Genomic DNA, 230,686 nt, shown 5'->3' with positions numbered 1-230,686 from the left:
GTGGTGGGCGTGCCCGATGAGAAGCTCGGACAACGCATCAAGGCGTATGTCCTGCTCGCGCCCGGACACGTGGGCTCCCCGCAGCTGGTGCAGGCGCTCCAGGAGCACGTGAAGAAGACGACGGCGCCCTACAAGTATCCGCGCGACATCGAGTTCGTCACCGAGCTGCCCAAGACGGTGAGCGGGAAGATTCGCCGCGCGGAGCTGCGCTCACCGTCGCGCAAGTAGGGCCTGTGTCGCTCACGCCTCGAAGAGGACGGGGAAGCCGAGGAGCGCGGCGCCCATCTGGGTGAACCAGCCCTCGGCCACCGAGGCGTGTTGCATCAGCGTGTGGATGTCTCGGAAGCGGCGCTGCAGCGTGGCGCCGTCGCGGATGGAGGACGCGCCGCCCGCGTGGTAGCAGCTCGTCACCACCTGCGCGGCCGTCTCCGTCACCCACGTCAGCGTGGCGGATACCTGTGGCGCCAGGCCGAAGGCGATGGCCGGGGACGTGTTGCACGCCTCCCAGTATTGGCGGCCCAGGTCGCGCAGCGCGGAGCGCGCACCTCGCACGGCCGTGTCCGCGCGGCCCAGGCGGTTGCGGAACACGGGCGAGTCCACCAGCGCGTGGCGCGCGTACAGCCGCTTCTTGCCCGTGAGCGCCAGCGCCATCAGGTCATCCACCGCGCCCTGCGCGATGCCCAGCGCCACCGCGCCCATGTGCAGCGCGCAGTGCAGCACCGGCACCACGTACGTGGGGCCCTCCACGTTGGGCGTCCCCATGAAGATGTCGAAGCTGCGCGCGTGCGGGACGAACGCCTCGATGACCACGTCGTGGCTGCCCGTGCCGCGCAGGCCGAGCACGGACCAGTTGTCCACGATGCGCCCCTCGGCCGCGGGTACCAGCATGCCGCGCGTGCGCACCGTCCCGGGGGCGGGGCCGGGCAGCGGCTTGCCGTCATCGCCCAGCAACACGCAGTTGCCGAACAGCCAGTCCGAGTGCTTGCAGCCCGTGGCGAAGTTCCACCGGCCCGTCACCTGGTAGCCGCCGTCCACCTCGCGCGCCGTGCCCTGGGCGTTGAAGGCTCCGCCCATGGTGACGTCGGGGCTGGGCGCGTAGATGGCGTCCAACTGCTCGCGCGGAAGCAGCACGAACATGTGCGCGCTCTCCGAGGCAATCATCGTCGCCCAGCCCGTGGCGCCGTCCGCGCGCGACAGCTCCTCCAGCGCCTCCAGTCCCGAGACGAGATCCAACTCGGTGCCGCCCAGGTTCCGAGGCGCGAACATCCGGAAGAGGCCCGCGTCCTTGAGCCGTGTGACGATTTCCGGCGGAAGGGTACGCGCCTCTTCGATGGCCGCGCTCTGGGCGGCGATCTCCGGCGCCAGAGCCCTCACTGCTTGAAGGACCTTCGCTCCCGGCTCAGTCGACATGGATGACCCCTGGTGTGGTGGTTCCCGAACGGTGACCTCCAGCTAACCAGAGAGAGCTGACTTTCGGGGAGGGACCCCCGACGTTGTTTCACTGCGTCACGGCGGAGGACTTCCGTTGCGACACGGCGCGCAGGGGTGACACGCACCCAGGTGTGATACCTGGGCGCGGGTCTCAACCTGCTGCGTCACGTGTTCCAATCGCTGTGCACGAAGCCCGCGTCGGGGGTGTCTCGGCGCTGGTAGGTGTGGGCGCCGAAGGCGTCGCGCTGGGCCTGGGTGAGATTCTGGGGCAGCTCCGGGCTTCGGTAGCTGTCCATGTAGGCCAGGCTGGAGCTGAACACCGGCACAGGGATGCCCAGCCGCGTCGCCGAGCCGATGAGCTTGCGCCACGCGGGCGCGAGCCCCTCCAGCACCGGGGCGAAGGCATCCGAGACCATCAGGTTGGGCAGCTCCGGCTGCTGGCTGAACGCCTCGCGCAGCGGGGTGAGGAGCCTGGCGCGGATGATACAGCCCCCGCGCCAGATGCGCGCCATCTCCGCCAGCGACACATTCCAGCCATACTCGCGGGACGCCACCTGGATGAGTCGCATGCCCTGCGCATACGTCACCACGCGTGCGGCATAGAGCGCGTCATGCGCCCATTGCGCCAGGTTCTGGCGCTCCTCGTTGGACAGCGACTCGTGCGGCCCCTTGAGCACGCGCGAGGCCGCCACGCGCTCGTCCTTGAGCGAGGACAGGTTGCGCGCATCCAACGCGGAGGCGATGGACGGCACGGGCACGCCCTTGTCGAGCGCCACCTGCACCGTCCACTTGCCGGTGCCCTTCTGGCCGGCCTTGTCCAACACCATGTCCACCAGTGGACGTCCGGTCTTCTCGTCCTTCTTCCGGAGCACCTTGATGGTGGTCTCCAGCAGGAAGGACTCGGCGATGCCCTCGTTCCAGCGCGAGAACAGGTCCGCCAGGGACGTGGCGTCCATGCCCAGGCCGCGGCGCAGCACGTCGTACGTCTCCGCGAGCAGCTGCATGTCCGCGTACTCGATGCCGTTGTGCACCATCTTCACGAAGTGGCCCGCGCCATCCGGGCCCACGTGGGTGACGCACAGGCCTGCCTCGGTGCGCGCGGCGATGGCCTCCAGCACGGGCCGCACCAGCGCGTACGCGTCCGCCGGGCCGCCGGGCATGATGGACGGGCCGTGGCGCGCGCCCTCCTCGCCTCCGGACACGCCCACGCCCAGGAAGTGGAAGCCCTTGTCGTGGCAGAGGCGCTCGCGCCGGCGCGTGTCCTCGTACCAGGAGTTGCCCGCGTCCATCACCACGTCGCCGGGGGACAGCAGCGGGAACAGGCGCTCCAGCATGGAGTCCACCGCCTCGCCCGCGGTCACCATCAGCAGGATGCGGCGCGGGCGCTCCAGTCGCTTCACGAACTCCTCGAGCGACGGCGTGCCGCGCACCTCCGGGTGTCCGTACTTCTGATGCATCTCCTCGATGCGCTCCGCGTGCCGGTCCCACACCGCCACGCGGAAGCCGTGGTCCGCGATGTTGAGGGCCAGGCTCGCGCCCATCACGCCCATGCCCGCCACGCCGAACTGCGCCGGCTTTGGAGGGCTGCTTGCCGCAGTCATGCTGCCTCCTCGGAAATCTCTCGCGGGGAATGCTCCGCGCCGTCCCACTCACCGCCCCGCGGCGGCGGGGTCCATCATCCACTGCGCCTGACTCACGTGGGCCGCGGGCAGGGCGCTATCGCCCGCCAGCACCCGGCGCACCGCGTCCTGCTTGCCCGCGCCCGCCACCAACCCCAGCACCGCCCGCGCGCTGTGCAGCACCGGGAGCGTCAACGTCATGCGCCACGGCGGCGGCTTGGGGCCCACCACCGCGAGCACCCGCCGCTCGCGCTCCTCCAGCGCGGGGCTGCCGGGGAACAGGCTGGCCGTGTGGCCATCTTCGCCCATGCCCAGGAGCACCACGTCCAGCGCGGCGGGGAGCCGGGCCTCGTAGTCGCGCGCGGCCTGCTCGCGGTCCTCGCGCTCCCCTTCCATGCGGAACACCTGCGAGGGCGGCAGCCGCAGCGGGCGCAGGAGGGTGTCCTCCACCAGCCGGTAGTTGCTCTGCGCGTGGTCCGGCGGAACGAAGCGCTCGTCCACGAAGTACACGTCCACGCGGGCCCAGGGCAGCGTCATCCCCGCCAGCGCGCGGTACGTGGGCGCGGGCGTGGAGCCTCCCGACAGCGCGAGGCTGACGCGGGGCTGGTGGCTCAGCGCGTCCTGGAGCGCGCGCGCCAGCCACTCGGCGGCCTGACGCGCGAGGTGCTCGGGGGCGATGACGAGCGCCTCGCTCATAGCGGCGTCCACCGGCGCCCGCTGCGGGCCATCAGCGAGGCGGCGGCCTCCGGGCCCGCCGACCCTGGCGCATAGGTGTGCACGCTGCCGCCCTCGCCGGACTCGATGGCGCGCAGGATGGGCGTCACGTAGGCCCAGGCCTGCTCCACGCTGTCCTGCCGCGCGAAGAGCGTGGCGTTGCCGCGCATGCAGTCCAGCAGCAGCCGCTCGTAGGCCTCCGGCACGGGCTTGGCGAAGCTCTCCGCGTAGTTGAAGTCCATGGTGACGCCCGCGATGTTGACGTCCTCGCCGGGGACCTTGGACTCGAAGGAGAGGGCGATCCCCTCGCGCGGCTGGATGCGCAGCGTGAGCACGTTCGGTTGGAGCCGCTGACACGTGGCGCCCTCGCCGCTGAAGAGGCCCACGGGCACGGACTTGAAGTGGATGGACACCTCCGTCATGCGCCGCTTCAGGTTCTTGCCCGCGCGCACGTAGAAGGGCACGCCCTGCCAGCGCCACGAGTCCACGTGCATGCGCAGCGCGACGTACGTGGGCGTGCGCGAGCCCGGCTTGACGCCCTTCTCCTGCGCGTAGCCCTGGTACTGGCCCACCACGACGTGGTCCGCCACGTCGGTGCCCTCCACGGGGCGCAGCGCGCGGAACACCTTGTTCTTCTCGTCGCGGATGTCCTCCGCGCCAAAGGACACCGGAGGCTCCATGGCGCACAGCGCGAGCACCTGGAGCAGGTGGTTCTGCACCATGTCCCGGATGACGCCCGTCTCGTCGTAGAAGCCGCCGCGCCCCTCCACGCCAATCGTCTCCGCCGCGGTGATCTCCACGTGGTCGATGTGCTGGCGGTTCCACAGCGGTTCGAAGATGGCGTTGGCGAAGCGGAACACGAGGATGTTCTGCACCGTCTCCTTGCCCAGGTAGTGGTCGATGCGGAAGATCTGCCGCTCGTCCAGCACCGAGAACAGCTCGCGGTTGAGGGCCTTGGCGCTCTCCAGGTCGTGACCGAAGGGCTTCTCGATGACGAGCCGGCGCCACGGGTGGTGGCCTGGATCCGTCTGGCGCGTCAAGAGCCCCGAGTCCGCGAGCCCCTTGAGAATCTGGGGGAAGGTGGAGGCGGGCGTGGCCAGGTAATAGAGCTGGTTGTCGCCAGTCTTCTGCTTCTGGGAGACCTGGGTGAGCCGCTCGCGCAAGCGGACGAAGGACTGCGGATCATCGTAGGCGCCGGAGACGCCTTCGAGTCGCGGGGCGAAGCGCTGCCAGGTGGCCTCGTCCAGGGGCTGCGTGCGGGCGAACTTCTCCAGGCCCGCCTTCACGTGCGCGCGGAACGCGGTGTCGTCCAGCGCGGAGCGGCTGAAGGCGACGACGGCGAAGTGCTCGGGGAGCAGGCCCGCGCGGTCCAGCTCGAAGAGGGCGGGGAACAGCTTGCGTTGCGCGAGGTCTCCCGTGGCGCCGAAGAGCACCACGGTGCAGGGGTCCGGACGTCCGGCGCGGACGAGCGGCTCTCCCTCTCGGGGATGGGTCTCGATGTGCACACCCTTCACATCCATTCGGCGGTCTCCTCGCGTTCGACCGGGCACCTAAGTTCCTAACGCGCCGAGGCCGCAAGTGCATAAGAACCCGAGTGACGCCGGGGCGACGTCCCGAGTGTCCTCGCCTGGGACGCGGGACCCATGCCCGGGGGGGCGGCCCGGCTCGGGGCGGGGGCCGTCCGGGAGGGGCGGGAAGGTGCTATGCCCTGGTGGACCATGACGACTTCTCCCGTGGCGCTCATCACCGGTGGTTCGCGCGGCGTGGGCCGCGCTGTGTCCCTGCGGCTGGCCAAGGCCGGCTATGACATCGTCTCCACGTATCGCCGTGACGCCGAGCAGGCCCAGGCGCTGTGCCAGGAAGTGGAGGCGCTGGGGCGCCGCTGCCGCGTGCTGGTGGCGGATCAGCTGGAGCCCGCCAGCCTCCACAACGTCTTCGACACCATCCAGGAGGAGTTCCACGGCTTGGATGTCTTCGTGGCCAACGCGGCCTCCACCGTCTTCACGCCGCTCATGCAGACCAAGCTCCACCAGATGGACAAGACGTTCAACGTCACGGTGAAGAGCTTCCTGCTGGGCGCGCAGCGCGCGGTGCCGCTGATGGAGGGCCGCAAGGGGCGCATCGTCGCGGTGTCCGGCATGGACTCGCGCATGCCCCTGCCGTTCCACGGGCTCCTGGGCGCCATGAAGGGCGCCATGGAAATCATGGTGAAGTACCTGGCCGCGGAGCTGTCCGGCACGGGCATCCGCGTCAACGCGGTCAACCCGGGCTACATCGACACGGACTCCAGCCGCTTCTACATGGGCGATGCGTGGGCGGGCCTGGAGGCCACCGTGCGCGAGCAGGTGCCCTCGGGCCACGTGGCCAGCCCGGATGAGATTGCCCGGCCCATCGAGTGGCTGTGCTCGGAGGGCTCCGAGTATGTGAATGGCCAGACGCTCGTCGTCGACGGCGGCCTGGAGGTCAACTACGCGATGAACTTCGCGGCGCGGATGACGCCGCCCGCGCAGCGCTGACGGCCCTGCGCATGCGGTTCGTCGTCTCGCTGTGGTTCTGGTTCTTGTTCCTCGTCACCGCGCCGGTGGTGTTCGCGCTCGGCGCGGTGCTGTTCCTCCTCACGTACCCCGTGGACCGCGACCGCAATGCGTTGCATTCGCTGGTGTGCAACATCTGTTTCTGGGTCTGGCTGCACGCCTCGCCTGGCTGGCGCACGCGCATCGAAGGGCGTGAGGTCCTGCCCCGTGGCCCCTGTGTTTTGGTGGCCAATCACCAGTCCGCCATGGACATCCTCGCGGTGATGGGGCTGTTCACCCCGTTCAAGTTCGTGGCCAAGGCGTCGCTGTTCCGGCTGCCGCTGGTGGGCTGGATGATGACGCTGCTGGGGCACGTGCCCGTCGTGCGCGGCACCTCCACGTCCCTGCACCAGTTGTTGGACCCGTGCCGCGTCTGGCTGCGCCGGGGCATGCCCGTGTTCATCTTCCCCGAGGGCACCTACTCCACGAACGGCCAGCTGCTCCCGTTCAAGCGCGGCGCGTTCCAGCTCGCGTTGGAGGAGCACGTGCCCGTGGTGCCCATCGTGGTGGAGGGCACCACGAGCCTGGTGGAGGGAGACGGCCCCTGGTTGAGCCCCCGCGCGTCCCTGCGCGTGCGCGTGCTGCCCCCCGTGCCACCGGAGGCCTTTGGCCCCGACCCCGTCGCCCTCGCCTCGGGGGTGCGCGAGCAGTATCTGCGGGCCCTCGGATCTTCCCGGTAGCCCCCGCGCTCGGGCCCGATGGTTGCGGATTGACGGGCATTTCTCGGTGAGTCGTGCGACTCGGGAAATGACCGGTAGCTTGTGTTACCCCGTTGCATCATGACCTTCGCGCGCTGGGTTCTCGGACTCTGTCTGGTGTTGGGGCTCACGGGCTGCCTGCATGGCATGGGGCACCCGGAGTATCCGCAGTACGAGCATGTCTTCGCGAAGCCCGTGGAAGTGGCGCTGGACGAGACGCGTCGGTTGCTGGTGGAGCGGGGCTTCGACATCGACGACGAGCGGGGCGCGGTGGACCCCCGGCAGTTCTTCACCGGCTGGCGCGGCCCGATGACCTGGAACTCGGGGGACGGCACGTTCACCCGCTACCTGGTGACGGGGCTGGCGGTGTCCTCGCGCGAGTCGGTCATTCGCATCTTCCGCATCCAGGTCAATGGCGTGGGCAATGACGCGGAGGTTCGCAGCCAGGTGTCCAAGGACGCGCTGCGCGACGAGGCGGAGGACGGGACGTCGCTGCGGCCGGCGCCGAACACGCTCAACATCGCCAGGAAGGACCTCTTCCGGCAGCGCAACCGCGATGGCAGCTACGACATGACCGAGCACTTCACCGGGCTGGATGGCGCCCAGTACGGGCTGCGCGACATGGAGCTGGAGCGCGCGCTCGCGCTGCGATTGGAGTCCACGCCCTCGATTGAGACGCTCAGCGGCAACGTGAACGAGCAGGTGCCCGTGCCGGTGCGGACGCCGGAGTTCTATCTGACGCGCTGGCAGGACCAGGTGCCGGACGCGCCCTCGGGGTTCTCGCCCAAGGAGGAGTCGCGCGTGTTCGGCCTGGAGGCGGTCATTCACGCGGGGCGGATGCTGCTCATTGGCGAGCAGCTCGGCTCGGCGCAGGTGCCCGCGGCGGTGGGCGTCCTGGTGCGGCAGGCCGCGGAGCGGGGGATTCCGGTGGCGCTGGGCCTGTCGATTCCTTCTCCGGAGCAACCGCGCATCGACCATTACCTGGGCAGCCCGGGGGCGCCGATGGACCAGGACGCGCTGCTGGATGGGCGCTTCTGGCGGCGGCCGTATCAGGATGGTCGCAGCAGCCGGGCCATCTTCGACCTCATCGACCAGGTGCGGGCCATGCGCGCGCAGGGGCTGAAGGTCTCGGTGGTGGCCTACGACACGGACCTGCTGAACGGGGGCGAGCGCGACGCGGCGCTGGCGGATGTCTGGTTGAAGCGCCACGCGGCGCGGCCGGACGAGATGCAGGTGGTGCTCGCCGGCAACACGCACGTGCGCATGGTGACGGGCGTGCCCTGGGACCGGGACTTCACGCCCATGGCGCAGTACCTCCGGCAGGTGAAGTCGCTGCTCGTCTTGGAGGTGGGCTTCGCGGCGGGACGGCGCTGGGGCTGCGACCTGGACAAGAGCAGCAAGCTGCAGTGCGGTGTCGTGGGCGCCACGCCCACGCCGCGCACCCAGGTGCCGCCGCTGTCTCAGCCCTACCTGAAGCTGTATGAGAAGCCGACGTCGGAGGGCTATCAGGGCCAGCTCACCGTGGGCCGGCTCACGGCCTCGCAGCCCGCGATTGATCCGGTGCCGCGCGTCCACAAGCGCGAGGTCCCCACCGGCCCCATCGGGCCCACGCGCCCGCCGCCGTACCCGCCTGGGTATTAGCGGCCGCGAGCCCAAGCCCGCCTCCCTCGGCGTCCGCGAGGGGGCGGGCGGGCTGCCGCGCGCTTGCCCGAGGCAGGGGGGCTTCTCTCCGAGCGGAGCGCGGCGCGGCGCGGGCGTCCAGCGGGGCAGGCCACTGTTGGCCGAGTATTGCCGCGCTCCTCGCCGCGACCAGATTGAGGGACAGCCGCTCGGAGGACGCCGCATCCAGGCCAGGCGGGCGGCGGAGGCAGCGATGGTCGGGCTCCGGCAGGGATGGATTCGTCACGCGAAGGTGCTGGCGGTGATGCTGATGGCAGGGGGGCCTCTCGCGGTGCTCGCGCGGACGGACCCATTGCCCTCGTGGAACGAGGGGCCCGCGAAGCAATCCATCCTCGACTTCGTGGCCCGCGTGACGAAGGAGGGCGGCCCGGACTTCGTGCCGGTGGCGGACCGCATCGCCGTCTTCGACAACGACGGCACGCTCTGGCAGGAGAAGCCCCTCGTGCAGGGCGCCTTCCTCGTGGCGCGGGTGCGGGAGTTGGTGGCGAAGGACCCGTCCCTGCGCCACCAGCAGCCCTACAAAGCGGTGCTCGAAGGCGACGCCGCCACGCTCATGGAGGCGAGCGAGGCGGAGCTGATGGAGCTGCTCGCGGCCACGCACTCGAACCTGACGCAGGCGCAGTTCGTGGACGAGGTGCGGGACTTCCTGCGCACCGCGCGCCACCCCAAGCTGGGCGTGCCGTACACGCAGCTCGGCTATCAGCCCATGCGGGAGCTGCTGACGTTCTTGCGCGCCCATGGGTTCCAGACGTGGATCAGCACGGGGGGCGGCATCGACTTCGTGCGCGTGTTCGCCGAGCAGTTGTATGGGATTCCACCGCAGCAGGTCATTGGCAGCAGCGTGGTGGAGAAGTTCGAGCGGCGCGATGGCCAGGAGGTGCTGTGGCGCGAGCCGCGCGTGGACCACGTGAACGACAAGGAAGGCAAGCCGGTGGGCAACGACCTGCACATCGGCAAGCGGCCCATCTTCGTGGCGGGCAACGTCCGCAATGGGGGGGACATCGCGATGCTGCGCTCGACGCAGCAGGGCCCGGGGCCCGCGTTCCAACTCCTCATCAACCACGACGATGCCGCGCGCGAGTTCGCCTACGCGGAGAAGGACGGGGCCTCGCTGCGCGCCGCGCGCGAGGGTGGGTGGACGGTGGTGAGCATGCGCTCGGATTGGAAGACCGTCTTCGGGGGGATGCCGTGAAGGAGCTCGCGCACTGGGTGGGGTTGCTCCTGATGCCCGGTTTCATCGTGGCCATGGGCCTGGAGCAGGGGCTGGCGTGGCGCCTGAATGACCTGGGAAAGGGCATCCAGCAGCCGGTCTATGTACGAGGCATGTTCGTCTGTCTGGTGTGGGTGCCGGTGTGGGCCCTGCTCGTCACGCGGGTGTTTCCCCTGCATCCGATGGCTGGGGGCGTCATCGCGCTGATGGCGTTCTGTCCGGGCCTGCCCATGGCGTTGCCCACCATCGCGCGGCAGAAGGGCAACATGCCGCTGGGGCTGGCGCTCTCCATCACGCTGACGCTGGCGGCCATCGTGTTGCTGCCGCTGTCGCTGGCGTTGCTCGGGCGGCTGTTTCCGGGGGCCATCGAGTCGCCGCCGTTCCGCGTGCTCATTGGCAAGGCGCTGCTGCCCTTCTTGGTGTCGTTCATCGTGGGACTGGCGCTCCAGCGCTGGGACCCTCCGTTCGCGCAGCGGCTACAGAAGCCCGTGGCGGTGTTCTTCAAGGTCACCCTCTCTTGCGCCGCCGTGTTGCTCATCATTGCCGGCATCCCGATGCTCAAGCACCTCCAGGTCTGGGGGGTGGTCGCCATGCTGTTCGTGACGCTGGGCTCGGCGTTCATGGGGCACTTCTTCGGGGGGCCTCGCGACCCGGACCGGGTGACGCTGGGCATCTCGGCGGTGTACGGGAACCCGGCGCTCGCGATGTGCGCGGCGGGGACCACGTACCCCATGCAGCGGATGCTGGGCGTCATCGGCATCTACCTCATCATCCGGACGCTCGCGCTCGTGCCGTATCAAGTCTGGAACAAGCGGCGCCGCGAGGCGGGCTCGAATGGCCAGGAGCGCACACCGTCGGATCCGCACGGTCCTCGGCCCGTGGGCATCTGAGCCCGAGGACGCCCGCGCGCGGACGTCGCACCGCACCGGAGGGCGACTGTCTCCGGCCCATGTCCATCGCCAAGGTCTTGCTCCTGACCGCTCGACGTCGCGGTCCACCGCGCGACCCCGCGCGGCCATGCGCGAGAGAGACGACGATGGCGGACACTCGGGAGTCGCAGGGCTCGTCCGATGACGAGGCGACCGTCTCCTTCCTGTGCGACCTGGTCCGGGCCCTCCACGTGTCCTATCAAGCGGCGTCCTTGGTGGAGGCGCGGGTCAAGCAGGTCGCGCGCGCGTGGGGTCTCCAAGTCGAATTGTTCACGCTCCAGAGCGTCGCGATTCTGGAGGTGGTGTCTGGGTTGGAGCGTCGCGCGGTGGAGTTGGATCGCCTGCCCTTCAATCCGCACTGGAACCTGACGCGCGCCTCGGCGGTGCTCGGGCTGTGCGACGACATCGCCGCGGGGCGCAAGCGCGTCCCCGAGGCGCACGCGGACTTGAAGCGCATCATGGCCTCTCCGCCCGTCCATCCCGGGTGGCTCGTCTACCTGGCCTATGGCGTCTATGGGGCGGCCGTCGCCGTGCGCGTGGGCGGGGCCTGGCTGGAGCTGGCCGCGGCCTTCGTGGTGGGCGTGCTCGCGGGCGCCATCCACTTCGGCACGCTGCGCTCGCAGCAGCTGGACCTCCAGAAGAGCTTCCTCGGCGCGTTCCTGGGCACGCTGGTGGCGTTCCTCCTGACGTGGGTGCTGCCACCCTTCGACGCGGCCCGCGCCTTGTTCGGCGGCATCACGCTGTTGGTGCCCGCCATGGTGGTGACGCTCGGCTCACTGGAGTTGGTGACGGAGTCGGTCGAGGCCGGCACGCCGCGCCTGCTGTATGGCTTGCTGCGCTTCGTGATGATGGGCGTGGGAATCGCGGCGGCGGGCACGGCGTGGGGGCTGGTCGCGCCCCTGCCGCTGTACTCCTCCGCGCATGCCCTGCCGCACCCGCTCGCGCTCGCCATCGTGGCGGTGGGCGGGCTGGCGCTGGCGGTGTGCATGTCCGCGCGCGCTCGGGACGTGGTGCCCATTGTCGCGGCCGTGCTGCTCGCCTACGGGACGCAGGAGCTGACCAAGGCCGTGCTGGGGGACCGAGGCAGCCCGCTCGTGTCCTCGTTCGTGCTCGGCGTGGCGGGCCTCTGGTATGGGCGCCGCCCCGGCTGCATGCCCAACACCGTCATCATGCCGGGGCTGTTGCAGCTCGCCCCTGGCTTCATGGGGACCCAGGCCATCCTGGCGTTGCTGGGCGTGGGCGCCAACACGGACGCACGCCTCTTCAACGTGCTGCTGGTGGCGCTGCAAATCGTGATGGGGCTCATCTTCGCGGCGCTGCTCGCGCGGCCCCCGGTTCCCGTCGTGGAGCCGGATCCGTAGGGAGGGTTCAGGCGCGAGTCGGGCGCACGATGCAGCGAAACCCGATGTGGCTGGCGCCGCTGTCCACGGGCTGCGGCGAGCGCGCGGCTGGGCGGTAGCGTCGGCAGTAGTTGGGCGCGCACAGGAAGCTGCCGCCCTTGAGCACGCGGCGCGGGATGCGCACGGCGGGCAGATGCGCATCGAAGCTGTCATCCGGCGTGGACGGGCCGCGCGGATTGACGGGGATGCAGCAGGCCTTGCCTCGGTGGCCTTCGGCGTGGCGCGCGCGGTACCAGTCCGAGGTCCATTCCCAGACGTTGCCGGCCATCTCGTGAAGGCCGTGGCCGTTGGAAGGAAAGCTGCCCACGGGACAGGTGCCCTCGTGGCCGTCCTGGGCGAGGTTCTGCCAGGGGAACTCCCCTTGCCAGGTGTTGGCCAGGTGGTGACCTCCTGGCGTGAACTCGTTGCCCCAGCAGAACTCCTGGCGGTCCAGGCCCCCGCGCGCGGCCAGCTCCCACTCGGCCTCGGTGGGCAGGACCTTGCCGGCCCACTGGGCATAGGCCGCCACGTCTTCGTAGGCCACGTGCACCACGGGATGTCGCGCGCGCGTGCTCACCGAGGAGCCCTGCCCCTCCGGTTGCTTCCAGCTCGCGCCGGGCACGTAGGCCCACCAGCGCGACAAGTCCCGCAGGTCCACCCGGCCGCTCGTCTTGCGGAACACGAGCGAGCCCGGCACGAGCAGCTCGGCCACCGCGCCGGGATAGTCCGCGGGGTTGAGCGGGCGCTCAGCCACGGTGACGTAGCCGGTGGCCTCCACGAAGCGCGCGAAGTCCGCGTTGGTCACCGTGAAGCGGTCCATCCAGAAGCCCGAGGTCGTCACGCGGTGCGCGGGCGCCTCCTCGGGATAGTGCTGGTCCGAGCCCATCCAGAACGTCCGTCCGGGAATCCACACCATGTCCGCGAAGGGGGCCTCGCCAGGGGCAGACTCCTCTTCCGTGGGGGATGCGCGGGGCTCATGGGCAAGCTGGCTCATCGGTCCTCACTCGTGGTGGTCGAGTCGCGACGCAGGGCCGCCGCGCAAGGAATCTGGTGGACCGGCGGACCAAGGACACCCGCCCTCGCGTCGGGGTGTCCGGAGCGCAGTGGATGCGAGGCTCCGTCCCGAGGGCGAGCCGCGAGTCTCATGGCGGAGCATCGAGCGGCTCGCAGTGGCGACGGGCATCGCCCAGGTGAAGGTGCGTTCCCTCGGGCGTCACCTCCACGCAACCGGTGATGCCCTTCACGGTGGCGAGCACCCGGGCTCGGAGGTCATCTCGGCGCACGTCCAGGCTCGCCTCCAACTTCAGCCCCGAGCCCGTGGCGTGGAGCTCGCGCACCCGCATGCCCGCGTCTCCCATCCACACGCGCCCCGACACGCGCAGGTCGCGCGCGTCCAGCAACGGCGCCAGGAAGCGCGGCAGGCCCAGCTTGCGCGTCAGCAGCGCGACGAAGGGGTCGGCGTTGGCGAACTGGCCACTGAAGCGCGCGTCCAGAGAGGGAGGGGACAGCGCCAGCAGGGCATGCGGAAACGAGAACGTGCCCTCCCAGCCGCGCACCTGCTTGTGGGGAAAGTCGGCGGAGACTTGCGTGAGCTCGAGCGTGGTGCCGTCCAAGCCGACCTCATGCTCGCGCAGCGCCAGCCGATGCGAGGCGATGCTCGCGCGCGCGCGTCCCAACATGCGCACGCTGCCTGACTGGGCGTTGATCAAATCCGAGCCCAGCGACAGGTGCAGGTCCCCGGTGTCCTGCGCGGACTCGAACTGCGCGCGGGCCTTCAGGACGGCCGTCCCCGAGTCCACCCGGAACGTGTGGCCCGTCCAGTGGTTGAGCGTGCGCAGGTCCATGGGGCGGCTGGGCGCGACGGTCAGGTCTCGCTGGTACGTGGGATGTCGCTCGCCGGGGCGTGGCTCGGCCTGGAAGGTGAGGGCCACCTCGGGCAGCTCCATCAACTGGCCCACGTACCCGCCCACGAGCACGGGCGCGAAGTCGAACCGCAGCCACTCCCGCGTGCCCTCGCCCTGAGCCGTCACGGTGCCGCGCGCATGCCATGGCGTGCGCACGCGCAGCGGTCCGAGCCGCAGCGTCAAGGGTTCGCCCTGCGCCTCCACGCGGCTGTCTGGCGCGAGGCGGCCCCTCGTCCACCGCACGTCGGCCTCCACGTGGCCCGCGCCCTCGTCGAGGACGAGGGCCTCGCGATGGGCCAGCAGGGGGCCCAGCCAGTCGAGTGGCAGCAGCTCCGCCTTCAGTCGCGCGCGTCCGCTCAACCCGCCCAGCGCGTCGCCCGCACCGGGCCCCTTCTTGGGGACATCCAGCGTGAGGTCCGCGAGCATCGAGTCGACGTTCGCGGCGCGGCGCTGGCCCAGCTCCACGGCCCCCTGGGACAGCTCGATGCGCGAGGCGCTCACCGACACGCGCTCCCCGCCCACGAGGGTCACCGCGCCATCCGCTTCCCACGGGCCGATGTAGCGCCCGTGGCCCCAATCCACCTCGCGCCCGTCGCGAATCTCCAGGCCCCGCAGCGACACGCTCCAAGGGTGCGCGGACGGAGGCCCCGGCACGGCGCGCTCCAGAGGAGGAATGGGGCGGACTCGCACGCGCACGCCCCAGGCGTGCAGGAAGCCGAGGTCCACGCGGCGGTGCAGGAACGAGGTGAGCGACAGCCGGGCCTCGCTTCGCTCGACGTCCACGCGCCACTGCGCGTCGTTGTCGTGCTGCTCCAGGAAGAAGTCCTGGACGTGCACGGGCGCGGGCCAGAGCCACCACGCTCGACTCCAGCCCAGGTAGGTCCGGGACGTGGCGCGGTGGACGATGTGGGGGATGACGCCGAGGTTGAGCACGAGGTTGAGCACCCCCTCGAACACGAGGAGCGCCACGACTCCGAAGCCCAGGGCGCGGACCGCGCGTCGCCGCCGTCGAGGCGGAGTGGCGGGCTGCGAGGGCGTGGCGCCACGGGTGGACATCCTGCTGGCCCAGATAGGCACGGCGCGCGAAGACGGCATCCCGAGCGAGGGCACAGGGCCTGGTGGCCCGACGGATTCGGCTGTCGCTGTGGCTATGCCGCCTGGCCTGTAGCGCGAGTCGCCAAGTGTCGACAGGGGCGGGGGGACGGCTCGCGCGGTGAACGGCAATCGCCCTAGCGTGCGGGCATGCGCACGCTCTTCCTGCCAGGACTCTGGGTCTGGTTGCTGACAACCTCCGCGGGGGCGGCCACGGTGCCCACCGGGTTCACGGACACGGTCTACAGTTCGGCTGACTTGGGACCCGCCACGGGGATGGCCTGGGCGCCCGATGGCTCGGGACGGCTGTTCATCCCGCTGAAGACGGGCGCGGTGCGCGTGGTGCGGCTGGAGAAGGGCGCCTTCGTCGCGCAGCCGGGCAAGCCCACCGCGCCGCTGTCGGAGGAGTTCGCAAGAGAGCCGAATGTCTTCACGAACAGCGAGTGCGGACTCATCGGCATGGCGTTCGATCCGAACTACGTCGTGAACCGCTACGTGTACTTCTTCGTGACGGTCTCCGCGGCGGAGCAGCGCATCGTCCGCTACACGGACACAGGCAGCGTCGGCACGGCGCGCACCGAAGTGGTGGTGGGGCTGCCCACGCGAGGCGTCAACCATGACGGTGGCGGCCTGGGCTTGGGTCCGGACGGCAAGCTGTACTGGTCCATTGGAGACAACGGCAATGGCTCGGGCGTGGATGCGGACCTGACGTCGCTGGCGGCGAAGGTGGGGCGCGCCAACCTGGACGGCACGCCCGTCAACGACAACCCCTTCTTTGACGGGGTCGGGCCCAACAACGAGTACATCTGGGCTCGCGGCCTGCGCAATCCGTTCACCTTCACGTTCCAGCCCAACACCGGCCTGCTGTGGATCAACACCGTGGGCGACGGCTACGAGCAGATCTTCGTGGTCCGGCGAGGCGACCACGCGGGCTACAACGACTACGAGAACAACCAGCCCGCCGGCTACATCACGCCCGTCGTGAAGTACCGCACCAACGGCTTCGACACGCGCGACGTGACGGCCACGGGCGCATCGCGGACCTCGGGCGTGGCCACGTTCACCACCACCGCGAAGCATCTGTTCCGAAAGGGCGAGAAGCTCGTCATCGCGGGCGTGGCGAACGCGAGCTTCAACGGCACGTTCTACGTGTCGCGCCTGGTGAGCGACACGGCCTTCGAGGTCATTCAGCCGGGCGCGGACGCGACGAGCGGCGGGGGCACGGCGACGACGGACAGCCTGGGGGGCTCCATCACCGGCGGCACGTTCTACGACGCCACGCTCTTCCCGGCGGACTACCGCGGCAACTTCCTCTTCGGTGACTACAACTCCGGGCAGCTCACGCGCGTGCGGCTGGCGAGCGACAACTCGGTGTCTCAAGTGGACGGCTGGGGCACTGGGTTCAGCAGCTCCGTGGACCTGAGCGTGGGGCCGGATGGCGCGCTGTATGGCATGAGCTACGTGGGCGGGACGCTGCATCGAATCGCGCCCCAGACTCCGGGCCAGCGGCTGGTGGTGTCCGGGCTGAACCTTCGCGTGGTGGAGGGCGGCATGGCCTCCTTCACCGTGCAGCTGGCGCAGGCGCCCGTCGCGGAGGTCTCCGTGTCGGTGGCGCGCACGGCGGGGGACTCGGACGTGTCCGTGGTGGGCGCGTCGTCGTTCACCTTCACGGCGGCCAACTGGAACGTGCCCCACGAGGTGCGGTTGGAGGCGGCGGTGGACGCGGACACGACCGCGGACACGGCGTCATTCACGGTGTCCGCCGCGGGCCTGGAGCCCGAGGTGGTGACCGCCACCACCATCGACAACAACGGTCCTCGGCTGGTGCTCTCCACGGCCTCGCTCGACGTGCCGGAGGGCGGCTCGGCCACCTTCACGGTCGCGCTGTCTCAGGCGCCCGCGGTGGGGACGACCATTCGCGTGAATGTCGCGCGGACCGCCGGAGACGTGGACCTCGCCGTCACGAACACCACGCCGCTGGTCTTCACTTCGTCCACTTGGAATGTGCCCCAGACGGTCACCGTGACGGCCGCGCAGGACGCGGACCCCGATGACGGGGTCGCCACGTTCACGGTGGCGGCTCCCGGCGTGGATGCGCGCACGCTCGTCGCCACGGAGCGGGACGATGAGCCCCTGGCCCCTGTCTTCACCTCCACGCCTCCTTCGCGCGCGGTGGTGGGCGCTCCGCTGGTCTATGACGTGGAGGCTCGCGCGCGGCCCGCGGCGCAGTACTCGCTGCTGTCCTCGGTGCCGGGCATGACGATGGACGCGACGACGGGCGTGCTCTCGTGGACGCCCACGACGGCGGGTTCGGTGAACGTGTCGGTGAAGGCGGCCAACGGCACGGCGCCGGATGCGCAGCAGGACTTCACGCTGACGGTCGCGGTGGACGCGCCGCCGCGCGCCTCGCTCACGCGTCCCACCGAGGGCGAGCGCGTCTCCGGCGCCATGGGCGAGTTTTTCGGAGACTGCGTGGACGACGTGGGCTGCCCCAGCGGGCGCTTCTCCGTGGATGGGCGGCTGGAATACACGGACCGCAACGCGGGCAATCACTTCCACTTCGGGGGGGAGCACAACCGCTGGGACACCACGGGCCTGTCGCCGGGTGGACACCGCGTGCGCTTCGAGGTCGAGGACACGGCGGGCCAGACGGGCGCGGCGGAGGTGACGGTGTGCGTGGGGGAGGGTGACTGCTCCCTGTCCTCGGCGGACGCGGGGACCAACCCCGAGCCTCCCCCTCCGGACGACAGCGGCTGTGATTGTGGCGCGACCGCCGTGGGGCCGCTCGCATGGCTGGCGCTGTCGGCCCTGCTCGCGCGCCGGCGGCGGACGCACGAGCCGGGGTCGAGGTAGACTCGCGGGCTCACCTGAAGGAGTGGGGCAACATGGTCGTGTCCGGGCTCGGTGTCGCCGTCCCCGCGCGAATGGGGCGCTTCGCTCCGGTCCGCGTCCTCGCCGCATGTGTCGCGCTCCTGGTGGCGAGCGCGGCGCGTGCGCAGAGTTCCGAGGACCGCGCCTACCTGGGCTACACCGTGTCGCGAGGCACGTCGATTGGCTCGACCGGCTGGCGAATCGATGAGCGTCCTCAGCTCGAGCTGCGCTTGCCGTTGCCCGCGGCCTTCCTGGGGAAGCTCATCCTCCTGCCGTCGCTGGGCTACGAGGGGCACCTGCTGGGCGTGAGCCAGGAGCTGGGCAGCGGGGACACGCACTCGCGGAGCTTCCACCGCATTCAACTGGGGCTCACGCTGATTCGCCCGCTGTCGCCGCGGTGGATGGTGATGGGCGGCGTCACGGGCAGCACGCGCACGGACTTCCACAGCGCGTTCGACCCAGCCCTGGACACGTCATGGGCCGGCTACGCCATGGCGAGCTACCTGATTGGCGGCGACCCGGGGATGCGGCTGAGCTTCGGCCTGGTGGCGCTGTGGCCCTTTGACCGGACGCCCATCTTCCCCATGGTGGGCTTCACCTACCGCAAGGGGCCGTACCTGGTGGAGCTGGGCGTGCCGCGCCTCACGCTGATGCGGACGTTGGGCGATGGCCTGGAGCTGGGACTCACCGGCGCGTTCGAGCAATCGGTGTCCCATGTGCAACTGGAGCAGGCCGCGGGGTTCGGAGCGGTCTATGTCCGCGAGACGTCCCTGCGCTTCGCGCCCACGGCCAACGTCCGGCTGGGCGGCAACGTCTGGCTGGGCACGTCGGTGGGCTTGGACTTCCTGAACGACTTCGCGCTGCTGGACCGCGACCGCAAGCGGCTGGACCTGGGCGCGCTCCACACGGGGCCCGCGCCGTATGTGCGGCTGCTGTTGAGCTGGCGACCTCCTCGGCGCATGCCCGCGACGGCGGGGACTCCGGCCCCGGGGCTGCGTCCCGAGCCCACCCTGGGGGCGCCGCGCGCCGGCGAGTCGAGCGACACGCTCCGCTGAGCGGCAAGGCCCGAGGTGGGAGGCCGCGCCGAGGGCTCAGGCGTGCTCGCGGACTTCCTCTCGCACGGGCTCCAGCTCGTGGACGGCTTGGGCGGCGTGGTGGGCGGCCTCGACGACGGCCTGGGCCAGCTCGTGAGGGTTGCGGACGAGGGCCTCCACGGCCTGGAGGTTGGTGGGCACGCCGCGCTGCTCCACCTGGAGCCAGCCGCCCTTCACGCTGGCGCGGCGGTATCCGCGCAGGCCGAGCAGCCGCTCCCGCACGCGCGCGTCCGCGAGCACGGGGCGGGCCTCGGGGGCCAGGTTCTCCACGACGAAGGCGGCGTCGAGCTCCGTGTCGCCCAGCACTTCGTCACGGGTGGCGGGGACGCCGGGGGCCTTGTCCTCGGGGTGCTCGTGCTCCAGCAACAGCTCCGGAGGCAGGGCGCCCTCCAGGTCCAGCCGGAGCACGGTGACGGTGTCCTTGCGCCTGCGTGCGTGGGTTCGCCGCGCGGTGGCGAGCAGGAGCTGCCGGCCCTGGTAGCGGCCCTGCACCTCCAGGCGGGTGGGCGTGCAGCTCAGGCCGTGGGCCTTCGCGAAGGACTCCCACGCCGAACGGCGCATGCGCTGGCGCTGCCACAGCGTCAGGAACACGAGCGCCGTCAGCAGCAGAGCGGAGGCGAGGAGGACGAACGGAAGGGGGACCGCCGGGGACATGGCGGCGCATTCTGCACTGGAGGCGGGTCGGGGGACCACCCTCGCGCTCGGGGGTGGGGCCGACTTTCCTTCCCAGAGGAGCCGTGGCGACCGTCCAGGCGGGCGGGCCTCAGCCCCGTCGCAGCATGCGCTGCTCCCACGCCGCTTCTTCCAGGGCGCGGGCCAGCTCGAAGGCGGGTGAAATCGCCGCGCGCATGGCCTCGGGCTTGCTGTGCACGTATGCCCACTCCACGCGCAGCACGCCTTGGTGGACGACGAGGACACTGCACGCCTGCAGCACGGCCGTCAGCGGCGCCTTCACGTCCGGGAGGTCGAGGACCTCGCGCACGTGCGGCTCCTGCTGGGGCAGCAGGGGCTCGAGCGGGTAGGGCGGGCCGATGACACGGAGCTCGGCGTTGAGGCTCCAGGCCCTGTGAGGGGGGAGCAGCTCCAACTCCTGGGGCGCCTCGTTGCCCAGCTGGAGCTCCAGCACCGTGATGGTGGTGCGTCGCCGCGCATCCAGGAGGCGACTCTCGGTGAAGAGCTTCACGGCGTGGCCGCGGCGCTGGCCCTCCACGAGCAGCTCGTCCCGCGCGCACTGGAGGTCGTGCGCCTTCGCGAACATGAACCACGCTTTGTAGCGGCTCACCTGGAGCATCATCGTGAAGCCGACGACCGCCAACATGACGAGCAGGCCAAGTACGACTTGGAAGTCCATTCCGGAACTCTGGCAACTCTCGGCAGTTGCTTGCCAGCCTCCTCGCCACGTGAGGCTGGGGCGGGGGACTCGTTACGCCGGGTGCGGGTCCAAGGGCCGGAAACTCCAAGGCTTTTGGTGGATGTCAGAGGGGGAGAGTAAGGGAGCGGGCGCCCGGCGCTTGGTGCGGGAGGCGTCCCCGGGCGAGGCTGCCCGGCCGCGCCAGCGCCTGGGCCGAGGGAGGATGAACGCGGGATGCGCCTGCTGCACACGTCGGACTGGCACCTGGGACACACGCTGTACGACGTCTCGCGCGAGGCGGAGCACGCCGCGTTCCTGGACTGGCTCTTGGACACGCTGGAGTCGGAGTCCATCGACGCGCTCCTCGTGGCCGGGGACATCTTCGACACGGCCAACCCCAGCGCGGAGGCCCAGGCCGCCTGGTACCAGTTCGTGGCGCGGGCGCGCCGCCGCCGGCCTCGGCTGGATGTGGTGGTGGTGGGCGGCAATCATGATTCAGCGGCGCGGCTGGATGCGCCGGATCCGCTGTTCGCCGCGCTGGGGGTTCGCGTGGTGGGTGGGTTGCCTCGCGCCAAGGGGGCCCTGGACCTGGAGCGGTTGCTGGTGCCCCTGCATGACGCGCGTGGGCGCGTGGGCGCGTGGGTGGCGGCGGTGCCGTACCTGAGGCCGTCGGACCTGCCGCCCGTGTCCTCCGAGGAGGGGGACCGCTTGGTGGCGGGGGTGCGCGCCATCTACGCGGAGGTGCTGGAGGCCGCGAGGCACCGACGCCAGCCGGGGCAGGCGCTGGTGGCCATGGGCCATTGCTACATGACGGGCTCGGAGTTGTCGGTGATGAGCGAGCGGAAGATATTGGGCGGCAACCAGCATGCGCTGCCGGTGGACCTCTTCCCCGCGGACGTGGCCTACGCGGCGCTGGGCCACTTGCACAAGGCGCAGCGGGTGGGCGCTCGCGAGGGGGTTCGCTACAGCGGATCGCCGCTGCCCCTGTCGCTCTCGGAGGCCCACTACCGGCATCAGGTGCTGTGCGTGGACCTGGAGGGCGAGGCGCTCGGTGAGGTGCGGTCGCTGCCGGTGCCTCGGACCACGTCGATGCTGCGCGTGCCCGCTCGGGACGCCGCGCCGCTGGAGGAGGTGCTGCAGGCGCTGGCCGAATTGCCGGCGTGGGCCGCGGCTGCGCCCGAGTGGACGCGGCCGTACCTGGAGGTGTGTGTGGCCCTGCCTCGGCCCGAGCCCGCGCTGCGGCACAAGGTGGAGCACGCGCTGGAGGGGCGTGCGGCGCGGCTGGTGAAGCTGACGCCCGCGTACACGGGCGTGGGCGGTGCGCTGGCGGACGCGCAGCCGACGCTGTCCTTGCGTGAGCGCACCCCCGAGGACGTGTTCCGGGCGCGACATGCGCGTGACTACGCGGAGCCGCCATCGCGCGGGCTGCTGGAGTCCTTCCACACGCTGCTGACGCAGGTGCAGGAGGACGCGTCATGAAAATCCTGGCGATTCGCGGGCGCAACCTGACGAGCTTCGCCGGGGAGTTCGAGCTGGCGTTGGATGCGCCGCCGCTCGACCGGTTGGGCTTGTTCGCCATCACGGGCGCGACGGGCGCGGGCAAGAGCACGCTGCTGGATGCCATGTGCCTGGCGTTGTTCGACCGCACGCCCCGCCTGGCCGGCCGTGGTGGCGCGCCGGTGGGCCGGGCGGATGAGGAGGACGATGCGCGGCTGCTCGCGTACGACGTGCGCGGCGTGCTGCGGCGCGGGGCGGGCGAGGGCTTCGCGGAGGTGGATTTCCTGGGGCGCGACGGCAAGCGCTACCGGGCGCGCTGGAGCGTGTGGCGCGCGCGCAACAAGGCCGAGGGCCGCTTCCGGCCGCAGGAGATGAGCCTCACGGAGCTCGCCGGTGGGCAGCAGCACGGCCGCACCAAGGGCGAGGTGCTGGCGGCCATTCAAGAGCGGCTGGGGCTGTCGTTCGATCAGTTCCGTCGCTCGGCGCTGCTGGCGCAGGGCGAGTTCGCGGCCTTCCTGCGCGCGGATGCCACCGAGCGCGCGGAGCTGCTGGAGCGGATGACGGGCACGGAGGTGTACAGCCGGGTCTCCGTGGCCGCGCACGAGAAGAACCGCCAGGAGCAGGAGTCGTTGGCGAAGCGCGCGCAGGGGCTGGCGGCCATCGCGCTGCTGTCCGATGCGGAGCGCGAGGCCGCGCGCGTACGGCTGGGCGAGGAGGAACTCGCGCGGGTGGGCGCAGAGGCGCGGCTGCGCGAGGCCGAGGCGGCGGCGACGTGGTACGGGACGCGCGCGGAGTGGGTGCGCGCGGAGGCGACGGCTCGGACCCACGAGGCGGACGCGGCGGCGGCGTTGGACGCGGCGGCGCCCCGGATGGAGGCGCTGGAGCGGGCGCGCGCGGCGGAGGCGTTCCGCGCGGTGGTGACGGCGGGCGACGTGGCGGAGCGCCGACTCGAGGACGCACGCAGCGGAGAGGCCGCGCGCGCGCGCGAGGTGGACATCGCGCGCGAGGAGTCCGGAGCGCGTCGGCGGGTGCTGACCCAGGCGGAGGCGGAGCGCACGGCGGCGGTGGCGGCCGATGAGGCGGCGCGGCCGGAGCTGGAGGAGGCGACGCGGCTGGACGCGCGGCTGGCGCAGGCCGCGCGCGATGCGGCCGAAGCCACTCAGCGGGCCGAGGCGACACGGGAGGCCGAGGCCGCGGCGCGAAAGGAATGGGATGCCGTGCAAGTCCGCGTGGCGGCGGAGCGCATGGCGATGGAGACGGCGCGGGCGTGGCTGACCGACCGCGCGGCCTGGGAGGCGCTGGCGGCGGAGTGGCCTCGGTGGCAGCGCGAGTTGGAGCGCTACGAAGCGGAGGCGGCGAACGAAGCCCGGGCACGGGGGGAAGTGGAGCGCCTGCTCCCCGAGGTGACCCGGCGGCGGGAGGCCGTGGCGCAGCGTGAGCAAGAGCACCAGGCCGCGGCGCGCGCGGAGGAGATGGCGCAGGCCGCGGCCACTCACGCCGATGCGGCGGTGGGGGAGGACACGGGCGCGGCCCGGCGAGCCTTGCGGGAGACCTTGCTGGCTCGGCGCGACGCGCTGCGGGCGCTGGAGACCGCGCACCGTGGGGCCCGAGACGAAGGCGATGCCACGCGCGATGCGGAGCGGGAAGCCCACGACGCGAAGGCCGCCGTGGCGCGAGCGGACGCCGAGGCCCGCGATGCGTCGTCCCAGCGAGGAGAACAGGACGCGGCCCTTCGAGAGGCCCGGCGGGCGCTCGCACGGGCCCAGGCCACACAGGGCTTCGCGTCGCACCGGGCCGCCCTGCGCGACGGTGAGCCGTGCGAGCTGTGCGGCGCGACAGCGCATCCCTATGCCCGCGAGGGCGCGGTGCTGGAGGGGCTGGTCGCGGAGTCCGCGGCGCGCGTGGAGGCGCTCGAAGGCGAGCGCGCGGGGTTGGAGCGCGCGGAGGCGGACGCGGGCGCGCGTCGAGCCGCGGCGAGCACTCGCTTGTCGCACGCGGAGGAGCGGCGTCGTGCCGCGGCAGCGCGACTGTCGTCGCACCTCGAAGCGTGGGCGCGCACGCGAGCGGACTCCCTCGACAGCCGTGCGGGCACCGCGGAGGCACGGCCGTCTAACGACGCTCGCGGCCCGAGCGAGGCGCAGGTGCCGGAGGACGGCGCTTCTCCCGAGGCGGGCGCGTGGCTGGTCTCCATGACGGAGGATGTGCGGGCGCGGCTGGCCGCGGCGAAGGCCGAGGAAGAAGCGGCCGAGAGCCGTGCCCGGGCCGCGCGCGAGTCCCGCGAGGCGCTGGAGACGCAGCGCACCCGGCGCGAGGCCGCGGCGGAGGCCCTGCGCAAAGCCGAGGAACTTCGGACCCGTATCGAGCAGTCCTTGCAGGAGGCGCTTCAGCTCGTGGAGGCCGCGGTGGAGGCTCGGCGCGTTGGCGTCCAGGAGCTGTCGCCCTTGTTCCCCACGGACGTGGGCTGGGCGGACAAGCTGGCCGCGGATCCCGCCACCTTCCGGCGCAAGTGTGGCGAACGGGTGGGGTTGTGGCGCTCACGCGTGGAGGCCCAGGAGCAGGCTCGGGAGCGGCTGGACGTGGAGCAGCGGCAGCACGCCAAGGCCGAGGCTTGGGTGGAGGCTCGACGAGGCGAGGCCGAGGCGCAGGCCCGGGTGTCCGCGGCGAAGGACGCGGAGCGCGCGGCGGTGGCCCGAGCGCGCGCGGCGCTCCTCCAGGGGCGCTCGACCGAGTCCGTGCGCGCGGCGCTGCGAACCCGGCTGGACACGACCCAACAGGCGCACGACCGGGCCCGTGAGGCCGCCGAGTCCGCGCGCCACGCGGAGACGGTGGCCCAGGCGCGCGTGGAGGACGCGGTGCGCGCCACGGCCGACGCGGCGAAGAGCCTCGACGCGGCCCGCGCCGAGTTGGAGGCGCGGCTGACGAGCCAGGGGACCACGCTGGAGGCAATCCGCGCCCTGCTGTCGCGAGACGCCGCCTGGTGCGAGGCCGAGGGCCGGGCACTCCAGGCGTTGCGCGAGGCGCGAGGGCAGGCGCACGCGGTGCTGGAGGAGCGGCGCGCGCGGCGGATGGCGCACGAGGCCACGGGCGCTCCCGCGTTGGAGGAGGCGGACGTGGCGGCCACCGGTGAGCGCCTGCGCGCGGATGCCGAGGCGCGGCGGCGCGCCGAGGCCGACCTGCGCGCGCACCTCACGCAGGACGATGCGGCCCGCGAGCGCCACGGCGCGGAAGCGCGCGAGCTGGAGCAGCGCCGGGGCGAGGCCGAGGTCTGGAAGGCCCTGAGCGACCTCATCGGTTCGCACGATGGCCGCAAGTTCAAGATCTTCGCGCAGAGCCTCACGTTGGATGCGCTCCTGCTGCACGCCAACGCGCACCTGACGGAGCTGGCGCGGCGCTATCGATTGATGCGTGTGCCGGGACACGACCTGGACCTCCAGGTGGTGGACCAGGACATGGGCGACGAGGTGCGCAGCGTCGCCAGCCTCTCCGGCGGGGAGAGCTTCCTCGTGTCGCTGGCGCTCGCGCTGGGGCTGGCCTCGCTCTCGTCGGAGACGACGCAGGTGGAGACGCTCTTCATCGACGAGGGCTTCGGCACGTTGGATCCGGAGACGCTGGAGGTGGCGCTGGCCACGCTCGACGCGCTCCAGGCCACGGGGCGGCAGGTGGGCATCATCTCGCACGTGTCCGGACTGGCCGAGCGCCTGGGCGTGCAGGTGCGCGTGGTGAAGCAGGGCGGAGGTCGCAGCCGGCTGGTGGTGGAGGGCGAGCCCGGGATGGTGCTCGCGGGCGTCCAGGTGGCGTGACGGCCGTGACTCAGCCGCGCAGGGCCTCCGGGCCCATGAGGCCGCGCACCACGGCGGCCACGGCCAGGGGCGTGGCCACGCGGTCATCGCTGAGCGCCGCCAGGGCCCGCGCGAACTGCTCCGCCGAGGCGAAGCGCTGCGCCGGGCTGGGCGCGAGCGCGCGGTCCAGCACCAGCGCCAGCGCGTCCGAGACCTCGGGCACGCGCATGCGCACGGGCGTCACCCGCCCCCCTCGGATGGAGGCGTCCACCTCGTCGGCGGGGCCGGTGGGGAAGGGGGACTCCAGCGACAACAGCTCGTAGAGCAGCACCGCCGTCGCCCAGAGGTCCACCGCGACGGAGACCTCGCCCGCCAGCAGCTCCGGCGAGCGATAGGCCTGTTTGCCCAGCCGCCGCGAGTCCAGGGCCGCCGTCGCCGCGCGTGAGCGCGCCACGCCGAAGTCAGCGAGCTTCACCTCGCCCTCGCGGGACAAGAGGACGTTGTGCGGAGACACGTCGCAGTGCACCACCGCGAGCGGTCTCCCCGTGGAGCTGGTGGCCGCGTGCGCGTGCGCGAGCGCCTCCAGCACCTGCCGGACGATGAGCACGCTGATGTCGATGGGCAGCTCGATGCGCCGCCTCCGACACCGCGCCAGCACCTTGCCCAGGTCGGTGCCCTCCACCAGCTCCAGCGCCAGATAGCCCCCATCCGGCAGCTCGCCATAGGCCACGAAGCCGATGATGTGCGGATGGCGCAGGCAGCGGGCCAGCTCCGCTTCGTGCAGGAGCTGCTCGCGCGCCTCCTCGTCCCTGCGCCGCTCGGGGCGCACGCGCTTGAGCGCCACCTGTAGGCCCTGATGAGGCCCTTCGCGAAACCGCGCGCGGAACACCTCGGCGTTGCCGCCCTGGCCCAGCCGCTCCAGCAACTCGAAGGGGCCGCAGCCGCGCGGCCAGGACTCCGAGCTCACGTCCGGGTCCCACCGGCCAGGCTCGCCAGGTAGTCGTCGAGCGTCCGCGAGAAGCTCGGGTCGTCGTTCAGGAACGTCAGCCCCACGCCTCCCGAGTACGGCTCGTCCACCACGTGCGCCACCACCGCCTCGCCCTGCAACCGCTGGCCGTCGGGCAGCCGCACATCCACGGTGACGATGCTGTCCGGAGGCGGGCGGTGGGCCGTGCGCACGAACAGGCCGCCATTGGAGATGTTCAACGCGTGCTCCCGCACGAAGTCCAGCTCGGTGCGGAACTCCAGCTCCAGCTTCACCGCGAACCGCCGGCCTCGCCGCTGCGGAGGGCTGGCGGGAGGCGCCACGGGCTCGGGCGCTGGGGGAAGGACTCGGGACTGACGCTCCTTCAGGGCTTCCAGGTGCTGGAGGAGCGCCTTGGCCGCGCCCGCGCGCTCATCCCCGAGGTATGACGTGCCTCCACTCAGGGTTCGTGCCCGCAGGGCGTCGCGCTCAGCCTTGGGCAGGCGCCACAGCTCGATGAACGTGCCCCCGCTGCGCTGGATGTCGTCCGCGAGCCGCTCCACGGCGGCGCGCGGGTAGCCTGGCACTTCCACCTTCAACTCCAGCGCGGCGGAGTCCTCGTGCCGCGCGAGCATCAGGTGCAGGGCCTGTGTGGCCGGCAGCGTCTGTCCGAGTCTCTCTAGGACAGCGGCTGCTCCCTCCGGCGAGGCTCCTCCACTCCAGATCGCAGCGAGACCGAAGACAGGCACGACCATGACGATAGCCGAGCCCTCCCAACGGACGTCCAGACAGCCCAATCGGAATCCAGCCACGGGGCTGGATTGCCTCCTTCCAGGTACCGACGCACCCCTCGTCCAAAAGGGGGACTTACATCGGTTTTCGAGCACTCCCGGCCTATCATTCGGCCCTCCGAACCCCCCTTCTCCGGAGCGATGACACTTATGCGCAATTGGATCCGACTCCTCTCCGGCCCCTTGCTGGCAGCTGCGCTGCTGGCCGGGTGCGGTGGCGATGACCCACCCAAACCTCCCCCCCCAGGCTCCGAAGTCGACGGTGGTGTCGACGCGGGCACCGACGCTGGCCACTTCGAGGAAGATGCCGGCGTCATCATCGACCCCGACCCGGACCCCGGCAAGGTCCCCACGGACGTCGAGAACAAGAACAACGCCAACCTGGACTCGGACTGTGACGGTCTGACGGACCAGGAAGAATTCACCATCGTCTACGCGAACGGGAAGAAGACGGACCCGGGCCTGCGTGACACGGACGGCGATGGCATCCGTGACGGTGTGGAGGTGGGGCGCACGTCGACGGTCTCCACCGATCCGAACTGCGTCTTCCGCGGTGATGCGGACCCGACGACGCGCACCTCGCCGGTGAACGCGGACACGGACGGCGATGGGCTCCCGGACGGCCTCGAGGACGCCAACCGCAACGGCAAGCGCGACAGCACCGAGACGGACCCCAACGCGGTGGACTCGGACGGTGACGGGCTGCCGGACGGCGTCGAGGACGCCAACAAGAACGGCTCGGTGAGCCCCGGCGAGACCGATCCTCGCAAGCGCGACACGGACAACGACGGCCTGTCGGATGACCTGGAGCTGCGCACCGGAACGGATCCGCTCAAGCCGGACACGGACGGCGACACCTGCCGCGACGGCGACGAGGACAAGAACCACAACGGCGTGAAGGACGCCAACGAGACGGATCCGCGAGTCGCGGGCGACTGCGCGGCCACCGTCCTCGACTCGGACTTCGACGGCATCCCGGACAGCGTCGAGATCGCCACGGGCACGGACCCCAAGAACCCGGACACGGACGGCGACGGCGTGTCGGACGGCGTGGAGGACGAGAACCACAACGGCCGCGTGGACACCAACGAGACCGACCCGCGCCTCACGGACACCGACTGCGACGGCCTGCAGGACGGCCCGGGCCGCAACGGCTTCCTGGGGGAGGACCCCAACTCCAACGGCAAGGTGGACCAGGGCGAGACCGACCCGACCAACCCCGACACGGACGGTGACGGCCTGTTGGACGGCCTGGAGCGTGGCGTGTCCACGGCTGCGGCCCCGCGCAAGGACTGTGGCTACAAGGGCGACGAGGACCCGAGCACGAAGACGGATCCGCTGAACCGCGACACGGACAACGACGGCATCCAGGACGGCGCCGAGGACTCCAACCAGAACGGCCGGGTGGACCCGGGCGAGCTGGACCCCCGCAACCCCGCGGACGGCGCGTCTTCCACGCCGGCGGGCCGGGCGTGCAGCACGCAGAACCTGCGCACGGTGAGCTTCAAGGAGGACAGCGGCGTGGACGTGCGCCTGGCGCTGCCCAACACCTTCAAGGCCGCCAACATGGTGGACGTGAAGGACTCGGCCAACCGCACGGTGGGCATCATCGGCTGGGATGACACGAAGCAGGTGACGTTCATCGCCTACAAGCGGGGCCAGGTGGGCACCAGCACGACGCCGTCGACGGACGAGGCGGGCATCCGCGCGTCCGTGCCGGAGCTGAACGCGGCGGTGACGGAGTTCACCCAGACGTTCAAGACGTGGGACGGCTTCAACGCGCTGGCCGCGCGCTACACGCAGGCCAACACCTCGGACCTCAAGACGTTCACCAACACGCTGGCGCGCGGGCTGGTGCCCACGAGCACGGGCGCGCTGGCGGGCGCCGCGGGCATCGCGGGTCCGTTCAAGGTGCAGGCGCAGTACGTCCACCGCTCGGACAAGAGCGTGCTGACCGTCATCGCCATCACCCCGGCCTCCAAGTACAACGACGCGGGCAGCCTCTTCGCCATGGCGGACACGGCGGGCGGCACGGCGCTGGCGCAGTTCGGTGACGCGGACGCCGTGCAGTGCGAGGTCTTCACCGCCAACCGGGCGGTGGTGGACTTCCTCTTCGTGGTGGACGACAGCGGCTCCATGGCCGCCTCCCAGACGTACCTGGCGGACGCGGCCACGGCCGTGGCCAACAAGCTGGGCAATGCGTCGCTGGACTGGCGCGTGGGCCTGGTGACGACCAGCTACACGTCGGGAAGCCTGGGCAACACCGACGTGTTGCGGACCTTCACCAACAACATCCAGCAGTTCAAGGCGTGGCTGACCAAGGACGCGGTCTGCAACAACCAGGTGTGTGCGGTGAAGTCCACCTCGGGCGGGTCGACGACGTACACGCCCATCACGGGGACCACCTGCTCCACTGACAAGCAGTGCTGGGTGGGAACCGGCGGTGATCCCCGCGAGCGCCTCCTGGAGAACGCGCGCGCGGCCATCAACAAGGCGACGGCGGGCGGCACGCCGGAGACGCAGCTCCGGCCCAACGCCCAGGTGGCCGTGGTGTTGCTCACCGACACCCGCGACCAGTCCGACGACAAGCCGAGCAGCACCATTCAGGACTACACGCAGTACTTCCTGAACACGGGCGCGACGGCGACCCTGACGAAGAACCCGCTCAACCGGCCCATCCAACTGCACGGCATCATCTGCCCGCCGGATGGCTCGAAGTGCGACTCGTCCGAGGACAACACGAACCCGCGCCACCTGGACGTCATCCAGAACACGGGCGGTGTCTACGGCAGCATCCGTGACTCCACGTCCATCACCAACACCATCAACGCCATCGTGGACAGCGTCATTGCCTCCGTGGGCTACAAGACGCTGAAGCCGCCCATTGGCGCCTCCATGAAGGTGGCGGTGGCGGAGGTGGAGAACGCCACCACGTGCCCGACCATCGGTGACATCCCGCGCAGCCGCGTGAACGGCTTCGACGTGGACGGCATCAACGGCACCGTGTCCTTCTACGGCGCGTGCCGTCCGAAGACCCCGGGCACCACGCAGGCGGCCGTGTCGTACCGCTACTGGATTGACCGCACCTCCGCAACGGACGGCAACCCGCCGCCCTGCTCGTCGGACACGGGCTACTACGACCCGTCGCAGGCGGACTTCTGCAAGGGGCCGCTCGCCTGCAACCGCGCCACGGACAAGTGCGAGTGCCCGGCGGATTGCGGCACCACGGGCTCGCCGGGACAGGTCTGCAACACGGACCGCGACGTCTGCAAGTACAGCTGCGCTCCGGACTGCGGCGGCGCGTGCGGTACCTTCGAGACGTGCAACTCGGCCACCTGCGCGTGCACCTGCGTGCAGATGGCAACGTGCGCGCCTGGGTCCAAGTTCGACCCGAACGCGTGCGGCTGTGTCTGCGACACCGGCGCGCTGAACTGCGGCTCCACCTACAAGGCGGACGCCAACGCGTGCGCCTGTGTCTGCAAGACGGACTGCGGCGGCTGCCCGCCGAACTACCAGTGCAACGCGAACACCTGCGCCTGCGAGAAGCCCATCGGCTGATGCAGGCCCGTCACCCCCGGGGGCGCATTCCCGGGGGCTGACATGACAGAGGCCCTCGCCCCCCGAGCCAGACCGGCTGGCGGGGACGAGGGCCTCGGTTTTTTCAGCAGGCCGTGGGGACTAGCGCGCGGCGGTGGGCGCGGTGGGCGCCGTGCTCACGCGGAACACCGGGTACAGGCGGAAGGCCGCGTCGAAGGCGGGGTGGCGCTCGGCGAAGAAGCGCAGGCGGGCGCGCGGGTCCTTGGCGAACGCCGGGTCCTTGAGGCGCTCCTCCCACTCGGCCTTCACGCGGGCGTCCTTCGCCAGCAGCTCGCGCGCGAAGGGCTCCACCACGTAGTCCTCGATGTACTCCTTCTGCTCGAACGCGTTGTTGAACAGGCCCCAGGCCGCCCACGAGTCCGCGCCGGTGGGCTCCAGGAGTTGCGCCACGAGCTGCACGCCCTTCTGCGCGGTCGGGACGTAGAGCGTGCCCGCGGGGATGGCGCGGGACTCCTGCGACCATGCGCCCTTGAGCGTCACGCCCTGGCGCCCCTCGAAGGAGCGGGCGTTGAACTGGACGTCGGTGGCGCGGAAGAGCTCCACGTCCGTGGGCAGCAGGGACTTCGTGAGCCGCTCGAAGCGCAGCCCGTGCGCGGTGAGCTTCTGCGCCGCCCAGGCCGCGTACGCGGGAGGAATCAAGTAGCCGCCGGCGGGCAGGGACACGGTGAGCCCGGGCTTCACCTCGTCGTAATACGGCACGGTCCACACCTGCGGCTTGGACTCGTCGTAGCGGACCCACGGCTGACCGGACAGCTCGGACAGGCCGCGCTCATACGCGTAGCCGCGGAAGGCGATGGGGTGGTTCTTCTGCGTCCCCTCCCAGGAGAGCACCGCCTCCTTCACCTGACCGGACTCGGCGCGGGCGTCCTCCGCCTTCACCGCGGCCTGGAGCGCGGCGCCATCGCGCGCCACCTGCTGGAGCACGCTGGCGAGGATGTCGCGCGTCGTCTTCACGCGGTGCGCGTAGGGCTTCCACGAGTGCGTCTCCACCAGGACGCCGAAGCGGCCGTGCTGCATCCAGTAGCCGTGGCTGAAGCGCGGCGGGGCGATGCCGTACGCGAAGCCGCTGGCCGGGTCATCGTCCTGGCGGAACGACGGGTAGAACTCCACGGGCAGGTGGCCCTCGGACTCCAGCGTCTGGAAGAGGTCCTCGCGCAGCTTGACGCCCAGCGGGCGCAGCGACTCGGGGCCGCCCTTCTGCGGCTCCAGCGAGACGGACACGTCGTGCTCGAACTTGGCGCCGTCCGTGACGTGCAGGTCCATGTAGACGAGCGGCTCCCACGCGTTGAGGTACGTGAGCAGCGCGCCCATCTCGGGCGCCTCGACCTTGGTGTAGTCGCGGTTGAGGTTGTAGCCCTGGCCCGTGACGCGGAAGCCCATCTCCTCGGGGCCGCGCTGGTTGGGGCGGTTGTTGGGGCCGAAGCGCTCGTGGCCATCCACGTTGAAGATGGGGACGAAGACGGCGGTGACGCCCTTGAGGACGTCCGGCTGCTCCTTGCCGGAGAGCAGGTCGCGCAACAGCCAGTAGCCCGCGTCCTTGCCGTCGATTTCGCCCGCGTGGATGCCGCCCTGGAAGAAGACGACGGGCCGGTTCTTCTTGCGCGCGGCGGCGGGCGTCAGCGTGCCATCCGCGCTGGCGATGAGCGCGAGCAGGGGACGTCCCTCGGGCGTGGTGCCCACGGTGTCGCAGCGGGCCTTGCTCGGGTAGGCCTTGGCGAAGGCGCGGCACAGCGCCTCGGACTCGGTGGCGCGGCCGGTGCGCAGCCAGCCGCTCTGTTCAGAGAGGGTCGTGAGGGGAGGAGGCGCCTGGGTGAGCGCCACGGCGACGAGTGCGGGCAGGAGCATGGACTCCTCAGAACACAGTGCCCCGCCGTGCTCAACCGCGCTCAGCCCCGTCTCACGGTGAGGGACGCACCTACCGCGAGCACATGCAGGCGCTCGGAGGGCCAGCCGCGGCGGCTCCACTCGGCGTTCAACCGGACGGGCGGCTCGTCGAGCGGCTCGTCGGTGAGCTTGAAGGTGCCCCAGTGCATGGCGAGGAACTGGCGCGCGCCCAGGTCCTCGAAGGACTGCGCGGCCTCCTCCGGGTTCATGTGCTGGCGGCTCATGAACCACGCCGGGTCATACGCGCCAATGGGCAGCAGGGCCGCGTCGAGGTCCGGGAAGCGCCGGCCAATCTCGCGGAAGCCCTCGAAGTAGGCCGTGTCGCCGGAGTGGTACACGCGCGCGCTGGAGCCCTCGATGACGAAGCCGCCCCAGAGCATCTCGTTGACGTCGTTGAGGCCGCGGCGGCTCCAGTGCTGCGACGGCACGAAGTGCACGGTGACGGGCCCCACCTGCGTGGAGCGCCACCAGTCCAGCTCGGTGACGGGCAGGCGGCTGCCGCGGAAGACGCGCTCGTGCCCCAGTCCCGTCACGATGGGCGCGCCCACGCCCTGGAGGGTGGGCAGGTCCAGGTGGTCATAGTGGTTGTGTGACACCAGGCTCGCGCTGATGGGCGGAAGCTTCTCGACGGGAACGCCGGGCGGGACGTTGCGGTGGATGACGACGTTGATGGCGTCGCGCAGCACCGGGTCCACGAGGAGCGAGACGCCATCCAGTTGCACCAGCCAGCTGGCATGACCGAGCCAGGTGAGGCGCGCGCCCTCGCCCGGGGCGGGTGGGGTCGCCAGCGTCGCGAGGTCGGGCTCCACGCGGGGGACGGGGGCGCGGTCCGGGGACTTGCGGCGCTTGCCGGTGACCTTGTCCAGGAAGGCCCACTTGAAGACCGTGTTGAACGGCTGCGGTCCGCTGCCATCGAGGTTCTTGAAGCGCAGGGCCATGAGCGGCTCCTCCCCAGACTCTCGTCATGCTCGCCCGGCGCCCGGGCGCGCAAGCGGAATGATGAACGGCGCGGGTGGGGTGTTCGCGGACACTGGGTCCGGGCACGACGCGCCCGTGCCTTGTATACAGCCCCGGATGCGGCCCTCTGCTGGAAGCACGACTCGGAAACTGCTGCTCGCCTTTGGGGCGCTGGTGGCCCTGTTCGCCGCGGCGTCGGGGTTCGCGCTCGGCCGGTTGTCGGACATCCACGAAGGGTCGCGCACCCTGCGCGAGGCGGGAGGCCGGGTGCGCGACGCGCTGGAGCTGGCCACCGCGGTGCGCGACGAGTACGCCCACCTGGCCCACACCGTCATCCTCGGCAACGCCAGCCACGTGCGCTTCCACAGCGAGGCGCGCGCGCGGGTGGAGGCGCTCACCCGCAAGCTCTGGGACCAGGCGCAGGACGCGGAGGAGCGCGCCTGGGTGGCGGACATCCGGGAGTCGGGGGACGCGCTCGATCGGCTGTACCGCGAGAGCCTGCTGCCCGCCGTGCTGGCCAAGGACCAGGGCGCGGTGACGGCGGCGCACGGGCACGCGCTGGAGAAGGTGAACATCATCCAGGCGCGGGCGGACGCGCTGGCCAGCCGCTTCGATGCGTCCATTGGCCGGTTCGAGGACCACGTGGCCGCGGTGGAGCGCGCGAGCTTCCGTTGGGCGCTCTTGTTCCTGGGCGGGGCCACGCTGTTCGCGGCGGGCGTGGGGGTCTACATCGGGAACTCGGTGGCGCGCCCGGTGGCGCGGCTGTCCGAGGGCGCCGCGCGGCTCTCCCAGGGCGACCTGCGCACGCGCATCCCCGAGGACGACCCCGGAGAGCTGGGGCAGCTGGCCGCGCAGTTCAACCGGATGATGGAGGCGGTGCGCACGCACCAGGAGCAGTGGGTCCAGCACGAGAAGCTCGCGGGCATCGGGCGGCTGGCGGCGGGCGTGGCGCACGAAATCAACAACCCGCTGGGCGTCATCCTGGGGTACGTGCGGCTCTTGCAGCGCAAGGCCGAGGGCGGGCTGGCGGAGGACCTGAAGGTGGTGGAGGAGGAGGCGATGCGCTGTCAGGACATCGTCGAGGGGCTGTTGGACCTGTCGCGTCCGGGCCGGGGGCCGCTGGAGCGGGTGCCGCTGCGCGAGGCCTGCGAGGACGTGGTGGGCCGGCTGCGCGAGGCGGCGCGGCTGGGCGACGTGCGGGTGTCGGTGGAGGGCGAGGCCGCGGCCTGGGTGCAGCCGCCTCGGCTGCGTCAGGTGCTGCTCAACCTGGTGAAGAACGCCGCGGAAGCCGCGGGAGAGGGAGGGAGTGTGGAAGTGCGCATCGAGGCGGGCGGGGATGGCGCGACGAGCGTGGCGGTGTCGGACTCGGGACCGGGGATGACGCCGGAGGAGCGCGCGCGGCTGTTCGAGCCGTTCTTCACCACCAAGCCCACCGGCACGGGGCTGGGGCTCGCGGTGAGCCAGGCCATCGCGGAGGCTCACGGCGGACGCATCGAGGCGGACACGGGCCCGCTGGGTGGCGCGCGCTTCACGCTGCGGCTGCCGCCCCCCACGCGCGCGCAGGAGGCCCTGTCATGAGCGAGCCTCGGCCGCAGGTGATGGTGGTGGATGACAAGGAGAACATGCTGAAGCTGTTCTCGCGCATCCTCGGTGAGGCCTATGAGGTGACGCCGGCCGCGGACGGCACGCGCGCGCTGGCGCTGCTGGCCTCGCGCGAGTTCGACGTGGTGGTGACGGACATCCAGATGCCGGGCGCGGATGGCTTCGCGGTGCTGCGCGAGGTGAAGCGGCGCGCGCCGGACACGGAGGTGGTGCTCGTCACCGCGTTCGCGAGCATCCCGAAGGCGGTGGAGGCCATGCGCGAGGGGGCGTATGACTACCTCTCCAAGCCCTTTGACCCTGATGAGGTCGCGCTGGTGGTGGCGCGCGCGCTGGAGCGGCGGCGTCAGCGGCGCGAGGCGGCGGGGCTCCCAGCGCGACTGGCGGCGGCCCCGGACTTCCACGGCCTGCGCGGCACGAGCGCGCCCATGCGTCAGCTCCACGCGCTGTTGGCCCAGGTGGCGGCGCGGGACCTGACGGTGCTGCTCACCGGCGAGACGGGCACGGGCAAGGAGCTGGCGGCGCGGGCGGTGCACGCGGAGAGCGCTCGCGCGGCGCGGCCCTTCGTGGCGGTGAACTGTGGCGCGCTGCCGGCGGAGCTGGTGGAGAGCGAGCTGTTCGGCCACGCGAAGGGCGCCTTCACGGGCGCCACGGCCGCGAAGGCGGGCCTCTTCGAAGAGGCCCATGGCGGCACGCTCTTCCTGGACGAGATGGGAGACCTGCCGCTGCCGGTGCAGGTGAAGCTCAACCGGGCCTTGCAGGAGAAGGAAGTGCGCCGCGTGGGCACCACCGCGCCCGTGAAGGTGGACGTGCGGGTGGTGGCCGCGACGCACCGAGACCTCCAGGCGGAGGTGGCGGCGGGGCGCTTTCGCGAGGACCTCTACTACCGCCTCAACGTGGTGACGGTGCGGCTGCCCGCCCTGCGTGAGCGGCGCGAGGACATCCCCTTGCTGGCGATGCACTTCCTCGCCCGCGCGGGGCGGCCGGAGCTGGAGGGCTTCACCCCCGAGGCCCTGCGCGCCCTCACCGGGGCCGCGTGGCCGGGCAACGTGCGCCAGTTGGAGAACGCGGTGGCGCGCGCGGCGGCGGTGGCGGCGGGGCCTCGCATCCAGCGCGAGGACTTGCCGCCGGAGCTGGACTCGGGACCGAGCGCGGCTCGAAGCGCGAGCGCGAGCGTGGGGGCCTCGGAGTCACTGGCCCGGCTGCCCTACCGCGAGGCGGTGGACAGCGCTCGGGACTCGGTGTCGCGCGACTATCTTGCGGCGCTGATGCAGGAGTTTGGCGGCAACGTCACGCACGCGGCGGAGCGCGCGGGCATGGAGCGCGAGAGCCTGCATCGGTTGCTCAAGCGCTACGGCGTTCGCTCGGACGACTTCAAGCGCGCCGAGTAGCGCTCTCCGCCAGCACCCGGTCGAGCGCCTCGGCCTGTTGTCGCGCCTGGGCATCGGAGCCCTGGCGCGCTCGGGCCAGGTGCTCTCGCGCGCGGCGGGGCTCCGTCTTCGCCAGGGCCATGGCGAAGTGGAGGTTGGCGGCGGGGTGCTCCGCGTGAGCCGCCACCACGGGGGCGAGCACGTCGCGGGCCCGCGCGTCCTCGCCTCGCTCCAGGTACGTCATGGCCAGGTCGCAGGCGGGGCCCGGCTCGGTGGGGGCGCGCGCGTGGGCTCGCTCCAGGAATGCTCGCGCGGCGTCGCGGTCGCCCAGCAGGTCCAGGGTCCTCGCCAGCCCGTGGAGGACTTCGGGCGAGTCCGGCGCGGCCTGGAGCGCCTCCTCCAACAGCGCCCGCGCCGCCGCTGCGTCCCCGGCCTCCAGCCGAGCCATGCCCTCGCGATACAGGTTCGTCTCCACCGTGGCTTCCTCCGGGTCTCGCGGTGCGTCATTCCCGCGCCGCGCAACTTTCGTCTCGCCGTGTGCGAAAAACCAATACATCGCAGCTTTCTCCCCCCTGCGCCGCCCATGCTCATCCGCAACGACCGAGTCCCCGCCCGTGCCCCGGTGAGTTCCCGCCCGGAGTCCCCCACCGCCGCTTCGACCGCGAAGGCCCCGGCGGCTTCGCCCCAGGCGCGGGACGCCTTCACCCCGGGTACCCCCGCCACGCAGCGCGCGGCCCCGGTCGCGGCGGCGCCGGCGGGTGACCATGGCGCGCTGATGCACGAGTACCTCACGGGCGCGCGTCCGCCCCCGGCCGACTTCGCGCAGGTGATGGGCTACACGCCCTACGCCATCCAGACGAAGCACGGCACGCGGATGCAGGACCCGTACGGTGATGCCTCGTCCCCGGGAAAGATTGGACCGACCCAGGAGTTCGATCCCGCCGCGAAGACGCACGACTACGGCTACGACCTCCTGCGGTACTACGCGCGCAAGGGCACGCCGCTGGCGCCCGAGGCCCGGAAAGCCGCCGATGCGCAGTTCCGCAACGACATCTTCGACTACGCCAACGACCAGAAGAGCGTGGGCGCGCGCTGGAAGTACCGCACGTGGGCGCAGATCTACGCGACGGCGGTGGAGCTGAACTCGCGCCGCCAGAACTACGGCCCTCCCTGAGCGCACACGTCCGTCCCGCTGCCCCCGAGCGCCCGCCGCGAATCCCGCGAGCGGGCGCTGGGTCATGAGGCCGCCGCGGTGCTCGCGCCCGCCGTCGCTTCGCTCCACGGGCTGTAAGTCGGGTGTCCGTGGTGCGTTGTCCCGCGTGTTCTCTTCGTTGAAGTCGCCCCGCCGTGCCCCCGCCTCGGGCGTCCCGAGCGGCACCCGGAACGTCACAGTGTGATGGGCCCGGTCACAGTCCGGGCACGCGAGGCCCCCGCAAGTCCCTGGAATCGTGAGCGAGCGAGGCTGGTACGTCGCTTGCGATACCGCCGTCCCATGTCCGCTCCCGTCGACTGCTCGTTCGAGAGGTCCGGGCGGCTCGGCGCAGGCCGTTGCCTCGGTGGGAGTACGAGGCGCGTGCGCGCGCGCGGGGCGGTGGGCAGGATGAAAGGCGGGCGGGTCTTGGCCCGGCGAAGGCATGGGCCTGTCGCGCGCGGCCCAGCCCGAAGGAAAGGAACGCGGGTGGCGCAGTGATGGAGTCAGGTCAGGGGCAGGAGTCCGCGAACATCGCGCAAGAGGACTCGGGCGAGGTCATCCGGGCGCTGGTGGACAATCACCGGCGCTTCTTGTCGTTCCTGGAGCGGCGCGTGGGCAGTCGCGCCATCGCCGAGGAGCTGTTGCAGGCCGCCTTCGTGAAGTCGCTGGAGAAGGGCGGGATGCTGCGGGACGGCGAGGGCGCGGTGGCGTGGTTCTACCGGCTGCTGCGCAACGCGCTGGTGGACCACTACCGCCGTCAGGCCGCGGAGGGCCGCGCCCTGGAGCGCGAGGCCCGCGATGCCCAGGAGGCGAGCGAGGATCCGGAGCTGAAGGTCGCCGTCTGCGCGTGCGTGGGCGACCTGCTCTCCACGCTGAAGCCCGAGTACGCGGACATCGTCCGCCAGGTGGACCTGGAGGAGCGCGCGGTCCCCGAGGTCGCCCGCGAGGTGGGCATCACCGCCAACAACGCGGGCGTGCGTCTGCACCGCGCGCGGCAGGCGCTGCGCAAGCAGCTGGAGCGGAGCTGCGGCACGTGCGCCTCGCACGGTTGTCTGGACTGTGCCTGCCGCGCCAAGCGCTGACGCTCACTTCGCGCACGCGGTCGCGTCGTCGCTGTTGCCCGAGATGTAGAGCTGCTCGGGCGCGCCCGCGTAGGTCCGAACGGCCAGCGTGGTGGCGAGGCAGGTGGGCAGCTTGGGGTTGTTCTCGACGGAGAGCGTCGTGCTGACGCGAACCACTCCCCCCAGGTCGAGCCGGAGGAGGTTGAGGTTGCCGAAGAGGGTGAGCTCCTCCACCTCCCGCAAGGTGCGCAGCGGCTCCAGCGTCGTCAGGGACGCATTGCTGGTGACCTGGAGCGCGCGCACGTACTTCAGCCCTCCGAGCCCCTTGAGCCCCTCGAGGAAGGGGTTGTTGAAGAGGAAGAGCCGCTCGTTGATGGCCTGGAGCCGAGGCAGCCCCGTGATGCTCACCAACGTCGCGTTGCCCGACACGTACAGCGTGTCGAGCGACTGCAGCGAGGGGAAGTCCCCCACGAACTCCAGGCTGCCGTTGGCGGAGAACTCCAGGCTCCGGGCATGGGAGAGGCTCGTGAGCCCCTGCGTCGTCTTCAGCTCCGGGTTGCTGTACACCTGGAGCACCTCGACGGAGTCGAGCGCGCCCAGTCCCACCAGGCTGCGCAGGTGGACGTTGTTCCGGACGTTGAGCGCGCCACCGACGTGGCTGAGGGCGTCGAGCCCCGTCAGGTCCGGGAGCGCGCTGTTGTTCCAGACCGTCACATTCGCTCGCACCGTCTGGAGTTGAGGGAACGGGATGCCCTGCAGCACGGGGTTGTCCTGGAGGACGAGCTCGCCTTGCAGGTTCTCGACCCGGTTCAACGCACCGGGCACCCGCAGGTTGGCGTTGTTGCGCACGCTGATGCTCAGGCGGGGCACGATGAAGCTCATCCCTCCCAGGCTCGCCAGCGAGGGGTTGTTCTCGACATAGAGCCCCCCATGGACCCACCAATCGCTCTTCGGGCCCTGCTCGGGCGCGCGCTGCGGACCCAGCTCCAATGATTCGAGCCGCGTGTTGTGGCGCACGGTGATGTCGCCTTGCACGAGCCGCAGGGCGGGGAGCTGGACGCGCTCCAGGTGAAGCGTGTCCTCGATGCTCAGCGTGCCCTCCACGGTCATCAGCGCGGGCAGCTTCACCTCCGTGAGTTCCTTGCCCACGAACTCCAGCCCTCCCACGATGCGGGCCACGCCCTGGAGCGCCGCGAGGTCCGCCGGACCGCGCACCACGTAGGTGCCATCCAGCGTGGGCGCCGCCTCGCACACCATGGCGAACGCGCTGGCCTCGGTGTCCTCGAGCTGTCCGTTCCCGTCGCGGTCCTCTCCCACGAGCACCCGCGTGCCTCCGATGGCGCAGAGCTCCCCTGGGGGCTCGGGGCGGGTTCGCGCGAGGACGCGGTTCAGCGAGGTGTCGCAGAGCGTCGTCACGGCGCGAACTTCGGTGGGGTCCAGCACCTGGTTCGCGTTGGTGTCGGGGCCGGCCTCCACCTGCACGGCGTCGCGGACGCAAGAGACGGGGGACGCGGTGCCGCTCATCCGCACGAGCACCGGCGCGGGCGTGAGGCACGCCACCGTCGTCCGCGTGACCTCCGACTCCGCGAGCTGGCCGTCCGCGTTCGTGTCCATCCCCGCGGAGGTCTCCTGTCCACCGTTGGCGCAGCGGGCATCGGGCCCGAAGCTGCGCGAGCGCACCAGGACCTCGGGCGTGCGCGAGGCGCAGAGGTACTCGGTCGCGGTCACCTCCGCGGCGTCGAGCTGCCCGTTGCCATCCAGGTCCAGGCCCGTCTGCACGGCCTGTCCCCCCCACTCGCAGTGGGCCCCAGCGGGCTCCGGGAGGACGCGGGTGCGCGCGGGCGGCGGCGGGGTCGCGCAGACGTAGGTGGTGCTGGTGACCTCGGTGTCATCGAGCTGGCCGCTCTTGTCCGTGTCCAGGCCCGTCTGCACGGCCTGTCCGCCCAGGGGGCAGTTCTCACCGGGGGGCTCGTCGAGGGTCCGCGCGCGCGAGGCATGCGCGGGGCTGATGGAGATTCCGTCACATCCGCTGATGACCAGGGCGCACACAACAGCCCAGGTCCCCCAAATCCCGCGCATCACGCAGCTCCCCAAACGGCGCGGTGCCCTCGAAAGCGAGGGGCCGCCCCCTTACCCGCCTCGGAGTACGGAGCGAGCCCGGACTCCGGGTCGTTCTCGGCCCGAAGCGGCGCAGCCTGCCCGGTTCCCGGGGCGGCGGGGAGCCAATCCGGTGGTTCCTCCATGCACTTTCGCGCTTACCCCTGTGTAAGAGGCCGCCGGGTGCTCCGTTGGCCGGGATGAAAAGGAGCTGAACCCACATGTCGTCCCGCCCGCACGCGCACTCCCACGCTCACGCCGACCACCCTGGCCACGCGCATCCGCCGACCCCCGAGGTCGGGGAGCCCGCCATCGACCCGGTCTGCGGAATGAAGGTGGACCGCCACGCCCCCAAGGGGGGCAGCCTGGAGCACGAGGGCCACACCTACTTCTTCTGCAACCCGAAGTGCCGTGAGCGCTTCCGCGCCGACCCCAAGCGCTTCCTGGAGCCGGCCGCCGCCGAGCCCGCCCCCGCCGCGCCCCCGGGCACCGCCTACATCTGCCCGATGGACCCCGAGGTCCGGCAGGACCACCCGGGCGCGTGCCCCAAGTGCGGCATGGCGCTGGAGCCGGAGTCGCCGCCCGTGCTGGAGGCCCGGGTCGAGTACACCTGCCCCATGCACCCCGAGGTGGTGAGTGACCACCCGGGCGCGTGCCCCCAGTGCGGCATGGCGCTGGAGCCGCGCACCGTGCTGCCCGAGGAGCCGCCAGACCCCGAGCTGCGCTCGATGACGCTGCGCTTCTGGGTGGGCGTGGCGCTGTCCGTGCCGCTGTTGGTCCTGGCCATGTCGGACATGATTCCGGGCCAGCCGTTGCAGCACGCGGTGTCGCCCGCGCTGCTCGCGTGGGCGCAGCTGGTGCTGGCCACGCCCGTGGTGCTCTGGGGGGGCGCGCCCTTCTTCCAGCGCGGCTGGACGTCGGTGCGCAACCGGCACCTCAACATGTTCACGCTCATCGCGCTGGGCACGGGCGCGGCCTACGTCTTCAGCGTGGTGAGCACGCTGTTCCCCCAGGCGCTGCCCGAGGGCGCGCGCACCGGCCATGGCGGCACGGCGCCCGTCTACTTCGAGGCCGCGGCGGTCATCGTCACCCTGGTGGCGCTGGGGCAGGTGTTGGAGCTGCGAGCCCGTCACGCCACGTCCGGCGCGCTCCGGGCGCTGTTGAGCCTGGCCCCGGCCATCGCTCGGCGCGTTCGTGAGGATGGTCATGAGGAGGACGTGCCGCTGTCTCACGTGCACGTGGGGGACCGGCTCCGCGTGCGCCCCGGCGAGAAGGTCCCGGTGGACGGCGTGGTGCTGGAGGGCGCCAGCGCGGTGGACGAGTCGATGGTGACGGGTGAGTCCGTGCCGGTGGAGAAGTCGGCGGGCGCGAAGGTGACGGGCGGGACGGTGAACGGGACGGGCTCGTGGGTGATGCGCGCGGAGCGCGTGGGTCGCGACACGCTCCTGTCGCGCATCGTCCAGCGGGTGAGCGAGGCGCAGCGCACCCGCGCGCCCATCCAGCGGTTGGCGGACAAGGTCGCCAGCGTCTTCGTGCCGGCGGTCATCGCGGTGGCGGTGCTGACGGCGGCGGTGTGGGCCCTCTGGGGGCCGGAGCCTCGGCTGGCGCATGCGCTGGTCAACGCGGTGGCGGTGCTCATCATCGCGTGCCCGTGCGCGCTGGGGCTGGCCACGCCCATGTCCGTCATGGTGGGCACGGGCCGAGGCGCGGGCGTGGGCGTGCTCATCAAGGACGCGGCGGCGCTGGAGCGGCTGGCGGCGGTGGACACCCTGGTGGTGGACAAGACGGGCACGCTGACGCAGGGCAAGCCCCAGCTCGTCACGGTGCTGCCCGCGCCGGGGCTGGATGCGTCCCACCTGCTGCGGCTGGCCGCGAGCCTGGAGCGCGGCAGTGAGCACCCGCTCGCGGCGGCCATCGTGGCCGGTGCCCAGGCGCAGGGCGTGGTGCTGGCGCCGGTGGAGGGCTTCCAGTCCCACACGGGCCTGGGCGTCACCGGCCGCGTGGATGGGACCGAGGTGGCCCTGGGCAACGCGGCGCTGATGAGCGCGCGCAGCGTGGATGCTCGGGCCCTGGCGGAGCGCGCCGAGTCCCTGCGCGCCGATGGCCAGACGGTGGTGCTCGTGTCGGCGGGCGGGCGGCTGGCGGGGCTGTTGGGGGTGGAGGACCCCGTGAAGGACTCCACGCCCGAGGCGCTGACGCAGCTGCGCGCCGAGGGCCTGCGCGTGGTGATGCTCACGGGTGACAGCCGCACCACGGCCGAGGCGGTGGCGCGACGCCTGGGCATCACCGAGGTCATCGCGGGCGTGCTCCCGGACGGAAAGGGAGACGCGGTGCGCAAGCTCCAGCAGGAGGGGCGCGTGGTGGCGATGGCGGGGGACGGGGTGAACGATGCCCCAGCGCTCGCTCAGGCGGACGTGGGCATCGCCATGGGCACCGGCACGGACATCGCGATGGAGAGCGCGGGCGTGACGCTGGTGAAGGGAGACCTGCGCGGCATCGTCCGAGCGCGCCGGTTGAGCGAGGGCGTGCTGCGCAACATCCGGCAGAACCTCTTCTTCGCCTTCATCTACAACCTGCTGGGCGTGCCCCTGGCGGCGGGCGTGCTGTATCCGGTGTTCGGCCTGCTCCTGAGCCCCATCTTCGCCAGCGCGGCGATGAGCCTCTCGTCGGTGTCCGTCATCGGAAACGCCCTCCGGCTGCGTCGGCTCAAGCTCTAGCGCACGCCGGGCGCGGGTGACATTAGACTGGCGGCATGAACGCTCGCGAGGAGTCGCGAACCCCTGCCGCCCCCGCGGGCCATGTCTCGGTCGTCCGCCTGCCGCATTCGTGGTTCATCCTCTGCGCGTCACGGGAGCTGGGGCGCAAGCCCGTGGCGCGCACGCTTCAAGGCACGCCGCTCGTCCTCTTCCGCGACGAAGCCGGCAAGCCCGCCGCGCTGTTGGACCGCTGTCCTCACCGCAACGTGCCGCTGTCCTTGGGCCAGGTGCGGGACGGGCAGCTCCAGTGCGGCTACCACGGGTGGAAGTTCGACCGGGAGGGCCAGTGCCGCGCCATCCCGGGGTTCCTCGGGGAGCCCGCAGCGAAGGCGCGCTGCGCCGCCTCGTACGCCACCCGCGAGCAGGACGGCTTCATCTGGGTGTACTCCACGCCCGGCGTCGAGCCGACCTCCGAGCCCTTCCGCTTCCCGCTGCTGGACGCCGCGGACTACACCACGGTGCGCCGCGTGCTTCGCGCGCCGGGCACGCTGCACGCGGTGCTGGAGAACACGCTGGACGTGCCGCACACCGCCTACCTGCACGGCGGCCTCTTCCGCACCGAGGAGAAGCGCAACGACATCGACGTCGTCGTGCGCCGGAGCGCGGACCGCGTGGAGGCCGAGTACGTGGGCGAGCCGCGCCCGACGGGGTTGGTGGGCCGGGTGCTCGCGCCCGGGGGCGGCGTGGTGCAGCACTTCGATCGCTTCCTGCTGCCGTCCATCGCGCAGGTGGAGTACCGCATCGGCGAGGGCAGCCACATCCTCGTCACGTCCGCGATGACGCCGCTGTCCGACTACGACACGCAGGTGTACGCGGTGGCCACGTTCCGGTTGCCGCTGCCCCGGCTGCTCCTGCGCGCGGTGCTGCCGCTCGCGGTGCCGGTGGCGCTGCACATCTTCCGGCAGGACGTGCGCATCCTGGAGGAGCAGCTTAAGACGATTCAGCGCTTCGGCACGGAGACGTACGCGTCCACGGAGATCGACGTGCTGGGGCCCAGCATCCTGCGCCTGCTGCGCTCGGCGGAGCGCGAGAAGACCGCGCCCCTGGATGCCGTGCACGAGACGCGGCTGCGCATGCGCACGTAGCTTCCGGCCCGCTCAGCTCATCGCGGAGACCGCGGGGGGCGCGCTGTCCGAGTGCGCGTCCGTCAATCGGCGGGTGATGCGGCGGCGCACCACGTCGATGTGCTCGCGGAAGAAGTAGAGGTTCTCCGCATAGGCGATGGGCATGGGGATGCGGTTCACCTCGCGCTCGGCCTCGTCGAGCCGCGCGAGCATCCCTTCCAGGATGGGGCGGCCGGGGTTCTCCTCGAGCTGAATCTCGATCTCCTTGAGCCGCGCGTACCACTTGAAGATGCGCGAGCGCACGCGCCACAGGAGGAACGCGGGCACGGCCTTGCCCAGCGGCACCACCACCGCGATGAAGGGCACCAGCATCACCCACAGCCGGTCCACCAGGTTCGCGGCCCAGAAGGGCAGGTGGCGCTGGAGCAGCGGGACGCCGGACTCGTAGTAGCGCCGCGCCTCGCTGCCCAGCACGAGCCCCGCTTCGCGCGGCGAGGGGAACTCTCCCGCTCGGTCGAGCAGGCCGGAGCCTCCGTGGACCTCGCTGGCGGCGCGCAAGAGCAGGTACTTGAGCGCCGGGTGCAGGCGGTCCGTCACCACGAGGTTCGCGGTGGGCGCCACGAGCGTCACGTCCTGGGCCGGAACATCCCGGGCCAGGTCGAAGACGCCGCGCGGGAGCACGAGCTTCGACAGGTACGGATAGCGGCGCACGTAGGCCTCGGCGCGCGCGAAGTCGAGCAGCCGCACACCGGGAATCGCGGCCAGCTTCTGGAGGGGGGGTGACTCGGCGGGAGAGACGAGGAACACCGCGTCCACCTGTCCGGCCTTGAGCTGCTCGATGGCCTCGGCGCGCTCGTATGGGAGCAGCTCGGTGGCGGGGGACGCGTCCGCGCCGTTGGCCTTCAAGAGGGTGAGGGCCAGGGCCCGCGTGCCGCTCTCCTCGGGGCCCACGGCGATGCGCCGGCCCTGGAGTCCGCGCAGGTCCTCCACGGGCTCGCCTCGGTAGAACACCCAGAGGGGCACGTAGGCCACGCTGCCCAGGGACAGCACGTGGCTGGCCTGGTCGATGCCGGGCGCGCCGCTCTGCACGAAGGCCACGTCGGCGCTGGGCGTGTCCGAGTTGAGCAGCGCGAGGTTCTCGGCGGAGCCCTTCGTGGTGCGCAGCTCCAGGGTGACGCCGTGTCGGGCGAGGAACTCCTGGTAGCGGCGCGCGTAGTACTTGAAGCCGCCTTCATCGGGCGCCACCGCCAGCACCAGCTTCATGGGGGGCGCGGGTTGGACGAAGTAGAAGGTCACGGCGAACGCCGCCGCGACGAGGAGCAGCGCGGGAGCGAACGTGAGCCACAGTTCGCGCAAGGCCGCGCGGCGGAAGCGTCCCGAGAGGGAGTCCTTCTTCATGATGGCGCGGACTATAGCGCCGGTGTCTCGCGCACCTGTCTTGCCCCGAGGGGCCGCCCGGCTGCCCTTCACGGGGCCGGGCGGCGCATCCCTGAAGTTCAGGCCACGCTGGAGCGCTGCGCCCGGCGGAGCCCCGCGACCTCCAGGCCCACGAACACCGCGACCACCAGGCCCTGGCCCACCACGAAGACCGTGCCCAGCGCGGTGGCCTGCACCCAGCCGCTCAACGGAAGCAGCAGGCTGTCCACGACCCACATCGCGTTGCAGCCGATGAGGAGCCATGCGAGCCCCGCCGGGATGTTCTGCCGCATCCCCACCACGGCCAGGATGGCGCCGAAGGGGATGAGCGCGAGGCCCGCCCAGCGCAGCAACTCCACTGGCAGGCCGAGCAACGAGGTGAGCATCCCGGCGCCCGCGGCGAGCATCACGCCCATGGCGCTCGTGGCGACGGCGTCGAGGATGAAGGCCTTGCGCAGCGGGGACTGAGAGTTCGCGACCGTGTTCATACGCTGCTCCTGGGTGAGGGCGGCGGGGGGCCGCCCGGTGAGTGAGTCGCAAAGTAGAGAGGTCGCTCGGTGCTCGCGATGACGCGCGAGGTAATTGCCGGGGCATGCGCATCCGGTGGATTGGCGCGCCGCCCCTGCTTATGGTGCGCGGCCATGGCACCCCGGAGTCGTCCTGTCGGAGAGTTGCTGCGCAAGTGGCGCCAGCAGCGGGGCATCAGTCAGATGGAGCTGGCCCTGCGCGCGGAAGTCTCCACGCGGCACATCAGCTTCATGGAGACGGGTCGCTCCATTCCCAGCCGGGAGATGATTCTCCACCTGGCCGAGGAGCTGGAGATTCCCCTGCGCGATCGCAACGGCCTGCTGGTGGCCGCCGGCTACGCGCCCAGCTACGTGGAGCGGCGCTTGGATGACCCCGCGCTGCGCGCCGCGCGCGAGGCCGTGGACATGGTGCTCTCGGGACACGAGCCCTATCCGGCCCTCGCGGTGGACCGCCACTGGACGCTCGTCTCCGCGAACGGGGCCATCGCGCCGCTGCTCGTGGGCGTGGACCCCGAGCTGCTCCAGCCGCCGGTGAACGTGCTGCGGCTGAGCCTGCATCCGCGAGGATTGGCGCCGCGCATCGCCAACCTGGCGCAGTGGCGCGGGCACCTGCTGGCGCGGCTGCACCGTCAGGTGGAGATGTCCACCGACAGCTCGCTGGCGAGCCTGCTGGAGGAGCTCAAGGCGCTGCCCGCGCCCTCGGGCGGACCGTCCGCGCACGAGTCTCCGGACGTGGGCGTGGTGGTGCCGCTGCGGCTGGACACGGAAGCGGGGCAGCTCTCGCTGTTCAGCACCATCACCGTGTTCGGCACGGCCAACGACATCACGCTGTCGGAGCTGGCCATCGAGTCCTTCTTCCCAGCGGACGCGGCGACGGCGGAGACCCTGCGACGCCTGGGGGCGAGCAACGCACGGCCGGGCTCCTCGGAAGAGGCCCGGCCGTAGTCACGCGCGAGGCGCCTAGGCCACGCCCTTGGCGGGCGCGGGCTTGGGCTGGATGAGCTCGGTGGAGAAGTAGCGCTCCATGCGGTCCGGGAACACCGTCACCACCTGCGCGCTGGGGCCCAGTCGCTTGGCGGCCTCCACTGCCGCCGCGTAGTTGAGGCCCGAGGACGGACCCACGGGGAAGCCGCGGCGGATGAGCGCGCGCGCGGTGCCCATGGCCACGTCGTCGGAGATGTCCAACTCCACGGTGCCCGGCATGTCCGCCTCGCGGTACAGCCGCGACAGGCCATCCACCACGCCCGGCACGCGCGAGCTGAAGCTGCAGCACTCGATGTCGCAGCCCAGTCCGGCCACGGGCCGCGCGACGAACGCCGTCACCGGACAGCCGGCCTCCGCGAACGCCTGATACAGCCCCACCACGGTGCCGCCGGTGCCCACGCCGCTCACCACGCCGTGCACGAGCCCGCCCGGCACCTGCGCGAGAATCTCCTGCCCGGTCCACACGCGATGCGCCTCGGCGTTGTCGGGGTTCTCGAACTGGCGCGGCGCATAGGCGCCGTGCTCCTTCGCGAAGGCCTCGGCGCGGGCGATGGCGCCGCGGATGCCCTCCGCGCGCGGCACGAGCAGCACGTCGCCGCCATACGCGCGGATGGTCAAAAGGCGCTCATCCGTCACGCCCTCGGGCATGACCGCGGTGAAGCTGCACCCCATCTGCGCGCTGGCGAGCGCCAGGGCGATGCTCGTCGAGCCGCTGGAGGCCTCCACCACCTTGCCGCCCGGGCACAGCTCGCCCAGGCGCCAGGCCTTCTCCAGCATGTACCGCGCGATGCGGTCCTTGGTGGAGCCGCTGGGGTTGAGGAACTCGAGCTTGCACCAGATGGTCGGTCCCTCCGCGTCCAGCTTCACGGGGACGAGCGGCGTGGGACCGACGGACTGGAGGAAACGTCCATCCGCGGGAAGCGGGCGACAGGGAGCGCGCATGGCCTCCTCCCTATCGCGAAATGCGCCCATGGGGGAGCGGCGCGTGTCACCCACTGCCTCCCACCGACTCCCCGCTCCCTCGGCGAGCGGCCACGCTTCCCGAGCGTCCGGACTTGGCACCCGGGGAGCGCTGACGCTACGAAGGGGGCACTTCCCGGACGCCTCGCATGATGCCTTCGCCCCCGGTCATCCTCCACGTCAACGACGACCCCGCGAGCCGCGCCAGCACCGCCCGGCTCCTGGAGCGCGCGGGCTTCGAGGTCCTCGCTTCGGACGCCCACGGAGAGTCCCTGACGCGGCTGGCCGTGGACGTGGACCTCGTGCTCGTGGAGACGCGGGCCCCTGGGGCCGAGGCGCGGGAGACGTGCCAGGGCCTGCGGCGAACCGCGCGCACGCACGGGGCCTGGGTGCTGTGGGTGGGCGACCCGGAGGCGCCATCTGGAGCCCAGCCCGCGGGGCCGGAGTGGGGCCCGGACTGTTGGCGGCTCGCCCCGGTGGACGCGGGCGGACTCTTGTCTCAGGTGGCGCTGCTCTTGCGCCTGCGCCGGGTCGAGCGCGAGGCCCGCGAGCTGTCCGAGCAGGTGATTCATCAGCAACACCTGCTGGAGCTGGCCATGGTCGCGCCGCCCACTCGCGAGAGCGGCGCCGAGGAGTTCCTGGAGCAGTTCCTCGGCATGTTGGGGCACGACCTGCGCAATCCGCTCAACGCGCTGTCCATGTCCGCGCAGCAGCTTCAGCGGCGCGGGGCGTTGGACGAGCGGCAGGCGATGCTGACGGGCCGCATCCTCTCGAGCGCCGGGCGCATGGACCGGATGATTCGCCAGCTCCTCGACTTCGCGCGGGCGCGATTGGGCGGAGGCATGCCGGTGCTGCGCGCGCGGTGCGACCTCTTCGAGGTGGTGCGCTGCACGGTGGATTCGCTGCGCGCGAGCCACCCGGACCGGGCCGTCGAGCTGGAGCTGCAAGGCGACGGGCGCGGCGCGTGGGACGCGGACCGCTTGGAGCAGGTCATCACGCACCTGGTCGCGAACGCGCTGCGCTACAGCCCCGCGGAGAGCCGGGTGCGCGTGCTCGCGGAGGGCAGGGACTCCGAGGCGGTGCTGTGCGTGCACAACCAGGGGCCGGCCATCGCGCCCATCGACCTGCCGCGACTCTTCGGCGTGTGGCGGCAGGCCGGGCGCGCGCCGCGCGAGAAGGGCGCCCCCACGGGGTTGGGCGTGGGGCTCTACATCACCCGGCAGATCATCACCGCGCACGGCGGCTCCGTGGAGGTGGCCTCCAGCGCGGACTCGGGCACGACCTTCACCGTGCACCTGCCGCGCGACTGAGGCGGGCGAGGAGGCGGGCCCTGCGGCGCTCGGGTGTCGCGAGGCGGATGACCGCATCGAGCGTTGTTCCAGATGGGATGCGCGGACCTTCGTCCGCTGTCCGGACAGGTCGCGTCCGCGCGCGTTGACGGCGGCCTGTACCTGTGTTCAGGCTGAGACGGGAGAGCGCTGCCATGTCCCCGCAGATTCACCTCGACTTCGCGGCCGAGTACGCGGCTCACCCCGCGCTGGCCGCATTCCATCCGGTGGTTCGTCGCTGGTTCGCCTCGCGATTGGGCGAGCCCAGTCGTCCGCAGGTGGAGGGCTGGCCGCTCATCCAGGCGGGCCATGACGTCCTCGTCGCCGCGCCAACCGGCAGTGGCAAGACGCTGGCGGCCTTCCTCGCCGCGCTGGACTCGCTGTTCCGGCTGGCGCTGGAGGGCACGCTGCCGGACTGCACCCAGGTCCTGTACGTGTCCCCGCTCAAGGCGCTCGGCAACGACGTGCAGAAGAACCTGCTCCAGCCGCTCGAGGAGTTGATGGCGCTGGCCCGCGCGGAGGGCTTCTCACCCCAGCCGCTCCGCGTGCAGGTGCGCAGCGGTGACACGCCCGCCGCCGAGCGCGCGCAGATGGTGCGCCGTCCGCCGCACATCCTCATCACCACGCCCGAGTCCTTCTACCTCTACCTCACCGCCGAGCGCGCCCGCGCCACCCTGCGCGCCGTGCGCACGGTCATCGTGGACGAAATCCACGCGCTGGCGCGGGACAAGCGCGGCAGTCACTTCACGCTGTCGCTGGAGCGGCTCAAGGCGCTCACCGACGTGAAGCCGCAGCTCATCGGGCTGTCCGCCACGCAGAAGCCGCTGGAGGCCATCGCCGGGTTCCTCACGGGCGCCACGCACCGCGACTGCAAGCGGGTGGAAGTGGGCCACCTGCGCCCCTGGGACCTGCGAGTCGAGATTCCCGACGCGGAGCTGTCCTCCGTGGCGAGCCATGAGATGTGGGGACAGGTCTATGACCGCCTGCTCCAGCTCATCGGTGAGCACCGCACCACGCTCATCTTCGTGAACACGCGCAAGATGTCCGAGCGCGTGGCGCACGACCTGGGCGAGCGGTTGGGCCAGGACCTGGTGGCCGCGCACCACGGCAGCATGTCGCGCGAGATGCGACTGACCGCCGAGGAGAAGCTGAAGGAAGGCCGGTTGCGCTGCATGGTGGCCACCGCCTCGCTCGAGCTCGGCATCGACGTGGGCAACGTGGACCTCGTGGTGCAGTTGGGCAGCACGAAGGCCATCTCGGTGCTGTTGCAGCGCGTGGGCCGCGCGGGCCACCACAAGGCCGGCATCTCCAAGGGCGTCCTCTTCGCGATGACGCGCGATGAGTTGGTGGAGTGCGTCGCGCTGCTCAACGCCGTGCGCGAGGGCGACCTCGATCGGGTCATCATCCCCGAGAAGCCGATGGACGTGCTGGCGCAGCAGATTGTCGCCGCATGCGCCTGCGAGGAGTGGGATGAGCGCGCGCTCTTCAGCGTGTTGCAGCGCGCCCATCCGTACCGCGACCTGACATGGGAGGAGTACCAGCAGGTGCTGGAGATGCTCTCCGAGGGCGTGGCCGAGCGCCGCGGCCGAGGCGGCATCCACCTGCACCGCGACCGCGTGAACCAGCGGCTCAAGGGCCGGCGTGGTGTGCGCATCACCGCGCTCACCAACGGTGGCGCCATCCCGGACACCTTCACCTTCACGGTGACGGCGGAGCCGGAGGGCAAGGTGGTGGGCACGCTCGACGAGGACTTCGCGGTGGAGTCGTCAGCGGGAGACATCTTCCTCCTGGGCAGCACCGCGTGGCGCGTGCAGCGCGTGCTGGGCAGCACGGTGGTGGTGGAGGACGCGCACGGCGCTCCGCCCAACGTGCCCTTCTGGCGCGGCGAGGCGCCCGGCCGCACCGACGAGCTGAGCCTCCAGGTGGGCCGCCTGCGCTCGGAGTTGCTCGTGCGCGAGGACGCGGCGGGCTTCTTGGAGAAGGACCTGAAGGTGCCGCCGCCCGCGGTGGACGCGCTGCTGGGCTACCTGCGCCTGGGGAAGAAGATGCTGGGGGACGTGGTGCCCAGCAACACCACCGTCGTGGCCGAGCGCTTCTTCGACGAAGCGGGCGGCATGCAGCTCATCATCCACGCGCCCTTCGGCAGTCGCATCAACCGCGCGTGGGGCATGGCGCTGCGCAAGCGCTTCTGCCGCTCCTTCGACTTCGAGCTTCAAGCCGCGGCCACCGAGGACGGCATCCTCCTGTCCCTGGGCGAGCAGCACTCATTCCCGCTGGCGGACATCTTCGACTTCCTGCACCCGGACCACGTGGAGGAGGTGCTGGTGCAGGCCATCCTCCAGTCGCCGCTGTTCGGCACGCGCTTTCGGTGGGTGGCCACCCGCGCGCTGACGCTGAGCCGGATGATGGGCGGCAAGCGCGTGGCGCCGAACATCCAGCGCGCGCGCAGCGAGGACCTGCTCGCCGCCGTGTTCCCCGCGCAGGTGGGCTGCCAGGACAACCACGGCGGAGGCGACATCGAGCTGCCCGACCATCCGCTGGTGAACCAGGCGATGGAAGACTGTCTGCGCGAGGCCATGGACATCGAGGGGCTGCGCGAGGTGTTGCGGCGCATGAAGGCCGGCACCGTTCAGCTCGTCGCGCGTGACGTGCCGGAGCCCAGCGTGTTCGCGCACGCGCTCATCAACAGCCAGCCCTACACCTTCCTCGATGACGCACCCGCCGAGGAGCGCCGCGTGCGCAACGTGGCCCTGCGCCGCGCGCTGCCCGCCGAGGACGCCGCCGCCTTTGGCGCGCTCGACGCGGACGCCATCGCGCAGGTGGTGGAGGACGCGGCGCCGCCCATGCGCGACGAGGATGAGCTGCACGACGCGCTGTTGCAGCTCGTGCTGGTGCGCGCCTCCGAGGTGCCGCGTGGCCTGGAGGCCCCTCTCTTCGAGCAGGGGCGCGTGGCGTGGTTGGAGCTGCCGGCCGCGCGCTTCCTCGTGACGGCCGAGCGAGGCAACGCGGTGCGCGCGCTCTTCCCGTCCGCCGTGACGCAGCCGCCGCTCCCGGTGCTGGAGTATGACCGGCCTGTGGAGCGCGAGGCGGCCGTGCTCCAGGTGGTGCGCGGGCGCATGGAGATGCTCGGGCCCACCACCGTGGAGGAGCTGGCCCGGCTGACGATGTTGGAGCCGTCCGACGTGGACGCGGCGCTGCATCAGTTGGAGAGCCAGGGCTCGGTGCTGCGCGGACAGTTCCGCCCGCGAGACACCGCTGTCGAGTCGCCGCCGCTGGAGTGGTGCGACCGCCGTCTGCTTCAGCGCATCCACCGCATGACGGTGGGGCGGCTGCGCCGCGAGATTGAGCCGCTCAGCGCGCAGGACTTCATGCGGTTCCTCTTCCGCTGGCACCACTTGGAGGACGTGGACGCGCTGCGGGGCTCCACGGGGCTGCTCAAGGCCGTGCGGTTGCTCCAGGGCTACGAGGCACCGGCCTCCGCGTGGGAGCGCTTCCTGCTTCCGGCCCGCATGCGTGGCTACACGCCCGACCTGCTGGAGCGCGCGTGCTACGCGGGCGAGGTCGCCTGGGGCCGCGTCACGCTGAAGGACCCACCGAAGCCACCAGGACCGCGCCGAGGCTCACCGGTTCCTTCTCCGGAGCCCGCGGAGCCCGTGCGTGCCTCACGGGCCTCACCCACGCGCAATGCGCCGCTCACCTTCACCGTGCGCGAGGACCTGGAGTGGATGCTCGCCGCCGCGCGCCCGCATGCGGTGCTGGCGGACGGCGGCGTGTGGATGCCCCCCGACCTGAGCGCGCCCGCGCGCGACGTGGTCGCCGTGCTGGAGCGCCGGGGCGCGTGCTTCTTCCAGGAGTTGGTGACGCGAGCGCGCCGCCTGCCCGCGGAGGTGGAGGACTCGCTGTGGGAGTTGGTGGCGCGCGGGCTCGTCACGGCGGACGCGGTGCAGAACCTCCGCGTCCTCCAGAGCCCCGCGCACCGCAAGCGGCAGAAGCTGTTGCAGCGCGGCGGCCCGGGGCGTTGGAGCCTGCTCGCGCCGGCCGAGCCGAAGTCCGCCGACGAGGTGATGGACTCGTTGGCGCGGCTGTTCCTCCAGCGCTACGGCATCGTGTGGCGCGACTTGGTGATGCGCGAGTCCCTGGCCCCGTCGTGGCGAGAGCTGCTCCGCGTGTATCGCCGCATGGAGGCGCGCGGCGAGCTGCGCGGAGGTCGCTTCGTGGCGGGCTTCGTGGGTGAGCAGTTCGCGCTGCCCGAGGCCGTGGACATGGCGCGGGCGGTGCGCCGGTCTCCGCCCTCGGGCGTCACGGTGAGCCTGTCTGGCGTGGATCCGCTCAACCTCACGGGCGTGGTGACGCCCGGTCCCCGCGTTCCCGCCATGCCCGGCAACGTCGTCACCTACGTGGATGGCGTCCCCAAGGACATCTCCGCCGGGGCGGACGAGGAGCCCGATGACGGAGGCCCCGACGAGGACACCGAGACGGGCTCTACGAGCGCGTCTCGGATGAACTAGGCCGAGAAGGGGGCGCCTCAGTTGCCCACGCGGATGATGATCTTTCCGAAGTGGGCCGCGCTCTCCAGATAGGCGTACGCCTGGGCCGCGTCCGCGAAGTCGAAGACGCGGTCCACCGCCGGGCGGATGCCCGTGAGTGTCACGAAGTTGCAGAGGTCCTCGGCCATGGCGCGGCTGCCCACGTAGACGCCCGTCATGTGCTTGTTGCCAACGATGAGGCTGATGGGCTCCACCGGGGCGCCACCCGCGCCGCTGACTCGGCCCACGATGGTCAGCCGCCCGCCCATGCGGAGCGAGGCGATGGAGCGGTTGAGGGTGTCTTGTCCGCCGACCTCCACCACCATGTCCACGCCCTGGCCGTGGGTGAGCCGGAGCACCTCGTCCTGCCACTCCGGCGTGGTGCGGTAGTTGATGGTCTCATGCGCGCCGAGCGCCCGCGCCCGCGCGAGCTTCTCATCGCTGGACGAGGTGATGAGCGTCTTCAGGCCCGCGGCCCGCGCAAGCTGCATGGCCCACACGGACACGCCGCCCGTACCCAGCAGGAGCACGGTGCCACCCGGCTTCACGCGCCCCTCGACGAAGAGTGCGTTCCAGGCCGTGACGCCCGCGCAGGGCAGGGTGGCGGCCTCGGCGTAGTCCAGGTGCGCGGGCACCGCGTAGAAGGCGCTCTCGGGGAGCACCACGTGCTCGGCCAGCATGCCGTCCGCGTCGAGGCCACCGAGCGCCTCCGCGGTGCGCTGGGCGCTGACAGGGCCATCCACCCAGTGGGGAAAGAACGACGCGGCCACGCGGTCGCCCGGCCGGAAGCGCGTCACGTTCGCGCCCACCGCGATGACGTCACCCGCGCCGTCCGAGCAGGGGATGGGCGTGGCGACCTTGCCCGTCATCGAGCCGGCCATCCGCGTGATCATGAGGTCGCGATAGTTGAGTGACACCGCGCGCACGCGCACGAGCACCTCGTGGGGACCGGGAGCGCGAGCCTCGCGCTCGAAGCGCTCCAGGCCAAAGGGGAGCTGCTTGTGGGGGACGATGCGGTAGGCCTGCATGGGAGATATCTCCAGGGGACGGGCGTCTGCGGGCAGTCGAGTGCCGCCGTCGCGGCGGTCGCCGTGACCCGTGAAGCGAAGATATCGGTGCCGGATTATCCTCAGTGACGTCTTGTGCTACGCACTGTGTAGCCTCAGAGGAACCAATCGACCGCCATGAATGAGCGACTGAGCGGCATCTCCACGTTCGTCCAGGCCGTGGAGGCGGGGAGCTTCGCGGAGGCCGCCGAGCGGATGCGGCTGACGCGCTCGGCGGTGGGGAAGACGATCGCGCGGTTGGAGCATCGGCTGGGCGTGCGCCTGTTCCACCGGACCACGCGGCGCCAGAGCCTCACCGAGGACGGACAGGCCTTCTACGAGCGCTGCGTGCGAGCCCTGGGCGAGTTGGACGCCGCCGAGGCCGCGCTCGACTCCGGTCGCCGCGAGCCGACCGGGCGGCTGCGCGTCAGCGTGCCGGTGCTGTTCGGACGCCACTGTGTGGCCCCGGTGCTGATGACGCTGGCGAAGCAGTACCCGCGGCTGGAGGTGGAGCTGTCCTTCAACGACCGGGTGGTGGACCTGGTCAACGAGGGGTTCGACCTGGGCGTGCGCGTGGGCCCCCTCCCGGACAGCGCGAGCCTCGTCGCGCGACACCTGGGCACGCAGGCCATGGGCATCTGCGCGTCGCCCGCGTACCTGGCGGAACGGGGGCGGCCTGCCACGCTCGACGCCTTGGCGTCGCACACCGGCATCGTCTACGGCGGCTTCGGCAACGACAAGGGCTGGAACGTGCGCGACACGGAGGGGCGCGTCCGTGAGATTCGCATCGCCAGCCGGGTTCGCTTCGATGACGTGCAGGCCATCGCCGACGCGGCCATCGCGGGCGCGGGGCTCGCGTGGCTGCCGTGCTGGTTGATGGGGCGCTACGTGCGCTCCGGAGAGCTGTCGCTGGTGTTCGATGCGGAGCGCGTGGTCTCCGCGGAGATTCACGCCGTCTGGCCCAAGACGCGCTACCTCCCGTCGAAGACGCGCGCAGCCATCGACCTCCTGGTGGCGGAGATTCCCAAGGTGCTGCACCGCCCCGTGACGGCCGGGAAGTGACCGCACGCGCGCCGGCCGCGGGGTCCGCTCAGGGCACCTCTCTCACCTCGGTGTGGCTCACCTGCGCGTTGATGACCATGACCTCGGGGAGTCCTCCCGAGGTGTAGCCGCCGAACTTGAAGCAGTCGCTGTCCTCGGGGCGGGTGCACTTCCAGGCGCCGGGGTCGCTGTCGACGGGCAGCCGTGCACACGTGCGGGTGGTGCCCAGGTCCAGCGTCATCAGCCGCAGCGGCCCCTCGAACTTCTTCGCGGGCAGGCCGAGCGCGCGGCCCAGCACCGCCGGGTCATGCTTGCCGTTCGTCATCGACTGCTCGATGGCGCTGAGGATGCGGCCGGTGGGGGCGGCGAAGAGGAAGCAGCCGCTGTCGTTGCACCGGCCGAAGTTCTTCGCGTTCGCCTTCACGATGTACGTCTGGAAGGCGCTGTCCGTCATCAGCCAGGACACGCGGTTGTTGGGGAAGTTCGCCGCCAGGTGTTGCGCCGCGCTCCAGGGCATCGCGCGGGTGTCCGCCTCGCGAGCAATCGCCGCCTGCGCCGTGTCACACGCGCTCCCATCGGGGGGCGGTGCGAGCACCGCGGTCGCATGGGAGCAGCCGACACCGGCGAGGAGCGCGCCGAGCCACGGCGTTCCGACCGTCCACCTCATGGGGGCCTCGCGTGAAGAAGGGACGCGAGACACTACCGCAGGCACTCCCGGTGCTTGCGGCGCTGAGGCGGGTCACTGCGCGCTCGTGTTCAGTAGCGCGGCGCTACGCGGCCGGCATGCCACCGCGCAGCATGAAGAAGACGAGCACGCCGGTGATGGACACGTAGGTCCAGATGGGGGCGAGCCAGCGCGTCACTTTTCGGTGACGGGCGAAGTCCTGGCGCCACGCGAAGTAGAAGGCCACCAGCGCCATGGGCACCACGGACATGGACAAGAGGACGTGGCTGGCCAGGACGCACAGGTACAGGCCGCGCCAGTCCCCGACGTAGCGGGTATCGCCGTGGACGTAGTGGTAGGCGACGTAGCAGATGAGGAAGAGGGCCGACGCCGCGAAGGCCCCGACCATGAGGTACTGGTGCACCCGCCGCGCGCCTCGCTTGATGGCCACCCAGCCGGCGATGAGGAGCACCGCCGCCGTGGCGTTCAGGCTCGCGTTGACCGCGGGCAGGAAGCGCAGGTCCACGTTCCCCCCCACCGCGCCGCCCCGACGGATGAGCAGCAGCCAACCCAGGAAGGCGAGCGCGACGGCGGACACCACGCCGGTGAAGACGTAGAAGGCGCGGTCGGAAATCCGCGAGGGCGGGGAAGCGGAGGCGGCGGTGGACATGGCGCCCTATCTCCCTCGGGCCGCCCGGGGTTGCAACCACGACGCGTGCGTAGGCGCACATGTCGGATGAAGGCGTCGTTCAGGCCTGCTGGATCTTTAACAAGGAAAGCAGGCACAATCTGACGGTTCGCCCCCGATCCCCCCTCTCGGAGGTCCTCGTGCCCTCAGTGCGTTGCCTCGGCCTGCTGGCTGGCGCCGCGATTCTCTTCTCGCTGCCCGCCTCCGCTGAGGACGCGGTCTGCGCTCCTGTTGCGAAGGTTCCGCTGGAGCGCCACCTGCGTCAGCTCTCCCTCGACTTGTTGGGCCGTCCGCCGACCTTGGAGGAATACCAGGTCGTCCAGGCCAAGGGCTCCATCACCGCCGAGGACATCCAGGCGATGATGAAGCAGGAGGCATTCTTCCAGCGGATGCGCACGTATCACCGCGCGCTCTTGCGCTCGAACATCAGCGCGAGCGTCTTCGATGCCGGTGACTCGCGGCTCGGCGGCGCTGGCACCGCCACGAGCGCTTACGGGTTCGCCAACAATCCCTCGGCGGGCTTGCGCGGCCTCAACGGCGTCACCTGCGATTCGTACATCGCGCAGGACGACTGCAACAAGCTGGGCACGGACGGCAAGCCGCTGTTCCCGGTGCAGGATCCGCACGCCGAGCCGCCCGTCACGGAGAAGAAGTGCCGCGACGAGAAGGGCGTGCCGCTGCCGGTCAGCTACGACTACGACACCAGCTATTACAAGTGCACGCAGCTGGACCTGACGGACACCACGCTCACGGACTGCACCGTGGCGAAGTCCAAGCCGGAGGTGCTGCCGGCCAGGTACCTCTACTTCTGTGACATGCGGCGCATCGCCAACGGCACGCTGCATCCGTTCCTCTGCCTGCCGGATCCGGCGAAGAACACCACCTCCGCGCTGACGGTGGAGCAGGCGGACGCCAGCGGCAACGTGGTGGCCTTCACGCACCCCAACCCGGAGACGAACCCGACGCTGGCGCGGTTGGACCGCTGCACGCTGACGCTCAACAAGCGCAACAACGTGAACGGCACCTACGCCCCGCAGCGCGGCTGCCTGGAGCGCGAGGGCTACGTGACGAAGCCCGCGCCCTACTGGGCCACCACCGCGGACCCCGTGCGCGTGTGCGCCATCGAGGCGCAGGAGCGCCCGGCGAACCCGTGGACCTTGGAGTCCTGCGAGACGACCCGCTTCGTCGGCGACCGCACCTGCGGCTGTGGCGTGGGCATGCGTCGCTGTGAAGTGGCCGCGGTGCACACCGCGCGCGTCGCCGCCTTCAACCAGGAGCCGGAGCGCATCGCGGACTCGGTGCTGCGCCGCGACGAGCCCTACTTCAACATCCTCACCACGCGCCGCTCGTTCCTCAACGGCACGCTGGCCGAGTTCTACCGGCAGAAGCAGGGCGTGGGCGTCTTCAGCGTCAACGCGCCCGGTGGGGTGGACGCGCTGCCCGCGCTGGCCTACTCGGACGTGGACACCTGGACGGAGTACACGCGCGACACGCCGCACTCGGGCATCCTCACCACGCCCGCGTTCCTCTACCGCTTCCCGACCCAGCGCTCGCGCGTCAACGAGTTCTACGACGCGTTCCTTTGCAAGACGTTCTCGCCCGCGCAGGACGCCTCGCTGCCTCCGCCCGAGGACGCGTGCAACCGCGAGAACAACCTGGCCAAGCGCTGCGGCTGCAACTACTGCCACGCCACCATCGAGCCCACGGGCGCGCACTGGGGGCGCTACGGTGAGCGCGTCGCGCTGTACCTGCCGCCTGACCAGTTCCCCCGCTACGACCCGAAGTGCCGCGACTGCGCCATCAACGGCGACACGAGCTGCGGCGGCGAGTGCGCGCAGTACGTGATGCAGGCCTACGACGGCGATGGCGCCAACTCGCTGGGCCTCCTGAAGACGTACCTGTACCGCACCGCGGACGAGGAGAAGAACATCGAGGGCGGCCCGGCGCTGCTGGTGCAGCGGATGATGCAGACGGGCGACCTGGAGCGCTGCGCCGTCAAGCGCATCTGGAACGAGTTCCTCGGGCGGCCCATGACGCCCGAGGAGCAGTCGATGTACCTGGTGCCCTTCTCGCAGGACTTCGCCAAGAGCGGTCACCGCCTCAAGGCGCTCATCGAGCGCGTGGTGATGTCCGACGCCTACCGGAGGATCGACTGATGCGCCGCCTCGTGTTGACCGCGTTGCTCGCGCTCGTCGCGGGCTGCACCCAGGGCTCCGTGGATGCCCCGAAGCCGGTGGAGCGCGATGGCCAGTTGGAGCCGGTGAACAACCCTCACGCCCAGGAGCCCGTGCCGCTGCCGGACCCCGAGGCGCAGGGGGGACACGTGGGCCGCGCGCCCCGCCGCATCACCGTGGCGCAGCTCAAGGAATCCATCCGCACGGTGGTGGGCCGCGACTGGTCCGAGCTGGAGTCGCGCGCGCAGTCGCTCGGCCGCGCGGACTTCGCGCTCATCGCCAGCGAGAACACCGAGCCCAACCTCGTGTTCGCCAAGTTCCTGGACGACGGCGCGCGCGAGGTCTGCATGCTCCAGGCCGCCGCGGAGCTGAACCAGGCGGATCCGCAGCTCCGGGTGCTCAGCCGCTCCATCCCGGGCAAGCTCGATGACCTGCGCAAGCTGACGGACGCGCAGGTGCGCACGTTGATGGTGGAGCAGTCCACCCGCTTCTGGGGGGCCCCGCTGTCGGGCGACGAGCTGACCCGGTACGTGAACCTGTTCACCCAGGCCGCCGTGCGGGCCGAGACCCTCAAGAAGCGAGACCAGGCGCTGGCGGTGGTGTGCATCGCCATGATGACGGACTCGCGGTTCATCACCTACTGACGTCTCCCAGGTGCCTCCGATGAAGAAGACGCCCCCCGACGAGTTGCGCCCCGCGCGCCGGACCTTCCTCAAGGCCGCCGCGGGCTTCATGGGCTCCACGCTGCTGGGCGGTGTGCCCTTCCGCGCCTTCGCCCAGGCGACGAACCTGGCGCCCCCGGACCGCTGCTTTGTCTTCGTCTACTTCGCGGGGGGGTGGGACCAACTCCTCGCCTTCGACCCGCGAGACCCGGACGAGTTCACCCCGGACCGCGTCACGGAGACGCGCATCCTCCCGGGCTACAGCCTGCTGTCCACGGACACGCGCTTCCAGACCAGGCCCCTCATCCCCGCCGAGAAGTCGGGCGTGGGCCGCAGCAACATCGCCTTTGGCCCCGCGGTGGGCCGGCTGGCGGACCACTACGACCTGATGACCGTGGTGCGCGGCATCAACATGACCACGCTCGGGCACGAGGTGGGCTACCGCTACTTCCTCACGGGCAAGCAACCCAACGGGAGCGCGGCGCGCGGCTCGTCCACGGCGACGGAGATTGTCGGGCAGATGAAGCCCACGGTGCCCATCGCCTCCATCGCGTACAACATCGAGTCGTACAACGACCGGTACGGCGGCTACGCCAACGCGCTGCGCGTCAGCGGCCTCAACGACCTGGTGCTCACGCTGTCGCCGAGCACGCGGCAGCTCGACAGCGACATCGAGAAGCAGCTCATCGACTTCAACGGCCAGCCCATCTCGTGCGAGGAGGCCGCTTACGGCGCGCGCGGCGTGGGCACGACGTATGAGAACAGCCGCGGACAGATGGGCGCGGTCATGGCCAACAAGCTGAGTGACGCGTTCAAGTTCCAGACCGCCACCGAGGCGGGCGGCCTGCTGGACTTCTACGGTCTGCGCAACCAGGCCTTCCCGTTCAACAGCGCGGCGGGGCGCGCGGCCACCGTGGCCACGGCGCTGAAGAAGGGCATCAGCCAGTGCGTGTCCATCAACCTCACGGGCGGCCTGGATACGCACTTCGGCACGCAGCTCACCCACGCGAGCAACCTGCGCGTGGGCTTCGACGCGTTGGCCCTGTTGGTGGATGACCTCCGTCGCACCTCGCACCCGGGCGGCGGCAACTTCATGGACCACACCACCATCATGGTGTTCAGCGAGTTCGCTCGCACGCCGCTCATCAACAGCCAGGGCGGCCGCGACCACCACCTGTGCAGCAGCTGCATGCTCATGGGCGCGGGCGTGAAGCACAACTACGTGTTCGGCCGCAGCGGCGACATTGGCATGGCGCCCGGCACGTTCGACCTGCGCACCGGCGCCGCGGACCCCAACGGCACGAACATCTTCCCCGAGCACGTCATCGCCACGGTGTTGGCCTCGGCGAACCTGGACTACAGCATCACCCGCGTGGACCCCCTGCGTCCCATCCTCGCCTGACCGAGATGCCCGCTCATTCCTTCGTCCGTCCCGTCCTCGTCTCTCTTCTCTTGTCCGCCGGGGTGGTGCTGACCGCCTGCGAGGACACTCCCACGACGGAAACCATCCGCCCCGTCGCCTTCACCCCCACGCAGGTGAAGGCGACGCAGGGCGTGAGCGCGGTCACGTCCTTCGCGGACCAGTCGGGAGGCGGCATCTTCGTCGCGTCCGATGGCACCGCCGTGCGACTGCGCTTGGATGGCTCGCGCGCGCCGCTGGAGGCCCACCCGGCCAACCCGGGCCCCGTGGGCACCGTGCTCGCCGTCCATCGGCTGGGGCCTCACTCCGCGCTGGCCGAGACCTCCAACGGCTTGTTCCTCGCCGAGAGCGGCTGGTTGCTCGCGGCGCCGTGGGGCGCGCCCTTCACGTCGGGCCTGCGAGGCACGGCCCAGACGGCGGACGGCGCCGTGTGGCTGGCGCACCCTCAGGGGCTGTACCGGCTCCAGGGCGGCGTGCTGTCCGAGCTGAAGGTGAATGGCCGCTCGCTCGATGACGTGGTGTCGCTGGCGGCGGCGCCGACCGCGGATGGCACGTCCGGCCTGTTGTTCCTGCGCCAGCAGACGCTGGCGGTGGCGGTGGCGGCGGGCGCCAATGCGTACCGCGTGATGGGCACGGACATCCCCTTGAAGCAGGGGGAGATTGTCACGGCGGTGGCCGGGCTGGGGCCGGGGGTGGGCACCTCCGGCGAGCCGTGGGTGCTCACCACCGAGCGCCTCCTGCACTACCTGAAGAACGGATGGCAGAGCGTGGCGCTGTCCACGCTGCCCACGGAGGTGCACGCCGCGGGGCGCTTCCTCTGGGCGAAGGCCGGCGCGGAGCTGCTGCTCTACGACGCGGACGCCAACACCTGGGGAACGGCCAGCGACGTGGACGCGAACACCGTGACGTTCCTGGCGGTGGATGAGAGCGGCTGCGCCTGGGTTCGCCTGGGCGAGGACACCGTGGCGCTGAGCCCCTCGCCCGCGCCTCGGGTCACGGGCATGAACCAGGGCATGCTCGTGGTGGAGGACGGGCTGGTGGTGCGCGCGGTGCTGCCTCCGGGCGCCGCGGGCGCGAGCGTCTTCTTCCAACTCGGTGACGCGGAGGTCCCCGCGCCCGCGCCCGACTACAGCCTCGGCGGCATGGAGACGGACGGCACGCCCAAGGCGTATTCGCTCTCCGCGCTGACCCCCGGCATGCACACGCTCGGCGTGGTGGCCCGGTTCGCGGATGGCTCGGAGGCGCGCCGCTCGGTGCCGTTCAGCTACCAGCCGCTCAACACGGTGGCGCTGAGCTGGGACAAGGACATCCGTCCCCTGCACGAGTCGCGGTGCGCGAAGTGCCACACCACGGGCCCGGGTCGGCCGCTGAACACCTATGCGCTGTGGAAGGAGAACGCGGCCCTCATCACCGCGGCGGTGCGCGACCAGCGCATGCCCGCGGACGGCCCGATGGATCCGCAGCAGATCTCCCTCATCCAGCGCTGGGCTGCCTCCGGCGCGCAGCCCTGACGTCTCCGCATTCTCGAGGCTCCTCACCATGAAGCGAATCACCCGCGCGGCCCCCCTCCTCGCGTTGCTGGCCGTGGGCTGTCGAGACGGGCTCGAGCCGGCGGCGGAAGTCCCCTACGCCAGCCCCTGTGATGGACTGGCTCCGATGAAGCTCACCGCCGAGCCCGCGAACGTGCGCGTGGGGGGCGTGGTGGTGCTCTCCGCGTCGGGCGGCAGCGGCCATTACCGGTTCGTGGTGATGCCGGGCGGCTCGTCCGGCGAGGTGCGCGGGGACCGGTTCGTGGCGGGCGCCACGCCCGGCAATGACGTGCTCGTCGCCCAGGACGCCGTGTGCGCGGGAGACGTGAGCGCGGCGGTGAAGGTGGTGGCGTCGTTCAACGTCGCGCCCGCGCGCGCGGCGGTGCGCCCGGCCACGTCGTTCAAGGTCGAGGTGTCGGGCCTGGTGGGCTCGCCCACGTATTCGCTGGTGAAGTCGGGCTCGGGCGCCACGCTCACGGCGGACGGTGTCTACACGGCGGGCGCTGGCACGGGGCTCGACCTGGTCTCCGTGCGCGACGCGCAGACGGGCGACGAGGTCCTGCTCCAGTACGACGTGCGTCCGGACGCGAAGCTCGTGGGAGACCCGGGCTTCCTGGCCCTGCCCGCGGGCGGCTCCGTGCCGCTGGCCACGCGGGGGGGCAGTGACACCGTGACCTGGACGAAGGTGTCGGGCCCCGGCGTCATCGCGGAGGGGCGCCTCAGCGTGGAGGCGAGCGCCTCGGGCGTGACGGTGTTGAAGGCGGAGGACCGGTTCACCCAGGACGTGACGAACGTGTCCGTGCGCGTGCTCACCGAGCTCATCCGCCCCACGCAGCCGCATGGCCGCCTGTCGGACGCGGCCACGCTGCTCACCGCGGACTTCGACGGAGATGGCACGTTGGACCTCGCGGTGGGACAGCGTGAGAGCGACCTGTCGCGCCCCTCGGGCGGCGCGGTCTTCATCTTCAAGGGGACCGCATCGGGGTTGCCGGCGAAGCCCACGTGGGTGCTGTCGGGCGACTCGGACACGGCGCTGTTTGGCGACATGCTCGCGGCGGGCGACCTGGACGGAGATGGCCGCGCGGAGCTGGCCGTGTCCTCGCCGGGCGCGGACGTGACGGTGGGCGACTCGGGCGCGGTCTACCTCTACACCTTCAAGTCAGGGGAGCCGCAGCTGATGCGCGGTCCGCTCACGGGGCTGGGGCGCGGCGGCTTCGGCACGGGGCTGGCCATCGCGGACGTGGATGGTGATGGCGACCTGGACTTGCTCGTGGGTTCGCCGGTGGGGGACCTCGCGGCGACCTCGACGATCAGCAAGCGCGGCGTGGTGGACTTCTTCGTGCTGGAGCGGGGCAAGCCCATCCCGGACCTGCCGGCGGTGCGGCTCGGGGGCACGGACCTCACGCAGGCGGGCGGGCTGGTGGCCCGCAGCAACACGGACCTGGGCCGCGCGGTGGTGATGGCGGACTTCAACAACGACGGGCGGCCGGACCTCGCCGCGCTCGGCAAGACCTCGCGGTACAACGCGGATGGCAGCCTGGGCGGACAGCAGATCTCCGTCTCCGTCTTCTTCGCGCGGGCCTCGGGCTCGCGCTTCAACGCCACGCCGGATGTGTACGTGCTGCCCTCGAACCTCACGGAGGGGCTCGCCAACGAGGGCACGTGGCGGCTGGGCGTCATTCCGGGAGAGGGCTCGCGTCCGCCGCTCCTGCTGGTGCTGGCGGATCGCGCGGACTCACCCGACCTGCGCACGACCGGCGGCGTCCAGTCCGGCGCCGACTCGGGCGGTGCGTTCCTGTTCGACCTGACCGGCCTGACGCCCACGGGCGAGGCCGCGGCCACGCCGGTGCAGCTCACGCGTGATGCCGCCTATGCGCGCATCTACGGCGACGTGAAGTCCATCAACGCGGGCCGCAGCTGGGCCGTGATGGACGTGGACGGCGTAGCCGGGCCCGAGCTGCTCTTGGGTGCGCCCTACGGGACGGCGATGGCGGGCACCACCACGCTGGGCAGCGCGGGCCGCGTGCTCGCATTCCCGCTGGCCACGCTGACCAAGGGCAGCACGCTCAACAAGCCCCTCGCTTCGCTGGGAGGCGCGGCGAAGGCGGAGGTGCTCGGCGCGGGGCTCGCGGTCCTCGGTCCTTCGAGCGCGCCCTCGCTGGTGGGCTTCGCGGGACGGGCCTCGTCGGACCAAGGCGCCTTCACGGGCCGGGTGGACGTCTTCCAGCGCGCGGGCGCGTCGCTCGCGGAGTGGACGCGCACGGGCATCCCCGTGCCGGCGAAGTCGAGCGTGGAGCGCTACGGCGAGGCGGTGGCGGTGGCGCGCCTGCCGGGTGACCGCACCGTGGCGGTGGTGGGCGCGCCGGGCTTCTCGGGCCCGGGCGTCAACGGGGACGGCGCGGACCTGTCCGTGGGCCGGGCGTATGCGTTCAACGTGGCCACGCCCACCACGCCCACGGTGGCGGGGGAGGGCGCGGGTGCGCCGCTGACGCGCGGCAGGAGCGTGGGCACGGACGTCACGTTCACCGACTTCAACGGCGATGGGCGCAAGGACCTGGTGATGAGCGCGCCGACGTTCGTCGCGCCCGGGATGAACTCAGCGGCCGCGGAGCGAGACGCCTACGCGCAGGTGCGGCCCGAGTGCGTGGCCGCGAGCACGCAGTCGGTGGGCGGCGTGTTGGTGTCACTGGGACAAGCGGATGGCTCGTTCACCGCGGCCTATCGGCTGTGGGCGCCCACGCTCATCGCGGGCTGCACGCCGGACACGGATGCGAAGTGCAAGCGCGCCAGCATCGGCCGAGGCGTGGTGGGCGGCTTCGACTTCAACGGGGACGGCAAGGAAGACCTGGGCGTGCTGCGCGACAAGGGCTTCGACTTGTATCTGGGCCGCGCTCCGGATGACGCCACGCTGGCGAAGCTGACCATGGGGTGTGACCCCGTCTACACGTGGCCCACGTCCGCGCAGCAGACCTCCGCGCCCGCGGCGCTGGGAGACCTGGATGGAGACGGCTGTTCCGAGGTGTCGTGGCGGTACTCGGATGGCTCGCGCTCCGGCATCGTCATCCTCTTTGGCTACGACGCCGGAGGCACGAAGTGCGGTGGTCGCACGCAGCCGTCCATGGTCCGCGTGGCCGGAGACGGAGAGGTGAACCTGAACATGCTCGGACTGGGCGTGGCCACGACGCGCGCGGGCCGCTTCCTGGGCGGCACGCGGGACTACCTGGCCGTGAGCGCCGCGAGCATCCCGGTGAATGGCGTGACGCAGCCCGCGGTGCTGCTCCTGGACGTTTCGCCGCTCGTGAGCTTGCGGCCCACCTCCGCGACCGAGGCCTTGGTGTCCGCGCTGGATGATCGACTGTCGCCCACCACGCTGGTGCATCGCTCGCGCGCGGTGGGCTTCGGCGCGTCGCTGGCGGGCGGCAAGGACCTCACGGGAGACGGCGTGCCGGACCTCATCGTCGGCGCGACGGGCGCCTCGGTGGCGTCGGATGGCGGCGGCGCGGTGTTCTTCTACGCGGGCGGCCCTCAGTCCTCGGGCGCGCTCTCTCCGTTCCTCACGGTGGTGGGCGACGCGGCGGAGCGCGGCATGCTGGGCCAGTCGCTCTCGCTGGCGCCCGTGAGTGGAACGCAGGCGGCCGTGGTCGTCATGGGCGCGTCGCGGAGCTATCGCACCGGGACGCAGAATGGCACCGCGTTCGTCCTGCCGTTGCCCTTCGAATTCTAGACATCCGACCGGGCGGCACTGGGTGTCGTCCGGTCGCTGTGTCTATGCTGCGCCCGCCTGAACAGTGACGGGGGTGGACATGGACGAGCAGCGGGAGTGGACCTTGGGGGGACACCGGGCCTGGTTCGAGGCTCCGGACATTCTCTGGGCACGGTTCAATGGCCCGACCGACGAGGAGTGCTCGCGTTGGTCGGTGGGCATCTACCGGGAGCTGGGGGAGCGTCAGCGCTTCTACCTGGCGGCGGACATCGGCAACTCGATGCTCAGCCCGGAGTCACGCAAGTACCTGGTGGAGCACTCGAAGGCGCGGTGGTTCCACGCCATCGTCTACATCGGGGCGGGGCTGGAGCAGAAGGCCGCGACCAAGAGCCTCACCGTCGCGTCCATGCTCAACGGCAACGAGCCACATGACGTCCACTACGCGGACACGGCCGAGCAGGCCCGCGAGTGGATCGCCGCCCACCGCGCGCGGCGGGCGCCACAGCAGAAGACGGGCTAGGTCCCCGAGACCTCCGCGCGCTCCGAGGCGGGGGGCTCCGCCGGAGCCGCGTGGGCCTCGGGCGCCGCGCGATTGGCCAGCGCCGCGCTGGTGAGGATGAGCACCCCGCCCACCAGCAGTGAGGACGTGAGCGGCTCATCCAGCACCACCACGCCCAGCCCCACCGCCACCAGCGTGTCCAGCAGGGCCATGGCGCCCAGCGCGGTGAGCGAGATGCGCGGCAGCAGCCAATACAGACACTGATACGTCAGCACCGTTCCGCCCAGCGCCAGGTAGAGCAGCGCGCCAATGGCCCGAGGCGTCCAGTGCGCGGGCTGCCCCTGCTCGAAGAGCGCGGCGGCGCCCAGGAGCAGCACGCCGCTGCTCAGCGCTTGCCCGAAGACGAGCACGTGCGGAGGGACATGGCTCATGTGCTGACGCACCAGCACGTTGGCCACCGCGACGAGCGCCGCGGCCACCAGGGTGATGAGGCCGCCCAGAAGCGCCGTGCCCGACATGTTCAGCGAGCCGAGCTGCGTGTGCTGGAGCACCACCACGCCCGCGAGCCCCAGGCCCGCGGCCACCAACTTGCGCGCGGTCAGCGGCTGGTCCGGCATGAGCACGCGCCCCACGAGCAGCAGCCACACCGGGAACGTGGAGAAGAGCAGCGCGGACCAACTCGAGGGAATCCACTGCTGCGCGATGAAGAGGAAGCCGAAGGGGATGGTGAGCTGTAGCAGCCCCAGTCCCACGATGCGCCAGCCCGTGCGGGCATCGAGCGCCGCCCCGCCCGCTCGCGCGAACGGCAGCAGCGCCAGCCCCGCCACCAGCATGCGCGTGCCCACGAAGCGCAGGGGCGGCAGGTCCTGCAACCCCACCTTCACCACGGCCCAGGTCGAGCCCCACAAGAGGAAGCAGATGCAGTAGGCGAAAGCGATCTTCATCGGGCTCGCGGACTTCGCGGGCCCCCCGGCGGTGGAGGCAGACATGCGCGGCGCGGGAGTAACACGCGGCCCCGGGGCATGCACGGTGGGATGTCACGCGCCGCCCCACGCTCGGCTCGCTCACGGGGATTCCGGGGCGTTCTGGGTTGATGCGCCCGCAGCTCAGAGTGCGTGCCGCGATGCGCGGGTTCCTTCGTCGCGCGCGGGTCGTGGCGGCACCGTGGTTCAGCTGTTCGGGGGGCCTCGCAACGCAAGGGCGCTTGCCTCCAGGCTCGCCGCTGACGCGGATGGGGGCGGGCCTGCCTGCCCATCCCGCTCGGCCGCCAGGCCCTGGGCCGACCTGAGTCTGGCCCTCGCGGGAGGGTTGGCCGTGTGCTGCTGGCTCCTCACATTGTCGAGAGCCTGAGGGCCTGGATGAGCTGACGAGAAGGAGTGGGTGATGGCCGAAAAGTCCGAAGTGGCCCGACTGCGCAGCCTGGCCCAGCTCGACGCGGATGCCGTGGGTGCCTATGACGCAGCCATCTCCCGCATCGCCGAGCAGCTGGTTCGTGAGCGTCTCAACGACTTCCGCATCGACCACGCTCGGCACGTGCAGGACTTGAACGCCGTCATCCTCCAGTTTGGCGGTGAACCCCTGGCGCTGCGGCCGGACCTCAAGGGGACGGCGATGAAGGGCCTCACCGCGATGACGAGCATGATGGGCACCGAGGCCGCGCTGGTGGCCATGCTCGGCAACGAGGAGTACTCCAACCGCGCCTATGAGCTCGCGCTGCGCTTCGATTGGAGTCCCGCGGTCCGGGGCCTCATCGAGAAGCACCGCGAGGACGAGCGACGCCACGTGTTGTGGATTCGGGACGCGGTGCGCACCCGCCCCTGGGAGCGAGAGCGGGCCCCGGCCGCGGAGGGCGAAGAAGCAAGCGCCTGACGTTCCCGGCGCGCGCCGCTGCTGCGCGGCCCCAGGCCCTGGCATACGCTGCCGCGCGTGAGCGACATCACCGTCTACCAGCCGGATTTCCTCTACACCGAAGGTCGCCTCCAGGCGGGCCGCTCCCTGGCCGTGAGCGCCCAGGGAGACATCCTCGCGGACGCGGGGCCTGGGGCTCGCGTGGTTCGCCTGCCGGGGCGCGCGCTGTTGCCGGGGCTCGTGAACGGCCACTCGCATGCCTTCCAGCGGCTCATCCGAGGCCGCACGGAGTACGTGGCCGGAGGACGTGGACAGGATGACTTCTGGTCCTGGCGCGAGGCGATGTACCGCGCGGCGGAGGCCCTGTCGCCCGAGGAACTCCACGTCGCGTCGCGACAGGTCTTCCTGGAGATGGCGCTGGCGGGCATCACCTCGGTGGGGGAGTTCCACTACGTCCACCACCAGCCAGACGGCACGCCCTATGTGGACCGCAACGAACTGGCGCACGCGGTCATCCGCGCGGCCCGGGACGTGGGGCTGCGCATCTGCCTGTTGCGCGTGGGCTACGCGCGCGCGGGCCACGGCGTGCCCCCCAATCCGCGCCAGCGTCGCTTCATCGACCCGGACGTGGACACCTTCCTGTCCACCACCGAGGCGCTGGCGAGCGCCGCGCGCGCAGACTCCGCGGTGAGCGTGGGGCTGGCGCCGCACAGTGTCCGCGCGGTGCCACGCGCCTGGCTGGAGGCGCTGGCGCGGTCGAGTCCGCGTGGCATGCCGGTGCACATGCACGTGGCGGAGCAGCCCAAGGAGATTGAAGCCTCGCTGGCCGAGCATGGACGCCGGCCCACGGAGTTGCTGGCGGACGTGGGCTTGCTGGGGCCCTCGTTCACGGCCGTGCATGGTGTGCACCTGACGGACGAGGAGGTCTCGATGCTGGGGCAGTCCAAGTCCACGGTGTGCGCGTGCCCGTCCACCGAGCGCAACCTGGGAGACGGCATCGTGCCCGCGGACGCTCTGGTGGCGGCGGGCGCGCACGTGAGCTTCGGCTCGGACAGTCAGACGATTGTCGACTTGCTGGACGAGGCGCGGCAGGTGGAGCAGCACTTGAGGCTCGCCCGCTTGCGCCGCGCGGTGCTGGACCCGGGCTCGGGCACGATGGACGGGTTGGCGTCGCGGCTGCTCGACATGGCGACGGTGGAGGGGGCGCGGAGCTTGGGAATGCGCACGGGGAAGTTGGAGCCGGGGCGTCCGGCGGACTTCTTCACCGTGGACCTGGAGCACCCGTCCCTGGTGGGGGCCGACCCCACGTCATTGCTGCCCGGCATCATGTTCGGCGCGTCGTCGGGGGCGATCCGCGACGTCGTGGTCGCGGGTCGCAGCGTGGTGAGCAATGGCCACCATGCGCTGGCGCGCGAGAGTGGGCAGGCGTTCCAGGTGCTCGCGCGAAAGTTGTATTCCTGAAGGAGCTGCGCGAGTCCGATAGGTCCGTCATGGCGCTCGTTGCATCCTCCCGGCCCGATTGGGGGAGGATGCATGCGAGCCATGGTCGCGCTGCTGGGAGCGCTCGTCGGTGGCTCGCCCGGATGCGCCGCGCGACAAGACCTCAGTGATTCTCCGGAGCGAGAAGCCCTCTCCGATTGTCCGTTGGAGGAAGTCTGGCCCTCGGTGCGCCAGGACTTCACGGACGCGGGGCTGCACTTGCGCCAGGACCCGGGCCGCTACGTCCTGGTGACGGACTGGCGCGCGGAATTCGGCGGCTCGAAGGTCGCGGGCTTCTGGCACAGCACCATGGTGAGGGGGAAGCGCGAGCCGCCCACGCGCGGCAAGCGGTGGAGCATCCGGGTGACGCGCAGCGCGGACAAGGCGTTGTCGCGTGCGGGCAAGGCGCTGGGCTGGGGTGTGAGCCGCGCGGTGACGGGGAGCGCCGACGGATGCGGGGGGCTGGCGTCGTCCGTATCCGGAGGGGCGCGGCAGCGACGCCGTGGCGAAGTCGTCCCTCGGAGGAGGCTGCTCACGGGAGCCCTTCCGAGGCGCGCTGATTCGCGGGCGCGAGAAAAGACATCCGCGTGCGCGATATGCGCAGGCCCATCCAGCGTTGAGGTTCTTACGGGGCCGCGCCAAACGGAGGCGACAAATGCGTTTTGTGTCGATGCTGGCAGTGGCGGTGGTCTGCCTGCTGTCGGGATGCGCCGCGCGTCAGGGCGGCTTGGAGTATCCCGAACGGGAGGCCATCTACGACCGTCCGCTGGAGGAGGTCTGGCCATCGGTGCAGCAGTACTTCACGGACGCGGGGCTGCACTTCCGTCAGGACAAAGGCAGCTACGTGCTGGTGACGGACTGGCGCGCGGAGTTTGGGGGCTCGAAGGTCGCGGGCTTCTGGCACCGCTACATGGTGATGGGGAAGCGCGAGTCGCCCACGCAGAGCAAGCTGTGGGTCATCCGCGTGACGCGCAGCGCGAACAAGACGCTATCGCGCGCGGGCAAGGAGCTGGACTGGGGTGTGAACCGCGCGGTGACGGGGCGCGCCGACGATGACTTCATGGGGATGGCGGACCTGGAAGACCGCCTGGAGGTCCCCACGGGTGACACGGGCATCTCCGCGGAGTCGGCGCAGGGCCAGCGGGACATGGTGCTGGAGTGGAAGGTGTACGACGCCGTGGCGCCGAAGCTGGTGAAGAAAGCGGAGCCGGCGAAGCCGAGTGGCGCGGCGGTGGCTCAGGCGACGGGCACGAAGGTGCCGCGCGAGCTGACCGAGTGCGGTCTGCCCATCGCGGGATTGGGCCGTCATGTGCGGGCCGGGAACGTCCTGCTTTTGGGGGAGCTGCACGGCACGCAGGAGGTGCCGCGCTTCATCGCGCAGGCGGCGTGTCAGGTGGCGTCGGCGGGGGTGAAGGTATCGGTGGGGTTGGAGCTGCCGGTGGAGAACGAGGGACGGATGGAGACGTTCCTCGCGAGCCAGGGGGAGGAAGAAGACTGGCTGAATCTGATGGACGCGGGGTTCTGGCGCAGCCCGTATCCGGATGGGCGCGGCAGCGAAGCCGTGGCGAACATGCTGGAGCAACTGCGGCTGTTGCGAGCGCAGGGGCTGGACGTGAAGGTGTTTGTCTATGACCACCCGAAGCTGAATGGCCAGGCGCGCGAGGATGCGCTGACGGCGACGGTGATGGAGCGGGTGAAGCACGACGCGGACCGCTTCCATCTGGTGGTGAGCGGCAACGTGCACTCGCGCCGGGAAGCGGGGCTGCCGTGGGACGAGAGCTACCGCCCCATGGGGCTGCTCTTGAAGGAGAAGCTGAAGGGCGTGGTGTCGCTGGACATGGCCTACGACAGTGGGACGGCGTGGATCTGCGCCGTGGACCACAGCGGGGTGAAGGACAAGCTGGCGTGCGGTGTCCAGGACGCGAAGGGGAAGGACAATGGAGCGCGGCCCTTCGTGCACGTGTGGGGCGGTGCGAACGCGGCGGGATATGACGGCGTCTTCTACGTGGGGAAGGTGAGCGCCTCGGCGCCTGCGGTGATGCGGGGGCTGGGCAAGCCCGGGGCGGATGACAACTCGAACCTCCCGACGTCAGGCCAGTCCTCTGTCGCGGCCATCATCGGCCACTGAGTCGGGTTTCGGAAAGAGAGAGGGACCCAAGGGCACCGATATAGAAAAACGCTCGTGTCGTTCCTGGGGTTGAGGGGCCGCGCGAAGGGGAAAAGACAGATGCGTTCTGTATCGGTGCTGGCTGGGGCAGTTCTCTGCCTCCTGGTGGGATGTGCCGCGCGCCAAGGAGGGCGTGACTACCCCGATCGTGAAGCCATCTACGATCGTCCGCTGGAGGAGGTCTGGCCATCGGTGCAGCAGTACTTCACGGACGCGGGGCTGCACTTCCGGCAGGACAAAGGCAGCTACGTCCTGTTGACGGACTGGCGTGAGGAGTTCGGCGGCTCGAAGGTCGCGGGCTTCTGGCATCGCTACATGGTGATGGGAAAGCGTGAGTCGCCCACGCGCGGCAAGCTGTGGATCATCCGGGTGACGCGCAGCGCGAACAAGACGCTGTCGCGCGCGGGCAAGGAGCTGGACTGGGGTGTGAGCCGGGTGGTGACCGCGGGAATTGACGGGAGAGAGTCCGGCGGCAACGACAACCTGGGGTCGGGGTACGCCTTGATGGCGGACGAGGAGGATCAGTTCTCTGTCCCCACGGGTGACACGGGCATCGCGGCGGAGTCGGCGCAGGGCCAGCGGGACATGGTGCTGGAGTGGAAGGTGTACGACGCCGTGGCGCCGAAGCTGGTGAAGAAAGAGGAGCCGGCGAAGGCGAATGGGGTGGCGACGGAGCAGAAGGCGGCCCGGGAGCTGATGGAGTGCGGTCTGCCCATCGCGGGACTGAGCGCGCAGGCGCAGGCGGGGAGGGTGCTGTTGTTGGGCGAGCTGCACGGGACGCAGGAGGTGCCGCGGTTCATCGCGCAAGCGGCGTGTCAGGCGGCAGCGATGGGCGTGAAGGTGTCGGTGGGGTTGGAGCTGCCGGTGGAGAACGAAGGGCGGATGGAGGCGTTCCTCGCGAGCAAAGGCGAGGAGGAGGACTGGCTGCGCTTGATGGACGCGGGGTTCTGGCGCAGCCCGTATCCGGATGGGCGCGGCAGCGAAGCCGTGGCGAACATGCTGGAGCAGCTGCGGCTTCTGCGGGCGCAAGGGCTGGACGTGAAGGTGTTTGTCTATGACCACCCGAAGCTGAATGGCCAGGCGCGTGAGGACGCGTTGACCGCGACGGTGCTGGAGCACGTGAAGCGGGAGGGGGACCGCTTCCATCTGGTGGTGAGCGGCAACGTGCACTCGCGCCGGGAAGCGGGGCTGCCGTGGGACGAGAGCTACCGTCCCATGGGGCTGCTCCTGAAGGAGCAGCTGAAGGGCGTGGTGTCGCTGGACATGGCCTACGACAGTGGGACGGCGTGGATCTGCGCCGTGGACCACCGAGAGGCGAAGGACAAGCTCGCGTGCGGCGTCCAGGATGCGAAGGGGAAGGACAATGGAGCGCGGCCCTTCGTGCACGTGTGGGGCGGTGCGAACGCGGCGGGGTACGACGGCGTCTTCTACGTGGGGAAGGTGAGCGCCTCGGCGCCCGCGGTGATGCGAGGGCTGGGCAAGCCCGGCGCGGATGACAACTCCGTCTTCCCCTCGAGGGCGGAGGGCCGCGCGTTGGCCTGCCTGCTTCACTGAGCGGGGGGCCTCCGGGGGGCTGGCGTACCGCGACGAGCGGTGGCATGAGGCCTCTCGGAGGTCGTCCCCATGAGCGACACGCTGCCCGCGCTGCGGGCCATCCTGACGGACCTGGTGGCGTTGGACACCACTTCCTCGCGCCCCAATGCTCCGCTCATCGACTATGCGCAGGCGAAGCTGGAGGCCGCGGGCTTCTCCTGCGAGCGGCAGCGCTACACGGACGACGCCGGCGTCGAGAAGTTCAACCTCGTCGCGGTGAAGGGGGGCTCGGGCCGCGCGGCGCTCGCGCTGGTGGGCCACTCGGACTGTGTCCCCTTCGACGCGGCGTGGACGGATGCGCTGCGGCTCACCGAGCGCGACGGTCGCCTCTATGGGCGTGGCGCGTGTGACACCAAGGGGTTCATCGCGTGTGCCCTGCACGCCGCCACGCGCGTGGACGCGGCCCGGCTCACCGCGCCGCTGATGGTGGTGCTGACCGCTGACGAGGAAGTGGGCCTCGTGGGCGCCAAGAAGCTCGTGCAGGCGGGACTGGGGCGCGCGCGGCACGCCATCGTCGGAGAGCCCACCCGGCTCGTCCCGGTGCGCGCCAACAAGGGCTACTGTCTCGCCGAGGTAGAGGTGCTGGGCAAGGAGGGCCACAGCGCCTACCCGGACACGGGGGCGTCGGCCATCTTCCGCGCGGGGCGGTTCCTCCAGCGCTTGGAGCAACTCGCCACCACCGTGCTGCGCGAAGAGGTGGACGAGGGCTTCCAGCCGCCGTTCACCACCGTCAACGTGGGCGTCATCCAGGGGGGCAAGGCGAAGAACATCATCCCGGGCGCATGCCGCTTCATCGTCGAGTGGCGCCCCATTCCGAACCAGCCGCCGGAGCGCGTGAGCGAGCTCCTGGAGCGCATCCGTCAGGAGTTGGTGCGCGACGAGCCCGCCTTCGAGGCGCACATCCGCGTGGTGCGCACGGACCGAGGCGTCAACACCTCGGCGGACGCGGAGGTCGTTCGCTTCCTCGTGGACGCCAGCGGCCACGCCCCTGAGACCGTCCCCTTTGGCACCGAGGCCCCTCAGCTCACCCAACTGGGCGCGGAGGCCGTCGTCTTCGGTCCCGGTGACATTCGCGTGGCGCACCAGACCGGTGAGTACGTCCCCGTCGAGGACCTGGTTCACTGCGAGGCCGCGCTCGCGCGCGCGGTCGAACATTTCTGCTGCGCGCGCTGAGCCCGCCCTTTAGCTAAAGACACGCATGAGCCAGTCCACTGAGTCCCCGCGCCGCGTCCTGTTCCTCCTCTCCAGCGGCCGAGCGCAGGGCAACGCCGAGCAGCTTGCTCGCCACGCGGCGAAGTCACTGCCCGCCAACACCCAGGCGGATTGGGTTCGCCTGGATTCGCTCCAGGGCGAGCCCTTCCTCGACCTCCGCCACACGCCCGCGGGCTACTCGGCGCCGGGGCCCATCGCGAGCGCGCTGGCCGAGCACACCCTGGCGGCGGACGAGCTTGTCTTCGTGGCGCCCGTGTATTGGTACAGCCTGCCAGCCAGCGCGAAGCTCTACCTGGACCACTGGTCCTGGTGGATGCGGCGCCCGGAGTTGCGCTTCCGCGAGCGCATGGCGGGCAAGGTGCTCTCGCTCATCACCGCCCACTCCAGCGAGGACGAAGAGGGCGTCGAGCAGCCGAGCATCCTGACCCTGAAGCTGAGCGCCGACTACCTCGACATGCGATGGCGAGGCGCGCTCGTCGGCCATGGCAACCATCCGGGCGACGTCATGAAGGACGCGCCCGCGCTGGCAGCCGCGGAGCGCTTCCTCGTTCAGCCGGTGCGCTGAGCCTTCACGCCTGCGGCAGCGCGCAGGTGTGAAGGTCGCGCAGCACCTTCTTGGCCTCGACCACCACGTCGTGCCCCTGCGCCTTCTCCGGAAGGCGCACGATGAGCTTCATGTCCGGGGTGAGCCGGTACACGCCGCGCGAGCGCTGGACCAGCATGGCCACCTTCGGGCCATCCAGGAGCGCGTCTCCGCTCAACGTCACCACCAGCCGCCCTGGGCCCGCCTCGAGGCCGCGCAGCCGCAGCTCGCGCATCTCGATCTTCAACAGGGTGACCTCGGACAAGGTGTCCACCTCGTCGGGCGCCTCGCCGTAGCGGTCCACCAGCTCGGCGCGCAGGTCGGTGACCTCGTCCGGGTGACTGGCCTGGCTGAAGCGCTTGTAGAACACCAGTCGCTGGTGCACGTCGCTCACGTAGTCGTCGGGGATGAGCGCGGACATCATCAGATTGATGTCCGGTTCAATCTGCACCTTGAGCGGCTGGCCCTGCAGCTCCGCCACGGCCTCTTCCATGAGCTGCGCGTACATGTCGAAGCCAATCTCCGCGATGGCTCCGGACTGCTTCTCGCCCAGCAGGTTGCCCGCGCCGCGAATCTCCAGGTCATGGCTGGCGATGGAGAAGCCCGCGCCCAGCTCGGTGAAGTTCTGGAGCACCTCCAGCCGGCGCTGGGCGTCCTTCGTCACCGCGCGCCCCGGCACCAGCAGGTACGCATACGCGCGCTCCTTGCTGCGGCCCACGCGGCCTCGGAGCTGGTAGAGCTGCGCGAGGCCGAACTGGTCCGCCCGGTTGACGATCATCGTGTTGGCACTGGAGATGTCGATGCCGCTCTCGATGATGCTGGTGCACAGGAGCACCTGGAACTTCTTCTCGGTGAACTCCAGCATCACCTTCTCGAGCTGCCCCTCGGCCATCTGTCCGTGCGCGACGCCGAAGGACACGTGCGGCACCAGGTCCTTCAAGAGCTGCTCGATGGACGGGAGCGACTCGACCCGGTTGTGCACGAAGAACACCTGCCCGCCGCGCGCAATCTCTCGCTCGATGGCGTCCTTGATGACCTGGTGCTCGAACTTCATCACGAAGGTGCGGATGGCGCGCCGGTCCTGGGGCGGCGTGGCGATGATGCTCATGTCGCGCACGCCGGACATGCTCATGTGCAGCGTGCGAGGAATGGGCGTGGCCGTGAGCGTGAGCACGTCCACCTGCGTGCGCAGCCGCTTGAGTGACTCCTTCTGCTTCACGCCGAAGCGCTGCTCCTCGTCGACGATCATCAGGCCCAGGTCCTTGAACGTCACGTCGCCCGCGAGGAGCTTGTGCGTGCCAATGAGGATGTCGACCTTGCCCTCCTTGGCGCGCTTGAGGATGTCGCGCACCTCCGGCGGCTTCTTGAGTCCGGAGATGACCTCCACCGTGACGGGGTAGTCCTTGAAGCGCTTCTTGAACGAGAGGAAGTGCTGCTGGGCCAGCACCGTGGTGGGGACCAGCACCGCCACCTGCTTGCGATCCAACGCCGCCTTGAACGCGGCGCGCATCGCCACCTCCGTCTTGCCGTAGCCCACGTCGCCGCAGACGAGCCGGTCCATCGGCTCCGGCTTCTGCATGTCCGCGAGCACATCCTCGATGGCCTTGGCCTGGTCGGGCGTCTCGTCGAACTCGAAGTCCGCTTCGAACTGCGCGAAGTAGCGGTCCGGCGCCTGGAAGGCGTAGCCCGGGTGCGCCTTGCGCGCGGCGGCGATTTGCAGGAGCTCCGCCGCCATCTTCAGCAGCTGCTCCTTGACGCGCTTCTTCGTCTTCTCCCAGCTCGTGGTGCCCAGCTTGTCCAGTTGCACCGTCTCGGGATTGCCGCCGGTGAACTTCTGGATGAGCCGCATGCGGCCCACGGGCAGATAGATTTTGTCCCGCCCCGCGTACTCGAGGACGAGGAAGTCCCCGGGCACGTTGTTCACCTGCATCTTCGTCAGGCCCGCGTACCGGCCGATGCCGAAGTCGGAGTGGACGATGAGGTCCCCCTCCTTCAGGTCCCCGAACCCCGCCGCGAACGCATCCAGCTTCTTGCTGCGCTTGACGCGCCGACGCGCGCGCACGCCGAAAATCTCTTCGTCCGCCAGGACGGCGAGTCCGCCGCCACCATCCACGAACCCCTGGCTCACCTCACCCGTGAAGAGGTGGGCCCACACCGCCGGGTCGTACAGCGCCTCGGGGTCGCCGAGCGGCTCGGTGTGCAGCTTCACCATCACGCCGCGATCCAACAGCAAGCGCTTGAGCCGATCCGCCTGACTCAGGGTGCCGCACGCCACCACGCTGGCCACGCGTGACTCGCGCCACTGGCGCAGCCGGTCCACCAGCGGCGTGAGCGCTCCCTCTTCGCCGTGGTGCGCGAGGATGGCGTCGCGCAGGTCGTGGGTCGAGCCGAACTGGAACAGCACCGGCGGCTCGCCCTGCATGAGGGACAGGCCGCCTCCCTCCAGGACGCGGAACGGCGTGAGCGCCTGCGCCACCTCGGCCGCCGCGAGGAAGTGCGTCGCGGGCGGGTAGGCGAGGTCCTGTCGCTCATCCGCGGCCTGGGCGGAGCGCTCCAACTCGCCCCACAGCTCCACGCCCGCGCGCTCCAGCGCCACGGGGTCATCCAGGTAGAAGACCGGCGCCTCGGCCCACGCGCGCAGGTAGTCGAACACGGTGGTGAGGCCGCCCTCGAAGAAGCCGGGCAGCAGCCCCTCCAAGCCGAAGCTGGGCAGACCGTCGCGCAGCGCCTCCAGCCGCTCGCGCAGCTTGATGGTGGGCAGGTTGATGCGGTCCGCGACCTCGCGGGCGGCGGCCTCCGCGCGCGGACGCGTCTCGTCGGTGAGGAGCGCTTCTCGCGCGGGAACCAGGTCCACGGCCTTCAGTGCGTCGACGGTGCGCTGGGACTCGGGGTCGAACGCGCGGATGGACTCGATGGTGTCGCCGAAGAACTCCAAGCGCACGGGCTTGTCGTAGAGCGGGCTGAACACATCCAGCAGCCCACCGCGCACGCTGAAGGTGCCCACGTCCTCCACGAGCGGGCTGTTCTGGTAGCCCATCCGCGCGAGCTTGAGCGCCAGCGCGTCGCGATCGAAGTCCTGCCCCACGCAGATGCGCTCGCTGAGGGCACGCACCACCGCGGGAGGCAGCACGCGGCGATACAAGCCGCGCAGCGACAGCACCAGGGCGGGGAAGCGCGTGCCCTGGCCCAGGTGGTAGAGGGCGCCCAGGCGCGCGGTGACGGTGGCCGCGTCGGGAGACAGCTCGTCGTAGGGGAGGACCTCGTCGGCGGGCAGCCGGAGCACCTCGGGCGCGAGCAACGTTCCGGGGCCTCCCAGGAAGAAGGCCAGGTCGCTGGCCAGGGCATCGGCGGACTCCTCGTCCGCCGCCACGCACACCAGGGGCGCTCGCAGCTCGCGGTGGAGTCGCGCGAGCAGGTGGCCGCGCGCGGCGCCCTTCAGGCCTTGTGTGCGAACCCTGCGCCCAGGGCGCAGGCCCTCGAGCAACTTCGTGAAGGAGTCACCTGCCACGGCCGGCACTCCACCGCGTGCCGTGTCCGCATCCCGCTTCTGAGTGAAAGGACTGTCCATTCGAGGACCCCCCGAGGGGGGCCCCGGGTAATTAGGGCCCGGGTCCGGCGAGGTCAACGACGGATCGGACTGTTCGCCATGCAGCGGGGAGAAGGACCTCTCGGCCGCTTGTGTCCGACATCCGGCAGGGTCCCGTGGGACGGATGGCTGGGGCGAGGGCGTGGCACTACCCTGGTCTCGGTATCCGTGCCGTGGGGGCCACGCCAACCATGCATTCCGGTCGTGGAAACATCGCTCGTCCGGAGACGTGGCACGAGCCCGTGGCCTCGGAGGCGGTGGTCGTCCTGCGGAGCTTGTGGTCTCCCGAGGGCGGCATCTTCGACTTCGAGTGCGTCTCCGCCAACACCTACGCCGAGGCGTGGCTGGGCCGCGAGGACGCGCCCCTGTTGCGCCGGCGACTCGCGGCGGAGGTGCCCTGGGTCCGCGAGTGTGGCCTGTTCTCCGCCTGCGTGCGCGTGGCGGTGCGAGGCGCGCCCGAGTCCTTGCGGCTGTCTCGCCAGTCACCCGTGGGCACGGTGTGGCTTCAGGCCCGCGTGGCGCCCGGCAAGGATGGCGTGGTGGTCTTCCTGGAGGACCTCACGGAGCGGATGGCCTCGGAGGAGGCCCTGCGGCGGGACCACGCGCTTTTGCACGCCGTCATCGAGAGCGCCACGGACGCCATCTACGTGAAGGGCCTGGATGGGCGCTACGTGCTCATCAATGGCGCCACGGCGCGCGCCTTCGAGCGCCCCGCCCAGGAGATTCTCGGCCGCACGGACGAGGACCTGCTCGGCGAGGCGCAGGCCCGGGACGCGTGCGAGCATGACGCGGCGGTGCTCGCGTCCGCGCGCACGGCCACCTACGAGAACTCCGAGGGCGGCCCTGGCAGCGGTCGCGTGTGGCAGACCACGAAGGGCGTCCTGCGACGGCGCGATGGCACCGTGTATGGCCTGTTCGGCATCAGCCGGGACGTCACCGCGCGTCGCCGTCAGGAGGAGGAGCGCGAGCAGGAGGCGCGCTATCAGGAGCGCTTCATCGGCGTGCTGGGGCACGACCTGGGCAATCCCCTGGCCGCGGTGCGCCTGTCCGCCGCGGCGCTCCTGGCGCGGGCCTCGCTCCCGCCCGAGGTGCGTCGAGGCGTGCAGCGAATCGACGGGAGCGCCGAGCGCATGGCGCGGCTGGTGAAACAGCTGCTCGACTTCACCCGCGCGCGCATGGCCGGAGGCATCCCGCTGCGTCCCACCGAGATGTGTCTGGAGGACGTGTGCCGGCGCATCATCGCGGAGCTGGAGCCCGCGCACCCCGAGCGGGGCGTGGATCTCCAGGTGCGGGGCGAGTGTCGCGGCATCTGGGACGAGGAGCGCCTGGCCCAGGTGCTCTCCAACCTGGTGGGCAACGCGCTCCAGCACAGCGTGGAAGGCTCGCGCGTCCGCGTGTCGCTCGAGTCGAGTGACACGCTCTTCCAGCGGATGGTGGTGCACAACATGGGGCCGCCCATCCCCGAGTCGCTGCTGCCGTCGCTGTTCGAGCCCTTCCGCAAGGGAGGGGCCGAGCCCGGCCAACCGCACCCGGTGCGCGGGGGCCTGGGGCTGGGGCTCTACATCGTGTCCCAGATTGTCCAGGCGCACGGCGGGCGCGTGGACGTGGCCTCGTCCCAGGAGCACGGGACGTGCTTCAGCGTCACGCTGCCTCGGGTGGCTCGGCCCGCGGGGGTGGTGACCTTCCCGCGAGGCGCGTGAAGGCGCTCGCGGGACGCACCGCTCACGGCGTGGTGCAGGCGGTCTCGGGGTGCGTCGCGACGTACTGGGAATCGCAGTCCAGCACGTTGGACAGGCCGGTGAGCGGCTCCACGGACAGCACGGACCGAGCCCGGTTCGACGAGAAGAGGAACCGCGCGGTGATGGGGCCGATGGCGGCGTTCTGCGGGCAGGCCATGTTGGTCACCGCGCGCCCCGTGCCCGGCAGGAAGCACAGGCCGTTGAGCTCCGTGGCCGTCATGGTGCGCGGCAGCACGATGTCCTGCCCCACCTCGTTACAGCAGGTGGCGTTGGTGCGGCAGGTGGTGCTCAGGCACGCGGCCATGGGGCACGTGCCGTTGTCCCAGGTGTTGCCACACGCGAGCCGCTCCCAGCGCGCCACGGTGCGCTGGCTGCCGTCCGCCTGCGCGACGTTGTTCTCCACCACGATGCGCACCGGCTGATTGGTGGCGATGGCGCGTTGCCGAGCCGCCAGCGCGGAGGACCAGAGCGAGCGCGTCGCCTCGTTCTCGCGCTGGTTGATGAGCTGCGTCTGGAAGTTCACCACCGCCACGCTGGTGAGGATGCCGAGGATTGCCACGGCGACCATGATTTCCAGCAACGTCATTCCACGCACGGACTTCATGGTCAGGGTCCAATCGGAGGCAGGAGTCCGGTGGCCGCGAAGTTGCGAGGCGTCACCCGGAACGTGAACGTGCGCCGCTTGTAGCCGTCCTTCACCATGCCCTCTTCGTCCACGGCGGTGAGGTCCACGGCGTCTCGGTCAGCCCGGCGCGTGCGGATGGTCAACGTAATCTCCACCTCGCGCACGCGCTCGCGCAGCTGCAAGACGAGCCCGGCGTCCGTGGTCGGGAGGGGAAGCAGCGGCCCTCCACTGGCAGGGGGCGAGTCGAGGCTGCACTCCCCACTGCTCATCTTGGCGATCGTGCAGGCATCAATGGCCGGACGGCCCGCGGCGGCGTCGGGGAACCACCGCAGGTCGGCGTTGGGGCTGATGAGGTCCATGACGCCCATGCGCACCTTCATCCGCTCCACGTCGCGGCTCACCACCTGCCACGAGGTCGCGGGTCCAGGAGGCAGGTACTCGAGCTGCGGCTCCGTCCCCGCCGATACCCAGTTCACACGGTACGCTGCGCCCAGGGTCCGCATGATGCGCCAGCCGGTCTGCCTCCAGTCGAGCTTGTTGCGTCCGTCGTTCGTGGACGAGCAGGCGTCGTTTGTATCGCTATTGGTGCCAGGGTTCGCGTTGACCTTCTGGCTGGAGCTGTTGATGGAGGAAATGAGAATCTGGCAGGCGGGCAGTGGGGGGATGCCTGTTTGAAATGGGTTCACCACCAGCGCGGGCGTCATCTGCCCCGTGGGTGGCTGTAGATCCATGGGAGGATTGGGGCCGGTGCAGTAGTTGTCCGAGCCGCCTTCGCGAACGGAGGGGATTCCCGTGCAAGGCGCGAGCGTGATCATGGACTGCGTGTCTCCCCAGAAGAGCTGGAGCGCGTCCGACCTCATGTTCGCGTAGATGCCCGAAGGCAGACTGAACCCCATATCCGCCATCAGCGAGGGCTGCGCGACGGTGGTTTTCAGGTTGGGCTCCGTCCACGCGCTGAGCGCGACGCGTTGGTCGTTCTGCCCGAAGGACGTGGGGGAGTTGCCCATGCCCAGACCGGCGCGCTCGATGTCGGTGGTCAGCAGGTCCTTGACGGCCTTGCCGGTGACCTGGGCCATCATCGTCTGCTCCTCGAAGATGGCGCGCCGCTGCATCTGCATTCCCACGGCGAGGCCCGTCGCGAGCACGATGACGGCCAGACCCGCGGCGACCATGACCTCCAGCAGGGTGAAGCCCCGGGACTTCCCAATGCGGCGCATCATGGGGCCATCCGAGTCTGGACGACGACGACCTGTCGGCCGTTCCTCGAGCCGAGTTCTTCCCAGCTCACCGACACGCGGACGTTGACGAGGTTGCCCGTGTTGGTTCCCACCAGCGGGCGGGAGATGGACGGCTCACCCTGCGAGCCGTTCTCGATGGAGCCGGTCAGCGTGGGACCATCGACATCCACGGAGACCTCGTACTGGCGCGCCGTGACGCCCGGGCCAGGCGCCGTGGTGGTGAGCTGCCCCCCGGCGGTCTGGTACACGAGATCGCGCCGCCGGTCCCAGGCCGCCAGGTTGCTGCACGCCGGGGGCACGGGGTTGCAGCCCTGCGCCGTGATGTTCTCCAGGTACTGCTCGGCGATGAGCTGCGCCTGGATGGCCGTGAGCGTGCGCCGGTTGGAGCGGCTGGTCGCCGCCACCACGGTCATGGCCGCCGCGATGCCGAGCAGCAGCACCGCCATGGTGGCCATGACCTCCAACAGGGTCGCGCCTCGGGGCGCGTGTCTATGCAGGGATGTCATTGCGGCAGCTTTCCGTCCGGAACCGGCTCCCACAGGAGGATACGTGACCGGGTGGCGCCATTCGCGGACTTGCCGTTGTTCCACTTCTCTTCGCCGCGAATCTGCATGGAGCCTGTCGCGGTGAGGATGAAGAGATGGTTGTCGTGGACGATGGGCGCATTGACGCCATGGCCGTCCAGTGAGGTCCCGGTTGCGCTCGGCGTGGTGCCCGCGGTTGGAACCTGGGCCGCGACGTAATACTTGCCGCTCTCCGTGTCGCTCAGGTTGCAGACGTCCGCGGCCTTGCCCACCGCGGTGGTGGCGAAGACGTCCTTCTGGTTGATGGCCACGCCGCCCCAGACCGCCTGACCTTCGTCGAGCGGAGCCACCCACATGGGGGTGAGCGGATTGGCCGCACAGCCACCGGTGCCGGTGGGGTTCTGGTCCTCATAGCCGAACAGATGGTAGCGGTAGTGGCTCTTGTCGGCGGGTCCGTCGGAGAACTCGTCCGGGTTGTCGCCCGTGCCGAAGAAGAAGCGCACCGCGGGACCGTTGGGGCCCGGCACGAGCTTCACCGCGAGGTTCGAGTAGAGCTGCTGGTAGCTCTGGTCCTGGTTCTGCGCGGCGTTGGAGTCCGACGCCGCGGCCAGCGGGGCATCCGCCACGAGGCAGGTCTGGACCTTGGTGCCCAGAATGGCGTTGGTGTCCACCTTGCGCAGGTTGATGCGGTAGACATGGCCGGCCGTGGTGGGCACGTAGATGACGTCGTAGGTGCCATCCTGGTCCAGGTCCATCAGAGCGGACTCCGCGGCCACGCCGGAGTTGAGGTCCAGCGTGATGACGCCCGCGTTGGTGCCCTGGCTGGTGGAGCCGAAGTTGAGGGGGCGCCCGGTCTTCATGTCGATGAGGAAGACGGAGCCCGCGCGTCCCAAGGTGGGCACATAGTCGGTGCCGACCACCGCCGCCCAGACAGAATCCGTGGGGCCCCACGCGAGCCGGCCCACGGACGGCGCGTGGCGAGACCCCGTGTTGTCCGGCAGCTTCACCGCCGACGAGGTGGCGCGCGCGGTGCTGAAGGCGGCGTTCACCGTCGCATCCGCGAGGCTGAACTCCCACATGGGCAGCGGGTACCACGAGTCCGTGGGATTGGTGATGTCCAGGGAGAAGACCACGGGGCTGTTCTTGCCCGTCGCGGAGACGAGGACCGTCTTGGCGCCCGTGCTCCGTGAGGCGGTGTTTTCAGGAGTCCAGGCGGGCTTGTTCGAGATGCCCAGGTCCACGTTCGCGATGGCGGCGGACGCATCCACCTGTGGGCGCGGCAGGCTCGACGAGCCGGGGAACTGCACATAGTTGTTCCGATACCGGTCCAGCAGCATGCGCGGCAGGTAGGCGAACTTCTCCTCACCGGTGCCGTAGGCGCGGTTGGTGTAGGGGGTGGTCGTCTGGCAGGTGCCGGTGGGACGGAAGAAGCCGCGTTGCTGCTCCTTGTCGGCACAGGTGTCTCGCTTCTCTCCGCGGAAGTCGCCCGAGTTGAAGGCGTGGAAGACGCCATTCATCGTGCCCACGTAGGCAATGGTCGGCCGCTCCTTGAGCGGCTCCGCGAAGTTCCGGCGATACAGGTCGCGTTCGGCGGGGCGCGCGTTCTGGTACCACGTGTCGTAGAAGGGCGGGACCGCGAGCGCCACGGTGGAGAGGTTGATTCCGCCAAAGGGCCACGGCCGCTTCGCGGCGCTGGTGGGGCTGACGTCGTAGCGGTCTTCCCAGCCATACAGCCAGTCGATGAGGGCCTTGCGGTCGTTCTGGTCGTCCGAGGTGCTCTTCTTGTCGGCCGTGGTGCCGCTGGGCGTGCGGCACAAGCCGTCAGCGTTGAGGTCGTAGGCGCGCCGACCGTTGACGAGGGTGTCGCAGAGCGAATCGGGGAAGAGCGGGTTGGTGGCCGCGCTGCCCCCCGAATCCACCTGGGTGAGGTTGATGCGCGTGTTGGCGCCGTCGATGGTGTAGAGCTTGCGCCCCGAGGGGTCACCGCTGCCCGCGAGCGACAGCGCCATCACCCGGCCTGCCTCCCAGCGCTGGACGGTGTGCGTCACATCCGTGTTCTCGGGGTCGTAGAGTGACTGAAGGTACAGGTGGCCTCGGGGCGTGAAGTCCTTGCTCCCGTCGTACAGACGAGTGCCCGCGGCGGGCACGCCCGAGGTGGGCCAGTTCTGGCCCCAGCTCCTGCCGGGGGTCTCGTTGACGCCCCAGACCACGGCATTGCCGAGGGTGGAGGGTGAGGCGCGCGCGTAGTTGCCGGAGCGGACGGCCTGATAGCCCACGTCGATGTTGTCGATGACGGGGCGGCAGCGCTCGTTGGGGCTGCTGATGTCCACCTTCCAGCAGAGCTGGGAGCCGGTGAAGCCGAGCGCCTGGATGTCCAACTCCTTCACTTGATTGTTCGGGGCCGGGTCGAAGACCACCGGGATCCACTGCGGGTTGGCGTTCGGGGTGCAGGTGCCGTTGCTGCAGACACGGCAGTCCACCGCCACCGAGTATTGGATGGAGGGACGGACGCCGCTGGGCGGCGTGCAGGCACCGGCGACCTCCTCGGTCCAGCACGGAGCGCCACCCGAGCAGGTGCGCGGCGCCGGAGCGAAGTCATCCTGGCGCTTGAAGCGCACCTTGGTGATGGTGAAGTCGTCGGCGATGTCGGGCGAGATGTCTCCAGACACGGTCGCGGAGCGCAGGCCACCCCCGTTCTCCTTGTTGACCACGAACACCACGTCGTTGAAGTCGCGGTCACCGCCGCCGCTGAGGTCCTCGAAGCCGAGGATCCAGCGGAAGGGGTCCGTGGACGGCGCGCCCACGATGACGTGAGGCATGTAGTTCATGTCCACGCCACTGGAGGGAGGCGGCGGCCGCGCGAGCGTGGCCTTCTCCATGGGCATGTCCAGGTTGCCGTAGACCGCCAGGTTCTTCAGGCGGCCCAGCGTGGAGCCCAGGTCCGACTTCGGGCCGGCCAGCCATCCACACACCTTGGGGCCCGGGGGGTTCACCGTCGGGCATCCGTACGAGGTCACGCGGGCAGGGATGTCGGGGACGCAGCGGTCGTCATACGAGCACCCGATGTTGCGCTCCGTGACCCGCCCCGGGACGAAGTTCTGGTCCAGGTTCCACGCGGCCTTGGAGAAGAAGACGGAGATGGGCGTCTTCAAGTGGAGCAGGCACTTGCCGTCCGCCGGGTCTCGCTTCAGGCAGGGGAAGTCCTTGCCATCATCCAGGTTGTGGCGGGGCGCGTAGTAGACGACCAGGAAGAAGACGATCTCCTTCCCTCCCTGGATCTGCCCCAGGTCCACCGTGCGATCGAACTCCGTGATGCCGGGATCCTGGTTGGTGTTCCGCACCAGGCCGCTGGAGTCGTACTTGGAGACGTCGTAGTCCGGAATGCCGTTGTCGGTGTCGTCCGAGTCCGCGACGGGCGAGAGGTTGTTGTAGGTGGTCCTGTCCCCGTCGTCGTCGGCGAGGAGGAAGACCATCTTCCCCAGGCCCTTGCCGCCGTTCGCCACGGAGGCAGGCTCCAGCAGGTTGGGGATGTGTGGGAACAGCCCGTTGTCCGAGAACTCGGAGTCGCTCGCGGAGTAGGATTCGCTCTCCGACATGCCAAAGATATCCACGTCAATGTCTTCCGTGACATGGCCGGGGCGCGCGTCGGACAGTGGCTTGCGCTCGAAGACGCCCGAATTGCAGTCCTTCATGGCCAGCTCGGGCTGGGTGTATGTCTTTCCTCCCGAGGTGAAGACCTTGCCCGTGCAGCGCCGTGCGCTACCGATATACGGACGGATGTCGTTTCCGGATGGCGGTGCGAGGTTGAACAGGTCCTCGTGCAAGTCGAGGATGCCGTTGTTGTTCGTGTCCGCGAGGTTGCCGGTGGCATCCAGGTAGCCGCGGGCCTTCAGGTCATCCAGGTACATGTAGCCCAGCGCGTGTGAGGCGCCGGCGGACTCATACACGTAGCTGATGGTGACGTGCTGATCGAACGGGAAGTAGATGTGCTCAGGGTCCAGGCGCGCGAGGTTCGTGTTGAGCTGCAGGCGCGGCGGAGAGTCTCCCGTGACCAGGATGGTCTGATTGGCGATCTGAAGACTGCCATCGCCGGCGTTGAAGTTCGGCTGGCGATCCTGTGAGAGATCGTCCTGACACAGCTTGGCGGGGGCCGCGTACCCGCTCGCGGGCAGCACGAGCCAGGTAAGGGCCGCGAGGGCTCGGACGAAGGTGCGCATCACTTCCCCCCCGGGGAGGAGTTGGGCTGGTGGGTGTTGGCTTGCTGGCGGGCGCGCTGGGCCTTGAGCTTCTCTTGCAGCTGCTGGCGCAACATCTCGTCGCGCGGCAGCTCGAGCGGCACGGCGAGCGTGGACAGGTAGCCCATCAGCGCGTCCATGTCCTCGGCGCGCAGTTGCCGCGTGTCGCAGCCCGTCTTCGCATTCACCTTGTGCGGCGCTTGAACCCAGGTGCGAAGCTGCTCCGCCGAGCGATTCTGGATGGCCAGGTCCATGGTGGGGATGGCCTTGCTGTCGCGTGCCAGCGTGGGCTGGGCCTTGGCCTCCTTCTCGGGGCGCCGGGCCGTATGACAATGCGAGCAGGCTTTGTTGAAGAGCGTCTCGCCGGAGTCCGTCGCGCCCGCCAGACACGGTAGGAGCATCAGGGGCAGCGACATGAGTTTCATGCGAATCATGAGTGGCTTTCCGCGCCTACGGAATGGTTTTGACGTTGCCCAGGTTGGTGGGCGATTCCTGATCTTGATTGTTATTGAAATTGTTGTCGGGGCCGCACCCGCGGTTGACGCACCCAGGGCCATTCATGGTCTGGGCATTCCCGTTGGTGACCAGGGCTTGCACGATGGCTCGGGTGGGGCGCCCCTGCGGATTGACCACCTCGCCCACGGCGACGAGCCAGACCTGTCGGTTGGTGTCCGAGGCGAAGTTGCTGTCGCCGTCGTCGTCGTCTCGCAGGAAGACGCGGTAGCGCGTGCTGCTCTGCGTGGGGTAGTCCTCGTAAGGCTGGTTGGCCACCCGGGTGCCCGTGCCGCTGGCCAGCTCGGTGGGATCCATGGTCCCGGGCGTGAGCGGGTAGTAGTTCCAGCGGTCCGCGCCAGGGCCGGGGAGGACCTCGAACCAGGGGCGCCCCGGCGAGCCGAGGCCAGGCTCGGAGATGGGTGCGCCGAGGGCCGCGATGGCCTGGTTGTAGGTCAGGTCGCTATCGCCGAGCCGCAGGCGCATCACCTCGCGCCCCTCGGCCAGCCCCGCCTCCGCCGCGAAGAAGGCTTCCTTCTTCCGCCGGGCATCCGCCTGCGCATCGGACTCTCGCCCGACCACGCTGAAGCTGAGCATCACCGCGAGGGTGACGACCGCCACGACCCCCAGCGCCACGATGAGGGCAAAGCCCCCGGTCCGACGCTGCGCTGCGGAGTGATGTCTCCGGTGACCGCGGTCCCCCCGCGTCCTATCTCTTGAAGGCTGCATACGTCGACAAGCGGGCAATCCGCATGCCGACAGTCGTCTACCCTAATCTGCGGAAATCACTTAGAGTATGGCCTGCTGTTGCCGGGAGAACACTGCCGCCCCTCGCAAAGTTTGCGAGCCCCCTACTTTTTGCGGACCCATCCAAGACGCACTCACAGTAGGTCTGGTGAGACTCACGGGCGGGTCGGCCGCGGTGCTCAGCGGCCTCGGCGGACGCGGGCCTGGAGGCGGAGGAGGTCGTCGAGGGCGCCCGGGTCCACCAGCTCCAGCGCGGCGCTCTGGCTGAGCCCCTGGTACTGCCGGCGGTACTCCTCTTCGTCCTCCTCGTTGTCCTTGCCGCCCTTGTCGTCCCCATTGCCGCCCTTGCCGCCCCCCTTCCCACCGCCCTTGCCGTCTCCGCCCTTGGGCTTCGCGGCGAGCAGGGGTTCGGGGCGCGACAGGCCCTTCTCGATGCGCGGCGTGGACAGTGCCTCTGCTCGCACGGTGGCGAACAGGCTGACCAGGGACAGCACGAACACGAGGGCGACAGTGAGGTTCTTCATGGGCGGCTCCGATTCTCCGTTCCCCGGACGCTGGCGCGCGGGGCTTATTCAGGATCGCCCTACTTGCTCTGGAAGGTGCGGATGTATCCCACCAGCGCGTCAATCTGCGCCGGCGTGAGCTTGTCCTTGTAAGCCTTCATCTTGGAGTTGCGCGAGGAGCCATCCGCAATCACCTCGCGGATATCGGCGTCGGTCTCGGCCTTCTGCCAGGCAGGCTGGCTCATGTCGACGATGGACTCCTTCTTGCCCAGGGTCGTGTGCGCCTTGCCGTCTTCGCCGTGGCAGGACTTGCACTTGGCCGTCCACACCTCCGCCGCGTTCTCGGCGTGGGCAGTGGCAGCCAGCGACAGGGCCAGCACGAGGGCAACCCGCGTCTTCATTCACCGTCTCCGGAAGGGAGCGACCCAGGTCGCTCGGGATTCGGTGACTATACGGCGACGGGGCCCCTGCGTCGTCCTATGAGCAGCCGGGCGAGTTGGGGAGCTGGGTGCAGTCGACCACTCGGACCGTCCCCGTCAGTCCGTCCACGTCCATGACCTGGTCGGGCACGCCGTCGCGACGCAGCACCAGGCTGCCCAGGACGGGCGGAGTGGAGGCCTCGACACAGACGGTGGTGCCCTGCGGCGCCACCGGCCGGGCCGAGTCCCCCAACCAGCAGAGGCGGTCGAGCGAGCTGGCCTCCAGTCCTCGGGGGAGGAGCACCGGCTGCCCCACTCCCGGACCGCAGTCGCACGCCCCCACGCCGCAGGCATTGGTGGCGCACTCCACGCGGGGGCAGGTGGTGCCCCAGCTGTTGTCGCACGGCAGTCGCTCCCAGCGGATGCGGGTGACGGGGCGGCCGTCCTCATCGGCGGTCCACTGGGTCAGTCGCACCGGCTGGAGCGAGGCGCGGGCCTGCTGCCGGGCCTCCTGCATCATCAGGAGGATCTCCCGCTGCGCGCCTCCCACGCGCTGCCGCTCCGTCATCCCCTGGAAGCCCGCGACGCTCAGGGAGACAAAGACAGTCAGGATGGCCAAGGTCACCATCAGCTCCAGCAGGCTCATGCCCGAGCGCGGCCGGCGCGCGTGTCTGTCATTGGCCTGCATAGCCGAAGTTCCTCGGTGACAGGCGGATGACGGAGTGTCGCCGCTTGTAGCCGTCCTGGATGTTGCCGTCATCGTCGAGCCCTCCATCGGTGGCCAGGTCCGCCAGCCGGTCCAGTCGCGCCGAGCGCGCGGTGATGCGCAGCTCCACCAGCCGCACGCGCTGCATCAGCTTGTCGCGAGGCGTGTCCGGCCCCTCATCCGCCGAGACGACTGTCCCGGCGTCCCACGTGATGAAGGGCGAGCAGGAGCTGAAGGTGCAGGTGTCGAGCGCGGGCCGCCCCGTGACCGCATCGGGGAAGAGGAGCACCCCCGCATCCGATTGGTCCGTGGGGACGACGCCGAGGAAGACCTGGAGCCGCTCGATGTCTCGCGACACCACCGCGAAGCCCGCATCGGGGATGAAGCCATCGGAGTCCATCTCCAGCGCGGGGGCGCCGCCCTTCCAGTTCACGCGGAAGTCGCGCGCGGTGATGGGCATGACGTACAGGTCTGGCGCATCCCAGAGCTGGAGCGGGACGCCTCCGCCTCCGTCCAGGCCGCTCGCGACCGGAGGCGCGCCACACTCATGCGTCGAGGCGAGGGCGGGCAGCCCCGGGACGCCGGGCGAGAAGTCCACGGAGTATTCGCTGTCCAGCGGCGGGTTGATGGTCTGGTCGAACGTGCTGCCCAGCATCCCGACGCACGCGATGGGCCGTTTGCCTCCGGCGCCATGCGGCGCGACGACGGCCACCAACAGGTTCTTGAGCCCCTCGGGGGGACGGGTCTGCGTGCACAGCCGATTGCCCGTCCACGCGAACGTCCCGCTCTGGCACGCCACGAGGCGGAGCATGTTGCCGGGATCCGTCTCCCAGATGCGGAGCACATCCGAGCGCAGGTCTTGATAGGGCCCGGACGGCAGGGCGAACGAAGGGTCCGTGGCGAAGTCCGGCTGCGTCGTCACCCAGACCGGGTAGCGCAGGTCCGGCCGGCTCGCGGGCGTGTTGCCAATGGCGAGCGGCGACGAGCCCGCGCCTGCCCCTGCTCGCTGGACGCCGAAGGCGAAGAGGTCCCGCGCGGCGCGGGCCGCGTTCTGGGTCTCCATCGTCCGCTCCTCCAAGACGCCACGGCGTTGCAACTGCAAGCCCACGGAGATGGCGGCGGAGATGAGCGCGATGGCGATGGCGGAGGCGATGAGCAGCTCGATGAGCGAGAACCCGTGTGCGTGGCGGCGATGGTTCATGGGGCCACCCGCGTCTGCAGGGCCACGGCGCGTCGCTCCGCGCCGGGCAGCTCCCAGCTCACGGTGACGCGCACGTTGAGCACGTTGGTCAGGGGCACGGTGGCCTCGACGCGCGTGAGGCTGGGCGCGCCCAGTTCGCTGCCTTCGAAGGGGGGATCCACGTCGATGGCGACGTCGTACTCGAGCTGCGGCGGCGCACCCGGAGGAGGGGGGCTGTCCGAGGGCTCGCCGTTGGCGCTCCAGAACACCTTGCGCTGGGTCTGGTCCATCATCTTGATGTTCGCGCAGGGGTCGGCCCGGTCGACGTTGTCGCACCGAATCCCCGCGATGCGCTCCAGCTCCTGCTCGGCGACGTGGGTCGCCTGCGTCTGGATGAGGTTGCGGCGGTTCTGCTTGGAGGCGGCCAGCAGCGCGGCCATGACCGCCAACATGCCCACGAGCAGCACCACGGCGGTGGCCATGGTCTCCAGCAGCGTGACGCCGCGGGGCGCGCCGGTGAACGGGGCGCGACTCACGGAACGACCTCCTGGATTTTCGAGCCGGAGCGCACGTCCCAGATGAGGATGTTGGAGCGACGTTGCAGGCCCGCGCCGCCTGGGTTGTTGAACTTGCCCTGCTCGCCCATCACGCGGACCTTCGAGTCGGCCGTGAGGATGATGAGGTGGTTGTCGTAGAGCACGGGCGCGTTCACGCCCTGTCCTCCGAGTGACGCGCCGTTGCCCGGCGCCGCGACGCCCGCGGCGCTGTAGGCGTAGAGCTTGCCTCCCTCCGCGTTCAGGCTGCAGATGTTGGCGGCCTTGCCCGAGGCCGTGGTGGTGAAGACGCTGTCGCTGCTCGACGCCACGCCACCCCAGACGAGTTGCCCCGCCGCCAGCTCTTGCGACCACGCATACGTGCCGCCGCAGGTGGCGGACAGCGGGCGCGGATCGTTGAAGGCCATCAAGTAGTAGTGCGGCTTGGAGGCGAGGGGCATCAGGTCCTCGGGCTCGTTGGCCAGGTCCGGGCTGTTGGCGGTGCCGAAGTAGATGTGCGCCACGTTGCCGCTGCCGCCGCGCTCCATCTTCACGGAGATGCTGGAGAAGATGCGCTGGTAGGGCCGCCACGCGGAGGGCACGTCCGTGACGGTCTTCGCGTTCGCGATGACGCACGAGGCGAGCACCTTGCCCAGCGGCCGGCCCGTGGCGTCCACGTCGCTCGTGTTGATGCGGTAGATCTTCCCGGACGTCGAGGGGACGTAGAGCACATCGAAGACGCCGTCGTCGTTGGCGTCCACCGCGGCGACCTCACCGCCGATGCCTTCGTTGGCATCCGCGGCGCTGCCCAGCGTGACGATGCCCGCGAGCCGCGAGCGGGTGGTGCCGCCGGGCACCTGCACGGGCAGGCCCGTCTTCAGGTCGATGAGATAGACCGTGCCCACGCTGTTGGCGGTGGTGGGGTTGGTCGCGTCAGGCAGGTAGTCGCTGGCGAAGATGGCCACCCACTTCGTGCCGCCCGGGCCGAAGTCCATGCGCACGATGGTGGGGGCATGGCGTGAGCCGGTGGAGTCTGGCTTCACGGCCCCCGCGGCCACGAACAGGTCGGGCAGGCTCTTGCAGTTGGTGCTCGTGTTCGTGGGCAGGCAGGGCTGCCCGGTCGTGGTGAGGAAGCGGTCGCGCCGCATGTCGAACTCCCACAGCGGCATGGGGAACTTCGCGTCGCTCGGGTTGCTGATGTCCAGGGCGAAGAGGACGCTCTGCTTGGGGCCCGTGGCGCTGGCCAGCACGGTCTTGGCGCCCGCCGTGGGGGTGGTGGTGTCCAGGCGCCATTGATTGGCGGCGGTCGCGACGTAGCCCGTGGTGTCGCTGTACTCGCCCGTCTGTCCCAGGTCCACGTCCGCCACCGCGGGCGAGGCGTCCACGGTGGCGCGCGCGATGCTGGCGTCGCCGCGTCGGCGGAAGTTCTCCACGTAGAAGGGCAGCAGCTTGTAGGGCAGGTAGGCGAACACCTCGTCGCCAGTGCCGTAGTCGCGGCTGCTGGTGCACCCTCCCGAGCGGGCGAAGTAGCCCTGGTGCTCCACGATGCTCGTGCAGGTGTCGTCGTTCGCGCGGTAGCGGCCCGTGGCCAGCGCGTGCAGGTAGCCTTGGGTGGTGCCCACGTAGGCCACCGTGGGCCGCTGCGCGATGCGCGAGTCGCTCTGGAATCGCGACACGAAGCGGTCCAGTTCGTTGTTCGAGGACTTCAGCATCCAAGGGGGAATCCCAGGCGGTCCCACCACGGCGGCGGTGGAGAGGTTCACCCCGCCCATGGGCCAGGCGCGTCGCGTGCCCGATGTGCCGGTGGTGCTGTCTCTATATTCCCAGCCATAGAGCCAGTTGCGCAGCGTGGCCCGGTCATCGTCATCGCAGCCGTTCTTGCGGTTCAGGTCGTATTGGTAGACGCCCGCGGACTCGATGCCGCACAGGCTGCCGGGGAACGCGGGGCTCGTGCTGTCCTGGAGGTAGTCCGCGGTGGCGCGCCAGCGCTGGGGCGCGTTCTGGTCCCAGGACACGAGCTTGCGCGCATCCAGGTTGCTGGCGCTGGTGGTGCGAGTCCAGTTGCTCAGCCTCTCGCCGGAGTCCCACTGCGGCTGGAACGGGCTGTAGCCCGTGTTGGGGTCGTCCGGGTCGTACATCAACTTGAGGTGGACGTGGCCGCGGTCCGCGAGGTCCACGCCGCCATCGTCGAAGACACGCGCGGAGGGGTTCACACCCGTGGCGCTGAACCACGTCCGGCCCGGCGTCTCATAGACGCCGTACACGGCGGCGTTGGCCAGCGGGGTGATGGACGCGCGCCCGTACTCGCCCGCCTTCTGCGCCTTGTAGGAGACGTTGACGTCGTTGATGGTGGGTTGGCAGGCCTCGCCCGGGCTCTCCAGCACCGCCCGCCAGCACAGCTGCGAGCCGGTGAAGCCTCGCTCCAGGAAGTCATTCACCACGGACGTCACGTGCCGCGCGGCCGTGCCGCCGTCCGGGTCGGGCATGGGCACGTCCACCCACGACGGGTTGTTCTTCATCACGAACGTGGGTGAGGACGTGTCGCAGTTGGCGGTGCACTCCTTGCAGTCCAGCGCCACCTGATAGGTGATTTTGGGTTGGCTCAGCCCCACGCCGCCATCGGCGAAGCTCACCTGTCTGCGACAGGCATTGGCTGTCCCGCCATCGCCCACGAAGTACGCCTGGTCATCCACCTCGAAGGTGACCTCGGTGATGGTGTAGTCCTGGGCCTCGTCCAGTGAGATGTCCGACACGACATCCGAGCGATACGAGCCGTTGTTCTGTTTGTTGATGAGGATGACGATGTCGTTGTACGTCCGGTTGCCACCGGCGTTCTGGTCCTCCCAGCCCAGGATCCAGACGAGCGGATTGTTTCGCGGCGCGCCCACGAGCGTGTGCGCCGCGCGGCGGTTGTAGGACATCACGTTCTGCGTCTGGCCCGCGGGGAAGGTGATGCCGCCGTAGGCGCCGCCATCCTGCTTCAGCCGGTTGTACGCGGTGGAGCTCAACCAGCCCGAGCCCAGCGTCTTCGTCGTCACCGTGGTGGTGTTGAGGCTCTGGTGCAGGTCCATGTTGAGCAACGTCTTGGAGAAGAAGACGTTGATGTCCCCGTGCATCCAGAGGTTGCACTGCGCGCCGCCATCCGGGAAGTACTGGGTCGCGAAGCACGAGTCCGTGGCCGCGCCGTAGATCTGCTCCACGTAGACAACGAGGAAGAAGACCAGCTCGCGGTTGCCCTGGATGCGGCCCATCTTCACCCGCCGGTCCTCCTCGGTGATGGGCTCGGCCGCGCTGCGCCCGGGCTTGAGGCGACCATTGGTGTCGAAGGCGCTGGCCTTGTAGTCGGGGATGCCGTCACCGGGGTCGTCGTTCTTGTCCCACGCGATGCGCGGGGCCAGACACTCGGCGGTGCCGGATTGGGGGCACTTGTTGTCGTCGTCGTCAGTGGCGAGGAAGACGAGGTGGCCAATGCCCTTGTTGTCATTGGCGGGGTCGGCGGGCTCCAGCAGGTTGGGGATGTGTGGGAAGGCGCCGCGGTCACTGAACCAGCCGTCCACCTTGTCGGGGATGGCGGACGGGTTGAGGTTGTCGTTGCTGTCGAGGAAGTTGTACGGGCTGCCCGCGAAGTCGTTGACGATCTGCCCCACGATGCCGCCCGTGGTGGGCTGGGGGGGATAGCCCGTGCCGGCGTTCCATCGCGTGGGGCCGTGATTGGCCATGTAGCTGCCGCTGGAGTTGCACGGGCCCGTCAGCAGGTCCGGCTCGCGGAACTGGCGGGTGCCGCCGTCCTGGATGACGTGGTTGAACACCGCGCGGCCGGGGCAGCGCGGACCGTCGCGGCCGACATAGGCGCGCGCGGAGGGGCCCGCGGAGATGTTGTAGAGGTCCTCGTGGAAGTCCGGCACCCCGTTGCCGTTGCGATCCACCAACACGTCGTCGTTGGGGTCGTTGGGGTCCTTGATGTCCACGTACCCCAGGCGGATGAGGTCGTCGTAGTAGAACCAGCCGAGCGTGTGAGACGCGCCGTTGCCGGCCTGGTCATCCACGATGAGCCCTTCGATGTCCTGCTCGAAGGGGAGGATGATGCGCTCCGGATCCAACACGTTGAGGTTGGTGTTGAGCCGCAGCTTGGGCGGAGCGTCATCCGTGACGATGATGGCGCTGGGGATGCCTGCGTCGCGGGTGAAGGGCGGCTGCTTGTCCGTGCCCGTGGTGTCGATGCACAGGCCGACGCCGGTGCTGGTACTCGGACCGGTGCCTCCATCCGTGCCTTGAGCGAGGACGACTCCTGTGACAGCCAGCACACCAGCGGAGATGAGGACGCGTGTGAGGTGCATGGTGAATCCCCCAAGGAATGCGCGGTGCGACTACCCGCCGTAGACGTTGCCGGCTCCACCCACGACGCCCGTGCCGCCCGCTTGATGAGCGGCGTCACAGCCGCCCTTCTGGCAATAGCCGCCGCCCGAGCCGATGCTGTTCTCGTTGGTGACGAGGGAGCGAATGATGGTGCGGTAGGGCATGCCACCGGGCGTGTCCACCTCGCCCACGGCGACCAGCCACACCTGATTGTTCGTGTCGACGCGCCGGTTGGAGGTGGGCGCCTCGTCCGCGTCATCCACCAGGAACACGCGGTAGTGCACGCCCAGGGGCTCCGGGTAGTCCTCGATGGCCACGCCGGTCGGTCCCATCAACTCCGCGTTGGCTGTCGTCACCCCCGGGTCGATGGCGGCGCCGGGGCCACGTGACATCGTGTAGTCGGTCCGTCCGATGACCTGGTACCACTCGTTGCCCGGCGCGCTGGGCAGCCCGTCCGCCGTCTCGTTCACGTAGCCATCGGCGCCGCCGCCCGGCGTGCGCAGGTTGCCGAGGGCCTCGATGACGCCCGTGTAGTTGTTGCTCGCGCCGAGCAGGGACTGCACCACCACGCGTCCCTCCGCCATGCCGGCCTCGGCGGCGAAGAGCGCCTCGCGGGCGCGCCGTTCATGGGCTTGGAGGTTCGCCTCGGCGCTGACGGCGCGCAGCGACACCATCACCGCCGTGGTGACGAGCGCCACGAGCCCCAGCGCCAACAGCATGGAGAACCCGCGCTGGAGGTGGGCGCGATGGTGGATGTGTGTGTTTGACCTGGCGCGACGCGCGAGGTGATGAGTGTTCGACACCAGCTGCTTGTTCATTGCAGGACTCCTCGCCGGCTGGGGCGGAGGCGAGCCCTGGAGAGTCAGCAAGGCACGGGCCTGTTTGAGACAGGTGTCGCGTGCAGCAGTTGCGGGTGTTTGTCTTTAAGGGCTGGGTATGGGGTGACGCGGCTTTCGATGACAAACCGTGCGTACCGCGCAAACTTTGCGAGGCGCATTGCCCCGCGGGGCTGTCACTCTCCCGTACGGGGCCAGAACGACACAGCCCCGTGGGGAGGGGTCAACCAGACTGACTGGAGGAAGCGCACGGCGTTGCGGTCCGCGGTGTCCCCGCGCGTGGCCAGCACCTGCGCTCCGGCCAGGAGCCCCAGGGTGATGAGCCCGGCGAGCCAGACGCTCGGCGCGAGACGGCGTCCGGCATCGGACGTCCGCCCCAGTTCGATGAAGAGGCTCACGGCCACGCCGACGAGCAGCGCGAGCATCGCGAGCCCCGCCGCCTGCGTCGGGACGCCGAGGAAGCCGAGCCCGCTGGGCGGGAAGTAGCCGGCGGTGAGCAGCGGCTCCGCCAGCCCGAACAGCGGCGTCGAGACATCATCGGGGATGTAATTGATGAAGGTGGCCAACCCGGTGAAGAGGACGGAGGTCGCGCAGGCCATGGCCGCGATGCCTCGCGTGAACGGGCGCGAGGTGTCTCGCACGCGCTCCAGCACGAGCCCCACGGGCAAGAGGAGGAAGGGCACCAGGCCCGTGAGGTGACGGGGGCCCGTGGTCCACCCCCACGAGTCATACGAGAAGGACGAGGTGAAGTACGTGTAGCCCGCCAGCAGCGCGGCGGTGAGCCAGAACAGGGGACGCAGCGACGCGGACTCGCGCGCCTGTCGCTTCAACAGCGCGAGCCCGGGGAGCGCGAGCAGCAGGAACGGCGACAGCGTGAACAGGCCCCGCAGTGGGGAGAAGAAGGACAGCGCGAAGGCGCGCGGATCCGGCGTGCGGATGCCCAGGAATCCCCCCAGGTGCCACGGCTGGTAGGCCGAGTCATTGAGGTGCTTGTAGCCCGTCTCCAGCGGATGTCCGAACGTTGCCTGGTGGTAGAGCATCAGCCCCACCACGAAGGGCAGCGCTCCCAGCGCGGCGAGCCCCGTCGCGCGCGCCAGCCGTCGGGCGCGCACGGTCCACGGTCCCTCGCCGGAGAGCAGCGTGAGGACTGCGTAGAGAATCAATCCGAGCACGCCCAGCGCGCCCGTGTACTCGGCCGCGACCGTGGCCCCGGCGCAGGCGCCCACTCCCAGGTAGCCCCGCTCTCGCCACTCGCCGCGCGCGAGCCGCCAGAGCGCGTAGAAGCCCGCGAAGAGCAGCACCGCGGTCGTCTGATGACTCATGAACAGCAGCGAGTAGCTGAACGCCAGCGTGCCCAGGGCGTAGGTCAGCGTGACGGCATCCGCGACGCGGGCGGACAGGTAGGCCCCCAGGAAGCGGCGCACGAGCCACAACAGGCCCAGCGTGGGCAGGACCGTGAGCAGCAGCCGCGTGAAGAAGACGAGGGGGACTTCGGGAACCGCGTAGCGATAGCCACCGCCCACGGCCCTCAGCGCGGCGTACACGGGCACCGCGGCGAAGGACAGCAAGGGCGCCTTGGAGGGGTAGTACTTCCCATCCTTCACGGACAGGTCGCCCACCGGACCGTAGTCGCGCAGCGCGCCGTTGATGTCGAGCGTGCCGTACTCCACGAGCGCTCGGGTCTGCCACAGCCGGCACAGCTCGTTCGGAGAGCGGAGCCCAGGATGGTAGGGGAACAGCAACAGGTACAGCGCCGCCATGGCGGCCCATGCCGTGCGCGGCATTCCAGCGGCCCGAGGCGTGGCGATGGGGGTGGGCGCGCCGGAAGACGCGGCGGGGGACGCCCCAGGGACCACGGGCTCGGGCGCGGCACTCACGGCGCGGCGTCTCCGGTGACGCGCGCCACGGCGAACAGGCTCATGCCCACCGGCAGCTTCACGTTTCGCTCCGCCTGGGCGAAGAGGGGCGCGAGCGCGTCATACACGCGGAGCTGGAGCTTGGGCACCGCGCGGCGGCGCAGGATGCGGCTGTTGAGGAACCAGCCTGGCAGGCCCACCAGGTTCATCCACTCCAGCTTCTCCAACTCGAAGCCATTGCCCTCCAGGACCGCGCGCAGCGAGTCCGGCGTGTAGCGGCGGTAGTGGCCCACGGCTTCGTCGATGGCGCCGAAGAGCGCGGGCAGCGCGGGCACCAGGATGAGCACGCGGCCCCCCGGCGCGAGGATCTGCCGGAAACGGCGTACCGCCGCGGCGTCGTCTGGAATGTGCTCCAACACGTTGGAGAGGACGATGGTGTCCAACTGCTCGGCCTTCAGCGATTCCCAGTCCGCCAACGCCACGTCGGACAGGTAGGGCCGCACGTGGGGCTTGCCGCGGAACATGTTCTTCAGCCGGTCCACGTAGAAGCGCTCGACCTCCAGCGCGACGAGCAGCTCGGCCCCGGACTCCAACTCGCGTGTGATGGTGCCGATGCCCGCGCCGATTTCGAGGACGCGACGGCCCAGGTGCTCGCGGAAGCGGCGGCCCAACCACTGGTTGTAGTGGGTGGCGCCGTCCATGCGCTCCAGCGTGGAGTAACCCTCGTGCTGATTGTCCGCGTCGTCGCGCACGGTGGCGTAGCGCATCAGCGTGCGCAGCCGCGCCAGGTGCGTGGCCACCGGGCGCTTCAGCGTGCCCTGAAGAGGGGGCAGGGATACCTCGGTGAGTCGGAAGAGCTGCGCGGCCAGCTTCACCACCAGCTCCGCGTCGACGGCCTCGTCGTCGCTGGTGAGCTGGATGGCGCGCAGCGCCTCGGTGCGGAAGGCGCGCAGGCCCGTGAGGGGGTCCGTCAGGGGCACGTCCGTGACGAACCGCGTGACCCCGCCGAGCGCGCGATCCGCCCACAGCTCGGGCGCCAGTCCGGGCCGACGGCCGAAGACGCCATCCGCCGTGTCGTCGAGGATGGGGCGCACGAGCGTGTCGTAGGCCTCCAGCGCGTAAGCGACGTCGGGGTCCTGAACGACCGTCACGTCTCCCGTCACCCGGGGCAGCGCGGCGCGCAGGGCCGCTCCCTTTCCGCCAGGCGCGATGACGCCTTCGACTCCAGGAACAGGCGGCACGTCCACGGGGCCGTCTCCCGCGAGGAGGACCTGTGCCTTTCCAGACAGAGCACGTGCGAATCGAGCCGCGGCCCCGGCGGTGCTGGCGTCGTAGGGAAGAATGACGGAGAGAGACAGACTCATGGCGGGCGTGAGTAGCACAGGCACGCCTGGAGTGCGCCAGCCGGCTGTGGGGCCGAATGGACGAGGAGCGTCCAAGCAGTGCCGGGACGATGGACAACCCGGCGGGGACGTTGCACGCTCGGTCCGGATATTCGAGCGGGTGTGGGTGCAGGTCGGGGCGGCGACGCCGGGCTGGCGCGCCTCGCCAGATGTGCTCCGGGAGAGAGACGTGGAAGGAAGCCTGTTCGAACCGGCTGCCCCCTCGGGTGGCCTGACGCCTTCAGCCTTGGTGCAGCGCGCGCGTGCGCTGTGGCGGCGCAAGTGGGTGGTGCTCGGGGTCGCGGCGATCGTCGCGGCGGTCGCCTCGGCCTACACGCTGCGCCAGCCCAAGGTCTTCGCGGCCAGCACCTCGCTCATCATCGACGTCACCGCGCCCCGCATCCTGGATGGCGAGGTGAAGGAAGTGATGGGGGAGGAGCGCAGCAACTACTGGTTCAACAAGGAATACTACGCCACCCAGAGTGAGATCATCACCTCGCGCGCCGTGGCCAGCCGCGTGGTGGACAAGCTGGGGCTGAGCAACGACGCGGCCTTCCTCGGGCTTACGCACATCCAGAACGAGACGGCGCGCGTGCAGGCCATGCAGGCCACGGACGCGGTGGACATGCTCCAGCACCGCATCCGCGTGCTGCCGGAGAAGGACTCGCGGGTGATGAACATCGCCGTGGAGGACGGTGACCCTCCTCGCGCGGCGCTGTTGGCCAACGAAGTGGCCGCCGCGTACATGGCGGAGAATCTGGCCCTCAAGCTGCGGATGACGGAGGACGCGCGGAGCTGGCTGGAGGGGCGGCTCGACGAGCTGTCGCACCAATCCAAGACAAGCGAACTGGCTGTCTATGACTTCAAGAAGGACGCGGACATGTTGTCCACGTCGCTGGAGTCACGGATGAGCATCGTCAGCGAGCGAATCAACACCTACAACCTGAAGCTCACCGAGGTGCGCACGCGCATCGCCGAGCAGCAGGCCCGCGTGGATGCCATTCGTCAGCTGCGCAAGTCCGCGGGGGATGACGAGACGTGGGCCGAGGCGCTGCCCGGCGCCAAGGACGGCCCCATCCAGGAGCTCAAGTCGCGCTACGTGGAGCAGCGTGGCGTGTGCGCGGAGCTGACCGAACGCTACCTGCCCGAGCACCCCAAGCTCCTCGAGTGCACGCGCAAGCTGGCGGTGATGCGCGAGGACCTGCTCAAGAGCCTCAACAACGTGGTGCGCGCGGCGGAGACGGCGCTCGCGGAGGCGGTGGCGCAGGAGCGCAACCTGGAGAAGCTGCTGGAGTCAGCGAAGGCCGAGGCCTTCGTGGTGAACAAGAAGTCCATCGAGTTCGATCGGCTCAAGCGCGAGTCAGACAACAACCAGCGCCTGTATGAGCTGGTGCTCAAGCGCCTGAAGGACATCGAGCTGTCAGGCCTGTTGCGCACGAGCAACGTGCGCGTGCTGGACGCGGCGCGGCCCTCCTTCGCGCCGGTGCGGCCCAACGTGCGGCGCAACCTGATGGTCGGGTTGGTGCTGGGGCTCCTGGCGGGCCTGGGCGTGGCGCTGCTCCTGGACCTCTTGGAGAACAGCGTGTCCTCGCAGGCGGACGTGGAGGAGCGGTTGGGGCTCGCGTTCCTGGGCGTGGTGCCGCGCATCGAGGGAGGCAGGCAGCCCAAGGAGCGCGACCTGTACGTGCACCGCGAGCCGAAGTCCTCGGTGGCGGAGTGCTGCCGCGCCATCCGGACGAACCTCCTGTTCATGTCGCCGGACAAGCCCTTCAAGACGATGGTCATCACCTCCAGCGGGCCGCAGGAGGGCAAGTCCACCACGTGCATCAACCTGGGCGTGGCCATGGCCCAGAGCGGCAACCGCGTGCTGCTGCTGGACACGGACATGCGGCGGCCTCGGCTGCACCGCGCGTTTGGCGTGCCCAACGAGATGGGCATCAGCTCGCTCGTGGTGGGGGAGGGCTCGCTGGAGGCGGCGGTGAAGAGCACCGAGGTGCCCAACCTCTTCGTGCTGCCGTGTGGCCCGCTGCCGCCCAATCCGGCGGAGCTGCTCCACACGCGGGCGTTCGCGGACCTCCTGCGCGCGGCCTCGGAGCGGTTCGACCGCATCATCCTGGACAGCCCGCCGCTCAATGCGGTGGCGGACGCCGCGGTGCTGGCCACGCAGAGCGATGGCGTGGTGCTGGTGCTGAAGGCCGGCCGCACGAACCGCGAGTCCGCGCGGCGCGCGCTGCGCTCGCTGGCGGATGTGCAGGCGCGCATGTACGGGGCCATCCTCAACGACGTGGACCTGCGCGCCCAGCGCTACAACGACGCGTACATGGCCTATCAGGGTTATGGCCAGTACGCGGACGAGTCCAAGGATGGGGTGGCGCACTCGTGACGGCGGCCGGCCTGCGGGTGCTGCACCTGGGCAAGTTCTATCCGCCCGCGTCGGGTGGCATGGAGGGGCATGTCCAGACGCTGGCGCGAGAGCAGGCCGCGCTCGGCGCCCAGGTGGAGGTGCTCGTCGCCAACCACTCGGCGGATGAAGGGGACACGAGCCACGAGTTCCGAGGCCGCAGCGCGACGCGCGAGGAGTGGGACGGGCTGGTGCGCGTGATTCGGCTGGGGCGGCAGGCGTCCGTGGCGCGCATGGATGTGATGGCGGACCTGCCGCGGGTGCTGCGCCGTGCCCTGTCTCGCGGCGTGGATGTGCTGCACCTGCACACGCCGAATCCCACGCTCACGCTCGCGTTGGACGCGCTGCCTCGATTGCCGCCGCTCTTCATCACGCATCACAGTGATGTCATCCGTCAGCGCATCGCGGGCGCGCTCTTCCGGCCCTTCGAGGCGATTGCCTATGCGCGGGCGCGCCGCGTGTTCGCCACCAGCGAGGCGTATGTCCAAGGCTCGCCGCTCCTGCGGATGTTCCACCGCAAGGTGCGGGCGCTGCCGCTGGGCATCGACGTGGCGCCCTTTCTGGAACCGTCGCAGGCGGTGCTCGACGCGGAGGCTCGCGAGTGGGCGCAGGGTGGACCGCTGTGGCTGATGGTGGGTCGGCTCGTCTACTACAAGGGCTTGTTCACCGCGTTGGAGGCGCTGACGCGCGTTCCAGGGCGGTTGCTGGTGGTGGGTGAGGGGCCGTTGGCGGAGTCCGGCCGCGAGCGCGCTCGGGCCCTGGGCATTGCGTCGCGCGTGACGTGGGCGGGGTACTTGTCTCCGGATGCGCTGCGCGGTGCCTATCGCGCGGCCACGGCCTTGTGGTTCCCGAGCAACGCGCGCAGCGAGGCGTATGGCTTGTCGCAAGTGGAGGCGATGGCCAGCGGGCTGCCGGTGATCAACACCGCCATCCCGCACTCGGGTGTGCCCTGGGTGAGTCAAGATGGCCTGACGGGGCTGACGGTGCCGGTGGGGGATGTGTTGGCGCTGGCGTTGGCGGCGCGGCGACTGCTGGAGGAGCCGGGTTTGGCAGAGCGATTGGGACACGCCGCGAGGAAGCGCGCGGTGGCGGAGTTCCGGCACGACGTGATGGCCTCTCGCAGTCTGGTGTTCTACGCGGAGGCGCTGGGGCGGCCCGCGCCGGTGATGGCGCCAACCGATGGGGCTCTGCCTCGTGTGGCGGGAGGGGCGTCCTGAGTACGGCCCCGCGTGTGCTGCACGTCTCCAGCGGCAACCTCTACGGGGGGATCGAGGTCTTCCTGCGCACGGTCGCGCTGGCGGACACGGCTCGTCGGCACGAGTTCGCGCTGTGCTTCGAGGGGCGCATCGCCTCGGAGCTGCGCGCCGCTGGCGCCCGGGTGCATCTGCTTGGCGCGGTGAAGGTGAGCCGGCCCTGGTCCGTGTGGAACGCGCGTCGCGAGTTGATGCGGCTGTTGAAGCACGAAGGCTCCGCGGCGGTGGTGTGTCACGCGGCGTGGCCGCAGGCGCTCTTCGGCCCGGTGGCGCGCTCGGCGGGTGTGCCGCTGATCTTCTATCAGCACGATGCGCTGCAAGGTGCGCATTGGCTGGAGCGATGGGCGCGCGTCACCGAGCCCGACCTGGCGCTGTCGAACAGTCGCTACTCGGCGGCGACGCTGCCGAACGTGTATCCGCGCGCGCCGCATCGCGTGCGCTACCCGCCGTTGGCCGCCACGGCCGAGCCCTTGTCCGTTGCTGCGCGTGCGTCGCTGCGCGCGGAGTTGGGCGCGGGGGATGAGGACGTGGTCATCGTCCAGGCCAGTCGCATGCAGGAGTGGAAGGGCCAGCGCCTGCTGTTGGAGTCCTTGGGGCACTTGCGTGACGTGCCTCGCTGGCGCGCGTGGGTGATTGGCGGGGCGCAGCGGCCGGAGGAAGAGGCGTACCTGGATTCGCTTCGCGCGCGGGCCGAGGCGCTGGGGCTCGGGGCTCGGGTGCGTTTCCTGGGACAGCGCGCGGATGTCCCTCGGCTGTTGCGCGCGGCGGAGGTGCACTGTCAGCCCAACACGGGACCGGAGCCCTTTGGGCTGGCGTTCGTCGAAGCCTTGCAAGCCGGGCTGCCGGTGGTGACGACCGCGCTCGGTGGGCCACTCGAAATCGTGGATGGCTCATGTGGCGTGCTCGTCCCTCCCGATGCGGAGGCGTTGGCGGGTGCGCTGCGTCGGCTCATCGGGGATGTGGCGCTGCGCGAGACGCTGGGACGCGCGGGCCCCGCGCGAGCCCAGGCGCTCTGCGAGCCCGCTGCGTTCTTGAGCGCGCTGGAGGGCGACGTGGCTTCGCTGCGAGGGGCGAGTCGATGAGCGCCCCAAGGTCCGCGCTGTCCGTGCGGCCGGTGCGCCCGGAGCTGCAAGGCCCCGGAGTCCTGCGCAAGCGCTACGTCCGACGCCCGGAGGGGGGAGCCACCCCCGGCGCCACGCTGCCCGCCGCTGCCCCTCAGCCGGCGGCGCCCGCGACGGGCTTCCTGGGCTCAGGGCGCGTGGTCATCTTCTTCATCGCGCTGCTGATTACCTGTCAGCTCGCGTTGCTGGTGGGCGCACTCTCTCCGTTGCGCGTGTTGTTTCGCATCACCGCGTTCGGAACGAGTCTGGCGCTGCTCGTCATGGTTCCCGGGCAGGGCCGTCGCCATCCCGCGCGGGGCTTCTTGATGGCAGCGGTCGCCATCGCGTCGCTGAACTTCTTCCACCCGAGCACGAACAGCCCCATGGCGGCGGCCGTGCAACTCGGCATCCAGCTCTCGGTCCTCGCTCCCATCTTCTGGGCCACGCGGCTGGTCATCGACGAGCGGATGTTCCGGCGCATCGTCGTGTTGCTGTTCCTCTTCAACATGGCGAGCGCGACCGTCGGCGTGCTCCAGGTCTATTTCCCGGGGCGCTTCCAGCCCGCGCTGTCCTCCATCGTCGAGAGCCAGGGCGAGGGATACCTGCGCAGCCTCCAGTTCGAGACGACTTCGGGTGAGCGCGTCTTTCGCCCCATGGGGCTGACTGACCTGCCGGGCGGCGCCGCGACCGGCGCTTTCTATTCGGTGTTGCTGGGCGGCGGGCTGCTGCTGAGCGGGCGCAAGTCCCCGTGGCAGGTGCTGGCGGTGGCGGGGATCGGCGTCGGTCTGGTGAGTCTGTATTTGTGCCAGGTCCGGGCCGCCGCGGTCACGTTGGCGGTGTGCATGGTGGCGATGGGCGTCGTGCTGGCGCTCAGCGGGCGTCTGGTGCGCATGGTCGCGTTGGCCTCGGTGGTGGGAACGCTGGCGGTCCTGGCTTTCGGCTGGGCCCTCACGATGGGCGGTGACGCGGTGCTGTCCCGCTGGAACACGCTCTTCGACAGCACGCCGGGCAATGTCTATCAAAGCAACCGCGGTCACTTCCTGGAGAGCACGTTCGGGGAGGCGCTGCCGGAGTATCCGCTGGGCGCGGGGCTGGGCCGCTACGGCATGGCCAACGCCTACTTTGGTGACAACCGAGACCCCGAGCACCCTCCGCTATGGGCGGAGATCCAGTGGACTGCCTGGGTCTATGACGGTGGCGCGCTGGGCATCTTGTTCTATCCCCTCGCGTTGCTGGTGACGATGGCGTGGGGATTTCAGGTGGCGCGCCGTCGCGATGACCTCTTGGGCGAGTTCTGGCTCTGGGGCAGCTTGTTGTTCGCCTATGACCTGGGCGCGCTCGCGCTGACGTTCAGCTATCCCTTTTTCATGAGCCAGTCCGGCATGGAGTTCTGGCTGCTCAACGCCGCGCTCTACAGCGCCTACCATCATGCGACCCTACACCCTCATCGCAGGTGACTTCGTCGACACGGGGGGGATGGATCGCGCGAATCTCGCGCTGGCGGATTGGCTCGTGCGACAGGGGGGGAAGGTGCGCCTGGTGGCGCATCGGATCTCGGACTCGCTGCGCCAGCACCCGCGTGTGCACTTCGTGAAGGTGCCTCGGCCCGCGGGCGCCGCGCTGCTCGGGGAGCCCCTCTTGGATGCCGCGGGTCGCTTCTGGGCCACGCGCACCTTGGCCGAAGGGGGCGAGGTGGTGGCCAATGGCGGCAACTGCGCGGTGCCTGCGGTCAACTGGGTGCATTACGTGCACGGCGCCTGGAAGCCCGAGGCGACTGGCACGCCCCTGCGACAGCTCAAGACGCAGCTGAGCCACGCGTTGTATGTCCAACGTGAGCGTGTGGCGTTGCGTCGCGCGCGCCTCATCATCGCCAACTCCGCGCGAACGCGAGAGGACTTGCTGGCCGCCACGGGCGTGCCCGAGGACCGCGTCCACGTCGTCTATCTGGGAAGCGACCCGGAGCGCTTTCGCCCTCCGTCCTGGGAGGAGCGGCGCGCGGCTCGGGCAGCCTTGGGATGGCCGGAGGCGCGGCGGGTCGCGCTCTTCATCGGGGCGTTGGGAGATCGGCGCAAGGGATTCGATCGACTCTTTTCCGCGTGGGCTCGCTTGTGCACGCGGGAGGGGTGGGACGTGGAGCTGAAGGTCGTGGGGGAGGGGGCGCAGCGGAGCGCCTGGGAGCGACAGGCGTTGGCGCAGGGGATGGGGTCGCGGCTCCAGTTCCTGGGCTTCCGAAAGGATGTCCACGTGCTGCTGTCCGCGGCGGATGTGTTGGTGGCGCCCACGCGTTACGAGCCCTATGGGCTGGGCGTCCATGAGGCGCTGTGCGCGGGTATCCCAGCGCTGGTGAGTCGCTCGGCGGGAGTGGCGGAGTGTTATCCGCCCGAGCTGCGCCGCTTGCTGCTGGACGCATCCGACGATGTGGGCGCCCTGGTGCAGGCGCTGGAGGCGTGGCGCTCGGAGGCGGACATGCTCGCGCCTCGCGTGGCCGCGCTGTCGGAGGTGCTGCGCGCCCGCTCATGGGACGCGATGGCGGCCTCGTTCGTGAAGCGATTGGAGGAGTGACCGCCACGGTGGGAAGTCAGGCCGACCTCTGTTCGAGGACCTGCTCGAAGAAGTCGAGATGTGCCCGCGCGACCACGGGCCACGCGAAGTGAGTCAAAGCCCGCTCGCGTCCTCGCGCGGAGAGCTCCGCGCGCTGCTCCGGGCTCTCCAGCAGGCGAGCCAGCGCGGCTGTCCAGGCCTCGGGGTTGGTCTCGGGGAGCACCCATCCCGCGTCGCCCACGGTTCGTGGAACCTCGCCTGAGTCACTGCCGAGGACTGGGATGCCGCAGGCGAATCCTTCGGCGAGCATGCGACCGAACTGCTCCTTCCATCGAGGCGTGGTCTGACTGGGGGCGCACAGCACGGTCATGGCATTGAGCGCGCGGGGCACGTCGCCGTGAGGGACGCCCGTCACCACGCGCACGCGATCCTCGAAGCGGCGCCCCCACGCGCGCAGAGGGTCCTCCAGGGGGCCTCCGCCCACGAAGAGCGCTCGCCATGGCGTGGACAGTCGCTCGAGTGCGGCCATCAGGAGCGGCACTCCCTTCTCTGGAACGAAGCGGCCCAGGTAGCCCACGATGGGAGGCCCATCGGAAGTCCAGCCCTGCCCGCTCAGGAAGTCTTCGCCCGCGGGGCGGTTGGGATGGAACAGCTCCGTGTCCACGCCCATGGGGAGGGCGTGAGAGGGGCGCTGCGCGTAGCCGGGGCGCGCGAGCAACGTGTCTCGCACGGTCTGGCCCCAGGCAATCCAGCCCGAGGCGCGTTGCACGACGAACCGCTCAGCCTGGGAGAAGGGGAAGGGGTATTGCTTGGAGAGGTTCTGCGCGGTGCAGAAGACGAGCGGAACCTTGCGCGGCGTGAGCAGGGCCACTTCCAAGCCCGCCATCACGTAGGGCTCCTCCCACGAGTGCACCAGGGAGACGTTCCCCGTGAGTCGCGCACGGAGCTCCGGCCCGTAGACGAAGGCATGGAGTGAGCGGCTCAGCAGGGCTCGCACCGCCTCCACCTGCGCGGGTTCATCCGGGGCGCGCTGGAGGGTGAGGGGACCCAGGTCCCCCCGAAAGGAGCGCGGAGCCAGCGCGGTGATTTCCCAGCGCCCCGCGCCCACGCGAGCCATCTCGTTGGCGAGTCGGCGGTTGAGTCCGACGACATAGGAGTGCGACACACTGACGAGCCGGCGCGGCTGCTTCACGACACGAATCCTCGACGTGCACCAGGGGGCGTCCCGGGGGGATGACCGAACCAGAGCCCTGGTGTCGGGTCAAGCAGGGGCGCGCCGCGGTTTGAGTGACGGACGCGTCAGGACCCGTCGGTACACGGCGAGCACCTCGCGGGCATAGCGCTCGCGAGAGAAGCGCGCCTCCGCCGCATGGCGGGCGGCCTGGCCGAGCCGTGCCCTCAGCGCCGAATCGTGGAGCAGGGCGTGCATCGCGGTGGCGAGCGCCCCGGCATCGCCCGAGGGAATGGAGAGGACCTCGTCGCCGTCGCGCAGCACCTCGGCGGCCCCGCTCGACTGGGAGATGATCGAGGGCCGGCCACACGCGAGCGCCTCCGCGATGGTCAGGCCGAACGGCTCGCGGCGCGTGCTCGCGTGCACGAAGACGTCCAGCGCGCGGTAGATGGCGGCGGGCTCGGCTTGGAAGGGGACCAGGCCCACCCGGCCTTCCAATCCGTGAACGGCGATGCGTTGCCGCAGCTCGCTCTCGGAGAACTGGGAGTCGGGCGTGCGGTAGAGCGGCGCGCCCACGAGATAGAACCGCGTGGAGGGCGCCGCGGGTGTTTGCGATAGCAGCCGCGCCGCGGCCTCCAGGAAGACCTCGTGTCCCTTCCATCGGGCATAGGTGGCGACGAGCCCCACGCGCAGGACGTTCTCAGGCGAAGGAGGGAGGCCCGCCAGCTCATCCAGGCGCGAGCCATCACCCGGGCCGGGCGCGAAGCGCTGCACGTCCACTCCGTTGTAGACGACCTGCACGGGCACTTCCCCGAGCACCGCGCGCGCATCCTCTCCTACGGCCCGCGAGTTGGCGATGGCGGCCGATGCCAGGGGGCGCAGGACGCGCAGCGCGCGGCGCACCAAGGGGCGCTCGCCGAGGAAGTCATGTACGTGCCACACGCGCCGCAAGGGCAATCCCAGTGTGGCGGGGCTCAGCAGGTGGGTCTTGATGCCATTGGAGTGCAGCAGGTCCGGGGCGATCCGCTGCACTTCGCGCCGAAGCTCCCATCCATAGGTCGCGAGGAGCGCGGGGGTGGGCGCCAGCGTGCGTGCGAAGCGCCAGGTCTGGCGCAGCCCCTGTCCGCGCAATCCACTGTCTCCGAGCGCGGACAGTCGCTCGGGCAAGGGGAGCCATCGCGCCTCCACGCCGAGGCGACGTGCCTCATCCAACAGCGGCCCATCGGTCCCCGCGAGCAGATGGAGCGAGAGGCGCGTGTCTTCGCGCCGCAAGCAGTCCATCAGGTCCAGGAGCGCGCGCTCGGCACCGCCCAGAATGCCTACCGGGTTGAGGAAGAGGATGCGCAAGGCGATGGGACGGAATCAGACCCATCCGGGGGGGTCAAGCCGTTCCGCCTCGGCCTGGAAGTCTTTCGCGATAGGCCTCCAGCACGGTGTTCGCGTGGGCCCTCCAGGTGAAGCGTGAGGCTCTCGCCAGTCGCGTGTCGCGAGACGCGGGATGCTTGCGTCCTGTGAGCAGCGCGTCCAGGGCGTCTGTCCAGGCGCTCACGTCGCCCACCGGGCAGTAGTGACATGCCTCCGCGCCCACTTCCCGCAGGACCGGGAGGTCGCTGGCCACCACGGGCGCGCCACAGGCGAGCGCCTCGATGACGGGCAGCCCGAAGCCCTCCGCCTCGCTGGGCACGAGGACCATTCGGGCTCGGCGATACAGCCCCGCCAGGGTCGCTCGTTCTTGTCGTGGGGGCTGGAGGAGGGCGTCGCCGAGGCCCAGCCGGGCGACGTGCTCCCGCTGAGACGGGCTCAGGCCCCCCCCTTGCTGCACCAGCATCAAGTCCGGATGCCGGACGCGCAGCGCGGCGAAGACGGAGAAGAGGACATCCAGGCGCTTGCGCGGAATGGAGCTGCCCACGTGCAGCAGGTACGGCCGGCCGCGCAGCGGTGCGAGCAGGGCGTCGCTGTCATCTCCTGGCTGTGATTCCGGCCGGTACTCGGGCGAAACCCCATAGGGGGCCCACACGAGGCGTTCGGCGTCGACTACGTCGTGGCGCAGCAGTTCCTCGCGGATGGCCTGCGTGCTGTGGAAGACAATGGCGGCGCGCCGCAAGCCTTGGAGGCTCGTTCGCGCCATCAGCCGGAACCAGGCGGGGCGGGGCTCCCGCGTGGGCTCCAGCACGGAGCGGAACGCATCCAGGTCGTGACAGAAGACCCCTGTGCGAGCCGCGGGCAGCGCGTGCGCGAGCTGTGCGTAGGAGTGGTCCACGACGTGGAACGCGTCCTGCCGCGCGCGCTCGAGCAGGGCCCGTGCCGGATAGAGCCCGAAGCGCGTGACGAGCCGATCCACGTTGAGCGCGGCATTTCGCTCACCCACGCGAGGAAGGCGCCGCGCGATGGCGGGGATGCTGGGTCGCATCCGGGTGACCGCGACGTCGTCGGGGCGCGATGCGAGTTGCTCGTGGAGGGCCTCGCCCACCAGATCCATGCTGGGCCAGCCCTCTTCCCGGGGATCGAGCAGCAGCGCCAGCCGCAAGGGAGTGCGTCGCTCCGTCATCGAACTGGCCTCTTTGTCGTGGACGCGAACAGGGCCTCCAGCGTGCGCTCCAGCGCGAAGTGTGCCTGGTAGACCTCGGCCGCGCGTGTGGCCAGGGCGTGGCGCTTGTCGGGGTGGCGGAGCAGTCGCTCGGTGGCCGTGGCCATCGCGATGGGGTCGTGTCCCTCCGTGAGCTCCACGGGGCGCAGTTCGCGCCAGAGCGGCTCCGTGAGGTGCCCGGTGTTGGTGACCAGCGGCATGCCCAACCCCAGGCCCGCCATGGCGCTCCCGCGGCGGCTGCTGACGCCATCCGGATACGGTTGCAACAGCACATCACAGGCCTTGAGGTGGACCGCCGCGTCAGCGGGGGCCAGCGCGTCGAGCGCGCGGAGCTGATCGGCCAGTTCCGGATGCCGTTCCGCGAGGGCCGCGCGATAGGCGAGCGAGCCGCGTCCGAGCAGCACCGCCAGTCGCCGTGTGTCTCCGCTCAGGATGCGGACGAGGAGCGGCTCCAGCAGTCCCGTGATGCTCGGCCCATAGGTCCCGAAGTGGCCCAGCACGGGGCCGGTTCCCAGCGCGGCCCGCGCCTCCCGCACCCGGTCTTCCGGCGCCTGGGTCGGGAGGTTGCTGGGGACGGGGCGCCACTCCGCTCGGCGACGTGCATCGCCGGGCAAGGGCGCGGCCCACGAAGGGATGGAGACGAAGACGCGGTCAGCGGTGCTCGCCACCCATCGCGCCATCGCGTGGGTGACCCCCGCGAGGACGTGCCGTCGAAGGGGCGCCCCCGACTCGAAGGGATAGACCACCTCGTGAAAGAGGACCCATCGCTCGTCGTGCCGTCGCGACGCGAACCAGGCGCAGAAGGGCAGGTTCATCGCCTTCATGCCGAAGGCGTGTGGGACGTACTGCAGCAGCAACCGACGCGGGGCGCGGCAGGCATCCAGCGCACGGGTGAGTCCGGGCAGGCCCGACGTGAAGAGGCGCGGCGCGCGGTGCACGGTGACGCCCGCTTCGTCCGTGACGCCCTCGGGCCCTGTCGCCCACACATGGACGCTGGCCCCCGTGCGCGCCAGGGCCTCGGCCACGAGGCGGGTGTAGTCGCCGACCCCGCCGGGCTGGGGCGGATACTCACCGGTCAGCAGGTGCCAGTCTGGAGGGGCGTCGTGCACGCGAAGGTCACCCGAGCGCAGGGCAGGCGGGCATGCCGGAGCGTCCGGCGAGCGCGGGTGTCTTACACCGCCTCCGGTGGCGAAGGGGAAACATGTCGGCGCAGTCCGCTTGAGGTCCCTGGAGTCGCCCGCTACGGTCCGACTCGCGACGCATGAAGAAGCCCGACCTTGTCATCTCCATCGTCAATCACAGCAACCCTCACCTGCTGCACGACTGCCTGCGCACGTTGCACGCGACCACCCACGACATCTCGTACGAGGTGTGGGTCGTGGACAACGCGACGGACGGGCGCGGCGTGGCGGAGATGCAGCGCGACTTCCCCTCCGTGCGCTGGCTCTTCAATACGGAGCGCAAGGGGTTCTCGGCCAACCACAACCAGGTGCTGAAGCAGGCCGAAGGCCGGTACGTCTGCATCTTCAACGATGACACCCTCGTCCACGAAGGGGCCTTCGACGCCCTGGTTCGCTTCATGGATGAGAACCCGCGCGTGGGTATGGCGGGCGCGCGTCTGCTGAACGCGGACGGCACCATCCAGAACTGCACGTTCCGCCCCATGTCGCTGTCGGGGGCCCTGTTCGACCTGGTCTTCCTCCCGCGCCCGCTGCACTTCCTGAAGGGGCGGAACATCGACCCGGCGCAGTTCGGCCAGGAGGAGGCGCGGGTCAACTGGGTGCTCGGCGCCTGCATCGTCGTCCGCGAAGAGTGCCTGCGTGACGTGGGGTTGCTCGACGAGGTGATGTCCCCGCTGGGCAACACCGAGGACACCGACTGGTGCGTCCGGGCCTGGGGGGCGGGATGGGAGGTGGCATTCTGTCCAGAAGCGGTCATTACGCACCTGACCAGCCGCTCGTTCCGCCCCTCCGTGACGGGACCGGACAAGGTCCGCGTGGAGCTATGGCGCACCCGGCTGGCGTACTTCCGCAAGCACCATGGCCGCATGCATGAGGCGCTGCTGCGGCTCATCCTCGTGGGGACACTGCCCTACAACTCGGCGGTGCTGACGCAGACCCTCCTGCGCCAGCGCTCGACCCTCGCGGAGTACAAGCGGCAGTTGTCCACCTTCGCGCGCATCGCCCAGATGGGGCTGCGCACGCGCGTGGGTTGAGGCGACCGGGGATGCCCTACTTCTCCGTCGTCATTCCCACGTACAACCGCGCGCGGTTGTTGGAAGAGACCCTCGCCTCGGTCTTCGCGCAGGACGACACCGACTACGAGGTGCTCGTCATCGATGACGGCTCCACCGACGACACGTTGGCCTCGTTGGCCCGCCTGGGCGACCGAGTGCGCGTGCTGCGGCAGGCGAACGCGGGGCAGGGCATGGCGCGCAACCTGGGCATTCGGGAAGCGCGTGGCGAGTATGTCGTCTTCCTGGACAGCGATGACCTCTGGTTCCCCTGGACGCTGTCGACGTATCGCGAGGCCATCCGGATGCACGGTGGCCCCGCGGTCGTGATGGGGCAGGCCAAGACCTTCACGGACCCGATGGCGTTGACGGGCGAGGAGTCCGAGCCGCTGCGGACGCGGTTCTTCGCCGACTATCTGGCCAGCGCGGAGGCCCGCTTCATCCGGACCGCGTGCGCCGTGGCGGTGCGCACCGAGGCCCTGCGGCGCGTGGGGGGCTTCTGTGCGCGGCGCATCGTGGCCGAGGATTACGACCTGTTGTACCGCCTGGGCGTCGAGCCAGGATTCGCGTTCATCGAAGCACCTGTGACGCTGGGCTATCGCAGGCACTCGGGCTCCTCCTCCACCGACCTGGAGCGTGGCCATGAGGGCACCGTGTTCCTGATGGAGCAGGAGCAACAGGGGCACTATCCCGGAGGCGCGTCGCGGCGGCGGGAGCGGCTGCTGATGCTGCTCTTCGGCCTGCGTCACGTGACCCATTGGATGCTCGCGCATCGTCGCTGGGGTCTGGCGCTGGACTTGTATCGCAGGAGCCTCGCCTATCACCTGGAGGTCCCCCGCTGGCGATACATGCTGGGCTTCCCTCCGTATGTGCTCGCCACCTCCATGATGCGTCGAGGACGCGACGGTTAGTTCGCGGGGCTCAGTCTCCGGTGGGCGCTGGGCTCGCGACGGAGCGCGCGGGGCGGGGGCGTCGGAGCCACGCTCGCGCGGGCTCCTCGATGAAGCGGAAGAGCAGGACGGAGAGCAGCACCGCGAAGGGCATGGCCAGCAAGGCGACAGTGTTGTGCGCGAGCCCCAGGGTGCGCGTGTTGAGCGCGAGCAGCGAGTTCAGCACCGCGCCGTGCGTCATGTAGAGCGCGTAGCTGGCGCCGCCCAGGAGGGCGAGCCCGCGCGTCGCCAGCCCCAAGCCCCGCCATGCAATCCCACCCGCGAAGAGGAAGATGAGCAGCGCGAACAAGGGCACCAGGACCGCGCTCTGCAAGAGCGGCGAGGGCGGGGCATCGGTCAGCAAGACCGCGCCAGCCAGCGCGCTCCCTGTCGCGAGGACGCCGAGGGTGCGCATGCGCGGACTCCCCGAGGGCTGGGGCGCGCGAAGAAAGAGAATGCCCAGGCAGACGCCAATGACGAACTCCGGAAGTCGCGCGAGCGGAATGGCAAAGGCCAGTCCTCGGCTCCAACCGCTGAGTACCGAGCGCAGGAGGGGCAGCGTGTCCTGGGGGCTCCACCCGGACTCGACCCGCGACGCGGCATGGGGACTGAGTCCCAGCAGCCATGCGCCCACGGCCACCGCGAGGAGGCGCGGCGTGCGCAGTCGCGCGAGCGCGGGGCCGAGGCGAGGGAAGACCGCATAGAAGAAGGTCTCGACCGACAGGGTCCACGCGACGATGTTCCAGATGGGGCGCGAGACATCCATGCCCCAGGCCTGGGTGAGCGTCAGCGTGGCGGCCGAGTGGCGGCAGACCTCGACCGCGCTCGCCTTGGGCTCGGTGAGCTGGATGGAGCGGATGAAGAACGGAAGCTCCACCGCCAACGCCACGACATAGATGGGATAGAGGCGCGCGAAGCGGGCCCGGATGAAGGCCGTCAGAGAGCCGCGGAAGCTCCCGGTCGCGTCCAGGTACGTGTAGGCGAGGATGAATCCAGACAGGATGAAGAAGAGGCTGACCGTGGTGAACCCGGCGCCGAGCAGGTGCCCCACCCAGGCGGGCAGGTGGGGCTCGCAAGGGCCGCAGTAGTAGTGAAAGCCCAGCACGCCCATGGCGGCGAGGAAGCGCAGTCCCGTGAGCGCGGCGAGTCCTGGCCGCTCGCCTGGCTCGGAGTGGGTCACGAGGCGGCCCGCCTCGACCGCACGTACTGGACGACCGAGCGCACCTCGCCCATCAGAGACAGTCCCCTGCGCAGTCGCTCGCGGGCGACCACGCCGAGCGCCAGCGCACCGCCCGCGACGAGCGCCTGGACGAGCGGCCCCTGCGCGCCGGTGGCGAAGCGCGCCACCGCCACGGCGAAAGCCAGCAGCGCGCCCACGGTCAGGAAGGGCTCCATCACCTCCGCCTCCAGCCCGGTCAGGTGCGGGCTGCGGCGGGCCACCATCCAAGCGGTGAGCCACAGCTCCGTCAGCGTCATGGCCGCGCCCATGATGCCGATGCCGACGATGCCCAGGTGCATCACCGCGAGCGTCCCCAAGCCCGCGCGCAGGATGCTCGACACGGTGGTGACGTAGACGCGCTCACGCGCCTGCCCGCTCGCGTTCTGCTGCGAGCACAGCAGCCCGTGCACCGCCATGAGCGTGGCCTCCAGCGTGTACCACTGGACCAGCGGGGCGGCGGGCCGCCATCGCTCACCAAAGATGACGGGGATGAGCATGGGCAACGCGATGACGCCGAAGGGAATGGCCAGACACAGCACCGCGCTGATGCGCCGGATGGAGGTGCGCAGGTATTCCGCCAGCCCGGCTCCGTCCTCCTGCATGCGGCTGTACGCCGGATACGCGACGCGGTTGAGGATGCCGCTAACCATCAACGGCACCGACGCGAGCGCCCACGCCCAGTTCACCAATCCCACCGCGTCCTTCCCCAGCAGCTTGCCGACGATGAGCGGAATCCATCCCGAGAGGATGGCGGGGATGATGCCTCCCAACTGGAACCAGATGCCGAAGCCCAGCAGGCGCTGGAGGATGTCCTTGCGGAACCGGCCTCGGGGACGCCACGGCGAGGCGCTCCAGAGAATCACCAGTCCCACCGCGCCCCGCACGAGCCCTCCGAGCGCCAGCGCCCACGGGCCCCAGCCGAGGAGGGCCAGGGCGATGGTCGTCCCGGTTTGGGTCAGTCCCTCGACGAGTTCCATCCTCGCCACGGCGGGGAAGTGGAGATGGCGCTCCAGCATCATCATGGGGATGACGCGGAGCGAGGAGAAGAACAGGCCCACCGCCATGGCGCACACCATGGGCGTGCCGGAAGGGCCCAGGTCGTACGCGTTCGAGACGAGCGGCGCGAGCACCAGGAGCAGCGCCACGATGGTGCTGGTCAGGGCCTGATGGCTCCAGAACGCGGTGGTCGTCTCGTCCTCGGTGGGCTCATGCGACTGGCGCACCAAAGAGGCGCTCAGCCCCAGGTCGCCCAGATAGGCGCCGAGTGACGTCGCGAAGGCGACAATGCCAAACGCCCCGTAGTCGGATGGGAACAGCAGCCGGGAAAGAACGAGGGCGTTGATGACGCGCAGCCCCTGGGACGCGAACGTGCGCAGGGTCAGGGCGACGATGGAACGGAAGGCGCGAGTCTTGACGTCAGACCGGGCCTGCTCCGGATTCGATGCGGGACGGCTGCTCATGAATGGTCGCGATGGAGAGCGCGGCAGCGTATGCGCCGGGAGCGGACGGGACAAGCGACGGCCGGGACAGGGCCCGTGCATGCAGGTGGGCCAGGGGAGCATCCAAGTTCGACCCTCCTTGCCGCTTGTCGCTCTCCACCGCGTCGGCTAATCACCCGCGTTCGTTTGACTGGACGCGACCCCCGCGCCGGAGAGGAGGACACGTGAGCCCATTGGACCCGCGAGCCCTTCTTCGCGGTGTGGCCCGCTCCGCGCTGCGGCGCCTGGGCATGGCCCGGCCCGCGGGCGCCGAGGTTCCTCTGCTGCGGCGGCTGGACGGCCCGCGGACGACACCGCCCACTGTCTACTTCCTCACGCCGGACTATGACGAGCCGAGCGGAGGCATCCGCACGCTGTACCGCCATGTGGACCTGCTCGAGCAGGCGGGGATCTCCGCCGCGGTCCTCCATTCGCGACCGGGCTTTGCGTGCACCTGGTTCGAACACCGCACGCGGATCCGCCACGTCCCCACCACGCCTGTCGGCGCCCGGGACATCCTGGTGGTGCCGGAGGTGTACGGCGCCTCCATCCGCCGTCTGCCTCGGGGCGTCCGACAGGTCATCTTCAATCAGGGGGCCTATCTCACCTTCGCGCGTGCCGGACTCACGGACACCGCGCCTTCGCCCTATCAAGACAACCCGGACCTGAGCGCCGTGCTGGTCGTCTCCGAAGACAGCGCCGCCTACCTGCGCTATGCGTTCCCGTCCCTCCGCGTGGAGCGCGTCCACCCCGCGGTGGACCCCTCGCTTTTTCATGCGAGGGGACGCGGGTCGCGCCGTCGCATCGCGCTCATGTCGCGTCGCAACCGAGAGGACGCGGTCCAGGTGCTGCAAATGCTGCGCGCGCGCGGCAGCCTGAGCGGCTGGGACGTCGACATCTTGCAAGGACTTGCTCCGGCGCGCGTGGCGGAGGCGCTGCGAGGCTCGGCGCTGTTCCTCACCTTCAGCCATCAAGAGGGCTTCGGGCTCCCTCCAGTGGAGGCGATGGCGTGCGGCTGTCTGGTCGTGGGCTTCCATGGGCAAGGCGGGCGTGAGTTCCTCCGCCCCGAGTGGTCGATGCCCGTGGAGCAAGGGAACATCGTGGCCTTCAGTCAGCGCGTCGAGGAGGCCATGGGGCTCCATCGCGAGGAGCCGGCGCGCTTCGAGGCGATGTCGCGGCGTGCCTCGGAGTTCGTGCATCGGGAGTACGCTCCGGAGCGCGAGCGCGAGGATGTGGTGGGGTTCTACCGGGCGCTGCTTCGAGACGGTGAAAGGGGAAGCTGAGTGAAGAAGACCATTGTTCGCGCCGTGGGACACGTGGCTCGCGGGGTGTATCCCTGGAGCACCCAGTCGGGGCTGGCGCGGACCTTCCATGCTCGGCTGATCCGCCACTTCAGCTACAGCAAGAAGCCGTTCTCCGTGACGTATGACGGCATCCGCTTCGAGGTGATGCTGGGAGACAACCTCCAGCGCCACCTCTTCTTCTGTGGCTCCTACGAGCCAGAGCTGCATGCCCTGCTCATGGCGGAGCTGCGGGGCGGCGGTGTGCTGGTGGATGTCGGGGCGAACATCGGGGTTCATTGTCTGCCCGTGGCGCGGATGCTCCAGGACGGTTCTCGCGGGAGGGTGTTTGCCTTCGAGGCGGCGCCGGACACCGCCGAGCGGCTGCGACGGGTCGCTCTGCGGAACGGCGTGGCCGAGAGCCTGGAGGTCGTGCAGGTCGCGCTGGGAGACCGCCCCCGCACCGCCCAGCTCCGCAGCTCGGCGGAGCTGGGGGCGCACGATGTCGGCGTGCGTTCGTTGTACGGCACTGGGGAGCAAGCCATCGCGGTGCAGGTCACGACGTTCGATGCTTGGGCGGAGGCGCGCCCGCTGGAGCGGTGGGACGTGCTGAAGATGGACGTCGAGGGCGCGGAGGCCGAGGTCTTGCGCGGCATGTTGGCCACGCTGAAGGCGCGGCGTCCCCGCCTGCTCGTCATCGAGGTGGTGGACTCACTGCTTCGCCGCGCGGGCTCCAGCCGCGACGAGGTGATGGCGTTGTTGGCGTCCGTGGGCTACGCGGAGGTTCCCGCTTCGCAGACCCTTCATGGTCTGTCGGTGGCGGCGCTGGCTCCGAACCTCTTGTTTCAGCCTGTGTCCACATAGGCGAGCTGCGGAGGACCCAGGGGGCGCGCTGAGGTGTGTTCGTGTGCCCCAGGCCCATGCGGCCCGCCGAGGGCTGGCCCGGACGTCGGCCCTCAGTCGACAGCGGTGCTGACCAGATTGCGGAGGGCGCCAGGGCCTGGTTGCCGCGACTGGGAGGCATGAATGGCCACGAGAAAGACGACGACGTCTCGTGTGACGCGGAAGAAGCCGCGGACGATGCCGAGGACCGCCAAGGCCCGCACGGGCAAGCTGCGCGTCTGGGGCGGCATCGACCTGGGAGGCACGAAGATCGAAGCCGTGGTCGTGGATGCACGCGGCGAGGTGCTCGGTCAGGCGCGTCACCCAACGCCAGGCAAGGGGGGGCCGGGTGAGGTCGTCCGGGAGATGTACGGCACCCTGGAGGAAGCGGCGATCTCCGCGGGGCTGGCGACGCCTCGGCTGTCAGGCATTGGGGTGGGGGCTCCGGGCTCGGTGGATGCCAATCACGGCACGCTTGCGCACGCCACCAACGTGGTTGCGGATTGGGAGAAGCCCTATCCCCTGGCCGCGGACCTGGGCGACCTGGTGAAAGGGCGGGTGGTGCTCGGCAATGACGTCCAGGTGGCCGTGGCGGCCGAGTATCGACTGGGCGCGGGCCGTCCCTATCGCTCGGTGCTGGGCGTGTGGTGGGGCACGGGGGTGGGGGGTGGGTTGGTGCTGGATGGCACGCCCTGGCGTGGGCGCGGCGGCGCGGGAGAGATCGGCCACATGGTCGTGAAGCCCGATGGCGCGCTCTGCGGGTGCGGGCGACGGGGATGTCTGGAGGCGTATGCGGGACGTGCCTCCATGGAGCGCAAGGCGCGCAAGGAAGTGCATCGTGGGCGACGCACCCAACTCTTCGACATCATGCGAGACAAAGGCCGCCCTCGGTTGTCGAGCGGTGTCTGGATGACCGCCCTGCAGAAGAAGGATGGACTGGCCATCGCGTTGATTGACCGAGCCATCGAGATGCTCGGCGCCGCCATCGCGTCTGCCATCAATCTGTTGGACGTCGAGGCCGTGATTCTGGGTGGAGGACTCGGGACGCGGCTCGGGCCTGAGTATGCAGGGCGTATCGCCGAGTCGATGTATCCCCACCTGTTCATCCCCGAGCGCGCCCCATTGATCCACGTGGCGGAACTGGGAGACCTGTCGGGAGCCATTGGCGCCGCGCTCCTGGCCGAACCCAGGATGTGACATCGGGACAAGGAAAGAATGTCTCCCAAGGGGGACTTGTTTGTCGGACAAGCCTCGGCTATTGACACACGTGACCTGGCATTCCAGTTCAATCAATGCTCTGTCACGTGAGGGATGATGTCGGTATTGGTGATGGCGTGGCCCCGAATGGGGAAGGTGGGTTCGAGGAGTCTGGCAGCAAGTGTTCTGCTCCTCGTGGGACTGGTGGCGTGCAACCCGGCACCTGATAAGAGCCGGGCGGAGTCGCTACCGAAAACCGATGATGGACCCCGGACCGTGGTGAGCGAGTGGCGGCCCACTCCTACGGATCAGGCAGCGAACAAACAAATCGGTGAGGACTGCAGCGCGCACGGTGCCTCGGAGTGTCTCAGCCAGGTATGTGTGCATGCCCGACCGGAGCGCGGCTCGGGCTACGTGTGCAGCCGTCGATGTCAATCCAGCGCCGAATGCTTGCCCGAGTGGCGCTGTGTGAGCGTGGTCCCTGGCGCGAAGGAAGCCGTCTGCCTTCCGCCACGCGAGCCTCCCGCGGTTGTCGGTGAAGGCTCCTCCCCGTCCCCTGTTCCCTGAATCCTGGCCCTCGGGCCACAGCTGAAAGAACCTCAACTTGACTCCTCTGCTGAAGACGCGGGGCGGGCCCTGGTGGCGCCGCACCCCAGTGGTTGTGTTTTTTGCGTTCAGTCTGGTGGCGGTGATCGCCATTGCAACCGGGGCGGATGACCCGCTGCCAGATGATGAGATTGAAGAGAAGATCGCTCAGGCCAGCCTGAATCCTCTGCCTCCCCTGGGCGGCTCCGGCCAGTTCGGCGTGGCGCAGGCCAGCCCGGTGGCGCTGGGCTCCCTCAAACCGAGCTACTCAAACAAAGACCTCAAGCTCTCTGCTCCCTTTGGCGGAGCGACGCTGGAGCGTCACTTCAGCGGCGCGAACAACGCGTGGCTCGAGGCCGACCCAGCCAAGGTCCTCCCCGCACCGTTCGGCCACATGGCCGCGACGGGAGGTCGCTCGGGTGCCTCTCTCCAATGGTGGCACAACTTTCACAGCTTCATCCTGCTCCGGGTGCACACGGGCAGTCACTGCAGTGGAGACCCCCAGACTCCGTCGTGCGAAGACATGACCTACTGGGATGTCTATGGCGGTCCGGCGGGAACGAAGAAGACCTTCGCGGCCTGCGAGTTGGATGGCTGCTTCAGCCAGGATGAGTCCGAGCAGTCCATGAAGATCCAGCGGAGCGGCGACGGCTTCATCGTGTACACCTCCGCGGGGCGCTATCACTATCGGACGCTTCGCTCCATCTATGTGCTGAAAGACTTGGCGGTGCGCTCGCAGAAGATGCTCTGGGAGGGCGCGTATTTCCTCAGCTACGTCGAGCCAGCCCAATATGACGCATCGTCGTGTCCCTCGGAGGGCCAGGAGGATGCGGGCGTGGACGTCGCGGCCTCGTGTCATCGGCGCTCGGCGCGTCTCTCCTATGCGATTCCCAGCAGCAAGAGCCCAGCGGAGTGCTCGCCTTCAGAGGGCACCGCTGGTGTCTTGGGCGCGAACCTGCCAGTCCTGGATTCAGTCACCACCGCCAGTGGTGACAAGCTGGTGTTCCACTATCAGGCGCTCCAGGCCCGGGTTCCCGCGCTCATCGAGGGGAAGACCCAGGAGTGCGTGCTGTCTTCCGTCGACGTCGTCGGGCGGAGCGGCACCGTGGAGGCTGGCGCGGTTCAGTACTCGTATCTGGAGAACAAGGCAGGTCTGGTCTCGGGGAGCCAGTGGCCGGATCGGCCGATGACGGGAGGCGGAACGGTTCCTGGCACCATGGAGAACTACGCGTATCGCGACGCGTCGGGGCAACCCATCTGGGAGGTCACCCGGAACGGGGTACTCGTCGTCCGGCAAAGCCTGATGGGCGCGGATGGAGGAATCGCTGAAGGGTACGTGGGGCAGGAGGTGAGTCCCCATGACGCATACGCCATTGGCGTCTCTGGGAATGGATGTGTGCCCGGAATGATGTCGCTGACGCTGACGTCCCCGTGTGGCCCCAACCAGTACCAGACCTTCACGAGCAGCCAGGCGCTCCTGGGAGATGGAACGGGGACCGCGGTGTCCTCGGTTGAGCATCGGTTCTTGATGAAGCTCAGTGGGTGGGCGCCGCGCGGCGACCAAGGCCCCGTCTTGGGGAAGACGCAGGTGGTCGCGCAGTGCGATGGCGGGATGTGCGCCGGGCTCGCGACGGCTGGGGCCACGACCGCGTGGGACATGACGTTCCTGTCGCCCGTTGGCCGGACTGGCAAGGTCGAGGTGGCGCAGTATCAGCAACAGCCCAACGGGAGCTTCTCGGTCTTCGAGCATGGGCTCGCGACGGGAACCGATGTCCTGTCAGCCGGGTTCCTTCCTCCTGCGGAGCTCAATCGGGTCTACCTGGGGGCAACCGGTGAAGATGGTGGCTCGCCGCTCCTGGTCAACCAGTACACCTACGCGTATGGCGGGGCCACCCGCGCGGCGTCGCAGCGCGGGTTTGAGCAGTTGGTCCAGTCAAAGCTCTCCCCCTCCGCCTTGAGCGAGGAGGCCCCAGGCGCCCAGGCTGGGGTGTTCATGCAATATGACTCCTTCACCAATCAGTTGCAGGGTGTCATTCGCTCCGGGCTGACGTGGGAGTTCTCGGACGGCCCCCACACTTGGGAGCGCAAGCCGCGCCTCGTGGGGACTTTCTATTGCACGAGCGACGACTGCTCCCGAAGTGTGGGGGCGGCGCAGGACCCGCGAGGGCGCATCCGAGCCGTGATGGGGCCTTGCCTCGTGGAGAGTCAGTCCTCGACCACTTGCGACAAGGCGGCGCCCTCCGGAAAGCCTGCATACACCTTCCCGCTGACTCGGTACGAATACTGGGCGGACACCTCGACGGGACAGCGGGCGGGTCGTGTCTCGAAGAAGCGGGTGTGCACGCAGGCGACGAGCGCGGGATGCACCGGGACGTTCCTGGATACGACCTACGATGCCTATGACTCGCGTGGCCGCCTGCTCCAGAGCACCGACCCGAATGGGATCGTGACCACCTTCGAGTACGCGGGTGAACGTCTGGCTCGCTTCACGACCGCGGTCGGGACGCCGTTGGAGGCCGTCACGGAATACGGCTACGACAACGGCGCGCACGGCGACTACATCAAGCACTCGGATGGGCACTACGAGGTGCAGTGCTTCCGTCTCGGGGTTGCACCAGGGGCGGACTGCGCTGATTCGGGTGGGGCGCACCCTCGCTCGGACCTGCTTCAGTGGAAGGCCTCCTCGGCGACTCCCGGCGGCGCGGTCTATTCCGAGCGCGTCGACTACACGTATCGCCAGGGGAAGCTGCGGAGCGAGACCTATCGAGATGAGACCGGGGAGGTGCGCCGCACGCGCTACTTCGAGGGCGACCCCCTGGGCCGCATCACGTTCGAGGCGTCCGGGACCAATGCTCCGGGACCCTCGCCCACCGCGGCGGCCATCTATTCCCAGACAGGGCTGTTCGATGCGCAGGGCAATCGCATCGGCATGGGCCTGTCCTATCAGCCGGGAGCGTCTGTCCCGCCTCCTCTCTGCGGAGGGATTGACCCCAACACGCTGGCCAGTGGCTCGCCGCAGCCCTTGAGTCCGCAGTGCACGGCCTTCTCCTATGACCGGCTCAATCGGCTGGTCAGCCTCGTAGAGCCGCTGGGGACCAACGCGCCACAAGCAACGGCGGTGCGGACACTCCTGTCCTATGACCCGGCCGGAAACCTTCGGAGTGTTCAGCAGGGCTGTCCGCCCGGAGCAGGCACGTGCAGTCAGCCTGTCGTGAACTACCAGCACGACGACTTCGGCAACGTCGTGCGCGTCCATGCTCCTTGGGCCATGGGGCCGCAAGAGTCCGGCTCCGCGGGGCCGGGCCGCGGCATCTATCAGTTCGAGTACGACGCGGCGGGGAACCTCGTCCGTGAGCAGACGCCCGCCATGGCCGCCGCCACCGTCATGCAGTGGCTGGATTACGAGTACGACAGCTTGGGACGCCTGCGGGGCGCGAATGCCGTCACGTCGAGTTCGGTGGAGTCGCTCTATCGCATTGCCTACGACAACGAGGTCGCCGCGCCGTCGGCTTGTCCTGACTCTTCCCCGAGCCGCCCCTCGCTGGCCCTGGGGCGGGCGCAGGTGTTGACGGACTCGTTCGGAGACTCCTGGTACCAGTACGACGCGCACGGAAACATGATTGGCCTCTACCGAGTGCGCAAACAGACCGGCTGGGCGGCCCGCACGCATCCGTGCGTCGGCGCCCATACGAACGCCTCTCCCAACCGGGTCCTCTATTACGACCGAACGGGCTTGTTGATGAATGAGTGGATGCCCGGTGGGCGCTATGTGTCCTACGGCTACTACGGCAACACGACGGGGCGCTCGCACCGCGTGAAGTCGATCTCCGCGACGACGTGGGATGGAGCGTCCTGGTCGGGCATGGTGACGCTCATTGACGATGCTCGCTGGGAGCCGTTCGGCGGCCTGCGCTCCTACGTGCTCAACGCGCCCGGCGCGCCTGCTTCGAACAAGCAGGCGCGGGTCGAGTACCACCGAGGCGGCTCGAACCAGCCGCTCACGAACTGCAGTGGGACGGGCTTCGCCAGCACGGGGGATACCTCCGGTCGGCTCTCTGGGCTGACGGTCTCGAAGGTGGAGGCGGGCGGAGTGCTGGGGGACATCTTCAAGCGCGCCTATACATGGAAGGGAGACCAGGCACTCCAAGAGGACACGTGTCTCCTGGAGAGCGGAAGTGTCGCGCCGAACTCGGTGCGATATGCGGACTCCGGTTCAGGTGCGCAGGGCTACGACGCGCGCTTGCAGTTGAGGTTCGCGCAGCAGCTCACGTCCCCGGGCATGAGCGAAGGCGGGTCGTATCAGTCGCGCGCGTACGAATACGACACCCGCGGAAACAGGACCTCTGAACTCCTGGATGGATGGCAGTACGGCAGTGAGTATGACGCTGGGGCTCCTCGGGTGGATTGGCTCATGACTCGCTCGTGGACCCCGAATGCGTGCTCGGGCGGTTCGTGCCCGCGCGAGTTCAAGGTGACTCAGCGCTATGGCTATGACGCCGATGGTCGCGTCAAGCAGGTGGCTGACTACAAGCAGAAGACGGATCCCGTCGGCTCACCGCTCCATGTGCTGTCGCTGGATCCTTCCACGACGGGGGCCAATGCGGCCGTCGGGGCTGTCTATCGAATGGTGTCCGATAGCGAAGGTCGCTCGTATGAGTACTTCTACGACGCGCAGGGCCGACGTCGCCTCAAGCGCTACTTGCTGGATACCCCGGCGGGGATGCCCGAGGACGAGTACTTCTACGACGGGACGCGGCTCCTGGAAGACTGGGGGCACACGGGGTTCGACTTGTCGACGGCGGACTCGGTTCGTGACGAGTACCTCTGGCTCGACAACCGGCCGCTTGCCTTCTTCAAGAGCCGCAGCAGCCTTAGTGGGCAGCGCTCGCAGGACCTGGTGGGGGATTGCCCGCGCAACGGAGAGCCAGCGAAGTGCGGGCTCTACTTCATCGTCACGGATGGTCTGGGGAAGCCGGTGATGGTCCTGGACTCGTACCGCCGCGTCGCGGGCGTGGGCGACTATGACCCGTATGGACAGGTCAACCGCACGGCTCGCGTGGCCAGCTCTCCGGTGCTGGGAACGGGGCAGGACGTGCTGTTCTCCGCGCTGAAGGCTCCGGCTTCGACCGCGACGGTGACACAGATGCGCGCACGGCTCGCGTTCATCGACACCGCGAGCGGAAGCGGAGTGTATCTGGCGGATGGGAGTGGGGCGCTGGTGAACGGCGTGTCGGGCGCCTCCACGTTGCTGAGCAATTTGGTGGGGACAGGTGTCGCAACCGACTGGGCGCAGACCTCAGCGGACGGCACGCTCCAGTTGCGCTTCAAGTCTCCGACGACGGCGGGCGCGACAGGCGAAGCTTCGCTGGAGGGGTTGGAGTATCGCCGCTTCCAGTCGGGTGCGACTCCGACGTGGACGCCGTTGCGCTTCCCGGGGCAGTACCACGACACCGAGACGGACCTGTTCGAGAACTGGAATCGCTACTACGAGCCGCGCAGCGGGCGGTACCTCGGGCCGGAACCCATGCTCTTGACCTCAGAATGGGCTGCCAAGCTGAGCGAGAGTGGGAGGGGCATGGGGGTGTACCAGTATGCCTCTGGGAACCCTGTCTACTTCGTGGACGCGGACGGAAATGACGTCACGTGTGAGAAGGAAAACACCAATGACTGCATGGTGAAGCCGGATGAGAAGGGGGACGAGATTGTTATTGAGGATTCGTCGGGAAATGTCGTGAAGTCGATAACGATTACTGAGGCGACGAAGGATACGCCGGTCGCATTGAAGCCTGGTGAGAAATGGGTTGGAAAACAGGATGGAGTCGCGACCAAGGACAAGCCCGGGGCCGTATTTAAGACGACCGATTCTGTTGATGTCTCGCTGGGAAAAGGTGGAAAGGCCTCAACTTCCCTTCCTTACCCCAAGGAACACAGTTTTCCACCAGGTGGTTGGTTCGATGAGAACATGTCGAAGTATCTGTTCCGGATGGGGGGCAGAATCGCACGGACTGGGTGGAAGGATCAGGATTGGATTGACGGAAAAGGTGTGGGAAATGTCCCAAGGACTGACTGGGTGCCTTTGATGGATTCAACCAAGCCCGATCCGAAAAAGTGACGCCTTTCCGGTCATGGCCGCGTCAGATGTGATTGACGCGGCCATGATTACTGCCGTCGCTTCAACTCACGCGGCGGCGCATCACCGTGAGCGAGTCGGAGGTTTCGACTCGCTCATAGTTCTTTTCCTGCATGACGACTTCATTCGTGTACCGAGCGCTGCCCGCGGTCTCCAGCGGGCGCTGGGGCGTGGAGTGGCTGTCATGCAGGGCGATGATGCCCCCAGGGGCGACCAGCGGACTCCAGCCCGTCCAGTCCGCTTGCAGCCCTTCGTAGCTGTGGTCTCCATCAATGAAGATGAAGTCTGGGGCGGGGAAGCCCTGGACGCGGTGCTCTCGGGCTGCGTCTGCGCCCGTCGTGCGCACCCACTGCACGTGCCCATTGCGCACGCTGGCGACCTCTCGGTGCGCGATGAGCTGCTGCACGCTCACCTTCAAGCGCCCCACGGGATAGGGATCCACGGCCCAGAGCGTGGCCGTTGGGTCCATCACCGCGCGCAGCACTCGCGTGGTCACCCCATGCCAGACACCGACTTCGACGAGTCGTCGTCGCCCCGCGGCGTGCTTGGCGAGGCAAGCTCGCTCCGCGGCGGTGGTCTGCGTTTCGGCCTGCGCCAACCCCGCCAACCACAGGGCGAAGTGAGTCGTGACCCGCATGGTCCTGCTCCTATGTCTGTACTGCCGCGCTGTTAGCGTCCGGGGGCCACCACCCCGTCACTCGCCCCCGCCCGCGAAGCCTGCCACGCCAGCAGCCTATCCCGCAGCTTCAGGGCAGGTCTCTCCACCGCGACGTAGGTCACCCAGGCGAGCCCATGCGTCACCGCGATGAAGGCAAACAGATCCAATTCCCACACACCCAGGGTCAGGTTCCGCCGCTCGAACACGCGCGCCACGACCCCGAACCAGAGATAGGTGCCATACGAGAGGACCGCGGCCTGGAACACGAGCCCTCGCAGGGGAACGGGCAGCGCAATCGCTTCCGTGCCCACGAGCAGCCCGCCAAACCCCATGGCGAGCCCCGCGAAGATCCACACGCCTCCCCAGTCCGGCAGGTGAGGCACGCACCCCGCGAGGGTTGCCGCGAGCACCAGCACACCCATTGCGCCGCAGACCCCTCGCCAAGCCCGGGGCCATCGTTGCCATCGCGGCGCGGTCCTCGCGAGAAAGACACCCACCGCGAGTCCATCCAGGTGGAGGTGCGTGGGCCACTGCAATCGCACCCATTGTTCCGCGGGCAACAGGCCCGGCGTGGCGGTGTGTACCTCCCAGGCTCGGACTCCCAAGCTCAGCGCCCAGGGCATCAGCCATACCCAGGCCGGCGCGGCGCGAGCATGCAGCCCGAACGCGAGCAGCGGCAGGACCACGTAGAAGTGCTCTTCGACGCAGAGCGACCAGCTCTGCACGAAGTCGCGCACACCCACGTAGTTCTGAAGGAAGACGAGGTAGTGCCAGCCTCCCCCCACGAAGGGAGTCCCGAGCAACCACGGCTTCAGGGCATGGAAGGCGAGGACGAGAAAGTAGAGCGGCAGCGTTCGCATCCACCGCTTGATCCAGAACGTGCGGAGCTGGAGCCCCAGAGGCACTGCGTCCTCTGTCGCGAACACCTGCCGACCAATGAGGTAGCCGGAGAGGACGAAGAACAGGTCCACGCCCACCCAGCCGACGTCGAAGCCCGCGCGGAGCATGTCCGGTAGGGCGCGCCGCACGGACTCCGGAGCGTGGAAGCAGAGCACCGAGAAGATGGCCAAGGCCCGGAGCACGTCCAGGCCGTCCTTGCGAGAGGGCCCTGCGGCGAGGACTCCCGAGTCTGAGGTCTGCGGGTGAGGGGAGGGCATGAAGGGGCGCCTCGCATTGTCTTTCACAGGGGCTTGGGGACGGCAATGGCTCCGTGATTGCCCGTTCGCTCCCGGGACGACTGTCCGTGAACGCGCCCGTGCGAGACCTATCGCCAGGGCACGGAGTCCTGTCCTATGAAGTCGAGTGATGCGATTCCTCGTGGCAGCCCAGTTTGCTCCGGATCCCAACAGCGGCTCGGCTGGCTCCGTGCTGGCCGTCGGCGACGCCTTGGCCGCCCGTGGTCATGGGGTCGACTATGAGTGGTTCGCGGATGAAGGCGTGGTTCCTCATGCGGCGCTGCGACGTCACTTCGAGACCCCTGTCCGCCAGTTGAAGGCCCTGTCGTCTCGCTTGAAGCAGCAGGACTATGACGTGGTGCTGGTCAGTCAGCCTCAGGCCTATCTCGCCTATGAGCTGCTGCCTCGGCACCATCCGCGCACCCTCTTCCTCAATCGCACCCATGGTTGGGAGCACCGCTTGCTGTTGGCGGAGAAGCGCCTGGGCTATGAGCCCGTGAAGGCCGCCTCCCGCAGGGTACTCTCGGGTGCCAGTGGTAAGATGGCGGTCATGGCTTGTTGGCGCACCGCTCGCGCGTGTCACGGCGTCATCGCGCCGTCCTCGCGCTGCGCGGATTTCGTCCGCGACACGTACTCCTTGCCCGCGAGCAAGGTGGGCTTCATCCGCTATGGCCTGGGGCAGGATTTCCTCGAAGGGGCCCTGGTCGAGCCGGCCGTGCGCATGCCGCGGCTGCTCTTCGTGGGCAGCTACCTCTGGCGCAAGGGCGCGGGACTGATGGAGGACGTGCTGCCCCGACTGGCGCAGCGTCACCCGGGGCTGGAGCTGACGTTCGTGGTGAACAGCTCGGCGGAGGAGCACATCCGTCGCGTCTACGGGCCCGCCTTCGGTGAGCGGCTGCGCGTCCACTCGTGGATGCCGCGCACGGCGCTGCGCCAGGTGTACGCGGAGCACGACGTGCTGCTGTTCCCCTCGTACTTCGAGGGCTTTGGCAAGACGTGGCTCGAGGGCATGGCCAGCGGACTCTGTGTGGTTGGCTTCGATGAGGGCGGTCTGGGCGACCTCGCCCTCAACGGTCGGGATGCCCTCTTCTGTGAGGCGGGTGACTCCGCGGGCTGGGAGCGACTGCTGGAGGAATCCCTCCGGAATCCCGAGCTGGTGGCGCGCGTTCGTCGCTCCGGGCAGGAGCGTGCGCGGCAACGCACGTGGGACCAGACCGCCGAGGACACCGAGTCGTTCTGTCAGCGACTTCGGTTCGAGCGCGGCCTGGGCTGAGGACACGCATGCAAGACGGGAGAGGCCGTGGGCTGCGGGTGCTCCTGGCCATTCACCATCCGCTCGACCCGGACATGGGGGCCCCGGGAGTGACGCTGGCGCTGGGGAACGCGCTCGCGTCACGCGGATGCGCCGTGGACTACTTCAGCTACACGGAAGCCTTCCCCGGCACCACCGTCCACACCGCCTGGCATGGCGTGCGTTTCCCCTGGGAACTCGCGCGGCATCTGGCGCGCGTGGCGGGGCGCTATGACGTGCTGGACGTCACGACGGGCGATTGCTGGCCGTGGGCTCGGGCGGGCCGGCCTGGGGCCTCGCGTGACCAGGTGCTGGTGACGCGCAGCCACGGCTTGGAGCACACCTATTCCGAGCGGCTTCGGGCGGACTCCTCCAAAGGGCTGCATCACCTGAGCTGGAAGTACCCGCTCTACCATGGCGGCTTTCGCCTCTGGGAAGTGCGGCAGTCCCTGCTGTTGTCGGACCACACGGTCCTGCTCAACACGCAGGACGCGACCTATGCGCGTGAGCGATTGGGGTTGCCCGACGCTCGCCTCAGCGTGATTCCGCACGCGCTCCCCGCGGTCTTCCATGGACTGCCGCCCGCGCGGCCTGCGCCCGAAGGTGCGCCTTTGCGTCTGGCGTTCGTGGGGAGCTGGCTGCCCGCCAAGGGCACGGCGGTGTTGGTCGCCGTGGCGAAGGCGCTGTTCACACAAGGCCTTCCGTTCACCCTGACGATGCTGGGCACAGGCGTGGCCGAGCGCGAGGTGCTCGAGTCCTTCCCATCGACGATGCGTGAGCGTCTGCGGGTCATCCCTCGCTATCCCAACGCGGAGCTGCCGCGGCTGCTCGAGGGAGAAGAGGTGCTCCTGTTCCCCAGCCACAGCGAGGGCTACGGCATGGCGCTCGTGGAGGCGATGGCGTGTGGGTTGGTGCCTGTCACGACGCCGGTGGGCGTGGCGCAGGAGGTGGTGCTCCATGAGGAGTCCGGCCTGCGTGTACCCATTGGTGATGTGTCGGCGATGGTGGCCGCGGTGAACACCCTTGCGAGCGATGGTGGACGTCGACTCGCCCTGCGGCGGGCCGCGCAGAACGCTGTCTCTGGACTTTTCTGGCCGGATATCGCCGAGCGGATGATTGGGCTTTACAAATCCTTGCTGAATGGACGCGGGACGTCTTGAACTGAGCTTTCCCGTGGAGGAAGGGATCGACCACGCTGCTCAGGGATGACACACGTTGACGCGCCGGGCAGTGACCCTCACCATGATCTCCGGCATCCACTCGCATGGTCACCTTCTTCGTCGCTTTCCTCATCTCGCTCATGGTGGCCCTGGTGCTCACGCTCGTGGTGCGCAACCGCGCCCATGCGTGGGGTTGGCTTGACCAGGCGAACTCCAGCCGCAAGGTGCATGTCCGGCCCATTCCGAGGCTCGGGGGCATTGGCATCGTCGGCGGGTTCTTCGCGCCACTGTGCGCGCTGTTCCTCGTGGACTCGGGCGTCGGCTTCCAGTTCCGGGCGCAGACCGCGCTCGTCGCCGGGCTCTTCATCGGCGGTGCCATCATCGCGGCGCTGGGCCTCTATGACGACCTGCGCGGCGCCGGCGCGCGGCTGAAGTTCTCCGTGCAGTTCGCGGTGGCGCTTGGCCTCTATGCGCTGGGCTTTCGCATCGAGGCGCTCGCCAATCCCTTCGGCCTGGAGCTGCCGCTGGGCGTGCTGAGCCTGCCCTTCACCGTGTTCTGGGTGGTGGGCGTGGTCAACGCGCTCAACCTCATCGATGGACTGGATGGGCTCGCGGGTGGCGTGGCGTTCTTCGGCGTGGGCACCAACTTCATCCTCGCGCTGGCTCGCGGGGACGTGCTGCTGTGCCTGCTGATGGCCGCGCTCGCGGGCGCCATCCTCGGGTTCCTGGTGTTCAACTTCAACCCGGCCTCCATCTTCATGGGGGACACCGGGAGCATGTTCCTCGGCTTCGTGCTCGCGGCCGTGTCCATCAAGACGTGCACGAAGAGCGGCACCGCCGTGGCCATGCTCGTGCCCATCATGTCGCTGGGCCTGCCCATCATGGACACCCTGCTGGCCATGATTCGCCGCTCGTTGCTGGGGCGCCCCTTGTTCAGCGCGGACAAGGAGCACATCCACCACCGGCTGATGAGCCGCCTGTTGCTCAGTCACCGGAGCAGCGTGCTCGTGCTCTATGGGCTCTGTGGTCTGTTCACGCTCACGGCGCTCGGGCTCAACTTCGCCAACACCGCGCAGAGCGCCTTGCTGCTCACGGGCATGGCCATCGTCATCGTCGTGCTGATGCGCAAGCTGGGTTACCTGGACCTCAAGAGCGCGGGGGTGGTTCAGCAGGTGCGCCAGCGCAACCTCCGCCTGCGCCAGCTCGTCGCGGATGTCACCTCGGAGGTTCGCGGTGCGGGGTCGCTCCAGGGCATCTGGAACGCGGTGCGCCCGCTCGCCGAGGCGCTGGACGTGGCCCGCCAGGAGCTGCGCTTCCAGCAGGTCCGCGAAGGTCTCACGGATGGCGTCGTCTTCGAGACGCAGCGGCCCGGCCAGGACGCCGCCGCGCCGCTGGAGGTCCGCATCGAGGTGAAGCACCAGGAGTCCGTGCTCGGCGCGCTGGTGCTCGGCTGGCGCGATGGGCGCGAGGCCATCAACCGCGATGAGGAGCTGGCCCTGGAGGTCGTGGCGGATGCGGTGGCCGCGCGTGCCGCGGCGCTGCTGTTCCTCGCGGATGCACCGGGCGCGCGCGTGGTCGCGCTTCGACGGTGAGCACGGAGGGCGGTCTCGCGCTGGTGTCGTTGCTGCGTGCGTGGCCCGCGGCTCCGGCCACGTCGGTGGCGCCCGAGCACGCGGTCGCGTTCGTCCAGGCCTCGGTGCGGCATGGGCTCGTGGGCTTCGTCGAGCACGCGGTGGCGCGCGCGGGTTGGCCGCTGCCCATTGAAGCCCGCGCGCTGCTCCGCCGCGAGTCGCTGGGCAACGCCGCCCGCGTGATGCGCGTGAAGGCGCTGCTCGCGAAGGCCGTGAAGGCGCTGGCCGCGGAGAACGTGACGCCCGTGTTGCTCAAGGGCTACGGGCTGGCGCGGCGGCTGTATCCGGAGCCGCTCCAGCGCGCGACGAGTGACGTGGACCTGCTGGTGACGCGCGCCGAGGTCGACCGCTCCGTGCGCGCGCTCACGGGGCTGGGGCTCCGGGTTCGCGGGCCTGCGCACGCGCACGAGGACTCGCATCACCTGGAGCTGACGGGCCCGTCCGGCCTGGTGGAGCTGCACTTCCGCGCGCTCGCGGGCTACGGCCGCGCGCTGGAGGGCGATGCGCTGGTGGCGCGCTCCGAGGTGGAGGCGTGGGATGGCTTGCGCGTGCGCCACCCCAACGCGGAGGACGAGGCGGTGTACCTGGCGCTGCATGCCAGCAATCACCTGCTCCAGCGCCTGGCGTGGCTGTTCGACCTGAAGCTCCTGTCGCTCCCGAGCGAACAGCGCGCGCCGTTGGATTGGGCGGAGATCATCTCGCTCGCGCGCGAGACGGCGCTGCCGCATCTGGCGTGGTACGCGTGGGAGGCGGCGCACCGGTTGATGGCGGCGCCCGTGCCCGCGGAGGTGCTCGCGGCGCTGGCGCCCCCGTGGTGGCAGCGCGAGGTGGCGGCGCGCTGTTTCTCCGAGGCGCGGTTGCTGAGCACGGGGCTGGCGAAGAGCAAGCCCGCGTGGATGGCGGCCAAGCTCCTGTTGGCGCCGCATGTGGGGGACATGGCTCGGTACACGCTGCGCCGTATGGAGACCGCGGCGCGGGCGCGGCTGGACGGATTCCGGGGAAACACTGCGGGGTGACAGGCGGGCATTGCGGCGGGTGCGTTCCGCCCGTTAAAGGGGCCGCATCATGGCGCCGAGCCTCATCGATACCGTCCGCACCCTTGCCGCGTTTGATCCACCCCGTGGAGGGCTGAAGGGAGCCCCGTGGGAGGAGTATGTGGACTGGGCCATTGCCCAGGGCCTGGCGCCGCTGGCGGCCTACAACCTCGAGTATCGGTTGGGGGGCGGCCATGCGCCCGAGTGGGCGCGCGACCGGCTGATGACCATCTATCAGGGGTCGGTGAACGACAACGTGATGAAGCTGGTCCACTTCAAGCGCATCGTGGACGAGCTGGAGGGACGCAAGCTGCTCCTGCTGGGCGGCGCGTCGTTCGCCGAGGCGCTCTATCCGCACGTCGGCTTCCGGCCGGTGCTCGACATCCAGGTGCTGCTGCGCCGGATGGATGTGGATGGCTTCGCGGGCTACCTGTCCAACCACGACTTCCGTCCCGAGGAGGACACTTCCGGCAGCGGCGCCACGCGCGTGGTGTCCGATGGGCGAACCCCCATCTATCTCTATTCGGACGTCCTCGGGCCGCAGCGCCGCGAGCAGCTCGCCGCGGTGTTCGAGCGCTCCCGGGCCATGAAAGTGTATGGGCCCTCGGTGTTCCGTCCCGACCTGGAGGACGCCGTGCTGCTGCTCGCGTTGGATCAGGCCAGCCGCGGCTACGACGTGCCCTGGCTGTCGTTCGTGGACATGCGCGAACTCGTCACGGGCGCGACCTGGATGGGTGGGGTGTACTCCCGGACCCTGGATGTCCCCGCCCTGCTGGAGCGAGCCAGGGCGTGGCGCATGGAGCGCGCGCTGTACACGTCGCTGGCCATCGTGGCGCGCATCTTCGTGGACGCGGCGCCGCAGGCCACCGCGGCCATGCCTCCTCTGCGGGGCGCGACCCGCGAGCTGTTGGACCGGCTCGTGGTGGGTCCGGTGAGCACCCCGGGGCGGACGACCGCGCTCCGAGGGGTGGAGCGGCTCCGGCGCCTGCTGGCGGGGCGCTGAGGCTGGCGGGACCCTGGTACCCGGGACGGACTTCCTTTCGGTGTGGGTCTCGGCGTATGAGTCCCGAGCCGTCATTCCCAACGCTGGGGACTGGGACTTTCAATGCGCATTGCCATCATCGGTACGGGCTACGTCGGGCTCGTCGCGGGAACCTGCTTCGCGGACTCTGGGAACGATGTCACGTGTGTGGACATCGACGAGCGGAAGATTCGCATGCTCCTGGCGGGCGAGGTGCCCATCTACGAGCCGGGGCTCGAGGAGCTGATCCGCAAGAACGTGCGGGAGAAGCGGCTCGCGTTCACCACGAACCTGGCCGACGCGGTGTCTCCCGCGCAGGTGGTCTTCATCGCGGTGGGCACGCCCGAGGGTGAGAGCGGCGAGGCGGATCTCCAGTACGTGTTGGCCGCCGCCGAGCAGATTGGCCGCGCCATCAAGCAGTACACGGTGGTGGTGGACAAGAGCACCGTGCCGGTGGGCACCGCGGACAAGGTGCGCGCGGCCATCGCGAAGGTGGCGAGCGCCGAGTTCGACGTGGTGTCCAACCCCGAGTTCCTCAAGGAAGGCGCCGCGCTGGACGACTTCCTCAAGCCGGATCGCGTCGTCATCGGCGTGGAGTCCGAGCGCGCGCGCAAGGTGATGGGCGAGCTGTACGCCCCCTTCGTGCGCACCGAGCACCCCATCCTGTTCATGGACACGCGCTCGGCGGAGCTGACGAAGTACGCGGCCAACGCGATGCTGGCCACGCGCATCTCGTTCATGAACGACGTCGCCGCGCTCTGCGAGAAGGTGGGCGCGGACGTGGACTTCGTGCGCAAGGGCCTGGGCGCGGACAAGCGCATCGGCTACCCGTTCCTCTTCCCGGGCGTGGGCTACGGCGGCTCGTGCTTCCCCAAGGACGTGAAGGCGCTCGTCACGACGGCGCGTGAGTACGGCCTGGAGCTGGACCTCTTGCGCGCGGTGGAGCGCACCAACGAGCGCCAGAAGAAGCTGCTGGTGACCAAGGCCGTGAAGCACTTCGGCTCGCTCGAGGGCAAGAAGTTCGGCGTCTGGGGTCTGGCCTTCAAGCCGAAGACGGACGACATGCGCGAGGCGCCGGCCATCGAGGTCATCGAGGGGCTCATCGGCAAGGGCGCGCAGGTGGTGGCGCATGATCCGGTGGCCGCGCACGCCGCGAAGCGCGTCTTCGGCGATCGCATCCGCTACGCGTCGGTGCCCTACGAGGCGCTGGAGGGCGTGGACGCGCTCTTCGTCGTGACGGAGTGGAACGAGTTCCGCCACCCGGACTTCGAGCGGATGAAGGCGCTGATGAAGTCGCCGGTCATCTTCGACGGGCGCAACATCTACGACCCGGTCCGCATGCGGGAGCTGGGCTTCACCCACTTCAGCATCGGCCGTCGGTGAAGTCGGGCGGTTCGCTGGACGCCCTCACGGGGCTGCGCTTCTACGCGGCCCTGCACGTGGTGCTGTTCCACTTCGCCGTGCCGTGCATGGACGACGCGCCTACGTGGCTGCGCCATCTCGTGGGCGCGGGCTACGCCTCGGTGGGAGTGTTCTTCGTCCTGTCGGGCTTCGTGCTCGCGTACAACTACGTGAGCGCGGACGGGGCGATGCGCGGCGGAGTTCGAGCCTTCTGGAGCGCGCGGCTGGCCCGCGTGTACCCCGTCTTCCTGCTCGCGTTCGTGCTCTCCGCGCCGCCGACGATGGGGCGCTCGCTGGCGGTCAACGTACCGGCGACGGCCGCCCTCAAGCTGGGGAGCGCGGGGATGGCCACGCTCCTGCTGCTCCAGGCGTGGGTGCCCAAGCTGGCGCTCTACTGGAATCCGCCCGGCTGGTCCGTGGCCGTGGAGGCCTTCTTCTACGCGGTCTTCCCGGGCCTGGCGCGCCGCCTGCGGACCCCTCGTGGAGCCGGACTCGTCCTGGCGCTGGCGGGTGTCTGGGGCCTGGGGCTCATCCCTTCGCTGCTCTACCTCTGGCTCCAGCCCGATGGCCCGGGCCCCTTCGATGTGTACGCCTCCGGCACGTGGCTGACCGCGCTCAAGTTCAGTCCGCTGGCGCGCCTGCCGGAGTTCCTGCTGGGCGTGATGCTCGGCGTGGCCTTCGTGCGCGAGCGCGAGGCGGCGACTGCCTGTTCAGGCACCTGGATGGCGCTGGCGGGCGCGGGTCTGCTCGTGGCGGGCTTCGCGGCAGGGCCTGTGCTGCCGTACCCGCTGATGCACAATGCGCTGTTGGCGCCGGCGTCCGGGCTGCTCGTGTACGGGTTGGCGCGCGGGGGAGGGCTGTTGGGCCGGCTGTTGTCGCGGCCGCTCGCGGTGCGGCTCGGCGGCGCGAGCTATGCCCTGTACCTGCTGCAGTATCCGGTGAGCGAGGTGGTGCACAGCCTGGAGTCCCGGCTGGACCTGTCCTCACCGTGGCGATGGCTGGGATTGCTGATGGTGTTGCTGGTGCCCGCGTCGCTGGCGGTCCACCACTGGGTGGAGACGCCATGGCGCTCGCGGGTGCGGCGCGCGCTCCAGCCGTGGGTGGAGGCGGACGGCGCCGCGAAGTTGTCCGCCAGCCAGGGCTAGCGGGCCAGGCCGCAGTTGCGCTTGCCTTCGTCCGTCTCGATGACGTGGCAGTCGCACACGTCCAGCTTCGCCTCGCAGGCGATGTCATCGTCGGCGGTGGGCTCGACGCGGCCCTCCTCCTGCGCGGCGCGGCGCTCGCAGGCCTGCTTCTCCACGGAGTTGACGGCGCAATCGCAGAGCTTCTCGGACAGCTCGCGGCAGGCGCTCTTGCACGCGGTGAGCCCGGACAAGGTGGCGCAGAGCAGGGTGGCGGTGAGGACGAGGCGACGCATGGGCTCGGGGAAGATGCCAGATGGCCCCCGGGATGCAAGCGACGCAAGCGCGGGGCTGTCGCTCGGGTGCGCGGCCCGAGGGCAGGCCCGCCCGCTTGCCTGGAGCTTTGCGCGCGAAAGACGGCGTGTCCGGCGCCCCTGGCACGGCGCGCGCCCCATGCTCGCGGGTGAGAGACAGGGCTGCCTCCAGGGATGGCTCGGGTGTCCGGCCCCGACCATGTCCGTACGACCCGAGGGTGAGGCCCCCGGGCCCGAGGGCCAGCTGAGCCTGTTTCATGCGGTGTGTTTCAGGGGGCGTGGCGCGCGTGCCTGGCGGGCATCCGAGGGGCCAGCGCGGGTGGGAATCGGGCGCTGCCGCGCGCTCGTGACATAATCGCGCGCGCCCCCATGTCCCCCGCTTCTCGTCGTACCTCTCGGTTCACCGTGTTCGCGGAAGCCGCGCTCGCGGTGCTCGTGGTCATGGGGCCGTTGTCTCTGGGCGGCGCGGCTCGCTGGAGCCTCGTGCCGCTGGGCGTGGTGTCCGCTTTGGCGCTGGGGCTGGCCTCGGTGGGCGCGCGGAGGCAGGGACAGTCGTTTCAGCTGCCGTGGCTCGCGGCGCCGCTGGCGGGCGCCATCGCGCTGTGTCTCGCGCAGTTGGTGCCGTTGCCCACGGTGCTGCTCCAGGTCTTCAGCCCCGAGGCCGCGGCCCTGCGGGAGTTCGCGCTCGTCCCGCTGGGGCTCCCGGGCCTTCGGCCGGTGTCGATGGACCCTCCGGCCACGTGGCGAGAGCTGGCCAAGCACCTCGCCTACCTCATGGCGTTCCTCGCGGCAGTGCAGGTGAGTCGCTCCCGGGCTTCGCGGCAGCGACTGCTGTCGGTGGTGGCCTTCACGGGCACGGGCGTGGCGGTGGTCGGCTTCGGTCACGCGCTGTTCGGCGTCAACGCGCTGTTTGGCGTGCTGCCGTGGGTGCACGCGCAGCCGACGCTGGTGACGTTCTTCGCCAATCCCAACCATCTGGCGGGCTTCCTGGGGCTGGCGGCCACGGTGTCTTTGGGGCTCGCGTTGACGGCCGGCTCGCGGGGGCGGGCGCTGGTGTTCGCGCTGGCCGCGCTCGTGTCGGGCGCCGGTGTGCTGCTGTCTTTGTCGCGCGGCGGCATCGTGTTCTTCGCCTTCGGGCAGGTGCTGCTCGCGCTGTGGCTCATCCGTCAGCGGCGCGGCGGTGAGGGCCGGCCCCTGCCCATGTGGGGGCGCAGCGCGGCGGTGCTGCTCGGGCTCCTGGCGGTGCTGGCGTCGGGGGCGTATCTGGCCGCGGATCGCCTGTGGGCCGAGGCGCGCACGGCGGACAGCGTGGACAAGCTGCGCCACAGCAAGGTGGAGCTGTGGCCGATGATGGCGAGGGCCGCGGAGGCGTTCCCCGTGCTCGGCATGGGGCGCGGCGCGTTCGAGCCCACCTTCCCGCGCTACCAGACCGAGTCCAACCCCAACACGCTCACCCACCCGGAGAACGTCGTGCTCCAGTGGGGCGCGGAGTTCGGTGTGCCGGGGCTGATGCTGCTGGCGCTGGGCGCATGGGCCTTCCTGCGACTGCTGCGCCAGGAGGGTCACGGTGCGGCGGAGCTGGCCGCGCTCAGCGGGGTGGCCGCGCTGGGCCTGCACAACCTCTTCGACTTCAGCCTGGAGTTGCCCGCGTGCGCCGCCGCCGCGTGGGTGGTGTTGGGCACCGTGGCCCGTCCTTCCGAAGACAAGGCGCGCATGGGCGCGATGCCGTGGAGCGCGCGGCCTCGGCCCGTCATGGCCTGGGCGATGGGGCTCGGCGTGGTGTCGCTCGGGGCCGCGTGGCTGAGTCGCCAGGACCTGGAGTCGGCGGAGTCCGAGCTGGTGGGGCTCGTGGCGGCGAAGGCTCCGTTGGAGCACGTGCGTGAGCGTGGTCTGGCGCTCATCGACCTGCATCCATCCGACTATCTGCTGTATCAGGCGGTGGCCGTCGCGTACGCCAACCAGGGGCCCGCGCAGGCGGGTTCGGCGCTCGCGTTCGTGAACCGCGCGCTCTACCTGCGGCCCGTGGACGCGCCCTCTCATCGCGTGGCGGCGCGGGCGCTCCTCGTGCTGGGGCGCCGCGCGCAGGGCTTCCTGGAGTACCGCTTGGCGCACGAGGCCGGTGACGTGAACGTCCTGCTGGCCGAGGCGCTCCCGCGCGCGCGCACCGTGGACGAGTTGTCCGCGATGACGCCGGACACGACGGAGGACGCGGTGCGGCTCGCCGATGCGCTGCTCAACACGCCCGGAAGGCAAGACGCGGCGCGGGACTATCTGGCCTGGGCCCGCGAGCACTTCGAGGGACGGGTGGGCATCGCGGCGCTGTGGGCGCGCGAGGCCCGTCTGCGGCTCGCGCGCGGCGAGCCCGAGGCCGCCTCCGCCGCCTGTGCCGAAGTGGAGCGGCGCGACCCCGAGGCGCTGAGCACGTTGCTGCTGCGCGCGGACGTGCTGCGCGCGCAGGGCAAGGGTGACGAGGCCCTGCAGTCGCTGGAGCGCTTGCTGGCGCGCTTCCCGGGCAACGTGGAGCTGTCCTTCACGCTGGCCGCGCGGGAGTTGGATGCGGGGCTGACTCGCCGCGCTCGCGACACGCTGGAGGGCGTGGGGCCCTTCCTCACGGACTTCCAGCAGCGCGCCCGGCTGCTGGCCCTGGAGGCGGCGTGCTTCGAGCATGAAGGACTGCTGTCTCGCGCGGTGGAGCGGCGCCAGTCCGTGGCGCGGCTTCAGCCCAGCCCGGATGCCTACTTCGCCGTGGCGCGGTTGCAGGAGGCGCTCCAGCGCTACGACGCGGCGGCGCGCTCGGTGCACGAGGGCTTGCGTCTGATGCCCCCGGGCACGCGCAAGGACGTGGAGGCGTGGGCCGCGAGGTTGGAGGCCGTCGAGCGGGGACGCGTGGAGGCGCGCCGCAAGGAACTCGTCGAGGACCCGCGCGCGCAAGAGCTGGAGCACTACCTCCGCACGCCCGACGCCGTGGGAGATGGCGCGATGCCGTAGCGCGAGGCTGTCGCCCCCTCACGGTCCGACGCGCGCTTCAATCTCCCAGATGGCCAGCGGCGGTGGCGCCGGGGGCGCGTCGCGCAGGAACGATGCGACGACGGGCCACTCCAGCGTCGCGAAGTCCTGGAAGCGCATCTCCAGCGCCTCCTCGTGTGAGCCCGCGCGGAAGAGCACGCGCTCGTTCATCCCGAGGCGCTCATCCACGGCGACAGGGAACCCATACAGCTCGCCGAAGGGAGGCTCCGCGCCCACTTCGCACTCGGGGAAGGCGTCGCGGAACTCGGCCTCGGTGGCGAGCCGGACGTGGCTTGCGCCAATGGCGCGTCCCAGTTGCTCCAGGTCCACCGCGCCCGCGGCGGGGACGACGGCAATCCACAGGCGGCGGTCCGCCTTCACGATGACGGACTTGGCCACGCGCCAACCGGACACGTGCAAGGTCGCGGCGAGCTCCTGCCCGCTGATGGCGCGGGCGTGCGCGTAGCGCTCGAAGCGCACCTGGTGGCGTTGGAGATAGTGCTGGATGGATTCTGGAATCATGGCCGGCGGTCGCCTCCCTTTCGGAAGGTGGACATCCGGCCGCGGGATGCCGTCCCCGGCGAGGCTCCGCGCGCGCCAGCCCCCGAGGCGGCCAGGGAGGCAGCGCCCCGGCTCGACCGTCGTCGGGCTGGTGGCACGCGCCGCTATTGCTGGAAGTCGTAGACGCTGCCGAGCTTCAGGATGCGCGTCAGCTCATCGAGCGCGGTCATCGTCTCTCGCGCGAGCTGCGGGTCCTGGAGGTCGCGGGGGCGCAGCACCTCGCGATAGTTGCGCCGCACCCAGGCCGCGAGCGAGTCGTGCAGGGCCGGCGTGTAGAAGACGTCGGCGGTGATGGCGCCGCGCTCGGCATCGGTGAGCGAGATGCGCTGGCGGAGGCACGCGGGGCCGCCGCCGTTGTTCATGGACTGGCGCACGTCCAGGTAGTGCACCGCCGTCACGGGCGAGTCCTCCGCCACCACGCGCTCGAGGAAGCGACGGGCGGCGGGCGTCTCGCGGCTCTCCACCGGCGCGACGATGGCCATGCGGCCCTCCGGAAGCGTCAGCACCTGCGAGTTGAACGGGTACGCGCGCACGGCGTCCTGCACGGGCAGCTCGGCGGTGGTGGCGACGATGGCTCGGAAGTCCGGGCCCAGCTTCTCGCGCAGCATCTGGAGCAGGCCGGGGTGATCCACGAAGGCCAGCTCGTGCAGCATGAGGAACGCGCCGTTGCCCACCGCGAGCACGTCCGTGTGGAACGCGCCCGCGTCGATGCCGTCGGGGTGCTGCTGCGGGAAGAGCACCTGCCGCATGTCCAACTGGTGCAGCCGCGCCAGGGCCTGACTGGCCTCCAGTGTCTGCCGCGCCGGGAAGCGCTTGGGCCCCGCCACGTCGTGCCACGCGCCGCGTCCCCAGGCGAGCAGGTGCACGGCGGCGTGGCCCGGGGTGGACAGCCGCGTGTGGTTGGCCGCGCCCTCGTCCGCGAAGTGACTGCCGGGCGGCAGCGGCGGGTGCACCGCGAAGTGCCGCGCGTCCGAGAAGATGGCGCGGAGCACCGAGTGCGTGGTGTCCGCCTCGATGGCCCGGTGGAACATCTGGGACAGGTTCGCGGGCGTCAGGTGCAGGCGCCCATCCGCCGTGTCCGAGGACGGCGCGATGGTGGCCGCGTTGGCCGTCCACATGGCGGAGGCGCTGGAGGTCAGGCGCAGCAGGTGCTCGGACTCGCGCGCGGCGCGGGTGATGACCTCTTCGTCCGAGCCGGTGAAGCCGAGCGCGCGCAGGGTGCGCAGCGACGGACGCGGCTGGGGCGGCAGCACCGCTTGTCCAACGCCGAGCCCCGCGACGAAGCGCATCTTCTCCAGGCCTTGGAGCGCGGCCTCGCGAGGGTGGCTCGGCTCGCCGCCGTGACTCTGGGACGCCAGGTTGCCGGGCGACAGTCCGGCGAAATTGTGGGTGGGACCGACGAGCCCGTCGAAGTTGTATTCGCGCATGGGATATGGAGACGCCTTGTGGAGCGACCACCCTTAGCAAAGCGCCTCAAGCGTTTCCTCCGCTACGTGCTCATCCGTGGGGTGTTGGTCCTTCTCCAATTCCTCCCCTTGGGGTTGGCCACGTCCCTGGGCGCTGCCCTGGGCGCCCTGGGCTTCCACCTGGCCGGAGGGGAGCGCCGCAAGGCCCTGAAGTCGCTGGCGCGGGCCTTCCCGGAGAAGTCCGAGGCGGAGCGCCTGGCCCTGGCGCGGGCCTGCTTCCGCCACCTGGGCGCCGCCGCGCTGGAGGTCTCGTGCGCGCGGACGCTCGACCCGGCGCTGGAGGGGTTGGTGGAGTGGCCCCAGGCCGACCGAGCGGTGCTGGAGGCCGCGCTGGCCCGGGGCAAGGGGGTCGTCTTCGTCTCCGGACATGTGGGGAACTGGGAGCTGTTGGCCCGCCGGGTGGCGCGCTCGGGCTACCCCAGCCAGAGCATCGCGAAGGAGACGTCGGATCCGCGCCTCACCGCGCTGGTGGGTGACTTCCGGGCGCGGGGTGGGGTGCGCAGCATCTGGCGCGGCCAGGAGGGCGCGGCCCGCGCGATGCTCCGCGCCCTGCGCGCTGGAGAAATCCTCGGCATCCTCATCGACCAGGACACGAAGGTGCAGTCCGTGTTCGTGCCCTTCTTCGGCGAGCTGGCCGCCACGCCGCGCGCCGCCGCGGACCTCGCGCTGCGCACGGGCGCGGCCGTGGTGGTGGGGTTCTGCCAGCGCTCGGGCAAGGGCTACCGCCTGTTCATGGAGGAGGTGGTCGCTCCGCCGTCGGAGGACCGTGAGGCGGGCGTGCTCGAGCTCACCGCCGCGCTCAACGCTCGCATCGAGGCCGCCATCCGCCGCGCCCCGGAGCAGTGGGTGTGGATGCATCAGCGCTGGAAGACGCGTCCGGCCGCGCCAGCGGTAGCGGTGCGGTGATAGGAAGGCGGCGTGTCGCGCATCGTCCTCATCAGCTCGCTGGGCCTCCTCGCGGTCGCGTGTACGCCGCGTCGCGCGCGGGAGGAGTCCGCGGAGCCGCCGCCCACCGTGACGCTGCATGGCGCCCGGCTGCGCTCCTTCGAGGGCGAGACGTTGGTGGTGTCGGGGCGGGCGGAGCAGGTGACCTACCAGCGGATGACGGGCGAGGTGCAGGGCTCCACCGTGCTCGTGCACCTGCCGCGCGCGCCGGGGGCGAGCGACTCACCGTTCGCCTCGGCCAGCGGCGTGGACATCCACGCGCCACGGATGGAAGGCAGCCTGGCGTCCAAGCAGTGGACCGGGCTGGGTGGCGTGGTGGTGCGCACCGGGGAGGGCATGGTCGCGAACACGCCGCGGTTGACGTACGACGCCACGGCCCGGAATGCGCACGGAAACGAGGGATTGACGGTGAAGGGACCGGACTACCGGCTGAGCGCGGAGCGCTTCGCGCTGTCGCTCCCCGACGAGTCGTACACCTTCGAGGGCTCGGTGCGGACCGTGCTGGGAGCGCAGCGTGATTGACTTCCTCGTGATGGCCTTCTTCCTCGCCCCGCCGTCGCCCGTGGTGGCCGCGACGGGGACGACCCCCGCGACGAGCCAGGCCCCGGTGAGCACGCCGGCCTCGGGCAGGCTGCCGGCCCCCGCGCCGCCGTCGTCTCCCACGCCCGCGCCCAAGGAGGGCGCACCGGGACCCACGAGCTATCGCGACCCGGTGCAGATCTCCGCGCAGCTCGTCACCGGGGACCGCAAGCAGTCCATCCTCACCGGCGACGTGCAGGTGAAGCACCGGACGCTGGACCTGCGCTGCGACAAGATGATCGCCTACTACACCCAGCCGCAGGAGGTGACGCGGGTGGTGTGCACCGGCAACGTGCGCGCGGTGGACGGCGACCGCACGGCCCGAGGCGACCGCGCCGACTACGACGTGCCCACCGGCGTGCTGGTGGTGACGGGCTCGCCCGAGGCGCGCCAGGGCACCACCTACGTGACGGGCACCAAGGTGCGCCTGACGCTGGGCAGCGAGCGGCTGGAGGTGGAGAACGCCCGCATCCTCGTCGAGTCCCAGGCCGGCACCCCGCTGGGAGGCCGCAAGCGCGGCAGCGCGACGCCCACGGCGGGCACACCGCCCCAGGGAGGCGGCTCGAAGTGAGCGCGAAGCTGTCCGCGGAGGGGCTGCAGAAGACCTACCGGCGCCGCAAGGTCGTCCAGGGCGTCTCCTTCAACGTCGCCCCCGGCGAGGTCGTGGGCCTGCTGGGCCCCAATGGCGCCGGGAAGACGACGAGCTTCAACATGGTGGTGGGCCTGGTGTCCCCCGACGCCGGCCGCGTCCACGTGGGTGACGAGGACCTCACGCACCTGCCCATGCACCGCCGCGCCCGGCGCGGGCTGGGCTACCTGCCCCAGGAGGCCTCGGTCTTCCGCAAACTCACCGTCCGCCAGAACTTCCTGGCCGTGCTGGAGTTGCAGAAGGGCCTGGATGCGCGCGCGCGGTCCCAGCGCGCGGACACCTTGCTCCAGGAGTTCGGACTGGGCCACGTCGCCGAGTCTCTCGGGGAGACCCTGTCCGGAGGCGAGCGGCGCCGCGCCGAGATTGCCCGGAGCCTCATCCCCGAGCCCCGCTTCATCCTCTTCGACGAGCCCTTCGCCGGCGTGGACCCCATCAACGTGGGCGACCTCCAGCGCCAGATTCAGCTCCTGCGCGAGCGCGGCCTGGGCATCCTCATCACCGACCACAACGTCCAGGACACCCTGGGCATCTGTGACCGAGCATACATCATCGCACAGGGGCAAATCCTGGAGGAGGGCACGCCGGCGCAGATCGCCGCGTCCTCCCGCGCCCGCGCCGTCTATCTGGGCGAGCGGTTCCAACTCCAGGCGCTCTGAAGCACGCTCCGGACAACAACACAAGGCCGCTGCGAGGTGGGTTGGCCTCGCTTTTGCGTCGTGGGTTGAACAGCCCAGGTGCACTCAAAGTGCTTACAACTCTTTGAATTTATTGTGGAATTGAAGATATGCAAGCAGGGGGCCATGGAGGTCGGCACTAGACGAAGTCAGGGGGCCTTGTTACGTTGGCACGGTCCTTGATGGGCCGTTCCCGTCAAGCGACCTAGGAAGGCCCGGGGAGACGCCTCACATGGCGATGGAACTCAAACAAAGCCTGAAGCTTGCCCAACAGCTGGTGATGACGCCCCAGCTGCAGCAAGCCATCAAGCTCCTCCAGTTGTCGCGCATGGAGTTGCTCGAGCAGGTGCGCGAGGAGATTGAGCAGAACCCGTTGCTGGAGCAGCCCGAAGAGGGCGTGCTGGGCGAGGTGGCGGACAAGGAGCCGGGCGAGGCCTCGCTGGAGGCGGACAACGCCGAGGTTCCCCGGGACGTGGACCTGCCGTCGGCCACGCCGGAGACGGCGCAGGAGTTCAAGGCGGACGGGGAGGGCCCTCCGGAGATTGACTGGGAGGCGTACCTCAACAGCTATCAGTTCAACGAGCCCACCACCGCCTCCAACAAGGGCAACGTGGCCACGGACGACCTGCCGTCGTTCGAGGCCAACATGGTCAAGAAGGAGGACCTCGTTGACCACCTCCAGGAGCAGTTGGGCACGCTCCGGCTCAACGAGGCCGAGCGCCGCGTGGCCATGTTGATCCTGGGCAACCTCGACGACGACGGCTACCTCAAGCTGCCGGACGTGGAAGGCGACGCGCTCATCCGGCTGGCGAACGAGGCGGACGTGCCCATGCACGTGGCCGAGCGCACGCTGCGGCGCATCCAGGTGTTGGAGCCGCGCGGCTGCGGCGCTCGGGACCTCCAGGAGTGTCTGCTCATCCAGTTGCAGGGCATGAAGGAGCCGAGCGCGTCGCTGCTCGGGCTCATCATCAAGCGGCACATGAAGTACCTGGAGAGCAAGAACCTGCCAGCCATCGCCAAGGACCTGAAGGTGACCTTGGAAGAGGTGGTGGCGGCGGTGAAGCTGTTGCCCAAGCTGGACCCCAAGCCGGGTCGCAACTTCAGCGGCGATGACGCGCAGTACATCACCCCGGATGTCTTCGTTTACAAGATGGGTGAGGACTACACGGTGGTCCTCAACGATGACGGCCTGTCCAAGCTGCGCATCTCCGGCACGTATCGGAACGCGCTCAAGTCAGGCGCGGTGGGGCCCGGGCAGACCAAGGACTTCATCCAGGACAAGCTGCGCAGCGCGATGTGGCTCATCCGCTCCATCCACCAGCGCCAGCGGACCATCTACAAGGTCACCGAGAGCATCGTGAAGTTCCAGCGCGACTTCCTGGACAAGGGCATCGCGCACTTGAAGCCGCTGATTCTTCGCGACGTGGCCGAGGACATCGGGATGCACGAGTCCACGGTGAGCCGCGTGACGACGAGCAAGTACGTGCACACGCCGCAGGGCATCTTCGAGCTGAAGTACTTCTTCAACTCGTCCATCTCCCGCGTGTCCGGCGAGGACACCGCGAGCGAGGCGGTGAAGCACCACATCAAGCAGCTCGTGTCGCAGGAGGACGCGCGCAACCCGTACTCGGACCAGAAGATTGTCGAGTTGCTGCGCTCGCAGGGCACGGAGATCGCCCGGCGCACGGTGGCCAAGTACCGCGAGGTCCTGGGCATCCTGCCCAGCAGCAAGCGCAAGCGTTACTACTGACGGATGACCGCCGCGCGCGTCTGAGGCACGCTCGGCGGCATGACCTCTGTTCCCCTGGATTCGGAGCGCCCGCACCGGGAGCTCGTGCCGCTCATCGTCCCGCCCGTCACCTTGGAGGGGCGGGACGTGCGCCTCGCGCCCCTGGGCCTGGAGCATGCGCCCGCGCTCACGGCCCTGTGCGAGGAGGAAATCTTCACCCACTTCTCGCGCGTCCTGCGCACGCGAGAGGACGTGGAGGCGTTCATCTCCAGCGCCCTGTCGGCGGCCGGGCGAGGCACCGAGCAAGCGTTCGTCGTCTTGGAGAAGACCACGGGCGAGCCGCTGGGCTCCACGCGCTATCTGGACATCCAGCGTGACAACCGGACGCTCGAGATCGGCTACACGTGGCTGGGGCGCCGGGCCTGGCGCACGCGGGTGAACACCGAGTGCAAGTACCTGCTCTTGCGCCACGCGTTCGAGCAGCTCCAGGTGATGCGCGTGCAGCTCAAGACGGACCGCTACAACGCCCGCTCGCGCGCGGCCATCGAGCGCATGGGCGCGACGTTCGAGGGCATCTTGCGCAACCACATGCTCGTGCGCGGCGGCGTGGTTCGTGACAGCGCGTATTATGGCGTCATCGACACGGACTGGCCCGAGGTGAAGGCTCGCCTGGAGGGTTTCCTTCAGAGGTGATGGTAGGGTCCGCCGCCATGTCTCAGACCCTTGATTTCTCCCGCCTGTCGCGCGGGCTGGCCGCGCTCGCTGCGTGGGGCCTGCTCGCCAGTTGTGGCCGCACCGCCTCCGAGCCCGTCTCGCTGGCGGGCCTCTCGGACCGGACCCTCACGTTCGCGCTGGCGGACGTGGATGACGCGGAGACGCCGGACGCGCTCGGCGCGCACCGCTTCACGGTGGCCTTCTCCCTGGCGGAGGGTGACGCGTGCACGAAGCTGGCGGAGGGCGTGACGGCCACCTTCAACGGGCAGCCCATGCACCTGGAAGGGGGCGGCGCGCCGGACGTGGATGGCCGCGGGGATGCGTGCGAGGCCACTCGGGCGTGGTTCGATTTTGATCCCGCCGCGTGGACCACCGAGCCCACCGAGGATGGACGCATCCTGCTCCAGGATGACACCGCCACCGTCTCGCTCATCCTGGAGGACGCCAAGGTGAAGCGCCTGTTCGCGTTCCAGGGCACGGGCGCGGTGGACCGGCTGCGGCGCGGTCAGACGTACAGCTTCGTGTGGCAGCCCGAGTCGGAGGTTCCCGGTCCCATCACCGCGACGCTGCTGCGCGAGGGTGGCAGCGCGCCCGCCACGCTCGCGGTGACGCAGGACGGCGGCAAGGTCAGCTTCACCGTTCCCGCGGGCACGCCGCTGGCCAACCACGTGCTGTCGCTGAGCGCAACCGTCCCCGGGAAGGTGCTGGACTGCCAAGGTGTGACGTCGTGCTCGGGTGCCTTCTTCCACTCACAGGACTTCTCGGTCTCCGTGGTGCCCTGAGCAGGCGGCCTCTCCTGCCCTCGGGCGCGATGCCAGCGACCCGAGGTGTCGGCAGGATGACTGGGGTCGGACGAGCGGTGCGTCCGGGAAGTTCCAACCTGGGGGGGCGGGTTGCTTTCGCAAGGCGCTCCGTCTCTGATTTGTCACGGAGCTTACCTCTCACCCTAGGAGGCAGCCGCGCATGCAGCTCAACATCACCTTCCGTCAGTTCGGAGCGTCGGATTCTCTCAAAGAGTACGCCCGCGAGAAGGTCGAACGGGTGAACCGATTGCTGGACCGGGCGGGTGACGCCCACGTGGTTCTCTCCCTGGAGCGTCACCTCCATCACGCGGACATCACCATCCACTCGGGCGCGTGGGTCCTGCGGGGTCGTGACAAGAGCGATGACATGTACGCGTCCATCGACCTGGCGATGGACAAGATTGAACGGCAGCTGCGCCGCTACCGCGACAAGCTCAAGAGCCACCACGGCCGTGAGCGCGTGCACCACCGTCAGGAATTGGTGAACCAGCTCAAGGTGCGGCACTCGGTCTTCGAGATGCCCGAGGCCCCGGAGAGCGCCGAGTCCGCGCCCGCGGCGACTCCTGCTGCGGCGAGCGCCCCCGCGGCGCCCCCGGCCGCCTCCGCGACGAAAGTGGTTCGTGCCACCCACCTCACCGTCAAGGCGCTCCGGGTGGACGAGGCCGTGATGCAGATGGACCTCATGGACAATGACTTCTACGTCTTCCAGAACGTGGAAGCGGGCAACGCCATGTGCATCATCTACCGTCGCAAGGATGGCCAGTACGGCATCATCGAGCCCCACGCGCCCGGCGCCTGAGCGTCTGCCTGGCGCCCGCCCTCGTCCGAGCCGAGAGGGCGGACTCGGCTGCCCCGGAACCTCACCTCCGGGGTGGCAGCGGGTCGCGCGGATCCCTCCCTTGCGTGCCGCGCAGTGAGCGAAGCGGTCCAGGAGGCCCAGGCGACTCTTGCGCGAATCCGGGGTGAGGAGTAATTGCCCGCCCAGGAGCGCCAGCCGCGGGAGCGCCAGTTGAGAATCGCCGAGTTCCTCAGCCCTCAAGCCGTCATCGCGGACATGCAAGCTCGGACCAAGCCCGAGGTCTTGCGCGAGCTGAGCACCACGCTGGTGCGCGCGCATCCGGAGCTCAACGCGGACAGGCTGGTCGAGGTGTTGCGCGAGCGCGAGAAGCTGGGCAGCACCGGCATCGGCGAGGGCGTGGCGATTCCTCACGGCAAGCTCTCGGGCATGTCGCAGCTCCAGGCGGCCTTCGGCGTGTCCCGCGCCGGGGTGGACTTCGACTCCATCGACAGCCGGCCCACGCACCTCTTCTTCGCCTTGGTGGCCCCCGAGAACAGCGCGGGCGTGCACCTCAAGGCGCTGGCGCGCATCTCCCGGCTCTTCAAGAACCCGCGCTTCCGCGCCTCCATCCTCGAGGCGCCCTCGGCCGCGGACATCCACGCGCTCATCATCCAGGAAGACGCACGGCCCTGAGGCCGTCCGGGGGGACGAACGAATGGATGTCGTCCTTCGGCCCATCAACGACCGGTTCCTTCAGGAGCTGGTGCTGCCGTTCCTCACGCGCGCGATGGGCGACGCGGCCGGCGCGCTGGAATCGCTCGGCGTCCACCTGGGTGATGCGCAGGCCCGCGTCCTGTGCGAGCGACTGGTGGCCACGTCGGTGCCCGGGGGCGTGAACTCGGTGGACACCGACGCCTGGATGGACCTGGTGGATCGGCTCGTCTTCATGCCCTGGCGCGAGGACCCGGCCGGCTGGGACGTGGGCGGGATGCACGAGGGCTACGCCGACGACTGGGACGAGGCCCTCCACGTCGCGCTGATGGTGGAGGACCCCGCCTATCCGTACTGGGAGGCGCGTGAGGCGCGCGCGGTGCGGGATGCCTTCCGCCTGCGGCCCCGAGGCGACATGGGGCTGGCCTCGCTGCTCGCCGGACAGTGGGAGCCCTTCCCGGAGTTTCCGCCGGATCGCGTCTTCGCGACCCAGGGGCGTGGCGAGTATCAGCCCCGGGAGCGCTTCGCTTTCGCGGACTGGGCCTGGCGCCCGGCGCGCGCGGTCGCGCACTGGCAGGTGAACCTGCCGCGCAAGCTGGAGCGCCTGATGTCTCGCGAGCAGGAGCGCATGCGTTTGAGCTCGCTGCCGGAGCGCGACGAGGTCCTCGGGTATTGGCTGGGCAAGGTGTCCCAGCCTCCGCCGCTGACCGTGGCCTTCTCGGGCCTGGGGCCTCGGGCCGCCTCGTGGATTCGCGAGCTGGGCGCGCTCACCGCGCACGTGCGCTCGGCCGCGCAGACGCGGCAGGGCCTGGCCTCGCTCGTGACGCGCGGCACCACCGTCCGCCTGTGAGGGCGGGCGCAATCGGTGTCAGGCTTCACGCGTAGGTTCGAGCCGAACCCGCCGTCCGCTGCGCGCCCTTATGCCCGCTCTTCGTCGCGTCCTGTCCGCCGTGATGTGGCTCGTGGTCCCATGCCTCATGACGGCCTGCGCCGGGCCCTCGCGCTCGAGCCCGCCGGTGCGCGCCGCGGCCCCCTTCCACGTGGGGCTTCAGTCCGCCGTGTACCGCGATGAGGCCCGGCAGCGCTCGCTGCGCACCGTGTTCTGGTACCCCGCCTCGGAGTCGGCGCAGATGACGCCCCAGCCCGCGGGCGACGTCTTCAGCTCCTTCCTCGCGGCTCCGGGCGTCCCCCTCGCGGACGCGCACGAGCGCTATCCCGTGGTGCTGATGTCCCATGGCAGCGGAGGCAGCGCCATCAACCAGTCCTGGCTGGCCACGCACCTGGCCGCCCATGGCTTCATCGTCATCGCGGTGAACCATGTGGGCAACATGGTGGGGGACAACAGTCCGGAGGGCTACGTGCGGGCCTGGGAGCGGCCCAAGGACTTCTCCTTCGTGTTGGACTCGGTGCTGAAGGACCCGGCCTGGGGGCCGCGCATCGATGCGGAGCGAATCGGCGCGGCGGGCCACTCCATGGGCGGCTACACGGCGCTGGCGCTCGTGGGCGCGACGCTCAACCTCGAACCCATCGCTCGGTTCTGCACCGCGCCAGCGACCCGGGAGTCCGCGGGCTGCGAGATGCTGCGCGACGTGGACTACCGCAAGATTGACCGGGCCGTGTCACGCGCCTCGTACCGGGACCCTCGCGTGAAGTCGGCCTTCGCGATGGCTCCGGGGATGGCGGGCACGTATGCCCAGCGGGACGTGGCGGGCATCTCCGTGCCCGTGGCCTTGATGCTCGCGCGTGGGGATGAGCTGATGCCCCATGCGGAGTGCGGGATGCGCCTGGCTGGGCAGCTGCCTGCCTCGACGCGCGTGTGGGTGGTGAACGAGGCCGGCCACTACTCCTTCCTGCCGGAGTGCTCGGCGGTGGGCCTTCGGGCCGCGCCCGAGCTGTGCCGGGACGCCGAGGCGGGCGCGCGAGCGGACATCCACGCGCGCGCGCAAGACGCGGCGCTCGAGTTCTTCACCCAGACGCTGGGCGCTCGCTAGGCCTTGGCGGGAGCGTCCGCCCGGGGCGGGCTCTCCAGGAGGAGGGTGACGGGGCCGTCGTTGACGAGCGCCACCTTCATGTCCGCCGCGAAGATGCCGGTGCCCACCGTGAGGCCGCGCTGGCGCAGCAGCTCACACGCGCGCTCATAGAGGGCCTTGGCGGCCGTGGGCTCCTCGGCGTCGATGAAGCTGGGGCGCCGTCCCTTTCGCGCATCCCCATAGAGGGTGAACTGGCTCACGACGATGAGCTGCCGCGAGGTGTCCTCCAGCGAGAGGTTCATCTTCCCGGCGGCGTCCTCGAAGATGCGCAGCGTGGCGAGCTTCTCCACCATCCACGCGACCTCCGCCTGGGTGTCTCCCTTGCCCACGCCCAGCAGCACGAGGAGCCCGGGGCCCATCTCACTCACCCGCTGGCCCTCCACCGTCACCGACGCCTCCAGCACCCGCTGAACCACGGCCTTCATGCGCGCGTCACCTCCGAGCCACCTTCCTGCCAGGGCGGTGCGGACGCGGCAAGCGCGGCGCTCCAAGCGGGCGACCTCGTGGGGTGCGTGACACCCGTGCATGTCAGAGCCAGCGGGCACGCTGGCTTCGTGCAGTCTTGGACTCTCAGAACGCGACGACCCGGCGGGGCGCCTGTTGGCCATGGGGCGCAATGCGCTCCAGGCCACACGAAGGTCACAAGCTTTCAACCTGGCGGAAGAGCGAGCGCCCAGACATGGACGGCGAATGACACCCTCCCTTGCCGCCCCTTTCGTGACCTCCCCATAATGGCCGGCGACCTTCCCGGAGCGAGTGTGCGGTTTCTTCGAGCCAGATTCTTCGTGGCGGCGGTGGCCATTGTCTTGGGACTGCCCCTCATCGCGCGAGCCGCCCCAGCTCCCGCGGACAAGCGGGCCGAGCGCGAGGCGCTGAAGAACGCGCTGCTCCAGGTCCTCCAACGCTCGCCGCTGAAGATGAGCCGCGTGGGCATGCACATGCAGAGCCTGGATGACGGCTCCGTCGTGTTCACCCACAACGCGGACGAGCTGCTCAACCCCGCGTCCAACGTGAAGCTCGTCACGTCCGCGGCGGCGCTGGCCACGCTGGGGCCCGAGTACCGCTTCGACACCGAGTTCCTGGTGGAGCCGGAGCTGCCCGCCGACGGCAAGGTGAAGACGCTCTTCGTGCGTGGCAAGGGCGACCCCACCATGACCACCGAGCGCCTCTGGGGCGTCACGGGCGAGCTGTGGCACGCGGGCATCCGCGAGGTGCAGGACATCGTCGTGGACGACTCCTGGTTCGACGCCGAGCGCACGCCGCCGGGCTATGACCAGGAGGACTCGGACCGCGCGTACATGGCGCCCACCGGCGCGGTGAGCCTCAACTGGAACGCGGCGGCCATCTACCTGCGCGCGGGCTCGGGGCCCGGGGCGCGGGGCGTGGTGGAGATGGAGCCGCCGAGCGACTACTTCATCATCGAGAGCAACGTCGTCACGGGCAGCGGCCGGGCGCGCCGCGTCTCCGTCACGTCGGACCCCTCGGGGGACAAGCAGAAGATTGTCGTGCGCGGGCAGATCGCGGACGAGCGCGGCAGCGTGAGCGTCTGGAAGAAGATCGACAACCCGCCCATGTACTTCGGCTACACCTTCAAGCAGCTGCTCATCTCGCGGGGCATGAAGGTGAAGGGCAAGGTGAAGCTGGGCGTCACGGCTCCGCGCGCGCGCATGGTGCACGTGGCCCAGTCGGACACGTTCGACATCGTGCTCAAGCGGCTCAACAAGCTCTCCAGCAACTTCATCGCGGAGACGCTCCTCAAGACGATGGGCGCGGAGGCGCGCGGCGTGCCGGGCTCGTTCGCCAAGGGCATCGACGTGGTGGAGGCGTTCCTCGACCGTGACGTGGGCATCCCGCGCGGCACTTACGTGATGAAGAACGGCAGCGGCCTCAACGACGCGAACCGGTTCTCCGCCACGCAGCTCGACCGCATCCTCCGGCACATGTACTCGCGCTTCCCGCTGTCGCCCGAGTACCTGTCCTCGCTCGGCATCGCGGGCAAGGACGGCACGCTCAAGTACCGCTTCGAGGGCACCGACGCGGTGGGCCGCCTGCGCGCGAAGACGGGCACCCTGGAGAACGTCTCGGCGCTCAGCGGCTTCGTTCAGTCCGCGGGGGGGGAGAAGTTCACGTTCTCCATCATGGTGAATGACTACCCGGGCCGCTCCGGTCCGGTGGTGGCGGGGCTGGATGCGCTGGGCGCGGCGGTGGCGGCCACGGGCTCCTCGCTGGGGCCGTCCACCGCGGTGGCGGCGCTGGGGGACGGTGGGCGCTCGGGCGCGGTGCCGGAGGTGGCCACGCGCATCAAGACGTACCTGGAGCTGGCCCGTCAGCGCGACCCGCGCAACCTCGGCTTCCTGCGCACGGCGTGGCGCAGCGAGAAGGACCCGGCGGTCCGCGCGGTCCTGGCCGACGGTCTCTATCAGTCCAACCCGCATGACTACCTGGGCGCGCGCACGCTGCTCGACAGCTACTCGCCTGGGGACGACGTCTACGGCCGGCTGCGGCAGGTGGCGCGCGTGCTCTCCGTGGAGGTCCCGGGCGTCGGCAGCATGGTGGAGCTGGCCGCGAGCGGGAACGCCGAGGCCATGTCCCGCGTGGTGGAGCTGTCCGCCGCCGTGGGCCCGGACGCGGATGCGCAGCGCGACATGTCCGAGTCGCTGGGCGAGCTGGCGCGCACCGCGCCCGAGGCGCTCGTCGGGGCGCTCCGGACGGCGAGCCCCGCGGACCGTGAGGCCTCCACGCCGCTGCTCGCGCGCGGCATCGTCCGCACGGGCGACGCGGAACATCCCTTCTGGAAGTCGCTGCGCCGGTTGGTCGTCTCGCCGGACGCGCAGCTCGCCGCCTTCTGCAAGGGGCTGGACGCGACGCTGGCGCCCAAGATCGCCGAGGCCCGGGCCCTGTCTCGCGAGCCCGTGCAGGTCGTGGCCCCGAGCGGCAACGCCGGCGCGCGCGCGGGGCCGGATCGCGATCTGCCCACCGCCGAGACCCGCCCGGGCGGGTAGGCCGCCCCGCTCCCTGGGCCTCCGCCCCGTCCGTCCCCCGGTGGGGCGGGCGGGCGAGTGTGCGCCCAGACACCGGCCGGAATCTGGCCCCGCGGGTGTCAGTGGGAGATGCTAAGGCGGAGGCAAACCTGCCAGGGAGTGCACCCTGGAGGTAGTCACTGCCCCGTGGTGGGGCTGTGCTCGGGAGGAACCATGGCTGGAGGCGTGAACAAGGTCATTCTCATCGGCAACCTGGGGGCGGACCCCGAGGTCCGTTTCACTCCCGGGGGGCAGGCGGTCGCGAACTTCCGCATCGCCACCAGCGAGAGCTGGAACGACAAGAATGGCCAGAAGCAGGAGCGCACCGAGTGGCACCGCATCGTCGTCTGGGGAAAGCTCGCGGAGCTGTGCGGCGAGTACCTGAAGAAGGGACGGCAGTGCTACGTCGAGGGCCGTCTGCAGACGCGTGAGTGGACGGACAAGGAGAACCGGAAGAACTACACCACGGAGGTGGTCGCCACCTCGGTGACGTTCCTCGGTGGCCGCGACGCGGGTGATGGCATGGGAGGCGGCGGTGGACGTCGCTCCGGCCCTCCGCAGCGCGGCGGTGGCATGGACGACGGCTTCGGCCAGGCCCCCCCCATGGACGATGGCGGGATGGGCGGTGGCCACCCGGGCGGTGGCGGCGGGGACGACGACATCCCCTTCTAGTGCCGGGCCACAGGCCCTGAAACGCGAACCGGCCGCTCCCTGCGAAGGGGGCGGCCGGTTTTGCATTCCGGGAGCGAGGGCGCGCGGCCCTCGCCGGGAAGGCTCGCCTCAGTCGGCCGTGGGGGGGAACTGCCCGCCCGCGGTGTAGAGCGCGTAGATGACGCCCCAGCTCATGGCCAGGAGCACCAGGAAGATGAGGATGGAGACGGGCTCGAAGCGGCGCATGGAGCGCTCGCTGGCGAGGATGCCCCAGCCCATGCAGAACGTCTGGATGCCGTTGGCCAGGTGGTACGAGGTACCCAGCGTGCCCAGCAGGTAGACGACGAGCGTGGGCAGGTGGTGGTGCATCTCGCTGGCGATGTCGGCGAACTGCTCGGCGCCGCCCTCCATCAGCCGCGGGTGGAGGAAGGCCAGCCAGATGTGGGCGCCCAGGAACGCGAGCACGCCGAGGCCGGCGATGCGCTGCACCAGGTACTTGAGGTTGCCGTAGTTGTTGTAGCGGGTGTTGTTGGGCTTGAAGCTGAAGATGCGGACCAGGCCCCAGCCGGTGTGCAGGAGCAGGGGCAGCATCACGATGAGGAACGTGAAGGCCTGCGCGAACGGGTTCGCGTAGCTCGTCACGGAGGCCTGCCACGCCTCGGCGCCGCTGAAGGCGGACAGGTTGTTCCACAGGTGGTTGATGACCCAGAAGCTCAGGGGCATCACCGCGAGGAACGAGCCCAGGCGGGACTTGAGGAGGGGCGTCCGGGCGGGGACGGAGTCGGCTGTGGCGGCTTGGGTGCTCATCGAATCTCCAGCGGACGGCTGATCGCGGGATGCGGACCGCGGGGCCGAGTCAAGGCGACGTGACGCTCTGGGGGCGGTTTATAGCCGGTCCCGTCCCCTGGCTGGATTTCTTCCGCACCCCCGGAGCGCCCCGGCTGGCAGCCGGGACACAGGGAGTCATAAGTCCGGGCGATGCTTCCCCTCGGTCCGGCTGCTACCCGCCGGCCGAGCGCCGCCGGGGACGCCGTCTTCCGTTGGCGGGCGGCGAGGGGTGAGGCACCCTTAAAGATTTCCCCATGCCCGATGAGCTTGTCAGTGGACTGTTGAAGAAGGCGGACCTGCGTGTGGTGCTGGCCACCACGGGAGACCTGTCGCGGCAGGCCCGTGCCACCCACCAGAGCGCCCAGGCCTCCGCCGCGCTCCTGTCCCAGGGCCTCACCGCCGTCGCGTTGATGGCGTCGCTCCAGAAGGACGCTCAGGCGCGCATCAACCTCCAGTTGGAGTGTGACGGCCCGGTGCGCGGCCTCTTCGCGGACGGAGACGGCCAGGGAGTGCTGCGCGGTTACGTGAAGAACACCTACGTCGAATACGTGGGCACCGAGGGCCAGTACCACTGGCGTCCCGTGCTCGGGAACAAGGGGTTCCTGTCCGTCCTCAAGGACCAGGGTGGCGGCGAGTACTACCGCTCCTCCGTGGAACTGGAGCGCTTCGACCTCGTCGAAGACCTGGAGCGCTACTTCCACCAGTCGGACCAGGTGGCCTCGCGACTGCTCATGGCCCAGGTGCCATCCCAGGTGAACGGCGCGGTGGATCCGCTCGGCACCGTCGTGGGCCTGCTCGTCCAGCCGCTGCCGAGCGGGGACCTGGCCGCCTTCCAGGAGCACGGCGAGCGGCTGCGCCGGGAGTTCCTCCCGGTGGTGCAGGCCCATGCGGGCGAGAGCGCCTCCGTCCTCCTGCACGCGCTGTTTCCAGAAATGAACCTGGAGGTGATGTCTCGCTACCCGCTGCGCTTCACCTGCTCGTGCAGTGCTGAACGCGTGAAGCGTGCGCTGCTCGCCATGGGCCGCGAGGAGTTGCAGGACTTGTTGGACAAGGAAGGGCAGGCGGAAGCGACCTGCCAATTCTGCACGACGCGATATGTCATTTCAGGAGATGAAATCCGCGGCATGCTGGCGAGCGGCGCGGTTTGACATGTATGGCCTTGCCCGGTACAGGCGCGCGCCATGAGTTACTTCACGCACCTGCTCGAGGGCGGCTACGAGGCCGTCCATCTCCTGACGGATTCCAAGACGGGCCTGCGCGCCATCGTGGGCATGCACAACACGAAGCTGGGCCCTGGCCTGGGCGGCACGCGCGCGCTGGCGACGTATGCCAGCGAGGATGACGCGGTCATCGACGCGCTCCGCCTGGCGCGAGGCATGACGTACAAGGCGGCGCTGGCGGGCCTGCCGCATGGTGGCGGCAAGGCCGTCATCATGTTGCCCAAGGGCCCGTTCGACCGAGTGAAGCTGTTCGAGTCGTTTGGCCGCGCGGTGGAGTCGCTCGGCGGGCGCTACATCACCACGGAAGACAGCGGCACCAGCCCGGACGACATGGAGTACGTGCGCCGGCATACGAAGTACGTGGTGGGCCTGAAGGAGCGGAGCGGTGACCCGTCGCCGGTGACGGCGTTCGGCGTGACGCGCGCGATGGAGGCCACGGCCAAGCACGTCTTCGGGCGCTCGGACCTCAAGGGGCTGCGCGTGACGGTGCTGGGCGTGGGCCACGTGGGCATGCCGCTGGTGAAGGAGCTGCACGAGCGCGGCGCCAAGGTGTGGGTCAGCGACGTCAACGCGGCCAGCGTCGAGCACGCCGTGAAGCAGTACGGCGCGACGGCCGTCACCCCGGACGAGCTGCTGCGGATGGAGGCGGATGTCTATGCGCCGTGCGCGCTGGGCGGCGCCATCAACGACACCACCCTGCCGCTGTTGAAGGTGAAGGCGGTGTGTGGCGCGGCGAACAACCAGCTGCTGACGCCGGGACATGGCGAGCAGCTGGCGCAGCGCGGCATCACGTACGTGCCGGACTACGCGGCCAACGCGGGTGGCCTCATCAACGTGGCGCAGGAGTGGGCCGGGTACGACCGCGCCAAGGCCTACGCCCGCGCCGAGCGCATCTTCGACACGATTGACGAGGTGCTGACGCGCGCGAAGGCGTCGGGTCTGCGTCCCGAGCAGGTGGCGGATCGCATCGTGGAAGAGAAGCTGGCGGCCTGAGCGGTCGCGTGCCGACCTCCACTCGGGCACGCCGGGTGGAGGTTCACGACACGCGGGATGTGGCCAGGGCGCGAGGCTCGGGGTATGACGGGGCCGCACCTCATCCGGAGCTCACGCCGTGGCTACCAAGCGGGCAGCGCCTGGGTCGAAGGCCCAGGGCAAGCGCAAGCCCTCCCCGAAATCCGCATCGAAGTCCCGTCGTCCCGTTGCGTCGCGCAAGCAGGCGCAGAAGCTGGTCTCCATCCCAGGAGACCTCGTCCTGGCGCCGCAAGCCGAGGCCCCGCGACTGCCCACGGGGCGCGACCACTCCCGCAAGAAGTCCACGGGGGTGCAGGAGTTGTCCTGGGCCGAGTTTGATCGCTCGGTGCAGAAGCTGGCCCGCGCCATCCGCCAGACCTACGAGCCGCAGGCGGTGGTGGGCGTGGTGCATGGCGGCGTCTTCGTGGGCGGCGCGCTGTCGTCCGCGTTGGGCTGTGAGTTCTTCCCCGTGCGCATCAGCCGTCGCAGCCGCGACAAGGGCAGCGCGGCGGGACCGGACAAGGCGACCAACAAGGCGCGCGTGAGTGGCGAGATGCCGCGCGAGCTGAAGGGCCGCCGCGTGCTCATCGTCGACGACGTGGCGTCGAGCGGGGACACGTTGGAGCTGGGCACCGCGCTCGCGCTCAAGGTGGGCGCCAAGGCGGTGAAGACGGCGTGCCTCGTGGCGAGGCCCGAGGGGTTCGCTCCCGAGTTCTGCGCGGTCTCCACCGATGCGCTGATTGTCTTCCCATGGGATTACGAGCCCGTGACGGGCGATGGGCGTTTCGAAGAGGATCCGGACAAGGCCGGAGCCTGAGCCGCCACGCCCGCGGTTCCCCCTCGGGCTTGCGCGGGGCGGGGCGAAGCGAGCGCACCCGTGTGTTCGCTTCGAGTTCATGTCCGCGCACCCCGAGCGTGCGAGGCGCGGCGCCAGCGGTTGCTCCGTTGACCGGGGCCTGCCGCCCGCGTTGCGCCCGCCATCTTGGTTTCCTAGGCTCGACCCATGACCGCCCGCGTTCTCCGAGTGCAGGAGGGAGCGGGCGCTGGAACGAGGACCCGGACCGCTCCGGGACCTGAGGCCGCCACGAGATGATCATCGGGACGGCGGGGCACATCGACCACGGCAAGACGTCGCTGGTGAAGGCCCTCACGGGCATCGACACCGACCGCCTCAAGGAAGAGAAGCGCCGCGGCATCACCCTGGAGCTGGGCTTCGCTCACCTCGCGCTGGACGACGGCACCGTCGCGGGCGTGGTGGACGTCCCTGGCCATGAGCGCTTCGTCAAGGCGATGGCCGCGGGCGCGGGCGGCGTGGACCTCGCGGTGCTGGTGGTGGCGTCGGACGAGGGCGTGATGCCCCAGACGCGCGAGCACCTGGACATCTGCCGACTCCTCGGCGTGCGCGCGGGCGTCATCGCGCTCACCAAGTCGGACCTGTTGTCGGAGCTGGGGCCGGAGTGGCGCGCGCTCGTGGAGGCGGACCTCGCGGCGCTCACCGCGGGCACGTTTCTGGAGGGCGCGCCCGTCGTGCCCGTGTCCTCGAAGACGGGCGAGGGACTGGACGCGCTGCGGGCGTCGCTCACGCGCGCCGCGGCGGGATTGCCTCGGCGTCCTGTAGAGGGGCCCGCGTTTCTTCCGGTGGACCGCGCCTTCACCATCAAGGGCTTCGGCTCCGTCGTGACGGGCACGCTGTTGTCTGGAACGCTGTCGGTCGAGGACGCCGTGTCCCTGTTGCCGGGGATGCCGGGGCCGCTGCGCGTGCGGGGCCTGCAGACCCATGGGCGCGCGGTGCAGTCGGTGGAGGCGGGACAGCGCGCGGCGGTGAACCTCGCGGGCGTGGAGGCCGAGTCCCTCCATCGCGGCATGGTGCTCGTGCGCGCCGGCGAGTTGCCCGAGACGCGGATGGTGGACGTGGAGCTGTCGCTGCTGCCCGCCGCGGAGGCCGCGCTCCTGCGTCGCCGCAAGCTGCTGTTGCACCTGGGCACCGCGCAGGTGGAGGCCACCGTGGCGCTGCTGGACCTGGAGGCGCTGGAGCCCGGTGAGACGGCGCTGGCGCAGCTGCGTCTGGATGCGCCCGTCGGCGCGTTGGTGGGCCAGCGCTTCATCCTCCGGGGCGCGCGCGCGCTGCCCGGCCGTGGCGCGACGGTGGCGGGGGGGCGCGTGCTCGCCATCTCCCCGCCGCGTCGTCGCAAGGGCGGCGCCGAACTGGTGAAGCCGCTGCTGGACGCGGACGCCTCGGGACAGGTGGCGTGGTTGCTGCGGCAGGCAGGCTATCGAGGGCTCACGCAGACGGAGCTCTTCGGCCGCTCGGGGTTGGGGCCGCGCGTTCTGGCGCGCGCGCTGGAGTTGCTCGGGAGCCGCGCCGCGGTGCTGCTGGTGGACCGCGAGCGCCGACTCTACGTCTCCGGCGAGGTGTTCGAGGGACTGCGACAGCGAGCGCTGGCGCTGTTGGCCGCCTTCCATGAGCGCGAGCCTCTGCGCGAGGGGTTGTCGCGAGAAGAGCTGAGGCAGAGGCTGTCCCTGGAGCTGGACGCGCGCATCTTCCAGCGAGTCGTGCAGGCACTGGTGGATGCGGGGACGGTGGTGGGGGAGAAGGACGTGGTGCGCCTGCAAGGACGCGGGCGCACGCTGACGCTGGGAGATGAGGCGGCGCGTACGCGGCTCGCCTCGGAGTTGACGGGCTCGGGGTTGGCGCCGCCGACCTTCAACGAGCTGGCGCTGAAGCTCCAGCTGCCCACGCAGCGATTGCGCGAACTCTTGCACGTGATGGTGGCGGAAGGAGGCGTGGTGCAGGTGAGCGACGAGCTGTGTTTCAGCGCCGCGTCCATCGCGGAGCTTCGCGAGCGGCTGGTGGCGCACCTGAGGGAGAAGCGGGAGATCTCCACCCAGGCCTTCAAGGAGTTGGTGGGCCAGAGCCGCAAGTTCGTCATCCCGCTGTCCGAATACTTCGACCGGGAGAAGGTGACGCTCCGGGTCGGCGAGAAGCGAGTCCTGCGTCGCGGATGAACTCCCAGCCCTACAGTGAGCAGGCCGTGCGCGGCCTCATCGAGCCCTTCGGCAACCCCATGCTGGTGTTGGACGCAGGACGCGTGCGTGCCGCCAATGATGCCTACCTGCGCCTGTTGGGATTGGCGCGCGAGCAGGTGGAGGGGCGCTCCTTCCTCGACTTCGTCCAGCCCGAGGAGCGCAGCCGGGTAGGGGAGCGCTATCGCCGCCTCATGGCGTCCGGCGAGCTGTTGGGGGGACAGTCGCACTTCTATCTGGTGCCTGGCGTGGATGGGCACTCGCGCGAGGTGGTCCTCAGCGCCACGTCCATCCTCCTGGAGGAAGGGCGGCAGGGCCTGCTCGTCAATTGTCTGGTGTTGCCCGAGCCGCCCATGGAGCTGGCTGTCGCCGAGCGCCTGGTGGAGACCTCCGCCGCGCTGGTGTCCGCGGACTCGGAGGAGGCGGCGCGCCGCATCGCGGTGGAGGGCCTCATCGCGGCGGGCTACCGCGCGCGGCTCCTGCGCTGGGACGGTGAGCGGTTGTTGTCCCCGGATGGGCATCCCGCGCCCGCGGACGTGGAGTTCGCATTGGAGGCCGTGGCGGACGCGCGCCCCGTGTTCGGCGGCACGGACCACTCCGAGCCCACGCATGTCTATCTCCCCGTGGGAGGACAGTTCGCGGACGTGCTGTGGGTCGAGGGGCCGTGGGTCGCGCCTCGCCACGGCTCGGTGCTGACCTTGTTTGCGAAGGTGGTGGGCGCCGCGCTCGCGGATGCGCGGTTGCAGGCGGAGGGCGCGCGCAGTCGCTGGGAGGTGGAGGCCGTGGCGGAGGTGGCGCGCTTCGTCGCGCAGCCTGTGCCACCCACGCCCGACGCCTTCCTCGCGCGCGTGGCGGAGTTGCTGCACGCCTCGGCCGTCACGCTGCACGTCGTCCCCGGGCCGGGCAGTCCACTCTCACTGCTCGCCCACGTGGGGCTGGAGTCCGTCGTGGCGCAGGGCCGCTCGGTGGAGGCGCTGGCGGGAGTGCTCGCGCCCTGGGCCGTCGCAGTGGAGACGGGAGTCCTGTCCCAAGATGCGCACGCTCGTGCGCTGCGGGAGTTCTCGGGAGGGAGTCTGGAGAGCGGCGCCGCGGCTCGGCTCACCCGTGGTGGCGAAGTGGTGGGCGCGCTCCAGGTCCTGCGTCCGGCCGAGTGGCCCTTCGACGCGCGCGATGCGCGCCTGTTGTCCACGCTGGCGGAGCTGCTGGTGACGCTGCTCGAACAGCGCCGACTGCGCGCCGAGTCCGCGCGCCAGCTCACCGAGACGCGCCTGCTGTTGGACCTCGCCCGCACGACCTCGGGCGTGCTGGAGACCGCGAGCATCCTGGACGTGGCGGCGGACTTCCTCGTCCACCTGCTCGACGTCTCCAACTGCTTCATCCTGCTCTACGACGAGAAGGCCCGACTGCTGCGCGGCGCCGCCGCCTCGAGCGCGCACCGCGAGTTCTTCCGCTCGGTGGCCATCCCCCTGCACGGCGATGGCTTGGCCTCGCGCGTGGCTCGGGAGCGTCGGCCCATTGCCATCGAGGATGTGGCCAAGAGCCAGGGCGGCTACGACGCGGAGTTGGTGGAGCGGCTGCGCGAGAAGGCGCTGCTGGCCCTGCCGCTGACGTCTCGCGAGGAACTCATCGGCGTGGTGATGCTGGATGACGTGCGACGCTCGCGCGCCTTCGGGCCCGAGCTCATCGAGCTGGCCGAGGCCACGTGCGGACAGCTCGCGCTCTCCATCGCCAACGCGCGCCTCTACGAGTCACTCTGGGCCAGCTACGCAGAGCTGGCCGCCACGCGCGCGGAAATGGTGAAGCGCGAGCGGCTCGCGGCCCTGGGCGAGCTGTCCGCCATCGTGGCCCACGAGGTCCGCAACCCGCTGGGCGTCATTTTCAACGCGGTGGCATCGCTGCGCCGGCTGCTCCAGCCCGAAGGGGACGCGGTGATGCTCCTCGACATCCTGGGGGAGGAGAGCGATCGCCTCAATCGCATCGTGGGCGACCTGCTCGACTACACGCGCCCGCGCGAGCCGGTGCTCCAGCCGGAGGACCTGGGCCGCGTGCTCCATGACTCGCTCGAGGCGGCGCGCGCGCAGGGCGCGGCGGACCGGCCCGTCCGCATCCAGGCGGAGGTGGAGCCGGAGCTGCCCGCGGTGCCCATGGACCGACGCCTCATCCGGCAGGCGCTGGTGAACGTGGCGGTCAACGCCATGCAGTCCATGCCCCAGGGCGGGCTGCTCCACGTGCGAGCGCGCCGCGAGGCGCTCGATGGCCGCGAGCAGCTCCGCATCGACGTGGCGGACCAGGGCCCGGGCATCCCCGCCGAGCTGCTCCACCGCGTCTTCGAGCCCTTCTTCACCACCAAGGCGCAAGGCACCGGGCTGGGGCTCGCGGTGGTGAAGCGCATCCTCGAGGAGCATCACGGGGAGATTGCCGTGGAGAGCACCCTCGGCCGTGGTACCACCTTCACCTTCCGGCTGCCGCTGTCGCAGCCCCCGTCCTTCCCATGACCAACGCGAGCACCCAGCTTCCCCGCGGACGCATCCTCGTGGTGGACGACCAGCGCAACATGCGCGCCACCACCGCGCTGCTCCTCCGCGCCGAGGGCTACACCGTCTCCGAGGCGGCCACGGGCGACGAGGCCCTGCGCCTGTTGGCCAGCGGCCCCGTGGACCTCTTGCTGACGGACTTGAAGATGGAGCCCATGGACGGGCTCACGCTCCTGAAGCGCGGGCTGGAGGTCGCCCCTCGGCTCCAGGTCATCATGATGACGGCGTTCGGCTCCATCGAGAGCGCGGTGGAGGCCATGCGCCTGGGGGCCTACGACTACGTCACCAAGCCCTTCAAGGAAGGCGAGCTGCGCTACCGCGTGGAGCGCGCGTTGGAGCGCGCCAAGCTCCAGGCGGCGGTGGACACCTTCGCCAGCGAGTTCAACCAGCGCCACGGCCTGTCGGCGCTCGTGGGCCGCAGCCCCGCCATGCGCGAGCTGACCACGCGCCTGCTGCGCGTCGCGCAGAGCGACGCCACCGTGCTCATCCAGGGCGAGAGCGGCACGGGCAAGGAGCTGGTGGCGCGAGCGCTCCACGCGCACAGCCGGCGCAGCTCGCGCCCCTTCGTCCCGGTCAACTGCGCCGCCATCAGCGAGACGCTGCTGGAGAGCGAGCTGTTCGGCCACGCCAAGGGCGCCTTCACGGGCGCGGTGAAGGCGCGCACCGGCCTCTTCGAGGAGGCCGACGGCGGCACGCTCTTCATCGACGAGGTGACGGAGACGAGCCCCACCTTCCAGTCCAAGCTGCTGCGCACGCTCCAGGACGGCGAGGTGCGCCGCGTCGGCGAGTCCACGGCGCTGCGCGTGGACGTGCGCATCGCCGCCGCCACCAACCGCGACATCGAGCTGGAGGTGCGCGAGAAGCGATTTCGCCAGGACCTCTACTACCGCCTCAACGTGGTGATGCTGCGCGTGCCGCCCCTGCGCGAGCGCCTGGAGGACGTGCCCGCCCTGGCCGAGCACTTCCTGGAGCGCGCCAACGCCCGCAGCCCCCGTCCGAAGCGCCTGTCCGCGTCGGCGGTGGAGCACCTCATGACGTATGGCTTCCCCGGCAACGTGCGCGAGTTGGAGAACCTGGTGGAGCAGGCCGCCGCGCTCGCCGAGGGCGATGAGCTGCTGCCCGAGGACTTCCCGCTCCGCCCGCAGGGGCGCGTGGCGCCGCCGCCCGGACTCCCCGCCCAGGAGGAGAGAGCTCCGGGGGCGCCCACCGGCCTGTCCCTGGCCGAGGCCGTGGAAGAAGCCGAGCGCCGCGCGATCGCCCAATCCCTGGAGCGCCACGGGGTGGACCTGGCGCGGGTGGCGGACGAACTGGGCGTCTCCTCCACCACCCTCTGGCGGAAGATGAAGCGCCTCAACCTCCGCCCTCCCCCGGACGTCGTCCGGGACTAGCCCCGCGCCCGCCCGGGCACCTGTCCGAAGCGAGTGCAGCCGGGGAATCCCCCGGGTTCATCCATGAAAAATGCAACCACCTGAACTCGTTGGGGGTTTTCAGATTTGAAACCCGATTTCAGCTCTGAAATCGGCGGAAGAGGGCGGCTGGATGTCCCACCTTCTTCAAGTGCTTGAGAAAACTGGAGTTTGCCTCCTCGGCACGCATGGCATGGCACCTGCTAAAGGAATCCGCGGGACACATCGAAGCGAGGCTGAAAGTGGTTCCCCCCCACCCTTTCAGCACTTCCGGTGCGTCACCTTGAGAAGACCCGCGGCCCGACACCCTTTTGGGGTGCCGGGCCGCCTTCTTTTTCCCCCCAGCCCTGCTCGCGGACGCCTGGCATGTCAGCCCGTCGCGCCCACTCGCCTACGTGTCGGGTGGAGTGCTGCTACCCCCAAACGACAGCGCCCGCCCAGGCACGAGGCCGGGCGGGCGCGGGTGACGCCGAAGCGTCCGAGGGCTACTGGCCGAACAGCGTGCCCGCGTGGGCGAGCCACTCGCTGACGCGGCCGGGGATGATGCCCAGCAGCACCACGGCGACGGTGGAGATGACGAGCGCCACCTCCGTGCCCCAGCTGCGCTCCAACGTCTGCGCACCCTCGGGGACCGGCCGCATGAACATGTAAACCACCACGCGCAGGTAGTAGTACACGCCGGCCGCGCTGGAGAGCACCGCGACGATGGTGAGGCCCACGAGGCCCACGTCGATGGCGGACTGGAAGATGAGCAGCTTGCTCATGAAGCCGATGGTGGGCGGGATGCCTCCCAGCGACAGCATGAACGCGGTCATCGCGAACGCCCAACCCGGACGGCGCTGCGCCAGCCCGCTGAAGCGCTCCAGGTCCCACGCGGTGCCCTTGTCCTCGTCCTCGCGGCGCTCCAGCGCGGACACCAGGGCGAAGGCGCCCACCGCGCTGAAGGTGTAGGCCAAGAGGTAGTACAGGATGCCGCGCAGCGCGTCCGAGCGCGCCACGTCCAGCGGCGTGCCGCCCGTCAGCGCCGAGGCGCCCAGGATGCGGAAGTGCTCGCCCGGCGCCGTGACGAACAGCGCCGCCACGCCCAGGAGCAGATAGCCCGCGTGCGCGATGGACGAGTACGCCAGCATGCGCTTCACGTTGCGCTGGGGGATGGCGAGCAGGTTGCCCACCACCATGGTCAGCAGCGCCAGCGTGGAGAACAGCGCCAGCGGCATGTGCGGATCCATGCCCTTGCCCACGGTGAGGAACACGCGGACCATCGCCGCGAAGGCCGCCGCCTTGACGCCCGCGCTCATCAGCGCCGTCACGGGCGTGGGCGCGCCCTCGTAGACGTCCGGCGTCCACATGTGGAACGGAACCGCCGCGACCTTGAAGGCGAAGCCCGCGGCCACCAGGATGGCGCCGGTGTAGACGAGCGCCGGAGCGGTGGCGAGCGCCTGCGACAGCGGCCCGGCCATGTCCGCCAGCTTCGTGGTGCCCGTGGCGCCGTAGAGCAGCGCCGTGCCGTACAGCAGCACCGCGGAAGAGAAGGCGCCGAGGATGAAGTACTTGAAGCCCGCCTCGCTGGGCCGCGTCCCGCGCCGCAGGTACGCCGTCAGCGCGTACGTCGCGACCGAGAGGACCTCGAGGTTGACGAACAGGGTGATGAACTCGGCGGACATCGCCAGCAGGCTCATGCCCGCCGAGGCGAAGAGCATCAGCGCGTAGAACTCACCGCGCTCCGCCCCGCGCTTGCGCAGGAAGCTCACCGACGCGAGCGCGGCCAGCGCCAGGCCTACGCAGACCACCAGCGTGAGGAAGCTGGAGAAGGGGTCCAGCACGCCGTAGCCGAGGAACACCGCGTGCGGCGGCTCGAACATGAGCCCCAGGGCCGTCAGGCCGCTCGCCACCGCCGTGGCCACGGTGAGGACTGCCTGGTACCCGCGGGACGCCGAGGAGGAGAGGAACACCTCCGACAGCAGCAGGATGGAGGCGCCCACCACCATGATGAGGGCGGGCAGCAGCGGGAGGAAGTCTGCCAGGGTGATGTTGGGCAGGGTCATGGGAGTCTCTTGGACCTACGGCCGGGGCGAGGGCGCCGCGGCGCGGGCGGCGTGCGGCACATGCGCGGAGGGCGCGGCCGCGGTGGCGGAAGAGGGCAGGGCCATCGCCTCGACGCGCAACTGGTCATCCTTCACCTGCGCCCCGGGAGCGCCCACGCTGGCGCGCGCCACGAATCGGTCGGTGGACGGAGCAATGCGGTCGAGGAAGGGCTGCGGCATCAGGCCCATCACCGGCACCATGATGATGAAGGGCAGCACGGTGAGCACCTCGCGCAGGTTCATGTCGCGCAGGTGCTGGTTCTCGCGGTGGGTGAGGGCGCCGAAGAACACCTTCTGCACCATCCACAGCATGTAGGCCGCGCCCAGGATGACACCCAGCGTGGCGAACGCGCCGAAGCCCAGGCTCAGGCTGCTCTTGAAGGTGCCCAGGAGCACCAGGAACTCGCCGATGAAGCCGTTGGTGCCCGGCACCGCGATGGACGAGAACGTGATGATGATGAACGCCACCGTGAACACCGGCATCACCTTGGCGATGCCTCCGAAGTCCGACATCAGGCGCGAGTGGCGGCGCTCATAGAGGAAGCCGAACAGGAGGAACAACGCGCCCGTGGACACGCCGTGGTTCAGCATCTGGTACGCGCTGCCCGTGGCGCCTTCGACCGTCACCGCGAGCATGCCCAGCATGCAGTAGCCCAGGTGGCTCACGGACGAGTAGGCGATGAGCTTCTTGATGTCCCGCTGCGCCAGGCACATCAGCGCGCCGTACACGATGCCGATGACGGCCAGCGTGGCCAGGAACGGCCGGGCCTGCTGCGCGGCCACCGGGAAGAACGGGATGGCGAAGCGCCAGAAGCCGTACGTGCCCATCTTCAGCATGACGCCGGCCAGAATCATGGAGCCCGCGACGGGCGCCTGGACGTGGGCGTCCGGCAGCCACGTGTGCACCGGCCACATCGGGACCTTGATGGCGAACGCCAGCGCGAAGGCGGCGAACATCCACGGCCCCCAGGTGTGCAGCAGCTTCGCCAGTCCGGTGAGTGACGCGCACGCGCCTTCCGGTCCATTCACGCACGCGGCCAGCGAGCGGTTGGCGGACAGGAGGTTGTTGTACATCGTGGCGTAGTCGAACGAGCGCGCTCCCGGCGGGGCGCTGATGAAGTACAGCGACACGATGGCCACCAGCATCAGCAGCGAGCCGACCAGCGTGTAGAGGAAGAACTTCACCGCCGCCATCTGGCGGTCCTCGGCGCCCCACACGCCCACCAGCAGGTACATGGGGACGAGCATGGCCTCGAAGAAGATGTAGAAGAGCAGGACGTCCATCGAGGCCAGCGCGCCCAGCATCGTCGTCTGGAGCACCAGCAGCGCCAGATGGAACTCCTTGATGCGGTGCGAGATGTACGTGGTCGACGCCAGGACGACCAACGGCCCCAGGAAGACGGTGAGCATCAGCAGGCTGGCCGCCAGGCCATCCACGCCCAGGTGGTAGCTCGTCCCGAAGTGCTCGAACCACGGCACCCGGAACTCCATCTGGAACTCGGGGCCGCCCGGCTCGTAGCGCAGGTACGCCCACGCGCCGAACACGAGGTCCAGCAGCATGCCCACGAGGGTGACGGCGCGAATCTGCCCCGGCTCGCTCGCGGGCAGCATCAGCACCAGCGCCGCGAACACGAGCGGCAGGTAGATGACGACGTTCAGCAGGTGGGTGTCGAAGAAGCTCATTGCAGCACCTGGATGAGCGCGTAGGCCACACCGCCCAGCAGGGCGACGGCCATGACCGCGGCATAGGCCTGGGCATCGCCCGACTGGAGGTAGCGCAGCGCGCTGCCCACGCGGGCCGTCACCCACGCCGTGCCACGCACGAACACGGTGTCGATGACGAGGGAATCCACCACCCGGAAGAGGATGAAGCTCAGGAACTTGATGGGGCGGATGATGATGAACTCGTACAGCTCATCCACGTAGAACTTGTTGTGCGCCACCCGGCGAACCGCCCGAGCGACGGCGCCCACGGGCTGACCGGCGCGCTTCGGGAAGAAGCTCAGGTAGAGGTACGCCGCGAGCCCGCCGCCGCTGATGGCCACCAGCCACGCGGTGAGGTACGCGAGGAGGCTCGGCGTCGAGTTGTCCAGCTCCACCGTCTCCGCGGCCTTGGCCACGGTCTCCGCCGGACGGAGGACCGGGCTGAGGAAGTTCTCGAACACCGGCTGCATTCCGCCACCGGCGCGGGGCATCAGCGGGAAGGCGTACACCGCCGCCGCCACGCTCAGCACCGCCAGGACGACCAGCGGCAGCGTCATGTGCCACGCGCTCTCATGAGCGTGCGCCACGCGGGCCTCGCTGGAGCGCTTCCCCTCGAACGTCAGCAGGTACACGCGCGACATGTAGAAGGCGGTGCACGCGGTGATGACCAGGCCCAGCGCGTAGACCACCTCCGACACCCAGTGCAGGCCGTGCAGGTGGTTGTGCTCCACGCCGTGGAAGATGGCGTCCTTCGAGAAGAAGCCGGACAGCGGGAAGATGCCGGTGATGGCGAAGGTGGCCACCAGGAAGGTGCCCCACGTCCACTTCATCTCGTGGCGCAGGCCGCCCAGCTTCTTGATGTCCGTCTCATCGCCGTTGCCGTGCATCACGCTGCCGGCGCCGAGGAAGAGGCAGGCCTTGAAGAAGGCGTGGGTGACCAGATGCAGCGCGGCCGCCCAGAAGATGCCCATGCCCACGCCCATGAACATGATGCCCAGCTGGGACACCGTGGAGTAGGCGAGGACCTTCTTGATGTCGTCCTGCGCGAAGGCGATCAACGCCGCGAGCAGCGAGGTCAGCGCGCCCACGATGGCGATGGTCGCCATGGCGGTGGGGCTGAGCACGAGCAGCGAGCTCATCCGGCAGAACAGGTACACGCCCGCGGTGACCATCGTGGCGGCGTGGATGAGGGCGGAGACCGGCGTCGGACCGGCCATGGCGTCCGGCAGCCAGACGTACAGGGGCAGCTGCGCGCTCTTGCCGGCGGCGCCGAGCAGGAACAGCAGCATGGCCACCGTCATCACGCCGCCGAAGGTGTGCCCCTCCAGCGGACCGGACTCGATGGGCGTCTCCAGGGACACCTTGCCTCCGGTGCCCTCGGGCAGGCCCTGGGCCATCTTCTCCAGGCCCTTGAAGTTGACCGGGCCGCGCTCGGACAGCGCCTGCTCGTAGCGCTCGCGGCTGGTGCCCGCGGCGTTGAAGTCGCGCGGATCCGCCTGCCGGTTGAACGCGCCCACCAAGAGGACGATGAGGAACGTGGCGATGAGGAACGCGAAGTCGCCAATGCGGTTGGTGACGAACGCCTTGCGGCCCGCCCACGCCTTGGCCGGATCCGTGTACCAGAAGCCGATCAGCAGGTAGCTGGCCATGCCCACGCCCTCCCAGCCCACGAAGAGCAGGACGAGGTTGTCGGCCATCACCAGCGTGAGCATCGCGGCGACGAAGAGGTTCAGGTACGCGAAGTAGCGCGCGTAGCCCTCGTCGTGCTCCATGTAGCTCGTGGAGTACAGGTGGATGAGGAAGCCCACGCCGGTGATGACCAGCAGCAGGGTCCCGGACAGGTGGTCCACCAGCAGTCCGAAGTTCACCCGGAAGTCGCCCGCGGCGAACCAGGTGCCATAGTCATGCGCCAGGGCGTAGCGGACCACGTCCCGCTCGAGGCCGAACGGGTTGGGGAAGTTCACCACCCGGCCGCCGGCCGAGTCGCTGGTGGCCCAGAAGGTGAGCACGCTCAGCACGAACGCGCCCGCCACCGCCGAGCAGGCGATGAGGTTCACGTTGGCCCGGCCCAGCATCCGGCCAAAGACACCGCACACGAAGGCGCCCAAGAGCGGCAGCGCGATGATCAACCACAGGGACGGCGCGAGCACATCCGGGGGGATGGGGGCCGTTCTGAAGAAATCGATGATTCCGTCCATGGATGGGCTCAGGGAAAGACGGGGCTCAGTGCTTCATCGTCCGGATGTCGTCGACGTTGACGGTCCCGCGGCTGCGGAACACCGCGATGACGATGGCCAGACCGATGGCGGCCTCTGCCGCCGCGACGGCGATGACGAAGAAGGCGGACACATGGCCGATGCCGTCGCCGTGCATGCGGGCGAAGGCCAGGAAGGTGAGGTTCGCCGCGTTGAGCATCAGCTCCACGCACATGAAGACGACCAGCGCGTTGGTGCGCACCAGCACGCCAAACATGCCCATGCAGAACAGCGCGGCGGCAAGCAAGAGGTAGTAGGTGATGGGGACCATGGCCTGGGCTCGGCTTTCGGGCGGGCGGGGCGTGTCAGACACGCCGCGCCCATCTAGCAGAAGTTGTTCGGGGGCGGGATCAGATCCGCGACTTGGCCACCACCACCGCGCCCACCATGGCCACCAGGAGCAAGAGGCTCACGGCCTCGAAGGGCAGCAGCCACTGGGTGAAGATGCTCTGGCCGATGGACGCCATGGTGCCGAACGTGGCCTGGGCCTGGGGGCCAAGGTTGGCCGGCTGCGCCGGCACCCGGCTCAGGGTGATGCCGAGCACGCCCAGGAGGCCCACCGCGGAGGCGCCCCCGAGGATGCGGCTCAGCGTGGGCTTGCCGCGGTGCGCCGACTCGCCCAGGTTCAGCAGCATGATGACGAACAGGAAGAGCACCATGATGGCGCCGGCGTAGACCAGCACCTGCACCACGGCCACCGTGTGCGCCCAGAGCAGCACGTAGATGCCGGCCAGGAAGAAGAACGTGGAGACCAGGGCCATGGCGGAGTTGATGGGGCTCCGCGCGAGGATGACCAGGCCGGCTGACAGCAGCGTCAGGAGCGCGAACGCCCCGAAGAGGACAAGCTCGACGTTCACGACCAGTCTCCGTAGGAACCCCACGGCTTGTCACCGAAGGGGCAGCACTTCTCGCGGATGTGCGCCTCGAACTCGTCGCGGAACCGCATGAGGAACGAGTGCGTGGGCAGCGCGGCCGCGTCACCCAGTGCGCAGATGGTGTTGCCCAGGCCGATGGGCGGGTAGGGCGCGATGGACGCCGCGACATTGGACAGCATGTCGATGTCGCCCGGCTCGCCGCGGCCCTCTTCAATCTTGCGCAACAGCCGCGTCTGCCAGGGCGTGCCCTCGCGGCACGGCGTGCACTGGCCGCACGACTCTTCCGCGTAGAAGCGGGCCACGCGCCACAGGCTGCGCACCATGCACGTCGCGTCGTCCATGACGATCACGCCGCCGGAGCCGGCCATGGTCTGCTTGACCTTCAGCGCCTCGAACTCCACCGCCACGTCCAGCTCGTCCGCGCCCAGCACCGGCGCCGAGGAGCCGCCCGGGATGACGGCCTTCACCTTGCGGCCCTTGGGCATGCCCTGGCCGTACTTGTCGTCGTGGATGAGCTCCAGCAGCGTGGTCTGCATGGGCAGCTCGTACACGCCCGGGCGGTTCACCGAGCCGGACAGGCACACGAGGTGCGTTCCGCCCGACTTGTCCGTGCCCAGCTTGGCGTACCAGTCCGCGCCCTTGGCGAGGATGGACGGCACGCTGGCGAGCGTCTCCACGTTGTTCACCACCGTGGGGCAGCCGAACAGACCGACCACCGCGGGGAACGGCGGCTTGAGGCGGGGCCAGCCCTTCTTTCCCTCGAGGCTCTCCAGGAGCGCCGTCTCCTCGCCGCAGATGTACGCGCCCGCGCCACGCACCAGGTAGCAGTTGAGCTCGTAGTCCTTGCCCATCATCTTCTTGCCGAAGATGCCGGCCTTGTAGGCCTCGTCGATGGCGGCCTGCGTGCGCTGCGCCTGGAACTTGAACTCGCCGCGCAGGTAGACGTAGGCGGTGTGCACGCCCAGCGCGTAGGACGCGATGGCGATGCCCTCGAGCATCATGTGCGGGTCGTTCTCGAGGATGTACCGGTCCTTGAACGTCCCCGGCTCGGACTCGTCGCCGTTGACCGCGAGGTACTTGGGCTTGGGGCTGTCCTTGGGGACGAAGCTCCACTTGAGGCCCGTGGGGAAGCCGGCGCCGCCGCGTCCGCGGAGGTTCGACTTCTTCACCTCGTCGATGATGGCCGCGGGGGCCATCTCCAGGGCCTTCTTCAGCCCGTCATAGCCACCGCGCTGACGGTAGCTGTCCAGGGTCCAGGACTGGGGCTTGCCCCAGGCCGCCGAGATGACCGGTTCGATCGCCTTTGCCGTAGAGGCCATGATGAACGTCCTAGGAAGAGGTGAGGATCAGTGACTCAGGGGAGCTTCGCCAGGATGGCGTCCAGCTTCGCCTTGGTCAGGTTCTCGTGGTGATCCTCATTGATCTGCAGGCACGGCGCCGTGCCACACGAGGCGAGGCACTCGGTCTCGCGCAAGGTGAACTTCTCGTTGGCCTCGCCCGCCTTGAGCCCGAGCTTGTCCTCGAGGTACGCGAGCATCTTCTCTGCGCCCCAGAGGGAGCAGGAGAGGTTGGTGCAGACGTCGACGACGTACTTGCCCGGCTTCTTCAGGTGGTACATCACGTAGAAGCTGGCGACCTCGTAGGCGCGCTCCGGCGTGACCTCCAGCTGCTTCGCCACCAGACGCAAACCGTCCTGCGGGAGCCAACCCTTGAGCTCCTGAAGCAGGCGCAGCGCGGGCAACATGCCAGCGCTTTTGCGCTCGGGGGGATAGTGCGAAAGGATCTCCGCGATCCCCGCGTCGAACTTCTTCTGCTCTTCAGGAGTGAACAGGGGCTCCGCCATGGCGGGGCGTACGTATGGCCCCGATGGCCGCGTTGTCAACATAAACCCTTGGCTGTAGACTGGGCCGCCATCAGCAAATTGCCGAGCGATTTCAACCCCTTGTTATGCGCTGAGCCCGTGGGCGCCGGCGCAGGCGGGCCTGGGTCCCGGCCGGGCGGCGGGCGGGTGGACGTGTCCCGCGGCGAGCGAGCAGGCGGACCTGGGGCGGGGGAAGAGGTTCGCTGGCACTTTCTTTCCCGGGGCCCCTGGATCCGGTAGAAGTCAGCGGAACCGTGGCCGAGGTGTGGCCGGTGGCCCCGAATGCCGAGGGGACGTCGGCGTCCGCGGGGCGTACGCGAAGGATTGGCGGCGACTGGGTGACATCTTGAGTGCGGCAGGACCTGACAGCACCGCGTCCCACACCGAGCCTGACGGCTACCGTGTGCTCATCGTCGAGGACAACCCGCACATCATCGAGATGTACAGCTACGTCCTCAAGAAGCTCGCGAGCAACGATCTGCACGGGAAGGTCCCGTTGGAGGTCCACTTCGCGCCGGACGGGCACCACGCGCTCCTGATGCTGCGCGAGGGGCGCTTCAGCCTGGTGATGACGGACCTCTACATGCCGGTGATGGACGGCTTCGCCCTGGTGGAGCGCATCCGCGAGGAGGAGGCGCTCCGCGGCATCCCGATCATCGCCATCTCCGCCGGGGGCAAGGAGGCGCAGGAGCGCGCCATCCAACTCGGGGTGGACATCTACCTGCGCAAGCCCGTGCGCTTCGTGGAAGTCCTGGAGACGGTGAAGCAGCTGCTGCGCATCAAGTGAGGGCGGTTTTCGCGCGCGGAGTATTTTTCCGCACCGAGCGTTGAGCCATGGCAGCGGTGCGGCGTAGAGTTCGCGCACCCGACATGACGAAGCCCGCCATCAACCGTGACACCGTCAGTGGCGAGGCGCTGTTCATCCTGCAGAACCTGCGGGAGAACGGCCGCCTGGGACGCTCGAACAAGCTGGCTGACGTCAAGGCCGCGCTCGAACCGTCCGTCTCGCTGGAGTTCGACAACTACTTCTTCTTCCTGCGCAAGTTCCACTACATCGCCATGGACCGCGAGGCCCAGCTCAAGCTCACCGATCAGGGCGAGCGGGTGGTGGGTGGCGACTTCCAGGAGCGCTTCGCGCTGGAAGTGGACGAGTACTTCGAGGAACAGCTTCACGGTGGTGAGGAACAGCCGCCCATCGCGCAGGGCGAGGAGCTGATGCTCCCCCCGCCTCCGCCGGAGCTGCTGCTCGACGAGACCGAGGTCGAGGCGCCGCCGACGGGAGCTCCGTCCTCCTCTGCACCGCCGCCCATTCCGCCGCCGCGCACCGCGCGGGTCGCCATGCCGGCGCTCGAGCTGGTTCCACCGCCCGCCGCCTCGACGCCGTCCGTCATCGTCGCGCCGTCGGCCGCGATTCCCTCGGCCCGGGTCGAGACGCCGCCGCCCGAGCCGCGCCGTGACGTTCCCCCCGCGCCGGTCGCGGCGCCGCCCACCCAGGTCGCTCCTCCCTCGCCTGTTGCCGCCCCCTCCCCGATGGTCCCTCCTCCCGCCGCGCCCACTCCCGTTGCCTCGGCCTCCCTCTCCGCCGCGCCGAAGGGCGCCGAGCTGGACCGCTACCAGAAGTTCGATCCCATCGGCACGGGCCCGCTGGGCACCGTGTTCAAGGGCCGCTTCAACGCCCTGGGCCTGGACATCTGCATCAAGGAGCTGAAGGACATCTTCGGGTACTTCTCCTTCTTGCAGCGCGGCGAGGTGCTCAAGCGTCTGAAGAAGGAGCTGTGCGCGCAGGCGCAGGTGCGCCACCCGGGCGTGGTGCAGATCATGGACCAGAACGTCGAGGTGGCTCGCCCCTACTTCGTCGTGGAGCTGATGCGCGGCAGCCTCAAGGAGAAGCTCGACGCGGGCGGGGGCAAGGGCATCGAGGTGCCGCTGGCCCTGAGAGCGTTCCTCCAGCTCGCCTACGGGCTGCGCGCCGCGCATGCCTCGGGCCTCACGCACCACAACCTCAAGCCCGAGAACGTCCTGTTCGACGCGGCCGGCAACGCGAAGCTGGCGGACTTCGGCCTGGGCCGCGTGGTGGAGGTGGATGCCACCAAGGGCATGCCGCAGGTCTTCGTGGGCACGGGCGGCATGGTCTACATGGCGCCTGAGTTGATCAACCGGGTGGGCAAGGAGCCGGGCGCCGCCGCGGACGTCTACGGCCTGGGCATCCTGCTGTACGAGATGCTCACCGGACAGATTCCGGGCCGGCGCTCGCCGCTGCCGTCGGAGGTGAACCCCGAGGCCCCGAGCGGGTTGGATCAGCTCTTCGACAAGGCCACGCAGGACAAGCGCGAGCAGCGTTATCCGGACGTGGACGCGATGCTGGAGGACTTCTACAAGGCCTTCCCGGATCGCGACTTCCTGAGCCGCGGCGATCTCATCCTCTCCTCGGATCTCCCGAAGGAGTAGCGAGCGGGCGGGCCCGAACGCGAGGCTCGCCCGACGCGAAGGGGACTGTCAGACTGGCGCGCAGCCATGACCTCGCGCGCGTCCGACTGCGTCCTCGTCACCGTCACCGGGAAGGACCATCCCAGCATCACCGCCCGGCTCACGGGCATCCTCGCCGAGACGGGCGCGGAGCTGCTCGACCTGGAGCAGGTGGTGGTGCAGGGGCGGCTGACCCTCTGCCTGCTCATCCGCCTGCCCGAGGCGCGCGACGCGCTGAAGGAGCTGCTGCTCGCGGCGCGGGAGCTGGGCGCCGAGCTGGACTTCCAGGTGGCGGAGCCCCCGCGCGCGGTGGGGGCCGAGGACGGCCCTGCTCGCTATGTCGTCACCGCGGTGGGCCGTGCGCTGGGCGCGCCCGAGGTGCACGCGCTGACCACGGAGCTGGCGGGGCAGGGGGCCCGGCTGGACCGAGTGGTGCGCTTGAGTGACGCGCAGCTCGGCTCGGTGGAGTTCCACATCGCGCTGCCGCGCGAGCGCGAGCCCGAGGCGCTCAAGCGCGCGCTCCTCGCGTTGTCCATGCGCAGCACCTCCTTCGATGTGGCCTTGCAGCGCGAGAGCCTGTACCGGCGCGCCAAGCGGATGGTGGTGATGGACATGGATTCCACGCTCATCCGCATCGAGGTCATCGACGAGCTGGCACGCGCGCATGGTGTCCACAGCCAGGTGGCCGCCATCACCGAGCGCGCCATGCACGGCGAACTCGACTACGACGAGTCGCTGCGGCAGCGCGTGGCGATGCTCGCGGGGCTCGACTCGGCGGTGCTCCACGAGCTTGCCGCGAATCTTCCCCTCACCGAAGGCGCCGAGACGCTGACCCGCGTCCTCAAGCGCCTGGGGTATCGCACCGCCGTCATCAGTGGCGGCTTCTCCGTGGCGGCCGAGGCGCTGCGCGCGCGGCTGGGAATCGACTTCGCCTATTCGAACGTGCTGGAGGAGCGCGAGGGCAAGCTCACCGGGCGCACGCTCGGGCCCATCGTCAACGCTCAGCGCAAGGCGGAGCTGCTGGAGACGCTGGCGCGCCAGGAGGGCATCCTGCTGGAGCAGGTCATCGCCGTGGGCGACGGCGCCAATGACTTGCGGATGCTGGAGCGGGCGGGGCTGGGCATCGCGTTTCGCGCCAAGCCCCGGCTGCGCGAGGCCGCGGACACTTCCATCTCCGCGGGTGGACTCGACTCCATCCTGTATCTGCTCGGGCTCACCGCGCGCGAGCTGCGCGAAGTGGGCTGAGGCGCGCGGCTACAGCCGCATGCGCGTGGCCAGCTCCCGCTGCTGGAGCTGGCCCTTCTCGATGAGCAGCTCCAGCAGCGCGCGGAGAATCTTGGAGCTCTTCTCCTGGTTCTGCTGCACCGTCTGGAGGCGCTGCAGGTTCTCCTCCGTCCACTCGTTGGCGGGCGCGCCCCCCGCGAGAATCTCATCCAGGATGTCCGCCGCGCTGGAGCCGGCGGGCGCGGCCTTCTCCGTGGGAGCCGAGGCCCGAGGCGCGCTCGCTGACGCCGCGGGGGGCGTGATGTCCGCGATGCGCTTGACGACGGTGTTGCCGCTCATGTCCACGACCTTGAACTCATCCTCGTCACTGGTCGTGGTGTCGGCGTCCTTGCGCCGCGTGGGATTGAAGCGCGTGCTGACCGAGGGCTCCTGGTTGCGGTAGTGGCGCAGGATGGCGGTCTCGATTTCACGGTCGCCGGCCACCATGGGGACGATGCGCGCACGGGCACGCGCGGCCACCTGATCCAACGTGGCCAGGTCCGAGGGGTCCGACATCGCGAGCACCAGCGTCTTGCCGTTGTCCTTCAGGGAGACCGGGAAGACACCCTTCTGCTCCGCCAGGGAGATGTCCACGCGTGCCAGCGCGCCGGCGTCCTTGGTGAGGTTCCCCAAGCTCACCCGCTGCATGCCGAGGCCCTGACAGATGGCGTCGATGATGACGTCCTCCGTGGCGAGGCCGAGGTCCGCGATGGTGCGCGACAGCCGCCCGCCCCACTGGTCCAAGGATGCCAGCGCGCTGCGGAGCTGAAGCTCATCGATGACGCGAGCCTTGACGAGGATGTCACCAATGCGATTGCGGGAAGGAGGCGCCATGGGAGGAGGATTCTAGCGTCTGAAGGCGTGGACGAAGAGTCCGGAGCGTCGAACTTGCTCCGGAGCCAAGGAGACGCGGCGATGCAACCCTTCGCGGAAGGTGACCTCCAGATGTGCCCGTACTGCGGCGAGGACGTGGAAGTCGAAGTGGATGTCCTGGGCGCGAGCACGGAGTCCTATGTCGAAGACTGTCCGGTGTGCTGCCGACCCTGGGTCGTCCAGGTGACACGCGGCGAGGACGGCGCCGCGGTGATGCTGCGGCGCGAGGACGACTGAGGCCGAGCCCACCGAGCGAGCGAGCGGGCGTGAGGGCTCTCAGGCGGGGCCAGGGCCTGTCCTTGACACGTTTCGAAGCATGGTTCTGTTGATGGGGTGAGGCGATGCCGGCCCGAACCCGGGCACGGCGAGCCGATCTCGAAACAGTCGACACATGTCACGGCGTGCGCCCGTTGGGGCGACACGCACAGGAGAAGACCATGCAGACCTATCGTCATCCGTTCAACGCCGCCGTCACCCTGCCGCTCATGCGCGACTTCGACCTGCTCTTCCGCGAGCTGGCCTCGCCGCGTTCGCAGGATGCGCGCGAGCTCACCCCCGCCGCGGACATCCTCGAGGCGGAAGCGGGCGTCACCATCCGCGTGGACCTGCCGGGCCACGACGCGAAGTCCATCCAGGTGAAGGTGGAGAACGACGTCCTCACCGTGCGCTCCGAGCGCAAGGCCGAGCCCGGGGAGTCGGGCGTCACCGTGCGCCGCCAGGAGCGCGCATCGGGGGTGTACAGCCGTTCCTTCGGGCTGCCGGATACCGTCGACAGCACTCGCGTGGAGGCGCGCTACGAGAACGGCGTCCTCACGCTGACCCTGCCTCGCAGTGAGGCGACCAAACCTCGCGTGGTCGAGGTCAAGGTCCAGGGTTGATGCTCATGCCCGCAGGGAGGCCGCTGCCCCGAGGGCGCGGCGACTCCTGTAGACACCGTCCAATCGAGGGCTTCCGCGGTAGGGGAGGCGGAAGCCCTCGTCGGTTACTTGCGGACGTTGAGCGCAAGCGGCACCCGGAACAGCTCGAGCACCTGGGCCACGTCCACCGGCTTGGCCAGACACGCCACCGCGCCGGCCTGCTTCGAGGCCTCCACGACGTCCGGCGAGTGCGCGCTCGTCATGGTGATGAGCCGCACGCCCTCCATCTGCTTGCGGGCGCGGATGCGGCGGCAGACTTCCAGGCCGTCAATGTCCGGCATGTTCAGGTCGATGATCATCCCATGCGGCTTCTGCTCGGACACGAGCAGCAGGGCCTCCACGCCGCTCGTCGTCGTCTGCAGCTCGACCTGGTTGGCGTAGGGCTTGAACGCGCGCTTGATGGCGTCCAGCACCTGCCGCTCATCGTCCACCACCAGGAGCCGAACGGTGCCACTACCCAACTCCTCCGGCACCGGCATCTGGTGGGTGATGAGGAACGTGCGCAGGTCCGCCGAGCGCACGCGCCGGTGACCGCCCGGCGTGCGGAAGGCCATCAGGATGCCCCGATCGATCCACTTGCTCACCGTCGACGGGTCCACCTGAAGCAAACGACTGATGTCGTGCGTCGTGTAGAGCTGGTCCGTCATCGCCGTACTCCCCTCGGATTGCATCGTTCCACTAGCCATGGAAATAAACACCTACCTTGAATTCGGGGTTAATTCAACCCGCCTTCATCCTGCGTTTATCAGATCTTCTCATCAGACCCACGGCGTTGTTCCAGCGGCCACTTGCGCGAAGGCAGAGTTCGACGAGTTCACGAGCGGCCCCCCTTCCGCCCCCACTCTGGGAAACGAAGTGAGCTTCCTGCCGCACTTCCGCTACTGCATCCGCAGGGCATGCGGCCAACCCCACGTGTGACATTGGGTCCAGGTCGTTGAGGTCATCGCCCATATAGGCGCAGTCCTCCGCGGGGACCTTCATCTCCTCGAGCAACTCGAGCAGCGCGGGGCCCTTCTCCTTGCGGCCCTGATACACGGCGGCGAAGCCCAATTCTCGGGCTCGCGCCTCGACGATGCGTGACGTTCTCGCGGTGAGGATGGCGGCGGGCAACCCCACCAGCCGGGCCATGACGAGCGCATGGCCATCCTTCACGTCGAAGCGCTTGAGCGCCTCTCCGTCGTGTCCGTAATACAAACCACCGTCGGTGAGTACACCGTCGACGTCGAACACCAACAGGCGCACGCGCGACGCAAGTGACGTCAACTCCTCCATGCCTGGCTTGGATGGCGCGTGCGTCAACATGGTGTGTTCGACTCCTCCCGCGTCGTCATCCATCAGCCAGCTTCGTGCCCCAGCACACGGCGGATGTTGAGCACATTTCGTACCACGTCCTCGAACATCTGGGGATTCAGGGAGCATGGACCGTCACAGAGGGCACGATCCGGGTCTTCGTGGACTTCTGTGAACAAAGCGTCAATCCCCGCAGCCGCGGCGGCGCGCGCGAGGAGGGCGACGTACTTGCGCTCGCCCGCCGTCTCACCGTTGCCGGCGCTGGGGAGCTGGACCGAGTGGGTCGCGTCAAAGCAGACGGCGAGCCCGGCCTCGCGCATCTGGCTCAAGCCGCGCATGTCCACCACGAGGTTGTTGTAGCCGAAGCTGGAGCCGCGCTCGGTGACGAGCACGTTGGGGTTGCCCGCCTCGAACGCCTTGCGCGCCGAGTGGACGATGTCCTTGGGGGCCACGAACTGGCCCTTCTTGAGATTCACGCCCTTGCCCGTCTTCGCCACGGCTTCCACCAAATCCGTCTGCCGGCAGAGGAACGCCGGTATCTGGATGATATCCACGACTTCCGAGGCAGGCCCGACGTGGCTGGTCTCATGGACGTCGGTGAGGACCGGGACGCCGACCTCCTTGCGGATGCGGGCGAGGATGCGCAAGCCCTCTCGCAGGCCGGGGCCGCGGAAGGACTTGCCGCTCGTGCGGTTGGCCTTGTCGTAGGAGCACTTGAACGCGTACGGCACGTTCAGGCGCGTGGTGATCTCCTTGAGCATCCAGGCATGGCGCAGCGCCATGTCCTCGGACTCGATGCTGTCCGGGCCCGCGATGACGAACAGGCGCTGGCCTGGTCCCACGGGGTGGCCACAGATCTGGATGGGGAGGCTCACGCGCGCACCGGAGCCGGGCGACCCTGGGCGGCGTCTCGGTGCTTGAGCGCGGCGCCAATGAAGCCGGAGAAGAGGGGATGGGGAGCGAAGGGCTTGCTCTTGAACTCGGGATGGAACTGGCACCCGACGAAGTACGGGTGGTCCCCGAGCTCGATCATCTCCACGAGGTTCAGCTCGGGGTTGTGACCGGAGATGACGAGCCCCGCGTCCTGGAGTTTGGGCCGGTAGGTGTTGTTCACCTCGTAGCGATGCCGGTGGCGCTCCTGGATGAGGTCTGCGGCGTAGAGCTGGTGCGCGAGGCTCCCGGGCTTCAGCGCGCAGTCGTAGCTGCCCAGGCGCATGGTGCCGCCCTTGTCCTGCACCTTCACCTGGCTCTCCATCAGCGTCACGACAGGGTGCGGGGTGTGCTCGTTGAACTCCAGGCTGTTGGCGTCCTTCAGGCCGAGCACGTTGCGGGTGAACTCGACCACGGCCATCTGGAGTCCGAGGCAGATGCCGAAGAACGGAATCTTCTTCTCGCGCGCGTAGCGCACGGCGGCGATCTTCCCCTCGGTGCCGCGCACGCCGAAGCCGCCGGGCACGAGCACCGCGTCCACGCCCGCGAGCAGCTTCTCAGGACCCTCGACCTCCACGTCCTGGCTGTCCACGAAGCGCAGCTTCACCTTCACGTCGTTGGCGATGCCGCCGTGCAAGAGCGCCTCGTTGAGGCTCTTGTAGCTCTCCGTGAGGTTCACGTACTTGCCCACGATGCCGATGCAGACCTCGCCGCGCGCGGGCTCGTAGATTTTGCGGGTGATGGTCTCCCAGTGCTGCAGATGCGGGGCGCGGCTCCAGATGTTGAGGATCTCCGCGAGCCGGTCATCCAGGCCCTGGCGGTGCAGCTCCAGCGGCAGCTCGTAGATGCTGCGCACGTCCGGCGAGGTGAACACGTTGCCGTTGTCCACGTTGCAGAACATGGCGATCTTGTCCTTCAGCTCGCGCGAAATCTCCCGGTCCGTGCGGCACAGGAGGAAGTCCGGCTGGATGCCAATCTCGCGCAGCTTCATCACCGAGTGCTGCGTGGGCTTGGTCTTCACCTCGCCGGCCGCGCCGATGTACGGCAGCAGCGTCAGGTGCATGTAGACCGTGTTCTGGCTGCCCACGTCGTAGCGCATCTGGCGGATGGCCTCGAGGAAGGGCAGCGACTCGATGTCGCCCACCGTTCCGCCGACCTCGCAGATGACCACGTCCGCATCCTGCGATGCCTGGCGGATGCTGGCCTTGATTTCATCGGTGATGTGCGGAATCACCTGCACCGTCTTGCCCAGGTACTCGCCGCGGCGCTCCTTGGTGATGACGGCGTTGTAGATGCGGCCGGACGTGAAGTTGTTGAGCCGGCTCATCCGCGCGTTGGTGAAACGCTCGTAGTGGCCCAGGTCCATGTCGGTCTCGCCACCGTCCTCCGTGACGAAGACTTCACCGTGCTGGAACGGACTCATCGTTCCGGGATCCACGTTGATGTATGGATCCAGCTTGATGAGGGTAATGGTCAGCCCACGGTTCTCAAGAAGGGCGCCAATGGATGCCGAGGCGAGCCCCTTCCCGAGCGAGCTGACCACGCCGCCCGTCACGAAAATGAACTTGGTTTTCTTGGAGCGCATGTCCCTTCCTGCCAAGTGAGGCAGGAGGCGTCAATGATTCTGTGAGAAACGGAGGGCGGGCTGGCGCGGGGGTGGAAGCGCGCTCAGTTGCCGTCCCATCCACCGTGCCGGGAGACCGCGAATTCACGGGGATCCGGCTGTCCGACCCGGAACTGGCGGAGGTCGCACTGGCGGCAGCTCCAGCCCTCCCAGCCCTTCTTGACGACGGCGTGCAGGCAGGAGTCGTAGTTGGGGCAGAAGAGGTTGCGCTGGGTCTCCACCATCTCCTCGTCGCGGAGGGCGGAGGGCAGCGGGATGGGGCAGGGGGTGATGGACACGACACGCTCCGGAAGACAGCCACAGAAGTGAGTAGGCTTCCCCCCTGCGGCATCGGAACAGGGGGAATGCGCGGACATTCCCGGCGGGTGGGCGCAAAAAAAGTCCGCCCCCGCAGTGAAGCGGGAGCGGACCGTTACAGCGAGCGCCCTCCATCCGCAGGGAGGCTCGGACTAGCGAGCCACCGCAGCGGAGGTGGACGCCTTGCGGTCACTGTCGGTCAAGGCATCACCTCCTTTCTGAGGGGACTTCTTCTAATCCCGCCGAAAATGCCGCGCCACTCGGAGCGCTGCGAGACGTTCAGGCGGCGACGACTTGCTTCTCCACCAGGCGACGGTAGAGGCCTTCTTCGGACATCAGCGCGGCGTGGTTGCCGCTCTGCACGACGCGGCCGTGCTCCAGCACCAGCACGCGGTCCGCGCTCGCCACGGTGGAGAGGCGGTGCGCGATGATGAGCGTGGTGCGCCCGCGCATGAGCTTCTCCAGCGCGTCCTTCACCAGGTTCTCGCTCTCGGCGTCCAGGGCGCTCGTGGCCTCGTCGAGCACGAGCAGGCGAGGGTCCTTGAGGACGGCGCGGGCGATGGCCACGCGCTGCTTCTGTCCGCCGGAGAGCTGGACGCCTCGCTCGCCCACCAGGGTGCGATAGCCCTCCGGGAAGCGGACGATGAAGTCGTGTGCGTTGGCGGCGCGCGCGGCCTCTTCCACCTGCGCATCGGTGGCGTCCGGGCGGCCGTAGCGGATGTTCTCCGCGATGGACGTGGCGAAGAGCAGCGGCTCCTGCGCCACCATGCCGAGCTGCCGACGCAGCCACTCCGGGTCGAGCGTGGTGAGGTCGTTGCCGTCGAGCCGCAGCCGACCCTGAAGCGGGTCATAGAACCGTGACATCAGCGAGGCGAGGGTGGACTTGCCCGCGCCAGACGGCCCCACCACCGCCACGACCTCGCCGGGGTTGAGGGTGAGGTCGATGCCCTGGAGGACCTCGACGTCCGGGCGCGAGGGATAGGCGAAGCGCACGCCCTGGAACTCCACGCGGCCTTCCAGCGCGGCGGGGCGCTCGCCGCCCGAGGCGGGGATGGTGGGGACGCGGTCCACCAACTCGAAGACGCGCTCGGCGGCGCCCGTGGCGCGCATGAAGTCCGCCCACAGGTCCACCAGCGCGCTGAGCGAGAAGGCCATCAGCATGGTGTAGACGAGGAACGACGTGAGCGCGCCCATGGTGAGCTGCCCGTCCGTCACCAACCTGCCGCCGTACCAGAGCACCACCACCACGGCGCCGTAGCCCGCGCTCGAGGCGAGGCCGATGAAGATGGAGGCCTGTGCGGCGCGCTCGCGGGCGAGTTCGTACGTGCGGTGGATGGCGCTGCCGTAGCGCTCGACCTCGGCCTTCTCCGCGGCGAAGGAGCGCACCGTGCGCAGGCCGGAGAGGCTCTCCTCGGCGACCTCGCTGGCGGTGGACACCGCGTCCTGGACCCTGCGAGACAGGCCCCGCAGCCGGCGGCCATACAGCACGCCGCCCACCGCCACGGGGGGCACGATGGCGAGCATCAGCAGCGCGAGCTTGGGCGAGGTGTAGAACAGCAGCGCCAACCCGCCCACGGCCTGGGCCGCGTTGCGCAGGGCCATGGAGATGTTCGCGCTCACCGTGTTCTGCAACACGGTGGTGTCCGAGGCGAGCCGGCTGGTGAGTTCGCCGGTGCGGTGCGCGTCGAAGAAGGCCACCTCTTGATTCATCAAGCTGCGGAAGAGGTCCTGGCGCAGCCGCACCACGATGCGCTCCCCCGCGGTGTTGAAGAGATAGGCCCGCAGCGCGATGGCCACGCCCTGCACCACGAAGACCGCCAACATGATGAGCGCCGCGCGGTCGATGAGGGCGTGGTCGCGCGCGCCGAGCGCTTCGTCCACGAGCACGCGGATGGCCTGCGGATACACGAGGCTCGCGCCGCTCCCCATCATCAGGAAGACGGTGGCCAGGGCCAGCGTGGGCACCTCCGGTCGGGCCAGCTTCATCAGCCGGCGGACGGTCAATCGGGAGGGACGCTTGGATGGGGGCTGGGGAGCGGGAGAGGACACCGCCGGAGACTAGCGCGCTCGCCTCAGGCGTGCAGCGGGTGTGCGGCGGACCCACGTTCGGTGCTAAGCCTGCGAGGGGTTCCGACGCAGGGGGGGACATGGAGACACGCGCATTCGGCCGGACGGGGGCTCGGGTTCCCGTCATCGGGCAAGGCACCTGGCAGATGGAGGACGACGACCGCGCGGGGGCCATTCGCGCGCTGCGCGCCGGCCTCGACCTGGGACTGACCCATCTGGACACCGCGGAGTTGTATGGCCGTGGGCTCGTGGAAGAGACCATCGTCGCGGAGGCCATCGCGGGACGGCGCGACGAGGTGTTCCTCGTGTCCAAGGTGATGCCGTCGAATGCCACGTTCTCCGGGACGCTGGCCGCGTGCGAGCGCAGCCTGCGTCGCCTGCGAACGGATCATCTCGACTGCTACGTGTTGCACTGGCCGGGCTCGCACCCGCTGGAGGACACCGTGCGGGCGTTCGAACGGCTCATCCGGGACGGGAAGATTCGCGCGTGGGGCGTGAGCAACTTCGCGGTGGAGGAGCTGGAGGAAGTGCTGGCGATCTCCGGGCCAGAGCGCATCGCGTGCAACCAGGTGCTGTATCACCTGGAGGAGCGCGCCATCGAGCACGCCGTCATTCCGTGGTGCGAACGCAACGGCGTGGCCGTGGTGGGCTACAGCCCGTTTGGCAACGGGCGCTTCCCCTCGCCGCGCAGTCCCGGGGGCCGCGTGCTGATGGACATCGCCCAGGACCATGATGCCTCGCCGTACCAGGTGGCGCTGCGCTTCCTCGTCCGCAGTCCGTCCGTCTTCACCATCCCCAAGGCCAGCCGTGAGGCGCATGCGCGCGACAACGCGGAGGCGGGGAAGCTCCACCTCACGCCGGGTGAGCTGCGGCGCATCGACGAGGCCTTTCCGCTGAGCGCCGAGCCCGCGAGCCTTCCTGTCATCTGACGTGACGGAGGTTCGTTGGGCTCGGCGGGGAGGGGCCCTGTCGAGGTGGCTACAGGCCCGCGCCCAGGCCCTTGCGGAACGCGGTCAGGGTGGGCTCGCCGCTGCCGGGCGATACGGTGACCGTGCCCGTTTCCCCGTCTCGGGTCGCTCGCGTGTGAGGGCCCTTCACGAACTTCACGGACGTGATGCGGCGGAGGACTTCGCGACCGCTGTCGGTGGCGAGCGCGCGCAACGCGTGGCCCGTCACGTTGAGCGAGCCTTCCAAGGCGCGACGCCCGGGCTCGTCATCCAGTCCGACCCAATCGACGTCGAAGCGCAGGCCCTTGCCGCCCAGTGAGAGCTCGCTCGGCCAGAACTGTTCGGTGATTCCGGTGGCCAGTCGCTCCGCGAGTTGGACGAGGTCCTGGCGCGTGGGGATGGGGCGCACGAGCTGCGGCAGCTCCAGCAGCTTCTCCGCGTTCGTCACCGACACCGCGACGATGGTGTTCACGTCGACGTAGGCCACGGAGGCCGAGCGCAGCAGGCCCTCCTTGCCCAGGGCCACGAGCACCGCCTCCTTGGGCACGTAGTCCACCACTTCACCCGTCACCGTGTGGCCATGGGACAGATGCAGGGTGACGGTGAACGCGGGCAGTTCCTCGCCCGTGCGCGCGCGCGTCGCCACCGTGCCGAGCTGCTCCAACAGCCGCTCCACGCGCCTCGCCACCAGCCGCTGAACACCCTCCATGTTTTCGTCCTCTTGGGGCTTCCGCGTGGGGGGCTTCGGCTTCGCGAGTGGCGGTGGGGGCGGCGGTGTTGGGGTGGGCTGTGCTTCGTGGGCGACGGGGGTTTCCGCTGCTGGCTCGGCGGGGGTGGATGATTCCCTTCCGCCGAAGAGTTCCTTGAAGATGCCCATGGTTGTTATTCCCCCCGTTCTCGGATGACTGCCTCGACGCGCGCCACGTCCTCGGGGACATCCACCGCCACGGTGCGCCACGCCACGCGCGCACAGCGGATGGGGATGCCGTGCTCCAGCGCGCGCAACTGCTCCAGCTTCTCCGTCTCTTCCAGCGGCGTGGGCGGCAGCGTGGCGAGCCGCAACAGCACGTCGCGACGGTAGCCATACAGGCCGATGTGCCCCAAGCGACTCGCGGGCGTGCCTGGCTCTCGTGCGAACGGGATGGCGGCGCGGCTGAAATACAGCGCGTCACCGCTCCGCGACAGCACCGCCTTCACCACGTTCGGGCTGTCCACCTCGTCCGCTTCGAGTGGCCGCACCAGCGTGCCCATCCGCACGGTGTCGTCGGCGAAGAGGCCCGCGAGCAGCTTGAGCGCCGCGGGATCCACGAGCGGCTCATCGCCCTGCACATTCACCCAGACGTCCACGGCTGGGTGCTGGCGCGCCACCTCCGCCACCCGGTCCGTTCCCGTGGCGCAGTCCGGGCTCGTCATCACCGCGTGCCCGCCGAAGCCCGCCACCACGTCGCGGATGCGCGCGTCGTCCGTGGCCACGTAGACCTCGTCGAAGGCGTTCGCTTCCCGACAGCGATTCCAGACGTGCTCGATCATCGGCACCCCGGCGATGCGGGTGAGCGGCTTTCCGGGGAAGCGCGTGCTGGCGTAGCGGGCGGGGATGACGGCGACGGTGCGGGACGCGGGCATGACCCCTTCATCTAGCAGATTCCGATTCCAGAGCTGGAATCGGCAGGTTTAGGACGCATCGCGAGACGTTCAGGCGGAGGGCGGGGTTGCCCCACTAGGCAGGTGACACACCGTGCCTAGCTTGCCGACCCATGAGGAAGGTCATCCATATCGTCGGCGCGCGCCCCAACTTCATGAAGGTGGCGCCCATCTACAAGGCCATCCGCGCGCGTGGCGTGCTCCACCAGCGGCTGGTGCACACCGGCCAGCACTATGACGTCAAGATGAGTGACGTCTTCTTCTCGGACCTTGGCCTTCCCGCGCCCGAGGTGCATCTGGGCATCGGCTCGGGCAGTCACGCGGAGCAGACCGCGCGGATGATGGTCGAGATGGAGAAGGTCTTCCTTCAGGAGAAGCCGGACCTCGTCTCCGTCGTGGGCGACGTCAACAGCACGCTTGCCGCCGCGCTCGTGACTTCCAAGCTGGCCATCCCGCTCGCGCATGTGGAAGCGGGGCTGCGCAGCCGCGAGCGCTACCAGCCCGAGGAGGTCAATCGCGTCGTCACGGACCGGCTGTCGGAGCTCCTCCTCACGCCCTCTCGCGACGCGGATGCCAATCTGCTGGAGGAGGGGGTGCCTTCCTCGCGCATCCACTTCGTGGGCAACGTGATGATCGACTCGCTGCTCTCCAATCAGGAGAAGGCCGAGCAGCTCTCCACCTTGCGTGACCTGGGCCTGAGCGCGCGCCAGTACGCGGTGGCCACGCTGCACCGCCCGGTGAACGTGGATGATCCGAAGCTGCTCGTGGGGTTGATTGGGTCGCTGCGTGATGTGGCCCGGCGTCTGCCGCTGGTGTTCCCTGTGCATCCGCGGACTCGGAAGATGCTCACCGAGCAGGGGTGGCTCGCGGAGCTGGAGCGTGCTCCCGGCATGAAGCTGGTGGAGCCGATGGGCTACCTGGAGTTCCTCGCCCTGACGTCTCAGGCGCGCGTCATCCTCACTGACTCGGGCGGACTTCAGGAGGAGGCCACCGCGCTGGGCGTGCCGTGTCTGACGCTTCGTGAGCAGACCGAGCGACCTGTCACCGTGGAGGTGGGGACCAACGAAGTGGTAGGCACGGACGCTGCTCGAATCCTTGCGGCCGTGGACCGCATCCTCGCGGGGCAGGGCAAGCAGGGGCGTGTGCCGGAGCTCTGGGATGGCCGCACGGGCGAGCGCATCGCGGACCTGTATGCGCGCTCGGTGGGGGCACAGGGGCAGGCGCGCGCGAGCGCGTGACCGTATCCCTCAAGGGGCCTCCGCGTGGAGGCCCTGCGCGCGCGGCGGGCGTGCTAGAGCCCTGGGCCCATGACCGCGAAGGAGCCCACCGCCGAGTCCTCCGAGGAGACCGCGCCCGAGAAGGCCGCAGCAGCGCCGTCTGCTGAGGCGGATGCGGCCGCGCGCGAGGAGGAGGGCTCCACGGGCGTGTCCGCCGAGGTCGTGGGGTCCTCCGTCGCGGACGCTCCTCCCGAGGGCTTCGCCGACATGCTCTACGTCGTCGAGCCCAACTACGCGGGCTGGAGGCTGGAGCGGTACCTCCGCGAGAAGCTCCGTCGCGCGTCGCGCGAGCGCGTGCTCGGCATCATCCAGCGGGGTGTGTTCTGTGACGAGGGGCGGCTCAAGCCCTCCACGCCTGTCTATCCCGGTCTCGCGTTCCGCCTGCGGCGTCCGGCCAGCGAGGAGCCCGAGACGCCCACGGATGTGGCGGTCGTCTTTCAGGATGATTGGCTGCTCGTGCTCGACAAGCCGGCGGGGCTGCCCATCCACCCCACCGCGCGCTACCACAAGGGCACCCTCGTCTCGTTGCTGCGCGAGCGCTTCGAGGAGCGCGCCGCCGAGCCCGCGCATCGCCTGGACCGGGAGACGAGTGGGCTCGTGGTGTGTGGTCGCACGACCGAGTCCTGTCGCGTGCTCGGGCGCCTGTTCCTGTCGCGCGACGTCCACAAGGAGTACCTCGCGGTCTGCGAGGGCCATCCCCGTGAGGATGCCTTCGTGGTCGACGCGCCCATCGCCGAGGGGACGGACCTCATCCGCATCGCGGTGCGAATCGATTCAGTGGAGGGCAAGGAGAGCCGCACCCGCTTCGAGGTGGTGCAGCGCTTCACTCGCGACGGTGCTCCGTTCGCGCTCTTGCGCTGCTACCCGGAGACGGGCCGCCAGCACCAGATTCGCATCCACCTCCGTGAGGCGGGCCACCCCCTGGTGGGCGACAAGATGTATGGGCCGGATCCCGGCTACTTTGATCGGTTCAGCAAGCGCTGCCTGGAGCCGGAGGCCTGGGTTCGGCTGCGGCTGCCTCGGCATGCGCTGCACGCGGCGCGCATCTCATTCGCGCATCCGGGAACGAGGGTGGCGATGACGTTCGAGGCCCCGCTTCCTGAGGACCTCGAGGACTTCATCGCGGGTCGGCCCTTGCCCGAGCCCCCGACGTCCGGGGCGTGAACTGCGCGGGCGGCATCCCTGCTCTTGGATGCCGCCCGCCCCCAACAATTGATCAGCCCGTCTTGCGGAGGTTCTCCGCGCCGGGCACCGCTCGCAGCAGCTTCTGCGGCATGCGGTCCGCGAGTTGCTCGGTGAAGCGCGCGAACAAGCGGAAGAGCACGGGCAGCAGCACCAACGTCAGCGCGCACGCGGAGATCGTCCCGGACACGATGACGACGGCCAGCGGCTTCTGCATCTCCGAGCCAATCCCGTTGCTCAGGCACGCCGGCACCAGCCCCAGCGCCGCCAGCGCCGCGGTCATCAGCACCGGCCGCAGGCGCTCGCGGCTGCCGTGGAGGATGGCGTCGTCCAGGGACTCGCCCGCCTCCCGGCGCTCCGCGATGGCGCTCATCACCAACACGCCGTTGAGCGCCGCTTGTCCAATGAGCGCGATGAAGCCCACCGCGGCCGCCACGCTCAGCGGCATGCCCGCCCAGTACAGGCCGAACACGCCGCCCATCAGCGCGAAGGGCACGTTGATCAACGTCACCACCGCGCGCCCGAACGAGTTGAACGCCTTGAAGAGCAGCAGCAGCGTGAGCACGAGCGCCACCGGCAGCACCGTGAGGAGCCGGTCCATCGCGCGCTCCTTGCTCTCGAACTCACCGCCCCACTCGATGCTCGTGCCCGCGGGGGCGGGGGCCTCCTTGTTCACCAGCGCCTGCGCGTCCTTCACGAAGGAGCCCAGGTCCCGGCCGCGCACGTTCATGCGCACGCCGATGTAGCGCCGGCCGTTCTCGCGGTTGATGGAGGCCCGGCCAAAGCCCGTGGTCACCCGGGCCAGCTCGCTCAAGGGGACCAGCACGCCGCCCTCCACGGGCACGCGCAGGCGGGAGATCTTCTCCACGTCGTCTCGGCTGGACATGGGCAGGCGCATCACCACGTCGAAGCGGCGCTCGCCCTCCCAGAACTCGCCGAGTGGACGACCGCCCACCGCCGTCTGGAAGACGTGCTGGAAGTCCCCCAGCGACATGCCGTAGCGGGCCAGGGCCACGCGGTCTGGAGCCACCTGGATGCTGGGCACCTCGCCGCTCTTGACGATGCCCAGGTCCGCGACGCCCTCCACGTGCGACAGCACGCTCTTCACCTTCTGCGAGTACGCCTGGAGCACCTGGAGGTCGTCGCCGAAGAGCTTCACCGCCAGCTGTCCCTGCTGGCCGCTGATGCTCTCGTTCACGTTGTCTCCAATGGGCTGACTGAAGCCCACCTCCATGCCCGGCACCTCCGACACCGAGCGCTGGAGCACGTCGAGCACGTCGTCCAGCTTGGGCGTGTTCTTGGGCCACTGCGCCGGGGGCTTGAGCTTCACGAAGATCTCGAGGTTGTTCGTGAGCTTCGCGTCGGTGCCGTCCTCCGGGCGGCCCAGCTGACTGAGCACGCCATCCACCTGCGGCGCCTGGCGCAGGAGCTTTTCAATGCGCGGCACCAGCTTGCGCCCCTCCGACAGGGAGATGTTCGAGGGCATGGTGAAGGTCAGGTAGAGGCTGCCTTCGTTGAGCGCCGGGAGGAACTCGCTGCCCATGCGCGGCACCAGCGCGCCCGCGAAGAGCAACCCCGCGGTGCACATCGCCACGACGGTGAGCGGGTGCTTGAGGCTCCAGGTCAGCACGGGGCCATAGGCCTTGGCCGCCGCGCGCAGCACCGGGGACTCCTTGTGCTGCATCGGCTTGCGATAGACGAACGACGCCAGCACCGGGATGAGCGTGACGGAGAAGACGAGCGCGCCCAGGAGCGCCGCGACCACCGTGTTCGCCATGGGCGCGAAGATGCGGCCCTCCACCCGCTGCAGCATGAAGATGGGCAGGTAGGCCGCGATGATGATGAGCAGCGAGAACACCGTGGGGCGCACCACCGCCTTCGTCGCGCGCTCGATGCGCTGCATGGGGGTCTCCCCCTCGAATTGGTGGCCGGACATGCGCGCCAGGATGCTCTCGATGATGACCACGCCGCCGTCCACGATGACGCCGAAGTCCACCGCGCCCATGGACAGCAGGTTGGCCGACATGCCCCGCATCTTCAGGTAGATGAACGAGGCCAGCAGCGAGAGGGGGATCAGCACGCTCACGACGACGGCCGCCCGCAGGTCCAAGAGGAAGATGAAGAGGACCAGCGTGACGAGCAGCGCGCCCTCCAGCAGGTTGTGACCCACCGTGCGCAGCGTCGTGTTCACCAGGTCCGTGCGGTCGTAGAACGGGTCGATGCGCACGTCGTCACCCTCCAGGCGGAGGTTCACGGACGCGACCGCGTCGCGCACGCGGGAGAGCACCACGGAGGGGTTCTCTCCCCGGCGCATGAGGACGATGCCCTGCACCACGTCCGCGTCGCCGTCGCGGCTGACCACGCCCTGGCGGGGTGACCAGCCCTCGCTCACGTCCGCCACGTCCTTGAGGAACACGGGCGTGCCCTCGTGCGTGGCCACCCGCACGTCGCGGACGTCGTCCAGCGTGTGGAAGAGGCCCTCGCTGCGGATGACGAACTGCTCGGAGCCACGCTCGAGCACGCCGCCGCTGGCGTTCTCCGAGCCTTCCTTCAGCGCGTCCTCCATGTTGTCCAGCGTGAGGCCGTACGCGGCGAGCCTCGCGGGGTCCGGCTGGATGTGGATCTCCTTGAGCAGGCCGCCGTAGCTGACGACGTCCGCGACGCCGTCCACGCGCAGCAGACCCGGCCGCACCACCCAGTCCTGGAGGGTGCGCAGCTTCATGGGGTCGCCCTTGGCCCCCTTCAGCGTGTACCGGTAGATTTCACCGATGGGCGTCGCCAGCGGCCCCAGCGAGGGCGTGAGGCCCTGCGGCAGCTCCGCGTCACGCAGGCGCTCCAGCACCTGGGCGCGGGCGAAGAGCACGTCGGTGTTGTCGTTGAAGCTCAGCGTGACGAACGACAGTCCGAACATGGAGAGGTTGCGCAGGCGCGTCAGGCCCGGGATGCCGTTGAGCGCGCGCTCCAGCGGCAGGCCAATCTGGCGCTCCACCTCCTCGGACGGCTGGCCGGGGTAGAGGGTGATGATGTTGACCTGCGTGTCGGTGGGGTCCGGAAAGGCCTCCACCGTGAGGTCGCGGAAGCAGAAGTAGCCCCAGATGGCGGCGAGCACGGCGAGGGACACCACCGCCGCTCGGTTCTTGAGGCTGAACTCGACGAGTTTCTCGAACATGGTTGAGAGTCCCGGGGCCTAGTCGGCCAGCTCGATCTGGTTCTCCAGGAGCAGCGCGCCCCGGGCGACGAAGCGCTCGCCGGCGGTCAGGCCGCCGCGCAGCTCCACCTCACCCCCGCGCCGGCGGCCGGGCGTCACCGCCACGCGCTCCAGGCGGTGGGCGTCCCGCGCGACGAACACCACCGAGCGCGCGCCGTCCGTCACCACCGCGCTGTTCGGCACGCGCACGCGCTTCACGTCATCCGGCGCCGAGGGCGTCACTTCCACGTAGGCGTTGGGGCGGAACAGGCGGTCGGTGTTGGGCACGCGCACGCGGACCTCCACCGTGCGGCGCGTGGGGTCCACCACCTCGGAGACGCGGTCCACCTTGCCCGGCCGCGTGGTGCCATCCCGCGTCCCCACGAGCACGGCGGTGCCCGGACGCAGGTCGGACGCGTCCGACTCCTGGAGGTCCGCCACCACGAGCACCTCGTCCAGGTCAGACAGGCGCAGCAGGGGCTTGTCGCGCTCCGGCGTCACCTCCAGGCTGGCCACCACGTCCAGGTCCACCACGGTGCCCGCGCGCGGGGCCGTCACCCAGAAGAGGTTGTCGCCCTCGGTGGACACGCGCAGGCTGGCGGCCTTGGCGCGCGCGGCCTCCAGGGCCAGCTCCGCCTGCTTCTGCTCGGTCTGCGCGGCCAGGAGGTCCTTCTCCGGCGCGGCCTGTAGGGACACGAGCTCCTTCAGGCGCTCGGCGGTGCGGCGCTTCTCGGCGGCCTCGGCCTCCGCGCTGTGCATCTCCTTCTGGAGGTCCGCGTAGGCGCCGGAGCGCACGCTGAAGAGGCGCTCACCGGCCTTCACGCGGTCACCCAGGCGCACGCGCACCTCCTCCACGCGTCCCGCGAGCGGCGCGCCCATGGAGGCGGTGCGGCTTTCATCGAACTGCACGCGCGCGGGGGCGGGGAGGGGCGCCAGCGCGGGGGCCTCCGAGGCGACGGCCAGCTCCACGTACTGCCACTGCGGCGCGCCCTCGGGAATCTGAACGGTCTCGCCGTTCACCGCGGGGCGGGGGTTGGCCGTTTCGCTCTCCGCCGCGGAGGGCGCGGGCGCGAGCGCGTACAGCACGCCCGCGGTGCCGATGAGGCCGGCGCCCGCGATGGCGAGCCAGACGGGGCGGCGGTGGTCCGGCGAAGGAGCGGAAGGGGAGGGAGGGGAGGGAGGGAGAGGAGAGGAATCCGGGAGGCTCATGGTGTGACTCCGAAGAAGGAAGAAGGAAGAAGGTCAGGAGCGAGGCTCGGTGAGGGACTCGGGCGCGCGCGGGCCCGCGGAGTGAGCGCGGTCCAGCCCGGTGCTCACGTGGAAGGCGCCCTGGTCGAGGTCCGCGGCGTGCAGCAGCAGCTCGCCGTAGGTGCGCCGGGCGAGCAGCAGGTCCTGGAGCGCCGCGCCACCCGCGCGCACCGCCGCGTCCAGGCGCTGCACCACGCCCGCCGCCATGGGCAGCGTCTGGTTGCGCAGCCGCTCCCGGCGCTCGCGCAGCGCGGCGAGCTGGCTCGCGAGCGTGGAGGCGTCCCGGGCCGACTGGGCCGCCAGCTTCTCGCGCGACACGCGGGCCGCCTCCATGGCCGCGCTGGCCGCGTGCGCGTCCGCCTGGCCGTGGTCGAAGAAGGGCAGCGGAATGGAGAGCCCGACGAACAACGAGTTCAGCTGGTTGCCGGCGATGACGAACTGGTCGCGCACGTAGCCGGCGCGCACCGTGGGGTCCGGCACCCAGTGCCGGCGGGCGAGCGTCAGCGCCGCGCGCGCCGAGTCCTCCTGCGCCGACAGAGAGCGCAGGTCGGGCCGCGACTCGATGTCGGCGGCCGACGGCGCGCGGGCGAGGCGCGCCTCCAAGAAGGCCGCCGCAGCGGTGCGTCCGCCGAAGGGCTGACAGGGCATGCCCGCGGTCTGCGCGCACGCGAGCAGGGCATCCGACAGGCGGGCGTGCTCCTCGCCCAGCGAGGTCTGGAGGCTCTCCTCCTCCAGCACCGAGCGGTCCACGTCCAGGCCCGCCGCGTCGCCGTGGCGCTGCCGCACGCGCTGCAGCTCCGTCAGCTTCGCCGCGTCGTCGGCCAGCTCCTGGAGTTGCGCGAGCCGCAGCTCGGTGGCGGCCACGTCCGCGGCCTTGTCCATCACGTCATACGTGCGCGCGCGCAGCGTGGCCTGGGCATCCAGCGCGGAGGCGGCGAGCGCCGCGCGCGCCGAGTCCTGGCGAGGGCCGCGCTTGCCCAGCTCCACCAGCTCCGAGAGGCCGAAGGCGTAGTTGGGCACCTCCGCCCAGCGACGCAGTCCCGGCGGGTTGGTGGCCCCGATGGGAATCGTGTTCATGGACACGTCCAGCGTCGGGTTGGGCAGCACGTGGGCGCGGATGAGGTCGGCCCGGGTCGCGGCGATGCGCGCGCGGACGGCGGCGAACTCGGCCGATTGCTCCCAGAGGAGCGCGGCGAGGTGGTCCTCGTCCGGCAGCGCCGCGAGCGACAGCGCCGCGCCGGCGGGAGGAGTGGAAGTGGCAGGCGGCGACTCCGCGCGCGCCCCAGAGGCGGGGCCGACGAGGGCGAGGAGGGCAGCGAGGAACGGCAAGGGACGGCGCACGAGGCAGGCTCCCGGTGAGGTACCGGCCTGTCCCATGGCAAGGCGCGTGCCCGGGTTTTCCTCAGTGATTCCGGGGGGCTACGTCCGTCGCGCGGTTCAAAATCCTTGCAGTGGCGGGGCGCGCTTCAAAATGCTTTCACTCCAGGCGCTTGAGGAACGTGGGGTACGAGAGGCCGAGCGCCTTGGCGGCTTCCATGCGCCGGCCGCCCAGCTTCTCCAGCACCCACCGCACGTAGGCGCGCTCCAGGTCCTCCATGGGGAGCGGCTGCTCCACGCGGAACGCATCGGTGGCGCCGGCCTCCGCCGAGGGAGGGGCGAGCGCCGCGGGGCCTCCGCCGAGCACTTCCAGCTCCAGCTCGGGGCCGGGCTCCAGCACGAGGGCGCGCTCCAGGATGTTGCGCAGCTCGCGGACGTTGCCGGGGAAGGCGTACTGGGCGAGGCGCGCGCGCGCGCGGGTGCCCAGGGTCATGTCGCGGCGTCCCAGCTCGCGGCTCAGCTCGGTGAGCAGGCCCTCGGCCAGGGACGGGATGTCCTCGCGGCGCTCGCGCAGGGGCGGCACGTCGATGCGGAAGACGCCGAGCCGGAACCAGAGGTCCTCGCGGAACGTGCCCTCGCGAAGCTGGGTGGGGAGGTCGCGGTTGGTGGCGGCGACGATGCGCGCGGAGCTGGTCTGCTCGGTGGTGCCGCCCAGGCGGCGGAAGCGGCCCGAGTCCAGGAAGGTGAGCAGCTTGGCCTGGAGCGCGAGCGGCAGCTCTCCGACCTCGTCGAGGAACAGCGTGCCGCCGTGGGCCACCTCCACCAAGCCTCGGCGGGCGGCGCGCGCGTCGGTGAAGGCGCCCTTCTCGTGGCCGAACAGCTCGCTCTCCACGGTCTGCTCGGGCAGCGCCGCGCAGTTGATGTGGATGAAGGGCGCGCCGCCGTCGCGGGAGGACAGGGCGTGCAGGTGGCGCGCGAGCTGCTCCTTGCCCACGCCCGTCTCGCCCAGGAGCAGCACGGGGCTGCGGGGCGACGCGGCGATGCGCTCCAGCATGGAGAACACGCGCTGCATGGCGGCCGAGGCGGGCGGCACCAGCCGACGACGGCCGGACAGCTCGGCCTCCGCGGCCTCCAGCCGGTCCTTCAATCGGCCCGTGTCCACCGCGCGGCGCGCGCGCAGCACCAGGTCCGACAGCTCCACGGGCTTGGTGACGTAGTCCGCCGCGCCCGCGCGCACCGCGTCCACCGCGCTGGCGATGTCCCCGTGCGCCGTCACCATCACCACCGCGGCGCCAGGAGCCTGCGCCTTCAGCTCGCCCAGGAACGACAGGCCATCTCCGTCGGGGAGGCGCCGGTCGAGCACCACCAACGCAGGTGTGGCCTGCGCGAGCGCCGCGCGCGCTTCATGAAGAGAGCGAGCCAGCGTCAGCGCGAAGCCCTCTCGCTGGAGCGCCACCGTGGCGATGGTGGAGAAGGCACGGTCATCGTCCACGAAGAGGGCGGGAATGCTCATGGCCGAGGCGCCTCGGAGGAGGAAAGGGGCAGGGGCAGGTGTACCTGGAAGCGGCTGCCGCCGGGAATGCGCTCGAAGGTCAGCTTGCCACCTTGTTGCTCCAGCGCCTGCCGCGTCATGGCGAGCCCCAGCCCGATGCCCTTGGCCTTGGAGGTGACGAACGGCTCGAAGAGGCGACCCTCGACGGTGGCGGGCGGCCCCCCCGCGTTGTCCTCCACGCTGACCACGGCCTCGTCCTGGTGAAGCGTGGCGACCACGCGCACCTGGGGGGCGGCGAGCTGTCCCAGGTCCTTGGCCGCCACCGTGGCCTCCATGGCGTTGCGCAGCAGGTTGTCCAGCGCGGTGGCCAGCAGCAGCGGATCACACGAGAGGGGCGCCTGCTCGGGCAGCACCACGTCCAGGTGGACCTCGTCGGCCTCGGGCAAGGCGCGCAGGCCCGCGACGACGTCGCGCACGAGCTGCGCCAGGTCCACCGCCGTGCGCCGCGTCACCGGGGGCTTGCCGAAGTGCAGGAGCGAGGTGGCCAGATGGGACAGCCGGTCAATCTGGCCGTTGATGGTGCGTGCCACCAGCGCGCCCTCGCCCTCGGGCGACACGAGCCCGGAGGCCATCTTCAGGCCGTTGAGCGAGTTCTTCACCTCGTGCGCGATGAGGCTCGCGGCGCTGCCGAGCGCGGCCATCTTCTCATGGCGCGCGGCGCGCTCCTCCATGTCGAGGAACAGGCCGTACACGCGGCGCCAGTGGAAGCTGAAGAGCACCAGCGTGCCGAGTTGGAGCAGCGCCACCACCATGAGCTGCACGAGGAAGCGGTTGCGGATGCCCGCGAGCATCGCGGTCTCGTCCGCGGCGAGCACCAGGTTGAGCCCCGTGCCGGGCACCTTCGTCGCGGCGGCGAAGACCTCCAGGTCCGGCCCGAGGGCCAGCGGCCGGATGCCCTCGCTGATGACGGCGCGCAGCTCGGCGTCGGCTCGGGGGAGCGTGGCCCAGCGCGGTGGCGTGCCGGGGAGGAACAGGTCGCCCGCGGCGTTGAGGACGAGCAGCTCCAGGTGCTCGCCCAGCGGCCGGCCGCCCGGCAGCGCGCTGCTCGTGTCGAGCAACCCCGCGAGCACGCCCGTGGCGCGGCCCCCGTGGCTGATGGGCACGGCGACGACGAAGGACGAGGAGCCCGGCGCGATGGCCTCGACGATGGGCACCTGGCGCGCGAGCACGTCGCGGAACCACGGGCGCGCCGCGAAGGAGGACTCCTCGGTGATGTGGGGCGGGTCGCTCCAGCGGACGCGGCCTTCGGGGTCCAACAGCATGAGGCCCGCGTGGAACAGGCCACCGGAGGGCGAGGTGAGGTCGAGCAGGTCCTCGGTGCCCAGGTCTCCGGGGTGCTGGAGGTCCGGCCCCACGCTGGCGGAGACGCGTTGCAGCTCCGTCTGGAGCAGGTTGAGGTGGAGGCCGAGCGCCTCGGCGTAGACGCGGGCCTCGCGCGCGACGCGCAGTTGGAACTGCGCGCGCGCCTCGGCCACGTCGCTGCGGTAGCTGAGCAGGGGACCCGCGACCGCCACGAGCCCCAGCAGCACGAGTCCGGCGAGCACGGAGCGGACGAACTGTCGCTCCGCTTGGATGAACTCGGGCCGCGCGGAGGAGGCGGTCATGGGGTCAGGCGCTGAGCTTGTCGTCCGCGGTGAAGCCGCCCGTGAGGTACTGGCCGGAGAAGCAGGCGGTGCAGAAGGTGGAGCGCGTGGGGTCATCCACCGCGGCGCCCAGGCCCTCGAGCGACAGGTAGCCCAGCGAGTCCGCCGTCACGTAGCGGGCGATCTCCTCCGTGGTGTGGCTGGAGGCGATGAGCTCCTGACGGCTGGGCGTGTCGATGCCGTAGTAGCAGGGCCACTGCGTGGGGGGGGACGAGATGCGCAGGTGCACCTCCACGGCGCCCGCGGCCTTGAGCATCTTGACGATCTTCCGGCTGGTGGTGCCGCGCACGATGGAGTCGTCCACCACCACCACGCGCTTGCCCTTGAGCACGCTGCGCACGGCGGACAGCTTCAGCTTCACGCCGAAGTGGCGGATGGACTGCTGCGGCTCGATGAAGGTGCGGCCCACGTAGTGGCTGCGGATGAGGCCCACGTCGTAGGGGATGCCGCTCACCTGGGAGAAGCCGATGGCGGCCGGCACGCCCGAGTCGGGCACCGCGATGACCAGGTCCGCTGCTGGAGCGGGCTGCTCGCGCGCCAGCTGCATGCCCAGGCGCTTGCGCGTCTCGTACACGCTCTTGCCGAACAGCACGGAGTCCGGCTTGGCGAAGTACACCTGCTCGAAGATGCAGCGGCCCTGGCGCGGCGCGGGGGTGAACGGCTTGCTCGTGCGCATGACGCCGTTCTCGATGATGAGCAGCTCGCCGGGCTCCAGCTCGCGCACCAGCTCCGCCTCGATGAGGTCCAGCGCGGTCGTCTCGCTGGCCACCACGAAGGCGCCTTCCTTCATCTTGCCCAGCACCAGCGGCCGGAAGCCGTGGGGGTCTCGGGCGGCGATGAGCTTGCTCTCGGTGAGCAGCAGGATGCTGTAGGCGCCCTCCACCTTCTTGAGGGCCTCCACGAGCTTCGCCTCGAAGGTCGGCTGCTTGGAGCGCGCGAGGAGGTGCATGACCACCTCGGTGTCCGCGTCCGACTGGAAGATGGCGCCGTCGGCCTCGAGCGCGTCCTTCAGCTCGCGCGCGTTCACCAGGTTGCCGTTGTGCGCGATGGAGAACTGCCCGCCCGCGTACGTGACGAAGAGCGGTTGGGCGTTCTCCAACCGACTGCCGCCCGCGGTGGAGTAGCGCACGTGCCCGATGGCCGCCTGGCCGGGCAGGCTGGCGAGCACGGGCACGGTGAAGATGTCCGCGACCAGGCCCATCTGACGATGGGCGCGAAGGGTATGGCCGTCCGACGCAACGATGCCGGCGGACTCCTGGCCTCGATGCTGGAGGGCGTGCAGGCCCAGGTACGTCAGGTTGGAGGCCTCAGCGTGACCCACGATTCCGAAGATGCCGCACATGCGCGGTGCCTTACCCCTTTCAGACCGGAAGCGGAACGAAAACGCACGCCACGACGCGGGGTATTCCACGGTCCACCTGATGGGTCCCGGTACGCCACATTCGAGGCTGCTGGCCGGAAAGGTAGGAGCAGCGCCGGCGCGGGAAGCAGGTACTCTGGCCGGGCATGTCTTCCGGACGACGTCTCCCCTGGCGCACCTGGGTTCCCTTCGCCTTGCTGACCGCGGGCGCCGCGTACGCGCTCGCGTCATGGAACTGGTGTGGGCCCTGGGTCGAGCATGCGCCCACCGTCCTGTCACGGATGCGTGGCGAAGGGCCGCTGCGCGCCGGCGCGGCGAGGGTGGAGCTGCGGCCGTCCTTTCCGGTGGTGGTGGCCGGCTATCCCCCGCCGCGCGCCGAGGCGAACGCGGCCGAGCCCCCGCTGCATGCGCGCGCGGTGGTGGTGGAGGCGGGCGGGGTGCGCGTGGGGCTGGTGTCGCTGGAGCTGCTCTTCGTCACGCCGGAGGTGACGGAGCGGGTGCGCGCGCGCGCGCGCGAAGCGGGGGTGGGCGAGGTGCTGGTGATGGCCACGCACACGCACTCGTCCTTCGGGGGCTATGACACGCGGCTGGTGGCGCAGGTCTCGGGCACCGGGCGCTACCGGAGCGACGCGGTGGAGTCCGCCGTGGCGGGCGCGAGCGAGGCGGTGGCGCGCGCGGCGGCCTCGCTGACGGACGTCACGCTGGAGGTGGGCAAGGCGGAGGACGCGGGGCTCGTCTACACGCGCACGGGAGGACAGGCGCCCGATGGGGCGCTCACGCGCGTGGTGCTGCGAGGGGTCCGCGCTCCGGTGGCGGAGCTGCTCGTGTTCGCCGCGCACCCCGCGCTGATTCCCCGCCAGCGCGAGCGCGTGGACCCAGACTATCCGGGCCGGTTGAGCGCGCTGCGCGAGGCCGCCTCGGGCGGCGTGACGCTCTTGCTCCAGGGCGCGGTGGGCAATGCGTCCGTGGCGTATTCGGAAGGGCAGGGCGTGGAGCGCGCGGAGGGCTTCGCGCGGGCGCTGTCGGCGCTGGCGGAGCGCGCGGAGCCGGTGTCCACGCAGGGGCCGGTGACGCTGTCGCTGGCGCGGATGTCGGCGGCGATGCCTCGCCCGGATTCCACGCGGCTGGTGCCGGGCTTCACGCGCTCGGCGGGGGACAACGTGCTGTGTGCTTCCGCGCCTCGGGAGGCGGAGGTGGACGCGCTGCGGCTGGGGCCGCTGTCGCTCATCACGGTGCCGGGGGAGCCCACCACGGGCGCGGGCGTGGAGCTGCGCGAGCGGACCGGCGCGACGCACGTGCTGGCGCTCGCCAACGGCTACGTGGGCTACGTGGACACGCCCGAGCTGGTGCGTGCCCATGAAGGTGAGTCGATGCGCCAGTACTTCGGCGCGGGCCTGTTGGAGCGACTCAACGTGGCGGCCCAGGTGGCCGCCGACGCCGCGGGCTTCCCGCGCTGAAGTCGGCTCAGCCCACGTTCTGCCGCGAGGGCGTGGCGGGCGTTGGGTGCGCGGCGCTCGGGGGCGTGGACTCGTGCCGGCCGTAGTCGCGGCGGTAGATGCGCAGCAGTGCGAGGAAGGTGGCCATGACGAGCGGGCCCAGCAGCAGGCCCACGCCCCCGAAGATGGAGAGGCCCCCGAGGATGGAGAAGAAGATGAGGGCCGGGTGCAGGTCCATCCCCCGGCGCGCGAGCAGCGGCTTCACCAGGTTGTCCACCGTGCCCACCACCGCCACGCCCCACACCGCCACGAGCAGCGCCGTCACGGGGCGCCCGTCGAAGAAGACGATCGCGGAGGCCACCAGGCACATGCCGCCCGCGCCCACGGCCGGAATGAACGCGGTGAAGAAGGTGAGCAGCCCGAAGAAGACCGCGCTTGGTACTCCGCCCACCACGAAGGACAGGAACGCGAGCAGCGCCTGCACGCCCGACGTGGCCACGGTGGAGACGATGATGGCGCGTGAGACATCTCGGAACTCGGTGAGCAGATCCGCCGTCTGACCGGACTCCAGCGGCGAGAGCTCCTCCAGCCACGTCACCAGCCGCCCGCCGTCCACCAGCAGGAAGAAGAGCGCCACCAGCATCATCACGCCCTGCACCAGCACGGAGCCCGTGGCGGACACGGCGCGGCCCACCACCTCCGCGGCCTGGCCTCCGCGCTCGCTCAACTCCTGCTTGAGGGCCTCGCTGAGCTGGGCCTCCTCCAGGTGCAGGCTCTCCACCACGCGGCGGGCCCAGGGCTGGAGCGCGGCGGGCACGCGCTCCACGACACCTGTCAGCCCCTCCTGCCGCACGAGCGACGCCACGGATTGCGCGCCCTGCACGCCCTCGCGCACCACGTAGGCGACGAGGCTCGCCAAGGGCCCCACCACCACCAGCGCCACGGCGAGGCACAGCAGCGTGGCCGCCAGGTTGCGCCGCCCGCGCAAGAGCCGCGTCAGCCCCTCCTGCGCGCGCCAGAGGAGCGCCGCGAAGATGGTGGCCAGGAAGAGGGGCCGGATGAAGGGCCACAACGTCACGCCCACCAGCAACAGCGCCGCGAGGATGAGTCCCACGAAGATGCGTCGGGCCTGGGGGTTGTCGGGTCGAGTCATCGTGCCCAGGCAGATAGCAGGTCCGCGCGTTGGAGCCGCTGTGCTGCTCGGCTTTCACTCCCAGGTCCAAATCGAGGGCCGAGAAATCTGATACATCGCGTCAATCATTACCGCGGGCGTAGTGTTTTCGCCTGAGGTCACAAGTTGCAGTGCGTCAATCCCTGTCGCGGGCGCTTGTGCTTGTGATTCACAAGCGTTCGCTCCCACTATTCCGTCCATTCCCCGCCGCTCCGCGTCGCGCCTCGCCCTGTCGAGGACTCCGTGGGTGGTGTTTCCGGAGGAACGCCATGCACCGTCTGTCGTTGACTCGCGCTTCTTGTGCCGCCCTGCTGACCGTGGTGGGCCTGTTGGCTCTGCCTGGATGTTCCGAAGAGGAAGACCCCAAGCCGTCCGGACCGGGCACGAAGGTGGACGCCGGGACGGACGCGGGCACGGAGCCCGATGCGGGCACGGACGCGGGCGTCATCGTGGACGCGGGCACGCCGTGGGACGGCGGCGTCACGGGGACCTTCTCCTGCGCGGGCAAGCAGGGCCAGACGTATAGCTTCACGCCGGGCCAGGAGCAGCAGATCCAGGACCGGGTGAACTCGCTGACGGAGTGCGCCACCATTCAGCTGGCGGCCGGCACGTACACCTTCGACAACGCCATCACCATCCGCAAGGACGGCATCACCTTCGCGGGCGCGGGCAAGGGCACCAAGGGCGAGGCCACCGGCGGCGCGTCCAGCACGGTGCTCGTCTTCACCAACGCCGCGGCGAACACCAACGGCCTGGACGTGGTGGGCAAGCTGTTCACCGTGCGCGACGTGGCCATCTGGAACGCGAAGAAGGACGCGCTGCGCATCGAGAACTCCACCGACGTGCTCATCCAGCGCGTGCGCACCGAGTGGGCGCAGCAGAACAAGGAGAGCAACGGCAAGTACGGCATCTACCCGGTGAAGTCGAAGTACGTGACCATCGATGACTGCGAGGCCTACAACGCCGCGGACGCGGGCATCTACGTGGGGCAGACCGAGTACGCCATCGTGCGCAACAACAAGGCGCTGCAGAACGTGGCGGGCATTGAAATCGAGAACACGCGCTTCGCCTTCGTGCACGGCAACCTGGCCCAGGACAACACCACGGGCCTGGTGGTGTTCGACCTGCCCGGCAACCCCATCGTGGGCACGGACATCCGCTTCCAGAACAACAAGGTCCTCGACAACAACCGCCCGAACTTCGCGTCGGTGACGGCCAGCAGCAGCACCGTGTCGCAGGTGCCGGCGGGCACGGGCACGTTCATCCTGGCGTCGCGCCGCGTGGAGTTCTCCGGCAACACCTGGTCGAACAACAACACCGTGGACATCGCGGTGCTGAGCGGTCTGGCCATCGAGCCGGATCCCGCGCAGTGGAGCGCGGGTGGCGGCAACTGGGGCACGTCCGACATCTACATCCACGACAACACGTTCCAGGGCGGCAGCGGTGACTCGGTGGACAACGGCGCGCCGGACCAGGAGAAGCGTCCGTTTGGCGCGGTCGTGTTCGCGGCGTATCAGTACGCGGCGGCGGCGCAGGGCATCCTGCGCGTGGAGCACATCCTCTGGGACGGCATTGATCCGGCCCCGCGTGACCCGAAGCACCCCAACGCCATCAACCTCTGCGTGGGCGCGAACACGGTGCCGCAGTCCACGAAGAACATCATGGTGGACTTCGACCTCCAGGCGGTCTCCGGGAACCTGACGGGCTCGTCGCCGAACCTGACCACGGCCTGGGGCTTCACGAAGCACTACGCGCAGGGCGCGGCCCCGTACAACTGCGCGGGCTTCAACCCGCCGGTCGTCACGGGCAGCCTCTAGTCGTCACGCCAAACCTCGGAGCTCGAACACCATGCGCGCGCTGTCCCCCCTGTTTCCTCGCCTCTCCGCGGTGCTGCTGGCCCTCGTGCTGGCCGCCTGCGGGGGGACGCCTTCCGAGAAGAAAGTCGATACCGTTCCGGACGCGGGCAATCCCGACGCGGGAGCACCGGATGCGGGGGGGCCAGACGCGGGCGCTCCAGATTCGGGGAGCCCCGACGCGGGCTCCCCTGACGCGGGCGAGCCGGACGCGGGCGAGCCGGATCGGGTCATGCCCGACAACCTCTCCGAGCTGGGGTTGTTCACGGGGAGCCCGAGCGATGGGGGGATGCACCCCGTCGCCGGGAACGTGCCGTACACGCTGACGGCGCCGTTGTTCTCAGACTACGCGGTCAAGTCCCGCACGCTCTTCGTCCCGCCGGGCAAGGCGGCTCGCTACGACGCGAAGGCCGTGCTGGACCTGCCGGTGGGGACGTTCATCACCAAGACGTTCTCGTATCCGGCGGACATGCGCGCGCCGACGCAGGCCGTGCGCGCCGTGGAGACGCGCGTGCTCATCCGCCAGCCCTCGGGCTGGGAGGCGTATCCGTACCTGTGGAACGCCGACCAGACGGAGGCCACGATGGCGGCGGGTGGCCGCGTGGTGCCCGTCGAGTTCATCGACCTCCACGGCGTCACGCAGAAGATTTCGTACCTGGTCCCCAGCCGGAACCAGTGCCTCACCTGCCACCATCTCCAGAACGCCACGGGCGAGCAGGTGATGCTGCCCATCGGGGTGAAGGCGCGCTACCTCAACCGCACGAACACGTATGACGGCGTGGAGGTGAACCAGCTCCAGCACCTGGCGCAGCTCGGCCGGTTGGAGGGGCTGCCAGCGCTGGCGGACGTGCCGCACGCGCCGGATCCGTTCGACGCCACGCAGGCGGACTTGAGCACGCGCGCGCGCACGTACTTGGACATCAACTGCGCGCACTGCCACAACCCGCAGGGCACGGCCGGCATCACCAGCCGGCTGTTCCTCAACATCGACAACGTGGACCTGTTCAACCTGGGCGAGTGCAAGCGCCCGGGCTCGGCGGGCAGCGGCGTCGGTGGTGAGTTCGACATCGTCCCCGGCGACCACGCCACGTCCATCCTCTGGTACCGGATGGACACCACGGAGTCCGGGAAGATGATGCCGCAGATTGGCCGCTGCCTCCGCCACGAGGAGGGCTCCAAGCTGCTCGCGGATTGGATCGACTCGCTGTCCCCGAGGCCCTGCAAGTAGCGCGGGGGCCGCGTCAGGTCTCCGGGAGGAGCTGCACCATCGCGGGCAGCTCCTCCGCGCGAGCCTGGAGGCGCGGCTTGGGCCGGATGGCCACGGGGATGCGGGCGGCGGCCAGCATCTCCAGGTCGAACAGGTTGTCCCCGAAGGCCGCATGGAGGGGCTGGGCCGTGCGGGCGCGAAGGCAGCGCACCTTGCCCGGCCCGTAGGGAATGGGCTCCTCCACGGAGGGCCGCAGCCGCCCCGCTGCTTCCCGCGGCGTGCACGCCAGCACGCGCTCCGGTGAGAGGCCCAGCGGCCCGACCGCCGCCTCCACCACCGCGCGTGGCGAGGCGCTGACGATGTAGCAGTCCACGCCCTCGGTCTGCGCCCACGTCAGCACACGCCGCGTCTCTGGATGCACGCGCGACTCCACGCGCACGCGTGTGACGACATCCCGCGCGAAGGCGCGCACGTCCTCCGTGCGCCAGCCCGCGAACAGCCACGCTTGCATGGCGTACAGCTCGTGCTCGGGGAGACGTCCCGCCTCGTGGGCGGCGAAGAGGCGGCGGGCCAGCTCCCGGTCATCCGAAGCCGTGTCCACGCCGTGCGCCAGGCACAGGTGCTCCAGGGCCTCGTGCACCTCGGGCTGGAGGTCGCCGTGCTCCAGCAGCGCGAGGAAGAGGTCGTCGCCCACGTCTCCGCTCCACAGCGTGCCGTCCGCGTCGAACGCGAGCACGCCGCCGGGCGTGCGGAGGAATTCGGCGCGGATGCGCTCCAGCGTCTGGGTGACGGGTTCGGTCTTCATGGGCGCATCCTCGCCGGAGGTCCGCTGAGGAGTCACTGTCACCCAGCGGAAGCTTGTCCGCGGGAGCACGGCCGTGGGGCGCTCGGCGCCTCCTAGGCTGCGCCCTCCTCGTCACGGGAGGCGCGGCATGGCCAGGGGCAAGTCGGACGGAGTGCGAGTCCACGAAGACAGCAAGGAAGAGGCGCTCGCGAAGGACCGCTCCGAGCCCACGGGGCAGCGGTTGACCACGGACCAGGGCACGGGCGTGGTGAGCACGGACGACTCGCTGCGCGTGGGCCCACGCGGCCCCACGCTCCTCGAGGACTTCCACCTGCGAGAGAAGGTCACACGCTTCGACCACGAGCGCATCCCCGAGCGCGTGGTGCATGCGCGGGGCGCGGGCGCGCACGGCTTCTTCCAGGTCTACACCTCCCAGGCCGAGCTGACGCGGGCGCGCTTCCTCCAGGACCCCTCGGTGCGCACGCCCGTGTTCGTGCGCTTCTCCACGGTGGTGGGCTCGCGGGGCTCGGCGGACACGGTGCGGGACGTGCGCGGCTTCGCGGTGAAGTTCTACACGGAGGAGGGGAACTTCGACCTGGTGGGCAACAACATGCCCGTCTTCTTCATCCAGGACGGCATCAAGTTCCCGGACGTCATCCACGCGGCCAAGGCGGAGCCGCACCACGAGATGCCCCAGGCGGCCACCGCGCACGATTCGTTCTGGGACTTCGTGTCGCTCGTGCCCGAGACGATGCACATGGTGATGTGGACGATGTCCGACCGGGCGCTGCCGCGTAGCTACCGGATGATGGAGGGCTTTGGCGTCCACACCTTCCGCTTCATCAACGCGCGGGGCGTGTCCCGCTTCGTGAAGTTCCACTGGAAGCCCGTGCTCGGCGCGCACTCGCTCGTCTGGGACGAGTGCCAGGCGCTGGCGGGCAGGGACCCGGACTTCCACCGCCGAGACTTGTGGGAGGCCATCGAGGCCGGCCACCTCCCGGAGTACGAACTGGGCGTGCAGGTCATCGAGGAGGCGCTGGCGGAGCGCCTGGGCATCGAGCTGTTGGACCCCACCAAGCTGGTGCCGGAGGAGTTGGTGCCGGTGGAGCGCATCGGGAAGCTGACGCTCCACCGCAACCCGACGAACTTCTTCTCCGAGACGGAGCAGGTGGCGTTCTGTGTCGCGAACGTCGTGCCGGGCATCGACTTCACCGATGACCCGCTCATGCAGGCCCGCCTCTTCTCGTACCTGGACACGCAGCTGACCCGCCTGGGCGGCCCCAACTTCGCGGACCTGCCCATCAACCGTCCCCTGGTGCCGGTGCACAACCACCAGCAGGACGGATTCGGGCGGCGCCTCAGCAACGCGGGGCGGGCCAACTACCACCCCAACTCCCTGGGGGGCGGCTGCCCCGCCCTCGCCTCGGCGACGCAGGGTGGCTTCGTCCCCCACGCCGAGCACGTGGGCGGCCTCAAGGCCCGCGTCCGTGGTGAGTCTTTCGCGGATCATTACAGCCAGGCGGGACTCTTCTTTCGAAGTCTGTCCGATACAGAACAAGCGCATCTGATTGATGCGTGTCGTTTTGAGCTGGGCAAGGTGGTGACACGAGAAGTTCACGAGCGGGTGCTGGGGCACTTCGCGAAGATTGATGGCGTGCTCGCGGCGCGGGTCGCCGAGGGACTGGGATTGCCTGCCCCAGCGCCCGCGGTGGTGCCCTCCGTTTCCGCCAATGCCGTATCACCGGCGCTGAGCCTGGAGAATACGGTGAAGGACAGCATCAAGACGCGCCGCGTCGCGGCGTTGGTGGCGCCCGGCGTGGATGCCGTGGCGCTTCAGGGATTGCGCAAGGCATTGGAGTCGCAGGGCGCGACGCTGCGAGTCATTGCGGGCCATCTGGGCTCGGTGAAGGACGCGAGTGGCAAGCCCTTGCCCGTGGACGTGAGCGCCATGACGACAGCCTCCGTCGAGTACGACGCCGTCTTCATTCCCGGGGGGAGCGCGAGCGTGACAGTCCTGTCACAAGACGCGCGGGCCCGGCACTTCGTCTGGGAGGCCTACCGCCATGGCAAGGCGCTGGGCGTGTCGAAGGAGGGCGTGGAGCTGCTGCGGGCTTGTGGAATCCCTCCCGCCGCACCGGGCGTCGTAGCGGACACGGCCTCCGGAGAGGCCAAGGCCTTCGCGCGCGCTTTCAGTGAGGCCATCGCAAAACATAGACACTGGAATCGTGCCGATCCGAGCGGATTCCCTCTCTCGCCACCCCAAAATTAGAGAAAAGGCGGGCGCAACTCCTTGCGGGTGCCAGCGATAACTCTCTCAACGGTGTCTGGCTTTCCTGGAGAACCTTCTTATGAGCAACTACCGCATCAAGTCTGGGGACACGCTGAGCGGAATTGCGAAGCGGAACCATACGAGCGTGGCCGCGCTGATGAAGGCCAATCCGCAGATCAAGAACGCGGACCTCATCTACGCGGGCAAGAAGCTCAACATCCCTGGCAGCAAGGATGAGTTTGTGGGTGGCAACCAGGGCCTGAAGGGCGGCAAGGGTCCGGGCGGGACGAAGGGCACGCAGGGCGCCCAGGCCGGTGCGCCGGTGGGCGACGTCCCGAAGGGGCAGGTGGGCGATTGGATCAAGGAGGCCATGCAGGTCCTCAGCGCCGCGGGCGTCCCGGCGGACAAGATGAACCCGCAGGACATCGCGGCCATCATCCAGCACGAGTCGAGCGGCAACCCGAACGCGCAGAACAACTGGGACTCGAACGCGCAGAAGGGCACGCCCTCCATCGGCCTGATGCAGACCATCCAGCCGACGTTCGACTCGTACAAGCTGCCGGGCCACAACAACATCCGCAACCCGGTGGACAACATCATCGCGGGCGTCCGCTACTCCATCGCGCGCTACGGCTCGGTCTCGAACGTGCCGGGCATCAAGTCGATGCGCACGGGCGGCGGCTACGTGGGCTACTGAGCCCCGCCGCTTCGCTTCCCCACGCGCCCCGCGCGGGCCGTCTCCTGGGTTCGGGAGCGGTCCCTCGCGGGGCGTTCGCGTTGGCGCCCGACTGGCCGGACGGCTCGCCGGGCGCAGCGGCCTTTCCCCGGAGCGGGGGGCCCATTAGATAGCCGGGATGCGTTCTTCTCGGAGTGGTCGTGTGCAGGGTGCGCGGCTGGAGCGGGTGAAGGCCTCTCGCCAGTTCGCCGAGGGGCGGTTTCGCAACACCGCGCCCGAGATCTCGGTGCTCCAGGGCAACCCGTTGCCGCTGGTGGGGGAGTTCTTCTTCGGCGACGCGCAGCGCACGCCCCCGGGCCCGCTGCCGGTGTTGGATCCGCGCGCGGCGTGGACGCGTCCGGTGGAGACGGGCTTCCGCGTGACGTGGCTGGGGCACAGCACGCTGCTGCTGGAGTTGGATGGGGCGCGCATCCTCACGGATCCAGTGTGGGGCGAGCGGGCCTCGCCCATGTCCTTCGTGGGGCCCAAGCGCTTCCACGCCGCGCCCGCGTCCCTCGCGTCGCTGCCGCCGCTGGACGCGGTGCTGGTGTCGCACGACCACTATGACCACCTGTGCCGCTCCACCATCCACGCGCTGGCGGCGATGGGCGTGCCGTTCATCACCGCGCTGGGCGTGGGCGCGCACCTGGAGGCGTTCGGCGTGGCGCCCGAGCGCATCACCGAGTTGGATTGGGGCGAGGAGGCCACGGTGGGGCCGGTGCGCTTCACCGCGACGCCCGCGCAGCACTTCTCCGGGCGCGGGGTGGGGCGCCGGAACCAGACCCTCTGGGCGTCATGGGTGCTGACCTCCGCGCGCCGCCGCGTCTTCTTCAGCGGTGACACCGGGCTGACCCCGGAGTTCGAGGAGATTGGTCGCAAGCACGGGCCGTTCGACCTGGTGATGCTGGAGGTCGGCGCGTTCCACCCGCGCTGGGGCACCATCCACCTGGGCCCGGAGAACGCGCTGAAGGCCCACGCCATGCTGGGCGGCGGTGCGCTGCTGCCGGTGCACTGGGGCACGTTCGACCTCGCGCTGCATGCCTGGGATGAGCCGGCGGAGACGCTCGTCCGGCTGGCCGAGGCGCAAGGGGCGCGGCTGCTCACCCCCCGACTGGGCGAGGTCATCGAGCCGAGCCGCGTCGAGGGGCTCACGCCCTGGTGGCGCGACATCCGCGCGCCCTGAGCGGGTGGCGCGACATCCGCGCGCCCTGAGGGGGCGGGGGCGCTCCGCGCGAGGAGGGGACCCACAGGGGCCGCTGGCCCTCCGCGCGGTGTTGTGGTTTGCACTACGGTGAGGTCGCCGTTTCCCAGGCGCCTTGTCTCCTCCAGGTTCCGCCCATGATGAAGCCCACCCTGCTCGCCCGCCGACTCCTTGCCCGGCGCCATGGTTATGCCGCGCTGTTCGTCCTGCTGTTCGTCGTCGTGGCGCAGCTCACGCGCGTCGCGTTGTGGGTGAAGTCGGCGCGGCAGGTGTCGCTGGATTCGAGCCTGCTCGCGGCGCTCCTCTGGGGCCTGCTGTTCGACGTGGGCGCGGGCGTGCTGTTCGCGCTGCCCGGCGTGGTGGTGTCCACGCTGCTGCCCAAGGGGCTGGTTCAGGGGAGGGCGGCGCGGGTGCTCGCGCACGGGGGCGTGTTCGTCTCGCTCTTCGCGCTGCTGTTCATCGCGGCGGCGGAGTGGCTCTTCTGGGACGAGTTCGGCGTGCGCTTCAACTTCATCGCGGTGGACTACCTCGTCTACACGAACGAGGTCATCGCCAACATCCGCGAGTCCTATCCCATCCCCACGGCGCTGGCGGGGCTCGCGGTGCTGGCGGCGCTGGGCACCCTGGCCGTGGCCCGCTCCGGGGCCGTGGGCGCGTGGCTGGCGGGGCCGGCGGAGCCCTGGAGAGACCGGCTGCGCGCGGGCGGCGTGTGGCTGGCGGTGGCGGGGGTGGTGGGCCTGGGGTTGGACTCGAACCTGCTCCCCAGCTTCGCCAACAACTACAACCGCGAGCTGGCGAAGAACGGCGTGTGGGCCATCTTCTCCGCCTTCCGCAACAACGAGCTGGAGTACGACCAGTTCTACCTGACGCTGCCCGTGGATGATGCCTTCCGCCGGCTGCACTCGGAGCTGGCCGAGGACCCCACGGTGTCCATGGCAGCGTCGACCTCGCGGGATGCGCTGCACGAGGTGCGCAACGAGGGCACCGAGCTGCGGCCCAATGTCATCCAAATCACCGTGGAGAGCCTCAGCGCCGAGTTCGTGGGCGCCTACAACCCGAGCTCCAAGCTGACGCCGGAGTTGGATCGCATCGCGCAGCAGAGCCTCGTCTTCGACCGCTTCTACGCCACGGGCAACCGCACCGACCGGGGCATGGAGGCGCTCACGCTGGCGCTGCCGCCCACGCCGGGCCGCTCCATCCTGAAGCGCCCGGGCAACGAGCGCCTCTTCACGCTGGGCAGCGTCTTCCGCACGCGGGGCTACGACACGGCCTTCGTCTACGGAGGCTACGGCTACTTCGACAACATGAACTACTTCTTCGGCGAGAACGGCTACCGCGTGGTGGACCGCACCGCCGTGGCGAAGGAAGACGTCACGTTCTCCACCGCGTGGGGGGCCTGCGACGAGGACCTCTTCCGGTGGGTGCTGCGCGAGGCGGACGCCGCGGACGCCGCGAAGAAGCCGTTCTTCCACTTCGTGATGACCACGTCGAACCACCGGCCGTACGCCTATCCCGAGGGCCGCATCGACCTGCCGCCCAAGGCGTCTGGCCGCGCCGGCGCGGTGAAGTACACCGACTACGCGGTGGGCAAGTTCCTGCGCGAGGCGTCCACCCGGCCGTGGTTCAAGAACACCGTGTTCGTCATCGTCGCGGACCACTGCGCCAGCTCGGCCGGCAGCACCGAGCTGCCCATCCAGCGCTACGCCATCCCGCTGATGATTTATGCGCCCGGCGGCCAGGTGGCCCCCGGCCACGTCACCACGCTGACGAGCCAGGTGGACTACGCGCCCACGCTGCTGGGGCTCCTCAACTGGAGCTACCAGAGCCGCTTCTTCGGACGGGACGTGCGCCGCATCGACCCGTCCGTGGCGGGCGCCTTGATGGGCACCTACCAGAAGCTCGCGCTGCTGGAGCGCGGCGGCTTCGCGGTGCTCAAGCCCGTGCGCCAGGAGACGCAGTTCCACTACGACGCCAAGACGAACGCGCTCACCCCGCGCGGCTCGGATGACGCGCTGCTGGACGAGACCATCGCGTACTACCAGGCCGCCAGCTACGCGTTCCGCAACGGCGTGCAGTCCGAACTGGCCGCTGCGCCCCACCCCTGACGCCCCCGGGGCCCCGCGTCGTCGTTCTCGACTTTGGCTTGAAATCCGGAGGTGGCCTCCATATCTGGAGGGCGCCTCCGTTTCGGGCCAGGGCTCGGGGAGCGCATGTCGGGAGGGCACATGAGCGGGACACGCACGCAGGGCCGGATCCGGGTGGGAGTCATTGGCGCCAGTTCGAGCGGAGGGTGGGCGACGTACGCGCACCTGCCAGCGCTCCAGGTGTTGCCGCAGTACGCGCTCACCGCGGTGAGCACGACGCGCAAGGCGAGCGCGGAGGAGACGGCGCGGCGCTTCGGGGTGCCGCACGCGTTCGAGGGCGCGGAGGCGCTCGTCACGCATCCAGACGTGGACCTGGTGGTGGTCTCGGTGAAGACGCCGGAGCATGACCGGTGGGTGCGCGCGGCCATCCACGCGGGCAAGCACGTCTTCTGCGAGTGGCCGCTGGGCGCGTCGCTTTCGCAGACCACCGAGCTGCATGCCCTGGCCGAGAAGGCCGGCGTTCGTCATGCCATTGGGTTGCAGCGGCGGTTGGCGCCGAGCGTGCGCTACCTGAGGGACCTCGTGGCGGAGGGGTACCTGGGCAAGCTGCGCTCGGTGACATTGAACGCGGCCATGCCGCCCCTGGGTGCGCGGCGCGCCGCCAACGTGGCCTACACCGCGGACGTGGCCAACGGCGCCAGCGCGCTGACCATCTTCACGGCGCACTACCTGGACATGGTGCTCCACGCCGTGGGCGAGCTTCGTGAGTTCTCCGCGGTGGTCGCGCGCCAGTTCGACCACACGACCCTCATCGAGACCGGCGAGGTGCTCCCGGTGAGCACGCCCGACCAGGTGCTGCTCAGTGGCACGCTGCGCGACGGCGCGGTGCTGTCCGCGCACTTCGAGGCGGGCAAGCGCAACGGCGGCGCCATCCTGTGGATGCTCACCGGCACCGAGGGGGACCTCGTCGTGACGGAGGACTACCAGCTGCTCGCGGCGCGCGGGGATGGCCAGCCGCTCGCGCCGTTGCCCGTCCCGGAGCGCTACTCCTGGCTGCCGCTGGGTGGGTTGGACCCCGAGGCGCATCGCATGGCGCACGTGTACGCGGGCTTCGCGCGCGACCTCGCGGAGGGCACGCGCACCGCGCCAGATTTCACGGACGCGGTGGGCCGCTACCGCTTGCTGGACGCCATCCAGCGCTCCTCGGACACGGGGCAGCGTCAGGTCTGGAACGGCTAGGGCGCGCGCTGGAGCGCGGCGGCCATCGCTCGCGTCTGCACACGGGCCGAGAGGGCCTGCGTGAAGGGCAGGAAGCCGAACGCCGCGAAGGTGAGCACGGACAAAAGGAGGCTGGGTAGCCACAGGCCCAGCACCAGTCCCGTGGCCAGATGCATGCCCAGCGTGAGCACCACCCAGGGCGCGCGCGTCGCCTTCCACCACACGCACGGCGCATAGCCCAGCTCGACGCCGAGCACGGCCCACGTGGCGGCCTTCACGAGCCCCGGATGGAAGGCGAGCCACGCCAGGTCGAACCGCGCGAACGGGGGCTGCATCCACGCCTCCCACAGCGCGGTGCCGTCCTGCCACGACGGGGCCAGGGCCTTCTCCACGCCGGTGGACAGGTACACGAGGCACAGGTGGAGCTGGAGCACGCGCAGCGACAGCGCCGCCTCCGCCGAGGGCGCGCTGGACGCGCGGCCCGCCACCTTGTCCAGGGACAGCGCGGCGCCCACGGGCATGAGCGCGCAATAGAACAGGCTGAGCGGGGCGAAGACCTCCAGCCCATGCTCGAACAAGGCCCCGCTGTTGAGCAGCACCGCGTGGACGAGCCAGGCCACCGCGGCGCTGGCCCGCGTGCGCCAGCCGAGCAACAGCCCCACCAGCGCCACGCCGTAGACGACGAGCACCCCGGTGACGCACTGGCTGGGCGAGACGCCCACCGCCTGTAGCGCGTGCGCGATGAAACCCAGCCGAGGCACCCACGGTGAGGCGAGCGGCTCGGAGAGATTCCACGGCAAGAGGCCCGAGTCTCCGAAGAGGGACATGAGCGTGTCCGCCTGCTGCCACCCCTGCGCGAGCAACACCAGCGCCACGCCGATGCGGAACACCGCGAGGGGGTGGGGCGCCACGGGCTCCGAAACAAACGCGGCCAGCCTGCGGCCCAGTCCTCGCGAGTCGAGGGCGGCCGTCATGGCGCGTCCGCGCGGGGCTGCGGGTCACGGCGCGGCATCTCGGCGCGGTAGACCACCGCCCACATGGGCCGGCTGCCCACGCGGTAGTCCTCCATCGCGGGCAGGTACAGCTCATCCACCATCACGCTGACGCTGCGCGCGTCCGGGTGGCGACTGAACATCACCGTGGCCCAGTCCCGCGCCAGGTCCGCCTGCACGTCGCTCAGCGCGACCGTGCTCCGAGGCGAGTGCACGCGCTGGTTCACCACGTCGCTGGCGAAGGGGAGGTCGTCTCGCACGCGGCGCCCCGGCTCCAGCCCCACGTCGAAGGAGACGCGCACCGTGGGGCGGACCGTCGGGGAGAAGAGGCCGTAGCGCGCGCTGACGCCGCTCCATTGCGCGTGGGCCTGAAGCAGCCCCTCCGCGAGCGAGCCCGGCGGGAAGGGTCGGAGGTGGAGCACCGCTCCCGCCGCGAGCAAGAGGTGCAGCGCCGCGAGCGCGCGCCACGCCGTGCGAGCCATCATCGTCCGCATGTGACCGTCCCCGCGATTCACTGGCGGGGGCAATCTCGGCCACGCGCGGGGAAGGCACAATCTGCCCTCGAGTCGAGTGTTGCCCAGGGGAAATGCATCACCGGACGACACCCCCATGCCCCGCGGGGCGGTGGGCGTGTCGTCCGGTGGGAATGCTCAGTGACCTTCGGCCTGGGGCACCGCCGGCGGCACGAGCGCCTCGGTCCGCTCCTCGGGCCGGCTCGCCGAGAGCTTGCGGATGACGATGTAGAAGATGGGCGTCAGCACGAGGCCGAACAGCGTCACGCCCAGCATTCCGGCGAGCACCGCCACGCCCATGGCCTGCCGCATCTCCGCGCCGGCGCCCGTGGCTCGGGCCAGCGGCACCACGCCCATGATGAACGCGATGGACGTCATCAGGATGGGCCGCAGTCGCAGGCGGCACGCCTCCAGCGCCGCTTGAACCACGTCCACGCCTTCATCCTCCTGGGCGCGAGCGAACTCGACGATGAGGATGGCGTTCTTCGCCGCGAGGCCCACCAGCACCACCAGGCCAATCTGGGTGAAGATGTTGTTGTCTCCTCCCACCAGCCACACGCCCACCAGCGCGCTGAGCAGCGCGAGCGGCACGGTCAGGAGCACCGCCAGCGGCAGCGACCAGCTGTTGTACTGGGCCGCGAGGATGAGGAAGGCCAGCAGGATGGCGAGCGGGAAGACGAAGAGCCCCTCTTTGCCCGCGCGCTTCTCCTGGAACGTGAGGTCCGTCCACTCGAAGCCCACGCCCGCGGGCAGCGTCTGCGCCGCGATGCGCTCCATGGCCGCCACCGCCTGTCCCGAGCTGACGCCCGGGCGGGCCATGCCGATGAGGTCCGCCGAAGGGTAGCCGTTGTAGCGCGGCACCTGGTCCGGACCGAAGGAGGGCACCACCTTCACCAGCGAGGCGAGCGGGACCATCTCGCTCTGGACGTTGCGCACCTGGAGCCGGCCGATGTCCTCCGGCTGCATGCGGAACGGGGCGTCCGCCTGGACGTTCACCTGATACGTGCGACCGAAGCGGTTGAAGTCGTTCACGTAGAGCGAGCCCAGCTGGATTTGCAGCGAGTCGAAGACCTCCGACAGCGGCACGCCCAGCGTCTTGGCCTTCACGCGGTCCACGTCCAGTCGGAACTGGGGCACGTTGACCTCGAAGCTGGACATCAACCCCATCAGCTCCGGCTGCGCGGAAGCGGCCTGCACCAGCGACTGGCTCGCGGCGTAGAGCGCATCCGGACCCAGGCCGGCGCGGTCCTCCAGTTGGAGCTTGAAGCCGGCGCGGTCACCCATGCCGGGCACAGGAGGCGGCTCGAACATGCCCGCGAACCCGTCCTGGATGGTGGCGAACTTGGCCTGTAGCCGGTGCGCGATGGCGGACGCGGTGAGGTCCTTCGTGGTGCGCTGCTCGAAGGGGTCCAGCACCGTGAAGACGACGGCCGAGTTGGAGGCGCTGACGAAGCCGTTGATGGACATGCCGGAGAAGGCCACCACGTGGGCCACGCCCTTCTCCGCCAGGGCAATCTCGGACATCTTCTTCACCACGGCGTCCGTCCGGTCGAGCGAGGCCGCGGGAGGCAGCTGCGCGATGCCCACCAGGTAGTACTTGTCCTGCATGGGCACGAAGCCCGTGGGCACGCGGTTGAAGCCCACCCACGTGAGCACGAGCAGTCCACCGTAGACGGCGAGCACGAGCGCGCTGATGCGCACCAACTTGCGCACCGTGCCCACGTAGCCGGCCGAGGCCTTCTCGAAGAAGCGGTTGAACGGCCGGAACAGCCAGCCCCCGAACGCCCAGGCGATGATCCGCGTGAGGACGTCCTTCTTGTCGTGGTGGCCGCGCAAGAGCACGCCGGCCAGCGCGGGGCTGAGCGTGAGCGAGTTGAAGGCGGACAGCAGGGTGGAGATGGCGATGGTCAGCGCGAACTGCCGGTAGAACTGGCCGGTGAGTCCGCCCAGGAACGCGGTGGGGACGAACACGGCCGTCAGCACGGAGGTGATGGCGATGATGGGCCCCGTCACTTCCGTCATGGCGCGGCGCGCGGCCTCCTTCGGAGTGGCTCCCAGCTCGATGTGCCGCTCGACGTTCTCCACCACCACGATGGCGTCATCCACCACGATGCCGATGGAGAGCACCAACCCGAAGAGCGACAGCGTGTTGAGCGAGAAGCCCAGCATGTGCATCGCCGCCGCCGTGCCCACCAGCGACACGGGCACCGCCGCCAGCGGGATGATGGAGGCGCGCCACGTCTGGAGGAAGAGCACCACCACCAACACCACCAGGAACACCGCCTCCAAGAGCGTGCCCACCACGTTCTTGATGGACGCGCGCACGAAGAGGGTCGGGTCGTACGCGATGCTGTACTCCATGCCGGGGGGGAAGAACTGGCTCAGCTCGGCGATCTTCGCGCGCACCGCCGCGGAGACCTCGAGCGCGTTGGAGCCCGACGCCTGGAGGATGCCGATGGCCACCGCGGGCTTGCCGTCCAACTGGCTGCGCAGCGCGTAGGTGCTGGCGCCCAGCTCCACGCGGGCCACGTCGCGCACGTGCGTCACCTGACCGTCCGCGCCCACGCGCACCACGATGTCGCGGAACTGCTCCTCGTCCGTGAGGCGGCCCTGGGTGGTGACCGTCACCTGGAAGGGGGCGGCCGCGTCCGGCTGCTGGCCCAGCACGCCGGCGGCCACCTGCACGTTCTGCTCGCGGATGGCGTTGACCACGTCGTTGGCCGTGAGCTTGCGCGCGGCGAGCTTCTGCGGATCCAACCAGACGCGCATGCTGTACTCGCCGGCGCCCCACACCGCCACGCTGCCCACGCCCGGGATGCGCTGGAGGACGTCACGCACCTGGAGCACCGCGTAGTTGGAGAGGTAGAGCGGCTCCAGCTTCCCGTCCGGCGAGACGAGGTGGACCACCATGAGGATGTCCGGGCTCGTCTTCTCCGTCATGAGCCCCATGCGCTGCACTTCGGCGGGCAGGCGGGGCAGGGCGCGCGCCACGCGGTTCTGCACCTGCACCTGCGCGAGGTCCGCGTCCACGCCCTGCGCGAAGGTGACCGTCACGGAGACGCGGCCGTCGCTCGTGGCCTGGGAGGACATGTAGAGCATGCCCTCCACGCCGTTGATCTCCTGCTCCAGCGGCGCGGCCACCGTCTCGGAGATGACGCCGGGGTTGGCGCCGGGATAGGCCGCGCGCACCACCACGGTGGGCGGCGCGACGGCGGGGTACTCGCTCAAGGGGAGCTGGGTGAGGGACAGGCCGCCGGCGATGAGCAGCAGCACGGACAACACGGCCGCGAAGATGGGCCGGTCTACGAAGAAGTGGGCGAACTTCATGGCTGACGTCCCTCGGTGCTCGGCGTCTCGGCCATGGCGACCATCTTGGGCGTCACGGTCATGCCCGGCCGGGCGAAGCCCTTCAGGATGATGCGCTCACGCGGCGACAGGCCCTTGCGCACCACGCGCAGGCCACCTTCGGTCGCGCCCAGCTCCACGCGCCGCTGCTCCACGGACTGGTCCGCGCGGACCACGTAGACGAAGCGGCCCTGCTGGTCCGTCCCCACCGCCTGCTCCTGGATGAGCAGGGTGGGCTGCGCGGAGGTCGTCTCCAGCCGCACGCGGGCGAAGAGCCCCGCGGTCAGCTTGCCGTCCGGGTTGGGCAGCACGGCCCGGGCGCGCGCGGTGCCGTTCTTGGAGTCCACCCGGTTGTCCAGGAAGTCGAGCCGGGCCTCGTGGGGGAAGCCGTCCTCGCCCGTCAATGCCACGCGCACCGGCGCCGGGGCCACGCGGCCATCGGCCCGGCGACCCGCCGCGCCCGCGAACCGCAGGTAGGTGGGCTCGTCCACGTCGAAGTAGACGTAGAGCGGATCCACCGAGACGATGGTCGTCAGCAGCGTGGCGTTGGCGCTGCCGCCGCTGACCAGGTTGCCCTGCGTGACGATGGCGTGACCCACCCGGCCGCTGATGGGGGCGCGGACCCGCGTGTCATGCACCTCGATTTCAGCCGCGCGCACGGCGGCCTTGGCCGCTTCCACCCGCGCGCCGCTCTGGGCCTTCTCGGCGGCGAAGACGTCGAAGTCACCCTGGGCCAGGGCCTGTTGGCCCACCAGGTGCTCGGCGCGCTCGAAGCGGCGCTCCGCCAGGGTGCGAGCCTCCTCGGCCTGATGCAGATCCGCCTGGGCGCGCGCGAGGGCGGCCTCGGCGACGCGCGAGTCCAGCTCGAAGAGGACCTGTCCGGACTTGACGAGGCCGCCCTCCGTGAAGCGGACCGCCTCGATGTAGCCGCCCACGCGCGGGCGCAGCTCCACGCTCTGCACGGCGGCCAGCGCGCCGGTGAACTCGGCGTTCTCCGCCAGCGAGCGCGTCACGACTTCCGCCACCACGACCTCGGGCGGCGGGGGCTTGGCGGCCGTGGCGGTGGCCTGCCCGGTGCCTTCGTTGCTCGCGAGGACGATTCCTCCGACCACCAGGGGGACCGCGAGGGCCGCTCCCACCATCGTGTGTTTCGACAGCATGTGTCACTCCTGTTGCGTGACGGCGCGCACTCGCGAGGAGGTGCGCTCGCTTTCGCGAGCCTCCCTGCGGCCGTCACGAATCGCGCCACGAGACGGGACTCATGACGCGGCCACGCGAAAGCGGGCGCTTTCGTGGGGCATGGGGTTCTGGAAAAGGGGGGGATGCTTCAGGACCGGCGTAAAAGACGCGCTTCCTCGCGTTCCATTACACCGGGGACTGCGTCACCGCCGACGGGATACCTGGGGGTTCAGATCTCGTCGCAACATGAGCACCGACGTGCGAGCACCGGGCGGACCCGATGGGAACGTTCGGCTTCCTGCTCGGCCTCTCTGCGGTCCGAGGCAGGCGCCATCAGGCATTGAAAATGGGGAGAAATTACGGCGCACCACATGCGCACTAACTAAGGCGGATCCCTCGAATGTCGCAACGCATTCCGCGTCCCGAGTTCGCGACGTGTCGTGTTCGTCCAAGATGCACCCGGGCAATACGTGCTGCGATGCGACCCGAACCGAGCCGACGAGAGTGAGAGCTGCCATGACGCGCGCGACGAAGAAGGGGGTCCCGAAGAAGTCCGCTGGGGCGAAGACGCAGGTGGGTGCGGCGGCGAAGGCGGAGCTGCCCATCGTCGCCTTCGCTACGCCCGAGGACTGGTCCAGCTGGCTGGCCGCGCACCATGCCGCCTCGAAGGGGGTGTGGCTGAAGCTGGGAAAGAAGGACTCAGGGCTGGTGTCCATCGACTATGCGCAGGCGTTGCAGGTGGCGCTGAGCTGGGGATGGATTGACGGGCAGAAGCGCGCGCACGACGCGACGGCGTGGCTCCAGCGGTTCACGCCGCGGGGCCCGAAGAGCATGTGGTCGCAGATCAACCGCGACAAGGCGATGGCGCTCATCGCGTCCGGAGAGATGAAGCCGTCGGGGCTCGCCGAGGTCGAGCGCGCTCGAAAGGACGGTCGGTGGGCCGCGGCCTACGCCTCGTCGAGCAAGGCGGTGGTGTCACCGGAGCTTCAGGCCGCGCTCACTGCCAATCCGCGCGCGGAGAAGTTCTTCACCACGCTGGACTCGGCGAACCGGTACGCGGTGCTGCACCGCGTGAACACCGCGACGAACGAGGAGACGCGCCAGCGGCGCATCACCCGGTTGGTCGAGATGCTGGCCCGCCACGAGAAGATCCACCCGTAGCGCGGGCCGGGGTCAGCGCCGCTGCCCGGAGAACAGCGCCTTCGTCTGAGGCCAGCGGCCCCAGGCGATGAAGTCGAGCAGGATGCAGAACACCGCGGGGCCCAGGGCGAAGATGGCCGGCGGGAGCACCAGCAGGTGGGTGAGCACCGCGCCCACCATGACGCCCGCGAGCCCCAGCGCGGCCAACCCGGACAGGCGGGGGATGAGCAGCCCGAGGCCGCCCGCCACTTCGAGCGTGCCGGTGAGGTAGCGGAACCACTGCCCCAGGCCAATCTTGTCGAAGTTCTCCACCACCTCCGGTGTGGTCCGCAGCTTTCCGCTCCCGGCGAAGACGAACAGCACCGCGAACAGGACCTGGAGCACCCAGAGGGTGATGTTCAGGGCGCGACCTCGAGATGGCGCGGCGGTGTCGAGAGACGTCGTGGCGGGGGCGGCGGTCTGCGTCATGGGCTGGCTCCGAGGTTGGCGTGAGGCTCCGAGGCGACGTCGAATGAGTACGGAAGAAATCGACACGCCGGATTCACTTTGTGGCCTCAGCCCGTCCGAGGCGCCACGGAGGCCCTCGGCTGGGGTGTCGTGAGGCGGGCGCGGAGCCAGCGGCGGGCGGGTTCCTCCACCTTCAGGAAGACCGCGCGCGAGACGAGCAGGGTGGCCGCCACCGACAGCCCGCAGAAGAGCGGGGGGGAGGCCCGCTCGATGCCCAGGCCCACCAGTCGGTCCGCCACGCGCGCGTAATAGGCCAGCGGGATGTGGAGGATGTAGAGCGCGAAGCTGGCCTCGCCCAGCCGCACCGTCACGGGGTGCTCCAGGAACCGGGCCAGTGGACCGGCGCCGCGCGCGAGCGCCCAGATGAGCCCCGCGAACAGCGGCGTGAGGAGCGCGTCACGCAAGGGGAGCGTGGCCTCGGTCCAGGGCGGCAGCATCACTCCGAGGGCCAGGGCCACGGCGAGGAAGGGGAGGCCCGCGGGCACGGGGCGGGCCTGGCCTTGGGCCTGCCTCAGCGCGAACGCCCGCCCCATCACCACGCCCAAGAGGAACTGCGCGAGCCGAGGCACGGGGTGGTACGCGCCCACGTGCCGCCACGTCTCCGAGGCGCCGAGGACGCTGTCGGGATGCGCCGCGAGCCAGCCCTCCATGCCCCACGCGGCGCCGGCGGTGAGCAAGCCCACGAGCACCGTGGCGAGCGCGATGGCGGCGAGCACGAACGAGCGGGCTCGGGCGACGGGCAGCGCGAGCAGGGGGAAGAGGGCGTAGAAGAAGGCCTCGACGGAGAGGGACCAGCCGGGGCAGTTCCACTGGCACGCCAGCGAAGGCGCCCAGGCCTGGGTCAGGGTGAAGACCGCGGTGCTCACGCTCGCGAGCCGTTGCAGCGCCTGCGCCGAGGCGCCCCCTTCCTGCCGGAGCACCGCGAGGAAGAAGGGCGGCGCGGCGAGCACCAGCCCCAGGAGGTACACCGGATAGATGCGCGCGAAGCGAGCGGCCCAGAAGTCGCGGCGGGACACGCGGCCCGCGTCCGCCGCGCCCAGGTGGCTGTAGGCCAGCACGAACCCCGAGAGGATGAAGAACAGGGTGACGCTGGAGGGCCCGCCGTCGAGCAGGGAGCTGGCCCAGCGCGGCAGGCCTTCGCGGGGGACGACGTGGAACGCCACCACGTGGAGGGCCGCGAAGAACCGCAGCCCCGTGAGCGCATGCAGCGAGGGACGGGCCGTGGACGAGGAAGTCACCGTGCCGGCCAGTCTGCCCGAACTCGGGCGCCAGGGAATCCACGGCGCCTGGGGGCAGGCGTCAGCTCGGTCGCGGGGCCGCCGGGACGTAGGTGAGGAAGACGACCCCGCTGGGGAGCGTGCGCGTCTCCTTCAGGCTCAGTGCGTGTGGCGCGAAGCCCGAGTCCACCAGCCGGATTCCCGAGCCCACGATGACGGGATTGAGCTTGAGGATGAACACGTCGATTTCAGGAAGCAGCTCGGCGGCGAGCGCGCCTCCCCCCACGAGCCAGAGGCCCCGGCCGGGCTGCTGCTTCAGCTCGCGCACGGTGGCCCGCGCATCCTTCGAGAACGTCACCGTGGGGTCGGGGCTCTTCTCTCCCGAGCGGGTGAACACATAGTGCGCCAGATGGGGATAGGCATTGGTGACCCCGGCATCCAGGCCCACCTGGTACGAGCGGCGTCCTTCGAGCACCGTGTCGAAGTGCTTCCCTGGGCCCGTCAGCCCTCGGTACGCGCGATAGCCGGCGGGCAGGGCCTCGGGATACTCGGCCACGATGGCGTCGAAGTAGTCCGGGGCGCTGGAGAAGAAGTCGAACGCTCCCTGAGGCGAGGCGATGAATCCATCCAACGAACTGGCGACGAAGTAGGTGAGCTGTCTCAAGGTTCCTCCGGTTCTCGTTGCCCTTGGGCCTTAGCGCGACTCCGCCCTGCAGTGAATCCAACTCGTGTTCTTTCACCGAGGCGGAGTGTTCTGGCTGGCGCTCCCTTCGCTGGCCTTGTGCGGTGGGGCAGGACGTCAACGTCCGCGCCGCCAATACGATGGCGTTCTCCGCGGAGCCGCAGGCGCTCCCCACGGACTTCGCGTTGTCCAACCTGCACGTGCGGCAGCAAATCTTCCGCATCGTGGCCGTGGACTCGACGAACAAGATGCTCACCCTGGACAAGCCCTTGGAGTACGGCATCCCGGTGACGTCCAGCTCGGATGGCTCGGCGGCGCGTGGAGCAAGGGCAAGGGTGCAGCGGCCACTTCCGCGGCTTGCGTGTCTGGGATTCGCTCTGCGCGGGCAATAACGCGAGTGATGAGTCTTTGGGGCCCGGCGTCTTGGTGGGGGCCTTGAGGCGATGCGGGATGTTTGTCTTGAGGCCCGCCCCTTCGTCGAGCACTCCCCGCGTGGCGCAGTCATGTGGCCGCGCCACGCGGTGGAGTTCATTGACGCGCTTGGCCTGGCGCGTCGAAACGGCTCGGCGGAGATTGCATGGGGGCTCGGGTTTTCTCTCCGGGATTCATCGTACGCTCGGTGCATCCGTTGCTGCGTGTCCCGGGAGACTCCTGCATGAAGGTTCCGAGCTCGTTGTCTTGTCTATTGGCGTTGTCGCTGTCGTGGGGGAGCGTCGCGGGCGCGGTCGAGCCTCAAGCGCCGGGCTCCGAGCCGCAGGCCTCCGCGGCCGAGTCTCAGGCGTCTGCCCCCGAGCCCGCGAGCCCGTTGCCCGAGCCGCTGTTGCTCCCGCCGCAGACCCGGCTGTTCCTCTCCAGCCTCACGGTGGTTCGCTACAACCCGCTGGGTTTGGAGACACAGAACCGGCTCGTCTATCAGCGCCGCCTGTTCGACAGCTCGGAGCTGCTGTTTCGAGACACCTTCGCCAGCGCCGCCGCGAGCCTCAAGGCGAGCCCCGCCTACGTGAAGGTGGGCCCGATGCTGGAGCTCCAACCCCTGACGGTGCTCAACCTGCGCGCCGGCTACGAGTACGTCCGCTTCTTCGGGACGATGGGCTTCCTCCAGTCCTATCCGGGACCCTTCCACGACTTCTCGGATGACGTGCGCGACGCCACCCGCGACGGCGCGTACAGCACCTCCGGGCACCACCTGCTCTTCGAGCCCACGGTGCAGGCGAAGGTGAAGTCGGTGGCGCTGCGCTCGAAGCTGGCCGTCGAGTATTGGAACGTCAACCTGCGGGACGGCGCGGGCGGCACCTTCTACGACGCCACGCTCGACACGCTGGTGCCGGGCAAGGGCTGGGTGCTCGCCAATGACACCGACCTGCTCTACCTGGGCGGGGCGTGGACGGTGGGGGCGCGCTTCAGCGCGGTGTGGCCGCGCTACGGCGAGGACGCCTCCCTGCCCGCCAACTTCAAGGGCAACAGCCACATGCGCGTGGGCCCGCTCGTGGCCTATTCGTTCCACACCCGGGAGAACTCGTCGTTCAACCGGCCCACGCTCCTGGTCATCGCGGGTTGGTATCTCCAACACCCCAACCGCGCCGAGGCGATGCCCTACCTGCTCGCCGGGTTCTCGTTCAGCTCGGACCTGATGCCGAGCCGACGGTGAGGCTCGGCGGGCTCAGAGGTCCTCGAACTTGGACTTCTTCTCGCGCTTCTTGAAGAAGAGCGCGGTGCGGCCCAGCAACTGCGCCAGCTCCGAGTGCGTGCCCTCGGAGATGCGCGCGGCGGCCTCGTGGCGCGTCTCGGGGCCCTCGTTGATCTTCACCTTGATGAGCTCGTGGTCGTTCAACGCCTGCTCGACGGCGGCGATGACGCCCTCGGTGACGCCGGACTGGCCAACGAGGACCACCGGCTCCAGGTGATGGCCGATGGCGCGCAGATGGCGCCGCTGCTTCCCGGTAAGGGACACGTCTGACTCCTTGAGGTTCGGGCCGGGGCGAGCAAGGGGGCTCGCTCCGGCGAAAGGGGGCGCACCCTACTTCTTTTGGGTCGCCATGCGGATCTCCCGCATCGCGTCGATGTGGTCGGGCTGCAGCTCGACCGTTCGCTTGAAGTGCTTGAGGGCACTCGTGGCGTCCCCGCAGAGCTTGGCGATGACGCCCAGGAAGTAGTGGGCGGGGGCGCACCGCTCATTGCGCTTGATGGCGTTCTGGATTTCCCGGAAGGCCTCGGGCTGGGCGGCCTTCTTGTCCGCCGCGGTGAAGAAGCGGGCATAGCCACGCCACGCGTAGAACTCGGCCTCCTCGGCGTTGAGCTTGATGGCCTCGTCCAGCATCTTCACGGCCTCGGGGAACTTACGGGCCTTTACGAGGATGCAGGACTTCTGGAAGAGCTCCTCGGCCATGAGGATGGACTGCACATCCACCTCGTTGCCGGCGCCGCCGCTCTTGAGCTCCTCGAGGTAGTTGGCGCGGCTCTTGTCGTCCGTGAGGGTCCGGTAGGCGTCGCCGATGTACGCGAAGATTTCGGCCTTGAGCTTCTCCAACTCGGGCGGCGCGCCCTGCGGCAGGGTGTCCGGGTGGTACTGCTTGGCGAGCCGGAAGTACGCCAGCTTCACCGGGCCCGCTTCGGTCTGTTCGGACAGCCCGAGCCGCTGGAAGTGGTTCTGCTGCTTCATCGCCGTGGCGAGCTGGCGCAGCGCGGGGATCTCCTCGGCGCCTGGGCCCGCTGCCGCCGCCGGGGCGGGTGCCGCCGCGCTGGGATTGGTGACCCCGGGCGGGGCGGGGCGGGCGGGGGCGCTCGGGGGCGTGCCTGGACGAGCGGCACCAGGGCCCGCGGCGGGGGCTGCTCCGGGGCCTGCCGCGGGGCGCGCGGCACCAGGGCCCGCGGCGGGCGCGACTCCGGGGCGCGCGGCGCCGGGGGGTGTTCCTGGTGCCGCAGTGGGGCGCGCGCCAGGGCCTGCGGTGGGCGCCGCTCCGGGGCCGGTGGCGGGCGCGACGCCTGGACCTGCCGCGGGCCGTGCGACGCCTGGGCCGGCGGTGG

Annotated in this window: 176 protein-coding genes (1 of these 176 cut by a window edge); 92 read left to right on the top strand and 84 right to left on the bottom strand. The window is 69.9% G+C overall.

Features of this window, described 5'->3' with window-relative positions; all coding sequences use genetic code 11:
• A protein-coding gene (locus tag KRR26_RS12420) for an acyl-CoA synthetase (RefSeq protein WP_217079900.1) crosses the window boundary here: on the top strand, positions 1 to 228 show its 3' portion. The gene continues 1,404 nt to the left of window position 1, outside the view; 228 of the gene's 1,632 nt are visible here — the last part of the coding sequence; its start codon lies off the left edge, out of view; the stop codon is at positions 226 to 228.
• Between the two features lie 12 nt (positions 229 to 240).
• Here KRR26_RS12420 and KRR26_RS12415 read toward each other — a convergent pair whose 3' ends face one another.
• The 4 genes from KRR26_RS12415 to zwf all read right to left on the bottom strand — a co-directional run bounded on the left by KRR26_RS12415 (position 241) and on the right by zwf (position 5,284).
• Entirely contained in the window at positions 241 to 1,410 is a 1,170-nt protein-coding gene (locus KRR26_RS12415; RefSeq protein ID WP_120204851.1) for an acyl-CoA dehydrogenase family protein, read from the bottom strand.
• Between the two features lie 185 nt (positions 1,411 to 1,595).
• Positions 1,596 to 3,032, bottom strand: a complete 1,437-nt coding sequence (gene gndA, locus KRR26_RS12410) for an NADP-dependent phosphogluconate dehydrogenase (protein ID WP_120204853.1) — start codon at positions 3,030 to 3,032, stop codon at positions 1,596 to 1,598.
• A gap of 48 nt (positions 3,033 to 3,080) precedes the next feature.
• The gene (pgl, locus tag KRR26_RS12405) at positions 3,081 to 3,746 is read right to left on the bottom strand and encodes a 6-phosphogluconolactonase (protein WP_217079899.1); all 666 of its coding nucleotides are present in this window, start codon (positions 3,744 to 3,746) and stop codon (positions 3,081 to 3,083) included.
• Positions 3,743 to 5,284, bottom strand: a complete 1,542-nt coding sequence (gene zwf / locus KRR26_RS12400) for a glucose-6-phosphate dehydrogenase (protein WP_120204856.1) — start codon at positions 5,282 to 5,284, stop codon at positions 3,743 to 3,745. Before zwf ends, pgl begins: the two co-directional genes overlap by 4 nt.
• A 198-nt stretch (positions 5,285 to 5,482) precedes the next feature.
• Here zwf and KRR26_RS12395 point away from each other — a divergent pair, with 198 nt between their 5' ends.
• The 6 genes from KRR26_RS12395 (at position 5,483) to KRR26_RS12370 (ending at position 12,215) form a co-directional block, all read left to right on the top strand.
• A complete protein-coding gene (locus KRR26_RS12395; protein ID WP_120204985.1) occupies positions 5,483 to 6,280 on the top strand; it encodes an SDR family NAD(P)-dependent oxidoreductase in 798 nt (265 codons plus the stop codon).
• An 11-nt stretch (positions 6,281 to 6,291) separates the two neighbouring features.
• On the top strand, positions 6,292 to 7,017 hold the full coding sequence (locus KRR26_RS12390; RefSeq protein WP_217079898.1) for a lysophospholipid acyltransferase family protein: 726 nt from the start codon (positions 6,292 to 6,294) through the stop codon (positions 7,015 to 7,017).
• Positions 7,018 to 7,116: 99 nt separating this feature from the next.
• Positions 7,117 to 8,676, top strand: a complete 1,560-nt coding sequence (locus KRR26_RS12385) for a TraB/GumN family protein (RefSeq protein WP_217079897.1) — start codon at positions 7,117 to 7,119, stop codon at positions 8,674 to 8,676.
• Positions 8,677 to 8,908: 232 nt separating this feature from the next.
• Positions 8,909 to 9,907: an HAD family hydrolase gene (locus KRR26_RS12380; protein WP_217079896.1), complete on the top strand. Its 999-nt coding sequence runs from the start codon at positions 8,909 to 8,911 to the stop codon at positions 9,905 to 9,907.
• Entirely contained in the window at positions 9,904 to 10,815 is a 912-nt protein-coding gene (locus tag KRR26_RS12375; RefSeq protein WP_120204861.1) for a symporter, read from the top strand. The genes KRR26_RS12380 and KRR26_RS12375 overlap by 4 nt, the downstream gene beginning before the upstream one ends.
• Before the next feature lie 146 nt (positions 10,816 to 10,961).
• Positions 10,962 to 12,215, top strand: a complete 1,254-nt coding sequence (locus KRR26_RS12370) for a threonine/serine exporter family protein (protein WP_120204863.1) — start codon at positions 10,962 to 10,964, stop codon at positions 12,213 to 12,215.
• Positions 12,216 to 12,222: 7 nt separating this feature from the next.
• Here KRR26_RS12370 and KRR26_RS12365 read toward each other — a convergent pair whose 3' ends face one another.
• Both KRR26_RS12365 and KRR26_RS12360 read right to left on the bottom strand, forming a co-directional pair.
• Entirely contained in the window at positions 12,223 to 13,227 is a 1,005-nt protein-coding gene (locus tag KRR26_RS12365; protein ID WP_217079895.1) for a formylglycine-generating enzyme family protein, read from the bottom strand.
• Positions 13,228 to 13,375: 148 nt separating this feature from the next.
• Complete coding sequence (locus KRR26_RS12360; protein ID WP_217079894.1) at positions 13,376 to 15,193, bottom strand: AsmA family protein; 1,818 nt, start codon at positions 15,191 to 15,193, stop codon at positions 13,376 to 13,378.
• Between the two features lie 186 nt (positions 15,194 to 15,379).
• Between KRR26_RS12360 and KRR26_RS12355 the strand changes: the two genes are divergently transcribed.
• On the top strand, positions 15,380 to 18,082 hold the full coding sequence (locus KRR26_RS12355; RefSeq protein WP_120204869.1) for a PQQ-dependent sugar dehydrogenase: 2,703 nt from the start codon (positions 15,380 to 15,382) through the stop codon (positions 18,080 to 18,082).
• A gap of 32 nt (positions 18,083 to 18,114) precedes the next feature.
• Complete coding sequence (locus KRR26_RS12350; RefSeq protein WP_217079893.1) at positions 18,115 to 19,155, top strand: hypothetical protein; 1,041 nt, start codon at positions 18,115 to 18,117, stop codon at positions 19,153 to 19,155.
• 36 nt (positions 19,156 to 19,191) lie between these two features.
• On the opposite strand, the gene KRR26_RS12345 is transcribed toward KRR26_RS12350, so the two are convergent.
• Both KRR26_RS12345 and KRR26_RS12340 read right to left on the bottom strand, forming a co-directional pair.
• A complete protein-coding gene (locus KRR26_RS12345) occupies positions 19,192 to 19,848 on the bottom strand; it encodes a hypothetical protein (RefSeq protein WP_217079892.1) in 657 nt (218 codons plus the stop codon).
• 109 nt (positions 19,849 to 19,957) lie between these two features.
• Positions 19,958 to 20,545 (bottom strand): hypothetical protein, encoded by a 588-nt coding sequence (locus KRR26_RS12340; protein WP_120204873.1) that lies wholly within the window; start codon positions 20,543 to 20,545, stop codon positions 19,958 to 19,960.
• Positions 20,546 to 20,779: 234 nt separating this feature from the next.
• Between KRR26_RS12340 and KRR26_RS12335 the strand changes: the two genes are divergently transcribed.
• Both KRR26_RS12335 and KRR26_RS12330 read left to right on the top strand, forming a co-directional pair.
• A complete protein-coding gene (locus KRR26_RS12335) occupies positions 20,780 to 22,024 on the top strand; it encodes an exonuclease SbcCD subunit D C-terminal domain-containing protein (protein WP_120204875.1) in 1,245 nt (414 codons plus the stop codon).
• Positions 22,021 to 25,842: an AAA family ATPase gene (locus KRR26_RS12330; RefSeq protein WP_217079891.1), complete on the top strand. Its 3,822-nt coding sequence runs from the start codon at positions 22,021 to 22,023 to the stop codon at positions 25,840 to 25,842. Before KRR26_RS12335 ends, KRR26_RS12330 begins: the two co-directional genes overlap by 4 nt.
• A gap of 10 nt (positions 25,843 to 25,852) precedes the next feature.
• Here the strand turns inward: KRR26_RS12330 and KRR26_RS12325 are convergent, their stop codons facing one another.
• Entirely contained in the window at positions 25,853 to 26,788 is a 936-nt protein-coding gene (locus KRR26_RS12325) for a serine/threonine-protein kinase (protein ID WP_120204879.1), read from the bottom strand.
• Entirely contained in the window at positions 26,785 to 27,534 is a 750-nt protein-coding gene (locus KRR26_RS12320; RefSeq protein ID WP_217079917.1) for a TIGR02266 family protein, read from the bottom strand. Before KRR26_RS12320 ends, KRR26_RS12325 begins: the two co-directional genes overlap by 4 nt.
• Positions 27,535 to 27,726: 192 nt before the next feature.
• Here KRR26_RS12320 and cglD point away from each other — a divergent pair, with 192 nt between their 5' ends.
• Complete coding sequence (gene cglD / locus KRR26_RS12315; protein ID WP_120204881.1) at positions 27,727 to 31,134, top strand: adventurous gliding motility lipoprotein CglD; 3,408 nt, start codon at positions 27,727 to 27,729, stop codon at positions 31,132 to 31,134.
• 120 nt (positions 31,135 to 31,254) lie between these two features.
• On the opposite strand, the gene KRR26_RS12310 is transcribed toward cglD, so the two are convergent.
• The gene (locus tag KRR26_RS12310) at positions 31,255 to 33,018 is read right to left on the bottom strand and encodes a M14 family zinc carboxypeptidase (protein WP_120204883.1); all 1,764 of its coding nucleotides are present in this window, start codon (positions 33,016 to 33,018) and stop codon (positions 31,255 to 31,257) included.
• 41 nt (positions 33,019 to 33,059) lie between these two features.
• Positions 33,060 to 33,995 (bottom strand): MBL fold metallo-hydrolase, encoded by a 936-nt coding sequence (locus tag KRR26_RS12305; RefSeq protein WP_120204885.1) that lies wholly within the window; start codon positions 33,993 to 33,995, stop codon positions 33,060 to 33,062.
• 136 nt (positions 33,996 to 34,131) lie between these two features.
• On the opposite strand from KRR26_RS12305, the gene KRR26_RS12300 reads away from it, so the two are divergent.
• Positions 34,132 to 35,592 carry a sensor histidine kinase gene (locus KRR26_RS12300; protein WP_120204887.1) on the top strand — a complete coding sequence of 487 codons (1,461 nt, stop codon included), beginning with the start codon at positions 34,132 to 34,134 and terminating at the stop codon, positions 35,590 to 35,592.
• On the top strand, positions 35,589 to 37,004 hold the full coding sequence (locus tag KRR26_RS12295) for a sigma-54-dependent transcriptional regulator (protein ID WP_120204888.1): 1,416 nt from the start codon (positions 35,589 to 35,591) through the stop codon (positions 37,002 to 37,004). The genes KRR26_RS12300 and KRR26_RS12295 overlap by 4 nt, the downstream gene beginning before the upstream one ends.
• On the opposite strand, the gene KRR26_RS12290 is transcribed toward KRR26_RS12295, so the two are convergent.
• Positions 36,988 to 37,458: a tetratricopeptide repeat protein gene (locus tag KRR26_RS12290; protein WP_233576804.1), complete on the bottom strand. Its 471-nt coding sequence runs from the start codon at positions 37,456 to 37,458 to the stop codon at positions 36,988 to 36,990. The genes KRR26_RS12295 and KRR26_RS12290 overlap by 17 nt on opposite strands.
• Before the next feature lie 108 nt (positions 37,459 to 37,566).
• Between KRR26_RS12290 and KRR26_RS12285 the strand changes: the two genes are divergently transcribed.
• Entirely contained in the window at positions 37,567 to 38,157 is a 591-nt protein-coding gene (locus tag KRR26_RS12285) for a hypothetical protein (protein WP_217079890.1), read from the top strand.
• A 515-nt stretch (positions 38,158 to 38,672) separates the two neighbouring features.
• Complete coding sequence (locus KRR26_RS12280) at positions 38,673 to 39,257, top strand: RNA polymerase sigma factor (protein WP_217079889.1); 585 nt, start codon at positions 38,673 to 38,675, stop codon at positions 39,255 to 39,257.
• Between the two features lie 3 nt (positions 39,258 to 39,260).
• Here KRR26_RS12280 and KRR26_RS12275 read toward each other — a convergent pair whose 3' ends face one another.
• Positions 39,261 to 41,315, bottom strand: coding sequence for a DUF7151 family protein (locus KRR26_RS12275; RefSeq protein ID WP_217079888.1), 2,055 nt, complete (start codon positions 41,313 to 41,315; stop codon positions 39,261 to 39,263).
• A 239-nt stretch (positions 41,316 to 41,554) separates the two neighbouring features.
• On the opposite strand from KRR26_RS12275, the gene KRR26_RS12270 reads away from it, so the two are divergent.
• Positions 41,555 to 44,050, top strand: a complete 2,496-nt coding sequence (locus KRR26_RS12270; protein ID WP_217079887.1) for a heavy metal translocating P-type ATPase — start codon at positions 41,555 to 41,557, stop codon at positions 44,048 to 44,050.
• Between the two features lie 35 nt (positions 44,051 to 44,085).
• Positions 44,086 to 45,174: an aromatic ring-hydroxylating oxygenase subunit alpha gene (locus tag KRR26_RS12265; protein WP_120204896.1), complete on the top strand. Its 1,089-nt coding sequence runs from the start codon at positions 44,086 to 44,088 to the stop codon at positions 45,172 to 45,174.
• A 12-nt stretch (positions 45,175 to 45,186) separates the two neighbouring features.
• Here KRR26_RS12265 and KRR26_RS12260 read toward each other — a convergent pair whose 3' ends face one another.
• On the bottom strand, positions 45,187 to 46,551 hold the full coding sequence (locus tag KRR26_RS12260; RefSeq protein ID WP_217079886.1) for a TAXI family TRAP transporter solute-binding subunit: 1,365 nt from the start codon (positions 46,549 to 46,551) through the stop codon (positions 45,187 to 45,189).
• 98 nt (positions 46,552 to 46,649) lie between these two features.
• Positions 46,650 to 47,057: a hypothetical protein gene (locus KRR26_RS12255; RefSeq protein ID WP_217079885.1), complete on the bottom strand. Its 408-nt coding sequence runs from the start codon at positions 47,055 to 47,057 to the stop codon at positions 46,650 to 46,652.
• Between the two features lie 153 nt (positions 47,058 to 47,210).
• Here KRR26_RS12255 and KRR26_RS12250 point away from each other — a divergent pair, with 153 nt between their 5' ends.
• A complete protein-coding gene (locus tag KRR26_RS12250; protein WP_120204901.1) occupies positions 47,211 to 48,041 on the top strand; it encodes a helix-turn-helix domain-containing protein in 831 nt (276 codons plus the stop codon).
• A gap of 15 nt (positions 48,042 to 48,056) precedes the next feature.
• Here the strand turns inward: KRR26_RS12250 and KRR26_RS12245 are convergent, their stop codons facing one another.
• Entirely contained in the window at positions 48,057 to 49,022 is a 966-nt protein-coding gene (locus KRR26_RS12245) for a PLP-dependent cysteine synthase family protein (protein ID WP_217079884.1), read from the bottom strand.
• Positions 49,023 to 49,189: 167 nt separating this feature from the next.
• Between KRR26_RS12245 and KRR26_RS12240 the strand changes: the two genes are divergently transcribed.
• Both KRR26_RS12240 and KRR26_RS12235 read left to right on the top strand, forming a co-directional pair.
• Positions 49,190 to 50,350 (top strand): ATP-binding response regulator, encoded by a 1,161-nt coding sequence (locus KRR26_RS12240; RefSeq protein ID WP_120209576.1) that lies wholly within the window; start codon positions 49,190 to 49,192, stop codon positions 50,348 to 50,350.
• 173 nt (positions 50,351 to 50,523) lie between these two features.
• The gene (locus tag KRR26_RS12235) at positions 50,524 to 54,876 is read left to right on the top strand and encodes a DEAD/DEAH box helicase (RefSeq protein WP_217079883.1); all 4,353 of its coding nucleotides are present in this window, start codon (positions 50,524 to 50,526) and stop codon (positions 54,874 to 54,876) included.
• Between the two features lie 17 nt (positions 54,877 to 54,893).
• Here KRR26_RS12235 and KRR26_RS12230 read toward each other — a convergent pair whose 3' ends face one another.
• Complete coding sequence (locus KRR26_RS12230) at positions 54,894 to 55,922, bottom strand: zinc-dependent alcohol dehydrogenase family protein (RefSeq protein WP_120209578.1); 1,029 nt, start codon at positions 55,920 to 55,922, stop codon at positions 54,894 to 54,896.
• Positions 55,923 to 56,078: 156 nt separating this feature from the next.
• Here KRR26_RS12230 and KRR26_RS12225 point away from each other — a divergent pair, with 156 nt between their 5' ends.
• Positions 56,079 to 57,002: a LysR family transcriptional regulator gene (locus KRR26_RS12225; RefSeq protein WP_120209579.1), complete on the top strand. Its 924-nt coding sequence runs from the start codon at positions 56,079 to 56,081 to the stop codon at positions 57,000 to 57,002.
• Positions 57,003 to 57,030: 28 nt separating this feature from the next.
• Here KRR26_RS12225 and KRR26_RS12220 read toward each other — a convergent pair whose 3' ends face one another.
• Positions 57,031 to 57,648, bottom strand: coding sequence for a hypothetical protein (locus tag KRR26_RS12220; protein ID WP_217079882.1), 618 nt, complete (start codon positions 57,646 to 57,648; stop codon positions 57,031 to 57,033).
• A 103-nt stretch (positions 57,649 to 57,751) separates the two neighbouring features.
• The gene (locus KRR26_RS12215; protein WP_217079881.1) at positions 57,752 to 58,315 is read right to left on the bottom strand and encodes a DUF420 domain-containing protein; all 564 of its coding nucleotides are present in this window, start codon (positions 58,313 to 58,315) and stop codon (positions 57,752 to 57,754) included.
• A 158-nt stretch (positions 58,316 to 58,473) separates the two neighbouring features.
• Between KRR26_RS12215 and KRR26_RS12210 the strand changes: the two genes are divergently transcribed.
• The 6 genes from KRR26_RS12210 to KRR26_RS12185 all read left to right on the top strand — a co-directional run bounded on the left by KRR26_RS12210 (position 58,474) and on the right by KRR26_RS12185 (position 68,341).
• Positions 58,474 to 60,489, top strand: coding sequence for a DUF1585 domain-containing protein (locus KRR26_RS12210; RefSeq protein WP_120209582.1), 2,016 nt, complete (start codon positions 58,474 to 58,476; stop codon positions 60,487 to 60,489).
• Positions 60,489 to 61,151, top strand: coding sequence for a hypothetical protein (locus KRR26_RS12205; protein ID WP_120209583.1), 663 nt, complete (start codon positions 60,489 to 60,491; stop codon positions 61,149 to 61,151). Before KRR26_RS12210 ends, KRR26_RS12205 begins: the two co-directional genes overlap by 1 nt.
• A gap of 19 nt (positions 61,152 to 61,170) precedes the next feature.
• Entirely contained in the window at positions 61,171 to 62,571 is a 1,401-nt protein-coding gene (locus tag KRR26_RS12200) for a DUF1501 domain-containing protein (RefSeq protein WP_217079880.1), read from the top strand.
• A 5-nt stretch (positions 62,572 to 62,576) separates the two neighbouring features.
• Positions 62,577 to 64,100 (top strand): hypothetical protein, encoded by a 1,524-nt coding sequence (locus KRR26_RS12195; protein WP_217079879.1) that lies wholly within the window; start codon positions 62,577 to 62,579, stop codon positions 64,098 to 64,100.
• A 28-nt stretch (positions 64,101 to 64,128) separates the two neighbouring features.
• Positions 64,129 to 67,842, top strand: coding sequence for a VCBS repeat-containing protein (locus KRR26_RS12190; protein ID WP_217079878.1), 3,714 nt, complete (start codon positions 64,129 to 64,131; stop codon positions 67,840 to 67,842).
• Positions 67,843 to 67,921: 79 nt separating this feature from the next.
• Positions 67,922 to 68,341, top strand: a complete 420-nt coding sequence (locus tag KRR26_RS12185) for a hypothetical protein (RefSeq protein WP_120209729.1) — start codon at positions 67,922 to 67,924, stop codon at positions 68,339 to 68,341.
• On the opposite strand, the gene KRR26_RS12180 is transcribed toward KRR26_RS12185, so the two are convergent.
• Positions 68,338 to 69,264: a DMT family transporter gene (locus KRR26_RS12180; RefSeq protein WP_236068523.1), complete on the bottom strand. Its 927-nt coding sequence runs from the start codon at positions 69,262 to 69,264 to the stop codon at positions 68,338 to 68,340. The genes KRR26_RS12185 and KRR26_RS12180 overlap by 4 nt on opposite strands.
• Before the next feature lie 439 nt (positions 69,265 to 69,703).
• Between KRR26_RS12180 and KRR26_RS12175 the strand changes: the two genes are divergently transcribed.
• Positions 69,704 to 70,189, top strand: coding sequence for a ferritin-like domain-containing protein (locus tag KRR26_RS12175; protein ID WP_120209588.1), 486 nt, complete (start codon positions 69,704 to 69,706; stop codon positions 70,187 to 70,189).
• A 57-nt stretch (positions 70,190 to 70,246) separates the two neighbouring features.
• Positions 70,247 to 71,629: a formimidoylglutamate deiminase gene (gene hutF, locus KRR26_RS12170; RefSeq protein WP_120209589.1), complete on the top strand. Its 1,383-nt coding sequence runs from the start codon at positions 70,247 to 70,249 to the stop codon at positions 71,627 to 71,629.
• A gap of 257 nt (positions 71,630 to 71,886) precedes the next feature.
• Here the strand turns inward: hutF and KRR26_RS12165 are convergent, their stop codons facing one another.
• Positions 71,887 to 72,183 (bottom strand): hypothetical protein, encoded by a 297-nt coding sequence (locus KRR26_RS12165; protein WP_217079876.1) that lies wholly within the window; start codon positions 72,181 to 72,183, stop codon positions 71,887 to 71,889.
• Positions 72,184 to 72,302: 119 nt separating this feature from the next.
• Here KRR26_RS12165 and KRR26_RS12160 point away from each other — a divergent pair, with 119 nt between their 5' ends.
• The 4 genes from KRR26_RS12160 (at position 72,303) to KRR26_RS12145 (ending at position 77,184) form a co-directional block, all read left to right on the top strand.
• Positions 72,303 to 73,775 carry a hypothetical protein gene (locus KRR26_RS12160; protein ID WP_120209590.1) on the top strand — a complete coding sequence of 491 codons (1,473 nt, stop codon included), beginning with the start codon at positions 72,303 to 72,305 and terminating at the stop codon, positions 73,773 to 73,775.
• Between the two features lie 99 nt (positions 73,776 to 73,874).
• On the top strand, positions 73,875 to 75,368 hold the full coding sequence (locus KRR26_RS12155) for a hypothetical protein (RefSeq protein WP_217079875.1): 1,494 nt from the start codon (positions 73,875 to 73,877) through the stop codon (positions 75,366 to 75,368).
• Positions 75,369 to 75,437: 69 nt separating this feature from the next.
• A complete protein-coding gene (argE, locus tag KRR26_RS12150; protein ID WP_120209592.1) occupies positions 75,438 to 76,580 on the top strand; it encodes an acetylornithine deacetylase in 1,143 nt (380 codons plus the stop codon).
• A gap of 25 nt (positions 76,581 to 76,605) precedes the next feature.
• A complete protein-coding gene (locus KRR26_RS12145) occupies positions 76,606 to 77,184 on the top strand; it encodes a flavodoxin family protein (RefSeq protein ID WP_120209593.1) in 579 nt (192 codons plus the stop codon).
• 4 nt (positions 77,185 to 77,188) lie between these two features.
• On the opposite strand, the gene mfd is transcribed toward KRR26_RS12145, so the two are convergent.
• Entirely contained in the window at positions 77,189 to 80,770 is a 3,582-nt protein-coding gene (gene mfd / locus KRR26_RS12140) for a transcription-repair coupling factor (RefSeq protein ID WP_120209594.1), read from the bottom strand.
• A gap of 209 nt (positions 80,771 to 80,979) precedes the next feature.
• Here mfd and KRR26_RS12135 point away from each other — a divergent pair, with 209 nt between their 5' ends.
• Positions 80,980 to 82,488 carry a PAS domain-containing sensor histidine kinase gene (locus KRR26_RS12135; RefSeq protein WP_233577402.1) on the top strand — a complete coding sequence of 503 codons (1,509 nt, stop codon included), beginning with the start codon at positions 80,980 to 80,982 and terminating at the stop codon, positions 82,486 to 82,488.
• 22 nt (positions 82,489 to 82,510) lie between these two features.
• Here the strand turns inward: KRR26_RS12135 and KRR26_RS12130 are convergent, their stop codons facing one another.
• The 15 genes from KRR26_RS12130 to KRR26_RS12060 all read right to left on the bottom strand — a co-directional run bounded on the left by KRR26_RS12130 (position 82,511) and on the right by KRR26_RS12060 (position 102,141).
• Positions 82,511 to 83,131 carry a pilus assembly FimT family protein gene (locus KRR26_RS12130; RefSeq protein ID WP_120209595.1) on the bottom strand — a complete coding sequence of 207 codons (621 nt, stop codon included), beginning with the start codon at positions 83,129 to 83,131 and terminating at the stop codon, positions 82,511 to 82,513.
• Between the two features lie 2 nt (positions 83,132 to 83,133).
• On the bottom strand, positions 83,134 to 84,372 hold the full coding sequence (locus tag KRR26_RS12125) for a PilW family protein (protein WP_217079874.1): 1,239 nt from the start codon (positions 84,370 to 84,372) through the stop codon (positions 83,134 to 83,136).
• Complete coding sequence (locus KRR26_RS12120; RefSeq protein ID WP_217079873.1) at positions 84,369 to 84,896, bottom strand: type IV pilus modification PilV family protein; 528 nt, start codon at positions 84,894 to 84,896, stop codon at positions 84,369 to 84,371. The genes KRR26_RS12125 and KRR26_RS12120 overlap by 4 nt, the downstream gene beginning before the upstream one ends.
• Positions 84,893 to 89,131 (bottom strand): DUF4114 domain-containing protein, encoded by a 4,239-nt coding sequence (locus tag KRR26_RS12115; RefSeq protein ID WP_217079872.1) that lies wholly within the window; start codon positions 89,129 to 89,131, stop codon positions 84,893 to 84,895. Before KRR26_RS12115 ends, KRR26_RS12120 begins: the two co-directional genes overlap by 4 nt.
• Positions 89,131 to 89,583 (bottom strand): c-type cytochrome, encoded by a 453-nt coding sequence (locus tag KRR26_RS12110; protein WP_158611562.1) that lies wholly within the window; start codon positions 89,581 to 89,583, stop codon positions 89,131 to 89,133. The genes KRR26_RS12115 and KRR26_RS12110 overlap by 1 nt, the downstream gene beginning before the upstream one ends.
• 16 nt (positions 89,584 to 89,599) lie before the next feature.
• Positions 89,600 to 90,262 (bottom strand): hypothetical protein, encoded by a 663-nt coding sequence (locus KRR26_RS12105; protein WP_328707114.1) that lies wholly within the window; start codon positions 90,260 to 90,262, stop codon positions 89,600 to 89,602.
• Between the two features lie 305 nt (positions 90,263 to 90,567).
• On the bottom strand, positions 90,568 to 90,912 hold the full coding sequence (locus KRR26_RS12100) for a hypothetical protein (RefSeq protein ID WP_120209600.1): 345 nt from the start codon (positions 90,910 to 90,912) through the stop codon (positions 90,568 to 90,570).
• A gap of 59 nt (positions 90,913 to 90,971) precedes the next feature.
• The gene (locus tag KRR26_RS12095) at positions 90,972 to 91,292 is read right to left on the bottom strand and encodes a c-type cytochrome (protein ID WP_120209601.1); all 321 of its coding nucleotides are present in this window, start codon (positions 91,290 to 91,292) and stop codon (positions 90,972 to 90,974) included.
• Between the two features lie 76 nt (positions 91,293 to 91,368).
• Positions 91,369 to 91,998, bottom strand: a complete 630-nt coding sequence (locus KRR26_RS12090; protein WP_120209602.1) for a pilus assembly FimT family protein — start codon at positions 91,996 to 91,998, stop codon at positions 91,369 to 91,371.
• Positions 91,985 to 93,217, bottom strand: a complete 1,233-nt coding sequence (locus KRR26_RS12085; RefSeq protein ID WP_120209603.1) for a prepilin-type N-terminal cleavage/methylation domain-containing protein — start codon at positions 93,215 to 93,217, stop codon at positions 91,985 to 91,987. The genes KRR26_RS12090 and KRR26_RS12085 overlap by 14 nt, the downstream gene beginning before the upstream one ends.
• Positions 93,214 to 93,732, bottom strand: coding sequence for a type IV pilus modification PilV family protein (locus KRR26_RS12080; RefSeq protein WP_233577404.1), 519 nt, complete (start codon positions 93,730 to 93,732; stop codon positions 93,214 to 93,216). The genes KRR26_RS12085 and KRR26_RS12080 overlap by 4 nt, the downstream gene beginning before the upstream one ends.
• Entirely contained in the window at positions 93,729 to 98,066 is a 4,338-nt protein-coding gene (locus tag KRR26_RS12075) for a pilus assembly protein (protein ID WP_217079870.1), read from the bottom strand. Before KRR26_RS12075 ends, KRR26_RS12080 begins: the two co-directional genes overlap by 4 nt.
• 30 nt (positions 98,067 to 98,096) lie before the next feature.
• Positions 98,097 to 98,903, bottom strand: a complete 807-nt coding sequence (locus tag KRR26_RS12070; RefSeq protein WP_217079869.1) for a hypothetical protein — start codon at positions 98,901 to 98,903, stop codon at positions 98,097 to 98,099.
• Between the two features lie 194 nt (positions 98,904 to 99,097).
• Positions 99,098 to 100,705, bottom strand: coding sequence for a hypothetical protein (locus tag KRR26_RS12065; RefSeq protein ID WP_236068546.1), 1,608 nt, complete (start codon positions 100,703 to 100,705; stop codon positions 99,098 to 99,100).
• 89 nt (positions 100,706 to 100,794) lie between these two features.
• Entirely contained in the window at positions 100,795 to 102,141 is a 1,347-nt protein-coding gene (locus tag KRR26_RS12060) for a bifunctional glycosyltransferase/class I SAM-dependent methyltransferase (protein ID WP_120209606.1), read from the bottom strand.
• Between the two features lie 208 nt (positions 102,142 to 102,349).
• Here KRR26_RS12060 and KRR26_RS12055 point away from each other — a divergent pair, with 208 nt between their 5' ends.
• From KRR26_RS12055 to KRR26_RS12035, 5 genes are read left to right on the top strand one after another with little or no spacing between them, the layout of a single operon-like run.
• Positions 102,350 to 104,542 carry a GumC family protein gene (locus tag KRR26_RS12055; RefSeq protein ID WP_217079867.1) on the top strand — a complete coding sequence of 731 codons (2,193 nt, stop codon included), beginning with the start codon at positions 102,350 to 102,352 and terminating at the stop codon, positions 104,540 to 104,542.
• 59 nt (positions 104,543 to 104,601) lie between these two features.
• On the top strand, positions 104,602 to 105,777 hold the full coding sequence (locus tag KRR26_RS12050) for a glycosyltransferase (RefSeq protein ID WP_217079916.1): 1,176 nt from the start codon (positions 104,602 to 104,604) through the stop codon (positions 105,775 to 105,777).
• Positions 105,778 to 105,791: 14 nt separating this feature from the next.
• Positions 105,792 to 106,895: a glycosyltransferase family 4 protein gene (locus KRR26_RS12045; RefSeq protein ID WP_233577405.1), complete on the top strand. Its 1,104-nt coding sequence runs from the start codon at positions 105,792 to 105,794 to the stop codon at positions 106,893 to 106,895.
• The gene (locus KRR26_RS12040) at positions 106,892 to 108,370 is read left to right on the top strand and encodes an O-antigen ligase family protein (protein ID WP_217079866.1); all 1,479 of its coding nucleotides are present in this window, start codon (positions 106,892 to 106,894) and stop codon (positions 108,368 to 108,370) included. The genes KRR26_RS12045 and KRR26_RS12040 overlap by 4 nt, the downstream gene beginning before the upstream one ends.
• Positions 108,342 to 109,475 carry a glycosyltransferase family 4 protein gene (locus tag KRR26_RS12035; RefSeq protein ID WP_236068522.1) on the top strand — a complete coding sequence of 378 codons (1,134 nt, stop codon included), beginning with the start codon at positions 108,342 to 108,344 and terminating at the stop codon, positions 109,473 to 109,475. The genes KRR26_RS12040 and KRR26_RS12035 overlap by 29 nt, the downstream gene beginning before the upstream one ends.
• A gap of 16 nt (positions 109,476 to 109,491) precedes the next feature.
• On the opposite strand, the gene KRR26_RS12030 is transcribed toward KRR26_RS12035, so the two are convergent.
• From KRR26_RS12030 to KRR26_RS12015, 4 genes are all read right to left on the bottom strand, one after another.
• Complete coding sequence (locus tag KRR26_RS12030; RefSeq protein WP_217079865.1) at positions 109,492 to 110,646, bottom strand: glycosyltransferase family 4 protein; 1,155 nt, start codon at positions 110,644 to 110,646, stop codon at positions 109,492 to 109,494.
• A 69-nt stretch (positions 110,647 to 110,715) separates the two neighbouring features.
• Positions 110,716 to 111,972, bottom strand: coding sequence for a glycosyltransferase family 4 protein (locus KRR26_RS12025; RefSeq protein ID WP_217079864.1), 1,257 nt, complete (start codon positions 111,970 to 111,972; stop codon positions 110,716 to 110,718).
• Between the two features lie 34 nt (positions 111,973 to 112,006).
• Entirely contained in the window at positions 112,007 to 113,173 is a 1,167-nt protein-coding gene (locus KRR26_RS12020) for a glycosyltransferase family 4 protein (RefSeq protein ID WP_217079863.1), read from the bottom strand.
• Positions 113,170 to 114,321 (bottom strand): glycosyltransferase, encoded by a 1,152-nt coding sequence (locus KRR26_RS12015; protein WP_217079862.1) that lies wholly within the window; start codon positions 114,319 to 114,321, stop codon positions 113,170 to 113,172. The genes KRR26_RS12020 and KRR26_RS12015 overlap by 4 nt, the downstream gene beginning before the upstream one ends.
• Positions 114,322 to 114,473: 152 nt before the next feature.
• On the opposite strand from KRR26_RS12015, the gene KRR26_RS12010 reads away from it, so the two are divergent.
• Both KRR26_RS12010 and KRR26_RS12005 read left to right on the top strand, forming a co-directional pair.
• Positions 114,474 to 115,427, top strand: coding sequence for a glycosyltransferase family 2 protein (locus KRR26_RS12010; RefSeq protein WP_120209614.1), 954 nt, complete (start codon positions 114,474 to 114,476; stop codon positions 115,425 to 115,427).
• 11 nt (positions 115,428 to 115,438) lie between these two features.
• Positions 115,439 to 116,356, top strand: coding sequence for a glycosyltransferase family 2 protein (locus KRR26_RS12005; protein WP_120209615.1), 918 nt, complete (start codon positions 115,439 to 115,441; stop codon positions 116,354 to 116,356).
• 10 nt (positions 116,357 to 116,366) lie between these two features.
• On the opposite strand, the gene KRR26_RS12000 is transcribed toward KRR26_RS12005, so the two are convergent.
• Both KRR26_RS12000 and KRR26_RS11995 read right to left on the bottom strand, forming a co-directional pair.
• Complete coding sequence (locus KRR26_RS12000) at positions 116,367 to 117,554, bottom strand: acyltransferase family protein (protein ID WP_217079861.1); 1,188 nt, start codon at positions 117,552 to 117,554, stop codon at positions 116,367 to 116,369.
• A complete protein-coding gene (locus KRR26_RS11995) occupies positions 117,551 to 119,053 on the bottom strand; it encodes an oligosaccharide flippase family protein (RefSeq protein ID WP_217079860.1) in 1,503 nt (500 codons plus the stop codon). The genes KRR26_RS12000 and KRR26_RS11995 overlap by 4 nt, the downstream gene beginning before the upstream one ends.
• Positions 119,054 to 119,256: 203 nt before the next feature.
• Here KRR26_RS11995 and KRR26_RS11990 point away from each other — a divergent pair, with 203 nt between their 5' ends.
• The 4 genes from KRR26_RS11990 (at position 119,257) to KRR26_RS11975 (ending at position 129,127) form a co-directional block, all read left to right on the top strand.
• A complete protein-coding gene (locus tag KRR26_RS11990) occupies positions 119,257 to 120,354 on the top strand; it encodes a glycosyltransferase family 4 protein (protein ID WP_147423061.1) in 1,098 nt (365 codons plus the stop codon).
• Entirely contained in the window at positions 120,355 to 121,215 is an 861-nt protein-coding gene (locus KRR26_RS36745) for an FkbM family methyltransferase (protein ID WP_120209619.1), read from the top strand.
• 216 nt (positions 121,216 to 121,431) lie between these two features.
• Positions 121,432 to 122,430 carry an ROK family protein gene (locus KRR26_RS11980; RefSeq protein WP_120209736.1) on the top strand — a complete coding sequence of 333 codons (999 nt, stop codon included), beginning with the start codon at positions 121,432 to 121,434 and terminating at the stop codon, positions 122,428 to 122,430.
• Between the two features lie 688 nt (positions 122,431 to 123,118).
• Positions 123,119 to 129,127 (top strand): RHS repeat-associated core domain-containing protein, encoded by a 6,009-nt coding sequence (locus KRR26_RS11975; RefSeq protein ID WP_217079859.1) that lies wholly within the window; start codon positions 123,119 to 123,121, stop codon positions 129,125 to 129,127.
• 61 nt (positions 129,128 to 129,188) lie between these two features.
• On the opposite strand, the gene KRR26_RS11970 is transcribed toward KRR26_RS11975, so the two are convergent.
• Positions 129,189 to 129,782 carry a class I SAM-dependent methyltransferase gene (locus KRR26_RS11970; protein ID WP_120209621.1) on the bottom strand — a complete coding sequence of 198 codons (594 nt, stop codon included), beginning with the start codon at positions 129,780 to 129,782 and terminating at the stop codon, positions 129,189 to 129,191.
• Between the two features lie 32 nt (positions 129,783 to 129,814).
• Positions 129,815 to 130,960, bottom strand: a complete 1,146-nt coding sequence (locus KRR26_RS11965; RefSeq protein WP_217079858.1) for an acyltransferase family protein — start codon at positions 130,958 to 130,960, stop codon at positions 129,815 to 129,817.
• Positions 130,961 to 131,108: 148 nt separating this feature from the next.
• On the opposite strand from KRR26_RS11965, the gene KRR26_RS11960 reads away from it, so the two are divergent.
• The 7 genes from KRR26_RS11960 (at position 131,109) to KRR26_RS11930 (ending at position 139,661) form a co-directional block, all read left to right on the top strand.
• A complete protein-coding gene (locus tag KRR26_RS11960; protein WP_120209623.1) occupies positions 131,109 to 132,251 on the top strand; it encodes a glycosyltransferase family 4 protein in 1,143 nt (380 codons plus the stop codon).
• Positions 132,252 to 132,259: 8 nt separating this feature from the next.
• Positions 132,260 to 133,429, top strand: coding sequence for a glycosyltransferase family 4 protein (locus KRR26_RS11955; RefSeq protein WP_236068521.1), 1,170 nt, complete (start codon positions 132,260 to 132,262; stop codon positions 133,427 to 133,429).
• Between the two features lie 104 nt (positions 133,430 to 133,533).
• On the top strand, positions 133,534 to 135,021 hold the full coding sequence (locus KRR26_RS11950; protein ID WP_217079857.1) for an MraY family glycosyltransferase: 1,488 nt from the start codon (positions 133,534 to 133,536) through the stop codon (positions 135,019 to 135,021).
• Positions 135,018 to 136,076 (top strand): nucleotidyltransferase family protein, encoded by a 1,059-nt coding sequence (locus tag KRR26_RS11945; protein ID WP_217079856.1) that lies wholly within the window; start codon positions 135,018 to 135,020, stop codon positions 136,074 to 136,076. The genes KRR26_RS11950 and KRR26_RS11945 overlap by 4 nt, the downstream gene beginning before the upstream one ends.
• 49 nt (positions 136,077 to 136,125) lie before the next feature.
• A complete protein-coding gene (locus KRR26_RS11940) occupies positions 136,126 to 137,097 on the top strand; it encodes a nucleotidyltransferase family protein (protein WP_120209626.1) in 972 nt (323 codons plus the stop codon).
• Positions 137,098 to 137,199: 102 nt separating this feature from the next.
• Positions 137,200 to 138,498, top strand: a complete 1,299-nt coding sequence (locus KRR26_RS11935) for a UDP-glucose dehydrogenase family protein (RefSeq protein WP_120209627.1) — start codon at positions 137,200 to 137,202, stop codon at positions 138,496 to 138,498.
• The gene (locus tag KRR26_RS11930) at positions 138,495 to 139,661 is read left to right on the top strand and encodes an acyltransferase family protein (protein WP_217079855.1); all 1,167 of its coding nucleotides are present in this window, start codon (positions 138,495 to 138,497) and stop codon (positions 139,659 to 139,661) included. Before KRR26_RS11935 ends, KRR26_RS11930 begins: the two co-directional genes overlap by 4 nt.
• Here KRR26_RS11930 and KRR26_RS11925 read toward each other — a convergent pair.
• Complete coding sequence (locus KRR26_RS11925) at positions 139,658 to 139,933, bottom strand: hypothetical protein (RefSeq protein ID WP_233577407.1); 276 nt, start codon at positions 139,931 to 139,933, stop codon at positions 139,658 to 139,660. The two genes, KRR26_RS11930 and KRR26_RS11925, sit on opposite strands and share 4 nt — an antisense overlap.
• 387 nt (positions 139,934 to 140,320) lie before the next feature.
• Here KRR26_RS11925 and KRR26_RS11920 point away from each other — a divergent pair, with 387 nt between their 5' ends.
• A complete protein-coding gene (locus KRR26_RS11920) occupies positions 140,321 to 142,939 on the top strand; it encodes an O-antigen ligase family protein (RefSeq protein ID WP_120209629.1) in 2,619 nt (872 codons plus the stop codon).
• 18 nt (positions 142,940 to 142,957) lie between these two features.
• Here the strand turns inward: KRR26_RS11920 and KRR26_RS11915 are convergent, their stop codons facing one another.
• Positions 142,958 to 143,479 (bottom strand): aminoacyl-tRNA deacylase, encoded by a 522-nt coding sequence (locus tag KRR26_RS11915; RefSeq protein ID WP_120209630.1) that lies wholly within the window; start codon positions 143,477 to 143,479, stop codon positions 142,958 to 142,960.
• A gap of 143 nt (positions 143,480 to 143,622) precedes the next feature.
• The gene (gene astB / locus KRR26_RS11910) at positions 143,623 to 144,945 is read right to left on the bottom strand and encodes an N-succinylarginine dihydrolase (protein ID WP_120209631.1); all 1,323 of its coding nucleotides are present in this window, start codon (positions 144,943 to 144,945) and stop codon (positions 143,623 to 143,625) included.
• Positions 144,946 to 144,963: 18 nt separating this feature from the next.
• Here astB and KRR26_RS11905 point away from each other — a divergent pair, with 18 nt between their 5' ends.
• The 11 genes from KRR26_RS11905 to KRR26_RS11855 all read left to right on the top strand — a co-directional run bounded on the left by KRR26_RS11905 (position 144,964) and on the right by KRR26_RS11855 (position 154,557).
• On the top strand, positions 144,964 to 145,890 hold the full coding sequence (locus KRR26_RS11905; protein WP_120209632.1) for a lysophospholipid acyltransferase family protein: 927 nt from the start codon (positions 144,964 to 144,966) through the stop codon (positions 145,888 to 145,890).
• Between the two features lie 12 nt (positions 145,891 to 145,902).
• Positions 145,903 to 146,451, top strand: a complete 549-nt coding sequence (locus KRR26_RS11900) for a hypothetical protein (RefSeq protein ID WP_217079854.1) — start codon at positions 145,903 to 145,905, stop codon at positions 146,449 to 146,451.
• A complete protein-coding gene (locus tag KRR26_RS11895) occupies positions 146,444 to 147,079 on the top strand; it encodes an LptA/OstA family protein (RefSeq protein ID WP_120209634.1) in 636 nt (211 codons plus the stop codon). Before KRR26_RS11900 ends, KRR26_RS11895 begins: the two co-directional genes overlap by 8 nt.
• Positions 147,076 to 147,813: an LPS export ABC transporter ATP-binding protein gene (gene lptB / locus KRR26_RS11890; RefSeq protein ID WP_217079853.1), complete on the top strand. Its 738-nt coding sequence runs from the start codon at positions 147,076 to 147,078 to the stop codon at positions 147,811 to 147,813. Before KRR26_RS11895 ends, lptB begins: the two co-directional genes overlap by 4 nt.
• A gap of 250 nt (positions 147,814 to 148,063) precedes the next feature.
• Positions 148,064 to 149,581 carry an RNA polymerase factor sigma-54 gene (gene rpoN, locus KRR26_RS11885; RefSeq protein ID WP_120209636.1) on the top strand — a complete coding sequence of 506 codons (1,518 nt, stop codon included), beginning with the start codon at positions 148,064 to 148,066 and terminating at the stop codon, positions 149,579 to 149,581.
• A 39-nt stretch (positions 149,582 to 149,620) separates the two neighbouring features.
• Entirely contained in the window at positions 149,621 to 150,253 is a 633-nt protein-coding gene (locus tag KRR26_RS11880) for a GNAT family N-acetyltransferase (RefSeq protein WP_120209637.1), read from the top strand.
• 17 nt (positions 150,254 to 150,270) lie between these two features.
• On the top strand, positions 150,271 to 151,056 hold the full coding sequence (locus tag KRR26_RS11875) for a hypothetical protein (RefSeq protein WP_120209638.1): 786 nt from the start codon (positions 150,271 to 150,273) through the stop codon (positions 151,054 to 151,056).
• A 181-nt stretch (positions 151,057 to 151,237) separates the two neighbouring features.
• Positions 151,238 to 151,876: a ribosome hibernation-promoting factor, HPF/YfiA family gene (gene hpf / locus KRR26_RS11870; protein ID WP_217079852.1), complete on the top strand. Its 639-nt coding sequence runs from the start codon at positions 151,238 to 151,240 to the stop codon at positions 151,874 to 151,876.
• 210 nt (positions 151,877 to 152,086) lie between these two features.
• Entirely contained in the window at positions 152,087 to 152,548 is a 462-nt protein-coding gene (locus KRR26_RS11865; protein WP_120209739.1) for a PTS sugar transporter subunit IIA, read from the top strand.
• 22 nt (positions 152,549 to 152,570) lie between these two features.
• A complete protein-coding gene (locus KRR26_RS11860) occupies positions 152,571 to 153,416 on the top strand; it encodes a hypothetical protein (RefSeq protein WP_120209640.1) in 846 nt (281 codons plus the stop codon).
• Between the two features lie 166 nt (positions 153,417 to 153,582).
• Positions 153,583 to 154,557: an alpha/beta hydrolase family protein gene (locus tag KRR26_RS11855; RefSeq protein ID WP_328707113.1), complete on the top strand. Its 975-nt coding sequence runs from the start codon at positions 153,583 to 153,585 to the stop codon at positions 154,555 to 154,557.
• Here KRR26_RS11855 and dtd read toward each other — a convergent pair.
• Entirely contained in the window at positions 154,554 to 155,021 is a 468-nt protein-coding gene (gene dtd / locus KRR26_RS11850; protein WP_217079850.1) for a D-aminoacyl-tRNA deacylase, read from the bottom strand. The two genes, KRR26_RS11855 and dtd, sit on opposite strands and share 4 nt — an antisense overlap.
• Positions 155,022 to 155,354: 333 nt before the next feature.
• On the opposite strand from dtd, the gene dacB reads away from it, so the two are divergent.
• Both dacB and KRR26_RS11840 read left to right on the top strand, forming a co-directional pair.
• On the top strand, positions 155,355 to 157,598 hold the full coding sequence (gene dacB / locus KRR26_RS11845; protein ID WP_328707112.1) for a D-alanyl-D-alanine carboxypeptidase/D-alanyl-D-alanine endopeptidase: 2,244 nt from the start codon (positions 155,355 to 155,357) through the stop codon (positions 157,596 to 157,598).
• A gap of 192 nt (positions 157,599 to 157,790) precedes the next feature.
• Positions 157,791 to 158,288, top strand: coding sequence for a single-stranded DNA-binding protein (locus KRR26_RS11840; RefSeq protein ID WP_120209741.1), 498 nt, complete (start codon positions 157,791 to 157,793; stop codon positions 158,286 to 158,288).
• A 108-nt stretch (positions 158,289 to 158,396) separates the two neighbouring features.
• Here the strand turns inward: KRR26_RS11840 and KRR26_RS11835 are convergent, their stop codons facing one another.
• Entirely contained in the window at positions 158,397 to 159,074 is a 678-nt protein-coding gene (locus KRR26_RS11835; RefSeq protein WP_217079848.1) for a succinate dehydrogenase, read from the bottom strand.
• A 275-nt stretch (positions 159,075 to 159,349) separates the two neighbouring features.
• On the opposite strand from KRR26_RS11835, the gene hslO reads away from it, so the two are divergent.
• The 6 genes from hslO to KRR26_RS11805 all read left to right on the top strand — a co-directional run bounded on the left by hslO (position 159,350) and on the right by KRR26_RS11805 (position 168,272).
• Positions 159,350 to 160,243 (top strand): Hsp33 family molecular chaperone HslO, encoded by an 894-nt coding sequence (gene hslO, locus KRR26_RS11830; RefSeq protein WP_217079847.1) that lies wholly within the window; start codon positions 159,350 to 159,352, stop codon positions 160,241 to 160,243.
• 33 nt (positions 160,244 to 160,276) lie between these two features.
• Positions 160,277 to 161,308, top strand: a complete 1,032-nt coding sequence (locus KRR26_RS11825; RefSeq protein ID WP_120209645.1) for a Leu/Phe/Val dehydrogenase — start codon at positions 160,277 to 160,279, stop codon at positions 161,306 to 161,308.
• Positions 161,309 to 161,426: 118 nt separating this feature from the next.
• Complete coding sequence (locus KRR26_RS11820) at positions 161,427 to 162,143, top strand: phosphoribosyltransferase (RefSeq protein ID WP_120209646.1); 717 nt, start codon at positions 161,427 to 161,429, stop codon at positions 162,141 to 162,143.
• Between the two features lie 272 nt (positions 162,144 to 162,415).
• Positions 162,416 to 164,332 carry a selenocysteine-specific translation elongation factor gene (selB, locus tag KRR26_RS11815; protein ID WP_217079846.1) on the top strand — a complete coding sequence of 639 codons (1,917 nt, stop codon included), beginning with the start codon at positions 162,416 to 162,418 and terminating at the stop codon, positions 164,330 to 164,332.
• Entirely contained in the window at positions 164,329 to 166,845 is a 2,517-nt protein-coding gene (locus KRR26_RS11810) for an ATP-binding protein (RefSeq protein ID WP_120209648.1), read from the top strand. Before selB ends, KRR26_RS11810 begins: the two co-directional genes overlap by 4 nt.
• Positions 166,842 to 168,272: a sigma-54-dependent transcriptional regulator gene (locus tag KRR26_RS11805; RefSeq protein WP_217079845.1), complete on the top strand. Its 1,431-nt coding sequence runs from the start codon at positions 166,842 to 166,844 to the stop codon at positions 168,270 to 168,272. Before KRR26_RS11810 ends, KRR26_RS11805 begins: the two co-directional genes overlap by 4 nt.
• A 503-nt stretch (positions 168,273 to 168,775) precedes the next feature.
• On the opposite strand, the gene KRR26_RS11800 is transcribed toward KRR26_RS11805, so the two are convergent.
• The 7 genes from KRR26_RS11800 to KRR26_RS11770 form a co-directional block, all read right to left on the bottom strand.
• Positions 168,776 to 170,335, bottom strand: coding sequence for an NADH-quinone oxidoreductase subunit N (locus KRR26_RS11800; protein ID WP_120209650.1), 1,560 nt, complete (start codon positions 170,333 to 170,335; stop codon positions 168,776 to 168,778).
• A 15-nt stretch (positions 170,336 to 170,350) separates the two neighbouring features.
• Positions 170,351 to 172,057, bottom strand: a complete 1,707-nt coding sequence (locus KRR26_RS11795) for a complex I subunit 4 family protein (RefSeq protein ID WP_217079844.1) — start codon at positions 172,055 to 172,057, stop codon at positions 170,351 to 170,353.
• A complete protein-coding gene (nuoL, locus tag KRR26_RS11790) occupies positions 172,054 to 174,276 on the bottom strand; it encodes an NADH-quinone oxidoreductase subunit L (protein WP_217079843.1) in 2,223 nt (740 codons plus the stop codon). The genes KRR26_RS11795 and nuoL overlap by 4 nt, the downstream gene beginning before the upstream one ends.
• A 25-nt stretch (positions 174,277 to 174,301) precedes the next feature.
• Positions 174,302 to 174,604 (bottom strand): NADH-quinone oxidoreductase subunit NuoK, encoded by a 303-nt coding sequence (nuoK, locus tag KRR26_RS11785; RefSeq protein WP_120209653.1) that lies wholly within the window; start codon positions 174,602 to 174,604, stop codon positions 174,302 to 174,304.
• A gap of 79 nt (positions 174,605 to 174,683) precedes the next feature.
• Positions 174,684 to 175,190 (bottom strand): NADH-quinone oxidoreductase subunit J family protein, encoded by a 507-nt coding sequence (locus KRR26_RS11780; RefSeq protein ID WP_120209654.1) that lies wholly within the window; start codon positions 175,188 to 175,190, stop codon positions 174,684 to 174,686.
• Positions 175,187 to 176,527, bottom strand: a complete 1,341-nt coding sequence (nuoF, locus tag KRR26_RS11775) for an NADH-quinone oxidoreductase subunit NuoF (protein ID WP_120209655.1) — start codon at positions 176,525 to 176,527, stop codon at positions 175,187 to 175,189. Before nuoF ends, KRR26_RS11780 begins: the two co-directional genes overlap by 4 nt.
• A 35-nt stretch (positions 176,528 to 176,562) precedes the next feature.
• The gene (locus tag KRR26_RS11770; RefSeq protein ID WP_120209656.1) at positions 176,563 to 177,051 is read right to left on the bottom strand and encodes an NADH-quinone oxidoreductase subunit NuoE family protein; all 489 of its coding nucleotides are present in this window, start codon (positions 177,049 to 177,051) and stop codon (positions 176,563 to 176,565) included.
• 364 nt (positions 177,052 to 177,415) lie between these two features.
• On the opposite strand from KRR26_RS11770, the gene KRR26_RS11765 reads away from it, so the two are divergent.
• From KRR26_RS11765 to serB, 3 genes are all read left to right on the top strand, one after another.
• Positions 177,416 to 177,856 carry a response regulator gene (locus tag KRR26_RS11765; protein ID WP_233577409.1) on the top strand — a complete coding sequence of 147 codons (441 nt, stop codon included), beginning with the start codon at positions 177,416 to 177,418 and terminating at the stop codon, positions 177,854 to 177,856.
• 83 nt (positions 177,857 to 177,939) lie between these two features.
• Positions 177,940 to 179,517: a serine/threonine-protein kinase gene (locus tag KRR26_RS11760; RefSeq protein ID WP_120209657.1), complete on the top strand. Its 1,578-nt coding sequence runs from the start codon at positions 177,940 to 177,942 to the stop codon at positions 179,515 to 179,517.
• A 66-nt stretch (positions 179,518 to 179,583) separates the two neighbouring features.
• The gene (serB, locus tag KRR26_RS11755) at positions 179,584 to 180,780 is read left to right on the top strand and encodes a phosphoserine phosphatase SerB (RefSeq protein WP_217079842.1); all 1,197 of its coding nucleotides are present in this window, start codon (positions 179,584 to 179,586) and stop codon (positions 180,778 to 180,780) included.
• Between the two features lie 9 nt (positions 180,781 to 180,789).
• Here the strand turns inward: serB and KRR26_RS11750 are convergent, their stop codons facing one another.
• Complete coding sequence (locus tag KRR26_RS11750; protein ID WP_120209659.1) at positions 180,790 to 181,632, bottom strand: GspE/PulE/PilB domain-containing protein; 843 nt, start codon at positions 181,630 to 181,632, stop codon at positions 180,790 to 180,792.
• Between the two features lie 81 nt (positions 181,633 to 181,713).
• On the opposite strand from KRR26_RS11750, the gene KRR26_RS11745 reads away from it, so the two are divergent.
• On the top strand, positions 181,714 to 181,908 hold the full coding sequence (locus KRR26_RS11745) for a CPXCG motif-containing cysteine-rich protein (protein WP_120209742.1): 195 nt from the start codon (positions 181,714 to 181,716) through the stop codon (positions 181,906 to 181,908).
• 200 nt (positions 181,909 to 182,108) lie between these two features.
• Positions 182,109 to 182,549: an Hsp20/alpha crystallin family protein gene (locus KRR26_RS11740; RefSeq protein ID WP_120209660.1), complete on the top strand. Its 441-nt coding sequence runs from the start codon at positions 182,109 to 182,111 to the stop codon at positions 182,547 to 182,549.
• Between the two features lie 104 nt (positions 182,550 to 182,653).
• On the opposite strand, the gene KRR26_RS11735 is transcribed toward KRR26_RS11740, so the two are convergent.
• The 6 genes from KRR26_RS11735 to KRR26_RS11710 form a co-directional block, all read right to left on the bottom strand.
• Complete coding sequence (locus KRR26_RS11735) at positions 182,654 to 183,274, bottom strand: response regulator (protein WP_120209661.1); 621 nt, start codon at positions 183,272 to 183,274, stop codon at positions 182,654 to 182,656.
• A 34-nt stretch (positions 183,275 to 183,308) separates the two neighbouring features.
• Entirely contained in the window at positions 183,309 to 183,890 is a 582-nt protein-coding gene (locus tag KRR26_RS11730) for a KdsC family phosphatase (RefSeq protein ID WP_120209743.1), read from the bottom strand.
• Between the two features lie 32 nt (positions 183,891 to 183,922).
• Positions 183,923 to 184,753, bottom strand: a complete 831-nt coding sequence (gene kdsA / locus KRR26_RS11725; protein WP_217079841.1) for a 3-deoxy-8-phosphooctulonate synthase — start codon at positions 184,751 to 184,753, stop codon at positions 183,923 to 183,925.
• A complete protein-coding gene (locus KRR26_RS11720) occupies positions 184,750 to 186,393 on the bottom strand; it encodes a CTP synthase (protein WP_120209663.1) in 1,644 nt (547 codons plus the stop codon). Before KRR26_RS11720 ends, kdsA begins: the two co-directional genes overlap by 4 nt.
• An 83-nt stretch (positions 186,394 to 186,476) precedes the next feature.
• Complete coding sequence (locus tag KRR26_RS11715) at positions 186,477 to 186,710, bottom strand: hypothetical protein (RefSeq protein ID WP_120209664.1); 234 nt, start codon at positions 186,708 to 186,710, stop codon at positions 186,477 to 186,479.
• Between the two features lie 298 nt (positions 186,711 to 187,008).
• A complete protein-coding gene (locus tag KRR26_RS11710; protein ID WP_217079840.1) occupies positions 187,009 to 188,715 on the bottom strand; it encodes an ABC transporter ATP-binding protein in 1,707 nt (568 codons plus the stop codon).
• A 161-nt stretch (positions 188,716 to 188,876) separates the two neighbouring features.
• Between KRR26_RS11710 and KRR26_RS11705 the strand changes: the two genes are divergently transcribed.
• A complete protein-coding gene (locus KRR26_RS11705) occupies positions 188,877 to 189,725 on the top strand; it encodes an aldo/keto reductase (RefSeq protein ID WP_217079839.1) in 849 nt (282 codons plus the stop codon).
• A 49-nt stretch (positions 189,726 to 189,774) separates the two neighbouring features.
• Here KRR26_RS11705 and KRR26_RS11700 read toward each other — a convergent pair whose 3' ends face one another.
• Both KRR26_RS11700 and kdsB read right to left on the bottom strand, forming a co-directional pair.
• A complete protein-coding gene (locus tag KRR26_RS11700) occupies positions 189,775 to 190,452 on the bottom strand; it encodes a hypothetical protein (protein WP_233577410.1) in 678 nt (225 codons plus the stop codon).
• Between the two features lie 173 nt (positions 190,453 to 190,625).
• On the bottom strand, positions 190,626 to 191,366 hold the full coding sequence (kdsB, locus tag KRR26_RS11695) for a 3-deoxy-manno-octulosonate cytidylyltransferase (RefSeq protein ID WP_217079838.1): 741 nt from the start codon (positions 191,364 to 191,366) through the stop codon (positions 190,626 to 190,628).
• Positions 191,367 to 191,497: 131 nt separating this feature from the next.
• Between kdsB and wecB the strand changes: the two genes are divergently transcribed.
• Both wecB and KRR26_RS11685 read left to right on the top strand, forming a co-directional pair.
• Positions 191,498 to 192,622, top strand: coding sequence for a non-hydrolyzing UDP-N-acetylglucosamine 2-epimerase (gene wecB, locus KRR26_RS11690; RefSeq protein WP_217079837.1), 1,125 nt, complete (start codon positions 191,498 to 191,500; stop codon positions 192,620 to 192,622).
• 246 nt (positions 192,623 to 192,868) lie between these two features.
• Positions 192,869 to 193,825 (top strand): RluA family pseudouridine synthase, encoded by a 957-nt coding sequence (locus KRR26_RS11685; protein WP_120209744.1) that lies wholly within the window; start codon positions 192,869 to 192,871, stop codon positions 193,823 to 193,825.
• Positions 193,826 to 193,877: 52 nt separating this feature from the next.
• Here the strand turns inward: KRR26_RS11685 and KRR26_RS11680 are convergent, their stop codons facing one another.
• From KRR26_RS11680 to purF, 6 genes are all read right to left on the bottom strand, one after another.
• The gene (locus KRR26_RS11680) at positions 193,878 to 197,012 is read right to left on the bottom strand and encodes an efflux RND transporter permease subunit (protein ID WP_120209670.1); all 3,135 of its coding nucleotides are present in this window, start codon (positions 197,010 to 197,012) and stop codon (positions 193,878 to 193,880) included.
• A gap of 18 nt (positions 197,013 to 197,030) precedes the next feature.
• Positions 197,031 to 198,239, bottom strand: coding sequence for an efflux RND transporter periplasmic adaptor subunit (locus KRR26_RS11675; protein WP_217079836.1), 1,209 nt, complete (start codon positions 198,237 to 198,239; stop codon positions 197,031 to 197,033).
• 33 nt (positions 198,240 to 198,272) lie between these two features.
• Positions 198,273 to 199,619 carry a TolC family protein gene (locus KRR26_RS11670; protein ID WP_120209672.1) on the bottom strand — a complete coding sequence of 449 codons (1,347 nt, stop codon included), beginning with the start codon at positions 199,617 to 199,619 and terminating at the stop codon, positions 198,273 to 198,275.
• A gap of 136 nt (positions 199,620 to 199,755) precedes the next feature.
• Positions 199,756 to 201,108 carry a sigma-54-dependent transcriptional regulator gene (locus KRR26_RS11665; protein WP_120209673.1) on the bottom strand — a complete coding sequence of 451 codons (1,353 nt, stop codon included), beginning with the start codon at positions 201,106 to 201,108 and terminating at the stop codon, positions 199,756 to 199,758.
• Positions 201,105 to 202,751, bottom strand: a complete 1,647-nt coding sequence (locus tag KRR26_RS11660; RefSeq protein ID WP_199723917.1) for a sensor histidine kinase — start codon at positions 202,749 to 202,751, stop codon at positions 201,105 to 201,107. Before KRR26_RS11660 ends, KRR26_RS11665 begins: the two co-directional genes overlap by 4 nt.
• Positions 202,752 to 202,755: 4 nt before the next feature.
• Positions 202,756 to 204,132, bottom strand: a complete 1,377-nt coding sequence (gene purF / locus KRR26_RS11655; protein ID WP_120209675.1) for an amidophosphoribosyltransferase — start codon at positions 204,130 to 204,132, stop codon at positions 202,756 to 202,758.
• A 164-nt stretch (positions 204,133 to 204,296) separates the two neighbouring features.
• Between purF and KRR26_RS11650 the strand changes: the two genes are divergently transcribed.
• Positions 204,297 to 205,607, top strand: a complete 1,311-nt coding sequence (locus KRR26_RS11650; protein WP_120209676.1) for a neutral/alkaline non-lysosomal ceramidase N-terminal domain-containing protein — start codon at positions 204,297 to 204,299, stop codon at positions 205,605 to 205,607.
• Positions 205,608 to 205,614: 7 nt separating this feature from the next.
• Here the strand turns inward: KRR26_RS11650 and KRR26_RS11645 are convergent, their stop codons facing one another.
• The gene (locus KRR26_RS11645; protein WP_217079835.1) at positions 205,615 to 206,739 is read right to left on the bottom strand and encodes an AI-2E family transporter; all 1,125 of its coding nucleotides are present in this window, start codon (positions 206,737 to 206,739) and stop codon (positions 205,615 to 205,617) included.
• 287 nt (positions 206,740 to 207,026) lie between these two features.
• Between KRR26_RS11645 and KRR26_RS11640 the strand changes: the two genes are divergently transcribed.
• Both KRR26_RS11640 and KRR26_RS11635 read left to right on the top strand, forming a co-directional pair.
• Positions 207,027 to 208,574: a parallel beta-helix domain-containing protein gene (locus tag KRR26_RS11640; RefSeq protein WP_120209678.1), complete on the top strand. Its 1,548-nt coding sequence runs from the start codon at positions 207,027 to 207,029 to the stop codon at positions 208,572 to 208,574.
• Between the two features lie 31 nt (positions 208,575 to 208,605).
• A complete protein-coding gene (locus tag KRR26_RS11635; protein ID WP_217079834.1) occupies positions 208,606 to 209,838 on the top strand; it encodes an SO2930 family diheme c-type cytochrome in 1,233 nt (410 codons plus the stop codon).
• 13 nt (positions 209,839 to 209,851) lie between these two features.
• On the opposite strand, the gene KRR26_RS11630 is transcribed toward KRR26_RS11635, so the two are convergent.
• Positions 209,852 to 210,622 (bottom strand): HAD family hydrolase, encoded by a 771-nt coding sequence (locus KRR26_RS11630; RefSeq protein ID WP_217079833.1) that lies wholly within the window; start codon positions 210,620 to 210,622, stop codon positions 209,852 to 209,854.
• 127 nt (positions 210,623 to 210,749) lie between these two features.
• Here KRR26_RS11630 and KRR26_RS11625 point away from each other — a divergent pair, with 127 nt between their 5' ends.
• From KRR26_RS11625 to KRR26_RS11605, 5 genes are all read left to right on the top strand, one after another.
• On the top strand, positions 210,750 to 212,870 hold the full coding sequence (locus KRR26_RS11625; protein WP_199723918.1) for a catalase: 2,121 nt from the start codon (positions 210,750 to 210,752) through the stop codon (positions 212,868 to 212,870).
• Between the two features lie 79 nt (positions 212,871 to 212,949).
• The gene (locus tag KRR26_RS11620; RefSeq protein ID WP_120209681.1) at positions 212,950 to 213,567 is read left to right on the top strand and encodes a LysM peptidoglycan-binding domain-containing protein; all 618 of its coding nucleotides are present in this window, start codon (positions 212,950 to 212,952) and stop codon (positions 213,565 to 213,567) included.
• Positions 213,568 to 213,724: 157 nt separating this feature from the next.
• Positions 213,725 to 214,768, top strand: coding sequence for an MBL fold metallo-hydrolase (locus KRR26_RS11615; RefSeq protein WP_217079832.1), 1,044 nt, complete (start codon positions 213,725 to 213,727; stop codon positions 214,766 to 214,768).
• A 155-nt stretch (positions 214,769 to 214,923) separates the two neighbouring features.
• On the top strand, positions 214,924 to 216,891 hold the full coding sequence (locus KRR26_RS11610) for an LTA synthase family protein (RefSeq protein ID WP_217079831.1): 1,968 nt from the start codon (positions 214,924 to 214,926) through the stop codon (positions 216,889 to 216,891).
• Between the two features lie 120 nt (positions 216,892 to 217,011).
• The gene (locus KRR26_RS11605; protein WP_120209684.1) at positions 217,012 to 218,109 is read left to right on the top strand and encodes a Gfo/Idh/MocA family protein; all 1,098 of its coding nucleotides are present in this window, start codon (positions 217,012 to 217,014) and stop codon (positions 218,107 to 218,109) included.
• Here KRR26_RS11605 and KRR26_RS11600 read toward each other — a convergent pair.
• The 4 genes from KRR26_RS11600 to KRR26_RS11585 form a co-directional block, all read right to left on the bottom strand.
• Positions 218,106 to 219,062 (bottom strand): HTTM domain-containing protein, encoded by a 957-nt coding sequence (locus KRR26_RS11600; protein ID WP_217079830.1) that lies wholly within the window; start codon positions 219,060 to 219,062, stop codon positions 218,106 to 218,108. The genes KRR26_RS11605 and KRR26_RS11600 overlap by 4 nt on opposite strands.
• The gene (locus KRR26_RS11595) at positions 219,059 to 219,574 is read right to left on the bottom strand and encodes a hypothetical protein (RefSeq protein ID WP_147423063.1); all 516 of its coding nucleotides are present in this window, start codon (positions 219,572 to 219,574) and stop codon (positions 219,059 to 219,061) included. The genes KRR26_RS11600 and KRR26_RS11595 overlap by 4 nt, the downstream gene beginning before the upstream one ends.
• A gap of 156 nt (positions 219,575 to 219,730) precedes the next feature.
• On the bottom strand, positions 219,731 to 222,919 hold the full coding sequence (locus tag KRR26_RS11590; RefSeq protein ID WP_217079829.1) for an efflux RND transporter permease subunit: 3,189 nt from the start codon (positions 222,917 to 222,919) through the stop codon (positions 219,731 to 219,733).
• On the bottom strand, positions 222,916 to 224,097 hold the full coding sequence (locus KRR26_RS11585; protein ID WP_120209688.1) for an efflux RND transporter periplasmic adaptor subunit: 1,182 nt from the start codon (positions 224,095 to 224,097) through the stop codon (positions 222,916 to 222,918). Before KRR26_RS11585 ends, KRR26_RS11590 begins: the two co-directional genes overlap by 4 nt.
• Positions 224,098 to 224,632: 535 nt before the next feature.
• On the opposite strand from KRR26_RS11585, the gene KRR26_RS11580 reads away from it, so the two are divergent.
• On the top strand, positions 224,633 to 225,277 hold the full coding sequence (locus KRR26_RS11580; RefSeq protein WP_120209689.1) for a YdeI/OmpD-associated family protein: 645 nt from the start codon (positions 224,633 to 224,635) through the stop codon (positions 225,275 to 225,277).
• A 12-nt stretch (positions 225,278 to 225,289) separates the two neighbouring features.
• Here the strand turns inward: KRR26_RS11580 and KRR26_RS11575 are convergent, their stop codons facing one another.
• The 3 genes from KRR26_RS11575 to KRR26_RS11565 all read right to left on the bottom strand — a co-directional run bounded on the left by KRR26_RS11575 (position 225,290) and on the right by KRR26_RS11565 (position 227,644).
• Complete coding sequence (locus KRR26_RS11575; protein WP_120209690.1) at positions 225,290 to 225,724, bottom strand: DoxX family protein; 435 nt, start codon at positions 225,722 to 225,724, stop codon at positions 225,290 to 225,292.
• An 86-nt stretch (positions 225,725 to 225,810) separates the two neighbouring features.
• On the bottom strand, positions 225,811 to 227,001 hold the full coding sequence (locus tag KRR26_RS11570; RefSeq protein WP_217079828.1) for an acyltransferase family protein: 1,191 nt from the start codon (positions 226,999 to 227,001) through the stop codon (positions 225,811 to 225,813).
• 61 nt (positions 227,002 to 227,062) lie between these two features.
• Entirely contained in the window at positions 227,063 to 227,644 is a 582-nt protein-coding gene (locus KRR26_RS11565; protein ID WP_120209692.1) for a dihydrofolate reductase family protein, read from the bottom strand.
• 122 nt (positions 227,645 to 227,766) lie between these two features.
• Between KRR26_RS11565 and KRR26_RS11560 the strand changes: the two genes are divergently transcribed.
• Positions 227,767 to 228,054, top strand: a complete 288-nt coding sequence (locus KRR26_RS11560) for a hypothetical protein (RefSeq protein WP_147423064.1) — start codon at positions 227,767 to 227,769, stop codon at positions 228,052 to 228,054.
• A gap of 263 nt (positions 228,055 to 228,317) precedes the next feature.
• Positions 228,318 to 229,310, top strand: coding sequence for a hypothetical protein (locus KRR26_RS11555; protein ID WP_217079827.1), 993 nt, complete (start codon positions 228,318 to 228,320; stop codon positions 229,308 to 229,310).
• A 12-nt stretch (positions 229,311 to 229,322) separates the two neighbouring features.
• On the opposite strand, the gene yhbY is transcribed toward KRR26_RS11555, so the two are convergent.
• Positions 229,323 to 229,613: a ribosome assembly RNA-binding protein YhbY gene (gene yhbY / locus KRR26_RS11550; RefSeq protein WP_120209695.1), complete on the bottom strand. Its 291-nt coding sequence runs from the start codon at positions 229,611 to 229,613 to the stop codon at positions 229,323 to 229,325.
• Between the two features lie 66 nt (positions 229,614 to 229,679).
• Positions 229,680 to 230,321, bottom strand: coding sequence for a DnaJ domain-containing protein (locus tag KRR26_RS36740; protein ID WP_236068519.1), 642 nt, complete (start codon positions 230,319 to 230,321; stop codon positions 229,680 to 229,682).
• Positions 230,322 to 230,686: the final 365 nt, after the last annotated feature.

This window comes from Citreicoccus inhibens (genome assembly GCF_019039035.1).
In the GTDB taxonomy this organism is placed as follows: Bacteria; Myxococcota; Myxococcia; order Myxococcales; family Myxococcaceae; genus Citreicoccus; species Citreicoccus inhibens.
This window is presented reverse-complemented; position numbering and strand designations above follow the sequence as displayed.

Excerpts from the sequence above, each read along its gene's own strand:
- KRR26_RS12415 (WP_120204851.1), bottom strand. The coding sequence starts at position 1,410 with ATGTCGACTGAGCCGGGAGCGAAGGTCCTTCAAGCAGTGAGGGCTCTG.
- gndA (WP_120204853.1), bottom strand. The coding sequence starts at position 3,032 with ATGACTGCGGCAAGCAGCCCTCCAAAGCCGGCGCAGTTCGGCGTGGCG.
- pgl (WP_217079899.1), bottom strand. The coding sequence starts at position 3,746 with ATGAGCGAGGCGCTCGTCATCGCCCCCGAGCACCTCGCGCGTCAGGCC.
- zwf (WP_120204856.1), bottom strand. The coding sequence starts at position 5,284 with ATGGATGTGAAGGGTGTGCACATCGAGACCCATCCCCGAGAGGGAGAG.
- KRR26_RS12395 (WP_120204985.1), top strand. The coding sequence starts at position 5,483 with ATGACGACTTCTCCCGTGGCGCTCATCACCGGTGGTTCGCGCGGCGTG.
- KRR26_RS12390 (WP_217079898.1), top strand. The coding sequence starts at position 6,292 with ATGCGGTTCGTCGTCTCGCTGTGGTTCTGGTTCTTGTTCCTCGTCACC.
- KRR26_RS12385 (WP_217079897.1), top strand. The coding sequence starts at position 7,117 with ATGACCTTCGCGCGCTGGGTTCTCGGACTCTGTCTGGTGTTGGGGCTC.
- KRR26_RS12380 (WP_217079896.1), top strand. The coding sequence starts at position 8,909 with ATGGTCGGGCTCCGGCAGGGATGGATTCGTCACGCGAAGGTGCTGGCG.
- KRR26_RS12370 (WP_120204863.1), top strand. The coding sequence starts at position 10,962 with ATGGCGGACACTCGGGAGTCGCAGGGCTCGTCCGATGACGAGGCGACC.
- KRR26_RS12365 (WP_217079895.1), bottom strand. The coding sequence starts at position 13,227 with ATGAGCCAGCTTGCCCATGAGCCCCGCGCATCCCCCACGGAAGAGGAG.
- KRR26_RS12360 (WP_217079894.1), bottom strand. The coding sequence starts at position 15,193 with ATGTCCACCCGTGGCGCCACGCCCTCGCAGCCCGCCACTCCGCCTCGA.
- KRR26_RS12355 (WP_120204869.1), top strand. The coding sequence starts at position 15,380 with ATGCGCACGCTCTTCCTGCCAGGACTCTGGGTCTGGTTGCTGACAACC.
- KRR26_RS12350 (WP_217079893.1), top strand. The coding sequence starts at position 18,115 with ATGGTCGTGTCCGGGCTCGGTGTCGCCGTCCCCGCGCGAATGGGGCGC.
- KRR26_RS12345 (WP_217079892.1), bottom strand. The coding sequence starts at position 19,848 with ATGTCCCCGGCGGTCCCCCTTCCGTTCGTCCTCCTCGCCTCCGCTCTG.
- KRR26_RS12340 (WP_120204873.1), bottom strand. The coding sequence starts at position 20,545 with ATGGACTTCCAAGTCGTACTTGGCCTGCTCGTCATGTTGGCGGTCGTC.
- KRR26_RS12335 (WP_120204875.1), top strand. The coding sequence starts at position 20,780 with ATGCGCCTGCTGCACACGTCGGACTGGCACCTGGGACACACGCTGTAC.
- KRR26_RS12330 (WP_217079891.1), top strand. The coding sequence starts at position 22,021 with ATGAAAATCCTGGCGATTCGCGGGCGCAACCTGACGAGCTTCGCCGGG.
- cglD (WP_120204881.1), top strand. The coding sequence starts at position 27,727 with ATGCGCAATTGGATCCGACTCCTCTCCGGCCCCTTGCTGGCAGCTGCG.
- KRR26_RS12310 (WP_120204883.1), bottom strand. The coding sequence starts at position 33,018 with ATGCTCCTGCCCGCACTCGTCGCCGTGGCGCTCACCCAGGCGCCTCCT.
- KRR26_RS12305 (WP_120204885.1), bottom strand. The coding sequence starts at position 33,995 with ATGGCCCTGCGCTTCAAGAACCTCGATGGCAGCGGACCGCAGCCGTTC.
- KRR26_RS12300 (WP_120204887.1), top strand. The coding sequence starts at position 34,132 with ATGCGGCCCTCTGCTGGAAGCACGACTCGGAAACTGCTGCTCGCCTTT.
- KRR26_RS12295 (WP_120204888.1), top strand. The coding sequence starts at position 35,589 with ATGAGCGAGCCTCGGCCGCAGGTGATGGTGGTGGATGACAAGGAGAAC.
- KRR26_RS12285 (WP_217079890.1), top strand. The coding sequence starts at position 37,567 with ATGCTCATCCGCAACGACCGAGTCCCCGCCCGTGCCCCGGTGAGTTCC.
- KRR26_RS12280 (WP_217079889.1), top strand. The coding sequence starts at position 38,673 with ATGGAGTCAGGTCAGGGGCAGGAGTCCGCGAACATCGCGCAAGAGGAC.
- KRR26_RS12275 (WP_217079888.1), bottom strand. The coding sequence starts at position 41,315 with ATGCGCGGGATTTGGGGGACCTGGGCTGTTGTGTGCGCCCTGGTCATC.
- KRR26_RS12270 (WP_217079887.1), top strand. The coding sequence starts at position 41,555 with ATGTCGTCCCGCCCGCACGCGCACTCCCACGCTCACGCCGACCACCCT.
- KRR26_RS12265 (WP_120204896.1), top strand. The coding sequence starts at position 44,086 with ATGAACGCTCGCGAGGAGTCGCGAACCCCTGCCGCCCCCGCGGGCCAT.
- KRR26_RS12260 (WP_217079886.1), bottom strand. The coding sequence starts at position 46,551 with ATGAAGAAGGACTCCCTCTCGGGACGCTTCCGCCGCGCGGCCTTGCGC.
- KRR26_RS12255 (WP_217079885.1), bottom strand. The coding sequence starts at position 47,057 with ATGAACACGGTCGCGAACTCTCAGTCCCCGCTGCGCAAGGCCTTCATC.
- KRR26_RS12250 (WP_120204901.1), top strand. The coding sequence starts at position 47,211 with ATGGCACCCCGGAGTCGTCCTGTCGGAGAGTTGCTGCGCAAGTGGCGC.
- KRR26_RS12245 (WP_217079884.1), bottom strand. The coding sequence starts at position 49,022 with ATGCGCGCTCCCTGTCGCCCGCTTCCCGCGGATGGACGTTTCCTCCAG.
- KRR26_RS12240 (WP_120209576.1), top strand. The coding sequence starts at position 49,190 with ATGATGCCTTCGCCCCCGGTCATCCTCCACGTCAACGACGACCCCGCG.
- KRR26_RS12235 (WP_217079883.1), top strand. The coding sequence starts at position 50,524 with ATGTCCCCGCAGATTCACCTCGACTTCGCGGCCGAGTACGCGGCTCAC.
- KRR26_RS12230 (WP_120209578.1), bottom strand. The coding sequence starts at position 55,922 with ATGCAGGCCTACCGCATCGTCCCCCACAAGCAGCTCCCCTTTGGCCTG.
- KRR26_RS12225 (WP_120209579.1), top strand. The coding sequence starts at position 56,079 with ATGAATGAGCGACTGAGCGGCATCTCCACGTTCGTCCAGGCCGTGGAG.
- KRR26_RS12220 (WP_217079882.1), bottom strand. The coding sequence starts at position 57,648 with ATGAGGTGGACGGTCGGAACGCCGTGGCTCGGCGCGCTCCTCGCCGGT.
- KRR26_RS12215 (WP_217079881.1), bottom strand. The coding sequence starts at position 58,315 with ATGTCCACCGCCGCCTCCGCTTCCCCGCCCTCGCGGATTTCCGACCGC.
- KRR26_RS12205 (WP_120209583.1), top strand. The coding sequence starts at position 60,489 with ATGCGCCGCCTCGTGTTGACCGCGTTGCTCGCGCTCGTCGCGGGCTGC.
- KRR26_RS12200 (WP_217079880.1), top strand. The coding sequence starts at position 61,171 with ATGAAGAAGACGCCCCCCGACGAGTTGCGCCCCGCGCGCCGGACCTTC.
- KRR26_RS12195 (WP_217079879.1), top strand. The coding sequence starts at position 62,577 with ATGCCCGCTCATTCCTTCGTCCGTCCCGTCCTCGTCTCTCTTCTCTTG.
- KRR26_RS12190 (WP_217079878.1), top strand. The coding sequence starts at position 64,129 with ATGAAGCGAATCACCCGCGCGGCCCCCCTCCTCGCGTTGCTGGCCGTG.
- KRR26_RS12185 (WP_120209729.1), top strand. The coding sequence starts at position 67,922 with ATGGACGAGCAGCGGGAGTGGACCTTGGGGGGACACCGGGCCTGGTTC.
- KRR26_RS12180 (WP_236068523.1), bottom strand. The coding sequence starts at position 69,264 with ATGAAGATCGCTTTCGCCTACTGCATCTGCTTCCTCTTGTGGGGCTCG.
- KRR26_RS12175 (WP_120209588.1), top strand. The coding sequence starts at position 69,704 with ATGGCCGAAAAGTCCGAAGTGGCCCGACTGCGCAGCCTGGCCCAGCTC.
- KRR26_RS12160 (WP_120209590.1), top strand. The coding sequence starts at position 72,303 with ATGCGTTTTGTGTCGATGCTGGCAGTGGCGGTGGTCTGCCTGCTGTCG.
- KRR26_RS12155 (WP_217079875.1), top strand. The coding sequence starts at position 73,875 with ATGCGTTCTGTATCGGTGCTGGCTGGGGCAGTTCTCTGCCTCCTGGTG.
- argE (WP_120209592.1), top strand. The coding sequence starts at position 75,438 with ATGAGCGACACGCTGCCCGCGCTGCGGGCCATCCTGACGGACCTGGTG.
- KRR26_RS12145 (WP_120209593.1), top strand. The coding sequence starts at position 76,606 with ATGAGCCAGTCCACTGAGTCCCCGCGCCGCGTCCTGTTCCTCCTCTCC.
- mfd (WP_120209594.1), bottom strand. The coding sequence starts at position 80,770 with ATGGACAGTCCTTTCACTCAGAAGCGGGATGCGGACACGGCACGCGGT.
- KRR26_RS12135 (WP_233577402.1), top strand. The coding sequence starts at position 80,980 with ATGCATTCCGGTCGTGGAAACATCGCTCGTCCGGAGACGTGGCACGAG.
- KRR26_RS12130 (WP_120209595.1), bottom strand. The coding sequence starts at position 83,131 with ATGAAGTCCGTGCGTGGAATGACGTTGCTGGAAATCATGGTCGCCGTG.
- KRR26_RS12125 (WP_217079874.1), bottom strand. The coding sequence starts at position 84,372 with ATGATGCGCCGCATTGGGAAGTCCCGGGGCTTCACCCTGCTGGAGGTC.
- KRR26_RS12120 (WP_217079873.1), bottom strand. The coding sequence starts at position 84,896 with ATGACATCCCTGCATAGACACGCGCCCCGAGGCGCGACCCTGTTGGAG.
- KRR26_RS12115 (WP_217079872.1), bottom strand. The coding sequence starts at position 89,131 with ATGCGCACCTTCGTCCGAGCCCTCGCGGCCCTTACCTGGCTCGTGCTG.
- KRR26_RS12110 (WP_158611562.1), bottom strand. The coding sequence starts at position 89,583 with ATGATTCGCATGAAACTCATGTCGCTGCCCCTGATGCTCCTACCGTGT.
- KRR26_RS12100 (WP_120209600.1), bottom strand. The coding sequence starts at position 90,912 with ATGAAGAACCTCACTGTCGCCCTCGTGTTCGTGCTGTCCCTGGTCAGC.
- KRR26_RS12095 (WP_120209601.1), bottom strand. The coding sequence starts at position 91,292 with ATGAAGACGCGGGTTGCCCTCGTGCTGGCCCTGTCGCTGGCTGCCACT.
- KRR26_RS12090 (WP_120209602.1), bottom strand. The coding sequence starts at position 91,998 with ATGCAGGCCAATGACAGACACGCGCGCCGGCCGCGCTCGGGCATGAGC.
- KRR26_RS12085 (WP_120209603.1), bottom strand. The coding sequence starts at position 93,217 with ATGAACCATCGCCGCCACGCACACGGGTTCTCGCTCATCGAGCTGCTC.
- KRR26_RS12075 (WP_217079870.1), bottom strand. The coding sequence starts at position 98,066 with ATGCACCTCACACGCGTCCTCATCTCCGCTGGTGTGCTGGCTGTCACA.
- KRR26_RS12070 (WP_217079869.1), bottom strand. The coding sequence starts at position 98,903 with ATGAACAAGCAGCTGGTGTCGAACACTCATCACCTCGCGCGTCGCGCC.
- KRR26_RS12065 (WP_236068546.1), bottom strand. The coding sequence starts at position 100,705 with ATGCCGCGCACGGCATGGGCCGCCATGGCGGCGCTGTACCTGTTGCTG.
- KRR26_RS12060 (WP_120209606.1), bottom strand. The coding sequence starts at position 102,141 with ATGAGTCTGTCTCTCTCCGTCATTCTTCCCTACGACGCCAGCACCGCC.
- KRR26_RS12050 (WP_217079916.1), top strand. The coding sequence starts at position 104,602 with ATGGAGGGGCATGTCCAGACGCTGGCGCGAGAGCAGGCCGCGCTCGGC.
- KRR26_RS12040 (WP_217079866.1), top strand. The coding sequence starts at position 106,892 with ATGAGCGCCCCAAGGTCCGCGCTGTCCGTGCGGCCGGTGCGCCCGGAG.
- KRR26_RS12035 (WP_236068522.1), top strand. The coding sequence starts at position 108,342 with ATGCGACCCTACACCCTCATCGCAGGTGACTTCGTCGACACGGGGGGG.
- KRR26_RS12020 (WP_217079863.1), bottom strand. The coding sequence starts at position 113,173 with ATGACGGAGCGACGCACTCCCTTGCGGCTGGCGCTGCTGCTCGATCCC.
- KRR26_RS12010 (WP_120209614.1), top strand. The coding sequence starts at position 114,474 with ATGAAGAAGCCCGACCTTGTCATCTCCATCGTCAATCACAGCAACCCT.
- KRR26_RS12005 (WP_120209615.1), top strand. The coding sequence starts at position 115,439 with ATGCCCTACTTCTCCGTCGTCATTCCCACGTACAACCGCGCGCGGTTG.
- KRR26_RS11995 (WP_217079860.1), bottom strand. The coding sequence starts at position 119,053 with ATGAGCAGCCGTCCCGCATCGAATCCGGAGCAGGCCCGGTCTGACGTC.
- KRR26_RS11980 (WP_120209736.1), top strand. The coding sequence starts at position 121,432 with ATGCCGAGGACCGCCAAGGCCCGCACGGGCAAGCTGCGCGTCTGGGGC.
- KRR26_RS11970 (WP_120209621.1), bottom strand. The coding sequence starts at position 129,782 with ATGCGGGTCACGACTCACTTCGCCCTGTGGTTGGCGGGGTTGGCGCAG.
- KRR26_RS11965 (WP_217079858.1), bottom strand. The coding sequence starts at position 130,960 with ATGCCCTCCCCTCACCCGCAGACCTCAGACTCGGGAGTCCTCGCCGCA.
- KRR26_RS11960 (WP_120209623.1), top strand. The coding sequence starts at position 131,109 with ATGCGATTCCTCGTGGCAGCCCAGTTTGCTCCGGATCCCAACAGCGGC.
- KRR26_RS11955 (WP_236068521.1), top strand. The coding sequence starts at position 132,260 with ATGCAAGACGGGAGAGGCCGTGGGCTGCGGGTGCTCCTGGCCATTCAC.
- KRR26_RS11950 (WP_217079857.1), top strand. The coding sequence starts at position 133,534 with ATGGTCACCTTCTTCGTCGCTTTCCTCATCTCGCTCATGGTGGCCCTG.
- KRR26_RS11940 (WP_120209626.1), top strand. The coding sequence starts at position 136,126 with ATGGCGCCGAGCCTCATCGATACCGTCCGCACCCTTGCCGCGTTTGAT.
- KRR26_RS11935 (WP_120209627.1), top strand. The coding sequence starts at position 137,200 with ATGCGCATTGCCATCATCGGTACGGGCTACGTCGGGCTCGTCGCGGGA.
- KRR26_RS11925 (WP_233577407.1), bottom strand. The coding sequence starts at position 139,933 with ATGCGTCGCCTCGTCCTCACCGCCACCCTGCTCTGCGCCACCTTGTCC.
- KRR26_RS11920 (WP_120209629.1), top strand. The coding sequence starts at position 140,321 with ATGTCCCCCGCTTCTCGTCGTACCTCTCGGTTCACCGTGTTCGCGGAA.
- KRR26_RS11915 (WP_120209630.1), bottom strand. The coding sequence starts at position 143,479 with ATGATTCCAGAATCCATCCAGCACTATCTCCAACGCCACCAGGTGCGC.
- astB (WP_120209631.1), bottom strand. The coding sequence starts at position 144,945 with ATGCGCGAATACAACTTCGACGGGCTCGTCGGTCCCACCCACAATTTC.
- rpoN (WP_120209636.1), top strand. The coding sequence starts at position 148,064 with ATGGCGATGGAACTCAAACAAAGCCTGAAGCTTGCCCAACAGCTGGTG.
- KRR26_RS11880 (WP_120209637.1), top strand. The coding sequence starts at position 149,621 with ATGACCTCTGTTCCCCTGGATTCGGAGCGCCCGCACCGGGAGCTCGTG.
- KRR26_RS11875 (WP_120209638.1), top strand. The coding sequence starts at position 150,271 with ATGTCTCAGACCCTTGATTTCTCCCGCCTGTCGCGCGGGCTGGCCGCG.
- hpf (WP_217079852.1), top strand. The coding sequence starts at position 151,238 with ATGCAGCTCAACATCACCTTCCGTCAGTTCGGAGCGTCGGATTCTCTC.
- KRR26_RS11860 (WP_120209640.1), top strand. The coding sequence starts at position 152,571 with ATGGATGTCGTCCTTCGGCCCATCAACGACCGGTTCCTTCAGGAGCTG.
- dtd (WP_217079850.1), bottom strand. The coding sequence starts at position 155,021 with ATGAAGGCCGTGGTTCAGCGGGTGCTGGAGGCGTCGGTGACGGTGGAG.
- KRR26_RS11840 (WP_120209741.1), top strand. The coding sequence starts at position 157,791 with ATGGCTGGAGGCGTGAACAAGGTCATTCTCATCGGCAACCTGGGGGCG.
- KRR26_RS11835 (WP_217079848.1), bottom strand. The coding sequence starts at position 159,074 with ATGAGCACCCAAGCCGCCACAGCCGACTCCGTCCCCGCCCGGACGCCC.
- hslO (WP_217079847.1), top strand. The coding sequence starts at position 159,350 with ATGCCCGATGAGCTTGTCAGTGGACTGTTGAAGAAGGCGGACCTGCGT.
- KRR26_RS11825 (WP_120209645.1), top strand. The coding sequence starts at position 160,277 with ATGAGTTACTTCACGCACCTGCTCGAGGGCGGCTACGAGGCCGTCCAT.
- selB (WP_217079846.1), top strand. The coding sequence starts at position 162,416 with ATGATCATCGGGACGGCGGGGCACATCGACCACGGCAAGACGTCGCTG.
- KRR26_RS11810 (WP_120209648.1), top strand. The coding sequence starts at position 164,329 with ATGAACTCCCAGCCCTACAGTGAGCAGGCCGTGCGCGGCCTCATCGAG.
- KRR26_RS11805 (WP_217079845.1), top strand. The coding sequence starts at position 166,842 with ATGACCAACGCGAGCACCCAGCTTCCCCGCGGACGCATCCTCGTGGTG.
- KRR26_RS11800 (WP_120209650.1), bottom strand. The coding sequence starts at position 170,335 with ATGACCCTGCCCAACATCACCCTGGCAGACTTCCTCCCGCTGCTGCCC.
- KRR26_RS11795 (WP_217079844.1), bottom strand. The coding sequence starts at position 172,057 with ATGAGCTTCTTCGACACCCACCTGCTGAACGTCGTCATCTACCTGCCG.
- nuoL (WP_217079843.1), bottom strand. The coding sequence starts at position 174,276 with ATGGACGGAATCATCGATTTCTTCAGAACGGCCCCCATCCCCCCGGAT.
- nuoK (WP_120209653.1), bottom strand. The coding sequence starts at position 174,604 with ATGGTCCCCATCACCTACTACCTCTTGCTTGCCGCCGCGCTGTTCTGC.
- nuoF (WP_120209655.1), bottom strand. The coding sequence starts at position 176,527 with ATGGCCTCTACGGCAAAGGCGATCGAACCGGTCATCTCGGCGGCCTGG.
- KRR26_RS11770 (WP_120209656.1), bottom strand. The coding sequence starts at position 177,051 with ATGGCGGAGCCCCTGTTCACTCCTGAAGAGCAGAAGAAGTTCGACGCG.
- KRR26_RS11760 (WP_120209657.1), top strand. The coding sequence starts at position 177,940 with ATGACGAAGCCCGCCATCAACCGTGACACCGTCAGTGGCGAGGCGCTG.
- serB (WP_217079842.1), top strand. The coding sequence starts at position 179,584 with ATGACCTCGCGCGCGTCCGACTGCGTCCTCGTCACCGTCACCGGGAAG.
- KRR26_RS11750 (WP_120209659.1), bottom strand. The coding sequence starts at position 181,632 with ATGGCGCCTCCTTCCCGCAATCGCATTGGTGACATCCTCGTCAAGGCT.
- KRR26_RS11745 (WP_120209742.1), top strand. The coding sequence starts at position 181,714 with ATGCAACCCTTCGCGGAAGGTGACCTCCAGATGTGCCCGTACTGCGGC.
- KRR26_RS11740 (WP_120209660.1), top strand. The coding sequence starts at position 182,109 with ATGCAGACCTATCGTCATCCGTTCAACGCCGCCGTCACCCTGCCGCTC.
- KRR26_RS11735 (WP_120209661.1), bottom strand. The coding sequence starts at position 183,274 with ATGGCTAGTGGAACGATGCAATCCGAGGGGAGTACGGCGATGACGGAC.
- KRR26_RS11730 (WP_120209743.1), bottom strand. The coding sequence starts at position 183,890 with ATGTTGACGCACGCGCCATCCAAGCCAGGCATGGAGGAGTTGACGTCA.
- KRR26_RS11720 (WP_120209663.1), bottom strand. The coding sequence starts at position 186,393 with ATGCGCTCCAAGAAAACCAAGTTCATTTTCGTGACGGGCGGCGTGGTC.
- KRR26_RS11710 (WP_217079840.1), bottom strand. The coding sequence starts at position 188,715 with ATGAAGCTGGCCCGACCGGAGGTGCCCACGCTGGCCCTGGCCACCGTC.
- KRR26_RS11705 (WP_217079839.1), top strand. The coding sequence starts at position 188,877 with ATGGAGACACGCGCATTCGGCCGGACGGGGGCTCGGGTTCCCGTCATC.
- KRR26_RS11700 (WP_233577410.1), bottom strand. The coding sequence starts at position 190,452 with ATGGAGGGTGTTCAGCGGCTGGTGGCGAGGCGCGTGGAGCGGCTGTTG.
- kdsB (WP_217079838.1), bottom strand. The coding sequence starts at position 191,366 with ATGCCCGCGTCCCGCACCGTCGCCGTCATCCCCGCCCGCTACGCCAGC.
- wecB (WP_217079837.1), top strand. The coding sequence starts at position 191,498 with ATGAGGAAGGTCATCCATATCGTCGGCGCGCGCCCCAACTTCATGAAG.
- KRR26_RS11685 (WP_120209744.1), top strand. The coding sequence starts at position 192,869 with ATGCTCTACGTCGTCGAGCCCAACTACGCGGGCTGGAGGCTGGAGCGG.
- KRR26_RS11680 (WP_120209670.1), bottom strand. The coding sequence starts at position 197,012 with ATGTTCGAGAAACTCGTCGAGTTCAGCCTCAAGAACCGAGCGGCGGTG.
- KRR26_RS11675 (WP_217079836.1), bottom strand. The coding sequence starts at position 198,239 with ATGAGCCTCCCGGATTCCTCTCCTCTCCCTCCCTCCCCTCCCTCCCCT.
- KRR26_RS11665 (WP_120209673.1), bottom strand. The coding sequence starts at position 201,108 with ATGAGCATTCCCGCCCTCTTCGTGGACGATGACCGTGCCTTCTCCACC.
- KRR26_RS11660 (WP_199723917.1), bottom strand. The coding sequence starts at position 202,751 with ATGACCGCCTCCTCCGCGCGGCCCGAGTTCATCCAAGCGGAGCGACAG.
- purF (WP_120209675.1), bottom strand. The coding sequence starts at position 204,132 with ATGTGCGGCATCTTCGGAATCGTGGGTCACGCTGAGGCCTCCAACCTG.
- KRR26_RS11650 (WP_120209676.1), top strand. The coding sequence starts at position 204,297 with ATGTCTTCCGGACGACGTCTCCCCTGGCGCACCTGGGTTCCCTTCGCC.
- KRR26_RS11645 (WP_217079835.1), bottom strand. The coding sequence starts at position 206,739 with ATGACTCGACCCGACAACCCCCAGGCCCGACGCATCTTCGTGGGACTC.
- KRR26_RS11640 (WP_120209678.1), top strand. The coding sequence starts at position 207,027 with ATGCACCGTCTGTCGTTGACTCGCGCTTCTTGTGCCGCCCTGCTGACC.
- KRR26_RS11635 (WP_217079834.1), top strand. The coding sequence starts at position 208,606 with ATGCGCGCGCTGTCCCCCCTGTTTCCTCGCCTCTCCGCGGTGCTGCTG.
- KRR26_RS11630 (WP_217079833.1), bottom strand. The coding sequence starts at position 210,622 with ATGAAGACCGAACCCGTCACCCAGACGCTGGAGCGCATCCGCGCCGAA.
- KRR26_RS11625 (WP_199723918.1), top strand. The coding sequence starts at position 210,750 with ATGGCCAGGGGCAAGTCGGACGGAGTGCGAGTCCACGAAGACAGCAAG.
- KRR26_RS11620 (WP_120209681.1), top strand. The coding sequence starts at position 212,950 with ATGAGCAACTACCGCATCAAGTCTGGGGACACGCTGAGCGGAATTGCG.
- KRR26_RS11615 (WP_217079832.1), top strand. The coding sequence starts at position 213,725 with ATGCGTTCTTCTCGGAGTGGTCGTGTGCAGGGTGCGCGGCTGGAGCGG.
- KRR26_RS11610 (WP_217079831.1), top strand. The coding sequence starts at position 214,924 with ATGATGAAGCCCACCCTGCTCGCCCGCCGACTCCTTGCCCGGCGCCAT.
- KRR26_RS11605 (WP_120209684.1), top strand. The coding sequence starts at position 217,012 with ATGAGCGGGACACGCACGCAGGGCCGGATCCGGGTGGGAGTCATTGGC.
- KRR26_RS11600 (WP_217079830.1), bottom strand. The coding sequence starts at position 219,062 with ATGACGGCCGCCCTCGACTCGCGAGGACTGGGCCGCAGGCTGGCCGCG.
- KRR26_RS11595 (WP_147423063.1), bottom strand. The coding sequence starts at position 219,574 with ATGCGGACGATGATGGCTCGCACGGCGTGGCGCGCGCTCGCGGCGCTG.
- KRR26_RS11590 (WP_217079829.1), bottom strand. The coding sequence starts at position 222,919 with ATGAAGTTCGCCCACTTCTTCGTAGACCGGCCCATCTTCGCGGCCGTG.
- KRR26_RS11585 (WP_120209688.1), bottom strand. The coding sequence starts at position 224,097 with ATGCTGTCGAAACACACGATGGTGGGAGCGGCCCTCGCGGTCCCCCTG.
- KRR26_RS11580 (WP_120209689.1), top strand. The coding sequence starts at position 224,633 with ATGACGCGCGCGACGAAGAAGGGGGTCCCGAAGAAGTCCGCTGGGGCG.
- KRR26_RS11575 (WP_120209690.1), bottom strand. The coding sequence starts at position 225,724 with ATGACGCAGACCGCCGCCCCCGCCACGACGTCTCTCGACACCGCCGCG.
- KRR26_RS11555 (WP_217079827.1), top strand. The coding sequence starts at position 228,318 with ATGAAGGTTCCGAGCTCGTTGTCTTGTCTATTGGCGTTGTCGCTGTCG.
- KRR26_RS36740 (WP_236068519.1), bottom strand. The coding sequence starts at position 230,321 with ATGAAGCAGCAGAACCACTTCCAGCGGCTCGGGCTGTCCGAACAGACC.